This window comes from Arthrobacter sp. BG3 (genome assembly GCF_056680185.1).
On the sequence record NZ_CM155270.1, the window covers coordinates 3,426,234 to 3,656,919 of the forward strand.

Here is a 230,686-nt window from a genome sequence, read left to right on the forward strand (position 1 = left end):
GCCGCCCGCGCGTCAGTTGACGTCCACCCGCCGGCCTTGACAGCGCACGCTTCCGACACGACGGAAGCCGGCGCCGCTGCGGCTGGGCCGCCGGAGCCGGCCGTCCCCGGCCCCGGGCTCCCGGACAGTCCTGCGGCACTGTGGCACGCCGTCCGGTTCCGCACCCGGATCTGGGTGAAACGCGCCCGGATCGTGGGTGTCCGGGTGGCGAGGCTGGTCAGCATCGGAGCCTCCCGCCTGCTCCCGGGCATCCGTTACCTGCTCCGCTTAGTGCACCGCAAATGGCGCCGGTCGCTGCAGTTCCGGACCGTGCTGACGACCCTGATGCTTGCCATCTCGTCCTTCGCCGTCGTCGGCGCATACCTGTCCAACCAGATTGCCAACAACCTGTTCCAGGAACGGCTCGTCCAGGCCGAATCCGAGACGCGGTACAACGTCAAGCAGGTCCAGGACACATTCGACGGCGCCCAGGTGACCGACCAGTCCAGCGTCATTACCCTCGTCTACGACACCCTGAACGCCGTCGAGGGACGCGGCTCCGTGATCCAGCGGCGCTACGTTTTCGAAGCAATGCCGGAACAGACCAAACCCCGCAACCGCTGGGTGGAATCGCGGGCATCGGACCAGCTCACCATCAGCGTCATTCCCCCTGAGTTGCGCAAGGCCGTGCAGGAATCCGGCAAGGAGCAGTTCTGGGCTTCCACGGAGTTCCCCGTGGGCACCGAGGACCGGCCCGGGATCGCCGTCGGCAACAAGGTCACCTTCAACGGCACGGTCTACGAGCTGTACCTGATCTACGACCTCAACACGGCGCAAAAGACCCTCGATGAGATCCAGAACGTGCTGCTGGCCGGCGGCGCAGTGCTGGCGCTCCTGATTGGTGCCGTGGCCTGGTACGTGACCCGGAATGTCGTGAGCCCGGTCAGCCACGCCGCGCTCGTCTCCGAGAAGCTCGCCGCGGGGCAGCTGCAGGAACGCATGGTGGTCAAGGGGGAGGACGAGGTGGCCCGGCTCGGGGCTTCCTTCAACCACATGGCCGCCAGCCTCCAAGAGCAGATCACCCAGCTCGCCACACTGTCCCAGATGCAACAGCGCTTCGTTTCCGACGTCTCCCACGAATTGCGCACCCCGCTCACCACCGTGCGGATGGCCGCGGAAGTCCTTTACGACGCTCGCGAAGACTTCGACCCCATCAACAAGCGCTCCGCGGAGTTGCTCTACCACCAGGTGGAGCGGTTCCAGTCCCTGCTCGCGGACCTGCTGGAGATCTCCCGCTTCGACGCGGGCGTGGCCACGCTCGACGCCGAACCGGGCGACATCGTGCAGCTCGTGTCGCACGTGATGGAGGGCGTGGCCCCGGTGGCCGCCGAGTACGGCTCCCAGGTCACCCTCAACGCGCCCGCGGGCAGCATCATCGTGGACATGGACGACCGCCGCATTGACCGGATCCTGCGCAACCTCGTCCTGAACGCCCTCGAACACGGCGAGGGCCGCCCGGTGAATATTTCCGTGGCCGCCAACGACCATGCCGTGGCCGTCGCCGTCCGGGACCACGGCATCGGCATGGCCCCGGCGGAAGCCGCACGCGTGTTCGACCGGTTCTGGCGCGCCGATCCGGCCCGGGCACGCACGACGGGAGGCAGCGGCCTCGGACTGTCCATCGCTGCCGAGGACACGAAACTCCACAACGGCTGGCTCCAGGCATGGGGAAGCAAAGGCAGCGGAGCGAACTTCCGCCTCACCCTCCCGCTGCGCCAGGGCGAGACCATCACCAAATCTCCCCTCCAGCTGGAACCGGTCGACGTCGGACTGCACGGCGCGGCCGGTCAGCGGACCATGCTGCTGCTGGACCCCGCACCGGCGCCCCGCGCCGGCGGCGGGAACCAGGCTGGAAGCGGGCCCGACGACGGGCCGCGCGTCCCCGGTCCGGCCGATGCCGGAGCCACCTCCGCCGGAACAGCTGGAACCGGAACAGCGGGAACCGGAACGAAGGAGCAGCCATGAACAGTGCCTCAAAGATGGCCAGCCGCGCGGGGGCCGCGCTGCTGGCGGTGCTGCTGGTCCTGCTGACGTCGTGCGCCCAGATCCCGCGCTCGGGCCCGGTGGGAAAGAGCACGGACGAGAGCGCGGGGAACCCCAAGAATGCCCCTGTGTTCTTCCCGTCCGCGCCGCGGGAGGGCGCCGGGCCGGAGGCCGTGATCGAGGACTTCTATCTCGCCGGCAGCGGCTATGAGGACGATTACGCGGTGGCACGCCAATACCTGACACAGGCCTCATCCGTAACCTGGAAGCCGGACCAGCGGGTGCTGGTCTTCCGCGCCGCACGAGTGGTGCCGACCGGCGTCGAAAACGTCTTCAACTACGAACTGGACGTGTCCTACTCCGTCGATGTGGACGGGGTCGCGACCCGGCTGCCGGAGGGAACCAAGGAGAACATTCCCGCCACGCTGACCCAGGTGGATGGTCAGTGGCGCATTGCGGAACTCCCGGACGGCACGGCGATCCCGGAAGAGACATTCAAGGTCATCTACGGCGCCTATCCCATTTACTTCTATGACCCGACGTTTACCTACGCGGTGCCCGACGTCCGCTGGTTTATCAAGAAGAAGACCGTCAAGGCCATGACCAGCGCCCTCCTCGGCGGTCCGGCCCCCTATCTCAAGGGCGCCGTCGTCAGTGCCTTTCCCTCCGGCATCAAGCTGGCCCGCGAATCGGTCCCGGTCGTCTCCGGCGCCGCGCAGGTGGATCTCACGGCGAAGGACCTCGTGGAGGCCTCCAACGAGGACCGGCTGCGGATGCAGACCCAGCTGGCCCTCACCTTCCGCAGCCAGCCCGACGTCATCAACGTGGAGCTCCGGGCCAACCAGGACCTGGTGCGGGTGGACGACAACGGCTCGGTCCTCCCGCCGATCCGGGACAAGAGTGTTCCGGCGCGCCAGATCGCCGTGAGCAACAACGAGCTGGTCCGGTATGAGAACAACAGGGTCTCGCCCCTTCCCGACATCCAGCCCGTCTCCGCCCTGGCGCCCCGCACCCCGGCGGAATCGCCCGTCTCGCAGGCCGCGGCCTTCCTCAACGCCGCCCGCGGCACGTTGTACTCCGTCGTGCCCGGCCAGCCCGCCCGGGCGCTGACCACCCGCTCCACCCTGACCCGCCCGTCCTTCGACCGGTACGACTGGGTCTGGTCGGCCGGGCCAGGGGCCAACGGCGCCACGGAAATGATCGCCTACCGGCCTGTCGGCGTGGCCGAAGGCGCCAGCGTCCCCGCAGTGACCCTGGCCCCGGCCTGGCTTGCCGGCCGGCCCGTCAAGGAGTTCCGGATATCACGCGAGGGTACCCGTGCACTCATTCTCACGGAGCAGAACGGCAAGACCAAGGTCCAGGTGGCGGGCATCATCCGGGCAGCGGACGGCACTCCCAAGGACCTCACCGTGCCGATGACGCTGCTGGCGTCGAACGATCCCGACCAGGGCGTGTGGGTGGACGACACTACCGTCGCGGTGATGAAGGGCTCATCGAGCGAATCCGTGACTCCCGAACTGCTGTCCCTGACTTCGTCCGCGCCGCAGCAGCTCGCGCCGTGGCCGGGACTGACCGCGCTCAGCGCGGGCAACGGCGCCGAGGAAATCTACGCCCAGTCCGCGGAAGGGATCTTCCAACGACTCGGGAGCGGCTGGTCCCCGCAGCTCAAGGGACCGATCGATCCTTCCTTCCCGGGCTAGCGTCCAGAGGGGGCTTCGCGTCCGCGGTGGGGATGGAGGTCAGATCGTGAGGATGACAGGTCCGCGGACGGGGATCGGACGAGCGGCCCGATCGCCTGGCGTCCCAGGTTTCCTGCGAACCTTGTCCACATAGCGCCCCAAGGGCCTACCGCGGCCTTCCGCGCGGGCGGAGCCTTGGCTTGTGAGGAGCTCCAGAGAACTCCCTGACCCCGACCTGGCCCCTCCGGCGCCGGCTGCGGCGAGGCACCGCGGTGGGTACCGCCGGCCGCTGGCGCGGCTGGCCGACATGGCCGCCGCCGCAACCGCCGAAGTGGTGGCACTCGCCGCGCCGGTGGACTGCGTCTGCTGCGGGGCTGAGGACCTGGCGCTCTGTGTTGGCTGCGAACGGCAGGTCCGGCTGCTGATGAACAAACCGTTCAGGGCCGAAGCGCAGGCCCCGGCCCTGATGGACGTGAACGGCTCCGCGCTCCTTCCCGTCGTGGCAGCCGGCGCCTACCGCGCGGAGCTGGCACAGGCAGTGCTGTCCTTCAAGAGGCACGGCCAGGCTCAGCTTGCGCAGGTGCTGTCGAAGGGCCTGGCCGGTGCCATCAGGGCTGCTGTCGGAGAGTCCCAAGGGCTGCTGCTCGTACCGGTTCCCAGCAGCAGCAGCGCCTATCGGAAGCGCGGCTTCAGTCCGGTCCATGTGCTGCTCGGCAGGCTCGCACGCCCCCGGGCGCCGGGACCCAGCCGGAGCCCCGGCTTCTCCACCGCCCATGCCCTCCGGAGGGCGGCCCCGCAGACCGGGATCAGGACGTTCCGGCGAGCCGCGGCCGGATACGGTCTCCCCGCGCGCCCCGGAGGTGCCGGCGGACAGAAGGGGCTGGGGCGCGGTGACCGCGCGCGGCGGGTGCAGGGATCCATGCGGGTCCGCCGCGGGATGTTTGCTCCGGAGGTAAACGGCCAGCCGTGCCTCATCATCGATGATGTCCTCACCACAGGGGCCACGCTCGCCGAGGCGGCCCGGGCGCTGGCCGCGGCCGGTGCGTTGGTGAGGGGCGCCGTCGTCCTCGCCGCGACACGCCCGCCGCTCAGGGTCGACGGCGGCTCCACCGCCCGCGCGCTGGCAGGGCAGGGGCACGTAAATGAAAAAAATAAACCAAAAAAGGATGAATAAGAGGGGGCTATGAACTAACGTCGGACATGGGTACCAAGAACAGATGTACCTGTCGATAGCGGCTCGGAAAGGGGCTCGACTGTCAGTCAGATCAGCCCCGGGAAGTGCCGCCGTCGTGTCACCGAAGTCATTTGGAGGGCACCATGGAGTTCATGATCAGCGGACGCAATTTGACGGTCTCGGACCGGTTCCGCGAGTACGCCGACGAGAAGATCTCGAAGATCGCGTCACTGGGGGACAAAGTCCAGAGGGTGGACGCGAAGGTTTCCAAAGAAACCAAGGCCCGGCAGGCCGACGAAATGCTCACGGTTGAGCTGACCGTCCTGGGCCGGGGCCCCGTGATTCGTGCCGAAGCCAGCGCCGCAGACAAGTTCGCCGCGTTCGATCTCGCCTACAACAAGCTTCTGGAGCGCCTGCGCCGGGCCAAGGACCGCAAGAAGGTCCACCACGGCCGGCACGCCCCCAAGTCCGTCACCGAGGCGACGGCAACCCTGGAACCCGCGAGCACCAGCGAGCCCATTTACGAAGAGGCGAACCACTGGCTCGAGCCCAAGGAAGCTCCCGCCGAGAAGTCGCCGTATGAGATCGAGAACGATATCCCGGCCGGAGACTCACCGGTGCTCATCCGCCGGAAGGTCTTCCCCGCCGCATCCCTCACGCTCGACGACGCCGTCGACAACATGGAGCTGGTGGGTCACGACTTCTACCTCTTCGTGGACAAGGAGACTAAGGCGCCCTCTGTCGTTTACCGCCGCGACGGGTGGACGTACGGCGTGATCTCCCTCGACCAGAGGTGCGAGCCGGGCGAGGCCCCGCTGGATGAGAAGATCATCGCCTACCGTTCCGAGGATGAGCCAGCCAGCGCATAAGCTGGTTCTGACCATCCACCGAAGGGACTGACGTGCAGGAATTGCTGAGCCTCAAGCAGGCCCGGCGGATTGCACTGGCAGCCCAGGGATTGGACAAAGTGCGGCCCGCCGGACCCGTGACAGCACGTGCGGTGGGCCGTACCTTTGCCCGGCTGCAGCTGGTCCAGATCGACTCCGTCAATGTCTTGTCCCGGAGCCACTTCCTGCCGTTCTTCTCCCGATTGGGGAACTACGACCGTGCCATCCTCCAGCGGATGGCAGGCACCCACCCCCGCCGGATGATGGAGTACTGGGCCCACGAGGCCAGCTTCATCCGTCCCGTCCACTTCCCGGACCTTCTCCTGTGGCAGAGCAGGAAATGGGTGGGGGCGCACTCCATGGACCCCGAGTTGCGCAGCGGGGTCTCCGCCCGGGTTCTTGAGGCGCTCGCCGCAGGCCGCCCGATGACCGCCGCCGAACTCACCGCCCGTCTCGGGCACGTGGAGGAGCGGCTGCAGGACAACTGGGGCTGGAACTGGAACGCTGTGAAGCGGGTGCTCGAACACCTTTTCGAAGCGGGCCTCATCTCGGCCGCGTCCCGCACGGACTCCTTTGAACGGCGTTACACCCTGACGGCCAGGGTGCTGCCCGAACGGCTGCCGGCAGGTCCCGACGCCGAAGCCGCCGCCGCCGCCGACACGGACGCGGACCCGGCGGCCGGCGCGGACCCCGCAGCTGCGCTGGCGCGGCTGATCGATGCCGCTGCCCAAGCCCACGGGATTGGCACCCTGCGGTGCTTTGCCGATTATTTCCGGACGCCCATGCGGGCATCCGCCATAGCCCTGGACCACCTGGTCGACACGGGCAGGCTGCTGCCGGTCACAGTGTCCGGCTGGAACAAGACCGTCTACCGGCACGTCGAGGCAAGACTCCCGCGTGCGGCCACCGGCCGCGCACTGCTGAGTCCCTTCGACTCGCTGGTCTTTGAACGGCAGCGCCTGGAGGACCTGTTCGGGTTCCGCTACCGCGTCGAGATCTACACCCCGGAGCCGAAACGCCGCTTTGGCTACTACGTGCTGCCTTTCCTGCTGCGCGACGGGATCGTGGGCAGGGTGGACCTCAAGGCGGACCGGACCAACGGCCTGCTGCTGGCGCGGGCTGCCCACGCGGAGCCCGGCGCGCCAGCCGACACCGCCGTCGAACTCGCCGCGGAACTGCAGCTCATGGCAGAGTGGCTGGAACTGGACCGGGTGGTTGTCTCGCCGAAAGGCGACCTCGCGCCGGCGCTGGCGGACGCAGTCTCCGGGGCCGGACGGCGTGTATCCGCTCAGAGGGAACAGGCGTAACCGGCCCTGCGTCTCTCCCGTAGACTGAATACGCCAGAATTCGGCAGCTTGAGACTGGGAGCAACTTCACGTGGCATCACTTATCGAAAAACTTCTCCGCACAGGTGACAAGAAGACCCTGAGGCAACTGCGGAACTATGCCGATTCCATTAATGCCCTGGAGAGCTCCCTCAAGACCTTCACCGACGCCGAGCTGCGCGAGGAGACCGACCGTCTGCGCGCACGCCATGTTGACGGTGAGAAGCTCGACGACCTCCTGCCCGAGGCGTTCGCCGCCGTCCGCGAAGCCTCCTCCCGTACGCTCGGGATGCGCCACTTCGACGTCCAGCTCATGGGCGGCGCCGCCCTGCACCTGGGCAACATCGCCGAAATGAAGACCGGTGAAGGCAAGACCCTTGTGGCTACCGCACCCGCCTACCTCAACGCCCTTGCGGGCAACGGCGTGCACGTCATTACGGTCAACGACTACCTGGCCGAATACCAGTCGGACCTCATGGGCCGTGTGTACCGGTTCCTTGGCCTGACCAGCGGCTGCATCCTCTCCAACCAGGACCCCGCGCTGCGCCGCGAGCAGTACGCCGCGGATATCACCTACGGCACCAACAACGAATTCGGCTTCGACTACCTGCGCGACAACATGGCCTGGGACAAGTCCGAGCTCGTCCAGCGCGGCCACCACTACGCCATCGTCGACGAAGTGGACTCCATCCTCATCGATGAGGCACGGACGCCGCTCATTATCTCAGGACCCGCGCAGGGGGACACCAACCGCTGGTACAGCGAGTTCGCCAAGGTCGTCACCAGGCTCAAGCCCGAAGAGGACTACGAAGTCGACGAGAAGAAGCGCACCGTCGGTGTGCTTGAGGCAGGCATCGAAAAGGTCGAGGACTACCTTGGCATCCACAATCTCTACGAGTCCGCCAATACCCCATTGATCGGTTTCCTCAACAACGCCATCAAGGCCAAGGAACTCTTCAAGCGTGACAAGGACTATGTCATCCTCGACGGCGAGGTGCTGATCGTCGACGAGCACACCGGCCGAATCCTCGCGGGCCGGCGCTACAACGAGGGAATGCACCAGGCGATCGAGGCCAAGGAAGGCGTCGAGATCAAGGCCGAGAACCAGACGCTCGCCACGGTCACGCTGCAGAACTACTTCCGCATGTACGGCAAGCTCGCCGGCATGACCGGCACCGCGGAGACCGAAGCCGCCGAGTTCATGAGCACCTACAAGCTCGGTGTCGTCGCCATCCCCACCAACCGCGACATGACGAGGATCGACCAGCCCGACCTCGTCTACAAGAACGAGGCCGTCAAGTTCGCCGCCGTCGTCAAGGACATCGCCGAACGGCATGCCAAGGGCCAGCCCGTCCTGGTCGGCACCACCAGCGTCGAGAAGAGCGAATACCTCTCCGGGCTGCTGGCCAAGGAAGGCGTCCGGCATGAGGTCCTGAACGCCAAGAACCACGCCCGCGAGGCCGCGATCGTGGCCCAGGCCGGGCGCAAGGGTGCCGTGACCGTTGCGACCAACATGGCCGGCCGCGGCACCGACATCATGCTCGGCGGCAACGCCGAGTTCACCGCGGTCGCCGAACTCGCCAAGCGCGGGCTGGATCCGGAAGAAAACTCCGAAGAATACGAAGCGGCGTGGCCCGCAGCCTTCGAAGCGGCCAAGCAATCGGTCAAGGACGAGCACGAGGAGGTCCTCGACCTCGGGGGCCTGTACGTGCTGGGCACCGAGCGGCACGAGTCACGCCGGATTGACAACCAGTTGCGGGGCCGCTCGGGCCGCCAGGGTGACCCTGGCGAGTCCCGGTTCTACCTGTCGCTGACCGATGACCTGATGCGCCTGTTCAACTCCGGCGCAGCCGAGCGGCTGATGAACAGCTCGGTGCCGGACGATGTCGCCCTCGAATCAAAGCTCGTCTCACGCGCCATCGCCTCGGCCCAGGGCCAGGTTGAGGGCCGCAACGCCGAACAGCGGAAGAACGTCCTCAAGTACGACGACGTCCTGAACCGCCAGCGCGAAGCCATCTACGGCGACCGCCGCCGGATCCTCGAAGGCGACGACCTCCACGAAAAAGTCCAGTTCTTCCTCGAAGACACGATCAACGCGTTCATCGACGCAGCCACCGCCGAGGGCACCGGCGACGACTGGGACTTCAACCTCCTCTGGTCCAACCTCAAGACCCTGTACCCGGTGAGTGTCACCCCGCGCGACCTCATCGACGAAGCCGGCGGAAAGTCGCGGATCACCGTGGACTTCCTCAGGGAGGAGATCCTCTCCGACGCACGCCTGGTGTACCAGGCACGCGAGGAGGCCATCGGGCATGAGAGCATGCGCGAGCTCGAGCGCCGTGTGGTGCTGTCGGTGATCGGCCGCAAGTGGCAGGAACACCTCTATGAGATGGACTACCTGAAGGAAGGCATCGGCCTGCGCGCGATGGCCCAGCGCGATCCCCTGGTGGAATACCAGCGCGAGGGCTTCATCATGTTCCAGGCCATGATGGAGGCCATCCGGGAGGAAAGCGTCGGCTTCCTGTTCAACCTCGAAGTCGAGGTCACCCCGGCCGAGGACGTGGTCGTGGCGGACGCCGCGGGCCAGCACACCGAACATCACGAACCGCAGATCCGGGCCGCCGGGCTGGAGGCTCCCGAAAAGCCGGCCCAGCTGCAGTACACGGCCCCCGGCGAGGACGGTTCAGCCGAGACCCACGTCGAGTCCAAGGCCGCGGGCCGCTCCGGGAACCCGGCGAATTCTGCCGGCCAGGACAGCCCGCGCCGGGCCAGCAAGAAGAAACGGCGCTAGCGGAGCGGTCACTGACCGCCGGCTGCCGCCAGGCCTGAAGGCGCCGTCTTGAAAGAGTCGCCGTCATGAAAGAGGACCGGAACATGTTCCGGTCCTCTTTCATTACTTCTGTCTCCTCCTTCCGTTGTTCCTCTCAGCGGGCCCCAGCGGCTTGCAGCCGACACCACGCGGCAGCTGTCAACCGATTTCCAGCGCGGTGACCCGCCACACGAGCCTGCTGCGTTCCAGCCGCAGGGCGACCGCGCGGACCCGCTGCTCCTCGACCACGACGGCGCTGGCCTCATAGACGTCCGCCGACACCCGGCATGCCCGGACCGAGCGGACGGAGGAGTTGCGGTGCAGCCGCCCTGCCGTCGGCGACGCCCCGCAAGGCACCCTCCGGGTCAGGGCAGCCCGGTGCTGGAGTGCCGCAAGGCAGCGCTCGTCAAGCCGCCGGGCAAGCTGCTGCGCCGGCCGGGTGCCGGCCAGGACCTCGATGGCCGCCTGAACCGTGCCGCGGGAAATCGCGCAGATCTCGCGTTCTTCGTCGGCCAACCACCGCAGCGGCACCGGTGGAACAGCAGGAGCTGCCGGAGGTCCTGGGGGTGCCGTGCTTTGCGGGACCAGACGCAGCTGCGCAGGTGTGGGGGCGGGGGCTTCCGCGGCGGCGCGACGGCTGGTCATGGCGCTCATAGTGCTTCCTTCGCTGTTGGGATGGCGGTTCGGAACTTCCTGTGGATAGTGTCGTCCCGGATGCGTTCCGGGGGAGCTGTCGGTGTCGTGCCGCGGAGTGCGTCTTAGGGTCCGGGTCTGCAATGTCAGGGTCCGGGCGGAAGCCTGAGCACCTGGCCGGGTCGCAACAGGTGGGGGTTGCCGCCGATGGTGTCCCTGTTGGCCTGGTAGACGCGGGGCCAGTCCAGAGCGATGTCGACATCGGAGGCGTAAGGTCCCAGCCGGGCTGCGGACAGGCTCCACAGGGAGTCGCCGGGGCGCACTGTCACCTCAGCTCCCTGGCCCGCGGGATGCTGGTGCCGCAAGGGGCGTCCCGCCAGCGGTCCGGGTTCGACGACCGGGCTGAGCGGCCGCCACTGCGGATTCGCGATGGCCGGGGCAGCGGGTGGGGCGGTGGCCGGCGCGCCGGGCGCAGGCCCCGGTCCGGAGGACGGCGGGGGAGCTCCGGTCCTGCCCGGGACCTGCGCCGGAGTCCATCCGGCGGATGCTGCCGGCGAGCCGAACGCCATCCCGGGCAGGTCCGGCAGGGTTGAAGCGGTGGCGAGCGGAGCGGTGATCAGCTGAAGTCCGACCGCGGACAGGGCGAGGCGGCGCATGAAGGCGGGAGTGAACTTTCCGGTGGCCGAGGCGGCGCGGAGCTTCCCGCAGCGTTCGAGGAGCGCCGCCACGACGGCAATAGCAAAGGACATGGCCCACCAGACGATCACGATCAGCCCGGCTGTATTCGCGGCCATGCCGATCTGGTCCTCGAACCCCACGGACTGGTGCCGTGCCGAGGAGGACTGCCAGCGTCTGACGATGTTTCCTCCTGTCCCGGCGAGAAACACGCCCAGCAGCAGGACGGCGGCGGCCATGGCCGCATCGGCGGGAACCACACCGCGGTCACCGCGTTCCGGTACAGATGCCTCAGCCATGGTCCGCCTCGCTGCTCCCTTGCCGCCTGAATGAAAGGTACCGTGTCGTCATTTAAAGGTATTTGATGTTGTTTGATACCGTTTACTGCTCTTAGGCCTAGTTTGATCCCATCGGCGCTCTTTTGTCTAGGACCGTTTTTTGCGGTTTGCGGATTGACCGCCGGGAAAGGCGCGCCTACGCTGGCGCCATGCGCTGGGATGCCCTCTTTTCCGATCTGGAGACCCAAATGGCTGCCAGTGAGCGGTTGGATCTCGACGCTGAAATCACTGAGCGGACGCGCACGGAGTCGGCGGCGGTGGAGCTCGCGGATCGGCTTCGCGGCTCACTGGGGCTGCTGCTGGTGGTGCAGCTTGCCTCGGGATCAACCTTCGAGGGGACCTTGAGCCACGCGGGAAGCCAAGCGCTCGTGCTGGATGAGCCCATGCATCAGGTGCTGGTTCCCTACGCCTCCGCGGTCCGCTATCTCGGGCTCTCACGGCTCGCCGTGACGGAGCCGTCCAAGGTCCGGCAGGGGCTTGGCCTCGCCAGCGCCCTGCGGGGGCTGGCCCGGGACCGGGTCAGCCTGGCAGTGCTGATTTCCGGCGGCTCGGCGGGAGAGTCGGTGCTCCACGGGGTCATTGACCGGGTGGGGCGCGACTACCTTGACCTGGCGGTCACCGGGGACGGCGAGGAGCGGCGAGCGGCGAATGTCCGGCAGGTGGCGACCATTCCCTTCGCCGCGCTGGCCGGGATCAGGTCGGCCAGGACCCCGGGCGGCTAGGTGCCGGACTTCCGGCGGGAGAACGGCGGCAGCTCCACCCGGCATGCCGGGTTCAGCGGGTCTTGGATTTTGCCTCTTCGATCATCCGGCTTGCTTCCGCGTACCGTTCCTCGATGTACTGCTCGAGCATCTTCTCCTCGACCCGCCACTGGCCCCGTCCGCCGACCTGAATGGCCTTGAGCTCACCGCTCCGCACGAGCGCATAGGCAGCCGGGGCGTTGATCTGGAGCTGCTCTGCTACATCGGCAAGGGTCAGGAATCGGGGCATGAGTCCATTTTGCCACCGATGACCCCCTCTGAGGCAGATATCCACAGTTTGCACTTCTTTGTCCCCGAGTCTTCCGGTCCGGGCGGGAAGGCGTAACAATGATGGTGCCCGGCCAGTACCGGGGGGCGACTACAGGGGGAGCGGGCGCATGGGTGTGACCACGGTGGGCGGCGGAGCGAGGCTGAAGAAACCATCCTGGAAAGACCCCAGGCTCCTCGTGGGCATCCTGCTCGTTCTGGCCTCGGTAGCAGGCGTCGTCTCCTTGGTCGGGGCCGCGGACCAGACCGCCGAGGCCTACACCGCACGGGAGACGATCGCGGTGGGCGAAAAACTGTCCGTGGACAAACTCAACCGCGTCAAGGTCCGTCTCGGCGATGTCGAACAGCACTATCTCACGCCTGCGGCCGGCGTGGCCGACGGACTCGTTGCCGTCCAGAGAATCGGCAAGGACCAGCTGGTGCCGCGCGCGAGCCTCGGGCAGCTGGACGGCCTGGACCGGAAGCCCGTGGGGGTCACCATCGAAGAGGCCCTGCCGGCCCAGGCGGTTGCCGGCTCCAGGGTGGATGTCTGGGTGGCACTGCCCGATGACCGGAACGGTTTCAGCCAGCCGACGCTGCTCTTGCCGGGTGCGGAAATCGCCCAGATCACCCAGGGCAGCACTTCGCTGGGGTCCGCCCGGTCCACTGTCGTGATGGTGTTGGTGACGGACCAGCAGATGCCGAACCTGCTGGGGGCGCAGGCCAACAAGGCGAAGATCTCCGTGGTCTGGAACCCGGGAGGGGCGGGCCAATGAGCATCCCGGTCGTCACCGTCGGGGATTCGCGCGAAGACCTCGTCGGCAGACTCGAGCGCCTCCACGGGCCGGTTTCCGTCGTCCGGAGGTGCAGCGAACTGGCAGAACTGCTGGCCGCCTGCCAGGGGGGCCTGGCGCGTGCCGCCGTTGTGGCGGAGGGCAGCGGGGAGTTGACCGCGTCGCTGGTTGACCGGCTGTCCGCCGTCGGCGTCGCCGTCCTGGCATTGACCGACAGTCCGGAGGAAATGTTGCGGCTGCAGGGGATCGGCGTGGCTGCCGAACTTACCGGGGTCGACGCCGCCGCACTTGCCAGCCGCATTACGGCGTCCGTCGCGCAGCTGACAGGAGCTGACCCCTGGCTCCGCCAGGGAGCCAGCCCCGGCTTCGCCGATGCGGGCCCCGCGCCCGGTCCGTCCGGCGCAGCCACCGCGGAGGGGATGGAAGGCTCCGGCACGGGGCGGATTATTGCGGTCTGGGGGCCTGCCGGTTCCCCGGGCCGGACCATGCTGGCGGCCAACATGGCGGCGGAACTCGCTGCGGAGGGAAAATCGGTGCTGTTGGTGGATGCCGACAGCTATGGTGCCAGCGTCGCGGCCATGCTGGGCCTGCTGGACGAATCGGCCGGGCTCGCGCAGGCCTGCCGTCTGGCGGACCAGGGTCTCCTGGACGCGGCGGCGCTGCTCCGGATTGCGGTTCCGGTGGCCACGAGAGCGGGAACCTTCCGCGTGCTGACCGGCATCACCCGGGCGGACCGCTGGACTGAACTCCGCGCCGCAGCACTTTCCCTCGTGCTGGCCCGCGCCCGCCACGTCATGGAAGTCACCGTCATTGACACAGGTTTCTGCCTTGAAAGCGACGAGGAGCTGAGCTTCGACACGATGGCCCCGCGGCGGAACGCCGCGACGCTGCGGAGCCTTGAACTGGCGGACACGGTGTTCGCCGTCGGAGCGGCCGACTCGATTGGCGTCCCGAGGCTGGTCCGCGGCCTGGCCGAACTGGAAACGGCTGTCCCGAACTCGTTTCCGCAGGTGGTGCTGAACAAGGTCCGGCCGTCGGCTGTGGGACGCTCCCCGGAGCGCCAGCTGCGCGATGCGTGGGAGCGGTACGGTCCTACCGTCCCGCTGGGGACCTTCCTCCCGGCGGATCCGGCCGCGGCTGATGCGGCCCTGCTCTCGGGGTCCCTCCTGCTGGAGGCCGCACCCGATTCCGCACTCCGGAGGGGCATTGCCGCGCTGGTTTGTGCACCCGTCCAGCGAAACGGTGGATCCTCTGTATTTTCTTCCACAGCGAAGCGGTTGCTAAAGGGCTAGGCTCGCTTTGAGGGCCGCAACGAAGCGGCCATGAACCTTTTTTTTGGAGGCGTTTGTCGATGTCGTCTGGGTCCAGTGTGGAGGATCAACCCGTTTCGATCGGTGCCGAAGAAGGCTACCTGAGGGACTACTACGAGCACCTCGCCGAAGAAGACGCGCGGGCGTACCCCCAGGAGTTGCTCGCTGCGCGGGCGGAAACCCACCGCCGGACGGCGGCGAACCGTCTCCCGGGCATCGCCAGCATCACCATCGCCGACGAGGCCGACCGCAGCGTCGTCTACATCGTCACCGACGACATGCCCTTCCTCGTTGACTCGGTCAATGCGGAACTCGTCCGGCAGAAAGCCCCCATCCACCTGGTGATGCATCCGCTGTTCGTGGTGACCCGCAACCGTGAGAGCGGCGAACTCGTCAGGGTCTCCCGGGTCCCTTCGCACCTTGGCATCTCCAGCGGAGACACCGCCGCGATGCCCAACCTCTCGCACCTGATTGCCCAGGGCGACAACGCCTCCCACATGGAGTCCTGGATCGCCGTCGAGATTGACCTTGTCGACGACGCGAAGCGTGCGGCGCTGCTGGAGGGCATCGGAAGGGTGCTCGCCGATGTGCGTGCCGCCGTCGAAGACTGGCCGAAGATGCGGAACCGGGCCCTGCAGATTGCCCAGGACCTGGACACGCTGGCCAACCCCGCGCAGATTGCCGAACTCCGCCAGGCCCAGGAGCTGCTCCGCTGGCTGGATGACGGGAACTTCACCTTCCTCGGCTACCGCGAATACGAGCTCAAGAACGAATCCGGCGAGGACGTCCTGGAACCCCGGGAAGAGAGCGGCCTCGGGCTGCTGCGCGGGGGCGCCGACACCCCGCACCAGATCCAGCACCTCACCGAGACGGGCCGGAAAAAAGCACGCGAAAAGCGCGCGCTTGTCATCACCAAGGCGAACTCCCGTTCCACCGTCCACCGCTCCGCGTACCTGGACTACATCGGCGTCAAGAGCTTCGACGCAGCCGGCAACGTCAACGGCGAACGACGTTTCATCGGGCTCTTCGCCACCACGGCCTACGCCGGCTCCGTGCGGGACATCCCGGTGGTCCGCGAGAAAGTCGCCGCAGTACTGAGCGAGGCCGGCTTCCCGCCGGATTCGCACTCCGGCAAGGACCTCCTGGGCATCTTGGAAACCTACCCCCGCGACGAGCTCTTCCAGATCGAAATCCCCGATCTGGCCGCTATCGCCACCGGCATCCAGCGGCTGCAGGAACGGCGCCGGACCCGGCTGTTCCTCCGTCCGGACATCTACGGGCGCTTTATGTCCGCCCTCGTCTACCTTCCGCGCGACCGGTACACCACGAACGTGCGCCTGCGCATCGAACAGGAACTCCGCGAGACCTTCGACGCCGTGTCCATCGATTACGAGGCGCGGATGACCGAATCCGCGCTGGCCCGGCTCTTCTTCCGGATCAGGCTTCCGAAGAACGCCGACGTCAGCAACGTCAACACCGATGATCTCGAGAAGCGGCTGGTCCGCGCCGCCCGCTCGTGGAGCGAAGGCATCACCGAGGTCCTGCGCGCCCGCGCCGGCGGCATCGAGGACGACGGAGCCATGGAACTTGCCGCCGTCTGGGCCGAGGCCTTCCCGGCGAGCTACCGCGTCGATTATGAGGTGGAGGATGCCCTGGAGGACATCGCCCGCTTCGAGAAGTACGGTGCCGCGCCCGCGGAGGAAACCGCCGCGGAACATCCCGGCGTCCACGTCTACCTCCCCGACGGCGCCGGCGCGACGCTCGAAGAGGACGCCCGGGTCAAGCTCTACATGCTCGAACCCAAAAGCCTGAGCCAGATCCTGCCCTACTTCCACAACCTGGGCCTTGAGGTCCTGGACGAACGCCCGTTCGAGATCGAAACTGCGGACCACCGCGACTTCTTCCTCTATGACCTGGGCCTGAAGTACCCGGCCGGGGTGGACCCGCTCAAGACCGGGCAGCTGCTCGCCGACTCCTTCGGCGCCGCGGTGTCCGGTGCGGTGGAGTCGGACAGCTTCGACCGGCTGGTGCTGCGCGAGGGAATGCACTGGCGCCAGGTCGTCGTGCTGCGCGCCTACGCCAAGTACATGCGCCAGATGGGCAATACCAACTCCTACGGATTCCTGGCCGACACCCTGCTGGCCAACCCCGATGTCAACCGCGGACTCAGCGCCCTGTTCGAGGCCCGCTTCGATCCCTCCCTCGGCGAGGAGGCACGCCGGATCAGGCAGGACGAGATCCTCACCACACTGGACGCAGCGATCGACAAGGTCGCGACCCTCGACGCCGACCGTGTGCTGCGCACCTTCAAGAACCTGATCCAGGCGACGCTGCGGACCAACTACTTCCAGAACAAACCGCACCTCAGTTTCAAGATGAACCCGGCCGCCATCGAGGGACTGCCGTTCCCCAGGCCCATGTTCGAGATCTGGGTCTACTCGCCCCGCGTCGAGGGTGTGCACCTGCGCTTCGGCAAGGTCGCCCGCGGCGGGCTGCGCTGGTCGGACCGGCGCGAGGATTTCCGCACCGAAATCCTCGGCCTGGTCAAGGCCCAGACGGTCAAGAACGCCGTGATCGTGCCTACCGGCGCCAAGGGCGGTTTCTACGCCAAGCAACTCCCGGACCCGGCAGCAGACCGCACCGCGTGGATGGCGGAGGGCGTTGAGAGCTACAAGACGTTCATCCGCGGACTGCTGGATGTCACCGACAACCTCGTCACGACGCAGGAGGGGGAGCAGCTGGTGCCGCCGGCCGACGTCGTCCGGCACGACGACGCCGATTCCTACCTCGTCGTCGCGGCCGACAAGGGCACGGCGTCCTTCTCCGACATCGCCAACGGTCTCGCCGCGGAATACGGTTTCTGGCTCGGCGATGCCTTCGCCTCCGGCGGCTCGGTCGGTTACGACCACAAGGCCATGGGCATCACCGCACGCGGCGCGTGGGAGTCCGTCAAGCGCCACTTCAGCGAGCTGGACCTGGACACGCAGTCCGAGCCGTTCACCGTGGTCGGCGTCGGCGACATGTCCGGCGACGTGTTCGGCAACGGCATGCTGCTGTCCAAGCACATCCGGCTGCTCGCGGCGTTTGACCACCGGCATATTTTCCTCGATCCCACCCCGGACGAGGCCGTGTCCTTCGCCGAGCGCCAGCGGCTCTTCGAGCTGCCCCGGTCCTCCTGGGATGACTACAACAAGACACTGATCAGCGAGGGCGGCGGTGTCTTCGCCCGCCAGGCGAAGTCCATCCCGGTCTCGGACCAGGTCAGGTCCGCGCTGGGCCTGCCCGACGGGACCACCCGGCTCAGCCCGCCCGAACTGCTGCGCGCGATCCTGCTCGCCCCGGCGGACCTGCTGTACAACGGCGGCATCGGCACCTACGTCAAGGCCAGCACGGAAACCAACGCCCAGGTCGGTGACAAGGCCAATGACTCCATCCGCGTTGACGGCCGCGAACTGCGGGTGAAGGTGGTCGGTGAAGGCGGAAACCTCGGCATGACGCAGCGCGGCCGGATTGAGGCGGCACTGCAGGGCGTCATCCTGAACACCGACGCGATCGACAACTCCGCCGGCGTGGACTGCTCCGACCATGAGGTCAACATCAAGATCTTCGTGGACCGGATGGTTGCCGCGGGGAAGCTGGATCCGGCGGAGCGTTCGGAGTTCCTGGCATCGATGACCGACGAAGTCGGCCGGCTCGTGCTGGAGGACAACATCGACCAGAACATCCTGCTGCTCAATGACCGGATGAAGGTCTCCGAATGGAGCCCCAGCTACGAACGCCTGATGGACTGGCTGGAGAAGTCCGCGGACCTCAAGCGCGATCTGGAAGCGCTGCCGACCACTGAAACGCTGCGCGAGCGGCTGGAACAGGGCCAGGGTCTGACCTCGCCGGAGCTGTCCGTCCTGGCGGCCTACGCCAAGATCGAACTCGCCTCGGCACTGAGGGACAGCGACCTGTCCGAGGACCCGTGGTTCCGGCAAACCCTGCGGGCCTACTTCCCGCAGCAGTTGCGGGACAGGTTCGACGCCGAACTCGACACCCACCCGCTGCGGCGCGAAATCATCGCCACGGTGGTGGCGAACGACATGATCAACATGGGCGGCATCACCTTCGCGTTCCGGGCCATGGAAGAGACCTCGGCCACCGAGGCTGCCGTCGCCAAGGCCTTTGTGGCGCTCCGTGAAGTCTACGAACTGCAGATCATGGTCGGGAAACTCAACGAGCTGCCCGCCTCTTTCCCCACGGAGCACTGGAGCACCGTCCACCTGGACATCCGCCGGCTCCTGGACCGCGCCGTGCGGTGGGTCCTGAGCCAGGGCAATGCCTCCCGCCCCATCGCCGAAATCGTGGGCGAGTTCAAACCGCTGATGGATCCCATGCGGGCCCGCCTGCTGGACTACCTGCGCGGCGACGACCGCGCCCGGGTGTCCGACTGGCTGGAAAAGGCGCGCGGTTGGGAACTGCCGGAGGATCTGGCCCACCGCTGGGCGGAACTGTTCGAGAGCTTTGTGTTGCTCGACATCGCCAAGATCGTCCACGTCAGCCCGGAACCCGTGGAGAACATCGCTCATGTGTACTACACGGTGTTCAACCGCTTCCACGCCGACTCCCTGCTGGAGCGCATCACGAAGCTGCCCAGGAGGGACCGCTGGCAGGCGCTGGCCCGGGCGGCCCTCCGTGACGATCTCTACTCGACCGTTTCGGACATGACGACGGCGGTGCTCGGGGCAACGCCGGCACAAATGCCGGCGGAGGAGCGGCTTGCCGCCTGGGAGAGCCAGAACGTCGAGCAGCTGGACCGCGCGAAGAGCATGTTTGACGAGGTGAACGCCCTCGAGGCCGATGACATGGCCTCGCTGTCGGTAGCATTGAGGCTCTTGAGGTCAATCGTTCGACGCTAGCAGCTCACGCTGCCCGCGTCGCAAATGGAGGTGCTGTGGCAATCTTTACGGACCCTATCAGGGAGCATGCTGATTTCGGGCCGGGGGATGCCGAGTGGCTGCACCTGCTCGTCGGGGACTGGCAGATGGTCGCGGACCTGGCGTTCGCGGACCTGGCGCTGTGGTTTCCGCACCCGGACTTCGGCTACGTGGCCCTGGCCCACGTCCGCCCCTCCACCACGCATACGGTGTTCCATGCCGACTTCGTGGGGGAGGGGATCCGGTCCGATCTGAAGCCGCTGGTGGACAAAGCGTGGGAGAGCCGCACGATCGAGCGCTCCAACGAGACCAACTGGAGCAGCGACATGGCCCTTCGGGTGGAGGCCGTGCCGATGGTCCGCAACGGCCGGACGCTGGCCATCGTCACCTCCCACATGGACCTTTCCAGCTCGCGGATGCCCTCGCGGCTGGAGCTGACCTACCGGCAATGCGCGTACGATCTGCTGCGGATGGGGACGCTGGGACTCTGGCCGGACTTTGCCTCGCCCACCGGTTCGCGCCGCGGCGCGCCCCGCGTCGGTGACGGCCTGATCAGGCTCGATGCCGAGGGCATCGTCCAGTACGCGAGCCCCAACGGGGTCTCGGCGTTCCGCCGGCTCGGCGACGGCGAGTCACTGGAGGGCCGGAGCCTGGCCGAGGTGACCGCAGGCCTGCTGAAGGACCGCCGCATGGTGGACGAGACCCTGCCGCTGGTGGTCACGGGACGCATGCCGTGGCGCAGTGAAATCGAGTCCCGCGGGGTCAGCCTGTCGCTGCGGGCGATCCCCCTGCGCGACGAACAGCACCGCTTTGGCGCCCTGGTGCTTTGCCGGGACGTCTCGGAGCTGCGGCGGCGGGAGATGGAACTTGTCACGAAGGACGCCACGATCCGCGAGATCCACCACAGGGTGAAGAACAACCTGCAGACCGTCGCTGCCCTGCTGCGGATGCAGTCACGGCGGATGGTCAGCGACGAGGCGAAACAGGGGCTCGAGCAGGCGATGCGGCGGGTGGCCACGATTGCCCTCGTGCACGAGACGCTGTCCCAGGGCCTGACCCAAAGCGTCGACTTCGATGAGCTCATCGGCCGCCAGTTCCGGCTCTCGGCCGAAGTGGCTTCCCCGTCACAGCAAGTGAAGACGGCACGCTCCGGACTCTTCGGCGAGCTGCCGAGTGACTTTGCCACCCCGCTGGCCCTGGTCATCAACGAGCTGGTGGCAAACGCTGTCGAGCATGGCCTGGAGGGCCGGACCGGAACCGTCTGGCTGATCGCGGACCGCTCCGAAAGCGAGGACGGTGACGAGTTGCTCACCGTGACGGTGGCGGATGACGGTGTCGGCATCCCCGCCACTCCGTATGTGGAAGGGCTCGGCCTGCAGATCGTGCGCACCCTGGTGACCAGCGAACTGGGCGGCAGCATCCAGTGGAGTGCGCGGGAGGGCGGCGGAACCGCCGTCCAGATTGTCCTGAGCCTGGCCACCCGGTAGCAGGGACGGCGGCTTAACGCGCACTGGCCGCAGACCTTTGGTCTGCGGCCAGTGCTGTCCTGCCGCGGTAAACGGACCGCCGGCGGGCCGGCTTCAGGAATCCTGGAGCTAGGAGGCGCGGCGGGCGCGGGCTGCGCGGCGTTTCAGGGCGCGGCGCTCGTCTTCGCTCATGCCGCCCCAGACGCCGGCATCCTGGCCGGACTCCAGCGCCCACTGCAGGCAGGTGTCGACAACGGGGCATCGACGGCAAACACTTTTTGCTTCCTCGATCTGCAGGAGGGCAGGACCGGTGTTTCCTACGGGGAAGAAAAGCTCCGGGTCCTTGTCAAGGCACGCTGCGCGGTTACGCCAATCCATGCTGATCAGTTACTCCATTTCCTGGGCACTCATTGAAATGCCTTTGTGAAATTATTCACTAGAGGCTTCATAAGAAAGGGGCCCTCTGGGGCCCCCTCGGTCATCTGGATTAAGCGTGTCATGTTAACGCTGCGTAAACAAGGGGTAATTGGCTGCAAAATGCCTTGGGATCGTGAGCGATGCATCACATTGGCTGGCGGCGCCCTCACATCTAGACGACTATGTCCGGTACTGTGCCAGTGTGTCAAGAGACTCTGAGAACCCCTCCGAAGCTGCCGGCAACCGCGACGGCGACCCCGCCGGAGCCCCTGCGGGAGCGAGCGGCGGGACTGCCTTGCGGCCCGCGGGGATCCTGGTGATTTCGACCGTCGTGGCACTGGAGGCGGCGGCGCTGCTCGTGGCGGCAGTCTGGTACGGGAGCCAACTGCTCTCCGGCGCCCCGGTGCTCTCCTTCTGGGGCGCAGTGTTCACTCTGGGACTCCTGCTGGCCTTCTCCGCGTGGCTTTTCGCCGTGGCCGTTTACCTGTTCCGCGGATACCGCTGGCCTCGTGCCGGCGCGCTGGTGGCGCAGCTCTTCACGCTCACGATCGGCTTTCCAACCATGACGGGCGGGTACCCCTGGGTGGGCCTGGCCATGCTGCTGCCGGCGGTGGTGGCCATCGTTGTGCTCTTCGACAAGCGTGTGATCGCGTTCGCGTCCCGCGCCGGCGGCGCACCGCCTGCCCTGTAGCCGGGGTCTGACCGTCAGGCCACTGTCAAGATCCGCGTCCGGGTCCAGGTTCCGGTCTGGTGCGGCGGCTGTCTTCGGCGGGATCTACCGCGAGCTGCACCGCCCGTGCGCGGCCGTCTGAAATCACCACCGCGCGGCCCGGGGGAGGGCTCTGTTCGGGTTCGAACCTGACACCGAAGAGTTCTCCGTCCATGAGCCCCCGCGGGCCGATCAGCACGCCCCGCCCCTGGCTGGCGGCGTTCTGTATCAACGGGACGCGTTGCCGGATGCCCGCGCCGAAACCGGCAGTCAGGACCACCCGCCAGCCGAGAGTGTTCAGCAGGAGCAGCTGGCCGTTGGTTTCGGGCGACTGCAGATCGAGGTCGTCCACCAGGAGTAGCGCGGCAGGGTCCAGCCCACCCGAGAGTGCGGCCTCGTGGGTCCGGGTCCAGTACCGTTCCTGATCCGCTGCCTCGGGGACCCGGAGACAGCTGGCGGCCGGATTGAGACCAGGCAGTGCCGAGAGCAGCGAGGTCTTCCCGGAGGCGGGCCCGCCCAGGACGGCAAGGACGGCGCCGGCAGGCAGCGGGACGCCCGCGGGGAGGAGCTCGTCGCCGCCGACTCCGAGGCGCAGGTGGCGGGGCGCGGGACAAGGCGTCGATGCTGACCCTGCCCCAGACCCTGACCCTGACCCTGCCCCAGACCCAGACCCTGACCCTGACCCTGACCCTGACCCTGACCCTGCCCCAGACCCTGACCCTGACCCTGACCGGGCCCCGGCCGACAGGGCCTCGCCCCCGCCCGTGGCGCCAGGTCCGGCCCGGGCGAGGACGTCGGCGACTGTCACCCGACCTGGAAGGGGCTCAACGCGGAACGGCCGGGTCCGCACGGCGCCAGCGGCTCCGCCCCGGGTGGCGGGGGAGCACCGCTCAAAGAGCTGTGCCACGTGACCTGACGGAGAGGATGCGGCGGACAGCGGCCCGAAAACCACTGCCCGGCCGGCAGCCGCTTCGATGGCGGGCAGCCGGGGCCAGGCAAGCCGCCCCTCCTCCGTCGAGCCGGCGGGCAGGAAGATCCGGTTGGGAACGGCAGCAAAGAACCGGGAGGTCACGAGCTCCCGTTCACCCGCTACCAGGACAGTGACCCCCGCCCTTGCGCCGTCGCGCACAATGTCCTGGACCAGATCTTCGGCCCACGCCAATGGACCGGTCCGAAACGCCGATACCCACGATCCCCAGCCGCACAGTGCGAGGACGAGAGCCGGTGCGTCGGCCGTCCGGGCGGTGCCCAGCCTCCGTGTCATTTCCTCGCAGACACGCTCCAGCAGCCGCGCGGCCCGGCGGAGTTCGTGCAGTCCCACAACAGCCCCGACCCGCGGGGAGTCGACCGCCGCGCTGAATGACCCGCCCGCATCCAGTACGTAGATGTGTGCTTCATCATCACAGCTGAGGAGCTGAGCCACGATGAGTCCCAGGGCGGCGTCGGCGCCGCCGCTGTTCCCCGGGACCAGCCCTAAATGGCCGTGGCGGGCCGGACGCCAGCCGAACTCGGCCACGCGCTGTTCTTCGGGTACGTCCACCAGCCCCAGCCTGATCCGCCCGCGGCTCCCGTCAGGGGGGAACAGCAGCAGTTTGGGCAGCGGTCCCGCGACGGGACGGCGCGGCGGATCCCCGCCGGTGGATTCCCAGGCCGCGGCAACTGCCGCGGCCAGTTCGCTGGCCGCGAGGGAAGGCTGCGCTGTGCCGGCCGCCAGTGAGGGCTGCGCGGTGCTGGCCGCCAGGCCGGAGGACCCGACTGCTGACGGGCGGCAAAGGTATTCCATCGCCAGCATCACGGCGGGACCGCGGACCAACCCGACGCCCGGGGCGGCGACCGTCGCCGTCTGAAACTCCTCCGGCGCTTCGTTTCCGCGGACCAGGTAGGCGCGGCCCGGACTCGTGATCGGAATCGCCGCCGCCAGCCGGGAGTTGATGATGTCGAGGGATTCCAGCTCGGACTGGACCCGCAAGGCGATGCAGCTGGTCACATTCGCACGGATGTCCGCGGTAACGGAGCCCTGGGGACGCTGGGTTGCCATGATGAGGTGTATCCCGAGGGAACGTCCGATCGCAGCAATCCGCATGAGCTCGGCCAGGGCCTCCGGCGCCTCGTCAACGAGCATCCTGAATTCGTCAATGATGAGGACCAGGTGGGGCAACGGCGGCCCGCAGGGATCAAGGGACTCGTAGGCCGTGAGATCGGCGGCCCGGTACGAGGCGAGCAGCTCTTCCCGGCGGCGCACCTCCGCCGCCAGCGAGACCAGTGTGCGAGACACCTCGTTGACGTCCAGATCGGTCAGGAGCCCCACACAGTGGACCAGCCCGGCCAGCGGCCGCAGCCCGGAGCCGCCCTTGAAATCGATGAACAGCAGATTGACGCGGTCCGGTGAATGGGCGGCCGCCAACGCCGCGGCCAGGGTCCGGAGGAATTCTGACTTGCCGGACCCGGTGGTGCCCGCCACCAGGAAGTGGGGGCCGTCAGCCTGGAGATCCAGCTGCAGGGGGCCGTACTTTCCGGTGCCCACCGGGACGGCAAGACCAGCAGCGCCAGCGGACCCGGCCCACCGCGAGGCTATGTCCGCCGGCGCGAGCGGAAGAAGATCGCCCAGGGAGCGGGCTTCCGGCCTGCCCGCACCGGAAGCTGACGCAGGCGCCCAGGCCCCCAGCCGGCGGCAGTTGCGGTCGAAGACGCTCGACGGAACAAGATCGGGGATGAATTCCAACGAAGAGCGGGCAGATGACAGCCGGGCGGTGCGCTCCCTGAGGACGAGGGCCATCCCGTCAGCCGGGGCCGGATCGCCGGCGCAGTCGAGGACCTGCCAGCCCCGGCTGACGGCCACTGAGCGCAACGCGGCGGTTCCCCGGCCGGAGATGATCAGGAGCACGCCGCGCCCGCAGTCGGGACCGAAGCCAGCTGCCAGGGCCTCCATGGTCGTGGCCTCATGCATGGAAAGCGTTGCCGCTGCCAGGAAACGCGCGGCCAGCAGCTGCGGGGTGGGACCGTGGATAACCAGCCTGGTCCGCCGGGCCGCCGGGTAACAGGCAAGCTGCATCACGACGGACCTGGCCAGCCCGGCCACAGCGTCTGCGGGACCGCGAAAGGTGGCCACGGTCGTCCCGGGATCAAGGGTCACCGGAACCATTCCAAGCGGCGGTGGCCGGAAGCCGGGATCCGGCGGTTCCAGCCGGATATTCGCGTCCTGGGGTGCCCGTCCGAGCCGTAGCCAGACGGGTACGGCCTCGGCAGGAACATCGGCCGGCCCGGGGACAGCCAATGAACCCCGCAGGGACAGCTCACCCGCGGAGGGCGCGGCCCGTCGTCGTCGTTCCTTGTCCTCAAAAGCTGCAGCGGCGACGGCGGCCCGCAGTTCGCGGCGCTGCCGTCTGCCCGTCACGGCGGGCACCAGGACCGACACGGCCGACACGGCTGTGAAGGCCAGGAAGACCCACAGTCCCGTCAGGATGGCCAGGCCGACTCCGATGCCGAGCGGCAGGGCCGCGGCAAGCACCAGGGCCGCCCTGTTGCCGTGCACCATGGGATTGCTGACCGATAACGGCGCCGAGACGTCGGAGCCTGCAGTGGCCGGGATCCCGGCGTCCAGGCTGCCGCGGAAAACAAGGGACATCGACGAGCTGCCGCACTCAATCAGGGAGTCTGTCGAGACGGCCGCCGCGTGCACCTTCCGTCCATCGACGCTGACCCCGTTGGCACTCCCGAGATCGAGGAGGGTGACGGCGGAATCCGTGACCTCCAGCTCGGCATGCTCGCGGGACAATTCGGCATCCGGAATCAGGACCTCGGTGCCGGCGCGGCCGATCCGGAACCGCCCGCGCCGCAACGGAAATATCAAGCCGGCACCTGGCCCGCCGTGCACGGCAAGGACGAGCGGTGTCCGGTCCAGGGCGGCGGCCGGTGCGGCGCCGTCCACCACGACGGCGCCCTGCACGAGAGGGTCCTGGCCGACCCTCAAGGCAGCGAGCGGGACCCGCCCCACTGTCAGTTCCCCCGTCCCGAAACGCCGGGAGATTGCCGCCTGGAGTTCCGCGCCGGGGCAACCCTCCGGCACTTCGACGGCCAATTCCAAGGGCCCGGACGCCAGCGCGGACCCCGGGGCCGCAGCCAGGGTGCAGTGCAGCATCATCGGAGAAGAATCCTTTCCCGCATCGGCGTTTGGAACCCACGCTAGGCGCGGCGGAGACAACCGGCGTCGGGGATTCCGGCTATGTGGACGACGGCTTGCGTGGCCGATTCCGTTTGACGCTCGGGTAGGCTAGAGCAGCAGACAATGCGCAACATTGCGCTGCCCGCATTCGAATCAGGAGAGTTTGTGACCGCTGACCTCGTCATCGTAGGGTCGGGCTTTTTCGGCCTGACAATCGCAGAACAGGCCGCCACAGAGCTGGGCTTGAAGGTCGTCGTCATCGACCGCCGCCATCACATCGGCGGCAACGCGTACAGCGAAAAGGAAGAGCAGACCGGCATCGAGGTGCACCGCTACGGGGCGCACCTCTTCCACACGTCCAACGAGCGCGTCTGGGAATACGTGAACCGGTTCACGACATTCACCAACTACGTGCACAAGGTGTACGGAGTCCACAAAGGCGAGGTGTACTCCCTGCCAATCAACCTGGCCACGATCAACCAGTTCTTCCGCGCGAACCTGACCCCGGGACAGGCGAAGGATCTGATCAAGGAACAGGCCGGGGAGCTCGCCGGCACCGATCCGCAGAACCTCAACGACAAGGGCATCCAGCTCATTGGCCGGCCGCTGTACGAGGCGTTCATCAAGCACTACACCGGCAAGCAGTGGCAAACGGATCCCAAGGACCTCCCCGCAGGGATCATTTCCCGCCTCCCGGTGCGCTACAACTACGACAACCGGTACTTCAACGACACCTTCGAGGGCCTGCCGACGAACGGCTACACCGCCTGGATCGAGAAGATGGCGGACCACCCGAACATCGAGATCCGGCTCAACACCGACTTCTTCGACGAGTCGCAGGAATACAGCAAGGACAAGGTCGTCGGCACCGTCCCCGTGGTCTACACCGGGCCCGTCGACCGCTACTTCGACTTCGCCGAGGGCGACCTCTCCTGGCGCACCATCGACTTCGAGGAGGAAGTGCTCGACGTCGGTGATTTCCAGGGCACGTCGGTGGTCAACTACAACGACGCCGACGTCGCCTACACGCGGATCATCGAACCGCGCCACTTCCATCCGGAGCGGGACTACCAGACGGACAAAACCGTCATCATGCGGGAATTCTCGCGGGCAGCCGAAAAGGGCGACGAGCCCTACTACCCGATCAACACCGCCGCGGACCGTGAGCGGCTGCTCAAGTACCGTGACCTGGCGGCGGCCGAGAAGGACGTCCTCTTCGGCGGACGCCTTGGCACCTACAAGTACTTGGACATGCACATGGCCATCGGCTCTGCCCTGACCATGTTCGAGAACAAAATTCGCCCGCACTTCGAAAGCGGCGCAACCCTGGAAAGCGGAGGAGTGGACGCATGAGTGCCGCTGAAGGAACCACAGCTTGGGACACGATCCAGCGCGTCATCCTGCCCTCGGCGGACCAGCCGGACACGGTGTCGCTGTACGCGGACGCTGGGACGGCCAGCGGCATCCGGTTGCGCGAGAACGACGAGCTCGCCCGGACGCCCAAGCTTCCCGAAGACAAGCTGCAGATGTTCAGCTCCGGCAGCCAGCAGGCGCACTTCGAAGATCTCCTCACCCGGCATTCAATGCGCGTCCGGTCCGGTGAGCAGATTTCTTTCGGCACCTATTTCAACGCGTTTGCCGCGAGCTACTGGCGGCGCTGGACTTCGGTCCGGGACATCCGGCTGGTCGTCCGGACAAGCGGCACCGGCACGGTCACCGTGTACAAGTCGAATGCCCGCGGCTCCGTCCAGCGCGTCGACGGCGTCCACGTCGACGGCGACGCCACCTCGGTGTTCGAGCTGTCACTGAAGCCGTTTGGCGACGGCGGGTGGTACTGGTTTGATCTCGCCGCCAGTGCGGACGGACTGGTGCTCGAGAGTGCCCAGTGGGAGAGCGCGGCCACCGGCGGCCCCAAGGGGCAGGTCACCCTCGAAATCACGACCATGAACAAGCCTGACTTCTGCCTGAACAACGCCCGCATCCTGGCGGAAAACCCGGACGTCCTTGAAAACGTCAAGGAAATCCTGATCGTGGACCAGGGTACGCAGAAAGTCGAGGACCAGGAGGGTTTCGCGGCTGTGCGTGACGCCCTGGGCGGCAAGCTCCGGGTCATCAACCAGGCCAACCTTGGGGGATCCGGCGGCTTTGCCCGCGGCATGTACGAGGCCGTCGAGAACGGCAGCGACTACGCCCTGCTCCTGGACGACGACATTGTTGTGGAACCCGAAAGCATCGTGCGCCTGGTCACGTTCGCCGACCATTGCCGCAAGCCGACGATCGTCGGCGGCCACATGTTCGACCTCTACAACCGCAGCGTCCTGCACACCTTCGGCGAGGTTGTGGACCCCTACCGGATCGTGCCCGCCCTGCCGCACGCAGATATGGAGACCCGGCACGATTTCAGTGTCGCCAACCTGCGCCAGACGCCGTGGCTGCACCGCCGCGTGGACGTGGACTACAACGGCTGGTGGATGTGCCTGATCCCCACAAAGGTGATCCGGGAAATCGGGCTGTCACTGCCGCTGTTCATCAAGTGGGACGACGCTGAATATGGACTGCGCGCACGGGAAGCCGGCTTCGCCACGGTCTCTATGCCCGGCGCTGCCGTCTGGCACGTGTCGTGGATCGACAAGGACGACCTCGTCGGCTGGCAGGCCTACTTCCACGCGCGGAACCGGCTGATCACTACGCTGATCCACAGCCCGTACCCCAAGGGCGGCCGGGTGCTGCGCGAATCTTTCCAGTCCGACGTCAAGCATCTGGTGTCGATGCAGTACTTCACCGAGCACGGACATATCGACGCGCTGCGCGACCTCCTGAAGGGCCCCGACGACCTCCACAAGGTGCTCGGCACCAAGCTGCCGGAAATCAACGCCCTCAAGGCCGACTACCCGGACGCCCAGCTGAAGGAGGACGTCGATGATTTCCCGGCGCCCAAGATCGGCCGCGGACCGATGGGCGGGACCGTGGTGGGGCTGCCCAGCAAGAAGCAGCTCATCCCGTGGGGCATCAAGACGGTGGCGCGCCAGCTGATCAAAGCGCCCGGCCCGGAAAGTGCCGAGCGGCCCCAGGGCTATCTGGCACACCGGGACAACCGCTGGTACCGGGTGGCCCACTACGACAGTGTTGTGGTGTCCAACGCCGAAGGCACGGGTGCATCCTGGTACCAGCGCGACCCGAAGAAGCTCAAATCGATGCTGACGGAAACGGCCATGCTGCATGCGAAGCTGTTCCGGGACTGGGACAAACTCGCCCAGCAGTACCGGTCCGCCGTCGCGGAGATCAGCTCCTTCGATGCCTGGAAAAAGACGTTCGAGGCGAACTCCAAGGACGGCGACTAAATGGCAGGTCAGACCGACCAGCTGGTTAGGCCCGGAAGCGGGCACGGGCTCCTGGATGTTTACGGTGACCGGTTCCTCCTGAAGCTGCTGGTGCGCAAGGAAATCAAGGTCCGCTACCGCGGCTCGGTGCTGGGCCTGATGTGGTCTTACGTGAAGCCGCTGGTGCAGTTCCTCATCTACTTCGTGGCGCTGGGCATCTTCCTGAACCTCCAACGGGGGACGCCAAACTATGCGATCTACCTGTTCTCCGGCATTGTGCTGGTGAACTTCTTCACGGAGTCGCTGTCCAACGCCACCCGCTCGATCGTGGACAACAGGGACCTGATCCGGAAGATTTACCTGCCCCGCGAGCTCTTCCCGGTGGCCACGGTCTGGGTTTCCGCGGCACACTTCCTGCCCCAGCTGCTGGTGCTTGTCGGCGCCTGCCTGGTGGTGGGATGGACGCCGTCGGTCCTTCAGCTGGCCGCGGTGATCCTGATCTTCGTGATGGTCGCGGTCCTGGGCACGGGCCTCGGGCTGCTGTTCGGCGCCGTCAATGTCTATTTCCGGGACTCCGAAAACATCGTGGACATGATCGTCATGGTGGTCACCTGGGCCTCCCCGGTGCTCTACCTCTGGTCGATGGTCCAAAAAGTGATGGGCGAATGGTTCTGGATCTACCAGCTGAACCCGATGACGGTCGCCGTCGAGGTCTTCCACTGGGCCTTCTGGGAACCGACGCTCAAAGGCGGCCAGCTGGTCAACGACGCCACGCCCCCGGGAATGCTGACGCTCTGGCTGCCCGTTGCCCTGCTGGTCACCCTCGCTGTGCTGTTCCTCGGGCAGTTGACGTTCCGCCGGCTCGCCGTCCACTTCGCACAGGAGCTCTGACATGACCTCGCACGGCCATGTAGCGATCAGCTGCATCGACCTCCGGAAGCAGTTCGTCCTGCGCCACACCCGTTCCCTCAAGGAAGCCCTGGTCTGGCTGGTCAAGGGCCGCAAAGGGGACCTCTCGAAGAAGTTCCTGGCCCTCAAGGATGTCTCCCTGGAGGTCAAGCAGGGTGAGACAGTGGCGCTCATGGGGCTCAACGGTTCCGGGAAATCGACCCTCCTGAAGCTCATCTCCGGGGTCCTGCAGCCCGACGGCGGCACGGTGCGCACGCGCGGCCGCGTCGCCGGGCTCATTGAAGTCGGCGCAGGCTTCCACCACGACCTCAGCGGCCGGGACAACGTCTACCTCAACGGCGCCATCCTTGGCATGACCGAGAAACAGATCGACGAGAAGTTCGACTCGATCGTGGAATTCTCCGAAATCGGCGAGTTCATCGACACCGAGGTCAAGTTCTATTCCTCCGGCATGTACCTGCGGCTGGCGTTTTCCATCGCCGTGCACACGGACCCGGAGGTCTTCCTGATCGACGAAATCCTCGCGGTGGGGGACGAGCCCTTCCAGCGCAAGTGCATCGCGAAGATCAAAGAACTCTCGGAAATGGGGAAGACCTTGTTTGTCGTGAGCCATGACCTGGACCTGGTCGCCACCGTCTGTGAGCGGGGAGTCTTGCTCGAACACGGGGAAGTCGTCATGGACGGGGAGGTGCACGCTGTCGTGGCGGAGCTGCGGCGGCGGTCGGCGCACGCGGAATCCGAGGACAGTTTGTGAATCTCTTGCGTAAGCGCAGCGATCTCGCGTGGCTGAGTGCAACGGTGGTCGCCGCTTTCCTCGGCTCGTTGATTCCGCTGGTCACCAACAACAGGTTCTACTACTACGACGATACCCAGGCCGGGGCGTTCGGCATCTGGTTCGAAATTGGCACCAAACTCAGCGCAGGGGAGTGGCCGCTCTTCAGCGACAGTGCCTGGGGGGCCGGCAACTACGCCGCCGAAGGGCAATGGGGGATTTGGAATCCGCTCATTCTCCTGATCGGCTGGGTGGCGAGCCGCTCGGCCAACATTGTCGTCTTTTCGACGGTCCTGAAGATCACCTTCCTCTGCGTCCTGGCGGCTGGCACGTTTCTGCTGGCCCGGAGCTACAAGGCCAGGCCGGAATGGGCGTCCATCGCCGGAGTCGCGGTAACCCTGACCGGATTCACCGTGTATATCGACGCAGCATCCTGGGTCACCGGACTCATGGTGTTCAGCCTCCTGCCCCTCACCTGGTACGGACTGCGACGGATGGCGTTTGCGGAAGGCAACCCGTTTATCGCGCTGGCCCCGGCCTATGTGCTGATAACCATCGGGTACGTCCACGGGACACTCATGCTGGTCATCGTCTTTGCCGGCCTGCTGCTGGAGGCATGGCTGCACGCCGGCCGCAGGGCTGTCCTGCGCTTGCTCCTCGCCGGCCTGGTGTGCGGGCTCATCGCGACGGCGGTGTACCTCCCCGGCGTCCTCACCGCCCCCGTGACGGCACGCTCCGGCGGAATCGCCAACAGCGGCTTTCTGACGCCGGACCTGACCGGACTGTTTACCGCCTGGGTGCCGGGCAGCCTGCCGCAGGTCACCGGGTGGTGGGGCGGGTTCGCGACCGTGCCCCTGCTCTACGTGGCGTGGTTTCTCCCGGTCCTTGCGGTCGTGGACTACGCCAAGGTGAAGGCAGCCAGCAGGGAGCTGACAGCGCTCTGGGTGGTGGGGCTGCTGTCCCTGGCCCTGACGTTGGCGCCGAGTGATCTGGGGCCGCTGCGCTTCCCCATCAGGATCATGCCGTACGTCTCCCTGGCTGTCCTGCTGGTGCTGGCGGTGATGGTCTCCCGTTTCAGGGTCCCCGTCCTGAGCCGCGGCCGCGTGATCATGACGGCGGCGATTGTGCTGTCCGGACTGTACCTCGCCTGGAGCCAGTTCCCGTCCTTCCGAATGGCGGCGCTCTTCGGGGTGCTGGCGGTCGGGGGAATCGCGGGCCTGCTCTTCTTTCTGTATTCCCCCCGCCTGCGGCCCGGGTTCAAGGGGCCGGTGGTTTTGGCCTGCGGTGTGGTGCTCGTCAGCATGGTCATTGCCGCGGGGCAGCACGTGGCCTTCAAGTCCTCGCCGCTGCCCGACTACCGGATGCCGGATACCCCGGGCAGTTACTCCCGCCAGCTCCCCGAAGCAAAGGGCGGCACGTTCATTGTGGGCGATCCCACCAGGCTGGGACCGGAGATCTGGAACGAGACGCTGGCATCGAACGCCTGGTATTTGAATTCCGCCGAAGTCCAGAACCTGTATTCGCCCATCATGTTCGCCAAGTATGCCGAGGATCTGTGTATCTCAAGCCACGGCTGGACCTGTCCGGCGGCTGCCGGGAAGCTCTTCGAGACGGACGCTACGACCGGCAAGGTCCTGGCCGACCTGCTGTCCATCGACACGGTCCAGATCCTTCGCGATCCGGACCCCGGGGCCGGCGCGGCCTTTAACGGCGCCGCTCCGAACGGCTGGCACGAGGCAGGCAGGTCCGCGGACTCGGTCGTGTGGGTCCGGGACCAACCCCTGCTGAATACCGGCCAGCTTGTCTGGGCGTCAGAGGGAACAGCCCTTTCACTGGTCTCGGAAAGCAGCCAGGAGGTTGTGATCCGCGTGGACCGGATGGGCGACGCGCCGGGAAAGGCAGTGCTCAGCCGGCTGGCGTGGCCGGGATACAGCACCAAGGGGGCGGTTCTCGCGGCGCCGCTCCGCGGCTACCTACTCGAACTGGACATCCCCGCCGGCTCGGCGGGAAGAACCGTCACGGTGCACTTTGAGCCGCCCGGATGGCCCGTGGTCGTCGGCTCCATCATCCTGGCGGTAGGGGTCACGGCGGTGTGGAGTATCGCGGAACTGGTCCTGCACCGCAGGCGGAGGCGCCGCACGCGGACGGGGTCCGCAGAAGTGGCTGTTCCCGCAGCAGAGCCAGTTCCCGCAAAAGGAGCACCCAGCTAGCCAGCGGCCTCCGCACGGCGGCAGGGCTGCTGCGCCCAGGGCACGTCGGGTAACGGCTTTCGGCTAAAAGCACTTCGGGGACGTATCACAAGGTGATACGTCCCCGAAGTGCTTTTACCTGACGCCCTGGCCGCCCGGTGCGGCCCGGACGGACTCCTTAGACCGTGCTCTGCACGGCGTGCTGATGACCCATCCGCCGGTTCAGCCGGACGTAGGCGAGGCGCCGGGCATACGACATGGCGATGGCCTTGGCATTTCCGACCACCACATCGAGCCGGCTCAGCAGCGACGGATCGTCTTTTCGGAGCTGGTTGTGGAAGGCAATGGCCTGGTCGGACTGCTGGCGGGCCAGCCGCACGCTCCACTGGCTTGCACTGATCCGGAAGGACGCCAGCGTCTCCCGCAGCGCCACGAAGTCGCCGTGGCGGCAGATGCGCACCAGGGTCGCTTCGTCGATGAGATAGGGGTGCGAGTTGTCCCACCAGCCTTCCTTGGCCAGCAGCTCGCGTTTGAACAGCGAGCAGGCAGGCTCGCCAAAGATGTTGGATCCGGCGAGGACGGTGGCACGAATCGCCTGACGTCCGCTGACCCGGCCGTCCACGCCCTGCAGCCCGCGGCCTTTCAGGAACAGCCCGCCATTGGCGTCGACGAGATCGCGGCGGGACGAAACCATCACGGCCCCCGGGTTGTCTTCGAGCGCTTTGACCTGGAGCTCGAGCGCGTTGGGGGTGATCAGGTCGTCGCCGCAGACCAGCTTGAGGTATTCCCCGGTAGCCGCCTGGCTGACGCGGTTCCAGTTGGCCTGCGCACCGCCGCCGGTCGGCGTGGGCGTCAGGACCCGGACCTTGGGATTGTCCGCGAAACGGGCAATCACTTCATCCGTGCCGTCGATCGACGAATGGTCGGCAATGACCACCTCGTAATCATCGAAGGTCTGATTCAGCACAGACTGGAGGGTCTCTTCGATGTACTGGACATTGTTGTACGCCGGAATGACGATCGAGACTTTGGGGCTCATGTTGTGCTTTCCTCGGTGGCTTTTTTGGGGGACACGGATTCAGGGCTCCGGCGGAATGAGAAATGCTTGTGGCCGAAGTAGTTGATGATGACCGTCACGCAGGTGATGGCGATTTGGGACGGAATCTGGGGATACCCGAGGACCTCGTGGGCCACCAGCAGCAGCGCCATGTTCGTGAAGAACATCGTCAGGTTGACCAGGGTGAACCGGCCCAGGTCCAGCCAGAAGTGGCCTTTGACCCGGAAGACAAGCTTCCGGTAGACGAAGAACACCGCGACAAGGGACACGACGAAGGCGATACTCAGCACCACGGGCGAGGGCAGCCCGGGGTTCAGCCACGCAATCGCTATGAAGAGGCCCGTGCTGAATGCTGTGTTGGCGCCGCCGACCAGCACAAAGGCCACACGTTGGTCCTTGACGATCCGCAGCAGGGGACCGGGAGGACCATTGTGGATACCCTTGACAGCATCCTCGGGAACAGCCTCCTTGGGCGATTCGGGCTGCTTCATGGGACGCACCTATTCCTTGGACTCTTGGGGCCGAAAAACCGGCAAAGACACACCCTAGACTACCGAAGAGCGGCAACGCCGTCACAACGGGCAGCTCCGGCAGGGCGTCGGGGAGCAGTTTCGGGCAGGGTCAGAGTTGACCCGAGAGGGCCAGGCGCTGGACCTCCTGGACCGTGTTGTTGATCCCGACCGCCAGCGGCGTCACTGGATGCGCGTCAAGCTCCGGCCAGACGACGGATTTCAGCCGAAGGTCATGCGCCTGGGCCTTCGCGAACGGGGAGGCGCCCAGAATGATCAGCGGGCGGCGCTTGAAGATCGCACGGCAGGCCCCGATGAGGTTGCCGATGGTGTCGGCCCGCTGCGAGGCCAGGATCTTGACGACTGTCTCGCCCGGGTGGACGTCGGGGAGCACCAGGCGGTCCACCCCGTCCGCGACCAGCCGGCTCGCGTCGTCGACGAAAAGATAGTCCCGCAGTGTGTCAAGTGACACATAGACCGATACCGGCGCGCCCGTCAGGTGCGCCTTGGCGAACACCGAGATAAGTCCCTGCGGCTTCCGCAGATTCTGGCCCGGGCCGTACAGGTTGCTGACCCTGCCAACAAGGGTCCGGACCCCGGTGCGCCGCGCGAAGTCGGCGACCGTTGCTTCGGCCCGGAGTTTAGCGAAGCCGTAGGGTGCCAGGGGCTGCACCGGGCTGTGCTCGGTGAAGGGAGGCGTGCTGGACCCGGCATACACCCCGCCGGCGGAGGACGCCAGGAACATCGCCCCGTTCTGCCCGCCGGCGTCGCAGAGTATTTCCTCGAACACTTCAAGGGCCTGGGCGAACAGGGAGAGCTCCGCTTCGAGGGCCTCGGGCGAGGTTCCGGTCACACCGGCTCCTGCGCACCAGGAAATCGTCCACGGCCCTGAAGCAGCAGCTTCACGGAGACGTTCGGCACCCGCCCGGAAAGCTTCGAGCGCAGACTCCGGATCGGACCAGGGGATTGTGCTGGTCAGCACAGGGACACCGCGGGATTGGAGTTCTCTGACGACGGCCTTGCCGAGGAGTCCACCGGCGCCGACCACCCAAGTGGGCCTAGCCTGCATCAGCCACCGGGCCGGAGGGCAACGTGGCCGGCGCCTTGTGCACGGTCTTGCCGAGCGGGCCCAAAGCCGGATCGCTCACAATGAGATATGCGGGCTTGCCCATGGCCATGTTGACGTTCACGCCCACGTATTCCGCGATGACCCCCAGGGCAAAAAGGATGGCCCCGGTGCTGACAAGCAGCACCACCATGGTCGACGTCCAGCCCTGCTGTCCGGCTCCGTGGCCGGTCAGGTACGCGATTACGAAGTAGATGGCGAGTCCGATGCCCGCGAGCGCGAAGACCGCTCCGACCAGGCTGACCATGCGAAGCCCCCGTGTGCCGCTGGAGATCACCATGCGCCAGAAATGGGAGAGCAACGAGCGCAGGCGGTAACCCGAGCGGCGGTCGCCCTCCTCGCGCAGCATCACCGGGCAGGTCGCCGTCTTGTCGGCAATCCAGCCCATGGCGACGTCGAGGTAGACGCCGTGGCCGGCATAGGCGGCCACGGAGCGTGCAACTTCGCCGGTCACCAGGCGGAAGCTCTGGTAGCTCGTGGCATCGTCGCTGGAGAGCAGGAAGCGAACCGTGCGCTTGGCGCTCTTGGACGCCATGTTCCGGAGGAAGCCATGCGGGGCAGGGTTGCTGGGCATCGCGTACGTGACGGAAGCGTTCTCGGCCATGGCGGTGTCGAGCAGATCCGCGATGGCCGCGGGATCATGCTGGCCGTCCTCATCCATGGTGACGACCCAGTCGCCGCCGGCGGAGGCCATTCCGGCCAGGGTGGCAGCGTGCTGCCCGAAGTTCCGGCTCAGCCAGACGCCACGGACGATGTCAATGGAGCTTGTGAGGGACCGGATAACGGCGGCGGAATTGTCGGGCCCGTGATCGAAGACCAGCAGGACTTCCGAGATCACGTAATCGTGGCCGCCCTTGGTGGTTGACACTTCCCGATACGGGAGAAGTTCATTGACCACTCCGACCAGAGTCTTCTCGCCCTGGTATACGGGGATGACCACGGATATGCGGTGGGGCGTCGAGTTGGTCTCTGGTTGAGCGAGTGTCATATCAGGAGATTCTACCGGCTCCTGCCATCACCGTTGTCGCAGGGGCTCTCCGGTGGGGCCGGTCCGCGCCGTGCCGGGGCCGTTGTTTGGGCCGCGGGAAAGTCCACTCGGGTAATATGAATCTGTCCCTCGCGCGCCGTCCTGCGGTGGACGCATGCCCAAACTGAACGGATCGTGAATTGCAGCCTTCCCTATCGTCATCGCCGCGCAACAGGAAATGGCTTTTGCTGACCGCCGGATCAGTGTTGGTGCTGAGCCTCATTCCGCTTATATTCTACGGCCGCTTCTATTTCCAGGACGACACCGAAAACGGCGCCTACGGGGTCTGGTACCACCTTGGTGAAAGCCTTTTCCAGGGGAAGGTTCCGGTCCTCAACCCGGCAGTCTGGTCGAGCGGGAATTACATTGCTGAGGGACAGTGGGGCACCTGGAACCCTTTGGTCATGCTTTTCGGCGTCCTGGCGTACCTCAGCCCGAACACCGTGGTCCTGACCACTGTCCTGAAGGTCATCATGCTGGTTGTGGCCGGGATGGGGACCTTCGTCCTGGCCCGGAGCTATTCGCTGTCCCCGGAATGGGCCTTCATCGCCGGCATTGCCGTGCCGCTGAACGGTTTCACGATGTACTTCGATGCACCCTCGTGGGTGACAGGGGCACTCGTGTGGGCCATCTTCCCCTTTCTCTGGGCCGAACTGCGGCAACTGATGGCCGGGAAGAGGAACCCGTTCTGGGCTTTCATCACCGGGTACCTCATCGTCACCGTCGGCTATGTGGCCGGCACTGTGGCGATCGGATTCGTTTTGCTGGCCGTTGGGATTGAGGCGCTGATCCGCAAGGCGTGGCGCCCGGCCATCCGCATCGCGGTGACCGGCGTTTCGATGGGCCTCGTGGCGGTCGTTGTGTTCCTGCCCGGCGTGCTGACCGCGGCGGTGACGACGCGTGGAACCACCGGCATTTCAAACGACGATTACATGAGCATCGATTTCAACAGCCTGCTGATGGCACCGATCGCCACCGCGTATCCCCAGCTTCTCTCCTGGTGGTGGCCCGGGACGGGCGCCACCAGCCCCGCAGCGTACATCGCGTGGTTCCTGCCGGCGATCGCTTTCGTGAGCTGGAGCCGTTTCAAGAAGCTGACCCCCGAACTGCGCGACCTCTTCTTCTTCCTGGCCGCCGCCGTCGCCTTCGTCCTGCTGCCGACGACGATCGGGCCCCTTCGGTATCCCGCGCGGTTCATGCCGTATGTGGCAACCGGGGCGGTGCTCCTGGTGATCGTGGCCCTCGCACGCGCACGGCGGCCGCACATCGGGCGCCCTTCGCTGTTTTTCGCACTCGGCCTCGTCGTGCTCGGATCGTACCTTGGCTGGGCACAGGTGCCTTCGCGATATTTCACGATTTTTGTTGCAGCCGTCCTCGTCGCGGCAGCGCTCACGGCCCTGTGGTGGCTCCTGAACCATCCCGAAGCGCAATCGCACCGCTGGAACAAATTCGGCCTGAGCGCCCTGTCACTGATCGCCATCGGGGTGATGCTGGCCACAACCGCCACCACCCTGCTGCAGCACCGGACGTCCGCCAAGAGCGGCCTCTCCATCGCCAACCAGCCGGCAGATGTCTCCACCTACAAGGGAGTGCTCAAGGGGGTCCAGAACGACGTCCTGGTTGTCGGCGACGCCCTGGACTACCCGCAGGAGAAGGTCACGTGGGAGCAGACCCTCATGGCCAACGCCTGGTACCTGAGCGACGCCAGCGTGATGAACCGCTACCAGCTGGTGGGTTTCTCGAAGTTCAACGAACTCCTGTGCCTGCGCTATTTGGGCGGCACCTGCCCGGAGTTGGCGGAGCGGCTCTTCCACCGCCGTGCCGAAACGGGGCTGATGCTCGTTGACGAGATGCACATCGACAATGTGCAGATCCTTAAGGAATCGTTCAACCGGCCGCAGGTCGCCATGGCGTCCAACAACTACGTCTCGCGGAAAGAAGGACTGGAGATCCCCCCGGTTCCTGCCGGCTGGCACGTTGCCGCAGAGACCGATGGAACCGTGCTGTGGAGCCGGGACGTACCTCTTGGCCCGGCCGGCGGCGTGAGCTGGAGCCAGCCCGGCACCCGCCTGACCGAGGTCTCCAGGGACGACACGAAAATCGTGCTGAGGGTCGATGAAGTGCCTGCAGGTGGCGGCCGTGCTGCCCTCAGCCGGCTGCCCTGGCCGGGCTACTCCGTGGATGGGGCAGAATTGATGAAGCGTCCCGTGGGCGGGTACCTCCTCGGCCTGGAGATCCCGTCAGATGCCCAGGGCAAGCTCATCACCGTCAGCTTCGAGCCGCCCGGCTGGCGGATCGGCATTCCCGTCTGGGCCGTCGCCGTTGCAGGAATGCTGGGCTGGAGCCTGGTGGCCATGCGGCGTTCACGCCGGGATCCGTCAGGGAAGCCGGAAACAGTACATGAGGGGACGAAGTAGCAACATGACAGATGTCGGGAGCAAAGTGCGTTTTCCAGCCGCGACCAGGGTCTTGGTGATCATGCCGGCGTGGAACGAACGGGACTGCATTGCCAACACCGTCCGGGAGGTCATCGACCTCGGACGGAACTACGACGTTCTCGTCGTCGACGACGGTTCCGAAGACGGCACCCCGGAACTTGCCGAGGCCGCGGGTGCGCATGTCCTGCGGCTGCCTTTCAACCTCGGTGTGGGCGGCGCGATGCGGGCGGGGTTCAAGTACGCGCACCGGATGGGCTACGACGCCGTCGTGCAGGTGGACGCGGACGGGCAGCACGACCCCAAGGACATCCCGTCGGTGATTGCCGGCCTGGAGCATTCAGACATTTCGATCGGGGCCCGGTTCGCGGACAAGGGGCAGTACACGGTCAGCGGCCCCAGGAAATGGGCAATGCGCTTGCTCGCTGCCGTGATTTCCCGGATCGCCGGCACAGAGTTGACGGATGTGACCTCAGGGTTCCGCGCCGGCAACGTCCGCGCGATTTCCCAGTACCTCAAGCACTACCCCGCCGAGTACCTGGGCGACACAATAGACTCGCTCGTTGTGGCGATCCGCTCAGGGTGCGTCGTTTCCCAGACCGGAGTCGAAATGCGGCCCCGTCAGGGCGGCCAGCCCAGCCACAACCCGGCGAAGTCGGCGATCTACCTGGTCAGGTCACTGCTGGCACTGCTGTTCGCCATGACCCGGGGCAAAGCCCACACACCTCACGAGAGCGACATCTGACCGTGGAAAGCATTGCAGCCCTCATCTTCTCCTTGCTTGTCCTGGGCAGCGTCGTGTTCCTGCTGCGCGGCAAGGGCCTGCGGGAAAAGTACGCCTTTTTGTGGCTGCTGGTCGGCATCGCATGCCTTGTGCTTACGGCGATCCCCGGCATGCTGCGGGGGGTCACGGCCCTGCTCGGCGTGCAGGTGCCGTCCAACCTGCTCTTTGCCATGGGCATCATCTTCCTGACCGGCGTCGCCCTGCACCTCTCGTGGGAGGTGTCCGTGCTTGAAGAGGAAGCGCGCACCCTGTCCGAGGAAGCCGCCATTGGGCGCGTCCGGCTTGAAGAGCTCGAACGTAAGGTGGAGGCCCTGTCGTTGGCCGCCGGCGATGCGGGCCGGAATGCGCCGGCCGCTCCGTCGGCGACAGAATGGCAGCCGCAGCGGCCCACTGATTGATCGCCAGGATTAATCTGACTATCAGCCTCCCAGCGGCACGTCCGGATGGACGTGCGCGCGATGGTGCGGAGCGCATGGAGGAACTTAGTTGAAAATGCGATTTCCCACGCCTGTTGCCGATGCGGGCCGCAGCTTCCACCGCTGGGTTTGTGTCAATGACCGTCTGGCGCGCCTGATCACGGTGCTGGTCTTCCTGGCCCTCGTGCTGTTCGGCATCACGACTTCCAATGTTGGCATTTCAGAACTTCGGCAGGATCCCGCCAACCCGCTGGGCTGGCAGTTCGGCAAGTCCCGGCCGATCCGCTCCGATGAGATCCACGCCTTCTCGGCCATTGTCATCTCCATCCTGGCAACCCACGGCGCGCCGAGCCTCAGCCCGCTCGCCGCGCGGGCCGACCTGGTGCACCGGTTCCCGACCGACGGTTTCTTCGAGCAATTCGTCTTTTTCGACTCGACCATGCTCCGTGCCGCGGCGGTCATTCCCGAGCAGATGCTCTTCGCCGCGCACTGGTGGCTCCCGTCGCTGATCCTGCTGCTGGCCATGCCGACCTGGTTCCACCAGCTCGGCCGCACCCGCCGGTTCGGTTGGTTCGCCGCGATCCTGATCGTGCTGTCGCCGTCGAGCGCGTGGTGGTCCCTGATGCCCGTCGCGCTGATCGCCTACACCCTCGGCGGCTGCGTGCTCATGATCGCCGCCTTCCGGCGCTTCGGGAAGGGGCAGCGGCTGGCCCCGGCCGGCATGGCGGTCCTCGGGGGCATCCTGATCGCGGGCCTGCCCAGTTTCTATGCGCCGTGGTCCCTGCTGCTCGGCCTTCCGGTCCTGATCGGCTCGACGTTGTGGATCCTGCTCCGCGGCGGCGGCTGGGCACCCCGGCTGAAATCGGTCCTCATCACCGGCGGCACTGCCGTGGTCTTTGGGGCTGGAACGTTGTTTGAGAACCGGGAAGGACTCCAGGCCCTGTTCAGCACGGTCTATCCGGGTTCGCGGCGGGTGGAGTCGGATGCCCAGCCCCTGGGCCGTATTCTCGGGGCTCCGGCCCTGGGGCCGCTGCAGTACAGCGAACCGGTCGGCATCAATGCGAGCGAATTGTCATCCTCGTTCACCGTGTTCTTTGTGTGGATCCTCATCATCCTGCTGGCCGCACAATGGCGGCTTACCTTCCGGGACAACATCGTCGAATGGACGTTCGGAACGTGGTCCGCGATGTGGATCGTCTGGATCAGCCTGGACCTTGGCCCCATGAGCCAGAAATTCCCGCTGCTGAACCTTGTCACGCCGCCGCGGGCAGCCCAGGTGGTGGGCGTGCTCGCGGTGATCCTCGTTGGCCTCCTGCTCAGCCGGTGGTCCCCGCCGGTGACGTGGCGCGTGCCGCTCCTGGCCGGCGCGGCCTGCGGCCTTGCCTCAGGGTACGCGGGGTCCTTGCTGAAGGCATCGGATCTGCCGGCGCTGTCGACCATGCTCATTCTTCTGGTGTCGGCTGCGGTGGGCGTGGCGGTCGCTGCCGTGACGAAATACCCCCAGCGGCTGTGGCCCCTGGTGCTCTGCGTCGTCCTGGCAGCCCTGCCCGTGGCACGGGCCAACCCGGTGCTGGCCGGCCTGGGCGATCTGCGGGCCTCGGACACCGCCAAGGCCGTGGCGGCCCAGGCGCCTGCGGCAAGGGCCGAGGGGAAGCTCTGGGCAGCTGACAGCCCGTCGCTGAACACCCTGCTGCTGGCCAACGGGATGCCGTCGCTCTCAGGACTCCAGCGGTCCGGCCCGGACGTGGCGGCGTGGCAGAAGCTGGATCCCACCTCGGAATTTGCCAGCAAGTGGAACCGCGGGGGCGGCTACATCTTCTTCGCCTGGGCTCCCGGCCAGCCGACGACCTACGAGACGAACGACTTCGACGCCGTCGGGGTCGGCATCGATCCCTGCACGCTCAAAGGCGCCTGGCAGAACCTCGACAAGATCATCTCCTCGAGGCCGCTCGAAGCAGCGTGCCTGACCCTGGATTCGGAACTCCAGTGGCAGGGAAAGCCTGCCTACGTCTACGCCGTCCGCTGAGGTAGGGCGGATCCACCGTCCGAAGTGTCAGGAAACGGTGCGGCCAGCGACGATTCAGGCAGTGAGGTCCGTCCGGCACTCCGCGCGGACGGCACGGCGCAGCAGCCACAGCGTCAGGACCAGCATCACGGCGAAGCCGGCAAGGCACAGCAGCGTGCCGCCCGGGGGCTGCCAAGACGGGTCGGTGATCATCTCGGACCAGCGGCGGTCGGCCGCCCAGCCGGTCACGTAGCGCCGGAGAGTATGCGCGAAGGTCCAGAAGTGGTAGACAGCCAGGACGACCGCCATGGCACTGAGGATCGCCGCGGCCTGCGGTGAGAACCCGCGGGCATCCATCCGGTCCAGCGCAATGCCGCAGACCATCAGCAGCGGGACGAAGACCGCGAGAATGTACCGGCCCTGCCAGACGATCCCGATCGTCCCGACAGCCTGGGCCTGGAGCAGCGGCGGAAGCAGCAGCAAGGCAGCGAGCAGGAAGATCGTGGCGGTCCGCCCGCGGCCCCTGGCCAGCACGACGGCGGCCATCACGAGTGCCGCACTGAGCCCCAGCCAGAGCACAAATGTGCCCATCGGCGCGGGTACTTCCAGCCAGCCAAACTGTCCGACGTATCCCGTGGCGTAAACAAGAGTCCGGCCCAGCATTATCTCGGCACCGGTAAGCGGGGAGGAGCCCGCCGCTTCGAACGGAGCGCTGGAAAGGCTGTCATGCCGGGTGAGCCAGTAGAGCGCGAAGGCGCAGGACAACCCGATCGCCGCGGACCCGGCCCACACCCAGACGTTGCGGCTCAACGCCCTGATCTGCGGCCACGTGCCCAGAACGCCTGCGGTGATGGCCATCAGCGTCAGCCAGAGCAGGGACAGGCCTTTGGTGTTCGCCAGGACGCAGGCCGCCGCTGTGATGACGGGCACCAAGCGCCGGTACGCGCCCGGGTCGGCGGAGCGCTCCAGCAGCAGCACCAGGTTGGCCAGCAGGGCGGCCGAGGTGGCGTACTCCAGGGAATTCGGGTTCACGGCCCCGTTCAGGAACAGCACCATCGGTGTCATCGCCGCGGCGGTTGCGGCCATGGCCCATTTCCGGCGCCGCAGCGCGGAGAGCGCCGAGAAGGCAGAGGCGAGGAACAGGCAGCTGAGCAGGGCGCTGACGAGGCGCATCCCGTATACGGCGGCGGCGCCGTTGTTCAGGAGGGACGGCAGCCCGACAACAGCGTAGTAGAGCGGGTTGTAGTTGCCGGCAGAGGTGCGGGCGTCCACAAGGGCGCTCTTGTCGCCGCTGAACGGCGGGACGCAGGATGGCGTTGTTTCAATCTTCTGAGCGAAGCAGCCGAAGGTGTCGTAATAGCCGATGCCGGCCGGCACCGTAACAAGCTGGAAAGCGCCGCCGCCCGGCATTTCTCGGCCGGTGAGCTCGCCGCGGACCACGGCAGCTGCCTTGATGACGTGGGCGGGTTCGTCCGGCGCCCCCATCAGCGGGGTGGCAACGGTCCAGGCGCTGGAAAGGCCCATGAGGACCAGGAGTGCCCACCAGAACGTCCGACGTCGGCTGCTGGCACCGGTCGCACGGTCAGCCCGACATACGTCGGCTGCGCTGTCAGGGTCCGAACCTCGCCGAGCTGGCGACGGGATCAACGACCGTTTTCCAGCAGCCCGAGGAGATAGCTTCCGTAGCCGCTCTTCATCAGCGGTTCGGCACGTTTGCGGAGCTCGTCGTCGCTGAGGAAGCCCAGGCGCCAGGAGATCTCTTCAGGGGCGCCGATCTTCAGTCCCTGGCGGTTCTCCGTCGTCCGGACGAAGTTGGACGCGTCATTGAGATCGTTGAACGTTCCGGTGTCGAGCCAGGCAGTGCCGCGGGGGAGGATCTCGACCTGGAGCTTCTCGCGTTCGAGATAGGTCCGGTTGACATCGGTGATCTCGAGCTCGCCGCGAGGTGACGGCTTGAGGTTCCGGGCGATCTCGACGACGTCGTTGTCGTAGAAGTAGAGGCCCGGCACGGCGTAGTGGCTCTTGGGCTTCGCCGGCTTCTCCTCAAGCGAGATGGCCTTGCCGCTGGCATCGAACTCCACCACACCGTACGACTTCGGGTCTGACACCCAGTAGCCGAAGACGGCGCCGCCCTGGATGTTCTCGAAACGGCGCAGCTGGGTGCCCATTCCCGGTCCGTAGAAAATGTTGTCACCAAGAACGAGGGCAACGGGCTCGTCGCCAATGTGCTCGGCTCCGAGCACGAAGGCCTGCGCGAGACCGTCGGGGGAGGGCTGCTGCTTGTACGTGAGGCTGATACCGAACTGCGAGCCGTCGCCCAGGAGGCGCTCGAACTGCTCGGCGTCGTGCGGGGTGGTGATGATCAGGATGTCCCGGATGCCGGCCAGGATCAGGGTGGAGAGCGGGTAGTAGATCATCGGCTTGTCGAAGACCGGCATCAGCTGTTTGCTGACGCCGAGTGTAATCGGATGGAGCCTTGAGCCGGTCCCGCCGGCCAAAATGATTCCGCGCATACTGCCCATCTTTCCTGCTAACTCGTGCATCGGCCAAATCCGGTAACCTTTGAAACTATGCAGCGACTACTAGTAACCGGCGGCGCCGGCTTCATCGGCTCCAATTTTGTCCACTACGTCATGTCCACCACGGACAACTTCGTGACGGTCCTCGACAAGATCACGTACGCAGGCAACCTGGAGTCGCTCAAGGATCTTCCGGCCGACCGTTTCGCGTTCGTCAAGGGCGACATCTGCGACCAGCAGCTGGTGGATGAGCTCGTGGCGGCCCACGACGTGGTGGTGCATTACGCCGCGGAGTCACACAATGACAACTCGCTGCAGGACCCGCGTCCGTTCCTGGACACCAACATCATCGGCACGTACACCCTGATCGAGGCGGCCCGGAAGCACAACAAGCGCTTCCACCACATCTCGACCGACGAGGTGTACGGCGACCTGGAACTGGATGATCCGGAGCGGTTCACCGAGAACACCCCGTACAACCCCTCGAGCCCGTATTCCTCCACCAAGGCCGGTTCGGACCTGTTGGTGCGGGCCTGGGTCCGGTCCTTCGGGCTCCAGGCGACCATCAGCAACTGCTCGAACAACTACGGCCCGTACCAGCACGTGGAAAAGTTCATTCCGCGCCAGATCACCAACGTGATCGACGGGATCCGCCCCAAGCTGTACGGCAAGGGCGAGAACGTCCGGGACTGGATCCACGCCAATGACCACTCCTCGGCCGTGCTGGCGATCATCGACAAGGGCCTGATCGGGGAAACGTACCTGATCGGCGCTGACGGGGAGAAGAACAACAAGGAGGTCGTGGAACTGATCCTGGCGCACATGGGCCAGCCGCGGGACGCGTACGACCACGTGATCGACCGGCCCGGCCATGACATGCGCTACGCGATCGACTCCACCAAGCTCCGCACCGAACTGGGCTGGAGCCCGCAGTTCTCGAACTTCGACGCCGGCATTGAGGACACCATTGCCTGGTACCGGGCCAATGAGGACTGGTGGCGGCCGCAGAAGGCCGCCACGGAAGCCAAGTACAAGGAGCAGGGCCAGTAGGGATGGAGTTTCAGAAAAAGCTCTCCGTCACGGAGACCCCCATCCCGGGGGTCCTCCTTCTCGACCTTCCGGTCCACGGCGACAACCGCGGCTGGTTCAAAGAGAACTGGCAGCGCGAACGGATGCTGGCCGCCGGTCTGCCCGATTTCGGGCCGGTCCAGAACAACATCTCCTTCAACGACAAGGCCGGCACCACCCGGGGCATCCATGCCGAGCCCTGGGACAAGTTCGTCTCGGTGGCCAGCGGACGGATCTTCGGTGCCTGGGTGGACCTGCGGGAAGGCCCGAGCTTCGGCACGGTCTTCACCGCCGAGCTGGATGCGGGCAAGGCGATCTACATTCCGCGCGGCGTCGCGAACTCCTACCAGACCCTGGAAGATGACACCTCCTACGTCTACCTGGTCAACGACCACTGGTCCGCGGATGCGGAATACACCTTCCTGAACCTCGCGGATGAGACCGTCGCCATTCCCTGGCCCATTCCCCTGGACCAGGCCGAGCTCTCCGAGAAGGACAAGGCCCACCCCCGGCTGGCGGACGTCGTCCCGATGCCGCCGCGGCGCACCCTGGTGCTGGGGGCCGGCGGTCAACTGGGCAAGGCACTGCGGGCCGCCTACGCCGGCGATACGAGCGTGGAGTTCGCTGACCGGAGTGAATTCGATGTGGCCGATCCGGCGTCTTTTTCCGGCCGGAACTGGCGGCGGTACTCCGCCATCATCAACGCGGCGGCCTACACCGCGGTGGACGAGGCGGAAACGGAGGAAGGCCGCCGCACGGCGTGGGCCCTCAACGTCACGGCCGTCGCCGAGCTGTCCAAGGTTTCGGCCCGCTACGGGCTGGTGCTGGTGCACGTCTCCAGCGATTACGTTTTTGACGGCTCCCTGAAGAGCCACAGCGAGGATGAGGGGCCGGCACCGCTGGGGGTCTACGGCCAGACGAAGGCCGCAGGGGACGCCGCCGTCAGTGTGGTCCCCAGCCACTACATCGTCCGCACCAGCTGGGTCATTGGCGAAGGCAGCAACTTTGTCCGCACCATGGCCGCGCTGGCGGCCAAGGGGGTCAGCCCGACGGTGGTCGATGACCAGGTGGGCAGGCTGACGTTTGCCGAGGACCTTGCCGCCGGCATCAGGCACCTCCTGAAGGTCAGAGCCCCTTATGGCACCTATAACCTGACCAACGACGGCGAGCCCCAGTCCTGGGCGGATGTCGCCGCGGAGGTCTTTGAGCTGGTGGGGGCGGCACGCGGTGATGTCACGGGCGTCTCCACCGAGGACTACTTCCGGGGAAAGACAGCGGCGCCCCGGCCGCTCAACAGCGTCCTGGAGCTGGACAAGATCAAGGCGACGGGATTTGCCCCGGCCGACGCCTCGCAGCGGCTGTCGGACTACCTGCGCAACCCTGCGTAGCGCTGCGCCGATTGGAATGCGGAAGGCCCGGACTGGATCCCAGTCCGGGCCTTCCCGTTAAGGCGTTGTTCCTAATTGGACTCCGGCCGCTTCCGTTCCGGGTCCGCCGGGGGCTTCATCGCGGCTGAAGCGTCCGGCACCGTCGTGTCCGGCACCGCCGCCCGGGCGCCGTCGGGCCCTGCGGGCAGGTGTTTGTGTTCATGGGCGCCGTGGTGGGCCGCCTTCCTGCCAAATACCCAGTGCTGGTAAAGGAAGTAGTTCCAGACGGTCATGGCGGCGGTGGAGATGACCTTGCCGCCCATGTAGCCGAGGGGCGTTGGTGTCACCAACTGCACAATGAGGACCGTGGCGAGGGTGTTGGCCACCACCAGCAATCCGTAGCGGATCATGCTGACATGCGTGCGGTGCGTGGATTCGAAAGAGAACTTGCGCTGCAACAGGAAGTTGAACACGAGGCTGGTGAGGAAGGCGGTGGCGCTGGCAATCCCGACGTCCCAGTGGAAGACCTCGCGCAGGAGGACGAGGAGGCCAAAGTCGACGGCGAAGGAGAGCCCGCCCACGATCAGGTAGCGGATGGCACTATGGCCGAAGAACTTCCCCAGCAGCCCCTGGGGCTCGTCCGTCGTTGCCGGGTCCGAGGGTGTCGTCCGGCTCATGGCTTGCCCGTCCTGACCGGGGCGAGGCGTTCGTTCCCGGGTGCGGGGGAGGCAGGGTCAGGCTCGTCGGGCAGGCCGGAACCAGCGGCCGGCAGGGACGGCCCCGCCAGGGCCGCGGCCGGGGCGGCCGCCGCCGCGAATACCGCGTTGCCCCGGACATGGCGCAGCAGGAGGAATGCGCCGAGAACGGTGCCGGCCACAAATACCGCAACGACCGTCAGGGTCCCCAGCGGGGGCTGCCACTGCGGTTTGCCGATCATGTCGCCCCACCGGATGTCCATGGCCAGGCCGGTCACGTAGCGCCGCAGGACCCAGACGAAGGTCAGGACCTGGCACAGCGCGAGCAGGACAACGAGGGTGTTGAGTGCAGGCACCGCGGGCGCGGGCCAAGGCCGGGGATTCGCGTTGTCCAGCGCGACCCCCGCGAGCATGAGGCAGGGAACGAAGATCGCCAGGATGTAGCGCCCCTGCCAGACCATTCCCTGGTCGGTGATGATGACCGCCTGCAGCAGGATGGGGAGCAGGAGCAGGGCCGCGGAGAGGAAGATGGTGGCGATGCGGTAGCGGCCCCTGCCGTAGATGATTCCCGCGAGTGCGGTGGCGAAGAAGACCGCGGTCCACAGCGCCATGACACCGGTGGGGGCGTCCAGTTCGAGCCAGCCGAACTGGCCGATGTAGCCGTGCATAAAGAGGAATGTCTTGTCGAGCATAATTTCAGCCCCGGCATCAAAGCCCAGCCCGGCGCCGTCGAAGGGCTTGCTTGCGAGGCTGTTGTGGCTGGCGACCCACCAGAGCGCGTAGGCGCATGACAGGCCGATGACCGCGGCTCCGGCCCACACCGCCGGCCGGCGCAGCAGGGCTTTGAGTTCGGCTGCGGTGCCGAGGATGAGGACAGCGACGACGACGACAAGCAGCCAGAGCAGCGAGAGGGCCTTGGTATTGGCGAGCAGCGCGGCCGCGACCGTCGTGGCGACCACCGGCACCACGAGGGCGCGGCCCTGCAGGGACCCCTTCAGGAGGAGCAGCAGATTCGCCGCGATGGCTGCCGTTGTTCCGTATTCCAGGCTGTTCGGGTTGACGGAGCCGCTCAGGAAGAGAGTCATCGGGGTGACGGCGGCGGCCAGGGCCATGATGGCCCATTTGTTGCGCGGCAGGCGGGACAAGGCGGAAAACGCCAGTGCCAGGAAGATGCTCGTCAGGAGGGCGCTCACGAGCCGCATGCCATAGACGGCTTTGAAACCGCTGGTCAGCAGCGAAGGCCAGCCGACAGCGGCGTAGTAGACGGGGTTGTACAGGCCCGCGGTGGTCAGCCCCGAGACTATTTCGGTGGGGTCCCCGGGGATGGCCGGCGAGCATTTCGGCGTGGCTGCGACATTTCGCACAAAGCACGTGATCTGGTTCGTGTGCTCAATATAACGGGGAACCTGGACGGCCAGGAGCGGACCGCCCTCGCCCGTCTGGGCGCCGACCAGTTCACCGCGGACCACGGCGGCAGCCTTGACGATGTGGGCGGGTTCGTCGGGGATCGATGAGATCGGCGACGCCAGCGCCCAGCCGGAGCTCAGCACGAAGAGGACGAGCAGCGGCCACCAGAACCATCTGGCACCGGGGTTGCGGTCCGGTGGACTCAAGATGGCGTGCGTCAAGGTGTGGGCTCCTCAGGGAATTGGCGGGCAACATCCGTGCTGCTGACGGACCCGCCTCAGGTCATGGCTCTATGTAGTCTAAGTCAGTCCGGGGCACCGGATGCTCAGAGAACCATGGCCAGGGTGCGGGGAAGGTAACCCTCGCTGGGCTTCATTCCTGTTCCTGAGTACGCCCAGAGGGAGCCGTCCGGCCGGCGGGCGACCAGATCCGGGGTCTTGTCGCCGTTGAGGTCCCAGCCGTTGAGGATCCGGTCGTAGACGTTCCAGCCGGTTCCGATCCGGATGGTGGCGCCGGGTGTGCCGCTGCCGTCGCCGGGGTAGAGCCACAGCGTGCCGTCGGGCCTGCGGGCAAGAAGGTCATTCTTCCCGTCGGCGTTGAAGTCGCCGGCGCCAATGAGCTGGTCGAAGGCATCCCAGCCGTAATCCCCGACCTTGACTGCACCCTGGTAGCCGCTGTTGCTCGCATCGACTTTCCCGGTTCCCTTGTAGAGCCACAACGAGCCGTTGGGCTTCCGGGCAAGAAGGTCGTTCTTGCCGTCGCCGTTGAAATCCCCGACGCCGGTGATCGAGTCGAAGACCTCCCAGCCGGCCAGGCCGATCTTGGTCGCGCCGGCGTACCCGTTGCTGCCCGTGTCCACGCGCCCGGTCCCCGGATACAGCCACAGCGTGCCGTCCGGTTTCCGGGCCACGAGGTCGTTCTTGCCGTCGCCGTTGAAGTCTCCGACGCCGGCGAGCGCATCGAAGGCGTCCCAGCCGTAATCGCCGATCCGCTTCGGGGTGCCGTAGGCCCCTGTCCCATTGCCGGGGTAGAACCACAGGGTTCCGTCGGGCTTGCGGGCCAGCAGGTCGCCTTTTCCGTCCCCGTTGAAGTCCTGGACGGCTACGAGCCTGTCGAAGGCATCCCACCCGTAGTCCCCGATTTTCCGGGCGGTCTGGTAGCCCTGGTCCTTCATGGCGGTTCCGGCGTAGAAATATACGGCCCCGGTGGGGTCGCTGGCCACGAAGTCGGCCATCCGGTCGCCGTTGGCGTCCCCGGTGCCCACGATGTCGTTGTAGATCCCCCAGCCTGAACCTATCTGGCGTCCGTTGACCAGGACGGCGCGGCCGGTGTTGGAGTAGAGCCACAGGGTGCCGTCAGGCCGCCGGCCCGCGAGATCGTTGGTGCCGTCGCCGTCGAAGTCCTGGATGGCGATGAGCTGGTCATAGATCTGCCAGCCGTAGTCGATTTTGCGTGCCGTGCCGGTCTGGCCGGTGCCGGTACCCGAATAGAGATACAGGCTTCCGTCCGGGGTGCGGGCTGCAAGGTCGGGCTTTCCGTCGCCGTCGAAGTCTTTGACGCCGAGGAGACTGTCAAAGGCGTCCCAGCCGAAGTCCCCGATCTTGACGGCGGGACGGTAGCCTTCGTCGGTTGCTGACACCGTACCGGTGCCGGCGTAGAACCAGAGTGAGCCGTCCAGTTTCCTGGCGACAAGATCGTTCTTTCCGTCGGAGTTGTAGTCACCCACCCCGAGGACCCGGTCATAGATTCCCCAGCCGGAACCGATCCGCCGCCCAGCCAGATACTGTCCGGCGCCGTTGCCGGGGTAGAACCAGAGCTCGCCGTCGCCCCTGCGCTGGATCTGGTCGGCCTGGCCGTCGCCGTCGAAATCGCCGGGCGCAACGAGCCTGGGTGTCGGATCAGTCGGGACCGGCGGTGCAGGCGGGGCCGGCGGGGCCGGCGGTGCCGCCGGGGTAGTGCCCGTGGCGAAGCGCTGCAGGCTGGTGTAGTCGCCGTTCCAGATGTTGGAGTCACCGGTGCCGCCGGCGAAGGGTCCGGACTCGCTGTACTGCCAGAAGCTGAAGTTGGCCCAGCTGGAGGGCAGGGCGCCCGGGCTGTCGGTGGCCGAGCCCGGCCAGCGCGCGATCCACAGCGGCCAGTCGCCGAAACCGGTGGGCCCGCCGGTGCAGTAGTTCCACCACGAGGTGGTGGTGTACATGACAGGCAGCCGCCCGGTCAGCGCCTGCATGGTGCTGCCAAAGGCGTTGGCCCAGGACGTCAGCTGGGCGGGTGTCATGTCATAGCAGGTGTTGCCCTGGTAGTAGCCATTAATGGTCTGGCCGGCGTAGGGGTTGCCTTCAAAATCGAGCACGGGAGGCAGGGTGTAGCCGTCGGCGCTCCAGCCGCCGCCGTTTTGGACGAAGATCCGGGCCTGGTCGGCGCCGGAGGAGGCCGCGGGGTTGGCGAAATGGTAGGCGCCGCGAATCATGCCCACGGCCCTGGACCCCAGGTACTGGTCGCTGAACGTGCTGCTGGTGAAGTAGTTTCCTTCGGTGGCCTTGATGTAGGCGAAGCGGGCGCCCATGTTCCACTCGGTCTGCCAGTTGATGCCGGCTTGGTACTGGCTGACGTCGAGCCCCTGTACGCCGTAGCTCGGCGTCCACGTGCCTTGCGTGGTCAGGGCCTCGGTGGTCGCAGTCGTGGCTCCGGCAGGTGATGCCGCGGCGCGCGTCCCCTGCCCCATCTCGGCGCCGCCGGCTTTGGTGGCCTCCGCCATGGCAATCCGGTAAGCCTCTGACGTTTTGTCCACCGTTGGCTGGGCGGTGCTTGCCGCCGGTGTGGGTGCCGGCGTCGCCGTGGCCAGGGCGGGAGCCGGCGAGGCCGTCGCTGTCGTTGCGGCCGGGGTTGCGGTGGGTGTCGGCTCGACGGCGACCGCGGGGGCCGCCATGGCCGGTCCGGCGATGAGGGAGGCAACCAGCAGCGCGACTCCGACATGGCTGCCGAGGTGACTTGTGGGGGGAAGTAGGGTCCGCTTCATTTTCCGCTCCGGGACAACACGCTCAAGGCAGTGTCATAGTGATCTCGCGCCCGGCAAAATAAGGACGATGCTGTCCGGGATCTGAGAATGTCTGACTTGTCGCGCTCACCCTAACACCGCAGCATTAGCGGAACCAGAGTTTCTGGTGTTACTCGTGTGAATATTGTGGTGGAACGTGCTGCAGGTTTTCCACATGCGGCCCGGGCGGCCCTTGTCCGGCGGCCTGCCCACGCTTAGCTTTAACCCAATTGCAGAGCCCCGGCAACAGGGCGGCAGTCATATTGGGGGCCATTGTGGAGGCTGTACGCATTGTCGAGGACGAAGTCCGCGAGCTGATTCGCCGCCGCGGCCTTGACCCGCTGAGGCAGGCCGGCGAAGTCCGCCGCCTCGTCGAGGCAGCCGTCATGGATTACGACGAACGGGCCCTGCTGGCACCCCTGCCTCCCATCGGCCCGCTCGAAACTGCCCGCAGGTTTGTCTTCGACGCCGTGGCAGGGTTCGGAGCCCTTCAGCCCCTGCTCGACGATCCGGCCATAGAGGAAATCTGGCTGAACGCCCCGAACGAGATCTATGTGGCGCGGAACGGCGAATCCGAGCTGACCTCGGTCTCGCTCACGGAGCAGCAAGTCAGGGACCTCGTGGAACGGATGCTCAAGAGTTCCGGGCGCCGCCTGGACATGTCGTCTCCGTTCGTGGACGCAGCGTTGCCGGACGGTTCCCGCCTGCACGTGGTGATCCCGGACGTCACCAGGCGGCACTGGGCCATCAATATCCGCAAGTTCGTCGTGAAGGCCAGCAGACTCGAACACCTCGTCGAACTGGGCACGCTCACGCCGCAGGCGGCCCGCTTCCTCGGCGCTGCCGTGGCCAGCGGCCTGAACATCCTGGTCTCCGGCTCCACCCAGGCCGGCAAGACCACCATGCTTAACTGCCTGGCCGCGAGCATCGGAACGCGGGAACGCGTCGTCACCGTCGAGGAGATCTTCGAACTGCAGTTCCCGCTTCGGGACGTTGTGGGGCTGCAGTGCCGGCAGCCGAACCTGGAGGGCGAGGGCGAAATTCCCATGCGGCGGCTGGTGAAGGAGGCGTTGCGCATGCGCCCGGACCGGCTGGTGGTGGGCGAGGTCCGGGAGGCCGAAAGCCTGGACATGCTCATCGCCCTGAATTCGGGGCTTCCCGGGATGTGCACGGTCCATGCGAACTCGGCGCACGACGCTGTCACCAAGATCTGCACCCTCCCGCTGTTGGCGGGCGAAAACATTTCCAGTGCGTTCGTGGTTCCGACCGTCGCGTCCTGCATCGACCTCGTGGTCCACTGTGCCCGGCACTCCAACGGACGCAGGGAAGTGACAGAGATCCTGTCGCTGGGCCGGAGAGTAGAAAACGGCATCATCGAATCCTCCATGGTCTTCGCCTTCGACGACGGACAGCTGCAACCCAAGGCCAACTCAATGCCGGCGGCTGAGAAGTTTGCCAGGGCGGGGTTCGACGTCGCGACCCTGCTGGGGCCACGCTGATGGCAGCGCTGCTGGGCATGCTCGCCGGTGCCGGACTCCTGCTGATCTGGTGGTCTGCCTGGGAACAGCCAAAAGCGGCCCGGCGCGTGCCAAGACCCAGCCGTCTGGAGGACCTGCTGCGGTCGGCAGGAATCGAGAAGGTCAGCGGCGCCGGTCTGCTGGCCAGCTGCCTCGGTGTCGGCACGTTCACGATGCTTGTCTTCTTCGCGGTGACCAGGTCGTGGCCGATCGCCGGCTGCTTTGGCTTGTTTGGCGGCTGGCTGCCCATGGCCATCGTGGAATGGCGCGCCCGGAAGCGCACCGCTGTTCTGCGGCAACTGTGGCCCGACGTCGTCGACCATCTGCGGTCGGCGATCCGTGCCGGACTGTCGCTGCCGGAAGCCCTCATCCAGCTGGGCGATAAGGGTCCGGAGGAACTCCGCCACGCCTTCCGCGATTTTGCCTCCGACTACAGGGCCGGAGGGCAATTCGACCCCTCCCTGACCAGGCTGAAGGACCGGCTGGCGGATCCCGTGGCCGACCGGATCGTCGAAGCACTCCGGTTGACCCGGGAAGTGGGCGGCTCGGATCTTGGTCGGCTGCTCGGCACCCTCGCGGAATTCCTGCGGGAAAGTGCCCGAACCAGGAGCGAACTGGAGGCCCGGCAGTCCTGGACCGTCAACGCGGCGCGGCTGGCAGTCGCGGCCCCCTGGATCGTCCTGATGCTGCTGGCAAGCCGGCCCGAGGCGGTCGCTGCCTACAACACGCCGCCCGGGGCCGCTGTCCTGATTGGGGGCCTGGCGGTGTCCCTGGTCTCGTATGCCATCATGCTGCGCATCGGAGCGCTGCCGGCAGATGAGCGGGTCCTTCGATGACCGGGCTGCTGGCGACCGCGATTGCCTGTGGAGTCGTCCTTGGCTGCGGTATCTGGCTGCTGCTGACCAGGCTGCCGTTCATGCGGCCAACCACCTTCGTCGAACGCATCGGCCCGCAATTGAAGTCCCACAACCTGGAATCCCGGCTCCTGCGGGCCGGGCCGCGGAACTTCACCCCGTTCGGACCGCTGGAACGAATTCTCCGGCCGGTGATCGGCGACGCCGTCTCATGGCTGGGCAAGCTGAACCCCGGTTCCTCGGCCCTGAACCGCCGCCTGGCCAGGGCCGGGAACGTTAAGTCGCCAGGCGATTTCCGGGCAGAACAGCTCCTCTGGGGCGCAGCCGGTTTCATCGCGGCGGCCGGAGCAGTCGTGCTGGCCGGCGTGGCAGGACGGCTCAGCCCCCTCCTCGCCGCCGTGCTGGTGATGGGCAGCGCCGCCGGCGGTTACATGCTGCGCGATTACCTGCTGGGAGCGCAGATCAGGAAGCGCGAAGCACGCATGATGGCGGAGTTCCCCAGCGTCGCCGAACTCATGGCCCTCGCAGTCAGCGCCGGCGAGAGTGCGACGGGCGCACTCGACAGAGTGTGCCGCAGCGCCCGGGGGGAGTTGTCAAAGGACTTCACCCGCGTCCTGGCGGAAACCAGGGCAGGGAAGCCGCTCGTCGAGGCCCTGCAGGAATTCTCGGCACGGACCGAGCTTGGGCCGTTGCTCCGCTTCGTGGACGGGCTTGTCGTGGCGGTTGAACGGGGAACGCCCCTCGCGGAGGTGTTGCGGGCCCAGGCCCAGGACGCCCGCGATACGGCGAAGCGCGAGCTGATGGAGTCGGCGGGAAAGAAGGAAATCGCAATGATGGTGCCCGTCGTTTTCGGCGTACTGCCGCTGACGGTCGTCTTCGCCGTTTTTCCCGGTCTGGCCGCCATCAGCATGGGTTTGTGACCGCGTCCGGCGGGGCAACGCAAGGAAGCAGCAGGAAGACACCCGAACCACCGACAAAAGGGGAGAAAGTGAAACAGATCCTGAACCGCATGGCGCTGTTGCTCTGCACCATCGGCCTGACGCCCGGGCGCGCCGGGGCGCACGGGGCCGTGGGGCGGCACCCTGACCGGCCCGGTGACCATCGCGAGCGGGGCGATGTGCCCGGCTGGGTCATGATCACGCTGATGTCCGCAGTCCTCGTCGCCGCGCTCCTCGCCCTCGCCGGGCCGGCCCTGGAAGGACTCTTCAACCAGGCCATGGACAAGGTCGGGCAGTAAACAGGTGCGGCTGCCCGGCACCGGCGGGGGCAAAACTGACGAACGGGGTTCGGCGGTGGTGGACTTCGTCCTCGTGGGCGGGCTGCTGACGCTGTTCTTCCTCGCCATCGTCCAGCTCACCCTCGTTCTGCACGTCCGGAACACACTGATCGACGCCGCGGCCTCCGGCGCCAGATACGGCACCCTCGCGGACCGCAGCGCCGTCGACGCCAAGGACCGGGCCGCGCAGCTGATCTCGGTCGCGCTCAACCCGGAATTCGCCCAGGACGTGACCACAAGCGAAGCCACGTACCGGGGCATCCGGACCCTGGAAGTCACGGTCCGCGCACCGCTGCCCGTGATCGGGCTGATCGGCCCCCGCGCAGTCCTGGAGGTGAAAGGGCATGCGGCCATCCAGCCCTGACGCACCGGAACGGCGGGACGGGGGAGCCGCCCCGTGGGCAAACACCGCCAGCCCGGACGACGCCGAGCGGGGAAGCGCCGTGGTCGAATTCACGTTCCTGTCGCTGCTTTTGATGGTGCCGCTGGTCTACTTCATCATCACGATGGGCCAGCTCCAGGGCGGCTCATTTGCGGTTGTTGGCGCCGCGGACCAGGCCGCGAAGGTCTTCGTCGCCCAGACGGACGCGGCCGGCGGCCGGGCCGCCGCCGAGCAAGCGGTTCTGCTGGCGCTCGCCGACCACGGGCACTCCGCCGCCAATGCACGGGTCGAGACCAGCTGCGCCCCCGCGGACTGCATGGCTGCCGGTTCGGCCGTGACGGTCACCGTCCATCTCACCGTGCGCTTGCCGTTCGTCCCGTTCAGCGAGGCGCTGAACCTGAACGCCGGGCAGCTCAGCGCCTCCGCCACGCAACTGGTGGGCCGCTTCCGATGAAAGTTCCCGCGACGCTCCGCCGTCGGCGCCGCCGCCGGCAGCAACCGCAGCCAGCGCATCAACATCACCGGGACCAACACGGCGGGGACCAACACAGCGGGGACCAACGCCGCGATGCCGGGCAGATGACGGTGCTGATCATCGGCTTCATGCTGCTTGCCCTGCTTCTCGCGACCGTCGTCACCGCCGCCTCCGGCGTCTACATCGAGCACAAGAAGCTCCTGTCGCTGGCCGACGGCGCCTCGGTGGCCGCCGCGGACAGCTTCACCCTGGGGCAGCTCGAAACCGTTGGCGGCACCCCCACCGCCATCCTGACCGGCGCCCGCGTGCGGAGCACCGCCGTCGACTTCCTGGACCGCAGCAGCGCCTTCACTCGGTTCAGCGGCCTCGCCGTCGGGCCGGGAACGGGCAGCCCGGACGGATCCACCGCCGTCGTGGTGCTCAGCGCCGCGGTCCACCCTCCGGTCGTCAACTTCCTCGTCCCGGACGGCATCAGGATCGAAGCGAGTTCGACGGCGCGCTCCCGGCTCACGCGGTAGCCCCCTGCCCGGTCGCCCGGCCTGGCAGGCAACCCAGTCCGGGCGGCCCGCAGGGATAGCGTAGGCTTAAAAAACCATGGCAAACATTGATTTTCCCGCAGAAATCCGCGCCCTGCGCGCCACCTACGCCTCCATCGAGAACGTTTCGAATGTCGAGGCGCTGAAGGAAGACATCGCCGAACTCAGCGAACGGGCCGGCGAACCCAACCTGTGGGACGACCCCGCAGCCGCCCAGGTCATCACCTCGCGGCTCTCGCACCGCCAGTCCGAACTCGCGCGCCTGAACTCGCTTACATCGCGGATTGACGACCTCGAGGTCCTCGTGGAGCTGGGCCAGGACGAGGACGACGCGGACTCCATGGGGGAGGCAGCCACCGAACTGGAATCCATCCGCAAGGCGCTGAAGGAACTCGAAGTCGTGACGCTGCTGTCCGGCGAGTTCGACGAGCGCGAAGCCGTCGTCACGATCCGTGCCGGAGCCGGCGGCGTGGATGCCGCGGACTTCGCCGAGATGCTGCTCCGGATGTACCTGCGCTGGGCCGAACGCCACGGCTACCCGACCACCATCATGGACACCTCCTACGCCGAAGAGGCCGGGCTGAAGTCCGCCACGTTCGAGGTCAAGGCCCCCTACGCCTACGGCACCCTCAGCGTCGAGGCCGGCACCCACCGTCTGGTCCGGATCAGCCCCTTCGACAACCAGGGCCGCCGCCAGACCTCGTTCGCCGCCGTCGAAGTCATCCCGCTGATCGAGCAGACGGACTCCATCGACATCCCGGACAACGAGATCCGCGTCGACGTCTTCCGTTCCTCCGGCCCGGGCGGGCAGTCGGTCAACACCACGGACTCCGCCGTGCGCCTGACCCACATCCCCACCGGCACCGTGGTCTCGATGCAGAACGAGAAGTCCCAGCTGCAGAACCGCGCCGCAGCCCTGCGTGTGCTGCAGTCCCGGCTCCTGCTGCTTAAGAAGGAGCAGGAGGACGCGGAGAAGAAAGCGTTCGCCGGCGACGTCAAGGCCTCCTGGGGCGACCAGATGCGCTCGTACGTCCTGAACCCGTACCAGATGGTCAAGGACCTCCGCACCGAGCACGAGGTCGGCAACACCTCCGCCGTGTTCGACGGCGAGATCGACGACTTCATCGACGCCGGCATCCGCTGGCGGACCGACAACCGCAACGCAGACAAGTAGCCGTACCCTCTGCCTCTTGCGTCACACCCGCCCCTCCGGGCTAATCCTGCGACACGCCCCCGCGCTCGGGCCGATCCGCCGGAGCCCGTGCGTATAGTCGAGAAGCCGGAGCTCTACTTCCCCCACTAGAAAGCCCGCGCACCGGCGGCAGAACTGGGCCCTACCCGTCCACGTCCTGCAGGGTATTTAGGGCCATGATCCGTTTCGAAAATGTCACCAAGGTCTATGACCAGACAGCGCGACCGGCGCTGGATAAGATCAACCTTGAGATCGACCGGGGCGAATTCGCCTTCCTGGTCGGGGCCTCAGGCTCCGGCAAATCGACCTTCCTGCGCCTGGTCCTCAAAGAGGACCGGGCCTCCTCGGGCGCCGTCTACGTTGCCGGGCAGAACGTCGCGAACATCTCCAGCTGGCGTGTGCCGAGGCTCCGCCGCGGTATCGGCGTCGTGTTCCAGGACTTCCGCCTGCTGCCGCAGAAAACCGTGTTCGCCAACGTCGCCTTCGCCATGCAGGTCATCGGCAAGAGCCGCAGCGTCATCCGCGACACCGTCCCGGAGGTCCTGAAAACCGTCGGGCTCGAAGGCAAGGAAAACCGTCTTCCGCACGAACTTTCCGGCGGTGAGCAGCAGCGCGTGGCGATCGCCCGCGCCGTCGTCAACCGTCCCGGCATCCTGCTGGCCGATGAGCCCACCGGCAACCTGGACCCCACCACCTCCATGGGCATCATGGGGGTGCTGGACAAGATCAACCAGAACGGCACCACCGTCGTTATGGCCACCCACGACGACGACATCGTCAACGAGATGCGCAAACGCGTCGTCGAACTCCGCAACGGGGTCGTCATCCGGGACGAGGCCAGGGCCCTGTACACTTCCATGATTCCGGTCGTGGGACAGTCCCGCCGCCTGCGGGACGCCAGCGGGCGGGACGCCGAACCCGCCCCCGACCCGGCCGGAACCACCCGCACCGAAGTACGCGACGCAGGGGAGAACCAGCTGTGAGGCTCCAATTCGTCCTCGCCGAAATCGGCAGCGGACTGCGCCGCAACCTCTCCATGGTGGTCTCGGTCATCCTGGTCACGTTCGTGTCCCTGACCTTTGTCGGCGCCGCGGGCATGCTGCAGCTGCAGATCAACCAGATGAAGGGCTACTGGTACGACAAAGTCCAGGTCGCCATCTTCCTCTGCAGTGACGGTTCGACGGCGACCGGCTGCGCCACCGGCCCGGCCACCCCGGAACAGCAGGACAACGTGGCCAAGCTCCTGGCCTCGCCTGCGGTGGCCCAGTACGTCAACGACTTCCAGTTCGAGTCCAAGGACGACGCGTACAAGCACTTCAAGGAGCAGTTCTCCAATTCCCCGATCGTGGACTCCGTGACACCGGACCAGCTCCCGGCCTCCTTCCGGATCAACATGAAGGACCCGGAGAAGTACCAGATCATCAGCGAGACCTTCTCCTCCCAGGCCGGCGTCGAAACCGTCATCGACCAGCGCCAGCTGCTGGAACGGCTGTTCTCCGTCATGAACGCCGCGTCCCTCGTGGCCGTGAGCGTCGCCGGGGTGATGATCGTCTGCGCCATCCTGCTGATCGCCACCACCATCCGGCTGTCGGCGTTCAGCAGGCGAAGGGAAACCGGAATCATGCGCCTCGTCGGGGCGTCGAAGATCGTGATCCAGCTGCCGTTCATCCTCGAGGGCGTGATCGCCGCAGTGATTGGCGCGGTGCTGGCCTCGGGAACGCTGTGGGCCGTGGCGCACTTCTTCCTTGGCGGGTACCTCTCCAAGCAGTATCCGGACACCGCCTTCATCTCTGCAGGTCAGACCCTGGTCCTGGCTCCGGCCCTGATTGGTCTCGGCGTTCTGCTGGCAGGCGTATCATCACTCCTGACCCTCCGTCGATACTTGAGGGTCTAGGGTGCACAACGAAAAGGGATGGCCCATGACACCGATGCATCGACTGGCCCCGCGTACGGCTTCTACCGGGCTGCCCGGTGCCGGCCGCCGCAGCCGCATGGTCGGCGCCGCACTGGCGCTCGTCCTGGCGGGGAGCATGTGCGCCTCAAGCCCGGTTGCCTTCGCCGACACCCTCGAGGACCAGCAGGCCGCGCTCCGCGAGGAAGCGGCCCGGGTCCAGCATTCCCTGGAGTTCGTGGACTCCCGGATCGCGCAGGCCGCCTCGGACCTCGTGATCTACCAGGGCCAGCTCCCCGGTGCGCAGCAGGCCCTGCTCGAAGCCCAGGGGCGCGTGGCCAGCGCCGTCAAGGAGTCCGAGGCTCTCGCCGCCCGGGTGGACCTGGCGCAGCAGAACAAAGCCAAAATTAGCCAGCAGCTCGAGACGGACAAGCAGAAGATTGCCGACACCAAGAAGCTGATCGGGCAGATCGCCACCCAGGCCTACAAATCCGGCGGGGTCCCTTCCAACCTTTCGCTGTTTTTCGGCTCGAACAACAGCGGCAGCCTCACGGACACCATCGACCTGGCCGACCAGGCGATGCGCAGCCAGAACTCCGCGATGGACAAGCTCACCCAGCAGAACGCCACCAACGTCAACTCGCAGGCCCGGCTCGAAGCCGTAGAGGTCGAAATCAAGGACCTCAAGGCCAAAGCCGATGCCGCGCTGGCCCGCGAACAAGCCGCCCGGGACGAGGCCGAGGCCAAAAAGTCCGAGGTGGACAAGCTCATCGCCGACACCACCCGGCTCGACGCCGAACTCCAGGCCGCCAAACCCGGAATCCAGACCCAGCTCGCCCAGGTCAAGTCCCAGCAGGACGCCGTGGCGGCGGATATCGCCGAGCGCGACCGCAAGCTCCGCGAGGCCTGGGAAGCCGAACAGCGCCGGATCGCCGACGCCGCCGCAGCAGCCGCCCGTGCCCAGGGCCAGGCTAAGCCGCCGTACGTCCCCGCCCCGGCCGGACCGCCGTCAGCCTTCGGACTGCGTCAGCCCTTCAACGGTGTCCCGATCAGCTCGGGCTTCGGCTGGCGCTCGACGCCGCCGGGCACCATCGACTTCTACGGCCAGGGCGGCTACATGCACACCGGCATCGACTTTGCCGCAGCCTGCGGCACGCCGGTGTACGCCGCGGCGGCCGGCACCGTGTTCTCGGCCGGCTGGGCCAACGACGGCGGCGGAAACAACGTGAAGATCTCCCACGGCGTCGTCCAGGGCAACTCGCTGACCACCATCTACTACCACAACACCAGCGTGGCGGTCTCCCCGGGCCAGCAGGTCAGCCAGGGACAGCTCATCGCCTACTCGGGAACCACCGGCAACTCCACCGGCTGCCACTCGCACTTCGAGACCTGGCTCAACGGCCGGGCCGTGGATCCGATGACACTGCTCTGATCCGCCTGGAGCGGAAGCCTCACGGCTCACCCGCGGCCCTGCCGTAAACTGGAGAGGACACCGCACCGTACAGGTTGCGGCCCCACCCATCGATCCAAGGAGTTCTACCGTGCCGAAAGAAAGTGGCCGTAAGGTAGTGGCCACCAACCGCAAGGCCCGGCACGACTACACCATCCTCGACACCTATGAGGCCGGGATCGCGCTGATGGGAACGGAAGTGAAGTCCCTCCGCGAGGGCCATGCCTCCATGGTCGACGGCTTCTGCACCTTCTACAACGACGAGCTGTGGATGGAGGGCATCCACATCCCCGAGTACCACCAGGGGAGCTGGACCAACCATGCCGCACGCCGGCGCCGGAAACTGCTGCTGCACCGCGACGAGCTCACCAAGATTTCGCACAAGATCCGCGAATCGGGCTTCACCATCGTCCCCCTCCAGCTGTACTTCCTGGACGGCCGGGCCAAGGTCGAGATCGGCGTCGCCCGCGGCAAGAAGGAATACGACAAGCGCCAGAGCCTGCGAGAGCAGCAGGACAAGCGCGAAGCCCTCCGCGTCATGCGCGAGCGGAACCGGCGCTAGGGAGACTGGCCACAACCCGCGGGAATGATTCTGCCGGGACGTGCGTTATGCTAGGTAGTCCGGGAAGGAACGGCGCGGAATCGGTTCAGCAGCAACGAAGCGGTTCAACAAGTTTCCTCACCGGTTTGATAAAAAAATACGGGGATGATCGGTTTCGACGATGTTAGTCGCGACAGGTGAAGCGGGCCGAGGATGCAGAATTATCTCGTAAACGCTGTCTGCAAACCAATAAGTGCCGAATCAAAACGCACTGACTTCGCTCTCGCTGCCTAAGCAGTAAGACAGTCCGTCAGCCCGAGGTTGCTATTGCCCCGGATCCTGGCGTCATTTAGATAGCCACTGCTGTTTACCCCCGTCATCGGGGTGAACGGGACTCTTAGATGACTGGGCCCGGATCAGCCAGCTGTTTGTAGCATGGCTGGGGCCGAGAAAATCCAACGCAAACTGCGCCCGGAGAAGCCCTGACAACACGACATCGGACGGGGGTTCAATTCCCCCCATCTCCACCATCGGAGCGCCGGCAACGGTGCTCCACCCCGTAAAGATCCACACAAAAGGCCGGAAGCTTCAGCTTCCGGCCTTTTGCTTTGCCTGGGCGGCTCGGCGGGCGAGCAGTGCTCAGCGCTTCTTGATGTGGGCAACCGGGTCGGCATGCGTTTCCGCGACGTTCTTGGTCTTCTTCTCGGCCCGTTTTTCCTTGATGGTTTTCACCGGCTTCTTGGCCATGCTCCGGTGCGGCGTCTTGTCAGGCATGTGGGCGCTCCCTAACGGCAGGGGGCCCGGATGGCCCCCGTGCTATTAAGTTACGCCTCCGGCACCGCGACGTCCACGATGCCGACAAAACGGCTGCCCACGCCCTCATACTCACTGCGGACCAGCCCGGTACCGAGGCCGGGAATCTCATACGGAGCGTGGTGCGCGCAGCACACATAGGTGAAGTCCGGCCACCACTTCTTTGGCCGGGCCGCCTCGGAATATCCGCAGACCGCGCATGTCAGCTGGACCCAAATGGGGCGCTTGCCGGTCCGGTTGGCTTTCGACTGGACGAGCCACGCCGGCGGGTTGTCAAGGAGTTCGCCCAGCTCGGCGTCGCTCAGCCGGGACGGGATGTTGTGACGGTGAGCCATCTCCAGGGGAATGTCGAGAATCTGGGCTGCTTCGCGTCGGGTAACCATCCTTTAACGATACGGGATCGGAGGGTACCCGGTTCGCCCCTCCCCAGTCAGTGCAGCGCGAGGATGCAGCCGGGATGGTCGCCCTCGCTGTGGACCCAGAGGGCCGACGCGACCTCCTCGGCAAGGTCGACTTCCTGCCGGCTCCCGCCGGAGCCGATGCGCACCACCAGGGCGCCGCCAAAAGGTTTCCGGCCCAAAACCTCGACGTCCGCGTCCAGCCCGATCGCCTCTGCGGAAAGGTAGCGCAGCAGCTCGGGGTTTTCGTCGCTGATCCGGGTGATCCGGCCGGTGTGCCCGTCGTCGAGCTCGCTCATCCGGCGGGCGGAGGGCACCAGCACGGAGCCGTCGGCGGAGGGGATCGGATCGCCGTGCGGGTCCCGCACCGGGTTCCCGAGCTTGGCGGCCATCCGCTCGATGAACGTGTCCGAGACGGCGTGTTCCAGGAGTTCAGCTTCGTCGTGGACCTCATCCCAGCGGTAGCCCAGCTCGCGGACGAGGAAAGTTTCAATCAGGCGGTGCCGCCGGACCATCGACAGGGCCAGCCGGACGCCGTCGGCCGTGAGGGTGATGGCGCTGTAGGGCTGGTGGTCCACGAGGCCCTGGTCCTTGAGCTTGCGGACCATTTCGGAGACCGAGGAGTTGGCCACGCCGAGGCGCTGGGCCAGCTGGGTGGAGGTGATGGGCTTGTCCTGCCACTCCGTAAAGGAGTAGATGACCTTGACGTAGTCCTCGATCGAGGAGGAGGGCAGACTGGTCTTCACAGCCCCCAGCCTACCGTCCGGCGGCGCCGGAGAACGTCAGCCACAGCAGGACCAGGTTCAGCGCCACGACCAGGATCACGCTGATGATTGCGGCAATACGGAGGGCCAGCCCGTCGGCGAAGCGGCCCATGAGCGCCTTGTTGCTGGTCAGCACCACCAGCGGGACCAGGACGAAGGGGATGCCGAAGCTCAGGACGACCTGGCTGAGGATAAGGCCCCAGGTGGGGTCGAAGCCGACGCTCAACAGCACAACGGCCGGGATCAGGGTGACGACGCGGCGCGTCATCAGCGGGATCCGGATCTTGAGGAGCCCCTGCATGATGGATCCGCCGGCATAGCAGCCCACGGACGTCGAGGCCAGACCGGAGGCCAGCAGTCCCACGGCGAAGATGACGCCGACCACCGGGCCGAGGTTGTTCGTGATCGCGGCATGGGCGCCCTCGATGGTATCCGTGCCCTCCTCGCCGCCCAGGGTCGAGGCGGCCAGCAGCAGCATTCCGATATTGACGATGCCGGCGATGGCGAGGGCCGCGACGACGTCCCAGCGGGTCGCCCTGACGAGGCGGGCCATGGCCGGCGCGGGAACGTGCAGGTGCGGGTTCGGGCGGTGCCGGTCCCGTGACAGGGCCGAGTGGACGTAGATGGCGTGCGGCATCACGGTGGCGCCCAGCATGCTTGCGGCCAGCAGTACGGTGTCCGGGCCCTGGAACCCGGGTATCAGTCCGGCCGCGACGCCGGCGGGATCGGGCGGGCTGATGAACAGGCCGGCCAGGAATCCGATCGTGATGATGGCCAGCAGGAACATGATGATGAACTCGAAGGGCCGCTGGCGGTTCCTGGCCTGCACCGCCAGCAGGAGCATGGAGACGCCGCCGACGATCAGTGCGCCGAGGGGGAGGGGCAGCCCGAAGAGAAGGTAGAGCGCGATCGCGCCGCCGACCACCTCGGCCAGGTCGGTGGCGGCGGCCACGATCTCGGCCTGGACCCAGAACGCCCGGCGCCAGAACGGCTTGAGCCGTTCGCCGAGGATCTCCGGCAGGCTTTTTCCGGTGACGATCCCGAGTTTGGCGGACTGGTACTGGACCAGCACGGCCATGATGTTGGCGGCCACCAGCACCCAGACCAGGAGGTAGCCGTACTGCGCGCCGGCCGTGAGGTTTGCCGCGACGTTGCCGGGGTCGACGTAGGCGATCGCGGCGACGAACGCCGGACCCAGCAGGCCGATCATGGCGCGGCGGCCACCGGGTATCCGCCGGACGGCCGCGTCCGGCGCCGGCGGTTCGTGGCCTGTTACGTCCAGCACGGTGGGCTCCCCTGGGGTTGGCGCGTCGACGACGACGCTGCCGGTGGCGGCTGGTCCACGCCGGCACCGGAGTTTTCAATAGCCTACAAATAATTATTAGGCATACCGAAACCATAAGCCAACGGGCCGTTCCGGGCAACGTCGAGGGTAGGGCCGGCCGGCCTGCAGGGCGGACCTGCCGGGGTCAGGCCCGGACGGCCCGCCAGCTCTGCGTCAGGTAGGGGAGCGGGAGGATGTCGTCGGGGCCGTGACCCAGATGCTCGTGCAGGTACCAGTCGAGGTTGCCCAGCACCTTGGCGCGGGTCGCCTCACCGGCCGCCAGGTAATAGCTGCGGGACTTGGTGAGCTCCAGGATGTCCCCGGCGCGCACCGGGTCCTCCCAGCGGCTGAGGTGGCTCTCCAGTCCCGTGAATTCCGGACCCAGCGGCGGTTTGAAGTGCGGCTTGTGCACATCGCCGGCATGCATGATGCGCGAGAGCCGGTGCACCCAGGGGACGGACGTGTCCAGCTGGTTCCAGACCAGCCCCAGGACGCCGTGGGGGCGCAGGATCCTGGCGATCTCCGTGCTGGCCGGGAGGGGATCGCACCAATGCCAGGCCTGGGCGACGGTGACGAGGTCGAACGCCGCGGCGGGCAGCCCGGTGTGCTCTGCGGTGCCCTCGACGGCGGTGACGCCGGGGAGCGTCCTGCGCAGCTGGTCCAGCATGTCGGCGGAGGGGTCCACCGCTACTGTGTGCAGGCCGCGGGCGACCAGCAGCGCCGTGAACTTCCCGGTTCCGGCGCCGACGTCCGCGGCGTCCCTGGCTCCGGCGGGAATCAGCCAGTCGGCCGAATCCCCGGGGTAGCCCGGGCGGACGCGTTCGTAGTGTTCCCCGCCATCGCGGAAGCTTTGCCCCAGCTCCTGGCGCCGCTCGTGATGCAGTTTGGGGCCACTGTGCAGTTTTGGTCCGCCGCGTGCCACGTGCGATCTCCTTCGGCAGGTCCGGGTGGGTACCTTTCGAATTTACCGCACGCGGGACGGGGCGCCGCTGTCCGGGTCCTCCGCCGCGGGGCTACCCCAGCGTGCAGGGGGCCGCGCCGGCAGTGCCCGGTGTGTTGGGAGCCCAGTGCGGGTAGCTGCGGGTGTCGTTGGACGGCACCCAGCGTCCGGCGTCCACCACGTAGTCCCAGCCGAGGCCGGACCGGAGCAGTTCCCGGACCCCGGCGAGCAGCCGCTCGGCGTCCTCCAGCCGGGAACCCAGGCCGAAGCTGGCCCGCAGTGATCCCGAGGGCAGCCCGAGCCGCCGGAGCAGGGGATGCGCGCAGAAACGGCCGTCGCGCAGCCCGATGCCGTGTTCAGCGGACAGGTAGGCCGCCACCAGGCCTGCGTCGTAGCCCTCCAGCGAGAAGTTCACGACGCCGATGGTGCCGGTGCCCGGCCCCGCGTCCGGACCGGTTCCTGCCGGCGCATCGAACGAGGCGCTGTCCGAGAAGATCTGGTGGACGGTGACGCCCTCGATGCGGGCGAGTCCCTCGACGAGGAAGGACCGGATGGCGTTTTCGTGCGCGTGCCACTCTTGCACGTCCAGCCCGGCGATCACCTGCGTGGCGCGGGCCAGGGTGGCGGCGCCCAGGACATTCGGGGAACCGCCCTCGTGCCGTGCCGGGCCGGTGGTCCAGCTGACCGCATCGATCCGCGCATCCTGTACCGCTCCGCCGCCGGCCAGGTGCGGCGTGCCGGCGTCGAGCCAGTCGGAACGGCCGATCAGCACGCCGGCGCCGAACGGGGCATAGAGCTTGTGCCCGGAAAAGGCGAGATAGTCGACGTCGTCCGCGGCGATGTCGATCCGCCGGTGCGGGGCCAGCTGTGCGGCGTCGACGACGATCCTGGCGCCGTATTCGTGGGCGAGGGCGGCCAGCGCCCGGATCGGCAGGATCTCCCCGGTGACGTTGGAGGCGCCCGTGACGGCGAGCAGGCTGACGCCGCCATAGGCGAGCTCCCCGCGGAGGAGTTCCAGCGTGGCCGCGAGGGTGGGGGCGGCGATGACACTGCGGTGCGGCACGCCCTGCCACGGCAGGAGGTTGGCGTGGTGTTCGATGTCGAGATAGAGCACCTCGCCGGTGTGCACGCCGTCGACGACGGGCAGGCAACCGGCCAGCAGGTTCAGGGAATCGGTGGTGTTCCGGGTGAAGATCACCGAATCGTCCGCCCGGCCGCCCACGAAGCCGCGGACAATGCTGCGGGCGTTCTCGTAGACCGAGGTGCTGATCTGGGAGGCATAACCGGCGCCGCGGTGGACACTGGCGTAGAACGGCAGGATCTCGTTGAGGTAAGCCGAGACCACGGACAGGGCGGGGGCGGAGGCGCCGTAATCCAGGTTGGCGTAGCGGACGCTGCCGCCCTGGATCAGCGGTGCCTGGATCTCGGCGCCGGACACGGCGGCCAGGGGCCGGCGGGCGACGGCGAACCTCGCCTCCGGAACGGCGCGGCTGGCGCCGGCCTGGCGTCCGGAAGTGGCAGGAAAAGTGGCAGCAGGAAAAGTGGCAGTTGTCATGGGACCTCGCTCGAAAAGGACCCCACGCACCGGGGATCCGCGCTTGCCGGGTCCGTTCCGGACCGGCCAGGTCGTCACCCGGGGCACCCCACCGCGAATGGAGGGTTGCCGGCCAGCAAACCGGGGTTTAGCGCTGGCACTCGTGACCTGCTTCGAGCCTAGGACATCTGCGCGGGAGCGGAAAAGGGAAGGGCCTTTTATGAAGCGCTTTGTTACGGCACGCGCCGCGGGGTGCGCCCGCGGCGCCCGGGAATGCCTACAGCAGGTCGTCCAGCCCCGGATTGAGCCGCTTCAGGACCTCCGAGTGCAGGATGGAGTTGGTGGCCAGGGCGTTGCCGCCGAAGGGTCCGTCTTCTCCTTCGAGGGAGGTGAAGCGTCCGCCGGCCTCGGTCACGATCGGGACCAGCGCGGCCATGTCGTAGAGATTCAGTTCCGGCTCGCAGGCGATGTCGACGGCGCCTTCGGCCACGAGGCAGTAGGACCAGAAATCGCCGTAGGCGCGGGTGCGCCAGACCTCCTCGGTCAGGCCCAGGAACTCGTCGAGGTTGCCGCGCTGCTTCCAGCCGCCCAGGCTGGAGTAGGACAGCGATGCGTCCGAGAGCTTGGAAACGTTGGAGACCCTCAGCCGGGTGGCGGCCGCCAGCGACCGGCCCATGTAGGCCCCGGCGCCCTTCGCGGCCCACCAGCGCTTCCCGAGTGCCGGGGCGCTCACTACACCGACGACCGGCTCGCCTTCGTCGACGAGGGCGATCAGGGTGGCCCAGACGGGGACGCCGCGGACGAAGTTCTTGGTCCCGTCGATCGGGTCAATGATCCAGCGGCGGGAGCCGTGGCCGGAACTGCCAAACTCCTCGCCGAGTACGGCGTCGCGCGGGCGGGAGCGGGAGAGCTGGCCGCGGATGGCTTCCTCGGCCGACTTGTCCGCGTCCGTCACCGGCGTCAGGTCCGGCTTCGTCTCGATCCGAAGATCGAGCGCCTTGAAGCGGCTCATGGTCTGGGAATCTACGGAATCTGCCAGTACATGGGCGAGGCGCAGGTCATCGTTGTAGCTTGAAGCTGGTTGACTCATGGTTCCAAACTACCGCCAAAGCGGGCGGCGGGGCGGGAGGCGGGATGCTGCGCCGCCGGAGGCCGCCCGAAGCACGGCAATCGCCGGTCCGGGCGGCAGGGTCAGGAGACGGTGCCCAGTTCCTTGACGTCCTGCGCTTCCATCCGCGGGTCCGTCCCCAGCAGGCGGCGGAGAGAGGCGAGCCGGGCCGGGCCGGATTCCCCCGCATGGCCGGCGGCGACCCAGGCGTCCACGCCGCAGTTGACGGCGCTGGAATCGTGCTTGCAGCCCCGCTCGCAGTCGTCGGTCCCGGGCTCGAGGTCCGGGAAGGACCGCAGGATCCGGTCGGGGTCCACATGGGCCAGTCCGAAGGAGCGGATGCCGGGGGTGTCGATGATCCAGCTGCCCGGCGGCGCATCGTTGACCTTGAGGGCCAGCGCGGAGGAGGAGGTGTGGCGGCCGCGCCCGGTCACTGCGTTGACTCCGCCGGTGGCGCGCTCGGCGCCGGTGAGCGCGTTGACCATGGTGGATTTGCCGACGCCGGAGTGGCCCAGCATGACGGTGACCTTCCCGTCGAGGTGGGCGCGCAGCTGGGAGACGGCGTCCTTGTCCAGCCGGGCCGACAGCCCGTCGTCCGAGCGGGCATCGATGCCCGAGGCGGCCGAATCCGCTGTCTTGGAGATGATCACCGGGAAGTCAAGGTGCTGGTAGTTGGACAGCAGCTCCGCAGGGTCCTTGACGTCGGCCTTGGTGACAAGCAGCAGCGGCTCGATTCCGGCGTCGTACGCGGCCACGAGGGCGCGGTCGATGAACCCGGTCCGGGGCTCCGGATTGGCGGCCGCCACCACGATCACCAGCGTGTCGGCATTGGCGACGACGGCGCGCTCGATCGGGTCCGTGTCATCGGCGCTGCGCCGCAGCAGGGTCCTGCGGTCCTGGATCTTGACCAGCCGGGCCAGGGTGTCTGGTTCGCCGCTGACGTCCCCGACGAGGGAGACGAAGTCGCCGGCCACGACCGGGTTCCGGCGCAGTTCCCGGGCCCGGGCGGCGATGATTTTGCGTTCCTCGGGCGTGCCTTCGGCGACGACGGCGGTGTAGCGTCCGCGGTCAACGGTGATGATCCGTCCGGTGACGGCGTCGTCGTAGGCGGGCCGGTCCTTGGTACGGGGACGGGTGCCCTTCTTATTGGGGCGGATCCGGACGTCGGATTCGTCCCAGGAGTCAGTGCTGCGTGCCACCTGAGGCGTCCTTGTCTGCGGGGGTCGGGCCTGTGGGGGCTGCACTTCCGGCGGTGCCCTGCGCGAGCATGGCCTCCCAGAGCCGCGGGAAGTCCGGCATGGTCTTGGCCGTGGTCTCAATGTCCTCGACCTCGATGCCGGGCACTGCCAGGCCCAGGATGGCGCCTGCCGTGGCCATCCGGTGGTCGGCGTAGCTGTGGACGACTCCGCCGTGTAGTGGCACGGGACGGATGATGAGACCGTCGGGCGTCTCCTCCGCGTCACCGCCCAGGCGGTTGATTTCGGCGACGAGGGCGGCAAGCCGGTCTGTTTCGTGCCCGCGGAGGTGGGCGATGCCGCCCAGCCGCGACGGGCCGGTGGCAAGGGCGCAGAGTGCGGCGACGGTGGGGGCAAGTTCGCTGGTCCCGTCGAAGTCCGCGCCCTTGATCTCCGGGCCGCCGGTCACGGTCAGGGTTCCGTCCGCGAGCGTGACTGTCGCCCCCATGGTGGTGAGGATGCTGCGCCACAGATCACCCACCTGGGTGGTCGGGGCCGGCCAGTTGGGGATGCGGACCGTGCCGCGGGTGGCCAGGGCCGCCGCGAGGAACGGCCCCGCATTGGAGAGGTCCTGTTCCATCCTGAGGTCAAAGGCGCGGATGGCCCCGGGGGAGACAACCCAGTGGTTCGGCACCGAGTCATCGACGGCCACGCCCACGCCGCGGAGCACGGCGACGGTCATGTTGATGTGGTCCAGGCTCGGCACGGGCTGGCCGACGTGCTCCAGATGGAGACCTTCGGTGAAGCGTGCTCCGGCCAGGAGCAGGGCGGAGACGAACTGGGAGGAAGCGCTGGCATCGATGACGAGGTGGCCGCCCCGCACCTCGCCCGTGCCTTCGACCGCGAACGGCAGCGAGGACACCGGGCCGCCGTCGGGTGCGCTGACGGAGACGCCCAGCCCGGTCAGCGCCTCGATGATGGGACCCATCGGGCGTTTGCGCGCATGCGGGTCACCGTCGAAGAGCGTCACTCCGTGGCGCAGTGCCGCGACGGGCGGGACGAACCGCATGACTGTCCCGGCCAGCCCGCAATCGACCGCGGACCGTGCCTCGGCGGCGCGCGGGTCGAGGGGCGTGACCGCCAGGTCGGGACCAAAGGCGCCCTCGCCCGGGACTTCCGTGATGGTGGCCCCGAGCTGCTGCAGCGCCTCGATCATCAGGGCCGAGTCCCGGGAATGCAGCGGAGCCCGCAGCCGCGACGGCCCGTCGGCGAGGGCGGCGAGCACGAGGTACCGGTTGGTCAGGGACTTCGATCCCGGAACGGTGACCGTGGCGTCGACGGGCTGTCCGGCGAAGGGCGCCTGCCAGGGCTGAGAGCTGCGGGCCGGAACAGAGGGGCGTGCTGCGGCGGGGGTGGTGCCTGTCATTGCTGCCTTAGGCTCCCACGGTGTGGTCCACGGCTTTGCGTACGGCCTTGTCGGCCTTCTTCAGCTGCTTGCCGGTGGTCTTCCTGACGTCGGCAGCGAGGTGGCCGGCGTTCTTCTTGGCGTCCGCGGCGAGGTGCTCGGCGCGCCAGGCCAGGCTGGGCCGGCCGTTGGTGTCGACCGAGGCCAGCAGGACTCCGCCGGTCAGGGAAACGTTCTTCAACAGCTGCTTGCGCCGGGCGTCGCGGCCCGCCTTGGACGTGATGTCCGCGCTGCGCCATTCCACGTAGCCGTTCAGGCCCGAGATGACGGCGAGCACAGTGGCTGCCAGCCGCGAGAATTTGCCCAGCGCGAGGCACACGCCGGCCCCGACCTGGGTGCCGCCGATAACGCGGGCCAGCACCTTCTCGTTGGTCTGGAACGGCAGGGATTCGGCCGCGCGCCGCAGCAGGGGTGACAGCTGCGTCGCAGTGTCATCCGCGTTCTTGAGCTTGTCCATGCCTGCAAGGACGAAACTGGAGGCGAGCATGGGCCGGGCGAGAAAGCGGACAAACGACATGAATTTCCTCCTGGATGGACGAACCGCGCAATCAGAGCGGGAGAACCGGTTCTAGTCTTGCACTTTTGCGGAATATTTGCCTGCCGGGCCGGGTTGTGAATGACAGGTCCCGGCCGTTCATTTGCGGCCGGATTCTGGCTCGGCTCAGCCCGGACGGTGGACTGGAACACAGCGGCACGGCTGGACTACTTCGGCGTGGCGCAGGAAGGCGGAGATTTGATTCTGGTGAGGGACATTCCCGTAAAGGACATTCACGTGTTGGACACGGGGCAACTCCCGGCATGGACCGCGGCCCTGCAGCGGGGAATGGTGCCGGCAATGACGGACGCCCGCCGGAAGGTGACAGTAGACTTGAAGGCAATGAGCACCATGGACCCGGCCGTTGCGGCCATGCACGAGGCAGCCGGAAACGGCGCCACGCCCGCCAAGTCATCTGCTGCCGGCCCTGCCGGCGCACTCTCCCGTCCTGCCCTGGAACCTGGTGCGGTCGGGGCGGCCGGCACCGACGCGGCGCAGGATGCCGCCGCCCAGGAGACGATCGTGGACGGGCAGGCGCTGGATGTTGCGACCGAATCCACGGAGGAACGCCGGGCACGGTTCGAACGCGATGCCATGCAGTACGTGGACCAGCTGTACTCCGCAGCCATGCGGATGGCCCGGAATCCCGCTGATGCCGAGGATCTGGTCCAGGAGGCCTACACGAAGGCGTTCTCCGCCTTCCACCAGTACAAGCCGGGCACCAACCTAAAAGCCTGGCTGTACCGCATCCTGACCAACACTTACATCAACCTCTACCGCAAGCGGCAACGCGAGCCGCTCCAGTCGAACTCGGACACCATCGAGGACTGGCAGCTCGCCCGGGCGGAGTCGCACACCTCGTCCGGACTTCGTTCGGCGGAGGCCGAGGCGCTGGACCACCTGCCGGATTCGGACGTGAAGCGGGCCCTGCAGGCCATTCCGGAGGAATTCCGGTTGGCGGTGTACTTCGCCGACGTCGAGGGATTCGCGTACAAGGAAATTTCAGACATCATGAACACCCCGATCGGGACCGTCATGTCCCGCCTGCACCGGGGCCGGAAGATGCTGCGGGACATGCTCGCCGACTATGCCGCCGAGCGCGGATTCAGGGCCGCAGAAACCACCACAGCGGCCGGAAGCAAAAAACAGGAGAACAGGAAATGAGCGACTGCCAGGGACTGGGCGACTGCGACGACGCCCGGATGCAACGGATCTACGAGTATCTCGATGGTGCCCTCACCCACGATGACATCGCCGAGATCAAGGACCACCTGGACGGGTGCCCGGAATGCTTCGAGCAGTACGACCTCGAATGTGTGATCCGCGTCATGGTGAAGCGTTCCTGCACCGAGGCCGCCCCGGCGAACCTCAAGAATGCGATCCTGGACCGGATCCACTCCAGCAACCCGGTTGAGGCCTGACCCGCCCGAGGCGCCCCAGCTTCATGGTCCAAAACGAATGACCCCGGAAACCGTGAGGTTTCCGGGGTCATTCGTCATTCCAAGCTTTGCTTAGGCGTTGGGGCGCTTGCCGTGGTTCGCGCCGCCACGCTTACGGTCACGACGTTTACGTGCACGTTTGCTCATAGCTGGCCTCCTTAATTTTTGGTACTCAAAAGAGCTGCCCTCAAGTCTCCCACATCGGGGCACCCGCCGCGAACCGGCGGGGCGGGAAGCCCCCAGAGGGACAACCACGGACAACCAGGAACAACCACGGACAATGAGAGCGGACAACCGCGGCGGGGCGAGTCACTCCAGGGAATTCCGGATGGAGATCCGGGCCTGGTCCAGTACCGTTTTGACTGTTTCCAGTGTCACCGGGGTGATCGGATGCCGGCCGCCGTGGCGCCGCAGTTCCACGCGGATGTCGTCGCGGAAGGCCTGCACGAGCATCTCTGCCTCCCGGAGCCGGCCATCGCTCTCCTGCGAGTATCGCTGGCCCGCCAGGGAGGCGACCGTCGATCCGGCGGCCCGGGCGGACGACCGGGCAGCCTCGGCCGTTGCGGCGAGGTCCGCGCGCAGTCCGCGCATGTTGACTTTGATGTCCTGCCGCAGGTTGTCAGCGAGCCGCCGCACTGATGCGGAGATGTCGTTTTCGACGCCGGCAAGTTCGTCCCGCCGGCTGTTCAGCTCCACGAGTCCTGCCGGGGTGATGCTGTAATAGGTTCGCCTGCCTTCGGTGTGGGTGGCGACGAGCCCTTCCTCCTCGAGCTTGCCGAGCCGCGGATAGATGGTTCCGGCACTGGGGGAGTAGGTGCCGCCGAAGCGTTCGCTGAGTGCCTTGATGAGTTCGTAGCCGTGCTTCGGACCCGTCTCCAGCAGTGCGAGCAGATAGAGCCGGAGCGCCCCGTGGGCAAAGACCGGAGGCATCAGAGACCCTGGTGGGGGTCCGCGCCCGGCCGGCCGTGGAAGATCGAGGTCTTCCCCGAGACGGAGTTGGTCCGGACCAACATAAGCTGGGTGTCGGGTCCGGCAATGGTCTGCACGGTGCCGCCGGGCTGGTTGTACCGCTGGTCGTCAATGACGACGGCGCCGCTGGCGGACTTGGCGATGATGTCCACGCCGACGTCGTGCGGGAGGCGGATGGTGACATCACCCGAGACGGAATTCGCGCCAAAGTCCTGGGTGAAACTGTGCAGGTCGAAGCTGAGATCCCCGCTGACGGTGTTGGCGCGGATGTTGCTGAAGTCGCCGGAGGCGGTGACCTCGCCCGAGACGCTCTTGGCCGTCAGCACGCCGTGGTGGTTGCGGGCGATCACTTCGCCGCTGACGGTGTTCACGGACAAATTCCCGGACGTCCCGTCGGCCAGGACCGAGCCGGAGACCGTGTTCAGCCGGGTCTGCCCGCTGATCCCGGAAACCATGCCGTCGCCGCTGACGGTGCCGGCCTCGATCTCGACGCCTGGCGGCAGGGCGATGCTGATGACCACGGAATTGCTGCTGCTGTTATTGACGGTACCCATGAGGTTCTTGAACCAGCCCTGCGGCCCGTGCAGCTGGTGGCGGACCTCCAGGCGTCCGTTCACCAGGCTGATCGCGAGCGGGTCCCCGTGGACTTCGGAGACTTCGATCCGCGCCACGGGCTCATCGTGCGCGACGATGTCGAAGCGCCCCCGGACGATGCCGAGCTTGAGCGAGGTGACGCCGTCGACGTCGATGGTCTGCGGACCGGTGACGGTCCAGTTGTTCTCTGCCATGGTTCCTCCGGGAGGCGCTGCTTCATGCGAACGGTTGCGATATATCGCGACTATGAAGTCACGATATATCGCCAGTTTGGCACAGTCAAGATATATCGCGAATTGCCCGGGGGAGCCAGCCTTGCGGTTTACTCGGGGGCGTCGATCCTCAGCCACTGGAACCAGCCGCGGTGCAGGACGAGCCACGCCATCAGTCCGTAGCCCGCCTGGCCGGGGGTGCCCCCGTTGGCCGCGAGGTCCTGGCGCCACTGCTCATGGTTCAGCAGCGGCGAGAACGTGTCGACGTAAAGGTGCTTGCGCCGGGTGGTCACGTCGGCGAAGGCCGTATTGAGCTCACCGATCCTGCGGTTCTGGGCCGGATCCAGGGTGGGCGGCGGCCCCACGACGAAGACCTCGATCCTGTTCTGCGAGGCCGAATCGAGGATGTTGGCGAGGTTGAGCCGGCTGCGGGCCGTGGAGAGCCCAAACTCGACATCGCGGCTGGAGAGCCCGATCACCAGCCGGTTCTCGTGCTGGTTGTTGAAGCGGCGGCCGGTTTCCTCAAGCCAGCGGGCAGCCAGGCCTTCCGTGCCCTCCTGCGGGCAGGGAAGGGGATAGCACTCCAGGGACAGTCCGTCCTGCGGCGTGCGCGCCAGCACCCGCCCCAGCCAGCCCAGCGCGCGGGGATCACCCAGGCCGGCCAGCAGTTCATCGCCAACGGCTGCGATCCGCAGCTTTCGATCTTCCACGACTACCTCTTCAATCCAGAGCGTCCAACAAACGGTTAAATAAAGCTGCCCGGCCGGAGTTGCGGGTTTCAATCTCCGGCCGGGCAGCACTGACCTTACTTACGGGCGAATGCCTGCTTGAGCAACCCGTCCTGTTCCGCCGAGTGGCGCTTCATCGATCCTGCCGCGGTGGAAGCCGAGGCGGGGCGGGAAACGAGGCGGACCCGGCGGTCCAGTGCGTCCGGAAGATTCAGGCCGATAAACGGCCACGGGCCCTGGTTGGCGGGCTCGTCCTGTGCCCAGACAACGTCGGCGTTCGGGTACTTGGCAAGCTCAGCGGCAATCTCGGCGGCGGGCAGCGGGTAAAGCTGCTCGACCCGGACGATCGCCGTGGTCTTGTCACCGGTCTTCTGCCGGGTTGACAGCAGATCGTAGTACAAGCGGCCGGAGACCAGCAGGACACGCTCGACGGCGTCGCCCTGCAGCTGCTCGTGTTCGGGGATGACGGTCCGGAAGGTGCCGGTCGTGAAGTCCTCCACGGAAGACGCTGCGGCCTTGAGGCGGAGCAGCTGCTTCGGCGTAAAGACGATGAGCGGCTTGCGCGGCCGGCTGTACGCCTGGCGGCGCAGCAGGTGGAAGTGCGACGCCGAGGTCGTGGGGTTGGCCACGATCATGTTTTCTTCGGCGCACATCTGCAGGAAGCGCTCGATGCGGGCGGACGAGTGGTCCGGTCCCTGGCCCTCGTAGCCGTGCGGCAGCATCAGCACCAGCGAGGAACGCTGGCCCCACTTCTGCTCGGCCGAGGAGATAAACTCGTCGATGATGGTCTGCGCGCCGTTGACGAAGTCACCGAACTGCGCCTCCCAGAGCACCAGGGCATCCGGGCGCTCCACCGAGTAGCCGTACTCGAAGCCCATGGCGGCATATTCGGACAGCAGTGAGTCGTAGATCCACAGCTTGGCCTGGTCATCGGAGAGGTGCGCCAGCGGCAGCCACTCGTCGCCGTTGGCGCGGTCGTGGAAGACGGCGTGGCGCTGCACGAAGGTGCCGCGGCGCGAGTCCTGGCCGGCGAGCCGGACGGGTACGCCTTCCATGATGAGCGAACCGAACGCGGCGAGCTCGCCGAAGCCCCAGTCGATGCCGCCTTCACGGGACATCAGTTCACGCTTCTCCAGCAGCTGCTTGAGCTTGGCGTGGACCGTGAAGCCCTCGGGGACGTCGGTGTGGGCCTTGCCGATGCGCGCCAGCATTTCGGCCGAGATCGCCGTCGACGCCGGAGCGCTGACACCGGAGTCGGTCTGCTGGGCTTTCGGACGCTCCAGGTCCGACACCGCGGCGAGATCCGCCGTGATGATCGGAATCGGGGAGGTCTGCGCGGCATGGGTTTCGGCGAAGACCCGCTCCAGCCGTTCCTGGTAATCGCGGAGCAGCTGCTCGGCCTCTTCCTCGGTGATGTCACCGCGGCCGATCAGGGATTCGGTGTACAGCTTACGGACCGAACGCTTCGCTTCGATCAGGTTGTACATCAGCGGCTGCGTCATCGAGGGGTCGTCGCCCTCGTTGTGGCCGCGGCGGCGGTAGCAGACCATGTCGATGACAACGTCCTTGTGGAACCGCTGGCGGAACTCATAGGCGAGCTGCCCGATGCGGACCACGGCCTCCGGGTCGTCGCCGTTCACGTGGAACACCGGCGCCTGGATCATCTTGGCGACGTCCGTGGAGTAGGTGGAGGAACGTGACGAGGACGGGGCGGTGGTGAAGCCGACCTGGTTGTTGACCACGATGTGGATGGTGCCGCCGGTGCGGTAGCCCCGCAGCTGGGAAAGGTTGAGCGTTTCCGCCACCACGCCCTGGCCTGCGAAGGCGGCGTCGCCGTGCACCATGATCGGCAGGACGGGGAAGGCCTCGCCCTGGTCCAGGCGGTCCTGCTTGGCGCGGACGATGCCTTCGAGGACGGAGTCCACGGCCTCGAGGTGGGACGGGTTGGCGGCGAGGTAGACCTTGGTCTCCTTGCCGTTGTCCGATGTGAAGGTGCCCTCGGTGCCGAGGTGGTACTTCACGTCGCCGGAGCCCTGCACTGAGCGCGGGTCCTGGGTTCCCTCGAATTCACGGAAGACCTGGGCGTAGGTCTTGCCGGCGATGTTGGTGAGCACGTTCAGCCGGCCGCGGTGGGCCATGCCGATCGCCACCTCGTCGAGTTCGTCGTCGGCCGCATCGGAGATGATGGCGTCCAGCAGCGGGATCAGGGACTCGCCGCCCTCAAGCGAGAAGCGCTTCTGGCCGACGAACTTCGTCTGCAGGAAGGTCTCGAAGGCCTCGGCCGCGTTGAGCTTGGAAACGATGCGCAGCTGCTCGTCCCGGCTCGGCTTGGAGTAAGGGTGCTCGATCTGGTCCTGGAACCACTTGCGCTCCGCCGGGTCCTGGATGTGCATGTATTCGATGCCCGTGGTGCGGCAGTAGGCGTCGCGGAGCACGCCGAGGATGTCGCGGAATGCGAGCATCGGCTTGCCGCCGAAGCCGCCGGTGGGCCATTCGCGGTCCAGGTCCCACAGCGTGAGGCCGTAGGTCAGGACGTCGAGGTCCGGGTGCTTGCGCTGGACGTATTCCAGCGGGTCGGTGTCCGCCATGAGGTGGCCGCGGACGCGGTAGGCGTGGATGAGCTGCTGGATCCGGGCGACCTTGTTGATTTCGTCGGCCGGGTCCACCTGCAGGTCCGGGCTCCAGCGCACGGGCTCGTACGGGATGCGCAGGGACTCGAAGATCTCGTCGTAGAAGTTCTGCGCGCCGAGCAGGAGCTGGTGCACGAGCTTCAGGAACTCGCCGCTGCCGGCACCCTGGATGACGCGGTGGTCATAGGTGGAGGTCAGTGTGAGGACCTTGCTGATGGCGTTCTGCGCGATGATCTTGGCGCTGGCACCCTGGAATTCCGCGGGGTAGTCCAGCGCGCCGACGCCGATGATGGCGGCCTGGCCCTTGGACAGGCGCGGCACGGAGTGCACGGTCCCGATGCCGCCGGGGTTGGTCAACGACACCGTGGTGCCGGAGTGGTCGTCAGCGGTCAGCTTGCCGGCGCGGGCACGCTTGATCAGGTCCTCGTACGTGTGCCAGAACTCGGAGAAGTTGAGGGTCTCCGCCTTCTTGATGTTGGGCACCATCAGCAGGCGGCTGCCGTCGGGCTTTGGCATGTCGATGGCGATGCCGAAGTTCACGTGCGCGGGCTGGACAGCGACGGGCTTGCCGTCGATGACGTCGTAGTAGACGTTCATCGAGGGGAACTGGGACAGGGCGCGGATGACGGCGTAGCCGATCAAGTGGGTGAAGGACACCTTGCCGCCCCGGGCGCGGGCCAGGTTGGAGTTGATGACCACACGGTTGTCGATCAGCAGCTTGGCGGGGATGGCCCGGACGCTCGTGGCGGTCGGGACCTCCAGGCTGGTGATCATGTTCGTGGCGATGGCCTTGGCCGGGCCGCGGAGGACGGAGACGACGTCTTCCTCGGGGGCCGTGGGCGCCTTGATGTTCTTGGGCAGCTGGGCCGGAATCGGCGCGGTGCCGGGGCCGGCTTCCGAGGTCTTGGAGCCGTCGCGGGCGACGGTGGCGGGGGCCTTCTTCACGGCGGCTGGCGCGGCGGGGGCTGCGGTCGGTGCAGGGGCAGCGGCAGTGGCTGCTGCCGGGGCGGGCGCGGCCGGCTGCGCTGCCGACGCGGCAGCCGGGGCTACAACGGGAAGTTCGCGGGTGGGGTGCGCAACTGTCGCTGCGCCTGAGGCTCCGTTGGTGGAGGAACTGTCTCCGGCGTCGAAGGATTCGAACAAGGGCCACCACTTGGCATCCACGGTGTTCTTGTCCTGCTGATAACGCTCGTACAGTTCGTCAACGAGCCACTCGTTTCCGCCAAATTCCTCTGGTAGACGGTGGCTAGGCTGCTCTGGCACTTGAATTACGCCTCTTCCATGAGTTTGATTCCCACTGGCTTCACGGTGCATCAGCACGACGATTGAACCAGTCTCCGCGTCCAGTGAACCCAGACCTCTGCCAGTCTAGTGACGATTCTTGCCAAACCGCCAATAAGGGTGACTCAAATCATCGAGTCGGCTGAAAGCGTCGTCACGGCACCCCAGCGGGCCCCCGGAGGCCTCCTGCCAGGCAGCAGAACGGCAATGGAAGGGCAGCAGAACGCCGGCTCGTGTGCCGGGCCGGGCGGGTGCCGCGGTCCGTGGAAGCCTCGCTAGACTCGCTGTGAGAACCCGTTAAGCACCGGAATGCCTACCTAAGGAGCAGCCGTGCGTTTCCTGACCGAGCCCACCACCGACCTCACCTACTCGGACCTCTTTCTCGTACCGTCCCGTTCCGACGTCACCTCCCGCCTGGATGTGGACCTGGCCGCGGACGACGGAACAGGCTCCGCGATTCCCCTGGTGGCGGCCAACATGACGGCGGTGACCGGCAAACGGATGGCCGAGACCATGGCCCGGCGCGGGGGACTGGCGGTCTTGCCGCAGGATGTCCCCCTCGACGTGATCCGGGACGTGACGGCCTGGATCAAGACCCGCCACCCCGTCCTGGAGACCCCGGTCACCCTCTCGCCGGCCGACACCGTCATCGACGCCCTGCACCTGATGGGCAAGCGTCCGCACGGGGCCATCATGGTCGTGGATGACTCGGGTGCCGTGACCGGCATCGTCCGGGCCGCGGACTGCGAGGGCCAGGACCGTTTCGCCTCTCTCGCCACGGTGATGCGCCACCAGCCGCTGGTGCTTGACGCTTCCCTGCTGGACGGCAGCGCCGACGGCGGGCCGGGGACCGGGGCCGCCGGCGGATCAAGCGCCGGCCTGCGCCGCGCCTTTGATGCGATGGACGCTGCCGGGACCGACATTGCGCCGGTGCAGCGCGACGGCGTCCTGGCCGGCGTGCTCACCCGGAAGGGGGCCCTGCGCTCGACGCTGTACCGGCCCTCGCTGGACCCATCCGGCAGGCTCAAGGTGGCAGCCGCCGTCGGGATCAACGGCGACGTCGCCGGGCGGGCCGCGGAACTCCTCGCGGCCGGGGTCAACGTGCTGGTCCTCGATACCGCGCACGGCCACCAGCAGAAGATGTTTGACGCCCTGGCCGCGGTGAAGGGCCTCAACCCCGGCGTGCCCGTGGTGGCAGGCAACGTGGTCACCGCCGAGGCGACCCGCGAACTCATCCAGGCCGGGGCGGACATTGTCAAGGTCGGGGTGGGCCCCGGGGCGATGTGCACCACGCGCATGATGACGGCCGTGGGCCGGCCGCAGTTCTCGGCCGTGCTGGAGTGCTCGGCCGCCGCGCGGGCTGCCGGCGGGCGGGTCTGGGCCGACGGCGGCGTCCGCTACCCGCGCGACGTGGCCCTTGCCCTGGCCGCTGGCGCCAGCCAGGTCATGATCGGCTCCTGGTTCGCCGGCACGCACGAGAGCCCCGGGGACCTGCAGCAGGACGCCGGCGGCCGGATGTTCAAGGAAAGCTTCGGCATGGCGTCCGCCCGGGCCGTACAGAACCGCAACCAGCGCGAGGGCGCCTTCGAGAAGGACCGAAAGGCCCTCTTCGAGGAAGGCATCTCCACCTCCCGGATGTTCATCGATCCGGCCCGGCCCGGCGTCGAGGACCTGCTGGACATGATCACCGCCGGGCTCCGCAGTTCCATGAGCTATGCCGGGGCGGCCGACCTTGCGGCGTTCCGGGAACGCGCCGTGGCCGGGATCCAGTCAGCTGCCGGCTACGAGGAAGGCCGTCCGGTCCGGCAGAGCTGGTGAGCTGCGCCACGGGCGGACGCGGCCGGCGTCGGGCGTCACCTGGCGCCGGACCGCGGCGGCTGCTCCTGTAGACTGAACTCCTTATGGACAGTAAATCTAGGTGCCGGCCTGGGGGCTGTCAGCGGGGAACGGAAACCGTTACCGCGCAGTCCACCCGAAGAGCCGGCAAACCCCGTTCACGTGCCCATCATTCTCCGGCTGGCCAGCAGTCCGGAGCCTTTCAGGAAACAGGGCCGGCCGCGGCCGACCATCCTCCGCCGGGCGGACTGTTCCACCCCTCAGCCGCACGGTTCCCTGGGATCCGGGTTCCTCGCCGCGCCGCTGTGCCGGAAGCAGACCGCTGATGGAGTGGCTACTTCTCGGAGCAGGACTGCTGCTCATCCTCGGAACGGGCTTCTTCGTTGCCGTTGAATTCTCCCTCGTTGCCCTTGACCAGGCCACGGTCCAGCGGGCCGTGGACGACGGCGACACCGCCGCCGCGCCCCTGCTAAGATGCCTCAAGTCCCTGTCCACCCAGCTTTCCAGCTGCCAGCTGGGCATCACCATCACGACCCTGCTCACCGGCTACGTGATGGAGCCGTCGGTCGGCAAACTGCTTGAGGGCCCGCTGGGCGCCCTGGGTATGCCGGAAGCCGCCGTGGCCTCTGTGTCGCTGATCCTCGCGATGGCCTTCGCCACACTCCTGTCCATGCTGATCGGCGAGCTGGTGCCCAAGAACATGGCCATTGCGCTCTCGTTCCAGATCGGCAAGGCCCTGGCTGGCCCGCAGCTGGTTTTCACGGCCATCTTCAAGCCGGCCATCGTGGTGCTCAACGGCTTCTCCAACAAGGTGCTCAATATCTTCGGGCTGGAGGCCAAGGAAGAGATCTCCGGCGCACGGACTCCGGCCGAACTGGCCTCCCTCGTGCGCCGCTCGGCGGCGATGGGAACCCTGGACGCCGGCACCGCCAACTTCATCGCCCGGACACTGAAGTTCTCGGGCCGTACGGCGGCGGACGTCATGACGCCCCGCATCCGGGTCGAGACCATCGACGGCCACCAGCCGGTGTCCGACATTGTGGAGGCGGCACGCCGCACCGGCTACTCGCGGTTCCCGGTCATCGGCGAATCCTCGGACGACATCCGCGGCGTGGTGCACATCAAGAAGGCCATCGCCGTTCCCTCGGACCGGCGCGCCAAGCTGGAGGCCGGTGCGATCATGACCGATGTGCTCCGGGTTCCGGAAACCATCCACCTGGACGCCTTGCTGGCGGAATTGCGCGAAGGCAATCTGCAGCTGGCCGTGGTCCTGGACGAGTACGGCGGAACCGCCGGCGTCGCAACCCTGGAGGACCTGGTGGAGGAAATTGTCGGAGAAGTGGCCGACGAACACGACAAGGTCCGGCCGGGGCTGCTGCAGAGCGCCTCGGGGGACTGGTATTTCCCCGGCCTGCTGCGCCCCGATGAACTCTCCGAACAGATCCCGGGACTCACCGTTCCCGACGAGTCTGCCTACGAAACGGTCGGAGGCTACGTAATGAGCCAGTTGGGCCGGATTGCTTCCGTGGGAGACACTGTCGACGTCGGCGGCGGGACCCTGAGCGTGACCCGCATGGACGGGCGCAGGATCGACCGGATCTGCTTCCGGCCAGTCCGGGTCCCCGGCGAAAGCCACTCCGCCGGCGAGGAAGGCGCCGAATGAGCGACTGGGCAGGAATTCTCTGGCTGGTGGTGCTGCTGATCGGAAACGCCTTCTTCGTGGCCGCCGAGTTTGCCGTCATGTCCGCGCGCCGGAGCCAGATCGAGCCCCTTGCCGAGGCGGGCTCCACGCGTGCGCAAACCACCCTGCGCGCGATGGAAAACGTCTCGCTGATGCTGGCCTGCGCCCAGCTGGGCATCACCGTCTGCTCGCTGCTGATCCTGCAGGTCGCGGAACCGGCCATCCATCATTTGATGGTGGTGCCGCTGGAAGCGGTCGGCGTTCCGGTGGAAATAGCCAACATCGCGGCGTTCGCCGTCGCGCTGCTGATGGTCACGTTCCTGCATGTCACCATTGGCGAGATGGTTCCGAAGAACATCTCGGTGTCCGTGGCGGACAAGGCAGCCCTGCTGCTGGCGCCGCCGCTGATGTTCATCGCCCGCGCGGTGAAGCCGGTGATTGTTGCCCTCAACTGGTCCGCGAACCACATCCTGAAACTGATGCGGATCGAGCCCAAGGATGAGGTCACCTCCTCCTTTACCCTGGAGGAAGTGCAGTCGATCGTGCAGGAATCGACCCGCCACGGGCTCGTGGACGACGACGCCGGCCTGATCACCGGTGCCCTCGAATTCTCGGAACATACCGCCTCCCGGGTCATGGTCCCGCTGGACAAGCTCGTGATGCTGAAGTCGAACACCACACCGGTGGAGTTCGAAAAGGCCGTAAGCCGCACCGGGTTCTCCCGTTTCCCGATGCTGGACGAGGACGGGATGCTCTCCGGCTACCTCCACATCAAGGACGTGCTGTCCATCCCGGACGCGGCCTACCACCAGCCGATCGCCGAAAGCCACATCCGGTCCCTGGCGAACCTGTCCATGGACGACGAGGTCGAGAAAGCCATGTCGGTGATGCAGCGCACCGGCTCGCACCTGGCCCGCGTTATCGGCCCGGACGGAAAAACCCAGGGTGTGCTGTTCCTTGAGGATGTTATCGAGGAACTGGTCGGGGAGATCAGGGACGCCACCCAGGCCACCGGCTACCGGAGGCTCGGCCAGGACCAGCAGTAGCGTAAGGTGTATCCCTAAATAGGAATCATTCCTATTTAGGGATACACTCGGAGCTGTTGCTATTGCTCTTGATTCTCAATAACAGATCCGAGGTCTCCCGTGCGTCGTCCTGCTGCCCGTTCCATCGTCGCCGCCCTTGCCGGCTTGAGCGTGCTCCTGACGGCCTGCGCACCGACCTCGGGGAACCCGCAGGGGAGCAGCGGCGACGGAACCGTGGACGTTGTGGCCTCCACCAGCGTTTACGGGGACATCGTGGCTGCCATCGGCGGAGACAAGGTGAAGGTCAACTCCATCATCACGCGCACCAGCCAGGACCCGCACTCCTACGAGGCGACCACGCAGGACAAGCTGGCGGTTTCCAAGGCCGAGCTGGTGGTGGAGAACGGCGGCGGCTATGACGACTTCATCCACAAACTCGCGGACGACACGGGGCTGGACCGTAGCTTGGTCCTGAACGCCGTGGAGCTCTCCGGGCTGGCTCCGGAAGGAACTGCCGGTCCGTCCGCGACCGCCGATGCCGGCGGGCACGCCCACGGCCCTGCCGGTTTCAACGAACACGTCTGGTACAGCCTGCCCGCCATGGGGCGCCTGGCTGACGCCGTCGCGGCCAAGCTCGGTGAACTCGAGCCGTCGTCGGCCGGGACCTTCCGCAGCAACGCCGCGGCGTTCAAGGATTCGCTCGGCGGCCTCGAAGCGAAGCTGGCGGGTATCAAGGCGTCCGCCGGCGGGGCGTCCGTCGCCGTGACGGAACCCGTGCCGCTTTATCTGCTCGATGCCGCCGGCCTGAAAAACCAGACCCCGGACGGGTACACCGCCGCGATCGAAGAAGACACCGACGTGCCGCCCGCCGTCCTCAAGGCCACCACCGACCTGATGGCGTCGGGCAGCATCAGGCTTTTGGCCTACAACCCGCAAACCGAGGGCCCGCAAACGATCGCCGTCAAGAACGCGGCGGCAGCTGCCGGGGTTCCGGTGGTGAACTTCAGCGAGACCCTGCCGGACGGCAAGTCCTACCTCCAATGGATGGCGGACAATGTCGACAACATCGGCAAGGCCCTGGCCTGAGACTGCGCCATCCCACCGACAACATCACCGATGTCGGCCCGGCGGACGAACGCCGGGCCTAAGATAATCGGGACAGCGTGACCAGCCCGCATGGCCAGCCAGCCCGGGCCGAGAGCCAGGCAGAGGGCGCGGGCCGAGGGCCCGCGCAGAATTAGAGGAAATCCAAAGTGACCCCCGTAGTGAGCCTCCGTGGAGCCTCCCTCGCGTTCGGTAAACGGACTCTGTGGGAGGGCCTGGACCTGGACATCAACCCGGGTGAATTCTTCGCTGTCCTTGGCCCCAACGGCAGTGGCAAAACGACGTTCCTCAAGGTCCTGCTCGGACTGCAGGAACTGAGCTCCGGCTCGGCCACGCTCGCGGGGCGGCCCGTGGAGCGCGGCAGCCGGGGGATCGGCTATGTTCCGCAGCAGAAGTCGTTCGACCCTGACACCCCGCTGCGCGCCCGCGACCTCGTGGGGCTGGGTGTCGACGGCCACCGCTGGGGAATCCGGCTCGGCGCGGCGAAAGTGAACCGCAGAATCGATGAACTGCTCGACCAGGTGGGAGCCGCCGACTACGCGAAGGTCCCCGTCGGCCAGCTCTCCGGCGGCGAGCAGCAGCGGTTGCGGGTCGCGCAGGCGCTTGCCACCGACCCCAAGGTGCTGCTTTGCGACGAACCCCTGCTGTCCCTTGACCTGCAGCACCAGCAGGCGGTCAGCGCGCTGATCAACAAGCAGTGCCACGACCGGGACAGTGCCGTGGTGTTCGTCACGCACGAGATCAACCCGATCATGGACTACGTGGACCGGGTGCTGTACCTGGCCGGCGGACGCTTCCGGGTGGGCCCGCCGGAGGAAGTCATGACCACCGAGGTTCTGTCCGATCTCTACGACAGCCACGTCGAAGTGCTCCACGCGAACGGGCGGCTGATCGTCGTCGGACTGCCCGACGCCGCCACCCATCACCACGAGGACGCCCACGCCGTGGCGGGGGAGGTGGGCTAGATGGACCTGGACAGCCTTTTCAATTCAATCTTCAACTTCGAGAACTACGGCGAACTTCTCGCCCTCGTCCAGAATTCCCTCTGGGCCGGCGCGGTCCTCGGCCTGCTGGGCGGGCTGATGGGAACGTTCGTGATGAAGCGGGACCTGGCCTTTGCCGTGCACGGCATCTCCGAACTCTCGTTCGCAGGCGCTGCCTTTGCCCTGCTGGTCGGGGCAGACATTGTCCTGGGCTCGCTGGTGGGATCCGTCGTGGCGGCGCTGCTGCTGGGCCTGCTCGGCGTCCGCGCCCGGGACAAGAACTCGATCATCGGCGTCATCATGCCCTTCGGGCTGGGCCTGGGTATCTTGTTCCTCTCCCTGTATGAGGGGCGCGCCGCCAACAAATTCGGCCTGCTCACCGGCCAGATCGTCTCCGTCGGGACCGTCCAGCTCCAGGTGCTCGCGGTCGCCGCCGTCGTGGTGATGATTGCCCTGGTGGCGATCTGGCGTCCGCTGACCTTCGCCAGCGTCGACCCCGACGTCGCGTCGGCCCGCGGCGTGCCTGTTCGGGCACTGGCCATCGGGTTCATGCTGCTGCTCGGCGTCAGCGTGGCACTCTCCATCCAGATTGTGGGCGCCCTTCTGGTGCTTGCGCTGCTGATCACCCCCGCGGCGGCGGCCATGCGGGTGACGTCCTCACCCCGGCTGGTGGTGATTCTCAGTGTGGTGTTCGCCATGACGGCCACCGTCGGCGGCATCCTGCTGGCCCTCGGCGGCCGGATCCCGATCAGCCCGTATGTGACCACGCTGTCGTTCCTGATCTACGTCGTGTGCCGGATGATCGGCGGGGTCCGGGCCAGGCGCGGCATGAACGGCAGGATTCTGCGCGGTGCCGCGGTACCGGCGGCCTGAGCCGCTGGCGGCGCACTGCAGTAAACATGCATCACTGCAAGTATGCATTTGCGCAATCATTGCAGTCGTGCAATTATTCAAGGCATGACTACTGTTGCTCCGCTGCCCCTGCGTGAGCGCAAGAAGGCTGAGACGTGGGGGGCGCTTCATGAATCGGCCGCTTCGCTTGCCCTTCTGCACGGCGTCGACGAGACCACGGTCGAGGCTATCGCCGCCAGTGCCGGCGTCTCGCCGCGGACGTTCTTCAACTATTTCCATGTGAAGGAAGACGCCATTCTGGGGCTGCGCGAACCGGTCCTGGAACCGGCACAGCTGGCCCGCATCTCCGTCACGGCGGACGATCTGGTGGGGCAGGTCTCGCGTCTCCTGATGACCGTTGCCTGGACGGCGATCGGGGGTGCCGACCGTGCACGGCGCCGCCAGCTGATTGCCCGGTATCCCCATCTTGGCCGCCGCCATATGGACTACATGGTCAAGGCCGAGAGCCTCGTATGCCAGGGGATTTCAGGCCTGCTGGCCCAGGATCCGTCCTGGGCGGCCGGTGCAGAAGGCTTCGGCCCGGAGGAAGCCGCCCGCATGCTGGTCATGATCGCCGGCGTCCCTATCCGGTTCCACCTCACCTCAGCTGATTTCGACCCCGCCGAGGGGATCTCCGGAGAGACCCTCGGCCCGTCGTTGGCTTTGCTCCACCACCTACTAAGGAAAATTTCATGACCAAGCAAGCTGTCCCCGCCGCGGGACCGGCCGAAGGAAAGCAGCACATGGTGCTGCTCTTCGTGGGCCTCATGCTCTCGATGCTTCTGGCCGCACTGAACCAGACCGTGCTCAGCACGGCACTGCCCACGATCGTCGGCGAACTCCACGGAGTCAGCGACATGCTCTGGGTCATCACCGCCTTCATTCTTGCCTCCACCATCACCATGCCCATTTACGGCAAACTGGGCGACCTGATGGGACGCAAGGCCCTGCTGATGGGCGCCATTATCCTGTTTATGATCGGTTCCGTCATCGGCGCCCTGGCAAATGACATGGGTGTGCTGATCATAGCCCGCGTGGTCCAGGGCCTTGGCGGCGGCGGGCTGATGATCCTGTCGCAGGCCGTCATCGCCGACGTCGTCCCGCCCCGCGAACGCGGCAAGTACATGGGCATGATGGGTGGCGTCTTCGCCATTGCCTCCGTGGCCGGCCCGCTGCTGGGCGGCTGGTTCACCGAAGGACCCGGCTGGCGCTGGGTGTTCTGGATCAACATCCCGCTGGGCCTGCTGGCGCTGGCCGGAGCCGTGTTCTTCCTGAAGCTGCCCAAGCACCATGGAAAACCGCGCCTGGACCTCGGCGGTATGGTGCTGCTCGCCATCGCGACGACCTGCCTCGTGCTGTTCGCGACCTGGGGCGGCGGCAAGTACGAATGGAGCGACCCGATCATCCTGGGCCTGATCGCCGGCACTGTCCTCAGCGGGGTGGCATTTGTCCTGGTGGAACGCCGGACGGCCGAACCGATCATTCCGCTGCACCTTTTCAAGGACCGCAACTTCAATCTTGCAACGATCGCCGGCCTGCTGATCGGCGTGGCCATGTTCGGCGCCATCGGCTACCTGCCGACCTACCTCCAGATGGCTTTCAGCGTCAACGCCACCGAATCCGGCCTGCTGATGATCCCCATGATGGGCGCCCTGCTGGTTGCCTCGGTGGTCTCCGGACAGCTGGTCAGCCGGACCGGCAGCTACAAGTGGATGCCGATCGCGGGCGGCGTGCTGGTCGCCGTGGCCCTCGTGCTGCTTTCCACGCTCAAGCCCGAAGCACCGCTCTGGGAAATCTGCGCCTATCTGGCCGTGATGGGCCTCGGGCTTGGCCTGAGCATGCAGATCATGGTGCTCATCGTGCAGAACTCGTTCCCGCTGCGCGAAGTCGGCACCGCAACGGCGTCGAACAACTTCTTCCGGCAGATCGGCGCCACCCTCGGTTCCGCAGTGGTCGGCAGCCTCTTCGCGAGCCGGCTGGCCGAACTGCTCACCGAGCGCCTCCCGGCCGCGGCCACAGGCGGCGGCGCGCCCGGAGGGTCGAACTCACTGACCCCCGCGCTGGTCAGCCACCTGCCCGCGCCGATCAAGGAGGCCATCATCTCCTCCTACAACGACGCGCTGACCCCCATCTTCATCTGGATGGTTCCGCTCGCCCTGGCGGCCGCCGTGCTGATGTGCTTCATCAAGCCCAAGCCGCTGGCCACCGCAATCGAGCACGATGTTCTGTCCGAGTCCATCTCGGAGGGCAACATCCTGATCACGGCCGACGACGCCGAGGACGAGGCTCTTGCTCCGGCCTCCGGGTCGCGGAAGTAACCAGCGAAAACCAAAGACACCGCGTGCGGGTTGCAGCGACTGCAACCTGTACGCGGTGTCTTTTTGTTGGCTCATGGCCGGTAGCTAGTCCGTCTTCCGGGCCGTGCAATCCGGGCAGAGCCCGAAGATCTCGACGGTGTGCTCCACCGCGGTGAAGCCGTGCTCGGTCGCGGTCCTGGCCGCCCACGCTTCGACCGCGGGCGCCTCGACCTCGACGGCCTTGCCGCAGCTGCGGCACAGCAGATGATGGTGGTGGCCGGTGACAGCACAGCGCCGGTAGACGGCCTCGCCGTCGGCATTTCTCAGGACGTCCACCTGGCCCTCATCCGCGAGGGACTGCAGGATCCGGTAGGAGGTGGCGAGGGACACCGACGTGCCGCGGTCCTGCAGAATGCGGTGCAGCTCCTGCGTGCTGACGAAGTCCGTCAGTTCGTCCAGGACCGCGCTGACCGCGAGGCGCTGCTTCGTGACACGCTGCTCTTTGGCCGCGGCAGGGGCAGGCACCGTCGTCCGGCTGCCGTCGGCTGTGGCGCCCTGGGACATCGTGGAACTCGCTTCGCTGGGGTCTCGGTAGAGGGTGGCAAGGTACCCAGATTACCAGCCGGGTACGTGGACACCGCCGGGGAGGAACCCTAGGCTGGCCAGATGTTGCTGACGAAGTTCACCCATGCCTGTGTCCGGCTCGAGAAGGACGGGAGGGTGCTGGTGTTCGACCCGGGCAACTTCTCCGAGACGGACCAGGCCCTCGCCGGCGCCGACGCCGTGCTGATCACCCACGAACATGCCGACCACATCGACGTCGATGCCGTCACTGCCGCCCTGGAGGCCGCCACTGCCCTGCAGCTCTTCGCGCCGGCGGGAGTCGCGGCGCAGCTGCGCGAAAAGGCGCCCGGCGCAGGTCCCCGGATCCATACCGTGGCCGCCGGCGAGGACTTCGAGGCCGCCGGGTTCTCCATCCGGAGTTTCGGGGGGCAGCACGCCCTGATCCATCCACAGATTCCGGTCGTAGCCAATATCGGCTACTTCGTGGATTCCAACGTTTACCACCCCGGAGATTCCTTCACCGTGCCCGACGGCGTGGATGTCCGGACGCTGCTCGTGCCGATCCACGCACCCTGGAGCAAGGTGGGGGAGGTCATCGACTTTGTTATCGGTGTTCGCGCCCCGAAGGCCTTCCCGATCCATGACGCACTGCTCAACGAGAGCGGGCGCCGGCTGGTGGAAGGTCACGTGACGCGGTTCGGCGCCAAGTACGGCACGGAATACCGGCACCTCTCGAGCGGGGAAAGCGTCGAGGTCTAGGAGCCCGGACGCCTCGTGACGCCTAGGCCGGCCAGGTCCCGCTGGTGAAGAACTTCCGGAGGGTCTCTTCGTGCGGTGCGGGATCCAGGCCCTGGGTCTGCAGCCAGTCCGGGTTGTAGTAGTTGCCGGCGTAACGGTCCGCGCCGTCGCATATCAGCGACACCACGCTGCCGCGCCGCCCCTCGGCCATCATTTCCGCGATGAGCTGCCAGACACCCCACAGGTTGGTGCCGGTGGACGGGCCGGCCTGCAGTCCGGCGTAATCGTGCAGATGGCGCATCGCAGCAACCGACGCGTTGTCCGGTACCGGGATCATGTGGTCGATTACGGCCGGGACAAAGCTGGGTTCGAGCCTCGCCCGGCCGATCCCCTCGATCCGCGACGGCAGGCCCACGCTGGCCGCAGCGTCGACGGCGGCAGCCCCGCGGCTTTCCAGCCAGCCGGGGTAGAACGCGGAGTTCTCCGGATCCACGACGGCGAGTCGGGTGTTGTGACGGTGGTACCGGAGGTAGCGCCCGATGGTGGCACTGGTGCCTCCGGTGCCGGCGCCCACCACAATCCAGCTGGGAATCGGGTGATCTTCCCGGGCCAACTGGCCGAAGATGGATTCGGCGATGTTGTTGTTGCCGCGCCAGTCCGTGGCGCGTTCGGCGTAGGTGAACTGGTCCATGTAGTGGCCGTTGGTGCGCCTTGCGAGTTCCGCAGCTGCCTCATAGACCTCCGACGCGTGGTCCACGAGCAGGCACGAGCCGCCGAACTTCTCGATCAGCGCGATCTTCTCCCGGCTGGTGGTCCGGGCCATCACCGCAATGAACGGCAGACTGAGCAGTTGGGCGAAGTAGGCTTCCGACACGGCTGTGCTGCCGCTGGAGGCTTCAACTATGGTGGTGCCCTCTCCGATCCAGCCGTTGACCAGCCCAAAGAGGAAAAGTGACCTGGCCAGGCGGTGCTTAAGGCTCCCGGTCCGGTGTGTTGACTCGTCCTTGAGATAGAGCCGGACGCCCCAGTGCTCCGGAATCGGGACGGAATACAGGTGGGTGTCTGCGGACCTGTTGTTCTCTGCGTTGATTCTGCGGATGGCCTCGTCGGCCCAGGCCCGGTCCTGCTGTCGTGCTCTGATCACCGCACCAGCCTACCCGCGGCGGCAGAATCCCGTGGATAGAGTTGGCGGATGCAGACGCTCATGGATGTAGCCACCTTGAAGGACCGGCTGGCCGCCGCCGGCAAAACCGACCGGCGGACGGTGTTGCTGGATGTGCGCTGGGCGCTCGGCGACCCGAACGGCCGGGAACATTACCTCGCGGAACACCTTCCCGGGGCGGTTTTCGTGGACCTCGCCACTGAACTGGCCGGACCCGCGGACCCGGGCAGGGGCCGGCACCCGCTGCCGCCGTTGGAGCAGTTCCAGGCCTCCGCCCGGGCCTGGGGCATCCGCAGCGGCGACGTCGTGGTGGCTTACGACGACAGCGGCAATCTGGCCGCTGCCCGGCTCTGGTGGATGCTGCGGAACGCCGGGCTTCCCGAGGTGTACCTGCTCGACGGCGGTCTGGCTGCCTGGCATCGTGCGGGCCTCGGCCTTGAAACCGGTGAACGGCAGGCGGAGCCCGGGGACGTCGTCCTGACGGGCGGTGCCATGCCGGTGATCGACGCCGGGCAGGCGGCCATGTGGGCCCGGCAGGGTCTGCTGCTGGACGCCCGGGCGGGGGAGCGGTACCGCGGAGAATTCGAGCCGGTGGACCCCCGCGCAGGCCATATCCCGGGAGCTGTCAGCGCCCCCACTACCGGCAACCTCGGCCCGGATGGCAGGTTCCTGCCGGTCGAGAAGCTGCGCGAACACTTAACCGGAATCGGGGTGCGCCCCGACCGCCCGACCGCTGTTTACTGCGGCTCCGGCGTCACGGCGGCCCACGAAATAGCGGCCCTCGAAATCGCCGGATTCCCGGCGGCGCTCTATCCCGGGTCGTTCTCGGAATGGTCCAACAACGCCTCGAACGATGTTGTGACCGGGGCTGCTCCCTATGCGGACGGCACCGCCGCGAGCTAATTGAATCTCGCTGGACTCGCTCGACTCGCTGATCTCGCTGAACCGCGGCGAACCAGGCGGGGCCCAGCTGGGCTAGGCGGCTGACTGGGCTGACTGTCCTAGCTGGGTTGACGCAGGTGGCTGGCTGGGTGGCTTGCGCGCAAAGAGGCGACGTCTCAGTTCTTTCTTGCGGCAACGCAGTTCCTTCCTGTGCTGCCGGCTGGCAGGATCCGCCTCGCCGGGAGGCCCAAATTCACGTGGCATGCTGACGGATCCCTGCGGTGTTCCCGGCAGTGGTGGTGCGGTGGATTGGTAGGTGTGTCCGGTGGGGGTGGTGACGTTGAGGGTGTGTCTGGGTCCGGGGCTGGGGCGGGAGGTCCAGCCGGGGGTTTCTTTGGTGTGGTTGCAGGCTTCGCAGAGTCCGGCGCCGTTGGTGTGGTTGGTGGTGCCGTCGTGGTGCCAGGGGATGATGTGGTCGAAGTGGCGGATGGGGGCGTCGCAGTAGGGTGTGCGGCAGGTGGTGTCGCGGGCGGTGAGGTAGCGGCGGAGTCCGGGCGGGAAGAGCCGGGCTCGTGAGTCCATGGCGGTGAGGTCGCCGGTGCCGGGGGCGGTGTAGAGCCGGCGGAGCCAGACGTTCAGGGCTGCGTCTTCGCCGTCCGCGGCGCGGTCCCCGGCGCTGGTGCGGACGGTGTCGCCAACTTCCCTGCCGGTACCGGCTCCAGCGCTCATGCCCGTGCCCGTTCCTTCGGTTTTGAGTAGGTTGCGGGCCCAGCCGGCGGGGACGATGCCGTAGCCGGGGAGGCGGGCGGGTTCGCTGTGGCCCTGGAAGAGGGTGCGGTCGGTCATGACGAGTTGGATTTCGATGCCGCTGATCCCGCCGGGGGTGCCGGTGGTGCGTTCGATGAGGGCGTCGGCCATGAGTTGCCCGCGGGTGCGGGGGTCTCCTCCGGCGCGGAGGGTGGCCGCGTGCCGGGTCAGGGCGGCGTGGGCGGCGACGCCGGCGGCGACGGGGAGCAGTGCGGTGAGGTAGCACATGGTGTCCGGGGCCGGGCGGAGGCTGACGTGCCGTTCGGTGGCGGCGTGGCTGGCGCGGGCGGTGACGGTGCGGGGGTCCCGGCGGTAGGCGGCGGTCCGGGCTGCGGCGATGATGTGCCGGTCCCCGGTCCCGTTGAAGGTTCCGGTGTCGGCGGCGAGTTCGTCATCGACGGAGGCCCGGTCCGTCGCGGACAGGCAGGCGGTTTCCTTCACCAGCAAGGTGGCGCGCCATTCGTTGAGCTGCCCGCTCTCCAACGCCGCGAGGGTGTGGGGCATTTCGGTGAGGAGGGCTTGGGCCAGGCCCAGGAGCCGTCCGCCGCGGGCCGGGGATTCCCGCCGGGCCAGGGCGATCTGCGCGCCGACCCCGGATCCCAGCTCCGCCACCGGCAGACCAAGGTTCCGCTGTTCGCGGCGCTGGAGGAGGTCGAAGGCGACGGCGATTCTCGCCTGCAGTGCGGCCGTGGCGGATTTCAGGTCCTCGAGTTCCCGGAGCTGGCCGATCAGTCCGGCACTCTCACAGGCCGGGCGGACGGCAGCGAGGGAGCGGGCCACCTCGGTGACCGCCCCACCAACCGCCGCTTCCGGAACCACGTCGGGCCCCTGCTTGCCGTCCATGGAATAAGGCTATCGGGCACCTGCGACAGTTAAACCCTGGTCGATCCGCCGCAGACATCTGCACGAAATATCTTTCCAGTTTCCCCGCAGTGGCCCCCCGTGAAGCACCGCCGGGACGCAAGCCAAAGCCCGGCACGGCTGCCGGCAAGAGCAACGCGGGGTCACTTAGCGTCCATAATCCGCCGCCGGATGGGCCGCAAGTGACCCCGCGTTGCTGTGGCGCAGCAGACCGGAACGCCTCACCATGACCCCCGTCGCGCTGGTCCTTGCCGTCTTGTATCTCGTCCTCTCGCTCAGCTGACGGTCAGGAGATTCCGCCAGGGACCGTGGCGGCCGGCGCGGCCCAGGCCGCCCGCCCCCGAATTGGCATAGCGGCCGTACCCGGGGGTAGCGTCGGACCATGACCCCCGGACGCCCCGTACCGCCACCCCTCGCCAAGCCGCTTCCCGATCTGACCTCGGACACCCCGACGCCGGGCCCGCGCCTCGCCGCCGCCTTCGGTGCCACATCGAGCGACAGCGGCCTGGTTCCCCTGACAGTGGCACGCCGCGCCCCGAAGGAAGACGACGTCGAGATCGCCATCGAATTCTGCGGGCTCTGCCACTCCGACGTCCACGCCACCCGCGGCGAATGGGGAAACCAGGACTACCCGCTCGTCCCCGGCCATGAAATCGTGGGCCGGGTCAGTCGCGTCGGTTCCGCCGTCGACGATTTCACCATCGGCGAGCTGGTCGGCGTCGGCTGCCTGGTCGATTCCTGCCGCGAATGCGACAGCTGCCTCGATGACCTGGAGCAGTACTGCGAGAACGGCATGACCGGGACCTACGGCTCGAAAGACCGCCGCAACGGCGACGCCACCACGCAGGGCGGCTACGCCAGCTCCATCGTCGTGGACCGCCGCTACGTCCTGCACGTCCCGGAAAGCCTCGACCCCGCCGCGGCCGCGCCGCTGCTGTGCGCCGGCGTCACCACGTACTCCCCGCTGCGCCACTTCGACGTCGAGGAGGGGGACGTCGTCGGCGTCGTCGGCCTGGGCGGCCTGGGCCACATGGCCGTGAAGCTCGCCAAGGCCATGGGCGCCGAAGTGAAGGTCTTCACCACCTCGGAGTCCAAGATCGCCGCAGCCCGCGAACTCGGCGCCGATGACGTCATCCTGTCCCGCGACCAGGCTGCGATGGACGCCGCGGACCGCAGCATCGACGTCATCATCGACACCGTCGCCGCACCCCACGACCTCAACCCGTACTTCCGCACCCTGCGCGTTGACGGGGCCCTCTTCCAGCTCGGCCTCCCCTCGGAGGACATGCCGCCGGTGAACCCCGGAGCGCTGATCCGGCGGCGGATCGCGTATGCCGGGTCGCTGATCGGCGGCATCGCCGAGACGCAGGAGATGCTGGACTTCTGCGCCGAGCACGGCGTCACCTCCGAGGTTGAGGTGGTCCGCGCCGACCAGCTCAACGAGGCCTACGACCGCATGGTGGCAGGAAAAGTGAAGTACCGTTTTGTCCTGGACACCAGTACCCTCGGAACACCCTCGGAAAGGGCAGACGCATGAGCACTCTCTTCACCAGGATCATCAACGGCGAGATCCCCGGCCGCTTCGTCTGGCGGGAGGACGACGTCGTGGCGTTCCTGACAGTGGGCCCGCTCGCCGACGGCCACACCCTCGTGGTGCCGACCGAGGAAGTGGACCGCTGGACCGATGCATCCCCTGAGCTGCTGGCCCGCGTGATGCACGTCGCCCAGAAGATCGGCGCCGTCCAGGTCGAGGTGTTCGACGCGGCACGCGCCGGCCTCATTGTGGCCGGCTACGAGATCAACCACCTGCATGTCCACGTGTGGCCGTCCAACACCATGGCGGACTTCGACTTCGGGTCGGTGGACCAGAACCCCGATCCCGCGCGGCTGGACGCCAACGCCGGGAAGCTCCGCGAAGGTCTCCGGAAAGCCGGACACGCCGCGCACGTTCCGGACGCCTGAGACGGCTCGGCCCCAAACCTTCGCTGACCCCGCTGGCGCGGGTCTGATTGTCCCGGCCGGGCGTCAGACCGGCGCCAGCGCTTTGTTAAGCACCGCGCGGATGCGCTTCTCGGAGACCGAATAGGCGGTGCCGAGTTCGACGGCGAAGAGGCTCACCCGGAGCTCCTCGATCATCCAGCGGACCTGGGTTAACTCGGCTCCGGCCCGCCGGCCCGGGAGCAGCGCCGAGACGGCATCGTCGTAGTCGTCCTCCAGGGCCTGGACCGCAGCCATGTTCTGGGCATCCCGCTGGACGTTGGTGGGGAGTTTCTCCAGGCGTTTCTCGATCGCCGCGAGGTAGCGCGGCAGCTGACTGAGCTGGCTGTAGCCCGTGCGTGCCACAAAACCGGGGAACACCAGTTGCTCCAGCTGGCTCCTGATGTCATTCAGGGCGCTGATCAGGGCCATGCTCGTGGTGCCCTTGAGCGCCTTCTCGATCCGCCGCGTGCTCGCCAGGATGCGCTCCACGACGGCGGTGACGGTGAAGACGGTGTCGATCAGCTCGGCGCGGACCTTCTCGTACAGTGCGTTGAAGGACGCCTCGTCCCACGGCAGCTCGACGGGGGTGAGCTTGTCGATGGCGGCCAGCGCGCAGTCGGCAATCAGCGCCGTGACGGAGCTGTGCGGGTTCTGGCTGAACGTCAGCTTCTCGGTATTGTTCAGGTGCTCCAGGACGTAGCGGTCCGGGGGCGGCACCTTCAGCGCGAGCAGGCGGATGACGCCGCCGCGCATGGCCTGTTCCTGTTCGGAGCTGCTCTGGAAGAGCTTCAGCGCGACGGAACTGCCTTCATCCACCAGCGCAGGGTAGCCGGTGACAGTATGCCCCTTCACCGTGCCCTGGACCCGGCGCTGGACCGTCCCGAAGGACCACGACGTCAGCCCGGCCTGCTCGGCGAAACCCGTCGAAGCGCCGGAGGAGGCGGACGCCGCGGTCCCGGGAGCCGCCAGGGCGGCCCGGGCTACCGACTTGCCGGTGGACCTGCCGCCCGCCACCGCGCCGGACCTGCCGTTGGCCTGGGGTGCGGTCGTCGCGGGCGTGGCGCTCAGTGACTCGGCGATCGCGCGCCGGGTGGCCGGTGCCAGCCGTTCCTGCAGCACCCCGAGGTCCTTGCCCTCGTCCAGAACCTTCCCCTGGGAATCCACGACGCGGAAGCTGACCCGCAGGTGCGGCGGAACGGCGTCCCAGTTCCAGGAATGCGGCGGGATGACCTGGCCCCGGATCCGGCGCAGGACCAGTTCCAGTGAGGATTCCAGTTCGTCCGTGGCCGGATCGAAGTCCGCCTCGAGAGCCGCGACGGCCTGCCGGGCAACGTCCGGGGCCGGCACGAAGTTCTTGCGCACCTGCTTGGGCAGCGATTTGATCAGGGCCGTGACCAGCTCCACCCGCTGGCCCGGAATGAGCCAGCGGAACGCCGCGTCGTCGAGCTGGTTCAGGAACAGCACGGGCACCTCGGCGGTGACACCGTCGGACGGGTTGGGTGGCGACCCGGGGGCCACGGGGTGGAACTCGTAGCTCAGCGGCAGCTCAAAGCCTTTGTGCAGCAGCGTCTTTGGGTAGGCCGAGTCGTCCAGGGCATCGGCGTCTTCGCTGATCAGCAGCGCCTGGTCGAAGTCGAGGAGCGCGGGGTCCTGCTGGCGAGCCTCTTTCCACCACTTGTCGAAGTGCCGCTCCGACACGACCTCCTTGCCGAGCCTGGCGTCATAGAACTCGAAGAGCGTCTCGTCGTCCACCAGGATGTCGCGGCGCCGCATCCGCGCCTCAAGCTCCTCGACCTCAAGGAGCAGCGCCCGGTTGCGGTGGAAGAATTTGTGGTGGGTCTGCCAGTCGCCCTCGACCAGGGCGTGACGGATGAACAGCTCCCGGCACAGTTCCGGGTCCACCTTGCCGTAGTTGATCCGGCGGCTCGGAATGATGGGCACGCCGTACAGCGTGACTTTCTCATGGGCCATCACCGCGCCCATCTTCTTGGACCAGTGCGGTTCGCTGTAGCTGCGCTTGACCAGGTCCGGCGCCACCTGCTCGACCCAGAGCGGATCGAATTTCGCGGCCACCCGGGCCCACAGCCGGCTTGTCTCCACGAGTTCCGCGGCCATAACGAAGGTGGGGGACTTCTTGAACAGGGCCGAGCCCGGGAAGATCGCGAAGCGGCTGCCGCGGGCGCCGGCGTACTCGCGCTTGCGCTCATCGAGGATGCCCACATGGCTCAGCAGGCCCGAGAGCAGGCTGATGTGGATACCCTCGTGGTTGCCTACCGGGTCGGCAAGGCGCTTGTTGTCCAGGCTGATGCCGAGCGGCCGGGCCAGCTGGCGCAGCTGCGCGAAGAGGTCCTGCCACTCGCGCACGCGCAGGTAGTTGATGAACTCGGCACGGCAGAGCCGGCGGAAGGCGGTGGAGGAGAGCTCCTGCTGCTTCTCCTGGAGGTAGTTCCAGAGGTTCAGGAAGCCGGTGAAATCCGAGTTCTCGTCCCGGAAGCGGGCGTGTTTCTCCGCGGCGAGCTGCTGCTTGTCGGTCGGGCGCTCGCGCGGGTCCTGGATGGTGAGCGCCGCGGCGAGGATCATGACCTCACGGACGCAGCCGCGCTTGCCGGATTCGACGATCATCCGGCCGAGCCGCGGGTCCACGGGCAGCTGGGCGAGCTGCTGGCCGACGGCGGTCAGGCCGCCGCCGTCTCTTCCGGCTGCACCGCCGGCAGGCCGGCGCCCGGTGCGGACGTCGCCGTCGCCCGTCTGCTCCGGCGGACGCGCGGCACTCAAGGCACCCAGCTCGCGGAGGAGGGTGACGCCGTCGTTGATGGCACGGGAGTCCGGCGGCTCCACAAACGGGAAGTTCTCCACGTCCTTCGGGCCCCGGGCCACTCCCATCGCGGTCATCTGCAGGATGACCGCGGCGAGGTTGGTGCGCAGGATTTCGGGATCGGTGAACGGCGGCCGGGACTCAAAATCCTCCGCCGAGTACAGCCGGATCGCGATGCCGTCGGAGACGCGGCCGCAGCGGCCCGAGCGCTGGTTCGCGGAGGCCTGGGAGACGCGCTCGATCGGCAGGCGCTGGACCTTGGTCCGGTGCGAGTAGCGGGAGATGCGCGCGGTGCCGGTGTCAATGACGTACTTGATGCCGGGAACCGTCAGGGAGGTCTCCGCGACGTTGGTGGCGAGCACGATCCGGCGCTTGCTGCCCGGGTGGAAGACCTTGTGCTGTTCCTGCAGGCTCAGCCGGGCGAAGAGCGGGAGCACCTCGGTGCCGGCCAGCTTGCGGTTGGACTGGATCCTGCCGTTGAGGGCCTCCGCGGCGTCGCGGATTTCCCGTTCGCCGGAGAAGAAGATCAGGATGTCCCCGGGCGCCTCCTGCGCGAGTTCGTCGACGGCGTCGCAGACGGCGTCCAGGGGATCGCGGTCCTCCTCAAGCTCGTCATCGGAGGCCGCGACGGCGTCGTCGGTGCTGTCCCCGGCGGCCCCGCCGGCCGGCTGGGACAGCGGCCGGTAACGGATCTCGACCGGATAGGTGCGTCCGGAGACCTCGATGATCGGCGACGGCTCTTCCTCGCTGCCGAAGTGCCTGGCGAAGCGCTGCGGATCGATGGTGGCGGAGGTGATGATGATCTTCAGGTCCGGCCGCTGCGGCAGGATCCGTTTGAGGTAGCCGAGGATGAAGTCGATGTTGAGGCTGCGCTCATGCGCCTCGTCGATGATGATCGCGTTGTACCGGCGCAACAGCTTGTCCCGCCGGATTTCGGCCAGCAGGATGCCGTCGGTCATGAGTTTGACCTTGGTGTTGCGGCCCACCTCCCCGGTGAAGCGGACCTGGAAGCCGACTTCCTGGCCGATCTCGACGCCGAGTTCCTCCGCGATGCGTTCTGCGACCGTGCGGGCGGCCAGCCGGCGCGGCTGCGTGTGCCCGATCAGCCCGTTCTCGCCGAGGCCGAGCTCCAGGCACATCTTAGGAATCTGGGTCGTCTTACCGGAACCGGTCTCGCCGGCGATGATGGTCACCTGGTTGGCCGCGATGGCGGCCATCAGGTCCTCGCGGCGCTCGGAGACCGGCAGCTCGGCGGGGTAGGAGATATGCAGTGTCATGGCTGCACTCAGTCTACTGGGAACTGCCCCGGGGCTGTTTCTCCGAACATAAGGGTGCCCGGTCCCTGTTGGGGCCGGGCGCCGGGTGGCAGGGGGATGGGTGGCGGTGAAGTGTCGACTGTCCTGGCGGGGATCAGAAGATCCGCAAGGTGTAGCTGGTGCTGGGGAGGTCCCGGGCCATCCAGTATTCTTCCGAGCGGACCGGCGGGTTGTGGCCGAGCCCGTCCTTGCGGAGGGCTGCAACGGTGGCTGCGAGGCCGACGAGGATGAGGACGATGAGGGCGATTCCGATGAGTTCCATACCTCCATGGTTCTCCGGCGGCGGACCCAAAAGAAGTGGCAGAAATGCCCAAAAAGCTATAATTCCTGCCACAGTTCTGCCAGAATGGAGGCATGATCAAATCAGTGGCAATGATCGTGGTGCCCAACTTCTCCATCTTCGAGTTCGGCACCGCGTTTGAGGTCTTTGGCGTGGACAGGTCAGACCGGGGGACCGGGGTGCCGGCCTTCGATTTCCGGGTCTGCACCCCGGCGCCGGGAGATGTACCGATGAAATCCGGGCTGTCCATGCACGTGGGGCTCGGACTCGACGCCGCGGCGGACGCGGACCTGGTCATCATGACTCCGTACGGCCGGGACGAGGACGTCCCCGAATCCGTCCTCGAGGCGCTGCGGGCCGCGCACTCCCGCGGGGCGTGGGTCATGTCCATCTGTTCCGGCGCCTTCGCCCTGGCCCGGGCCGGGCTGCTCGACGGCCGCCGCTGCACGACGCACTGGCACTACTCCCAGGAGCTCGCCAGCCGGTATCCCGCTGCCCTGGTGGACGAAAACGTCCTGTACGTCGAGGACGGCCGGATCATCACGAGCGCCGGGACGGCCGCGGGCATCGATGCCTGCCTGCACCTGGTCCGGGTGGAATTCGGCGCCGCCGTGGCAGCAGCGATCGCCCGTGACATGGTGGTTCCGCCGCACCGCGACGGCGGCCAGGCCCAGTTCATCGACCGGCCGATTCCGCCCTGCGGGTCCGAACCCATGGAGGAACTGCTGCAGTGGATGGTGCGGCACCTGGGGGAGGACCATCCGGTCAACGAGCTCGCCGCGCGCGTCCACATGTCGCCCCGGACGTTCGCCAGGCGCTTCCGCTCCGAGACGGGTGCCACCCCGGCGGCCTGGCTCAACTCCCAGCGCGTGCTGCGGGCCCAGGAACTGCTCGAGACCACGGACCTCAACATCGACGAAATCGCCCGCGAGTCCGGTTTTGGCCACTCTGTGGTGTTGCGGCACCATTTCGCCAAGGTGCTGGACACCAGCCCGCAGTCCTACCGCCGCACCTTCCGCGGACACCTGGCCGCCGCAGTTTAGGGCGGCGGCTCGGCTGCCTCCTTGGCCTTCTCGACCAGATCCCGCCACGGTCCGGTGACGGCCTGCTCGGGCAGGGTGGCGCGGTGCTGTCCGGCGCGGATGTTGTAGAGGAACCGGTCCGGCTGCCCGCCGGCGGCGCCCCGGCCGGTCGGGGGGACGGCGTCCCACGGGCACGCCTCAATCAGGGGCTGCCAGAAGTCCGTATCCTCCGGCGGCGTGGGCTGCACGGTCCACGTCCGCTTCATGCCGGCAACGCCGCCGCTGCGCTGGACAGTGATCTTCATGAGACTGCGATCTTCATGGGTCTCGGATCTTCATGAGCTTGGCCTAGCGCCGCGCTCCCGGGAACTTTACCTTCACAGTTTCCCACGCGGACCGCACGGCGTCATGCTCTTTGGAATCCGCCCCGAAGAGCTCCCCGGCGGCCGCGGCCGTGGCCTTCGCGAACGCACCGAAGGTGGCGGTCGGGGACAGCGTGCCCCCCGTCAGTGTCTCGTACCAGATCCGCCCCGGCGCGTCCCACGCGTTGCCGCCGAGAGCCGTGGCGACCAGGCAGAACGCCCGGTTGGGGATGCCGGAGTTCAGGTGCACCCCGCCGCTGTCGGCGCTCGTATGCACATAGCCGTCCATGGAGTGCGGCTGCGGGTCCTTGCCGAGCACGTCGTCGTCGTACGCCGTCCCCGGAGCCTTCATGGAACGCAGAGCGGTCCCCTGGACCTGGTCCGTGAAGAGACCCTCGCCGATCAGCCAGCTAGCCTGCGCCGCCGTCTGCTGCCGGACAAACTGCTCAACGAGCGCGCCGAATACATCGGACATCGATTCGTTCAGCGCGCCGGCCTGGTTGCGGTAGACCAGCGCTGCCGAATACTGCGTGACGCCGTGGGCGAGCTCGTGGCCGATCACGCTCAGTGATTTCGTGAACCGCTGGAAGACCTGGCCGTCGCCGTCGCCGAAGACCATCTGCTGGCCGTCCCAGAAGGCGTTGTCGTACAGGCGGCCGTAATGCACCGTGGCATCGAGGTGCAGGCCGTTGCCGTCGACCGAGTTCCGGCCGAACGCCTCGGCGTAGAGGCGGTGGGTGTGCCCCAGCCCGTCGTAGGCCTCATCGGCGGCGGGGTCTCCCGTGGGTGGTTCCCCTTCCTTGCGGACCACACTGCCGGGGAGCTGCTCGGTGAATTTGGCGTCGAACACCGTGCGCTCCGGCGGGGAGGGCTTGAGCTCCCGCATGCCGGGATGGCTGCCTCGGCCGGGCTGGGCCCGGGAGGCATGGAAGCCCGGAACGTGCCGCAGGGCTTGCTTCGCCGCGCGGGCCGCCTCGGAGAGCTCCGGTTCGCGCTGGGCTGCCAGGCGACGGAGCAGGTACGGAGGGATGATGGAACAGTGCATGTGAGACCCCTTTGCTTCTGCCGATGTGGACAGCCTACGAGGGGGCGCCGACAATTGGCAGGGGCGGAACGCAGGGAGCGCGGCGGCTGCTGCCCATTGGATACGGTAGGCCAATGGCGCACACCAAGAAGCGAAAAGAATCCGGCTCGACCCTGCTGACGGTCATCATCGCCTTTGTGGCGAATATCCTCGTCGCTGCCGCGAAGTCGGTGGCCGCGGTCCTCACCGGATCGGCCTCGATGACGGCAGAGGCAGCGCACTCCTGGGCGGACACCGGAAATCAGGTGTTCCTGTTCTTCGCGGAACGGCGATCGGTCAAGCCGCGGGACAAGAGCCACCCCATGGGCTACGGCCGGGAAGCTTACGTCTGGTCGATGTTTGCGGCATTCGGGCTCTTCACCGCCGGCGCCGTGGTGTCCATCATGCACGGCATCCAGCAGATCATCGCACCGGAGCCTGCGGCGGACTTCGGGGTGGCCTATCTGGTCCTGGCCGTGGCCTTCGTCTTCGAGGGGATCTCCTTCACCCAGGCCTTCCGCCAGACCAGGAAGGCGGCGCACGAGCTCGAACGCCACACCTTGGAGCAGGTCCTGATCAGCTCAGATCCCACCCTGCGCGCGGTCTTTGCGGAGGACGCCGCGGCACTGGTCGGCCTGGTGGTGGCCTTTGCAGGCGTGTTCCTGCACCAGGTCACGGGTTCGCCGCTGCCGGATGCGGTGGGGTCGATCGTCGTCGGCGTGCTGCTGGCTGCCGTCGCCGTCGTCCTGATCGACCGCAACCGGCGGTTCCTGGTGGGCCAGGGCGTGACCCCGGACATCGAACGCTCCATGGCTCTTCGGGTGCTGGAGCACCCGGACATCGCCCGGCTCACCTACCTGCACTTGGAGTTTGTCGGCCCCCGCAAGCTGTACCTCGTCGCGGCGGTGGACCTGCAGGGGGACCACCCGGAGCACGAAGTGGCTGTGACCCTGCGACGGATAGAGCGCGAGCTGGAAGACCGCGAAACAGTGGAGGAGGCCGTGCTGACCCTGGCCACCCCGGACGAGGCCGACTTGAGCATTGATCCCACGGAAAGCCGCGCCGGCATCTAGACAGCAAAAAACCCCGCCGTTTCACTGAAACGGCGGGGTTTAGTTGTGCCCTCGATTGGAATCGAACCAACGACCTTCTGCTCCGGAGGCAGACGCTCTATCCCCTGAGCTACGAGGGCAGTCAGGGTTCCTGCCGTTACCGGCGGGACGTCCTAGAGCTTAGCAGGAAGGTGGGCCCCAAGGGAAAATCGGCGCGCATCCCGGGCCCTCCTGTCATGCCGGACGCCAAATTCCGCCACACTGCGGGCCACCGGTAGGCTGGAACTGTGACCCCTGAAGAACTCTCCCTCGCCATTTCCGCCTGCCTGCAGGACGCCGTCGCCGCCGGTGAAATAGGGCTTTCCGCATCCGACGTCCCGGATGAGGTGCGCGTGGAGCGTCCGAAGAACCGCGAGCACGGCGACTGGGCCACCAACATCGCCCTTCAGCTGGGCAAAAAAGCGGGCACCAACCCGCGGGAGTTCGCCTCGGTCCTGAGCGCCCGGCTGAAGTCCATCGACGGGGTCTCCGCCGTCGACATCGCCGGACCGGGGTTCCTGAACATCACCGTTGACGCGGCAGCCGCCGGCGCCCTGGCCAAGGCCATCGTCGAAGCGGGGCCGGACTACGGCACCAACACCGCGCTCGCAGGGCACACGGTCAACATGGAGTTCGTCTCCGCCAACCCCACCGGCCCGCTGCACATCGGCCACACCCGCTGGGCCGCCCTGGGCGACGCGATCGCCCGCGTCCTGCGGGCCTCCGGCGCGGACGTCACGGCCGAGTACTACATCAATGACGCAGGGTCGCAGATGAACGTCTTCGCCAACTCCGTGCTTTCCCGGCTGCACGGCCGCGGAGTGCCCGAGGGCGGGTACCCGGGCGAATACATCGCCGATCTTGGCCACGAGGTGCTGACCCAGCACCCGGACGTCCGGGGACTCACCGACGTCGCCGCGCTGCCGGTGATCCGCGGCGCGGCTTACAAGGCCCAGCTGCACGACATCAAACGCACCCTGGCCGAGTTTGGCGTCGAATTCGATGTCTACTTCTCCGAACAGGAACTCCACGACGCCGGCGCGATCGAGGACGCCGTCGCGCGGCTTCGGGAACAGGGCCACGTCTACGACGACGGCGGCGCGGTCTGGCTGCGCACCACGGACTTCGGCGACGACAAGGACCGCGTGATGATCCGCGCGAACGGCGAACCGACGTACTTCGCCGCCGATGCCGCCTACTACCTGTCCAAAAAGGACCGCGGCTACACCGAGAAGATCTACCTGCTCGGCGCCGACCACCACGGCTACATCAACCGGCTCAAGGCCATAGCGGCCGCCGCCGGGGACGATCCCGAGGTCAACATCGAGGTCCTGATCGGCCAGCTGGTGTCCGTGAACGGCGCCAAGCTCTCCAAGCGCGCGGGCAACATCATCGAGCTCAAGGACCTCATCTCCTGGCTCGGCAAGGATGCTGTCCGCTATTCGCTGGCGCGTTTCCCGGCCGATTCGCCGCTGACCCTGGACCCGGAGCTGCTGAAGAAGCACAGCAACGAGAACCCGGTGTTTTACGTCCAGTACGCGCATGCCCGGTCCCGCGGCGCGGCCCGCAACGCCGTCGCCGCCGGCGTGCAGCGCAGTGTGGACGGCAAAGACTGCTTCGAAGCATCCCTGCTGGAGCACGCCACCGAGAACGAGCTGCTCTCGCACCTTGGCAGTTACCCCTCGGTCGTGGCCCGGGCTGCCGAACTGCGCGAACCGCACCGCGTGGCCCGCCACCTGGAGGTCATCGCCGGCGCCTACCACCGCTGGTACGACGCCTGCCGGGTGGCCCCGCTGGGTGACGAGCCGATTACCGATCTCAACCGCACCCGGCTGTGGCTCAACGACGCCACCAGCCAGGTGCTGGCCAACGGACTGGAACTGCTGGGCGTCTCGGCGCCGGAACGGATGTAACCGCCATGACCACCAACCCGTCCACCGCAGCCTCCCCGCTCGCGCCGGAATGGCTGCAGGTCCCCGCCGACCTCAACGCCCTGCACGAGCCGCTGTGGGCCGCCGGGGTCGCCCGGAACGACGCCGGCGAGCTCGCCATTGACGGCATCCCCGTCAGCGAACTCCAGCGCCAGTTCGGCACGCCCCTGTTCGTCATGAGCGAGACCGACTTCCGGGTCCGGGCCCGCGCCTTTTCCGACGCCTTCAACGACGCCTTCGCCGACATCTGCGGGGGAGTGGACGTGTACTACGCCGGCAAGTCCTTCCTGTGCACCTCTGTGGTCCGCTGGGTGGAAGAGGAGGGGCTGCGGCTGGACACGGCCTCCGGCGGCGAACTCGCCGTCGCCGCCCGCGCCGGGATCCCCGGCGCCGACGTGGCGCTCCACGGCAACAACAAGTCCGACGGCGAAATCCACCGCGCCCTCGACATGCAGCTGGGCCGGATCGTGGTGGACAGCCTTGCCGAACTGGACCGCGTCGCCAGGATCGCCGGCGCCCGCGGCGAAACCGCCAGGGTCATGCTGCGGCTGACCCCCGGCGTGCACGCCCACACCCACGAATTCATCGCCACGGCCCACGAGGACCAGAAGTTCGGCCTCTCCATGGCCGGGGACTCCACCGAGCAGGCCGGACTGTCAGCGGCCGAGGAGGCCGTGGCCGCCGCGTCGGGCTACGCCAGCATCGACCTGCTCGGCCTGCACTGCCACATCGGCTCGCAGATCTTCGAGCCGGACGGCTTTGCCCTCGCAGCGGAAAAGCTGCTGGACTTCCTCGCCGCGATGCAGTCCAAGTACTCGATCGTGCTCCCTGAACTCGACCTCGGCGGCGGCTACGGCATCGCCTACACGCCCGTGGACACCCCGCGCCCCGCAGCCGAAATCGCCCAGGCGATGGCCGCCGTCGTCCGCTCCAAATGCGCCGAGCTGGGCATCTCCGCCCCGCGGATTTCGATCGAACCGGGCCGCGCAATCGTCGGAAGCACCACATTCACGCTCTATGAAGTGGGCACCCTCAAGACCGTCCGGGTCGACGCCCCGGGAGCCGGCGGAGGAGTTTCCGGTCAAACCGGCGGACCCGGCGAGGCCGGAACACCCGGCAAACCCGGCGAAAACGTTACGTACCCGCGCCGGTATGTGTCGGTGGACGGCGGGATGAGCGACAACCCGCGCCCGGTGCTGTACGACGCGGATTACTCGGCCATTCTGGCCTCCCGGACCTCGGACGAAGCCGGGCAGCTGTCCCGAGTGGTGGGCAAACATTGCGAGAGCGGCGACATAGTTGTTAGAGATGTATATCTGCCCAAGGACGTGGCAGCCGGTGATCTCCTCGCTGTACCGGGTACCGGCGCCTACTGCTGGGCCCTGTCAAGCAACTACAACTATCTGGCCCGGCCGGGCGTTGTCGCTGTGCGCGACGGATCTGCCCGGCTGATTGTCCGCGGGGAAACCGAAGAAGATCTGCTTAACCGCGACATGGGAGTCTGAATGACTGAATTGCGAACCCTGAAAGTAGCCCTGCTGGGCTGTGGCAACGTCGGGGCCCAGGTTGCGCGCATTCTCATCGACGACGCCGACATGCTGGCCTCGCGCGCCGGAGCCCGCCTGGAACTGGCCGGCATCGCCGTGCGCAACCTCGACGCCCCCCGGGAGGTCGAGCTGCCCCGCGGGCTGTTCACCACCGACGCCGAGACCCTGATCAAGGACGCCGACCTGGTGATCGAGCTGATGGGCGGGATCGAACCCGCCCGGACCCTGATCCTGACGGCCATGCAGAACGGCGCCTGCGTCGTCACCGGGAACAAGGCACTCGTTGCCAAAGACGGCCCGACCCTGCATGAGGAAGCGGACAAGGCCGGTGTGCAGTTGTCCTACGAGGCCGCCGTCGCCGGTGCGATCCCCATTCTGCGGCCCATCCGGGACAGCCTCTCCGGCGACCGGATCACCCGGGTCCTCGGCATCGTCAACGGAACCACCAACTTCATCCTGGACCAGATGGACTCCACCGGGGCGCAGTTCGCCGACGCGCTGGCGGAGGCCCAGCGCCTCGGTTATGCGGAAGCCGACCCCACCGCCGACATCGAGGGCTACGACGCCGCCTCGAAGGCCGCAATCCTCGCCTCGCTGTCCTTCCACACCCGGTTCTCCCTGGATGACGTGTACTGCGAAGGCATCAGCAACGTCACGGCCGCGGACATCGCCGCGGCGAAGGACGCCGGCTTTGTCATCAAGCTGCTGGCAATCGCCGAGAAGCTGACCGCCGCAGGCACGGAAACAGGCACAAGAACAGGCACGGAAACAGGCGCCAACGGGGATACCGGCGTCTCCGTCCGCGTGCACCCCACCCTGCTGCCGCGCGAACACCCGCTCGCTGCCGTGCGCGGCGCGTTCAACGCAGTTTTCATCGAGGCCGAAAACGCCGGCGAGCTGATGTTCTACGGCCAGGGCGCCGGCGGCAAGCCGACGGCATCGGCCGTGATGGGCGACCTCGTCTCCGCGGCCCGCAGCATCGTCCTCGGCGGCCCCGGCCGTGCCGAGACCACCACCGGACAGGTCACGGCACTGCCCGTCACCGCCGCCGTGACCAGCTACTACATCGGCCTCGACGTCGCCGACCAGCCCGGCGTGCTGGCAAGGATTGCCCAGCTCTTCGCGGAGCACGGCGTCTCTATTGAAATCATGCGGCAGACGATCCACCGCGACGCGGATTCCAAGATTGAATCGGCGGAGCTTCGGATCGTGACCCACCGCGCAAGCGAGGCTGCACTGGCAGCCACCGTCGAGGCCGTCAAGGGCCTGGACGTCATCAATTCCGTTACATCCGTACTGCGGGTAGAAGGAGTCTAAGTGGCTCACCAATGGCGCGGCGTCATCCGCGAATATGCTGAACGTCTGCCTGTCACCGAGGCAACGAAGGTCATCACCCTCGGGGAGGGCGGCACTCCTCTCGTGTACGCGCAGCAGCTGTCCGCGCTCACCGGCAGCGATGTCTACCTCAAGGTCGAGGGCATGAACCCGACCGGCTCCTTTAAGGACCGCGGCATGACCATGGCCATGACCGCGGCGGTTGCCGCCGGCGCGAAGGCCGTGGTGTGTGCCTCCACCGGCAACACCTCCGCCTCCGCCGCCGCATACGCCACTGCGGCGGGGCTGAAGTGCGTGGTGCTGGTGCCCGAAGGCAAGATCTCGATGGGCAAGCTGAGCCAGGCGATCGCGCACGGCGCAACCCTGCTGCAGGTCGACGGCAACTTCGACAACTGCCTCGACATCGCCCGCAAACTGGGGGAGTCCTACCCGGTGTTCCTGGTCAACTCGGTCAACCCGGCCCGGATCGAGGGCCAGAAGACCGGCGCCTTCGAAGTGGTCGACTGGCTCGGAGACGCTCCCGACTTCCACGTGCTCCCGGTGGGCAACGCCGGCAACATCACCGCGTACTGGAAGGGCTACAAGGAATACTGCGCACCGTTCGAGTCCGCCACGGCCGGCACACTGGCCGCAGTCTCCACCAGGACCCCGGTGATGTGGGGCTTCCAGGCCGCCGGAGCGGCACCGTTCGTCGCCGGCCACCCGATCACGGAACCCGACACGATCGCCACCGCCATCCGGATCGGCAACCCGGCGTCCTGGGATTCCGCCATCGCCGCGCGCGACGAGTCCGGCGGCGTGATTGAGGCCGTGACCGACGAGGAAATCCTGTCGGCCCACCGCTGGCTGTCCGCCCGCGAGGGCGTCTTCGTCGAACCCGGCTCCGCCGCGGGTGTCGCCGGCCTGATCAAGAAGCACGCGGCCGGCGAAGTGCCGGCCGGCAAGACCATCGTCATCACGGTCACCGGCCACGGCCTCAAGGATCCGCAGTGGGCGCTCCGCACCGAGGACGGCAGCGAAGTGCAGCCCGTCAAGGTCTCGAACGACGTGGTCACTGTGGCCACAGCCCTGGGACTGGAAGAAAAGTAACCGTGGAAACCACCCTCACCATCCCGGCCGAGTCCGCCGCCGACACGCCGGCAGTTCCGGCCGGGCAGCTCGTCACGGTCCGGGTACCGGCAACGAGCGCGAACCTCGGCCCCGGGTATGACAGCCTCGGCCTGGCGCTGACGCTGTTCGACACCCTGACGGTGGAAACCCTGGACAGCGGAGAACTGGAATTCGAGCTCAGCGGGGAAGGGGCCGAATCCCTGCCCCGCGACGCCACGCATCTGGTGGTCAGGGCCGTCACGGAGGCCTTGCACCGCCTTGGTTTCCGGCACGAGGGCCTGAGGATCACAGCAGACAACGTCAATCCCCATGGCCGCGGCCTGGGCTCCTCGGCCTGTGCCGTCGTAGCCGCGGTGACCGCCGCCAACGCCCTGGTTCCGGAGGCTTCCCGCCGGGACAAGGACTGGGTCCTGCAGCTCACCAGTGAAATGGAAGGCCACCCGGACAACGTCGCACCGGCGATTTTCGGCGGACTGGCGCTGTCGTGGCAGGACAGTGACCAGTACAGCAGCACCTGCGCGGCCGTTGCCCCTGCGGTCGTCCCCGTGGTTGCCGTGCCGGACTTTGAGCTGTCCACCGAGGCCGCCCGTGCACTGCTGCCCGCCTCGGTGGGCCACCACGCCGCGGCGATGAACTCGGGACGGGCGGCCCTGCTGATCCACGCCCTGACGCAGAAGCCGGAATTCCTGCTCGCCGGCACCGAGGACTACCTGCACCAGAGCTACCGCGCCGCGGCCATGCGGCCCAGCGCGGACCTCATCGCCGCGCTGCGGCGGGCAGGCTTCGCCGCTGTCGTCTCCGGGGCCGGCCCCACCGTGCTGGTCCTTGCCAATGGAGCGGCCCAGGCCGAGGCCGCCGTGGAGTTCATCGGCGCTTTCACCTCCGGCAACACGCCGGACGTGGGCTGGCGTGTGATGAAGCTGGCCGTGGACGTTGAAGGTGCTAAAGTGGAAGTGCACCGGCGGTAATCACGCAGGCGGTAATTCAGTTACTGTTCAAAGACCGCGATGTTGGCCAAGTTGCCTTTCTCATCTTTTACTGCGCAATATTTTCCGGTGCCACCTGCTTTTGGTCTGACGCAGGAATCCGCAGAATTATCTCTGCACCCCTGAAAAGTCAGCCCGCCGTTCCTTTTCTTCCGGAACGCGCCAGGTGTAGCTCTATCCGGCCGTGCTGGCCAACATCCATCCGGCAAGGCCGAAATCCCGGCTGCAGATCTGAACTGCAGCCCAGATCAAATCATCGCGTCCAGCTCCTAGTCTGGACGCCGTCGAGGGGGAAGGATCCTTCGTGACCGAAACCACTGAGCTGTCTTCAGCTGTGGAAATATCATCTTCTGCTGCCGGATCGTCAACGGCCGCACCCGCCAAGAGCAGCGGCCTTGCAGGCCTCAAGCTCGCCCAGCTGCAGGCTCTTGCGAGCCAGCTGGGGATTTCCGGCGGTTCCCGGATGCGGAAGGGCGATCTTGTGTCTGCCATTTCCGCACACCGCGCCGGCACTCCGGTGAGCAAGGCTCCGACCCGCGCCGCTGAGAAGGCGACCGACAACGGCACCGTGGCCCAGTCTGCGGCCCCGGCCGCGCTGCCCGCCGCCGAGTCCGAAGCCCCGGCCCAGGAAAACCCCCGTGCCCGTGGACGCGGACGCAGCCGCCGCGCCGGCAGCGACGGCGTCATCACGACCGCCGAGACCCAGGCCGCGCCCGCAGTGGAGGCGCCGGCCGCTTCCGCGGAGGCCGGCACTGCCGAGTCCGGCTCTGCCACCTCCGCGACGGAAGGCAGCGAACGCACCCGCCAGCCGCGCACCCGCAACCGCCGCCGCGGCGAAGCTGCCGAGCAGTCCGGCGGACAGGGCTCAGGGCAGAACGCAGCCCAGGCTGCACCCGCCGTCGAGGCGCCGGCCGAGCAGGCTTCCGGCGAGCAGCGTCAGGCCGAGCGCACGGAACAGCGTTCCGAACAGCGCTCCGACCAGCGCCAGGCGGAACCGGGCAGCGAAGACGGCCAGCGCCGTGAGAGCATCCGGACCCGCGGAGGCCGCGACGAATCCGCCGGCACCCGCGACACCCGCGACAACACTGGCACCCGCGACAATGACGACAGTGACGGCGGCAGCCGCCGGAACCGCCGTAACCGGCGCGACCGCAATGACCGCAACGACCGTCCCGAGCGCTCCGGCGGGCAGGACAGCCGCGACAATACTTCGCGCAACGACCGCTTCCGCGACCGCAACGACCGTCGTCGGGGACGCGTGCAGGGACCGGACGTCGACGACGTCGAGGTCACCGAGGACGACGTCCTGCTGCCTGTCGCCGGCATCCTGGACGTGCTGGAGAACTACGCGTTCATCCGCACCTCCGGCTACCTGCCGGGCCCGAATGACGTCTACGTGTCCCTCGCCCAGGTCAAGAAGTACAACCTGCGGAAGGGCGACGCCGTCGTCGGTGCCATCCGTGCACCCCGTGAAGGCGAGGCCCCGCAGGGCGGCCAGCAGCAGACCGCCCGGCAGAAGTTCAACGCCCTCGTCCGGGTCACCTCGGTCAACGGCAAGACCCCCGAGGAACTCAAGGACCGCGTCGAATTCGCGAAGCTGGTCCCGCTGTACCCCTCGGAGCGCCTGCGCCTCGAAACGGACCCCAAGAAGATTGGCCCCCGGGTCATCGACCTGGTTGCCCCGATCGGCAAGGGCCAGCGCGGCCTGATCGTTTCGCCGCCGAAGGCCGGCAAGACGCTCATCCTGCAGTCCATCGCCAACGCCATCACCACCAACAATCCTGAGGTGCACCTCATGATGGTGCTTGTTGACGAACGCCCCGAAGAAGTCACGGACATGCAGCGCACCGTCAAGGGTGAGGTCATCGCCTCCACCTTCGACCGTCCCGCCGACGACCACACGACCGTGGCCGAACTTTCCATCGAGCGTGCCAAGCGCCTCGTGGAAATGGGCATGGACGTCGTGGTGCTCCTCGACTCGATGACCCGCCTGGGCCGTGCCTACAACCTGGCGGCACCTGCTTCCGGCCGTATCCTCTCCGGTGGTGTCGACTCCGCAGCGCTGTACCCGCCGAAGCGCTTCTTCGGTGCAGCCCGCAACATCGAAAACGGTGGCTCACTGACCATCCTGGCAACCGCGCTCGTCGAGACCGGTTCCAAGATGGACGAGGTCATCTTCGAAGAGTTCAAGGGAACCGGCAACATGGAACTGCGCCTGTCCCGCCAGCTCGCGGACAAGCGCATCTTCCCGGCCGTGGACGTCAACGCGTCCGGTACCCGCCGTGAGGAAAACCTGCTGTCCCCCGAGGAAGTCAAGATCATGTGGAAGCTGCGCCGGGTCCTGTCCGGACTTGAAACGCAGCAGAGCCTTGAGCTGTTGACCAACAAGATCCGGGAGACGCAGAGCAACGTCGAGTTCCTCATGCAGGTGCAGAAGACGACGCTTGGTGCGAAGTCCGACAACGACAAATAGCTGACGTCAACCGCTCGGAGATTGGCGGCCCTTCCCGGGCCGCCAATTACCCGAGCGGTTGTTGCGTTAACCAGTGACTCCGCTCCAACAGCAACGCGGGGTCACTTAGAGCCCATCGGGGCCCTTGGAATGGGCCGTAAGTGACCCCGCGTTGCAGTAACTAGACTTGGTAAGAGTCGAAAGAGGTTTGAAAATGTTTGAGTCCGTACAGGGCCTGTTGGATGAGCACGATGCCATCCAGGCACAGCTTGGGGATCCTGCTGTTTACGCTGACCAGAAGCTCGCCCGGAAGCTGGGGCGGCGCTCGGCACAGCTGAACGGCATCGTCGAGGCGTACCACGCCTGGCACGGCATCCAGGATGACCTTGCGGCTGCCAGGGAAATGGCGGGGGAGGACCCGGAGTTCGCGGCGGAAGTGCCCGAGCTGGAGGCCAAGCTGGAAACCGCCGCGGCCAAGCTGCGCCGGCTCCTGATCCCGCGCGACCCCGACGACGCCCGCAACGTGATCCTCGAAGTCAAGGGCGGCGAGGGTGGCGACGAGGCCGCCCTGTTCGCGGCCGACCTGCTGCGGATGTACACCCGGTACGCGGAATCCCGCGGCTGGAAGACGGAGATGATTTCCGCCAACGAATCGGACCTGGGCGGCTACAAGGATGTCCAGGTGGCCATCAAGGGCAACTCGAACGATCCGGCCGAGGGCGTCTACGCGCGGCTCAAGTTCGAAGGCGGCGTGCACCGTGTGCAGCGCGTTCCCGTGACGGAATCCCAGGGCCGGATCCACACCTCCGCCGCCGGCGTTCTGGTGCTTCCGGAAGTGGATGAGCCCGAAGAACTCGAGATCAACCAGAACGATCTCAAGATCGACGTCTACCGTTCCTCCGGCCCCGGCGGCCAGTCCGTGAACACCACCGACTCCGCAGTCCGGATCACCCACCTTCCCACCGGCATCGTGGTGGCCATGCAGAACGAGAAATCGCAGCTGCAGAACCGCGAAGCCGGCATGCGCGTCCTCCGCGCCCGCATCCTGGCCCACCAGCAGGAGCAGATTGACGCCGAGAACTCGGCCCAGCGCAAGTCGCAGATCCGTACCATGGACCGCTCGGAGCGCATCCGGACCTACAACTACCCGGAAAACCGGATCGCGGACCACCGCACCGGCTACAAGGCCTACAACCTGGACCAGGTCATGAACGGCGACCTGGAGCCGGTCATTCAGTCGGCCATCGAGATGGACGAGCAGGCCCGCCTCGACGCCATCGGCGACTAGTCCGGCGCGCGCAGTGATGACAGAAGGAACCGGGCTGAGCCTCGCGGACGCGGTCCGCGGGGCCACCGCCGTCCTGGCCGCCGCGGGGGTCCCGAGCCCGCGGGTGGACGCCGAACTCCTCGCCGAGCACCTGCTCGGCGTCGGTCTCGGCCGGCTCCGCGCCCTGATGCTCGGTGACACGCCCGCCCCGGACGGTTACCAGGAGCTCGTCGCCGAGCGGGCCCAGCGGATACCGCTGCAGCACATCACCGGCGTCGCGCACTTCCGCTACCTGGAACTCGCGGTCGGGCCGGGGGTCTTCATTCCCCGCCCGGAAACTGAATCCGTGGTCCAGCTCGTGATTGACCGGCTGCAGGCCCTGGCGCACCCCAAGGTCGTGGACCTGGGCACCGGCTCCGGGGCGATCGCCGGCTCGATTGCGCACGAGGTCCCCGGGGCGGAAGTCCACGCGGTGGAATACAGCGAGTTCGCGCACGCCTGGGCGGCGAAAAACCTGGCTCCCCTCGGCGTCCACCTCATCCGCGGAGACCTGCGCGATGCCCTGCCGGAGCACAACGGAACCTTTGACGCCGTCGTGTCCAACCCGCCCTACATTCCGGCCGATGCGGTCCCCAACGAACCCGAAGTGGCGCTGCACGATCCGCCCGAGGCGCTGTACGGCGGGGGAGCGGACGGCATGGAGCTTCCGACGGCGGCAGCGGCCTCCGCCGCCAGGCTGCTGGTGCCCGGCGGCTACTTCGTGATGGAACACGCCGAAGTCCAGGCCGGCTGGATCGCCGCAATGCTGGAGCGATCCGGGCTGTGGACCGCGGTGACCACCCATCGTGACCTCAACGGCAAGGACCGGGCCACCAGTGCCGTCCTCGCCGACCCGACTGCCCCGCGGTGACCAGGGCAACGCATCAGTGATGAAAGAATAGGCCAGTGACGACTAGCTACGATTGCACGGCAGCCGAGGAACGCGCTGCAGGACTAGAACATGCCCAGCGGGCCATCCGGGAACACAAGTGCGTCGTCTTCCCGACGGACACCGTGTACGGGATCGCCGCCGACGCGTTCTCCCCCCTCGCGGTGACCCTGCTGCTGGCCTCGAAGGGCCGCAGTCGCAAGATGCCGCCGCCCGTCCTCATCCCGAGGCTCAACGCCCTCGACGGCCTTGCCACGGACGTTCCGGCCGAGGCCCGGCGCCTCGCCGAGGCGTTCTGGCCGGGCGGGCTCACGCTCATCCTGCACGCCCAGCCCTCCCTCGACTGGGACCTCGGCGAGACCAGGGGCACCGTCGCCCTGCGGATACCGGCCGACGACGTCGCCCAGGACCTGCTGACGCTGACCGGGCCGCTGGCCGTCTCCTCGGCGAACCGCACGGGCCAGGCCGCGGCGCAGACCGCCGCCGACGCCGAAGCCCAGCTCGCAGAGTCCGTGGAGGTCTACCTCGAAGGCGGTTCGCGTCCGGCCGAAGGTGCCGAGGCGCTGCCGTCCACCATCGTGGACGCCACCGCCCTGCCGCTGCGGGTGGTCCGCCAGGGTGCCATCAGCCTGGAGCGGCTCCGCTCGGTGGTCCCGGAGGTGCTGGCCGTCGGCGAGGAGCCGGCAGCTGCCGAGCAGCTGCCGGTGGCCGAAGAGCCTGCTGCGCCTGAATCCGCGGCGGAGTTACCGGTGGCCGAAGAGCCTGCTGCGCCTGAATCCGCGGCGGAGTTACCGGTGGCCGAAGAGCCTGCTGCGCCTGAATCCGCGGCGGAGTTACCGGTGGCCGAAGAGCCTGCTGCGCCTGAATCCGCGGCGGAGTTACCGGTGGCCGAAGAGCCTGCTGCGCCTGAATCCGCGGCGGAGTTCCCGGTGGCCGAAGAGCCTGCTGCGCCTGCGGAACGTCCCAGCCCGGGGGCCGGAACCGCATGACCCTCCAGCGACAGCGCGTCCCCGTCCTCGACGTGGACGCGACACCCCTGACGGTCCCCGAACTGACGGCGGTACTCAGCCGCTTCGTCGCGGAGGGCACGACCCGCACCGTGGTGGGCCACAACCTCCACAGCGTCACGCTGTGCCACTCCGATCCGGGCTTCCGCGAGTTCTACCAGCACAGTGACGTCGTGCTGATCGACGGCGCCCCGGTGCTGATCCTCTGGGCCCGCGGCGGCGAGGCCCAGCAGGGCGAGGTCCCGGTCATGGACTACCGGCTGGGGTCCACGGACTGGATCCCCGCCCTGGCCAATGTCGACGGTCTGAAGCGGATCGCCGTGATCGGAGCCGGCCCCGTGGCCAACGCGCAGGCCGTGGACAGGCTGTCTACGCTGGTCCCGCACGCCCGGGTCGCCGGAATGCCGGGGGAGGGCTGGAACGAGGAACTCGAAGAGTCCGCCGTCCAGTGGCTGTCAGAGTTCCGTCCGCAGCTGGTTCTGCTCGGGCTCGGCATGCCGCTGCAGGAGCAAGTGCTCACGCGCCGGCTGGCGACGCTGCCTCCCGCCGTTTACTGTGCCGTTGGCGGGGCGATCGAGCAGATCGCGGGGATCCAGAAACTGGCGCCCCGCTGGCTCGGGCGCCTTGGCCTGGAATGGGCCTGGCGGCTGGTCCTCCACCCCCGGCGCGTCGCCTACCGGGTCTTTGGTGAGCCGTGGCTGCTCACCGGGCTGCTGATCCGGCGCCGGCTACAGCCCAGGCGCTAGAACTTCTGGTCCTTCAGGGGACCGAAACCCTTGCCGCGCAGCCCGGCGGAAAAAGCCCCGAACCAGTCCGCGAGGCCCCGGAGGTCCCCCCTGCGGAGGAAGTAGCCGAGATAGCCGCCCACATCGGCGACGAGCGACTTGATCCGGAAGTGGCGGCGGATCAGGTAGCCGCGGTTCCGGTAGTAGAAGTAGCGCTTGAACGCCGATTCCGGAACGATCACATGCCAGCGGGCGCCGTAGACATGCTTGGTCTCGGCGAAGGCGTGCGGGTGCGTGATCGCCGTCGTCGTGACGGTGCCGAACCTGATGCCGGCCTTGCGGAGCCTGATGGTGAAGTCCACCTCGTCACCGCGGATGAACAGGCGCATGTCCGGCAACCCGACCTTGAAGAAGACGTCCGAACGGATCAGCGCGCCATTGAAGAAATGGCCGTCGTTCGGCAGGAAACCGATCTTCTCCACCTCGGCCCGGTCGTGTGTGACCTTGCCGTCCAGGCGGAAGAAGAAGGACAACCGGTCGGGGTGGCCGGGGGCGACGACGAGGGGGACGACCGCTTCCAGCCCGCGGGCCTCCGCCTCCCGGATGAGGGTGGCCAGGCACTCCGGGTCGGCGGGTTCGGCGTCGTCGTCCATCATCCAGATCCAGTCGGCGCCGGTGGCTACTGCCTTGAGGATCGCCAGGGAGAAACCGCCGGCACCGCCAAGGTTGGCTTCGGACCGGACATAATCCACATTCTGGTGCGCTTCCGCGACGTCCCTGGCGGGGACCGTGCCGGAATCCACAAGGCAGATGGAGCGAACCGCTGCTGTCTGGTTGTTGATGGCGTTCAGCAGAACTGCCAGCTCCCGGGGACGGTCAAACGTCACGGCGGCAACTGCAACCGACAGGGTCATCGAGTGTTCCTTTCAGCACGGCCGCCGGTGGTTTTCCCGCCGGCAACGGGCCGTGTGACGCGAAGACAGGTGGCCGATGGCATTAGTATCTTGACTAGAGTCCACTGTAATACAGCCCTGTCAGGCACTACGCACTGCCTGCCCTGCGCACGGCGACGGAGAAGTTTCATTTACTGCAAGACAGACCCACAGCAACTGAGTTCACCCCAATCCCGGAGTCACGAGGCATCGCCGTGGTTCCGGGCTGCGCAACCGGGGGGGCCTTGTGCTGACGGCTCCAAGCGGGTGTCTTCGCCGTGACTATGTACCTGCTCATGATGCTCTCAGCGGCAGTCGTGAGCTACACGGCGACCTGGGGTGCCCGCTTTGTCGGAAACCGGATGGAGCTGTTCTCGCCGATCCGCAGCCGTGACATGCACTCAACCCCCCTGTCGAGGCTGGGAGGCCTCGGGATCTTCGCCGGATTCCTCGTCGCCCTGCTCATAGCGAGCCAGTCGTTCTTCGTCAAGGACATCTTCCGTAACAACGATGCACCCTGGGGGATCCTGGCGGGTTCAGCCGTGATCGTCCTCGTCGGGGTGGCGGATGACCTGCTGGATCTGCGCTGGTGGGTCAAGCTGATCGGGCAAAGCGCCGCCGCCCTGGTGGTGGCGGTCTGGGGGGTCCGGATGACCATCATTCCGTTCATCCCGGAGCCCATCGTTATCGAGACCGAAACCGTGAGCATCGTGCTGACGGCCGGCCTGATCGTGACCACCATGAATGCCTTTAACTTCATCGACGGGCTCGACGGGCTCGCGGCGGGCGTCGCCATCATCGGCGGGACGGCCTTCTTCCTGACGGCATACTGGGTACACCGGACAGCCGTGCTGCTGGACCGCTCGGACCTTGCAACGCTGCTGACCGCCGTGCTCGTCGGCGCCTGCATCGGCTTCCTGCCGCATAACTGGTTCCCTGCGAAGATCTTCATGGGTGACTCGGGGGCCATGCTGATCGGCCTGATCATGGCCTCGGCCGGCATCGTGTCCACCGGGCAGATCAGCTCCGGGCTGTACGACCGGGCCAACGGTATCCCCACCATCATCCCGATCCTGCTGCCCTTCGCAGTGCTGTTCCTGCCGCTGCTCGATCTCAGCCTGGCCGTCGTGCGGCGCACCGCGCTCGGGCGTTCGCCGTGGTCGGCGGACCGCGGCCACCTCCACCACAAACTCCTTGACATCGGGTACTCGCACCGCGGTGCTGTCATCCTGATGTACCTCTGGACCTGCGTGCTGGCATTCAGCGGCCTGGCGTTTGCCGTCTACCCGTGGCAGTTCGTCGTGGTCGGCGGGCTGGCGGCGATGATCATCATGGCCGGAGTCACGGCCTGGCCCTACCTGCGCCACAAGGCCCCGGGACGGGGTCCCCATTCGTCGGCCGAAGAGGGATGACGCGGGCTTTTCCGAATAATTTCTATCTATTGTAGAATTCAGGTGCGGTCCTTCGCCGCGCCACTCTGACCAGCAAACACCCCTCGACGATTGGGATCTGATGACCTCCAACGCCGAACCCGGACGAACGTCCGGCGCCGGAGAAGTTGGTGTCTCGGGACCCACAAAATCGTTGTGGCTGCGACTGCTGGCCATCAGCTCGGCTGTTGGCGGCGGTGCCCTGCTGGTCACCAGCCTGGCCGCGCTCCTGCTCGACGGCATGGCGGCCGCGCTTTCGTCCCTCTTCGGCGGGGCGCTGGTAATCGCCTTCTTCGCGATCAGCCTCCTGGTCGGCCACTTCGGCGGCCGCAACCACTCTTCCGGAGCCATCGGCCTCTTTGCGGCGACATATTTCATCAAGGTCGTCGGTTTTGCCGTGGTGCTGTTCGCCATCGGCAGTCCCGACTGGCTGAACGGGAACTGGTTCCTGGCTGGCGCCGTCGTGACTGTGGTGCTGTGGCAGGCGGCCGAGATTGTCGGTTTCAGCAAGGCACGGCTCCAGCTCTACAACGACCCCGAGACCCCGGAAGGCGGCACCGATGTCTAGCCGCAAGGACCGACGCCGGAAGAACCCCGGCACCCCCCAAACGACCGCCGGCGCCCCCGGTGTTTCCGACAACGGACGCGACGGCGGATACAACGCCGGGATCGCCGTCTTCAGCTACATTGTTGGCGGAATCGTGGTCTGGAGTTTGATAGGGTGGGGTCTGGATAATCTGTGGGGAACCCGCTGGATTGTGCTCGCAGGCGCCCTGCTTGGAGCCGCGGGAGGGTTCTATCTTTCTCATATGCACGGCCTCACCAGTCTCCGAAATTCGACTGGTGAAGACACTGCTGCACGTGGCCCGTCCAAGGACGAGGATCAGTAATGCCAAATAATTTCACAGGGGGAGAGCCTGACGGCAACGTCGACTTTCTCCTACCAACGCCCAATGATGGACACTGCAGAGAGGAAACGCGTTGATCGCGCTTGCGCTCCCGGCCCAAGATTCAGGAACTTTTACGCCTCCTGGAATTGAAGAAATCCACCTGCCGGCAATCCTGCCGTGGGGGGCGGCCGACGGATTCTCCAAGCAGATGCTGCTTGTAATCCTTTCGGTCGTTATTATCGCCGCATTCTTTCTGATGGCTGCCCGCAAGGGCCAGCTCGTCCCCGGCAGGTTGCAGTTTGCAGGTGAAGCCGCCTACGGCTTCGTCCGCAACGGCATCGGCAAGGACATTATCGGCGGCAAAGACTTCATGAAGTACGTCCCGCTGCTGTTCAGCCTGTTCTTCTTCATCCTGGTGAACAACATCTACGGCGCCATTCCGGTGATCCAGCTCCCCACCTTCTCGCATGTCGGCGGCGCCTACGTGATGGCCGTGATCGTGTATGTCACGTGGATCGCCATCGGCGTCAAGAAGAACGGCCTGCGCTACTTCAAGCTGGCCACCGTGCCGTCCGGAGTCCCGGGCTACATTCTTCCGATCGTGATTCCGATCGAGATCATCTCCAATTTCCTGGTCCGCCCGGTCACGCACAGTCTGCGTTTGTTCGCGACCATGCTGGCCGGCCACCTCATCGTCATGATTGCCGGTTCCGGAATCGAATTCCTGATCATGCAGGAGAACGTCCTGCTGAAGGGCGCCTCGGTCCTGGTCCTTGGCGGCGCGGTCGCCATGTACATGCTGGAAGCGCTGATCATGGTTCTGCAGGCGTACGTGTTCACCCTGCTGACCGCGATCTACATCGAAGGCGCCCTGCACGCGGACAGCCACTAAGGCACCCACAAACTTCCCCTCCGGGGGATGAAGCAACCCAAACAACCTGCCACATAGATGGCATCTTGAAAGGAAGAAAAATGGAAGGCTCCATCAACGGCTCCCTCAACCTCATCGGATATGGCCTCTCGGCCATCGGCGGTGGTATCGGTGTGGGTCTCGTGTTCGCTGCTTACATCAACGGCGTCGCACGCCAGCCGGAAGCCCAGCGCGTTCTCCAGCCGATCGCATTCCTCGGCCTTGCACTGACTGAAGCCCTCGCCATCCTCGGCCTGGTCTTCGCGTTCGTTCTCAAGTAAACCTTCAGAACCCGAGCGAACATCCAGAACCAAGTAGATAAGGACGGGTGAAATATGAAGCAGCTGATCATCTCAGCCGCCACAGAGGGCACTAACCCTCTGGTTCCCAACATCTGGGAAATGTTTGTCGTCCTCGTAGGCTTTGCAGTCCTCATGTACATCGTGGTCAAGTATGTTGTCCCGATGTTCGAGAAGACCTTCGCAGAGCGTGCCGAGGCCATCGAGGGCGGCATTGCCAAGGCTGAAAAGGCCCAGGCAGAGGCTTCCGCCGCACTCGAGGAGTACAAGCAGCAGCTCACCGATGCCCGTGCCGAGGCCAACCGCATCCGCGAGGAAGCACGTGCCGAAGGCGCCCAGATCCTTGCGGACCTGAAGGAAAAGGCAGCTGCAGAGTCTGCCCGCATCACGGCCCAGGCTCACGCGGCGATCCAGTCCGAGCGCCAGGCTGCCGTTGTGTCGCTCCGCGCGGAGGTCGGCACGCTGGCCACTACGCTGGCAGGCCGCATCGTCGGCGAGTCGCTTGACGATGATGCGCGTGCAGCGCGTGTGGTTGACCGCTTCCTGGCAGATCTGGAGAACCAGAACGCAGGTGCAGCTAAGTAATGGCAGGTGTATCGAGCGAATCGCTGACCGCGGCCCTGATGGCGCTGGAAGCCAAGCTTCCTTTTGCCTCGCTGCAGTTGGCAAAGGAACTCTTCGGAATCCTGGGAACGGTGGACAGCTCGGCTGGCTTGCGCCGCGCCCTGACCGATCCGTCCCGCAGCGGTGACGAAAAGTCGGCGCTTATCAAGCAGCTCTTCGGCGGGAAAGTCTCCGCTGATGCTGTGGAAATCACGAGCGGACTGGCCGGCTCACGCTGGGCATCGGCTCGCGATATCGGCGATGCCCTCGAGACTCTTGCCGCTTCGGTGGTAATCGCCGTTGCTGAAAACAAGTCTGCCGTCTCTGCCTCAGGGATCAGCGGTCTGGAAGTGCTGGAGAACGACCTGTTCTCCTTCAACCAGGTCGTCGAATCCAACCACGAGGTACAGCGTGCCGTGTCTGAACCGCAGGCGAGCCCGGCTGCCAAGGTTGTCCTCGCTGAAAAGCTTGTACCCAGTGCAAGCGAGGAGGCGAAGGTCCTCATCGGACAGGCGGTATCGCAGCCACGTGGCCTCAAGGTGACCAAACTCGTCCGTCGTTTCGCCGAGCTTGCTGCCAAGCGCCAGCAGCGCTGGATTGCAACGGTCAGCGTCACCCGTGCGTTGACGGAGACCCAGATCAGCCGTCTGCAGGCAGGGCTCAATGCCCTCTACGGGCGCGAGCTCAAGATCAACATGAACGTTGACCCGGCACTGATCGGTGGCATCCGGATCCAGGTTGGTGACGAAGTGGTAGACGCTTCGGTCCTCGCCCGCCTGGGCCAGCTTCATCGTCAGCTTGCCGGCTAGCCGGACAAGCACAACTTAACGAAACGAAACCCCGGTCATCGTGAGCAACGATGATCACGAAAACAGGAGAGCAGGGACTGCAGATGGCCGAATTGACCATCAACGCCGACGACGTCCGTATTGCGTTGAACGAGTTCGCGGCGTCCTACGAACCCGGAAACGCAGAGCGCGTAGAGGTCGGCCGTGTAACAACCGCAGGTGACGGCATCGCCCGTGTTGAGGGCCTTCCCTCGGTCATGGCGAACGAGCTGCTTCGCTTCGAAGACGGCACGCTGGGCCTGGCCCAGAACCTCGACGTCCGCGAAATCGGCGTCATCATCCTCGGTGACTTCACCGGAATCGAAGAGGGCCAGGAAGTACACCGCACCGGACAGGTTCTGTCCGTTCCGGTCGGCGATGCCTTCCTTGGCCGCGTCGTTGACCCGCTGGGCGAGCCCATCGATGACCTCGGCGAGATCAAGGCCGAGACCACCCGTGCACTGGAACTCCAGGCGCCCGGTGTGACCCAGCGCAAGTCGGTCCACGAACCGATGCAGACCGGGCTCAAGGCTATCGACGCCATGATCCCGATCGGCCGCGGCCAGCGCCAGCTGATCATCGGTGACCGTCAGACCGGCAAGTCGGCCATCGCCATCGACACGATCATCAACCAGAAGGCCAACTGGGCTTCCGGGGATGTCAACAAGCAGGTGCGCTGCATCTATGTAGCCATCGGCCAGAAGGCATCGACGATCGCGGCTGTCCGTCAGACGCTTGAGGACAACGGCGCACTGGAGTACACGACCATCGTGGCTTCCCCCGCGTCCGACCCCGCAGGCTTCAAGTACCTGGCACCGTACGCCGGTTCGGCGATCGGCCAGCACTGGATGTACGGCGGCAAGCACGTCCTCATCGTGTTCGATGACCTCTCCAAGCAGGCCGAGGCCTACCGTGCAGTATCGCTGCTGCTCCGCCGCCCGCCGGGACGCGAAGCCTACCCGGGCGACGTCTTCTACTTGCACTCCCGTCTGCTGGAGCGTTGTGCCAAGCTCTCTGACGAGCTCGGTGCTGGTTCGATGACCGGCCTGCCGCTCATCGAGACCAAGGCAAACGACGTTTCCGCCTACATCCCGACCAACGTGATCTCCATTACCGATGGCCAGATCTTCCTGCAGTCGGACCTCTTCAACGCCAACCAGCGTCCGGCCGTCGACGTGGGTGTGTCCGTCTCCCGCGTGGGTGGCGCCGCCCAGGTCAAGTCCATGAAGAAGGTCTCCGGTACCTTGAAGCTGGAACTGGCCCAGTACCGCGACATGCAGGCGTTCGCCATGTTCGCGTCGGACCTCGACGCCGCATCGCGCCAGCAGCTGACCCGCGGCGCACGACTGATGGAACTGCTCAAGCAGGGCCAGTACTCGCCGTTCCCGGTTGAGAACCAGGTCGTTTCCATCTGGGCCGGCACCAACGGTTACCTCGATGACGTTCCGGTTGAGGACATCAACCGCTTCGAGACCGAGTTCCTGGAGCACCTCAAGCACAAGTCCTCCATCCTCACGACGCTGGCCCAGACCAACGTCATGAGCGATGACACTGCAGAAGCACTGAAGACCGCGATCGTGGACTTCAAGAAGGGCTTCTTCGGCGAGGGAGACAACCTCCTGGTGGGTGCGGGGCACGAAGAACACGCCCCCATCGACGAGGCACAGGTCGACCAGGAAAAAATCGTCAAGCAGAAGCGCTAGTTTCGCTGGCAGGGACTGCCGGGACCCACAAGGTTCCGGCAGTCCCGGCCACCGGGATCTTAGGAAAGGATAAGTATGGGAGCCCAGATCCGGGTCTACCGCCAGAAGATCAGCTCGACGACGTCGATGCGCAAGATCTTCAAGGCGATGGAACTGATCGCTACCTCGCGCATCGGCAAGGCCCGAGCACGCGTAGCAGCTTCACTGCCTTACGCAAACGCCATCACGCGTGCCGTTTCTGCTGTCGCAAGCCAGAGCGAAATCGACCACCCGCTGACCACCGAGCCGGAGCAGATCCGCCGGGCCGCCGTCCTGGTAATCACCTCGGACCGTGGCCTCGCAGGTTCGTACTCCGCGAGTGTGCTCAAGCAGGCGGAAGGCCTCAACGAGCTCCTCGTCGAGGAGGGCAAGGAAGTCAAGTTTTACCTGGTCGGCCGCAAGGCGCAGGCATACTTCGACTTCCGGAACCGTCCCTACGGGCGGGTCTGGACCGGCGGCACGGATGCGCCGGAGTTTGCCACCGCACAGGAAATCGGCGAGGCATTGCTGGCTGACTTTGCGACGGACTACGCAGAGGGCGGCGTCGACGAGATCCATGTCGTCTACACACGCTTTAAGTCCATGGTGACGCAGGAGCCGACGGTTGTCCGTCTTCTCCCGCTCGAGGTTGTCGAAGAGCAGGCGGCGTCCGAAACGGACCTCCTGCCGCTCTACGAATTCGAGCCGGAAACGGAGCAGGTTCTTGATGCTCTGCTGCCGCGCTACATCGAATCACGTATCTTCGCCGCGATGCTGCAGGCAGCGGCTTCGGAGCTTGCTGCACGCCAGCGGGCAATGAAGTCCGCCGGTGACAATGCCACGGACCTCATCAAGAAGTTCACGCGTCTGCGCAACACTGCCCGCCAAGCTGAAATTACGCAGGAGCTTTCCGAAATCGTGGCCGGTGCCGACGCGTTGAACGCGTCCTAGCCTCCCCGAGCTTGGAACCTGCTGTACCTGCACCAAAGTAAACTTAACCCCAACGCCATCTACTGAGTGAAGTGAGAGAGATGACTGCCACTGCTACCGAACACGTAGCCGCGACGACCGGTGCTACCGGCCGTATTGCACGTGTTATTGGCCCGGTTGTCGACGTCGAATTCCCGGCTGACGCAATCCCCTCGATTTACCACGCACTCACCACCGAGATTACTCTCAACGGTGAGACCAAGACCATCACGTTCGAGGTCGCCCTGCACCTGGGCGACAACGTTATTCGCGCCATCTCCCTGCAGGCAACCGACGGGCTTGTCCGCGGCACCGCTGTGGTGGACACGGGAGCCCCCATCTCCGTGCCCGTCGGCGACGTCGTCAAGGGACACATCTTCAACGTCCTCGGACAGCCGCTTGATGTGACTGAGGCCGAACTCGACATCACCGAGCGCTGGCCCATCCACCGCAAGGCCCCGGCCTTCGCGACGCTTGAGGGTTCCACCGAGATGATGGAAACCGGCATCAAGGTCATCGACCTTCTCACCCCGTACATCAAGGGCGGCAAGATCGGCCTGTTCGGCGGTGCCGGTGTCGGCAAGACCGTGCTGATCCAGGAAATGATCACCCGTGTTGCGCGCAACTTCGGCGGCACCTCGGTGTTCGCCGGTGTCGGCGAGCGTACCCGTGAAGGCAACGACCTCTGGGTTGAAATGGAAGAGGCGGGCGTCCTCAAGGACACCGCCCTTGTATTCGGCCAGATGGATGAGCCGCCGGGAACGCGTCTGCGCGTGGCACTGTCCGCCCTGACCATGGCGGAGTACTTCCGCGATGTGCAGAACCAGGACGTGCTGCTCTTCATCGACAACATCTTCCGCTTCACCCAGGCAGGCTCCGAGGTCTCCACCCTCCTCGGCCGCATGCCGTCGGCCGTGGGCTACCAGCCCAACCTGGCTGACGAGATGGGTCTCCTCCAGGAGCGCATCACGTCCACCAAGGGCCACTCGATCACCTCGATGCAGGCCATCTACGTCCCCGCGGATGACTACACCGACCCGGCCCCGGCCACGACCTTCGCACACCTCGACGCGACCACGGAACTTTCCCGTGAAATCGCTTCCCGTGGTCTGTACCCGGCCGTTGACCCGCTGACGTCGACGTCACGCATCCTGGATCCGCAGTACATCGGCCACGACCACTACAACACGGCCGTCCGCGTCAAGCAGATCCTGCAGAAGAACAAGGAACTCCAGGACATCATCGCCATCCTCGGCGTTGACGAGCTCTCTGAAGAGGACAAGATCGTCGTGTCGCGTGCACGCCGCATCCAGCAGTTCCTCTCGCAGAACACCTACACCGCCAAGCAGTTCACCGGCGTCGAAGGCTCCACCGTGACCATCAAGGACACCGTGGAAGGCTTCACGGCGATCTGCGACGGCGACCTCGACCACATCGCAGAGCAGGCGTTCTTCAACGTCGGCGGCCTGGATGACGTTGAGCGCCAGTGGGCCAAGATCCAGGAACAGACCAAGTAATATGGCTGAGCTTGAGGTTGAGATTGTCGCAGCGGACCACTTCGTGTGGTCCGGAGCGGCCACAATGGTCAAGGCCCGCACCAGCGATGGTGAAATCGGAATCCTGCCCGGCCACTCGCCCCTGCTGGCGATTCTGGCCGAAGGTGAGCTGGCAATCCAGCCGGTCTCCGGTGACCGCATTGCCGTAGTTGTCGACGGCGGTTTCTTCTCCGTCGACAACAACCGGGTCGTCATTGTCGCTGACAACGCCCAAATGGGCGACGCAGCTACTGCGGGGATCCGCTAGCACGACCTTGATGAACGATACAGTTTTTCCGTTCATCGTCCTGGTAACGATCTTTGCGTTGCTGGTATTGGCACTGTGCCTTTCCGGGGTGCGCCGCTTCAATCTGCGGCGCGCCCTGGGCACGGTGGACGCCTCCATTTGCACGGCTGGAAACAGCTGGCAGATGGGGGTTTGTCGTTATCAGGACAACGACCTGGAATGGTTCCGCCTCGCCTCCCTGAGCATGAGGCCGAAGCACACCTTCCGCCGGAGCTCGCTCGAGCTGGTCGGCCGGCGCAAGCCCACTGAATCCGAGATCGTCAAGGTCCAGCCCGAGGCCGTGATCGTCGAACTCCGGTACGAAGGGCGGGACGTCCTGCTCGCAATGCGGTTTGACGCCTACACCGGGCTGTCATCCTGGCTTGAGGCCGGGCCGGTTATTGGCGTCGGCACCTGGCGCTAGCCCCGGTGGACTTCATCGAAGACCTGCGGCTTGTCGACGGCCCGGTCCTGTGGATTGCCTGGGTCGCCGGAGCGGCGGGAATGGCCTACCTTCTCTGGCGGGGCGGACAACGCCTCACCCTCCAGCCCGCGGGTCCCCGCTGGCTCCAGTCGCTGCTTGGCGCCGCCGCCGCCATCTTCTGCGCCGCCGCACTGCTGGCCGCAACCCACTGGCTGCTGGTCTATGTCCTCTCCGTCTTCCCGGGGGAGCTGCCGCCCGAGGTTCTTGCCTGGTCCCTTCCCGCGGTCACGGCACTGCTGCTCTGGATCACGGTCCTGTGGGTCAGCTGGCGCAGCTCTGGCAGGAGCCCCGCACGCGGGGCCAGCCGGCGCCCCGCCCGGAGGACTGCGGCGGCGACGGGTGCCCTGCTTGGCGTCCTGCTGCTCTCCGCCGTCCAGATCAATGGCTACTTTGGCCTCAACCACACGCTGAGCGACCTGATGGGCACTGCCGTGGCGCGGATCCAGCCGCTGGAAGACGCGCTGAAACGGACCCCCGGGGCCTCCGCCGGCATCGGCCTGCCGGAGTGGAAGCCGCCGGCCGACCTGCCCGCCGGCGGCGTGCTGCGGCGCGCCGTGATCCCCGGCACCAGCTCGGGGTTCCAAAGCCGGGAGGCGTACATTTATCTTCCGCCGGCCTACCAGGCCACGCCCCGGCCTGCCCTCCCTGTATTGGTCCTCTTTTCCGGCCAGCCGGGTGGGCCGGCGGACTGGCTCACCGGCGGGGCGCTGCGGGCCCGCATGGACCAGCATGCGGCAGCGCACCACGGCGTGGCCCCGGTGGTGGTGGTTGTCGACCCGAACGGTTCCGCCTCGGGCAACACGCTGTGCATGGACAGCAGGATCGCCCGGGCGGACACCTTCCTCGCTGTGGACGTGCCCGCCTGGATCAACCGGACGCTGGCCGTGGATCCGGACCCCTCGAAGTGGGCGGCCGGGGGTTTCTCCTTCGGCGCGACCTGCGCGATGCAGATGGTGACCCGGCATCCCGACGTCTACAGCTCCGCGCTGGCCTTCTCAAGCGAGAAGGAACCGGCCCTCGCCAAGGAGCGGGAGAAGACCATCGCTGCCGCCTTCGGCGGCGACGCCGAAGCCTTCGACCGCCAGACACCGCTGCGGCTCATGCAGGAACGCCGCTACGAAGGGCACGGCATCTATTTTGGCGCCGGCGAGCGGGACCCTGAGTTCATTGGCTATATGAAGCTCTTGTCGGAGGCTGCCAGCGCTGCCGGATTCTCCGTGGAGGCCCGCCGGATCCCCGGTGCCGGGCACTCCTGGGAGACTGGGTCCAAGGGGCTGCCCGGTGGGCTCGACTTCCTGGCATCCCGCTGGGGGATTACCCAGTGAGCCCGGCAGCAACGGCACGGCAGCCCGGGACGGGACTTGCCTCCCTCCGCGGCCTGGGGCGTGAGGGCCTGCGGCAGTCACTGGGCCATCTGCGCGCCATCCCCTTCACCCTGGCTGTCCTCGCGGCCTTCCTGATCACCGGTGCGGCCACCGGAAGTTTCCTCGCCGGGCCCCCGGACTCCCTGCTGGATGTGGCGTCCGTCGGTGCCCCGGACCTGAAGTCCGGGCGGTGGTGGTCGCTGTTCACCTCGATGTTCTTTGCCACGAATCTGCTGGCTTACGCCGCGGCGGCGCTGACGATCCTGGTCCTGCTGGGATTCGCCGAACGGAAGCTGGGCACGCGGCGCACAGCCGTGTTCTACTTCGCCGCCCAGTTCGCCTCCGTCACGTTGTTCCTGCTGCTGACGCAGCTTGCCCGCTACGTCGACGACGGCTGGCTGAGCCGGATGGTGGACGCACGGCTGATGGGCCCGTACGCCGCGGTCCTCGCCGTCTCGCTGGCGTCCAGCGGGCTGCTCCCCACGCTGTGGCAGCGGCGGCTGCGGACCGCCGTCGTCTCCATTTCGCTGATGCTCGTGCTGTACGTGGGGCACCCGGAGACCGTCGTCGGGTTCGCCGGGGCGCTGGCCGGGCTGTCGGCCGGGTGGTGGATCCAGGGCGACAAGGGCACCCTGCACCGCCACCGCTCCACCGGGCGCGAGACGCGCAACCTGCTGGCGCTCACCGTGGCGATCTTCGCCGTCGGACCCATCCTGACGGCTACGGTCCGGACCCCCACCGGTCCGCTGGCCCTGCTGCGGGATGTTGTCCTGAACCCGCTGCCCACGCTGAACCAGCTGGAACAAATCTGCGGCGGCAGCATCGACGTCACCTGCCTCGAGGCGGGCCGCGCCGGTTTTGCCGGCCCGCTGGGTCTCGCGCTGGCGGTCGTACCTGTGGTGCTGCTGCTGATCTGTGCGGACGGGATGCGGCACGGCCGACGCCTCGCCCTGCGGATCGCGATCACGCTCCAGCTCGCCGTAACGGCCATGGCGGCCGTCTACCTGTCCCTGATCGCCAGGATTCCGCAGTACCCCAATAGGCCCCGCACCGGGGTGATGGGATCAGGATTCGTCCACGTGCTTCCTCTGGTGGTGGTTCCGCTCGTGCTGGTGGTGCTGCTCGCAGCCAACCGCCGGCAGTTCCGGGTCGAGACGAGTCCCCGGGCCCGCCGGGCCCTTGCCGCCGTAGTGGGCGGCACCTGGCTGGTGCTGGCCTCGTGCTATACCGGCGTCTGGTTCGCCGCCGGCGGCATGGACCGCGACGGCGGGCTGCTGGGCCTGGCCGCCGAACTCTCCCGCCAGTACCTGCCGCTGCCCATTCCCGGCATCTACAGCCGCATCTTCCAGGGCCGCAACGCGGTCGAGGCCTTCCTTTTCGCCACCTCCGGGATTATCTTCTGGTCAGTCGCCCTGGCCGCCGTCTGGCTGGTCCTGCAGCGCCGGCTGCACAGTACCGACGCCGGAGCGCAGGACCGCGGCGTGGCCCGCCGCCTGATCCGCAAGGGCGGCGACTCGCTGTCCTGGATGGCGCTGTGGGAGCCGAACAAGTACTGGTTCGCACCGGACAGCCGCGGGGGAGTGGCCTACCAGCAGCACGGCAATGTCGCGCTGACGCTGGCCGGGCCCTTCGGCCCGGCAGCGTTCCGCGAGGAGACCGCAGCGGGCTTCATCCAGTACTGCGCCGAAAACGCCCTCATTCCGAGCTTCTACTCCTGCACCGACGAGCTGTGGCCCATGCTGGAGGGCCGCGGTTACCGGCGGCTCGCCGTGGCCCAGGAAACCAGGCTGGCTGTGCGCTCACTGGAGTTCAAGGGCAAGGACTGGCAGAACGTCCGCACCGCCCTGAACCGGGCCGAGAAGAGCGGGGTGCATGCGGTGTGGGGGGGCTACGCCGATTTCTCGCCTGCGCTGCGCGCCCAGCTGATCGAGGTCTCGGAGGAGTGGGCGGCCCAAAAGTCGGTTCCGGAAATGGGCTTCACCCTCGGCGGCATCGACGAACTTGAGGACGATGAGGTGCTCTGCTGCCTTGCGGTGGACGCCGAGGGGCAGGTGCAGGGCATCACCAGTTGGCTGCCGGTGTACGCGGACGGCCGCCTCGTGAGCTGGACCCTGGACGTTATGCGCAGGCGCGGGGATTCCTTCCCGGGGGTGATGGAATTCCTGATCGCCTCTGCCGTGAAGGAGCTGCGGAACTCGGTGGAGGTCATCTCGCTGTCCGGATCACCGCTGGCTAAAGACACCGCGCAAGCCGCAGGCGCCGGGGACGAAGCCGGCTCCGAGGCGCTGGCCAGGATCCTTGACGTCGTCGGCAAAGCGCTCGAGCCCGTGTACGGGTTCCGCTCGCTTGCCACCTTCAAGTCCCGCTTCAAGCCTGATTACCGGACCCTGTATCTCTATTACCAGGACCCGCTGCAGCTGCCTGCCATGGCCAGGGCGCTGAGCCAGGCCTATCTCCCGGGCCTGTCGGTGCGGCAAAGTGCGCGGCTGCTGAGGACGCTGGTGCGCTGATCCGGTTTCGCGGGGGCACGAGGGCAAAAAGATGGTCCCCGGCACGGATGCCGGGGACCATCTTTGCGCGGAGACTGCCGCAGGCAGTTCCGCTGCGGGGTGCTAGACCAGCGTCACGCCGGTAGCCTGGGGGCCCTTGGCGCCCTGGCCGATTTCGAACTGAACGCGTGCGTTCTCGTCGAGGGTCTTGAAGCCACCGGTCTGGATCTCCGAGTAGTGAACGAAGACATCGCCATCGGAGTCATCCGGGGTGATAAAGCCGAAGCCCTTTTCAGCATTGAACCACTTGACAGTTCCCTGTGCCATGTATTTCTCCTCATTTTAGATCTGGGTTAAGTCCGGCACACTTCGTGCCGGACTTGGTCACTCCGCGAGAAGAACCTTGGCTGTGGGTCCGGAATTACCGGGCTTCGGCGGCAGGAGCTTCACGCTCGCAACATGTCTTGCGAGCATGAAAAACACCTACACAAAGACTGGTCTAAGAATTTCATGCCAGTTGGCTCAGGTCAACGGGCGCGGCGCAGAATTCCATAAATTTTGTACAAAGAATCGATGAATGATTTCACAGCGGATTACCGGCCCAGCATTCCATGCGGGATTTTGTGCCCTGACGCAACAAGGGACTGTGGCCAAACCCTGATCCTGGTAAATGGTCTTGCCGGCGCGGGGAAGACCACGCTCAGCATGAAACTTGGCAATGCATTGTCCGTGCCGGTCATCTCAAGGATGAACTGAAGGGCGTTATTGCTGACATCGCTGTCGGAACTGTCGCTGGCGGGCGGCTCGGTCAGATCGCGGCGGAGACAATGTGGCAGCTGGCGGCCTCAGTCCGCCAGGCATGGGATCCATTCCATCGGGGGCAGCTGCGGCGGCCTGGGCCGACCGGGCGGCAAACGCAGTTCCCCTGGCGCTCGGTCCAGCGCTCTCCGTGGACGCATCGCAGCCCGTTGACATCAACAGGCTGCGGGAACGGCTGGCCCGAAGCCGGCCCGGGGACTCTTATGCCCGGGGACTCTTAGAAGAGCCGCGATTCGACGTCGTCGACGCCGCGCATGGCGTCATAGTCGAGGGTGACGCAGTCGATGCCGCGGTCGTTCGCCAGCACCTTGGCCTGGGGCTTGATCTGCTGGGCGGCGAAAATCCCGCGGACCGGGGCCAGCAGGGGGTCGCGGTTGAGCAGTTCGAGGTAGCGCGTGAGCTGCTCGACGCCGTCGATGTCCCCGCGCCGCTTCAGCTCGATGGCCACGGTGCCGCCCTTGGCGTCCCTGGCCAGGATGTCGACCGGGCCGATGGCGGTGAAGTACTCGCGGCGGATCAGGGAGAACCCGGTGCCGAGAAGCTCGATCTGGTCAGCCAGCAGCCGTTGCAGGTCCGCCTCGACACCATCCTTGATCAGTCCGGGGTCCTGGCCGAGCTCATGCGAGGTGTCATGGATCTGTTCATGGATGTTGATGATCAGCCGGTCGTCGGTTTTGGCGGACTGGACGGTCCACTGTTCGACCACGCCGATTTCAACATCGACCTCGTCCGGGGTGGAGACCCGCAGGGACGCCGGGGGGCTCATCCAGTTCAGCGGCTTGTAGGAGCCGCCGTCAGAATGGACCAAAACGGAACCGTCGGCCTTGACCAGCAGGAGCCGGGTGGCCAGCGGGAGATGGGCTTTGAGCCGTCCGACATAATCAACGGAGCAACGGGCTATGACTAAACGCACCCGGTCAACACTACCGTCTGCGGGGAGAAGAGGCACCCGGACTGGGGCAGAATGGAACCATGCCCCGTTCCAACCGCCCCCGCCGCGCCGTCCCCGGACGGCCCGGACCCGGCAAAGTGCAAAAGCACGGAGCCAAGGGCGGCCCGGCGCCGGAACTGGACCTGGAGCGCGCGCGCTCCGGCTTTGCCCGCAGGGAGAGCGCACCGGACGGAGAATGGTCGGTCCGGCCGATCACCGCAAGCCGGGCCGAAAAGACCTACATCTGTCCGGGCTGTTCGACGGCGGTGCAGCCCGGTGTGGCCCACCTCGTGGTGTGGTCCGAGGACCACCTCTTCGGGGCGGCCGCCGGGCTTGCGGAGCGGCGGCACTGGCATACCAACTGCTGGACCTCACGCAGCTACCGGTACCGCTGACTGGCCCGCCGGCGGGTTTCGCTAAGCTGGACGCATGAGTTTTGACCCGGCGTCCTACGTCTTCAGCCAGCCTTCCGCACCGACCGCGATCCGCGCTTCAACCGTTCTCCCGGCCCGCCGGGAGAACGTCGTGCTCCGCACGAGCGACGGCCACCGGCTCGTGGGCGAGTTGGCGCTGCCGGAATCCGGCGAGGTGACGGCCACCTTGATCACCCTCCATCCGCTGCCGACCCACGGCGGTTTCATGGACTCGCACGTCTACCGCAAAGCCTCCTACCGGCTGCCCGCCCTGGCCGGCATCGCCGTGCTCCGGTTCAACACGCGCGGCACGGGATCGCCCCGGGGAACCAGCGAGGGGGCGTTCGAAGAGGGGATCGGTGAACGCCTCGACGTCGAAGCGGCCGTGCAGTTCGCCGTCGACCGCGGCCTGCCGAACCGCTGGCTCGTGGGCTGGTCCTTCGGCACCGAACTCGCGCTGATGTACGGGGCGTCGGAGCCGGTGGCCTCCGAGGTGGAGGGCGCCATCCTGCTCTCGCCCCCGCTGCACCGCGCCACGGACGTGCACCTCAAGGAATGGGCCGCCTCCGGCAAACCGCTCAAGGTCCTGGTCCCCGAGCTGGACGACTACCTCCAGCCGGCCGAGGCGACGGAACGCTTTGCGCTGGTGCCGCAGGCCCGCGTAGTGGGCGTGGAGGGTGCCAGGCACCTGTGGGTGGGGGAGAAGTACGCCGGCCGGGTGCTCAACGAGATTGTCGGCGAGGTGTTGCCTGGCGGATCCGGCGGACCTGCAGGCGCCGAACTGCCGCAGGAGTGGAACGGCCCGGTGGCCACGGCGCACGCCTGAGCGCCGACTGCCTTTCCGCTACGGACAAGGACAGCCGCTGCGTGGCTCCACGCGGCGGCTGTCCTTTTTGTAGCGGAATTTGTAGCGGATTTGTAGCGGAAAACGTTCTAGTGCTTGTCCTGGCGGACGATGAAGATCTCCTTGATCAGGAGCATGATCGCGGCCGCGGTGGGGATCGCGATCAGTGCGCCCAGGACGCCCAGCAGGCTGCCGCCGGCGATCACCGAGATGACGGCGACGGCGCCCGGCACCGCGACGGCTTTCTGCATGATGCGCGGGGAGATGAAATAGGCCTCGAACTGCAGGTAGGCGAAGTAGCAGATGGCGTAGACCACAGCAGTCTGCCAGCCTGCCGTCAGGGCGATCAGTGTGACGATGACGCCGGCGATCAGGCCGCCGACGAGGGGGATGAAGGCGAGCAGGGCCACGACAAACGCCAGCAGCACGGCGAAGGGAACGCCGACGATCGACATCACGATGAATGCGAAGGTTGCGTTTACGAGCGCGACGACGGCCTGGCCGATCACGTAATTGCCCACCGACCCGGTGATTTCCTCGGACAGCGCCGCGACCCGGGCACGGCGGGACCGCGGGGCGAGCCGGTAGCCCCATTTCTTCATGGCAGGCAGGGCCGCGAGGAAATAGAGGCTCAGCACGAGCACGATCAGGGCGCCGAACAGGCCGTTCGCCAAGGTGGTGCCGAAGCCGACGACGCCGCCGAAGATGCCGCCCATGGCCTCCGGGTTGTTGACGAACTTCTCCAGCTCCTGGGTGATGCGTTCACGCACCCCGTACTGGTTGTCGATGCTGCGGAAGAAGTCGGAGTTGATGAAGTCCGTGACCCAGCGCGGGGCCTCCTCGACGATCTGGGTGACCTGCTGGACAATCGTGGGGATCAGCGTGGCAAAGAAGGCGGCGATGCCCAGTCCCAGGGTGCCAACAGCGGCCACAATGCCTGCCGCTCGGGGGAGCTTTTTCCCCTCCAGCCAGCGCACCACGGGGTCCAGCCCCAGGGCGATAAAGAGTGCCGCCACGATCCAGAGCAGCAGCTGCGTGGTGTTGGAACCGATCCAGTAGACGAGCAGGGCCACGCCGACGCCGACCGTCCCCATGAACCCGACGTATAGGGGGTGCTGGGCGGACATGCGCGGGCCGGGGTGGCCGAAGCGGGCGCTGGTCTCGCTTTCCGGCGTGATTTCGTCGACTTCCTGCTCCGGGGGCATCTCGAAGCGGAGCCGCGGCTGGGCCCCGGGAAGGGGCTGGCGCAAGCGGTGGGCCATCGAGTTCAGCACCCCGGCCAGGGCCGTCCGGCGGGGGGAAAACTGCTCCTGCGGACCCCCTGCCGCGCTGCCGGATTCCTGGCTTTCTTCCGGTCCTGAGGGGGACGAATCCGTGTGTGCAGTCACTGCGTTGAAAGCCCTTTGTCCTCTGAATATTCCCGGCGGCGCCGCTGTCGCGGCCCGGGTGTGATGATCACCGCAAACACTATCAGCAGCCTTGTTATGGCACGGCGAAGCAGCGGCCGGCGGAGGCTCGGGAGGGGTTGACAAACAGCCCGATCTGACTCCGTGGTAACAAAATGGTTACTATTGAAGCTAAGTGTCCGCTGATGATAGGTAATATTTTGCGTTTCAAGACTGCAGTTGCACTAGTGCTGCTGGGCCTCCTGACACTGCTGGCCGGGATCGGCCAGAAGACATTCTGGGCTCCGGCCGAGTCCGTGACCGCCACCGTACCAGCCGGCGCCACCGACGCGCCGCTGACCGTCTTCGACGAGAAGCTGCGCACCCTGCACGCGGGCACGGTGACAATCAATGTCAAGGGCGAGGGCAGCTTTATGCTGGCCGCCGGCCGCCCGGACGACGTCGACGCCTGGGTCGGCACGACCGCCCACAACACTGTCTCCGGCGTCTCCGAGGACGGCAAAGCGCTGCAGTTGACGCATGCCGACGGCGAACCGACCGCCCCCTCGCCAGCCGGCTCCGACCTGTGGGTCACCACGGAGAACGCCAGCGGCGAACTGAAGTACAACTGGACCCCGCCGGCCGACGGCGACTGGGCCCTGCTGCTCGCCACGGACGGCACCAAGCCGGCCCCCAGCTCCATCACCATGACCTTCCCGAATGACACCTCCACCCCATGGGCCATTCCGTTTATGGTTCTCGGCGGCCTGCTGATCCTGGCCGGCGCCGCCCTGCTGGTGCTCAAGCCCAAGTCCGGCCCCAGTGCCGGGACCGGCAACGGGAGTCCCGCCGGGGCGACGCCAACGGTCCCCGCCGTGGACCCGGCCGCCGGTGGGCCCAAGTCCCCTGAAGCGACCGGCGGCACCCCCAAGGGCGCGCCCAAGAAGGACTCCGGAAAGCTAACGGCCAAAGCCGCAACCGCCGCCCGTCGCCTGCGGCGCCCCGGCGTGGTCGTGGCCATGCTGACAGCCACCGCTGTCGCCGGGACCGGTGTGGCGGCCCAGGCCAGCCAGACGCCCGCACCGTCGCCGAGCACCTCCGCTGCCGCCACGGGGCAGGCTCCGGCCTCACCGGTGCTGGTCGATGCCCAGTTCCGCCGCATCCTTGAGCAAGTTGCCAGTGCCGTCGACGCCGGCGATGCCGCCAAGGACGCCAGCAAGCTTGAACCGCGCGTGGCCGGCCCCGAACTCGAGGTCCGCACGCAGAACTACAAGATCCGGTCCCAGGTCGGCTCCTATGAGGCCCGCATGCCGGTCCGCGCCACCAAGCTCCTCACCACCGTGGTGACCGACAAGCGCAGCTGGCCGCGCACGGTCATGGCGGTCACCCAGGGCGAAGGCAATGTTGTTCCGCAGCTGCTCACCCTGACCCAGGCCTCCCCGCGGGAGAACTACAAGCTGGTCCTCACTACGCCGCTGCAGCCGGGAACGACCTTCCCGGGGATCGCACGCGGCGGTACCGAGACCCTGGCGCCCTCGGATAAATCGGGTCTGCTTAACAGCGGTGAGGAAGCTCTGGGGGCGCTGGGCGACCGGCTGAACTCTGCTGACTCCGCATACAAGGACAAGGTCGCCGAGGGTGAATCCTCGCCGTACATCGCTGACACGCTGGCCTACCAGGCCGACGTGGTGAACTCGGGCGTCAACGGCACCTTCTCCTTCACCCACAAGATCGTCCCGGAGAGCGTCACGGTCTTCCGGACCGCCGACGGCGGGGCACTGGCCCTGGGCCGCCTGGACTTCGCGTTCGACGGCACCCCCAAGGCCGCCGGTGACAAGCTGACGATCGGTGACGACGCCGCGGCCCTGGCCGGCGGCAAGGAGACCAGCACCGGCATGGTGTTGAAGTTCGCCGAGTCCGTGGCCGTCTACATCCCGCCCGCCGGATCCCAGGACCCGATGAAACTCGTGGCCGCCACCCGCGGCCTCGTGGGCGCCAACTTCAAGTAGGCGCCAGCACTGACGGAAGGGACCCGGCCGCAAGGCCGGGTCTTTTCTGTTGCCGGGGCCCGCCGGTGGCACCTGCCCGGGCCGATGTGGCTAGAGTGGAACCATGACTTCGCCAGCTTCCCGCCCCGTCCCGCCAGCTGCCGCCAACCCGCTCAACCTGCGGGGCGCCGTCGACCTGTCCTCGCTCAAACAGCGTCCCGCGGCGCCACCGGCCGGCGCCGGCCCGGCCGGCACCCCCGGCGCCCCCGCCGCCGGCAACGGCGGTGCGGAGCATCCCGGCCGTCCGCTTCGGGTGGACATCACCGAGGCCAATTTCCAGGAACTGGTTGAGCTGTCGGCGCAGGTGCCCGTTGTCGTTGCCCTGTGGGCGGCGTACTCGCCGGGCTCCGCCGAACTGGTTGACGTCCTCGAGCGCATCGTGGACAGCTACGAGGGCCAGCTGGTCCTCGGTGCCGCCGACGTCGAGGTGTTCCCGCAACTGGCCCAGGCCTTCCAGGTGCAGGCCGTACCCACCGCAGTGGCCCTCGTGAAAGGCCAGCCGGTGCCCCTCTTCCAGGGCGGCGCCGAGGAACCGCAGGTCCGCAGCCTGCTGGATGAACTGCTCAAGGTCGCCGCGGCCAACGGCGTGAGCGGACGGATCGGCGCGGGCGGGCCCGGCGCCGCCGAGGCCGAGGCCCCGCCGCTGCCGCCCCTGCACCAGAAGGCGTTTGACGCGATCGAAGCCGGTGACTACGCCGCCGCCGCGGACGCGTACCGGCAGGCCCTCCTGGAGATGCCCGCCGATGCCGACGCCAAGGCCGGACTCGCACAGGTGGAGCTGATGGGCCGGCTCCAGCCGCTGTCCGCCGCGGACACCGAAGCGCTGCGCCAGAAAGCCGCCACCGAGCCGGACAGCCTGGCGGCGCAGCTTGCCGTGGCCGACCTCGATGTTGCCGGCGGGCACGTCGAGGACGGACTCGGCCGGATCGTCGCGTTCATCGGCAGGAACTTCGGGCCGGAGCGGGAAACCGCCCGGGTCAGGCTGCTGGAACTGTTCGACGTCGTGGGCACAGGAGACGAACGCGTCGCGAAAGCGCGCCAGAACCTGGCCAGGGTGCTCTTCTGATGGGATCGGCGCTCTTCACGCCGCTTGAACTGCGCTCCCTGCACCTGCAACACCGCGGCTGGGTCTCCCCGATGTGCCAGTACAGCTGTGAACCGGAAACCGGTGAGGGGGTTCCCAACGACTGGCATCTGGTGCACCTGGGCTCCTTCGCCACCGGCGGCGCAGCCCTGATCCTCACCGAGGCGGCCGCCGTGAACGCCGCAGGACGGATCAGCCCCCGGGATGCAGGACTCTACAACGACGAGCAGGCGGCGGCGTGGGAACGGATCACATCCTTCGTGCACCGGCACGGCACCGCAGAGACCAAGATTGGCACCCAGCTCGCGCACGCCGGCCGGAAGGCGTCCTCCTACTGGCCGTTCTCCGGCAAAACGGGCACAGTGGCAGCAGCCGACGGCGGCTGGCCCACCCTGGGTCCCGGCCCCTCAGCCTTCGACGGGTACGAGGCACCCTCGGCGATGACGGAGCAGGGGATCGAGGGGGTGATCGCCGATTTCGCCGCCGCCGCCGCCCGGGCCGTCGGCGCCGGTTTCGACACGATCGAAATCCATGGCGCGCACGGCTACCTCCTGCACCAGTTCCAGAGTCCGCTCGTCAACGACCGCACCGACCGCTGGGGCGGCGACGAGGCCGGCCGGAACCGGCTGACCCTCGCCGTGGTCGACGCCGTGCGGAACGTCATCCCCGACTCCATGCCGCTGCTGCTGCGGATCTCTGCCTCTGACTGGGCCGAGGGGGGCATCGATCTGGCGGCTTCGGTGCGGATGGCCAAGGCGGCATCGGAACACGGCGTGGACCTGGTGGACGTCTCCAGCGGCGGAGCTGTGGCCCACCAGCAGATCCCGGTCGGGCCCGGCTACCAGACCGGATTTGCCGCGCGGATCCGGCGCGAAACCGGCGTCAGGACCGGTACCGTGGGTCTGCTGACCTCCGCCGGCCAGGCCGAGCATGCCGTCGCCACCGGCCAGGCCGACGGCGTCTTCATCGCCCGTGCCGCGCTGCGCGACCCGCACTGGTGGCTGCGGGCCGCGTTCGAGCTGGGCCATGAGCTGGCCTGGCCGCCGCAGTACGAACGCGCCATTCCCCGCCACTCCTTCTAGCGGGGTCCAGGGTGGTGCCCGTCTGCGGGGCTTCCTTCTGTGGGGGATCCTTTCCGGACGCCGGGACGGTTAGTCTAGCGACATGACTTTTCAGCAGCCGCGTCCGCCTGCCCCTGAAAACCGGCCGGGTCCGGCGGTTCCCGCGCTGTCGCTGCGCGGGCTGGCCAAGCGCTTTGGCGGGAAAATCGCCGTCGACGGCCTCAGCCTCGACGTTCCGGCCGGTTCCTTCTACGGGATTGTCGGCCCGAACGGGGCCGGCAAGACCACGACGCTGTCGATGGCCACGGGGCTGTTGCGGCCCGAGTTCGGTTCGGCGTTCGTGCACGGCGTGGACGTCTGGAAGCACCCGCTGGAAGCGAAGAAGCTGATGGGGATCCTCCCGGACGGCGTCCGGCTCTTTGACCGGCTGACCGGCGAGCAGCTGGTCAGCTACGCCGGCCTGCTGCGCGGCATGGACAAGGACGTCGTGGCCGCGCGGGTCAACGAGCTGCTTGCGGCCCTGGACCTGGGCCCCGACGCAGGAACGCTGGTGGTGGACTATTCGGCCGGCATGACGAAGAAGATAGCCCTTGCCTCGGCGCTGATCCACGCGCCCCGGCTGCTGGTGCTGGACGAGCCCTTCGAATCCGTGGATCCGGTCTCCGCCGCCAACATCCGCGACATCCTGGACCGCTACGTGGCTTCCGGGGGCACCGTCATTGTCTCCAGCCACGTCATGGACCTGGTCCAGCGGATGTGCGACCACGTCGCCGTCGTCGCCGCCGGCCGGCTGCTCGCTGCCGGGACGGTGGACGAGGTACGCGCCGGTGAGTCCCTCGAAGACCGCTTCGTCCAGCTGGTCGGCGGCCGCAACCACACGGAAGGGCTGGAATGGTTGCGCACCTTCTAAGGCTCAAGCTGACACTGCTGCGCAACAGCCTCCGGCGCAGCCCCTGGCAGCTGGTGGGCCTTGGCCTCGGCACCCTGTATGCGCTGGGACTCGTCGGACTGGGCATCACCGGGTTGCTCGTCCTCCGCGGGGCGGACGCCGGACTGGCCCAGACGGTGGTCGTGCTGGGCGGCGCCGCGGCCCTGCTGGGATGGGCCGTTGTCCCGGTCGCGGCCTCGGCCGCCGATATGACCCTTGACCCGGCACGGTTCACCACCTTCGCGGTGCCGATGCCCCAGTTGCTGACCGGTCTGGCCCTGGGCGGTCTGATCGGAATCCCGGGCACCGCGACCGCGCTGGTGGCACTTGGCACCGTCGGGACCTGGTCCCGGAGCCTTCCGGCCGCGGTCGGGGCCCTGGTGGGCGCGGTCCTCGGTGTGCTGAGCTGCATCGTCCTGGCCAAAGTGGTCACCACCGCCACCGCAGGGCTGGCCAGTTCCCGCCGCTTCAAGGACGCGAGCGCGGTTGTCTTCCTGATTCCCCTCGTCCTGATGGGGCCGATCATGGCGGGTGTCGCCGGGGGGATTGCGGGGTCCGGGGAGTTCCTGCCCGGGCTTGCCCGGACGCTGTCGTGGACCCCCGCCGGGGCCGCCTGGTCCCTCGGCGGCGAACTCGCCGCGGGCAGCTACGGCGCCGCGGCCCTCAAGTTCCTGATCGCGCTGGCCACACTCGCCGGACTCGCGCTGTGCTGGAAGCTCCTGCTGCAGCGGGCGCTCGTGACGCCGCCCTACGCCGGGACCTCCGGCAAAAGAACCCGCGGACTGGGCTTCTTCCGGCTGTTCCCTGGAACACCGACAGGCGCGGTCGCGGCCCGGTCCCTGAGCTACTGGCTCCGGGACCCCCGGTACGCCGGCGCCCTCGTGGTCATCCCGCTGCTGCCGGTGCTGGCCCTGTTCCAGGCCACCCAGACGGGATCCTACGGGATGCTCCTCTTCATCGGCCCGCTGACGGCGTTCCTGCTTGCCTGGTCCATCTCGACAGATGTCTCCTACGACAGCACCGCCTTTGCGCTGCACTTGTCCACGGGCGTGCGGGGGATCCACGACCGGCTCGGCCGTGCCGTGGCGTGCCTGGTCTTCGCCCTGCCGGCCGTGCTGGTCCTCAGCGTCCTGCCGTTTCTGTTCGGCGCGGACTGGCGGCTGTTGCCCGGCCTGCTCGGGCTGTCCCTCGGTATCCTGTTCAGCGGGATGGGCCTGTCCTCGGTGGTATCGGCACGCTACACGGTCACGGTGCCGCTCCCCGGCGACAGCCCGTTCAAGAAACCGCCGGGCAACGCGGCGCAGACCATGGCGGTGCAGTTCGGCGGGATGGGGGTGCTGTTCCTGCTCCTGCTTCCCGAGGTGGCGCTCGTCGCGGCACAATTCATTACCGGCAGCGCCGTGCCCGGCTGGATCAACCTGGTCCTGGGCCCGGTCCTGGGTCTCATGCTGTTTGCCGCCGGGGTCCGGCTGGGCGGAAAATGGCTCGACGCGCGGGGTCCGGAACTGCTGGCCCAGCTGGCCGTCAACCGCTGATCCGCGCGCCGCGGCCGGTACTGCGATAGCCTGCCACTACGGCATAACCGTAACGGGGCAAGGCAAGCGCAAAGGCAGGCCATGGAAGTCGTCATTCTCTCCGGCACCAAGCTGATCGCCGCCCTCGCGGCTGATGCGATCGAGTCGCTGCTCCGGCGCAAGCCGGACGCCGTCCTGGGCCTGGCCACCGGTTCCTCACCGTTGCCGGTCTACAACGAACTGGCGCTGCGGCACGAACGGGACGGCCTGGATTTCAGCCAGGTGCGTGCCTTCGCCCTCGACGAGTACGTGGGTTTGCCGGCCGGCCACCCGGAGTCCTACCGGGAAGTGATCAGGCGCGAATTCACCGAACGGGTCAACATCGACCCGGCGAACGTCCACGGGCCTGACGGCCTGGCCGCTGACATTCCGGCAGCCTGCCGGGCCTTCGAGGATGCCATCCGCGGTGCCGGGGGAGTGGACCTGCAACTGCTGGGGGTTGGCACCGACGGGCACATCGGGTTCAACGAGCCCGGTTCATCCCTTGCCTCACGGACCCGGGTCAAGACCCTGATCGAGCAGACACGCCGGGACAATGCCCGCTTCTTCGGCAGCCTGTCGCACGTCCCGCACCACGTCCTTACCCAGGGGCTCGGCACCATCCTGGAGGCCCGGCATGTGATTCTCATCGCGTCCGGGGCGCAGAAGGCCCAGGCGGTCCGCGACCTCGTGGAAGGGCCCGTCGCCGCCATCTGCGCCGCGTCCGTCCTGCAGCTGCATCCGCACGCCACGATCCTGGCTGACGAGGCCGCGGCGTCCTCGCTGCGGCTCGCCGACTACTACCGCCACAGCTATGAGAACAAGCCGTCGTGGCAGGGGCTGTAGCGGCCCGTTCCGGCGGTCCTCTCCCGGCATCGTCGCCATTGCGTCCGATCCAGCGGCTAAGATGGGTCTCATGAACAGCATGACCGATCCCCTCGAAAACGACCCGATGCGCGAGCTCTCCGGAGCCGGGACGTCGACGGCCACAATCGAGCGCGAGGAGCTGCGCCAGGAAGTGGAACCCGGTGACCGGGAACGCTTCTCGCACTACGTGCGCAAGGAAAAGATCATGGAATCCGCGCTGTCCGGCGAACCCGTCATCGCCCTGTGCGGCAAGGTCTGGACGCCGGGCCGCGATCCGAAGAAATTTCCCGTCTGCCCCGAATGCAAAGAGGTCTATGAGGGCCTGCGCCCGGGCAAAGACGGCGGCAGCGGTTCCGGCGACAAGTAGCTAGTCCCCGCGGGCCGCGACGCCCAGGGCCCCTGCGCCCGGCCCCTCTGCGTCCCGCCCCTCCGTTCCGCCCTGCGCCGGAGGGCATGTTCTCCCGGTGAATGATGCCGGCCCATGCCGGCCGGTGGTTGCTTACGGTTCATCCGAAAAAGATTGGTGTTTTTGTGCTTATTTGGGTTTCTCCGGCAGCGGCAGCAGTACGCGGAATGGAGGGCACCTAAATGACAGAGACACTCTTTGGCGGCCCCGTCCTCCCGCCCGCTTATCCCGAGCGGGCCGCCTGGGGCACCGCTCCGAAGCTCCGTGCCTGGCAGCAGGAGGCCCTCGACAGCTACTTCAGCACCCACCCGAGGGACTTCCTGGCCGTCGCCACGCCCGGCGCCGGCAAGACCACCTTCGCGCTGCGGGTGGCGTCCATGCTGATCGAGGCCAACGTCGTCAACCGCGTCACCATTGTGGCGCCCACCGACCACCTGAAGCGTCAGTGGGCCGACGCCGCCGCCAAGGTGGGGATCGCCATCGATCCGAACTTCAAGAACGCCGACGGCCAGCACGGCCGGGGTTTCATCGGCGTCGCGGTCACCTACGCCCAGGTGGCAAGCAAGCCGATGCTGCACCGGGCCAAGACCGAGGCGGCCCGCACCCTCGTCATCCTCGATGAGATCCACCACGGCGGCGAGGCGCTGTCATGGGGCGACGGGCTCCGCGAAGCCTTCGAGCCCGCGGCACGCCGGCTCTCGCTGACAGGCACGCCGTTCCGTTCCGACACCTCGCCGATCCCGTTCGTGGAATACGCCGAGGACCGGGAAGGCATCCGGCGTTCCAAGGCCGACTACACCTACGGCTACGGCAAGGCGCTGCGGGACCATGTGGTCCGCCCGGTGATGTTCATGGCCTACTCCGGGCAGATGCGCTGGCGCACGAGCGCCGGCGAGGAAATGGCGGCCTCGCTCGGCGAGTCGGCGGTCACCAAGGACGTCACCTCGCACGCCTGGCGGACCGCGCTGAACCCCACCGGGGCATGGATCCCGGCGGTCCTTGCCGGGGCGGACAAACGCCTCAGCGAGGTGCGCCGGACAGTTCCCGACGCCGGCGGGCTGGTCATTGCCACCGACCACGAGGACGCGCGCGCCTACGCCGGCCAGCTGAAGAGGATCACCGGCGAGTCGCCCACCGTGATCCTCTCCGATGACGCCAAGGCCTCCAGCAAGATCGAGGAGTTCACCGCCAGCGAGAAGCGCTGGATGGTGGCCGTGCGGATGGTCTCCGAGGGCGTGGACGTCCCGCGGCTCTCCGTTGGTGTGTACGCAACCTCCACCGCCACCCCGCTGTTCTTCGCCCAGGCCGTCGGCCGCTTCGTGCGCGCCCGGAAACGCGGCGAGACGGCGTCGGTCTTCCTGCCCTCCGTGCCCCAGCTGATGGCGCTGGCCAACTCCATGGAGGCTGAGCGCGACCATGCCCTGGACCGCCCCGAGAAGGAGGACGGCGACGGCCTCTTCAACCCGGAAGACTCGCTGATGGACGAGGCGAATCGGGAGGAGAAGGCCTCCGATTCGCTGACGAAGGGCAAGTTCGAGGCCCTGGATTCGCAGGCCTCCTTTGACCGCGTGCTGTTCGACGGCGGCGAGTTCGGCACCGGCGGCGAGGTCGGCTCGGAGGACGAGCTCGACTTCCTCGGAATTCCCGGCCTGCTCGACGCCGAACAGGTCGGCACGCTGCTGCGCCAGCGCCAGCATGAGCAGCTCAACCGCAAGAACGCGCGCGCCCCGCAGGGTGCGGCTGCGGCCGCTGCTGCCGTACCGGCCGTGCCGGACCACCGGATGCTGATGGACCTGCGCACCGAACTGGCCAAGAATGTCGCGGCCTGGTCCGCACGGACGGGCACGCCGCACGGCGTCATCCACACCAAGCTCAGGACGGTCTGCGGCGGTCCGGCCGTGGCCCAGGCCAACGAGGAGCAGCTGCAGACCCGGCTGCGGAAGCTCCAGGACTGGTTCATCGGGCGGAAGTAGCCGCCGCCGGGTTGAGATCCAACGGCACAAATACAGGCCTGAGTGCCAACGGCACAAAAGGGACCGGGGTCACCCGGTCCCTTTTTGTAAGTCTTGCAGGTTTGCAGCTTGCGCAGCCGCGGGCCGCTGTTACTGGCCGCCGCCGCAGGCTTGGGTGAGGGCCTGGCCCGCGGAGGTGTACTTGCCCTGCATCTCCTGCAGCTTGCCGGTGTCCGGCGTTTCCTTCGCCGACTCGTCCAGGAATTCGATGATGGACTGCAGCGGGCTCTTCAGTTCCGCGGACGCGGTGGCCTCAACCGGCCTGAGCCGGTTGGCGAGGCGGATCATCCCGGCCTTGTCCGCGTTCGAGGTTGGTCCCGCGCCGACGGTCTGGACCCGGGCGCATGTTTCCGCGGTGGTGTCCTGCGGTGCGGCGCAGCCGGCGGCGCCGAGCAGGGCCCCGGCAGCGATCAGGACGGTCAGGGTCTTTTTCATGATGTACTCCGGGGCTCTAGCGGGTCAGACGATAATGGCAAGGATTTCGAGTCTACTGCGGGGGCAGGGCTTTCCGGTCAGCGGTCCGGCCGGATGACGCCGCACCCGCGCGTGCCGACCCGGCGCAGCGGGGAACAAACACACGGGAAAGAGGCCTCGGGGAAGCCTCAGCCCAGGAAGCTGCCGGGGAAGGCGCAGCCGCTCAGGCGATGTCGACCCCGCCGAGTTCCATCTCGGCGATGGCGTCGTCAAGATCCTCGGCGACCCCCACAGTCAGATCGCGCAGCACGGTCACGGAGTACCCGGCCTGCACCCCGTCCAGGGCGGTCGCCTTGACGCAGTGGTCGGTGGCGATCCCGACGACCACCACGTCCTCGACGTCGTGGCTCTGCAGCCAGTCGTCGAGCCCGATCGCATCCTCGCCCGCGGCGAAGTCGTTGCCGGCGGGGGTGCCGGCGTCGAAGCCGCCGCCGGATACCGGCATGGCGCCGGGCTTCCGGTCCCCGGTGGGCACGGCGTCGTCCGGCGCGAGAAGTCCTTCAAAGCCCGAGTACGCCGCGGTGAACTGGCCCTTGCGGAAGTAGGCCTGGATGTATTCCGTGTCGAGGTCCGGGTGGAGTTCGGCGCCCCGGGTTCCGGCCACGCAATGCTTCGGCCAGCTGTCGATGAAGTCCGGTTCCTCCGAGAAGTGCGCGCCCGGATCGACATGCCAGTCCTGGGTCGCGACGATGTGGTCAAACTGTCCGTGGTGGGCGTCGACGTATTCGCTGATGGCGCCGGCGAGCTCTGCCCCGCCTGCGACGGCCAGGGAGCCTCCTTCGCAGAAATCATTCTGGACGTCGACGATGATCAGGGCGCGGGACATCAGTTCTCCTCGTAGATGGTGGGGATGGCTGCTTCGCCGCGCTGCAGCCGGTTGACGACAGCGGGAAGCTCCTCCATGGTGTCCGCGTGGCGCTTGCGGGCACGCAGCACACCCTCGGCGCCGGTCCAGCCGGGCACCAGTTCGCCGTTCTTGACGAACTGGTGCAGCAGCGGCCGGTCGTTGCCGTCGTCCTCGGGGCGGTGCCCGATTCCGACGATCTCCTGGGTGGCCGTGCCGCGCTCGTTGAGCTTGCGCAGCGCGTACTTGCGTCCACCCTTGCTGGTCTTGTTTTTGGCGGCCTTGGCGACGGCAACGAAATCGCCGTCGTCGTCCGTTCGGCTGACCAGCTTGTAGACCATGCTGGCCGTCGGCGCGCCGGAGCCGGTCACGAGGGAAGTTCCGACGCCGTAGGAGTCCACCGGTGCGGACTGCAGGGCGGCGATGGCGAACTCGTCCAGGTCGGAGGTGACGATGATGCGGGTCCGCTCGTTGCCCAGTTCGTCGAGGAGCCGGCGGACCCACTGCGCCTGGGCCACGAGGTCGCCGGAGTCCAGACGCACCGCACCGAGTTTGTCGCCGCCCAGTTCGACGGCGGTGCGCACGGCCGCCTCGACGTCGTAGGTGTCCACCAGCAGCGCGGTTCCGGCGCCCATCGAGGCGATCTGCGCCTCGAACGCCTCGCGTTCGGTGTCGTGCAGGAGGGTGAAGGAATGCGCGGCCGTGCCCACTGTCTTCAGCCCGTAGCGCAGCCCCGCCTCAAGGTTTGAGGTGCTGTCGAAGCCGGCGATGATCGCTGCCCGGGCGGCCGAGACGGCGGACTCCTCCTGGGTGCGGCGCGATCCCATCTCCACACAGGGCCGGCTGCCGGCCGCGGTGATCATGCGCGAGGCCGCGGAGGCGATGGCGCTGTCATGGTTGAGGATCGAGAGGATGTACGTCTCGAGGATGCAGGCCTCGGCGAAGGTGGATTCGACGATGAGGATGGGGGAGTTGGGGAAGTACGCCTCGCCCTCCGCGTAGCCCCAGATGTCGCCGGAGAAGGAGAACCCGGCCAGATAGTCCAGGGTTTCCTCGTTGACCACCTTGGTCCGGCGCAGGAAGTCGATTTCAGTGTCGCCGAAGCGGAAGTCCGCGATGCCCTCCAGCAGCCGGCCGGTGCCGCCCACAATGCCGTAGCGGCGCCCGTCCGGCAGGCGCCGGGCGAAGGCCTCGAACACTGACTTGCGGTGGGCGGCGCCGGAATGCAGCGCGGCCTGCAGCATGGTCAGCTCGTAATGGTCGGTGTACAGGGACGTGCGGGGACGCTCCCAGCCAGCTGAGGTACTCACAAATTCACTCTAGTGCGCATCCCCATAGAATGGACAGATGACCCTCAGCGTTGCGCTCGGCCCTGACACCCAGGAGAGCACCCAGACCGGAACAGTGACGTCGGCTGATGTCCTGACCGCCCCGGATATCCCTTGGAACCTCGTGATCTGGAATGATCCGGTGAACCTCATGAGCTATGTGAGCTACGTGTTCCGCAGCTACTTCGGTTATTCGGAGGCCAAAGCGAACAAGCTCATGCTGGAGGTCCACAAAAAGGGACGCTCCATCGTGGCGCACGGCAGCAAGGAGCAAGTGGAGCAGCACGCGGTCGCGATGCACGGCTACGGTCTCTGGGCCACGGTGGAAAAGGCCACCGGCGGCGACAGCTCAGGTGCAGGCAAAGGCAAGGGAAAACGTGGCTAAGGCATTCAAGTCCGGAATCAAGGGCATCACCGGCTATCTGGAACCGGCCGAGCGGGAACTGCTCCGCAGCCTCTTTGACGACGTCGTGTCCATGCTGGAGCCGGAGGAACGCGCCAACCAGGATCCGCTCGCCGCGCTCGTGGGACTCGACACCGAGGCGCGCGAACCCTCGGACCGTGCACTGCGCCGGCTGCTCCCGAACGTCTCGAAGAACGACGACGCCGCCTCGCTGGAGTTCCGCCGGTATACCGAGCGGTCGCTGCGCGAGAGCAAGATCGGCGCCTTGAAAGCCGCGTCCCTCGGGCTGGACAAGGATGAGCTGGTGCTGAGCCCCGCCGACGCGCGGCACTGGTCCATGGCGCTCAACGACGTCCGGCTGGTGCTGGCCGAACGCCTGGACATCCGCGACGACGAGGATGCCGGCCACGTGCACCTGATGCAGGACTGGTCCCAGGCCGAGGACGTGGAAAGCTACCTCGCGCTGGTCTACAACTTCACCACCTGGCTGCAGGAATCCCTGGTCCAGGCGATGCTGCAGTCGCTGGACGCGCGCGGCTGAACGGCGGCACCAGGCGCCGGGCGGCGGCCGGGGCTGCCGCCGCGTGTGACAAATTAGACATGAGTCGGACGACACAATGTGATGGCCGCGCCCGTGGCTAAGCCCTATCCTCGAATAATCATGACTTCAGCATCGAGCAAGGATCCGGCAGCGGCAGCTGTTGCGGACGCTCCAGCGAGCAACAGCGCCAGCAGCCAGACCGCCAGCCGGATGGGGTCGCGTCCCATCGGTGTGTTTGATTCCGGCGTCGGCGGACTCACCGTGGCCCGGTCCATCATCGACCAGCTGCCCAACGAGTCCATCCTCTACGTCGGGGACACCGCCAACGGCCCCTACGGCCCGCTCCCGATCGCCGAGGTCCGGGCCAACGCCCTGGGCGTGATGGATGAGCTGGTGGATTCCGGCGTGAAGCTGCTGACCATCGCGTGCAACTCCGCGTCCGCCGCCGTGCTGCGCGACGCCCGCGAGCGCTACACCGCCCGCTACGGGATCCCCGTCATCGAGGTGATCCAGCCGGCCGTGCGCCGCGCCGTCGCAGCCACCCGCAGCGGCCGCGTCGGCGTCATCGGCACCTCCGCCACCATCGGCTCCCGTGCCTACGAGGACACGTTCGCCGCCGCCCCGGACCTGCACATCACCTCCGTGGCCTGCCCCGCCTTCGTGTCCTACGTCGAAGCCGGCATCACCACCGGGCCGGAACTCCTCGCCGTCGCCCGCGATTACCTGGCCCCGCTCAAAGCCGCCGGCGTGGACACCGTGGTGCTGGGCTGCACGCACTATCCGCTGCTCACCGGCGTCATCTCTTTCGTGCTGGGGGAGGACGTCAGTCTGGTCTCCAGCGCCGAGGAGACGGCCAAGGACGTCTACCGGGCGCTGGCCTCCCGCGGGCTGGAACGCACCGACGCCAGTGCCCCGACGCACAATTTCATCGCCACCGGCGACGCCGCACAGTTCGAGCATCTCGCCCGCCGCTTCCTCGGCCCCGAGGTCCTCAGCGTCCGGCACGTCGACCACGTCGCGGCCCAGTACCCCACGGGCAGCCTGGCCAGGATCACACCGGAAATGATCGCCGCCGCGCAGGCCGGCGCGGGCCGCCCCCGGATCTCCAACTTCGTTGGAGGACCCGCCCTGTGAAGCTGACCATCGTGGGCTGCACCGGATCCTTTCCGGGTCCAGGCTCACCGGCGTCGTGTTATCTGCTGACCGCCAACGACGGCGAACGGAACTGGAAGATCGTCCTGGACCTCGGCAGCGGGGCACTCGGCGCCATCCAGCGCTACACGGACCTGGAGGACATTGACGCGATCTTCCTCACCCACCTGCACCCGGACCACTGCATGGACCTGTGCGGGCTCCACGTCGCGGTGCGCTGGAAGCCGGGCGGCTGGGGGCGCGGCAGGATCCCGGTCTGGGGGCCGGCCGCCACTGCGGACCGGATGGCCACGGCCTACGGCCTGGAGCTGGACCCCGGGATGCACGAGGAATTCGACTTCAGCAACTGGTCCGAGCGCAAGCCGGTGGCCATGGGCCCGTTCACGGTCACCCCGTACGCCGTCAACCACCCGGTGGAGGAGGCCTACGCGCTCCGCGTGGAGGTGACGGAACCGGACAAGGACGGAAACCAGGTCACCCGGGTGCTCAGTTACTCGGGCGACACCGACTCCTGCAGCGGACTCGAGGACGCGGCCCGCGACGCCGATCTGTTCCTCTGTGAGGCCGCCTTCGAGGAAGGCCGCGACGACGGCATCAAGGACGTGCACCTGACCGGCAAACGCGCCGGTGACGCTGCCGTGGCCGCCGGGGCCCGGCGGCTGCTGCTGACCCACATCCCGGTCTGGACCTCCCCGACCACCGTCATGGCGGAAGCCAAGGGGGTCTTCGGCCAGCACGTGGCCGTCGCCGTCGCGGGCGTGCACTACACGATCTGAGCGGAACCCCCCGGTCCCGGTCCCGGTGCGGCCGGCCGGGCCGGGCGTGCCCGGCTGGTCCGGTGCGGGTCGATAAGCTAGGGGCATGACTTCCGAAGCCCTTACTGCCCCCGTTATCCGCGCCGATGGCCGCACCCCCGACCAGCTCCGCCCGATCAGCATCACCCGAGGCTGGTCCAAGCAGGCCGAGGGATCGGCCCTGATCGAGTTCGGCAACACCCGGGTGCTGTGCACGGCCTCCCTGACCGAGGGCGTGCCGCGCTGGCTCCGGGGCGAAGGCCGCGGCTGGGTCACGGCCGAGTACGCCATGCTGCCGCGCGCCACCAACACCCGCTCCGACCGCGAATCCGTCAAGGGCAAGATCGGCGGCCGCACCCACGAGATCTCCCGGCTCATCGGCCGTTCGCTGCGTTCCATCATCGACACCAAGGCCCTCGGCGAGATCACCATCGTGCTGGACTGCGATGTCCTGCAGGCCGACGGGGGCACCCGCACTGCCGCCATCACGGGCGCCTACGTGGCGCTGGCCGAGGCCATCCGCTTTGCCCGCGAGAACAAGATGATCGCCCGCAACGCCCAGCCCCTGATCGACACCATCGCCGCCGTCTCCGTCGGCATCATCGACGGCATCCCGATGCTGGACCTGCCGTACGTCGAGGACGTCCGCGCCGAGACCGACATGAACGTCGTCGTCACTGGGTCCGGGAAGTTCGTCGAGGTCCAGGGCACCGCCGAAGGCGCCCCCTTCGACCGTGACGAGCTCAACAAACTGCTGGACCTGGCCCTGATGGGCACGGAACAGCTCGCCGCCATCCAGCGCGACACCCTGGCTGAAGCCCCGTGACAGCGGGCGCACCGCAGCCGGGCGCGTCACAGCCGGGCGCGTCGCAGCCGGGCGCATCACAGCCGGGCGCACCACAGCAGAACACGGCACGGCACGGCACCGCGCCCGTGCTGGTTCTCGCCACGCACAACCAGGGCAAGCTCCGGGAACTCCGTGAGCTGCTGCGCGGGCAGGTGCCTGGCCTCGACGTCGACAGCCAGGTGGTGGACGCGGGCGCCGTCGGCGCCCCCGACGTCGCCGAAACCGGTGTGACCTTCGCCGAGAACTCGCTGCTCAAGGCGCGCGCGGTGGCGGAGGCGACCGGGCTCGTGGCGATCGCCGACGACTCCGGGCTCGCCGTCGATGTGCTGGGCGGGGCGCCCGGGATCTTCTCGGCACGCTGGGCCGGCCGCCACGGGGATGACGCCGCCAACCTGCGGCTGCTGCTTGACCAGCTGGCCGACGTTCCCGACGAGTACCGCGGCGCCGCGTTTGTCTGCGCCGCGGCGCTGGCCGTTCCCGGTTCCGGCCCGGGGGAGGGCCGGGAAGTTGTGGAGTACGGGCAGCTGGAAGGAACACTGCTGCGCGAACCGCGGGGGGCCGGCGGCTTCGGCTACGACCCGGTGCTGCAGCCCAGCGGGCTGGACCGCAGCTGCGCCGAGCTCAGTCCCGAGGAGAAGAACGCCATCAGCCACCGCGGGCACGCGTTCCGGGCGCTGCTTCCGGCCATCGTGGAGGCCCTGTCCGGGAGGTAGCTCTCGCCGTCCGGGGCGCCTTTGACCACGGTTCCGGCCCTTTTGGTGCGTATCCTCGGGGTGTCCGTGTCGAAGTGCCCCCGGACCGCATCCGGCGGGGGCGGAACCTTTGTCCCGTAACCCTTAAATGTCCCGTAAAGAAGGATGGCGCCCCACACCGTGGGGCGCCACCCTTTGCGCTATCTCTCCGGACCGCTTGTCCGGACCGCTTGTCCGGAGCGACTGCCCGGAACGGGCGCTACGGCGTCTTGCGTTCCTCTTCGGGCTCGTGCTCCTCGATGAACTCCTCGACGAGCCCCGTGCCGTACTTTTCCGCCTGGCGCTTGGCGATGACGCCGCGGATGACCTCAATGCCGATCGGGATCACCGACACCAGGACGATCGCGATGAAGATGATGTCCAGGTTATCTTTGACCCACGGGAAGGTGTTGCCGAGGAAGTAGCCCAGCAGGGTCACCCCGCCGCCCCACAGCACGGCGCCGATGACGTTGAACACGAAGAACTTGCGCTTGCTCATCTGGGCGACGCCCACGATCACAGGGACAAAGGTCCGGATGACCGGCACAAAACGGGCCAGGATCAGCGCCTTGCCGCCGTGCTTCTCGAAGAACGCGTGGGCGCTTTCGACGTTTTCGCGCTTGAAGAGCTTGGAATTGGGCTTGTTGAAGATGGCCGGGCCGGCCTTGGACCCGATCAGGTAGCCGACCTGGTTCCCGATGATCGCCGCGACGATGATCAGCATCACCAGCAGCCAGATGTTCACCTTGATGGTTCCGGTGGCCACCAGGAGCCCGGCCGTGAACAGCATCGAGTCGCCCGGCAGGAAGAAGCCGATCAGCAGGCCGGTCTCGGCGAAGATGATGCCGCAGACCAGCAGCACCACCCAGGGCGCGAAGGCGGGGTTGGCCAGGAAGACCTGGGGGTTCAGCCAGTCGGGCAGGAACGAGGCCAGCTGTGGCTGTACCGGGCCAGCGCCGCCGATCGTGGACACGGCGAAGTCACTCAGAGCTAAAAGGTTCACCTGTCAAGGGTACTTGACGGCCGCCGTCGGGCGCTCCCGGCGGGTGGTGCAATCCGTGGCGCGGGCGCGGCCTGTGCAGGCGGGTCCGGAATCCGGCGCTAAAGTTGGAGCGTGGGTTTGGACTTTACGGCGATCGACTTTGAGACCGCGAACGGCTTCCGCGGTTCACCGTGCGCTGTTGGGCTGAGCAAGGTGCGCGGCGGCGTTGTGGTCGAGGAAGCCTCGTGGCTCATGCGGCCGCCGGAAAACCACGACCGATTCGACCACCACAACGTCCGGATCCACGGAATCCGGCCCGAGGAGGTGGCCGGGCTGCCCCGCTTCGGTGAACTCTTCCCGGAGATCGGCGCCTTCATCGGCGGCGACGTGCTGGCCGCCCACAATGCCGCCTTCGACCTCGGGGTGATCCGCTCCGGACTTGAGGTCTCCGGCCTGCCCGGCCCTGCCTACGACTACGTCTGCACGGTGATGCTCGCCCGCCGCTGCTACTCGCTCGTGTCCAATTCCCTGCCCTACGCGGCCGAGGAAGCCGGTGTCCCGCTGGTCAACCACCACGACGCCGCCGAGGACGCGCGGGCCTGCGCTGGGATCCTGATAGACATCGCCGCGCGCAACGGCGCCGGCAGCATCGCGGAACTGTACCTGTCCCTGGGCCTGGCGGTGTCCCGCCAGCAGGCCTTCGACCCGTTGCGCGATCCGCTCTCCAAGGCCAGCCAGTCGGCCGTGGACGCACTCACCGGGGGAGGGGCCGCCGTGGCGCCGGTCCGCGCCTACCAGCCCGGCTGGCCGGAGGAAGGGGCCAACCCGCTGCCGAACGCCTTGGCCGAGCCCGGCCATCCGCTGTACGGCCAGACCGTTGTGTTTACCGGCGAGCTCGTGATGCCCCGGCCCGAGGCGAAGATCCGTTCCGCCGAGTTCGGCGCCCGGCCGGAGAGCCGGGTTACGGCCCGCACGACCGTTCTGGTGGTGGGCGACGGGTTCGTGGCCGCAGACCTGCGCTCCGGCCGGCTCACCGGCAAGGCCCGGCGCGTGCTGGAGCTGCACGACCGGGGGCAGCGGATCGAGGTCCTTTCAGAGGGCGAATTCCTGCAGATGGTGGGCGGCCACATCGCCTCCGCCGCGATTGCCTGAACCCGGCCGGTCCAGGGTTCCGCGGTCATACGGCGCAACAAACATTTCTCCCGGGGCGGCCCTGCTCCTAGCCTTGAATGATGAGCAAACTGAGCACGGCCCCCTCCCCGGCTCCGGCACCCGCAACTGCCCCGCAGGAAGCACGAGGCTGGCGCGCGGTCTTCGCGTTCCCGAACCCTGTCAACGAGTATGCGGCGCGCGTCACGGCAGCCCTGGTGGTGCTGCTGTCCGTGGCGACGCTGCTGACCGGCTTCGGCTGGGCCCTGGCAGTCATTGCCGCGGGGTTCTGGCTGCGCGTGCTGTTCGGCCCGCGGATCTCGCCGCTGGCCCAGCTGTCCGTCAAGGTGCTGACGCCGAGGCTGGGGAAGACCCGGCTGGTTCCGGGGCCGCCGAAGCGCTTCGCGCAGGGCATCGGAGCTGCACTGTCGACGACGGCCGCCGTGCTGCTGGCCGCGGGGCTGGCGCCGGCCGCCTGGATCCTGCTTGCCGTCCTGATTGTGGCTGCTTCCCTTGAGGCGTTCGCCGGCTTCTGCCTTGGCTGCGCCGTCTTCGGTTTCCTGCAGGGCCGCGGCCTGATCCCCGAGGACGTCTGCGAGGCCTGCAACAACATCTCACTCCGCCGGGCCTGAGCCGGCCCCCCAAGGGACCGGCTTAGCCGCCGCATGCCGCGGCAGGCGCAGGTGCTTCAGGGGCAGGGTCAGGCGCCGGTAACGGACGCCAACCGCGACGCCATGCCCCGGATGACCTCCGGGGCCTCGAGCGCGGCGAGCCACTGCGCCGGGAGGCAGTCTTCACCGTAGAACGTGCCCAGGATGTTGCCGGCAATGGACGCCGTGGAATCGCTGTCCCCGCTGTGGTTCACCGCGAGCGCGATCGCCGCGCGGAAGTGGGCCTCGGGATGAGCGGCGGCCGCCGCCGGATCCGGCGCCGTGGCGAGCACCGCATAGAGTGCGACGGCGAGTGCCTCCTCGGCCACCCAGCCTTCGCCGAGTTCCCGGACCAGTTCCTCGGGGTCCAGCAGTTCTGCCGCGCCGCCGAGGCGCAACGCCGCCTCAAGCCGTGCGAGGAGGTCCGGGTCGGGAACTTCGCCCTTGCGCAGGTGGCCTGCGTCCAGTTCCCCGAGCGCGAACTGTGCTGCTTCGCGCAGGCCGCGTCCGGCGGTCAGGGCATGGATGACGAGGCTGAACACCCCGGCGCTCTGCCGGGCCGCGGGGTGCCCGTGGGTCAGCGAGGCTGCGTCCGCGCTGATCTTATAGACGGCGCCGGCCTCGATGTAGGGGATCAGGCCGAACGGCGCCGAGCGCATCACCGTGCCGCAGCCCTTGGAGTCCGGGTTGACCGGGCGGTAGAAGGTTCCCATCTCACCGGTGGCCAGCCCGCTCAGGCAGGAGTTCCCCGGCGCGCGGCGGTGCCTGAGGACCTCATGGGAATCGATCCAGCGGGGCGGCTGGAACGGCGCCGCCTCCGGAACCGGCACGCCCTGGGTGCCCAGCCAGCGCAGGTAGGCGAGCCACAGGCACGCGTTGGTGTCCGCGCCCACGCCCGAGTTGGCCCACTCCAGCGCCTCCAGCAGCCCGTCCACGGTGTACAGCGTGAGCTGCGTGTCGTCGGAGAAGTGGCTGCCGCCGTCGAGCGCGGAAAAATCCTGCAGCCCTTCCGGGCCGAACTTCCCGCGGATGGCGGCGATGTCGTCGAATTCGACCGCGTATCCCAGCGAATCACCGAGGGCACCGCCCAGCAGGCATCCGTGGATCCGGGATTCGTGCGAGGGCGCTGGTGCCGGGGTGATGGCGGGCTCGTTGCTCATTAGTTAGAATTTTACCCCGGCCCCATGTCGGCGCCGGTGCACAAGTCAAGACCGGGACAGCAGGCGACCTATGCGCGAACCAGCATGGCGGAAGACCGGATCCACCCCCGACTACCGGTTCTCGCTCGCCAACGAAACGACGTTCCTGGCCTGGATCCGGACCTCGCTTGCCCTGATCGTGGGGGCCCTTGGCATCGACCAGCTGTTCCCGGACATCGCTCCCGCCCCGCTGCGGATCTCCATGTGCGTCGCGCTGGCGGTCATCGGAGCCGTCCTGGCCGGCCTGGCCTACCGCCGCTGGGGACAGATGGAGGCGGCCATGCGCAACAACCGCGAGCTGCCGTTTTCCGGGGTGATGCTGGTGATGACCATCGGGGTGACGGCCGCGGCGTTTATTCTGGCCGTGCTGCTCCTGGTCGCGCGGTGAGCGCCGCCCCCGTTCGGGACCCCGGGCTGCAGCCGGAACGGACATCGCTGTCCTGGGGCCGGACCCTGCTGGCTCTTTTCGCGGCCGACCTGCTGATTTGGCGCAGCTGGGCGGTCGCAGGATCGCAGTCCGCACCCGTGGGCGGCTCCGCCGGGTGGGCAGGAGCCGGGACCGCCGACTACCTGGGAGTCTGTGCACTGGCGGCGATGGTCGCGACCGGGGTGCTGTGCCTCTGCGTCCTGGCCCGGGTGCACCAGCTCCGCGATTCCTCCTACGCAGCCCCGGCCGCCCTTATGCGCTGGGCCGCCGCCGGGGTCATCGTGCTGGGGACCAGCGCCGTCGCCGCGGTCGCGCTGGGACGCTGAGCCCGGGTCCAGCCAACGTCCAGACTCCGCTGGCAGACTGCACGCTGACCCCCAAGCAAAGGAATACCGAACATGAACACGCGTGTGTCAGCCCCCGAGCCGGCCGTCCTTGAGCCGGCCTCCGCCCCCGACGATCCGGCGGGTCCCGGCCTGCTGGGCCGGTTGTCCGCCGAGGCACTCGGGACGTTCTTCGTGGTGATCGCCGGCCTGGGCGTCCCGCTGTTTACCATTCCGCAGTCGAGCCCGCTCCCTGCTTCCCTCGCCGCGGGGCTGGCGCTCACGGCGGCCATGCTGGCGTTCGGGTACCTCTCCGGCGGCCACTTCAACCCCGCAGTAACGGCTGGAAACGCCATTGCGGGCCGCATCCGGCTTGCTGATGCGGCCGCCTACGTGGGCGCGCAGCTGGTGGGCGCACTGCTCGGCGCGGTGACGCTCTTCGGCCTCCTGCGCACCGTGCCCAACATCACCGACACCAGGACCGCCTTCGACACGGTGGCCGCGGGTTTCGGCGAGCATTCCGTTATCCAGGCCCCGATGGCCGGTGTGCTGCTCATTGAGGTGCTTGGCGCCGCCCTGCTGGTCGCCGTCTACCTGGGCACCACGTCCGCCCGGAACCCGTCCCGGCTGGCGGCGCCCTTCGCCGTCGGCCTCACCACGGCGGTGCTGCTGCAGTTCGGCCAGGCGCCCGGCAACACACCCGTCAATCCGGCGCGCGCCACGGCCTCGGCTCTCTTCAGCAGCCCCGACGTGCTCGGGCAGCTGTGGCTCTTCTGGGTTGCCCCGCTCGTGGGCGCAGCCCTCGCGGGACTGGTCTACCGCGGTTTCGCGCGGACGACGCCGGCCGCCGTGCCCGTACCGGACACGGCGCCGGAGACCGGGTCCGACGACGGACCGGACGGCGGACCGGACGGCGGACCGGACGGCGGGGACGCACGCGTCTCGGCTCCGGCGGACACCGGCAGCGACGAAGCCCGCGACTTCTTCGACGCTGAGCCCGGAGCAAGCGCAGGGCGCGGAACACGCCCCGGGCGCGGTGAATAGTCCACACCCGGACCCCTCCCCGGATCCCGCACCTCCCAACGCGGGGTCACTTCCGGCCCATCCCGCGCCCCGGCACGGGCCGGAAGTGACCCCGCGTTGCTGTTCCGGAGCGGTGGCGCAATCCTGTCGGTGCCAGCCGATACCGTAGGAGCATGCGGTTATTGCACACCTCGGACTGGCATTTGGGCCGGTCGTTCCACGGCGTCGGGATGCTTGACGCCCAGCGCGCGTTCATCGACCAGCTCGTCACCTTCGTCCGGGACGAGGCGGTCGACGTCGTGTTGATTGCCGGCGACGTCTACGACCGCGCCCTGCCGGGGGTCGACGTCGTCCGGCTCCTCGACGACGCCCTCGTGGGCCTGACCGGGGCCGGCGCCAAGGTGGTGCTGACCAGCGGCAACCACGACTCGGCGATCCGGCTCGGCTTCGCTTCCCGGCTGCTGGAGCGCGGGGGAGTGCACCTGCGCACCCGGCTCGCCGAGCTGGACCAGCCCGTACTGTTCCCGCTCGACGGCGGGACGGACGCCGACGGCGGGACAGGACCCCTGCTGGCCATATACGGCATTCCCTGGCTGGAGCCGCGGCTCGTGGCCGACCAGCTCGGCGTCGACACGGCCAGCCATTTCGAGGTGACCCGGGCGGCCACCGCACGGATCCGGGCCGATCTTGCAGCCCGCTCCGGGACCCGGACGGTCCATTCGGTGGTGCTGGCCCACACCTTCGCCAGCGGCGGGATCAGCTCCGACAGCGAGCGGGACCTCAGCATCGGCGGCGTCGGCGCTGTGCCGCTGGACCTCTTCGACGGCTTCGGCTACACGGCGCTCGGCCACCTGCACGGCCGGCAGGAACTCTCGCCGTCCGTACGCTATTCCGGTTCGCCGCTCGCCTACTCCTTCTCCGAGGCCCAGCACAGGAAGGGCAGCTGGCTCCTGGACGTGGACGCGGGCGGCATCGGCGAAGTCCGCGAGGTGCTGTGGGAGGCGCCCCGGGCGCTGGCCGTGTTGCGCGGCAAACTCGAGGATCTGCTCTCCGCCGCGAACTACGCGTGGGCGGAAGCCGCCTACTGCCAGATCACCCTGACCGACGCGCAGCGCCCGGCCCAGGCCATGGAGCGGCTGCGCTCACGGTTCCCGGACACCCTCGTCCTCGGTTTCGATCCGGAAGGTGCCGGCACCACCGCCAAGACCAGCTACAGCAGCAAACTCGCCGGGGCGGTTGATGATTTGTCGATCTGCTGCGGGTTCCTGGAGCACGTCCGTGGCCGGGAAGCGGACGACCGCGAGGCAGCCGCCCTGGCCGAAGCCCTGGAATCCGTGCTCCTGGAAGGAATGTCCCTGTGAGGATCCACCGTCTTGAGATCTCCGCCTTCGGACCCTTCGCGGCCACCGAACACATCGATTTCGACCGCCTGAGCGCACACGGGCTGTTCCTGCTGAACGGTCCCACCGGCGCCGGCAAGACCAGCGTCCTGGACGCCATCTGCTTCGCGCTCTACGGATCCGTCCCCGGGGCACGGCAGGACGGAAAACGGCTCCGCAGCGACCACGCCGGGGCCGCCGCGGAGCCCCGGGTCACCTGCGAGTTCTCCGCCCGGGGCCGGCACTTCGAAGTTTCCCGCTCTCCCGCCTGGGACAAGCCCAGTGCCCGGGGCAAGAAGGGCTTCACCGTCCAGCAGGCCAATACCGTCCTGCGCGAACGTGTCGACGGCGAATGGACCGAGAAATCCGGCCGCAACGACGAGGCCGGCGCCGAGATCGCCGACGTCCTGGGCATGAACCGGGACCAGTTCACCCGCGTGGTGATGCTGCCGCAGGGCGACTTCGCTGCGTTCCTGCGGTCCAAGGCCACCGACCGCCTCGAACTGTTGCAGAGCCTCTTCGGCACCCAGCGTTTCGAGGCCGTGGAACAGGAACTCGGCCGGAAGGCGCAGGACGCCCGGGCCGAGGTCGCCAGCCTCAACGGCCGGCTTGAGCTCCTGCTCGCCCGGGCCGAGGCCGAAACAGCCGCTTTGGAGCTGGACACGGCGGAGGCGCCGGACCGGACCGACCCGGACTCCTTCCTGACCTGGCTGGCGGGCAGTGCCGCCACGGCCGCGGAGCGTTCCCGTGCGGCCGCGCTGCAGGCCGAGGGGCTGCGCGCCGACCGCCTGTCGGCGAAGGACGCCGCGACAGCGCGTGCTGCTCGCCAGGCCAGGCTGGCCTCGGCCGAACGCCGGCGCTTCGAGGCGGAGGCGGCCGCTCCCGAAGCTGCCGCCAAGAGCCGGCAGCTGGGCCTGCACCGCCGGGCCGAAGTCCTTGGCGGGCAACTGCAGGCGGTGGACAGCGCCGGGACGGCGGAGGAACTGGCCGCAGCCGCCATGGCCGCCGCCGCGGAAGACCTGCGCGCCGCGGCCCGCACCGACCCGGAACTCGCCACGCTCCGGACCGGGACGGCAGACGCTTCCACCTTCGATGGCTGCACATTCGACGGCTCTGCTTTTGACGGCTCTGCTTTCGACGGCGGCGCAGTGCGGTCCGCGCTCGGGGGTCTGCGCTCCCTGCACGCGGTGCTGGAGGCGCGGCTGCCCGACGAAGCCAGGCTCGCCGGACTCCGGAGCCGGACTTCGCAGCTGTGCGAGGCCCTGGCGCAGCTGGAAGACGGACAGGCTTCCGGGGCAGCTGCCCTGCTTGCCCTGCGCAATGAATCAGTTGCCCTCCTCGCCGGGCTGCGCCCGCTGGAGGAACTCGCCGCCGAGGTGCAGCTGCGGACGAAGGAAGCAGACGCCGCGGAGGAACTTCTTGTCCTGGTCCGGCGCTACGCCGCGGCCGGGACGGCCTGCGGAGCCGTCGCCGAACGCCATGGCCCGGTCCGCGGGGAGTACCAGGACCGGCGGCAGCGCTGGCTCGATCTGCGCGAGGAACGGCTGGCCAATGCCGCGGCCGAACTCGCTTCCCAGCTGCAGGCCGGCGCCCCGTGCCCGGTCTGCGGCAGCCCCGAGCACCCCGTCCCCGCGCCGGCCGCCGCGTCCGCGCTGACGGTAGCCGAGGCCGAACAAGCCGCGCAGCACGCCTGCGAGATGGCGGAGACGGCCCTCGCGGCACTCGAACGCGAACTCTCCGAGGCCCAGCAGGACCTCGCCGTCCTCGCGGCCCAGGGCGGAAACACCGCACCCGAGGACGCCAGCCGGGATGCCGCCCTGGCCAGGGAACGCGCCGCCGAAGCCCGCCAGGCAGCGGCAGAGCTCACCATCAGCCGGTCCCGGCACACCGAACTGCAAGAGCAGATCGCGGCCGCCGAGCTGGCCCGGTCGGCCGGGGCGTCCAGCATCGCCCAGACCGAATCCACCCTCACGGAGGTCCGGGAGCAGGCCGAGACCCTCGAACTGGCCCTCGACAAACTCCGGGGCGGCCACCCGGCCCTGGCCGGCCGGATCACGGCCCTGGACGGCACAATCGCCGTGCTGGAACGCGCGGATGCGGCGCGGACCCGGCTGGAACAGGCCGCCACCCGGTCCGGTGAGGCCCGGCAGCAACTTGAGCTGGCGCTTCCGGGCACCGGCTTCGAGTCCGCGGACGCCGCCCGGGCCGTGCTGCTCCCGGCCGCGGACGCGGCGGCGCTGGAGGCCGCCGTCCGGGCCGGACAGGACGAAGCGGCCCGGATCGGGGAGCTCTTTGCCGGCGAGGAACTCGTGGTGGCGGCGCACGAGCTGGAAACGGAGGGCCCCCTCGGCGAGGAATCCGTGGAACAGCTCCGCGCCGACGCGGCCGCGGCCGAAGGCGCGGCCCGGGACGCGGAACTCGCGGCCGGCCTCGCGGAGAAGTCGGTGCGTACCCTCGGCACGATCGCCGCCAGCTATGCCCAACTCGCCGCCACCGGCCGGGAACCACGCGAACGGGCGCAGCTGCTGACCGCGGTCGCCGACGCGGCCCGCGGCGCCGGAGACAACAACTACCGCATGAGCCTGAACAGCTACGTTCTGGCCGCGAGGCTCGAGCAGGTGGCCCTGGCGGCCTCGGAACGGCTGGTCGGCATGAGCGACGGCCGCTACACCCTGCAGCACACGGACGCCAAGGCAGCGCGCGGCGCGAAATCCGGCCTCGGCCTGGAAGTAGTGGACCAGTGGACCGGCCAGAGGCGCGACACCGCCACGCTGTCCGGCGGGGAGTCCTTCATGGCTTCGCTCGCCCTGGCCCTCGGGCTCGCGGACGTGGTGCAGCAGGAATCCGGCGGTGTCGACATCGAGACGCTGTTCGTGGACGAGGGCTTCGGCAGCCTCGACGAACAGGCCCTGGAACAGGTGATGGACGCCCTCGAGGGACTCAGGGACGGCGGCCGGGTGGTCGGGCTGGTGAGCCATGTGGCGGAAATGAAACAGCGCATCGGCACCCAGCTGCAGGTGGTCAAGGGACGCAACGGTTCCACCCTGCACATTTCCGACGACGCCGAGAGCTGACCGCGGCCGCATCCGACGGCTGACCCGCGGTTGCGCTATCAGTCCTGGTTGCCTGGGCGGCCTCATGAGGACGTTAAGTGATGGCGCATCGGGTGCCGGACAGATGACAGCGCACCGGGCCGGGCAGCTTGCCCGCTACTGCGCCGCCGAGGCGCCGAACCTGGGGGTGTGGACGGCGCCGAGGGTGATGTGGACGGCCTGCTGGTCGGTGTAGAAGTCGATCGAGCGGTAGCCGCCCTCGTGGCCGAGTCCGGAGGCCTTGACCCCGCCGAACGGGGTGCGCAGGTCCCGGACGTTGTGGCTGTTGAGCCAGACCATGCCGGCTTCCAGGTTCTGCGAGAAGTTGTGCGCCCGGGTCAGGTCGTTGGTCCAGACGTAGCCCGCCAGCCCGTACTTCGTGTTGTTCGCCAAAGCCAGCGCCTCGGCGTCGTCCGCGAACGGCGTGATCGCCACGACCGGGCCGAAGATCTCCTCCTGGAAGATCCGCGCGTCCGCGGCGACGTCGGCGAACACCGTCGGGGCAATGTAATTGCCGGTCGGAAGCCCCTCGGGGCGTCCGCCGCCGGCCAGCAGCCGGCCCTCGGACTTGCCGATCTCCACGTAGGAGGCCACCTTGGCGTAGTGCTCGGGGTGGACCAGGGCGCCGACCTCGGTCTTCGGGTCGTGCGGATCACCGACCACGATGCTCCTGGCCCGGGCGGCGTACTTCTCGCAGAACTCCTCGTAGATGTCCTGGTGGACGAGGATGCGGGAGCCCGCTGTGCAGCGTTCGCCGTTGAGCGAGAAGACCCCGAACAGGGTGGAGTCGATTGCGGCGTCGAGGTCGGCGTCGGCGAAGATGATCGCCGGGCTCTTGCCGCCGAGCTCCATGGACAGGCCCTTGAGGTTCTCCGCGGCGTTGCGGAAGATCGTCTTGCCGGTGGTGGTCTCCCCGGTGAAGGAGATCAGCGGGACGTCGGGGTGTTTGACGAGGGCGTCGCCGGCTTCCTCGCCGAGGCCGTTGACGAGGTTGAAGACTCCGTCGGGCAGCCCGGCGTCCTTGAAGATCCGGGCCCAGAGGGAGGCGGAGAGCGGCGTGAACTCGGCGGGCTTGAGCACCACGCAGTTGCCGGTGGCCAGTGCCGGGGCGAGCTTCCAGGACTCGAGCATGAACGGGGTGTTCCAGGGGGTGATGAGCCCGGCGACGCCGATGGGCTTGCGGTTGACGTAGTTGATCTGGGCGCCGGGGACCTTCATGGCGTCGTCGAACTGGGCCACGATCAGGTCCGCGAAGAAGCGGAAGTTCTCCGCCGCGCGCAGGGCCTGGCCCCTGGCCTGGGTGATCGGCAGTCCGGTGTCGAAGGTCTCCAGTTGCGCCAGGCGGGTCTCCTGGGCCTCGACGGCGTCGGCGATCTTGTTCAGGATGCGGGCCCGTTCCCGCGGCTTCATCCGCGGCCACGGGCCGTTGGTGAACGCTTCCCGGGCGGCGGCGACGGCGAGGTCGATGTCCTCCTTTTGGCCGGCGGCTGCGGTGGCGTACGTTTCGTTGGACACCGGGTCGAGCACGTCGAAGGTCCTGCCGCTGACGGAATCAACGAACTCGCCGTTGATGTAGTGGCGGATGCGGGTGGGGAGGTCGTCCGGGACGTAGTGCTCAGCCATGGGAATCATCCTTTGCATCTGCGGGGAGCGTGTCCGGCCGGGCAATGCTGCGACGCTGCGCCATCACATCTCCTCATTGAGCGTGAAATCGTATACGATACAAACTGCCCGAGACGCGGGCGCTTGTCAAGCATTCACCGGTGAAGCCGGGGGGAGCCGGGAGAGCCGGGCTGCCCGGCGGGGGCGGCGCCCCGGGTCCTCAGACCAGCTGGCTTTCGATGCGCCGGGCGCTGGCGGCCAGGGCCGCGGCGACCTCCGCGGGATCCTGGGCGGCGCGGATGTAGACGACGGCGAGAGCCGCCGGCCGCCCGCCCGGAACCCGGATCGGGACCGCGAGCGAGGAGACGCCGGAGATGACCTCGTCATGGCTGGCGGCGTAGCCCCGGCGTCGTGCCTCGGCCGCTTCGGCCCGGTAGGGGATGCCGGGTGCCTTGGCGGCCCAGTCCTGTTCCGAGAAGGCCGACTGGATCGCGATGCCGGGGGCGCCGGCGCTGATCGGGTGCCGCGAGCCGGGATGCTGGACCACGGCGGCGCCGGTGTGCCGTGGATCCACGGTGACGAGCGTGACGCATTCCTCGTGGTCCCAGACGGCAACAAAGGCGCTCATCATCAGCGCGTTGGCGAGCTGGGTGAGCTCCGGGAGGGCCGCCGCCTGCAGGTTCCGCGAAACTCCCCGCGCCAGGACGGCAAGGCCGGGACCGGGCAGGACCCGGCCGCCGTCGTCCCGCACCAGCAGCGAGTGGTCTTCCAGAGTGCGGAGAATGCGGTAGGCCACCGAGCGGTGCACCCCCATCGCATCGGCCAGTTCTGCGATGGTCAGCGGGTGCTGGGCGTCGGCAAGGATTTCGAGCGCGCGGATGCCGCGCGACAACGTCTGGGACGGGGAGGCCTGGGCGCTGCCGGCGGTCGGGGTCATTGGTCCATCCTAGGTGCGGGCGGTCGTGGATCCGGGATGCACCGGGCGGCTCTTGTGCTCTGCCTCACAGTGCGCTAGCGTTCTATATGGGAACTATGTGTTCGATTATAGAACAGACCCTGACGGTCCGCATCCCGCACAAACAGCCAACACCAGACGCAAGGGATCGACGATGATTGCCAAGCCCGGCACCGAGCCTGTTCCGGTGGTTCCGGGCCGCACGTCCTTGCCCCGGGCCCAGTACTTCCGCGGGAGCCTGGGCCGGTTCGCCACCGGCGTCGCGATTGTGACCTTTGACGGCGCCACGAAGCGCCACGGCATCACCGTCAATTCCTTCACCTCCGTATCCATCGACCCGCCGCTGGTGCTGGTCAGCATCGCCCGCACCGCGAAGGCGCACGACGAGCTCGCCGGCCGGCCGTTCACGGTCAACATCCTTGGCGCGGAGCAGCAGCAGCTCGCGATGCACTTTGCCGGCCGCCCCGGACCCGAGCCGCTCTGGGTCGAGGGCGGAACGGCTCCGCGGCTCTCCCATGTGCTTGCCTACTTTGAGTGCAAGCCCTGGGCGGCGTACGACGGCGGCGACCACACGCTCTACATCGGCGAGGTAGTGGACTTCAACTACCGCAACGGCGATGCGCTGGCCTTCGCGAACGGCACCTTCACCACCATCCCGGAAAGCCTGCTGGGCATGGAAGAGCTGCTCTGAGCTCACCCTGACGGCTCAGCCCCACATCAACTCGCCTCATCCGACCCGGCACACCGACGACTGGAGAAACAGCAATGGGAATCCGCACCGGACAGCAGTACCTGGACCGACTCAACGCCATGTCACCCCACGTGGTGATCGACGGGGAGGTTGTCAGCGAGAAGATCGCCGAGCACCCCGCCTTCCGGAACGTGGCACGCTCCTATGCCAAGCTCTTCGACATGCAGCATGACCCCATGTACCAGGACGCACTGACGTACGCCTCGCCCACCACGGGAGACCTGGTGAACGCCTCCTTCCTGGTGCCGAAGACGGTCGCGGACCTTGAGCGCCGCCGCCGTGCCATTTCCACCTGGGCCGAGTCCTCCAACGGTTTCCTGGGCCGCTCCGGGGACTACATGAACTCCTCGCTCACCGCCCTCAGCACGGCCGGGAAGTGGTTTTCCCAGGCTGACCCCAAGTTCGGCGAAAACATCCGCAACTACTACGAGCGGGCCCGTGAAAACGATGTCCTGGCCACGCACACCCTGATCCCGCCGCAGGCCAACCGCTCCGTTTCCGGCTCCGAACAGCTCGGCGGACAGCTGTCGGCCCGGATTGTCGAGGAGCGCGGGGACGGCATCGTCATCAGTGGCGCCCGGATGCTGGCCACCATCGCCCCGATCGCGGACGAGCTCCTGGTCTTCCCCTCCACCGTGCTCCGCGGAACGCCGGAGGATGCCCCGTACTCCTACGCCTTCGCCGTCCCCAACGACACGCCGGGCCTGCGCTACCTGTGCCGCACCTCGCTCTACAACGGCGGCAGCACCCACGACGAGCCGCTCGCGTCGCGCTACGAGGAAATGGACGCCGTCGCGATCTTCGACAATGTCTTTGTCCCCAGCGAGCGCATCTTCATGCTCGGCAACCCGCAGCTCTGCAACGGCTTCTACTCCGAAACCGGCGCCGGCGCCCTCATGACGCACCAGGTGGTCACCAGGACCATCGCCAAAAGCGAGTTCTTCCTGGGCCTGGCCTCCGAACTCGCCGACTCGATCGGGATCGACGGTTTCCAGCACATCCAGGAGGACATCGCCGAACTGATCGTCGACGTCGAAATCGGCAAGGCGCTGGTCCGGGCCTCCGAGGTGGATGCGGCGCCCAACGGGGCCGGCGTGATGCTGCCGAAGTGGTCCACGCTGAACGCCGCCCGCAACTGGTACCCCAAGGTCGCCCAGCGTTTCCCGCAGATCATCCGGAAGTTCTGCGCCTCCGGGCTGATGGCACTTCCCGGCGAGGCCGACGTCAACAGCGACGCCCGGGCCGACATCGAGATGTACCTGCAGGGAAAGTCACTCACCGGCCCCGAGCGCGTCCGGCTGTTCAAGCTGGCCTTCGACGCATCGGTCTCCGGGTTCTCCGGCCGGCAGTCGTTGTACGAGTACTTTTTCTTCGGCGATCCGGTGAGGATGGCCGCGGCCATGGTCAACGGCTACGACCGCGAGCCCGTCCTCGCCCGGGTCCGGGAGTTCCTGCACCGCGCCGACTGAGTGGCGAGGGGGGGCTGCGGCGTCATTTTTTGGCCGCGCTGCAGCTTATTTCCAAAAATGTGTGTCCTGTCACACATTTCATAGTATGATCTGAATACTAACTGACCGTTCGATCAGTAATTCACGAGGCAATCAGTTATCCGCACCGCACCCACCCCGGGCAGGACCCCTGCCCCCAGCAACGGAGTTTCAATGACCGCAACTTCAAGTGTCGATTCTGAGGCGGGCCCCAGCAGCAAGCACGAGGAACGCAAGGTCCTCGCGGGCACCCTGGTCGGGACCACCATTGAGTGGTACGACTTCTTCATCTTCGCGCAGCTGACAGCGACGCTGCTGTCACCGCTGTTCCTGGCACCGCTGAACGCCTCCAACCCGGGTCTGGCGCAGATCCTGTCCTTTGCCCTCATCGGCATCAGCTTCCTGTTCCGCCCGCTCGGCGCCGTCGTCGCCGGCCACCTGGGTGACCGCCTCGGCCGCAAGGCCATGCTGGTCTTCACCCTCATCATGATGGGTGCCGCCACGGCGCTGATCGGCATGCTGCCGACCTACGCCCAGATCGGCGTCTGGGCCCCGGTCCTGCTGATCCTGCTCCGCGTCATCCAGGGCTTCTCCGCCGGCGGTGAATGGGGCGGCGCCGCCCTGATGGCCGTCGAGCACGCTCCCATGAGCAAGCGCGGCCTGTTCGGCGCGTACCCGCAGATCGGTGTTCCGGTCGGCATGATCCTCGCCACCGGCCTGCTGTACTTCCTCAACACGTCCATGTCCAAGGAGGACTTCGCGTCCTGGGGCTGGCGTGTGCCGTTCCTGCTCTCGATCGTGCTGATCATCGTCGGCTACCTGATCCGCCGCGCCGTTGCCGAAAGCCCCGTCTTCAAGGAACTGTCCGAGCGCAAGGAGGAGAGCAAAGCACCCCTGGGCGAGCTCATCCGGAAGCACAAGAAGGCCGTCCTCTACTCGACGATGATCTTCATCGGCAACAACGCCGCCGGCTACCTGCTGATCGCGTTCTTCATCTCCTACGCCACCAAGTCCCTGAAGATGCCCGTCGCGCAGATCCTGCTGGCCACCACGCTGGCATCCTTCGGCTGGCTGATCTTCACCCTGGTCGGCGGCTGGCTCTCGGACAAGATCGGCCGCGTCAAGACCTTCCTGATCGGCTACGGCATTGTCTTCGCCTGGATGATCCCGATGTTCGCGCTGATCGACACCAAGAACATCGTGCTCTACGGCGTCGCGCTGTTCGTCCTGACCATCGGCTTGGGCCTGTCCTACGGCCCGATGTCCGCGATGTACGCCGAGATGTTCCCGGCGAACGTGCGCTACTCGGGCATCTCGATCGGCTACGCCTTCGGCGCCATCCTGGGCGGTGCGTTTGCGGCCATGATCGCGGAGGCCCTGCTGCAGGGCACGGGGTGGACCGGTTCCATCGGCATCTACATCATGATCCTTTGCGTCATCTCCGCCGTCGGTGTCCTCCTCGCCGGGGAAACCCGGGGCCGACCGCTCGGCGTCGTGCACCACACGCCCGCTGACGCGGCAAAGCACTGACAACCAGCCAGACAGCAGGGGCGCGGGCCGCAAGGTCCGTGCCCCTCGTCTTTTAAACCAACGCGGGGTCACTTAGCGCCCATCCTGAGCCTCCGGATGGGCGCTAAGTGACCCCGCGTTGGTGTTCAGGCGGGCCGGGCACCGAGCAGCCGGACGACGTCGTCGTCCCGCACCTGCCGGAAGTCGCGGTAGTAGCTGCCGACGGCGCGGAAGCCGCCGGGGATGAACAGGCTGAAGACGGCGTCGGCGGCCTGCTCCAGCGTCGTCTGTGCCTCCAGCGACGCTACCGGAACCGCGACGACGACGGTTGCCGCACCGGCCGCCCGCACCGCCCCGACGGCGGCCCGCATCGTCGCCCCGGTGGCCAGCCCGTCATCGACAACGATCACCGTTCGGCCCTTCAGCGGCAGCCGCGGCCCCGGATAGATCCCGGCGCGGTGCTCCAGTTCGGCTCTTGCGGTGCTTTCGACCTCGTCCAGCGCGGACTGGCGTACACCGACCTCCAGGAGCCGGTCCGCGAGGGTCCGGTTCAGCATCCGCACCACCCCTCCGCCGGCCGAGGCCAAGGCGCCGAACGCTGTTTCTGCGAGGCCGGGAATCCCCAACTTGTGGACCGGAAGCACGTCCCAGGGCAGCTGCAGCGCTGTGGCGGCCGCGGCGGCCACGGGGACCCCGCCGCGCGCAAGGCCCAGCACCATGGTGTCCGGCCGGCCGCGGAACTGGCGGAGGGCGGAGGCGAGGAGCCTGCCGGCCTCCTCACGGTCGGTGTAACGCATGGCCATGGCGATCCTCCTCCGGTTCCCGCCCACTCTGCTGCGGCCAGCCTACGTCCGGCGGGGGAGCGGCGCGAGGGAAGTGCCCGGATTCCGTAGGCGGGCAGTTCTATCCATCCAGCGGACGGGAATACGCCGGGACAGCAGGGAAGACCCCGGGCTGTCCCGGCGCATGTCCCTGCCCACACCAACGCGGGGTCACCTACGGCCCATCCGGACGACGCGGACGGGCCGTAGGTGACCCCGCGTTGCAGTTGGGCAGGGGACCGGCCGGAGGTCAGACGGCGAGGAAGCTGATGGCCCCCTGCTTGAAGGCGCGGCTGGTGATCGCGTTGGTGTGGTTCCGGCCCGGCAGGACCAGCTGTTCGACCATGGCTCCGGCCTTCGCGCCCAGGGCCGCCAGTTCCGGCATGGACGCGGCGCGCTCATCCTTCTCACCGGCGACCAGCAGCATCGGCATGTGCGGCACCGCCTCGGCGGGATCGAACGGCTCGTTCTTGATGGCCTCCACCAGGGACAGCAGCGAGAAGATGTTGTTGCTGGGCAGCATCTGGGCCATCTTCAGCAGCCCGGCGGTGGACGCGTCGGCGATCGGGGTGCCGTCGGCCAGGTAGCGCTGCGCGGCAACCAGGTCGAAATCAGCCAGCGGGTCGGCGACGTTCGGGCCGCCCAGGACCAGCCGGTGCACCAGCTCGTGCTGGGTGGCGCCGAACTCCCAGGCGAGGCGGGAACCGAGCGAATAGCCGATCAGGTCCAGCCCGCTGGACGGGTCGCCGTCGCGCAGGGGGCGGACCCCGGCGTCGAACGCGATCTGCAGCAGGTCAGCGCGGATCCTGCTGGGCGTGTAGGAGTCCATGTCCTCAGGCGCCCCGCTGCGGCCGTGGCCGGGCAGGTCCACCGTGATGACGCGGCGGCCGGCCTCCAGCAGCGCGGTCAGCCAGCCGGTGTCCTCCCAGTTGAGTTTGGAGGAGGAGGAAAAGCCGTGCAGCAGCAGCACCGGGCGCAGTCCGGCGTCGGACGCGGGTTCATGCACACCGACAAACAGCTGGGGGTCGGTGCCCTCGACGGTGTGGGAATGCCGTTCGCCGGTGTGTCTGCCGCTCATGGTCTCAGTCCTCATCAAGTACGGCGCTCAGGCGGACCCGGCGCTTCGGTGCCTCTTCCTTCGGGACCGTGCCCACGATGCCGGCGGTGTTGTCCGGGACCTCAAACACAATCAGGGGCTCGCCGACATTGATTTTGTCACCGGGCCCGCCGTGGATACGCACCACTTTACCTGCCTGCGGGCTGGGCAATTCCACGGCTGATTTTGTGGTTTCAACCTCGACGAGGGGCTGGTTCCGCTCGACCTGGTCACCCGGGCCCACGAGCCATTCCAGCACGGTTGCCTCGATCAGGCCCTCGCCGAGGTCGGGAAGCGGGAAGGAAATTTCAGCCACGTTTGTACTCCAATACTCGCTGGATCCCGAAGAGGATCCGGTCAATATTCGGGATGTATTCGTCCTCCAGGTCCCCCGAAGGGTACGGGACGTCGAAGCCGGTGACCCGTTCCACCGGGGCCCTGAGCGTGTCGAAGCAGCCCTGGGTGATCAGCTGGGCCACTTCGGCGCCCAGCCCGGATGTGAGCGGCGCTTCATGGACGACGACGGCGCGCCGGGTCTTGCGCACGGAGGCGGCCAGCGCCCCGGCGTCGATGGGTTTTAGCCAGCGCAGGTCCAGGACCTCGATGTCGATCCCGTCCTCGGCGGCGAGTTCGGCCACCTGGAGGCAGCGGGCCACCATGGCGCCCCACGCGACGAGTGTCAGGTGACGGCCCTCGCGCATGACCTTCGCGCCGGCGGGTGAGCCCCCGGCCGTGTCATGGCTGGCAACATCCACCTCGCCCTTCTGCCAGTAGCGTGACTTCGGTTCCATGAAGATCACCGGGTCCGGCCGTGTCGCCGCGTACTTGAGCAGGTGGTAGGCCTCGTGCGGGTTCGAGGGCGAAACCACCTTCAGGCCCGGGACGTGGGCGAAGAGCGCCTCGAGGCTTTCGCCGTGGTGTTCGGGGGCGCGGATCCCGCCGAAGCTGGGAACCCGCAGCGTGATGGGCATCGGCAAGGTGCCGCGGCTGCGGTAGTTCATCCGGGCGATCTGGCAAACGATCTGGTTGATGGCCGGGTAGGCGAAGCCGTCGAACTGCACCTCGGGAATGGGGTGGAACCCGGCCATCGCCAGGCCCACGGACATGCCGAGGATCCCGGATTCCGCGAGCGGGGTGTCAAAGACGCGCTGTTCGCCGTGCTTGGCCTGCAGACCGTCGGTGATCCGGAAGACCCCGCCGAGCCGGCCGCAGTCCTCGCCGAAAATCAGGGTCTTCGGGTTCTCCGCAAGGACCTCGTCGAGCGCCCGGTTCAGGGCCTGCTGCATGGACATCACGGTGCTGGGAGCGGGCGTACCTGCGCTCGTGCTTGCAGCGGCGCCGCTTTTGAGAATCGAGTTAGACATGTTCGGACTCCTCGCGCCAGTTGGCGGCCTGGGCCTGCAGCGCAGGGGTGGTTTCCTGGAAGACCAGGTCAAACATTTCGGTGCCGGGGCGGGAGCCGAGGGCCTGGATGCCGGTGCGGATCTGTTCCTCCTCTGCCTTGGCCGCGGCGAGGGCCCCGGCGAAGAAGGCCTCGTCGGCGACGCCGTCGGCGAGCAGCCGCTGCCGGAAGCGCTGCAGCGGGTCAAGGCCGGCGCCGTCGCGCTCCTCATCGAGGGAGCGGTAGCGTCCGGGATCATCGGAGGTCGAGTGCGGGCCGCGGCGGTAGGTCATGGCTTCGATGAGCACGGGGCCCCGGCCGGAGCGGGCGTGCGCAAAGGCGCGCCGGGTGGCCTCGACGACGGCGGCGACGTCGTCGCCGTCGATCTGCAGCGCCGGCATGCCGTAGCCGGCGGCGCGGGCGGCGACGGAGCCGCCGGCCACCTGGCGTTCGGTGGGGACCGAGATGGCCCAGCCGTTGTTCTGGACGAAGAACACCACGGGCGCCTTCATCACGGCGGCGAAGTTCAGGGCCTCGTGGACGTCGCCCTGGGAGGAGGCGCCGTCGCCGAAGTACGTCATCGCGACGCCGTCTTTGCCGTCCAGGGTCTGGCCGTGGGCCCAGCCGACGGCGTGCAGCACGGAGCCGGCCACGACGGCCTGGATCGGGGCGAGCCGGGACTCCAGCGGGTCGTAGAGGCCGCCGTGCCAGGTGGCCTTGTGGGTGGACATGTACTCCACCATGTCGATGCCCATGGTGCGGGCCACACCCATCTCGCGGTAGGTCGGGAAGACGAAGTCCCGGGTGGTGTCCACGGCGTAGCCGCTGCCCACCTGGGCCGCCTCCTGGCCGATTTCCGGGGCATAGCCCGGGATGATGCCCTGGCGCTGCCAGGCGATGGCCGAGGTATCGAGGTGGCGGACCGCCACCATCAGCGAATAGAGCTCGCGGAGCTGGGCAGGTGTCAGCGGTTCGACGGCGCCGCCGGAAGCCGCGGGAAGTGTATCCATGGCTGTGACCCTAGTCACCCGCCGGGCGGTGTGCAATCAGCCGTTAAATGACTGACCAGACTGCACAAAAGTGCCAGACTCCCACGCAATCGGCATCACAATTTGTGCAGTCCGGTCGGCGTGTGGGGACTCGACCGGCAAACCCCCGGGGGCTGCCCGGCTACCGTGTGGGGACTCGACCGGCAAACCCCCGGGGGCTGCCCGGCTACCGTCCGGCGTCGGCGGGCCCGTCCTGCCCGGCCGGCTCCGTGGCGCGGTTGCGGGTCAGCCGGGCGCCGATCCAGCAGGCCGCGGCAATGCCGGCAACCAGGACGATGGTGCTGACGAGCTGCCTGCTGCTGTCCGGGCTGCTGAAGCCGACGGCGAAGATCAGGGCCAGGAGGACCAGGCCGAAGATCGTCAGTCCCGGGAAGCCCTTCATCCGCAGCGGGAGGACGGTGCCGTCGCGGTCGGCGCGGCGGCGCAGGATCAGCTGGGACACGAGCGCGGAGCCCCAGACCATGAGGCAGGTCGAGCCGACCAGCTGGAACAGCGCCGGAAGGATCTGCTCCGGAAAGAGCAGCTCGAGCACGGCGGCCAGGAACCCGAAGGCCACGGAGACGCCGACGGCGAGCACCGGCACCCGGGCCTTGTTCACCTTCGACAGGAAGCGGGGGGCCTCGCCGCGTTCGGACAGTGAGTAGACCATCCGGGATGCGCCGTAGAGGTTCGCGTTCAGGGCCGAGAGGAGTGCGACGACGGCCACCAGGGTGATGGCGGCGCCGGCGCCGGGGATGCGGGCCACGTCCAGGACGCCGGCGAAGGGCGAAGCCAGGGCGTCGGAGGTGTACGGCAGGACGGCGGCAATGACGAACACCGAGCCGATGTAGAAGACCAGGATCCGCCACACGACGGTGCGGATGGCCATCGCTACGCTGTGCTGGGGGTTCTCGGTTTCGGCGGCGGCCACACTCACAATCTCGGTGCCGCCGAAAGCGAAGATCACCACGAAGAGCGCCGTGGCGATGCCGCCCAGCCCGGCCGGGGCGAAGTCGGCAGTGAAGTTGGACAGGCCCGGGGACTCGACGTCCGGCAGCCAGCCCAGCAGCAGGGCGGTCCCGATGCCCAGGAACAGCAGGATGGCGGCCACCTTGAGGATGGCAAACCAGAACTCAAACTCGCCGAAGTTCTTCACCCCGGCGAGGTTGATCGCGGTGAACAGCGCCATGAAGATCAGGGACAGGGCCCAGACCGGGATCACCGGCCACACCGTGAAGAGCAGGGCGGCCGCGCCGAGGGCCTCGGCGGCGATGACCACCACCAGCTGCAGCCACCAGAGCCAGCCCACGGTGGCGCCCGCGGTGCGGCCCATTGCCTTGGCGGCATAGACGGAGAACGCGCCGCTGTTGGGGTTGGCTGCGGCCATTTCGCCGAGGGCCCACATCACGAGGATGATCAGGGTCCCCGCCACCAGGTAGGAGATCAGGACGGCGGGTCCGGCGGCCTTGACGCCGGCCCCCGAGCCCAGGAACAGGCCGGCGCCGATGGCACTGCCCAGTCCCATCATGGTGAGTTGGCGTGGCTTCATGCTGTGGCCGAGTTTCAGGCCGGGGCGCTCTGCGGTGGACTTCATTGTCATGCTGGCGAACCTTCGTGTGGTTTGGATCATTGGTCCTTGTGGGACGTATTGAATTTACCGCCACCGGCCGGGGTTGACGTGCGCCGGCCGTGAGAACATGGTGACAGTTTGTTGGCAGAAATCCCATATTCCCGGCGATTTGTGATGCGCACCCGGCTACAGGAGGAACCTTTGATGGATGTTGACCCTCTGGACGCGAAGATTGTCCGATTCTTCACCGACTCGCCCCGCGCCTCCGTGCTGGAGGCCTCCCGTGTGCTCAAGGTTGCCCGCGCCACCGTGCAGTCACGGCTGGACCGGATGCAGGACAGCGGGGTTATCGGCTCGTGGGTGCCGCAGCCGGATCCGGCGCACTTCGGGTTTCCCGTCGTCGCCTTCTGCTCCCTGACGATCAATCAGGACCTCGGGCACGACGCGGTCGTCGAGGCCCTCGCGGCGATCCCGGAACTGATCGAGATCCACACCGTTTCTGGCAGTTCGGACCTGATGGCCCGCATTGCGGCCCGCTCCAACCCGGACCTGCAGCGTGTGCTCGATGCCATGATCGCGACCCGGACGGTGCTCCGTTCCTCCTCGGTGATTGTGCTCAACACGCATTTCCAGGGCCGCACGCTCCCGCTGCTGGAAGCCGCCGCCGCGGGGGAGTGAGCCGGGTTGGCCCGGACGCCACCGAATGTGAGCTGAAACATTTTGCGCCCGGCCGGTCGCGTCGTAGAATTAGTTCTAGTCATCTTGACTATAACTAATCCGGCGGTCGGGCCGGAACGTCCGGGCCGTCCCAGGGGACCGGTCCGGAGCCTGGGAATGCGGGGTGAACCACGGTTTACACAACAGCAGCCAACGTCGCGGAACGCCAGCTCGCGCCGCCGTCGCTGGCCATCTCCACGGTGATCTTCGCCCTGCGCCCCAGCGAGCGCTCCGGACGCCCCACCCTCTGGATCCCGCTGGTGCGCCGGATCCGCGAGCCCTTCAAGGGTTTGTGGGCACTGCCCGGCGGCCCGCTGACCCATTCCGAGTCGCTGCCGGACGCCGCCTCGCGCAACCTGCAGGAGACCACCGGCCTGGCGCCCAGCTACCTCGAACAGCTCTACGCGTTCGGCGGGCTGCACCGTTCGCCCACCCAGCGCGTGGTCTCCATCGTGTACTGGGCGCTGGTGCAGCCCACCGAGGCCGCGCTCGCGGCCGAATCCGAAAACGTGCGGTGGTTCCGCGCGGACCGACTCGGCGAGCTGGCCTTCGACCACAACGCCATCATCGAGTACGCGCTCTGGCGGCTCCGCAACAAGATGGCCTACGGATCCATCGCCTACCACCTGCTGGGCGAATACTTCACCCTCGCGCAGGTCCGGGAGGTCTACGAGGCCGTCCTGGACCGCGAACTGGACCCGGCCAACTTCCGCCGGCAGGTCAAAGCCACGCCGGAGATCGAAGAAACCGACCAGTACCTGCAGGGCGGCAAACACCGCCCGCCCCGCCTCTACCGCTTTACCGGCCGCCCAGGCCTTGACCCAGACAACAGGAGCACACCATGAGCAGCGTCAACACGGCGATCCAGCTGATCACGCGCGACCAGGCCGCCAGCAGCGCCAAAGGCACTGCAGCAGCCGCCTCCACCTGCAGCCCGGCGCTCGCCCGCGGCCCCTGGGATTACGACCTCGCCGAGGCCCTCGCCGGTGTGCCCGCCTACGGCCCCGGTGCCTCCGTCGCGGACCTCGCCCCGGCGTCGACCCCCCGGCAGCGCCAGCTCCCGGAGGAGTACAAACGTGCCGGCGACGCCGAACTTGATGCCCGGATCCGGGCCGCCAAGGCGGCGCTCGGGGACCGGGCCGTCATCCTGGGCCACTTCTACCAGCGCGACGAGGTGGTGGAATACGCCGACTTCGTGGGCGACTCCTTCCAGCTGGCCAACGCCGCCCTCACCCGGCCCGACGCCGAGGCCATCATCTTCTGCGGTGTGCACTTCATGGCCGAAACCGCGGACATCCTGTCCCGGCCCGACCAGGCCGTGATCCTGCCCAACCTGGCCGCCGGCTGTTCCATGGCGGACATGGCGGACATCGACTCCGTGACCGAGTGCTGGGAGCAGCTGGAGGAACTCTTCGGCACCGAGCCCGACGCCGACGGCCGGGTCCCGGTCATCCCGGTCACTTACATGAACTCCTCCGCCGCCCTCAAGGGCTTTTGCGGCGAACACGGCGGCATCGTCTGCACCTCCTCCAACGCCGCCACGGTGCTGGAATGGGCCTTCGAGCGCGGCCAGCGCGTGCTGTTCTTCCCGGACCAGCACCTGGGCCGCAACACCGCCAAGGCCATGGGCGTGCCGCTGGAGCAGATGCCGATGTGGAACCCGCGCAAGGACCTCGGCGGCAACGATGAGCAGACCCTGCAGGACTCCCGCGTGATCCTGTGGCACGGCTTCTGCTCGGTCCACAAGCGCTTCAACGTCGGCCAGATCGAAAAGGCCCGCGCCGAATTCCCGGGCGTGCAGGTGATCGTGCACCCGGAATGCCCCATGGAGGTGGTGGACGCCGCCGATTCCGCCGGATCCACCGACTTCATCCGCAAGGCCATCGCCGCAGCGACCGAACCCGCCGTCTTCGCCATCGGCACCGAGATCAACCTCGTCAACCGGCTGGCCGCGGAGAACCCGCAGCACACGATCTTCTGCCTGGACCCGGTGATCTGCCCCTGCTCCACGATGTACCGCATCCACCCCGGCTATCTCGCCTGGGTCCTGGAAGCGCTTGTGAGGGGCGAAGTGGTCAACCGCATCACGGTGGAGGACGACGTCGCGGCCCCCGCGAAGGTTGCGCTCGAGCGGATGCTGGCGGCGCGGCCGTGACCAGGCGGCTGGTGGTGGTCGGCAGCGGCATTGCGGGACTCTACGCCGCGCTGCTGGCGTCGGACGCGCTGTCCGACGGCGGGCCGGCCTGTGAGGTGGTGCTCCTGAGCAAGGGAACCCTGGAGCAGAGCAACACCTTCTACGCCCAGGGCGGCGTCTCGGCCGTGCTCACGCCGGGGGAGGCGGCGCCCGGCGATTCCGTCGCGGCGCACATCGCCGACACCCTCGCCGCCGGCGCGGGGCTCAACGACCCCGGGGCCGTGCGGGTTCTGTGCGCGGAAGCGGCAGGGGACATCGCGGGCCTGCAGCGGTTCGGTGTGCACTTCGACGCCGGACCCGGCGGACGCCCGGCGCTTGGCCTGGAAGCCGCGCACTCCGCCGCGCGCATCCTGCACGCCGGCGGAGACGCGACGGGTGCCCGTATTGCCCGCGCGCTCGTCGCCGCCGTCCTGGACCGCGCGCTCCAGGGCCGGCTGCGGGTCGAGACCAACACCTTCGTGACCGAACTGCTCACCCGCGGCCAGGAACCGGGGTGGACGGCGGACGCCGCCCGGGTCACCGGTGTCGCCTATCTTTCCAGCGGGCAGCCCCGGCAGCTGGACGCCGACGCGGTGCTCCTGGCCACCGGAGGTGCCGGCCGGCTCTTCGCCCGGACCAGCAACCCCGCCGTCGCCACTGCCGACGGACTGGCCCTGGCCTGGCGGGCCGGGGCCGCCGTCCGCGATCTGGAGTTCTTCCAGTTCCACCCCACCACGCTGGCTGCGGACGAGGTTCCCGGGGGTCCGCCGGCCCTGCTCATCTCCGAAGCCGTCCGCGGGGAAGGCGCCGTCCTGCTCGACGCCGCCGGCTACCGCTTTATGCCGGACTACCATCCCGCCGCCGAGCTGGCCCCGCGCGACGTCGTCTCCCGCAGCATTGCCCTGCACCTCGCCGCGACCGGCGCGCCGCCGGACAGCCCCGTCTTCCTGGACGCCCGGGGGATCGAGGCATCCCGCGGCCCCGGCTTCCTGGCCCGGCGGTTCCCCACCATCACCGCGGCCACCCGCGCCGCCGGCTACGACTGGACCGCTCAAACGCTTCCGGTGTCCCCGGCGGCCCACTACTGGATGGGCGGCGTGTCCACCGATCTCTGGGGGCGCACCAGCGTGCCGGGGCTGTACGCGGCCGGCGAAGCCGCGTGCACGGGAGCGCAGGGCGCCAACCGGCTGGCGAGCAATTCCCTCCTGGAAGGACTTGTCTTCGGACGCCGGGCGGTGGAGGCATTCCTGGGCGTTGCGGGCACCGGACCGGCGCCGGCCCTGGCACCAGCCGGCGCCCGGGAAGAACTCCCCGCCGCGGAGACGGGGCCGGGAACTGTTCCGTTCAGCCGGGACGCGCTGCGGCGCCTCATGACCGGCGCAGCCGGGGTGACGCGCACCGGAGCGGGCCTCGACGACGCCGCCGTCCGGCTTGCGGAATGGGCCACGGCCGGCGGGGACCGTGCCGGCCTGGACCAGTCCGCCCACGAAGACCTGAACCTGCTGCTCGCCGCCCGGCTGCTCGTGGCGGCAGCGCGCAACCGCACCGGCTCCGTGGGAGCCCACTACCGGGCCGATGCGGACACCCCGGCACGTCCGGCCGTGCTCGTAGCGCCCGCCCGTCCGGCCACGCAGGCCGGCCCGTACGGGCACCGGCAAGCCGCCGCCTCCCGTCCGAAACAAAGGATTTCGTCATGACAGCACCCGTCGCCGCCCGCCCTGCCGCCCTCCCGGTGGCGGCCCTCGCCGGAACCCTGCCCGCAGCGGCGGTGGACGCCGTACTCCGGACCGCCCTGGACGAGGACGCGCCCTACGGCGACATCACCTCGCAGACCCTCATCCCTGCCGACGCGCGGGCGACGGCGGTCCTGGCCGCCCGCGTGCCCGGCGTGCTCAGCGGCGGGGAGGTCTTCGCGGCAGCGATGAAGCTCACGGACCCCGGCGCCGACGTCGAACTGCTCGTGCCCGACGGCACGCCCTTTGCCGCCGGAACGGCGCTCGCCAGGGTCCGCGGGAACGCCCGCGCCGTGCTGCTCGCCGAACGCGTGGCCCTGAACCTGGTCCAGCGGATGAGCGCCATCGCCACCAGGACGGCGGAGTTCGTCGCCCTCGTGGACGGTACCGGGGCACGCATCACCGACACCCGGAAGACGACACCGGGGCTGCGGGTGCTGGAGCGGTACGCCGTCCGCTGCGGCGGCGGGGCAAACCACCGCTTTGGCCTTTCCGACGCCGTGCTGGCCAAGGACAACCACCTCGCGGTCCTGACCGGGGGAGACCCGTCGAAGCTCACCGCAGTGCTCCGGGAGGCCAGATCGCGCCTCGGGCACACCACACACTTCGAGGTGGAGGTGGACAGCATGGACCAGATCGAACCGGTGCTGGCTGCCGGGGTCGACACCATCATGCTGGACAACTTCACCCTGGCGGAACTTGCCGCCGGTGTGGTCCAGGTGAACGGCCGGGCCCGGGTGGAGGCCAGCGGCAACGTCAACCTGGCCACCGTGGCCGGCATCGCCGCCACCGGGGTGGATGTCATCTCGATCGGCGGACTCACCCACAGTGTTGCCGCCCTGGACCTGGGCCTCGACATGGAACTGGGCCTGAACAGCGAATCGAACAGCGAATCGAACAGCGAAACGGACAGCGGACAGATGCCGGGCCGGGCGAGAGCGTGATCTTCCTCGACGCCGCCGCCACCACACCGGTGCGCCGCGAGGTGCTCGAGGCCATGTGGCCCTACCTCAGCGGGGACTTCGGCAACCCCTCAAGCCACCACTCGCTCGGCGACTCGGCCGCGACGGCGCTCGCCGGGGCACGGGCAGCGGTGGCCAGAGCGCTGGGCTGCAGGCCGGGCGAGGTGGTCTTCACCTCCGGGGGCACGGAAGCGGACAACCTCGCCGTCAAGGGCATTGCGCTGGCCCGCCGGGCCGCGGACCCCCGGCTGGACCGGGTGGTGATCAGCGCCGTCGAACATCCCGCCGTGGAGGAATCCGCCCGCTACCTGGAGCGCGTGCACGGCTTCGCCGTCGATGTGGTGCCGGTCGATTCCTACGGGCGCGTCACCGTGGCGGCCCTGGCCGCCGTGCTCCGGCCGGAGACCGCCCTGGTCAGCATCATGTACGCCAACAACGAGGTGGGTACGGTACAGCCGATCGCCGGGCTGGCCGCGCTTGCCCGCGCCCGGGGGATCCCGTTCCACACCGACGCGGTCCAGGCCGCCGGCTGGCTGCCGCTCGACACCGCAACTCTGGGCGTGGACGCACTGAGTATCTCCGGACACAAACTGGGCGCGCCGAAAGGAAACGGGGCGTTGTTCCTGCGCAGCCGGACCCGGCTGGAACCCGTGATCCACGGCGGCGGACAGGAACGCGGGCGCCGCTCGGGGACCGAGAACGTGGCCGGCGCCGTTGCCCTCGCGACGGCTCTCACGCTCGCGCTGACTTCCCAGCGGGACCGGGCCTCCCACGTTGCCTCCCTGCGTGATGGTTTCATCCGTTCGGTGCAGGCAGCGGTTCCGGGCGCCGTCCTCACGGGCCATCCGAGCGAGCGGCTTCCCTCCGTCGCATCGTTCTGCTTCCCGGGAACCAGCGGCGAATCCGTGCTGCTGGAACTCGAACGGCTGGGCGTCATCTGCTCCAGCGGTTCGGCCTGCGCGGCCGGTTCGGACGAGCCGTCCCCGGTGCTGCGGGCAATGGGCATCGAGGCCGAGTTAGCGCAGACCGCGGTCCGGTTCAGCTTCGACTCCACGATCACGGCCGAAGAACTGCACGAGGCGGCGGCCGCGGTCAGCACCGCCGTCGGCAGCGTCCAAGCCCTCGGTTCCCCCTGACCCCGGTTGCCCTGTCACTTTTGGTGGCCATTCCGGCGGCAAAGGGACGTTATCTGACAGGGCAAACAGGTCAAGTACGGCAAGCCGGGACGGATTAGCGGTGCCGGGCCCGGCGGAAGATCCAGTGCCGCAGCAGGGTGAAACGAACCGCGGTGGCAACAAAGCCGGAGAGTGTGGTGGTCCACAACTCAGCGGCGACCGTGGCGTCGGGGTTGATCCAGTGCAGGATGCCGAGGCTGCCGCCGGTGATCAGCAGCGCCACGAGGATCACGATCAGGCCGTTGAGATGGTCGCGCTTCATCCGGTGGCGTTCGGTGATCTTGAAGGTGAGCCTCCGGTTCAGCGCCGTGTTCATCAACGAGGTGAGGATCAGGGCGGTCGCGTTGGCCGGCTGCGGACCGAGGTACGGACGGAGGAAGGCATAGAGCGCCAGCGACGTCACGGTGCAGACAATTCCGACGGCGGTGAATCTCAGCAGTTGCCGGACCAGCGGGTAGCGCAGCAGGCCCCGGTGCCGGCGGCGGACGGGAACACGGACGGCAGGGCTGGCCGGGGCAGGGGAGTGCTCTTCGAGCTGGGCGTCCATCCGGTCAGTACAGCTCGCCGACCGGGATCTCCACGGCCAGGCGGTTGGACGGGCCGGGGAGGGGGCATGCCCACGCCTCGTTGTAGGCACACGACGGGTTGTAGGCGAAGTTGAAATCGACGACGAACTCGGCCTCCGGGCCGGAACCCTGCACCCCGTGGAAAGCACCCTTGATGGTGTCCAGCAGGTAGCGGCCCGCGCCGTAGCTGCCGCCGGGCTGCCCGGCCGTGGCGTCACGGAACGGCACGAAGATGCCGCCGCCGTAGCCCTTGAGCTTCCACACGGCGAGCTGGCCCAGTTCCGGCAGATCGAAAGTGCCCAGCCGGACAAAATGGACCACCCCGTCCGTCCCGGTTTCCACGTTCATTTCCCGTCCGGCGCCCTCCTTGGTGAGCGGAATGTGGAAGCGGTAGATCGGATCGTAGTCCGCCGTCTTGAGGCCGCCGAAGCTGGACTTCGCGGCCTCCGTCAGCGGCGACGCGGAATGCGTGCCGAACATCCGGTCCCGCTCCTGGCGCCAGTAGGAATGGGCCTCGGCCGGATCCTCTGCCGCGATCTTGCGCACAGTGGCGTAGAGCGCGAACGTCCGGAGCCGCCAGTCCGCGATGTCGACGGCGGAGATGTCCGCCACACTGTGCTGGTCCCCGGAAGCCGTGGGGTCAAAATCCTGATCCGCCATGTCCCCAGCGTATCCCGCTTTCCCCGTGGCGGATCGCTCCCTCGGCGCCCGGGCCCGGCGCTGTGCCGGACCCGGACTTCCGCGCCCGCCGGCCTCATCCGCCCGGGCTTCCACGAAACGCTGGTCCGGGAACTCCGGGCGCCCCGAAGTCCCGCTACGCTGGCACCATGACTGGGACGGGTACCTTCCGGCGGGCTTCGGCCCGCGGCATCCGGATCGCCGCTGCCCTGGCGCTTACAGCGGCTGCACTCTCCGGCTGCAGCACCGACAACAAGGCCAACCCCGCCTGGACGGCGGGGGGCAGCCAGGGTGCAAGCGGAGGCGTGCCTTCCGCGGAACCATCCGCCGGAAGCTCGACGCCGGGCGTGTCGCCGGACACGACGCCGGACAGGACACCGGGCGCGTCGCCGGGGTCCACGGCCTCCGGTCCGTCGGAACCCGGTTCGACGGCACCGGCCTGGAAGGTTTTCACGGATCCGGCGAAGAGAGTCAGCTTCGAGCTCCCGCAGGAGTGGATTGCCCAGTCGGTAACCCCGGAGCAGGGAACCCTGCCCGGAGCGCTCAGGATCGAGGTCAAGGACGCCAAGGGCGGCTACCTCGCCACCCTGCGGACCGGCCTCCAGCCCCAGCCGGCTCCTGCCTGCGCGGATGAGGCCGCGAAACCGTACGTCGTCGTCAGCAGTGTGCCGGTGGAACTGCCGCACCGCGCCGGCGACGGCACCATCGACCCGCATGTGGTGTTCCGGGTGATCCAGGGCTACAAGTACTTCGGCTCCTACGGCATCACCAACGTCGTCGGCGGCGCGGAAGGAAAGTCCTGCGTGCTGCAGAACCTGGTCCGCGGCCCCGAGGGCACGGGGGATTACTCTTTCGCCGACCTAACGGAGCTTAAGACGTACGCCGCGGACCAGAAGGTTGGACCGGCCAAGGCTTTTGACACCCTCTACCAGGCGGCCAAATACGTCAACGAAGGCTCGGAATTCGCCAACGTCCAGCGGATGCTAATGTCTCTGGAGATCAAAAACTAGTCCCGCACGGCCCGGACACACCCGGGCCGGAAGCGGTGACTTCACGCGCCCTACCCTCACACCCCGGAGATTCATGGAACGCTCTGTTGCCGCCCGCATGGCCTTCAAAACCGTGGCCGACACCAAGGTCGCCCTGGCGGTGTCCGTGGCACGGAACGCCGGTTACAGCGGCCTTGCGGAGTCCTTGTCCGTGACCTCCGGCGGTGAAGACGTCCCCCTCACCGAGCTTTCGGACCACCATGGGGGGCGCTTCCACTACATGGAATTCGCTGAACCCACCGAAGTGCTCGTGGAGTACACGGCCACCGTCACCGGCGTGGCGCTGCCCGAGGAACCACGGCTGATGGAACTCATCCGCTACGTCCGGCCGAGCCGGTACGCCGAGTCCGACCGGCTCCTGCCGACTGCCTACGCGGAATTCGGCGGCCTGCAGGGCAGCGAACTGGTGCATGCGGTGCGCAACTGGGTGTTCAGCGAGCTGCGCTATATCAGCGGATCCTCACGGGGGACCGACGGCGCCGTCGAGACCCTCCTGCACCGCCGCGGAGTCTGCCGCGACTTCGCCCACCTGGCGATCTCGCTGCTGCGCGCCAGGAATGTTCCGGCGAGGCTGGCCGCGGTCTACGCCCCGGGACTGAGCCCCATGGACTTCCACGCCGTGGCCGAGGCCCACCTCGACGGCGCCTGGTACGTCATCGACCCCACGGGCCTGGCGCCGCGGGAAAGCATGCTCCGGATCACCGCCGGCCGGGATTCCTCGGACACGGCATTTTTGTCGACGGTAGGCGGCAGCCTGTCCCTCACGCAACTCCAGGTCACCGCCGTCGTCGACGGCCAACTGCCGGACGAGGATCCGGCGAAGCTCGTGGCCCTCCAGTAGGGCTGCTCCTCAGCGCGCCGTCACCGAGGCCCGCAGCTTCTCCGTCAGACGCAGCAGCTCCTGCTGCTCGGCCGCCGTCAGCGCCGGGCCTACCAGAGCGGCGATGTCGCGGACGTGCTCCCGGCCGATCTGCTTCTGCAGCTCCAGCCCGGCTTCGGTGAGCCTGACCAGAACGCCGCGGCCGTCGTCCGGCGCCGGCATCCGCTCCACGAGCCCCCGCTTCTCGAGACGCTCCACGAGCCGGCTGAGGCTGGACTGGCTCAGCAGCACGTGGTCGTTCAGCTCGTTCTGGCGGAGCCATCCGGACGGACAGCGCGAGAGCGTGAACAGCACGTCGTACTCGTTCAGGGCAAGGGTTTTGAAGGCGGGGCCGGCCTGCAGCCTGCGCATGACCGCCACCTGGGCGCGGAACAGGGATTCCCAGGTTTCCGCGGCCAGACGCACCGGCGACTCGCTGGTCTTGGTGGACATCACACGCTCTTGGGGCTGGCGGTTTCGCCGGAGGACTGCCCGGCCAGGGCCAGGGTTGCGGCGACGCGTCCGGCGTGGGTGGGCGGCTCGGGGACATGGGCCGGGGTCTTCTCGGCGTATTCCTTGCGCAGGACCGGCAGGACCTCTTCGCCGAACAGGTCCAGCTGCTCCAGCACGGTCTTCAGCGGCAGGCCGGCGTGGTCGATCAGGAACAGCTGCCGCTGGTAATCGCCGAAGTACTCGCGGAAGGACAGCGTCTTTTCGATGACTTCCTGCGGGCTGCCGACGGTCAGCGGGGTCTGTGACGTGAAATCCTCGAGCGACGGGCCGTGGCCGTAGACCGGAGCATTGTCGAAGTAGGGGCGGAACTCCTTGACGGCGTCCTGCGAGTTCTTCCGCATGAAGAACTGTCCGCCGAGGCCCACAATGGCCTGGTCAGCCTTGCCGTGGCCGTAGTGCTCGTAGCGCTCGCGGTAGAGGCCGATCAGCTGCTGGTAGTGCTCCTTGGGCCAGAAGATGTTGTTGGCGAAGAAACCGTCGCCGTAGTACGCGGCGACCTCGGCGATCTGCGGCGTCCGGATCGAACCGTGCCACACAAAGGGGGCCACGCCGTCGAGCGGGCGCGGGGTGGAGGTGAAGTTCTGCAGCGGTGTGCGGTGCTTGCCGGACCAGTTGACGGTGTCCTCGTCCCAGAGGCGGCGCAGCAGGCTGTAGTTCTCGATCGCGAGTTCGATTCCGTCCTGGATGTTCTTGCCGAACCAGGGGTAGACCGGCGCGGTGTTGCCGCGGCCCAGGACCAGGTCCACGCGGCCGTCGGCCAGGTGCTGGAGCATGGCGAAGTCCTCGGCGATCTTCACCGGATCGTTGGTGGTGATCAGCGTGGTGGCCGTGGAAAGGATGATGCGCTCTGTCTGGGCGGCGATGTAGGCCAGGGCCGTGGTGGGGGAGGAGGAGAAGAAGGGCCGGTTGTGGTGCTCGCCAATGGCGTAAACATCCATGCCGATTTCTTCGACCTTTTTGGCGATCGCCACGGACGCCTTGATACGTTCGTGCTCCGTCGGGGTCCGGCCCGTGGTGGGGTCGGTGGTGATGTCGCTGACGCTGAATACGCCGATCTGCATGATGTGCCTTTCCGTGGCCGGAGTGTTCCGGGAGCTGCTTCTACTATAACCGATTTACATGCATTTGCATCTATCTAGCGGTATAACGTGCGCCGTCCCCGAATATTCCCCCGCCGGTGCCGGGCCGGTGCGCGTCCGGAGGGGGCAGTGGTCCGGCCTGCGCCCGGGCCAAATGTTCCACCAAAAATGGCCGCAGCAAGCACAGGCCCTTTCTCTGGAGCGGCCTGGACGTTATCTTCGTAGCCTGGAGGATGCCCACATGATGAAAAAGCCCGGAGGCACAGCGGCCGCCGCAATCCTGCTTGCGATCAGCCTCGTTTTGTCGGGATGCACGGCGTCGCGGCTGGCGCCGGCGGGCGGGGTGGATGCGCGGGCGGTGCTGGCTGATTTCAAGGGCCGGGGCATGATGGACCATCTTCAGGCGCTGCAGCGCATCGCTGATGAGAACGGGGGCAACCGCGCCTCCGGGACCAGCGGGTACGAGGAGTCCGCCCGCTACGTGGAGGAGCAGCTGCGCGCTGCCGGGTACAACCCCGTCCGGCAAACCTTCACCTTCCGCGGCGAGGGCAGGAACCGCAAACAGGTGGAAAGCTTCAACATCCTCGCCGATACCGGGGGCAGCGCCGAGAACACCGTGGTGGTGGGCGGCCACCTGGACTCCGTGCGCAAGGGGCCGGGCATCAACGACAACGGCAGCGGGGTCGCGGCCATCCTTGAGATCGCCCGGTGGATGAAGGAGAGCGGGATCACCCCGGTGAACCGGATCCGGTTTGCGTTCTGGGGCGGCGAGGAGGACGGCCTCTACGGCTCCCAGCACTACGTCGATGAGCTGAGCAAGACCGAGAAGGCCCAGACAGCGGCGAACCTGAACGTGGACATGATGGCCTCCCCGAACGGGGTCCGGTCCATTCACGACGGCGACGGGTCCGATTTCGGCCACGCCGGGCCGGCCGGTTCGAAGCAGATCGAGGACGTGTTCTTCCGCTTCTTCCAGGACAACTCGCTGCCGGCGGAGACCACACCCTTTGACGGCGGCTCCGATTACGACGCGTTCCTGCAGGCCGGCATTCCAACCGGCGGCCTGTTCAGCGGCGACGTGGAAAAGAAGACCCAGGCCCAGGTGCAGTCCTACGGCGGCGCCGCCGGCAAGAAACTCGATTCCTGCTACCACCAGGCCTGCGACACCATCAGCAATACCGACTCGAACCTGCTCAAGGAGATGTCCGGAGCCCTGGCCTACGCCACCGCAAGCTACGCACTGGCCCCGCGGGGCTGAGCAGCCGGGCCGCGATAACAGGGCCAAACGTCCCGTGCTTGGGCCCGGAATTATGCCCGTACGGCGGGATTGTATTGCGGTTCGCGGACTACCTGATGGACCCCGCCGCCGGGGTGAGTACAGCTAAGTAGACCGGCCCGGATACGAGTCAAGATTTAGAGTACGGCCTACGGATCCCGAAACTACCGCTGTTCCATAGCTTGGAGTCATCACCCGGTCATACTTCCTGATTGCGACATTGCGCCGCAGCAATTCGCTTGCCGTGACCGATTTCCGGATGTCTGAGCCGCACCATGGCTGGGGAATAGAACGAAGGAAAGCAACTGATGGATATTTTTGAAAATCTGGAGTCAGAAGTCCGCACCTACTGCCGCACCTGGGACACCGTCTTTGACCGGGCGTCCGGCAGCACACTCTACAGTGAGGACGGCAGGGACTATCTTGACTTCTTCTCCGGCGCCGGGGCTCTGAATTACGGACACAACAACCCCGAGCTCCTCCGACCGCTCGTCGAATATCTTCTCTCCGGAGCAATTGTTCACTCCCTCGACATGAAAACAGTTGCCAAACGCCGCTTCCTGGAAACATTCAACGAGCTGATCCTCAAACCCAGGAACTATGACTACAAAGTCATGTTTCCCGGCCCCACTGGAACAAACTCGGTGGAAGCGGCCTTGAAACTGGCGCGAAAAGTCACCGGCAGGCCACACATCATCAGCTTTACCAACGCATTCCATGGAATGACGCTTGGATCTTTGTCAGTGACGGGCAATTCAATGAAGCGGGAGGGCGCGGGGGTTCCGCTGACAAACACCTCCAGCATGCCCTACGACGGATTTCTTGACGGCCAGACGCCTGACTTTCTCTGGATGCGTCATGCGCTGGAGGACAGCGGCTCCGGTGTCGAATTACCCGCCGCAGTGATCGTGGAAACGGTTCAGGGCGAGGGCGGCCTGAGAGCCGCCCGCGCTTCCTGGCTGCGTGGTCTTGCCGAATTGTGCCACCAGCACGGCATCCTGGTCATCGTCGACGATGTGCAGGCGGGATGCGGCCGCACGGGAACTTTTTTCAGTTTTGAAGACGCCGGCATAACACCCGATATCGTGTGCCTCTCCAAGTCCATTTCAGGTTTCGGTCTGCCCTTGTCCCTGACCCTCTTCAAACCGGAGTTGGACATCTGGAAGCCGGGGGAGCACAACGGGACGTTCCGGGGACACAACCCCGCGTTCGTGACGGGAACCGCTGCCCTCGAGCATTTTTGGCAGGACCGGAGATTTGAAACGAAAGTCGCCGGGCTTTCTTCCCAGTTGCACGAGGGGCTCGCCCAGATCGCGGCGGGCACCGATGGTGCCCGCGTGCGGGGCCGGGGCCTGCTTGCAGGCATTTACTACCCTGACCACCAAGTGGCGGGGAAGATTGCGGCGGAGTCGTTCGCCCGCGGCCTGCTGGTGGAAACCTCCGGGCCGGAGGGAGAAGTCATCAAGACGATGCCGGCGCTGACAATTGACCCCCGGGACCTCCTGAGGGGACTCGACATTCTTGCCGAAGCTGCAGAGTTTGCGACCGGGGGGAAGGTGGCAGTGAAGTCTATTGCCTAGGAAGCGAGGCCGGGGGGACATAAACGGCTACCAGCGACCGATCAGATTTAGGAACGGCAAATGAGCACCCAACATTCAGCAACGGCAATTCAGCATGGATTCAGCGCAGCAGGCGCCGCATGTCTGCGGGCAGCCCCTGCCAGGTGCAGGACGTCATCGGTGGTCCCGGCGAGGCATCGTCCATCGCCGGCCGGACTGTTGGGCCTCGGCTCGTGCTAAATGAAGGAGCCCGGGAGACCCCCCGGGGGAGCATCATCGTGCAAAAGTTCGGGGGCTCATCCCTTGCGGACCCCTCGGGCATCCTCCGTGCGGCCCAGCGCATAGCCATGACGCGGGAGAACGGCTACCAGGTTGTCGCGGTTGTATCCGCCATGGGCGACACGACCGATGAACTGTGCGACATGGCCGCTGAAGTTTCCCGCAGACCGCGTCCCAGCGACCTCGATGCGCTGCTGAGCACGGGCGAACTTGTGTCCTCGGCCCTGCTGGCCATCGCACTGGCAGATCTTGGCCACGCGCCCGTTACCTTCACGGGCAGCATGGCGGGCCTCATCACCGACAACGTTCACGGCAAGGCCCAGATCACCGACGTCAGACCCGACCGCATCCGTACCTCCCTGGCCCGCGGGGAAGTCCCGATTGTTGCGGGGTTCCAGGGACGGACGAGGAAAGGGAAGAGGGTGACCACCCTCGGCCGGGGTGGCTCGGACCTCACGGCAGTGGCGCTGGCCGCGGCCCTGGGTGCCGGCATCTGCGAGATCTATACGGATGTGGACGGTGTCTACACCGCGGATCCGCGGATTGTCCCGAGAGCCCGCAAGATAGGGGTGCTCTCGAGCGAAGTCATGCTTGAGTTCGCGGCCTCCGGATGCAAGGTGCTCCACCTGAGGTGTGTGGAATACGCCCGCCGGTTCGGTATTCCGATCCATGTGAGGTCCTCGTTCGTTCCGGAACTGGGAACCCTGATCCTGCCTGGCCTCGACCGCCACCCGTTCCGCAAGCCCGTCAGGGAGCAGCCCGTCGTGACGGGAGTGGGTGGGGTGAACTCGGCTGTGAAAGTCATCGTTCTGGGCGTCCCCGAACAGCCGGACAGCATGGCACGCCTGTTCCAGGTGCTTTCGCGGTCAGGGGTGAACGTCCAGACAATCGTCCAAAGCGCGAATGGAACAGGTTCCAGGCGTTCCGACGTTGCCCTGATAATCCCGGCACCGGAGGCGTCACCCGCCCTCGCCGTGCTGGGTGCTGCCCAGTCGACCATAGGATTCGAGGGCCTGCAGCACCGCGGCGACGTCGGCAGGGTTTCCGTCACCGGGGTGGGGATGCGGTCCTCGCCGGACGTCGTCTGCACCTTCCTGTGGACCCTGTCAGAGGCCGGTATCGACGTCGATTTGGTCGAGATTTCGGAGACCTATGTCGCGGCCATCACCCGCGCGGAGCGGCTCGAGGAAGCCGAACGCGTCGTCCGGCTGGCATTCGGCATGGTCCCGGCACTCGAGCCGACCGCTGGATCAGGCCCCCCGGCGGCCCGCGGCCGGGACCTGGACGGCGACGCCCGCTGGGGCCATGATCCTGGCCATCGCCTGCGTGGGTTGGCGGCGAGCCACGCCTCGCGGAGCGGCTAGCAGCACATCAAATCCTGAACAACACCGCAGTCCGGTCTGAGCCTTCGGGAGATGAGCGATCTGTCCGCGGCACGTCACTTCTTCAGAAGGAGGCAAACATGAGTAAAACGGTGAAAGTCCGCACTGGCGTCACCGCCCCTGCCGAGTTGCGGGGCAAGGTGCTCTCCGACGGCGGACCGTTGGAGGGCAAGGTCCTGACGTCCGCTGCTTCGGACCAGGCCGCCCGCTGGCAGCTGGGCGAACGGCTGGATCAGCTGTTTGAGGATCTCTGTGACCGGGTGGAGGCCCAGATTGCGGTGGACGCCGACGACGTCGTCCTGAGCTATCTGGAGCTGGATGGGCGGGCGAACCAGCTTGCGCGGCACCTTTTGGCCTGTGGGGCCCGGCCGGGGGACCGCATCGCGTTGCTGTTCGACCAGCCGTGGCGCGCCTATGTGGCGATGCTCGCCGTGCTGAAGATCCGTGCGGCCTATGTGCCCCTGGATGCTGGGTTCCCCCCGGACCGGCTGAAGTACATCGTGGAAGATGCGGACGTGGCGCTGGTGCTGTCACTGTCACATCTGAAGGACCTTCTGCCGGAGGTGGCCGCCGCGACGGTCTGTCTTGACCTCGTCCAGGCGCAGGTCGACGCCGAAGACCCCGCCCGCATGAACGGCTCGCTGACGGGCGGCAAAGACGATGAACTGGCCTACATTATCTACACTTCAGGTTCGACCGGCCGGCCGAAGGGTGTGGCCGTTGAGCACGCCAGTATCTGCAATTTCGTCCGTGTTGCGTCAGCCATCTACGGCATAGAGCCCTCGGACCGCGTCTACCAGGGAATGACGATCGCCTTTGATTTTTCGGTGGAGGAAATCTGGGTCTCCTGGATGGCAGGGGCCACCCTGGTGCCCAAGCCGGTCGGACCCAGCCTGCTCGGTGCCGAGCTCGCCGAGTATCTGCAGGACAGGCGCATCTCGGCCCTTTGCTGTGTTCCGACGCTGCTGGCGACCCTTGACGAAGACCTTCCCGGTCTCCGGTTCCTGCTGGTCTCCGGCGAGGCGTGCCCCAGGGACCTCGTCACCCGCTGGCACCGCCCCGGCCGGCGCTTCCTGAACGTCTACGGTCCCACCGAAGCAACCGTCACGGCCACGTGGGCGCTCCTTGACCCCGATAGGCCGGTGTCGCTGGGAGTGCCCCTGCCCACCTACTCGGCTGTCATCCTGGACCCGCACGAATCCCGGGCCTTGCCGGCCGGGGAATCGGGCGAAATCGGTCTGGCAGGGGTCGGGCTGGCGCGGGGCTACGTGAACCGTCCGGATCTCACGGAACAGGCCTTCATTCCGGACTTCCTCGGAATCGGGAACAATCCTTCCGGCCGGATTTACCGGACCGGGGATCTGGGCCGGATCAACGCCGACGGGGAAATCGAATATTTCGGGCGGATCGATACCCAGGTCAAGATACGCGGCTACCGGATCGAACTGACCGAAATCGAGTCCCTGCTCCTGCAGCTTCCCGGAATCGCGCAGGGTGTCGTTGAGACCTTCGCGACGGAGAACGGGTCAGTGGAACTGGCCGCGTACTACACGCCCCGCCAGGACGTGGCCGGCGTTGACGCCCGTGAGATCCGGGAGATGCTCCGCACCCGGCTTCCCGGCTATATGGTTCCAGGGTATTTTGAACAGCTGGAGTCGATGCCCATGATGGCCAGCGGCAAGGTGGACCGGAAACGTCTGCCCCGGCCGACGCATCGGCTCAGCCTGGCTGGCGACGGGTCCTACACTGCCCCGGCCACGGAGTCCGAGAAGGCCCTGGCGGCCCAGCTCGGTGCCGTGCTGGGCCTGGAGAAAGTGTCGACGGACGCGCATTTCTTCAACGACCTGGGCGCCGATTCCTTGCTGATGGCACACTTCTGCGCCCGCGTCAGGAAAGAAACCGGGCTGCCGCCCGCGGCTATGCAGGACATCTACCAGCACCCGACGGTGCGGCAGCTCGCCGAATGCCTCCAGGCAAGGAGCATCGAAGCGGAACTGATCCCGGGCGTGCCGGGGGTTGAGACTGCACCGCCGGCGGCCCCGCCCCGCGCCAGCTCCTTCGAGTATTTCTCCTGCGGTGCCATCCAGCTGCTCGTATTCCTGGGCTACACGACGTATGCCGCCTGGCTGCTGGTGTTCGGCTTCGAATGGGTGTCCGGGGGAACCACACTACTCGAGATGTGGTTACGGTCCATCGGCTTCGGGATCGCCACCTTCCTGCTCCTGTCCCTCACGCCGGTTTTCGTGAAATGGGCTCTCGTGGGGAGGTGGAAGCCCGGTCTGATTCGCATCTGGAGCCTGGCCTACGTCCGGTTCTGGGCAGTCAAGACCCTGACTCGGGCCAATCCCCTCGTTCTGTTTGCAGGATCGCCCCTCTACGTGCTGTACCTGCGTCTCCTCGGGGCAAAAATCGGCAAGGGGGTCGTGATCTTCTCCCGGACGGTGCCCGTATGCACGGACCTGCTCACCATCGGCGATAACACCGTCATCCACAAGAACTCCTATTTCCTCTGCTACCGGGCACGCCCGGGTGTCCTTGAAATGGGGCCGGTGACTCTGGGAAAGAACGTCCTGGTGTCGGAGACGACGACTTTTGACATCGGTACGTCGATGGGGGACGACACCCAGTTGGGCCACTCCTCGGCACTGCAGACCGGGCAGGCGGTACCCGACGGACAAAGCTGGCACGGGTCCCCCGCCGTGCGAACCAGTACCCAGTACCGGCGGGTACCCGACGCGAACTGCAGCACCCGCCGCCGGGTGATCTTCAGCCTGCTCCAGTTGTTCAACCGCCTTGTCCTCGTCGTCCCGGTCGGTGTCCTCGGCCTTGCCGCCCTGCTGCCGTCCTACCTGGACACCGGGCACCTGCAGCCGGGTGCCCCTGAGTTCTTTGTCGACACCGCGGCCGTGACGATGCTCATCTTCATCGCGGGGCTGGTCGGCGGGCTGATCTTTGTCGTCACAGTTCCGCGTCTGCTGAACGTCTTCCTCACCACTGACAAGGTCTACCCGCTCTACGGGCTGCATTATTCCTTGCAGCGGATGATGTCCGGGATCTCCAACGTCCCGCTGTATAAGAGTCTCTTCGGCGACAGCTCCTACATCGTGCACTACCTGCAGGCACTGGGCTACGACCTTAACAAAGTGGTGCAGACCGGATCAAACTTCGGTCCGGCCGTGGGCCACGAGTCACCCTTCCTCTGCAGCGTCGGAACGGGAACCATGGCCTCGGACGGTCTGAACATGATGAACGCCGACTTCACCAACACCTCATTCCGCCTCTCACGTGTCAGCGTCGCCAGCCGCAACTTCCTCGGGAACAACATCAACTTCCCGATCGGAGCCCGCGTGGGGGAGAACTGCCTGCTCGCTACCAAGGTGATGGTGCCGATCGACGGCCCGGTTCGGTCCGACGTGGGCCTGCTGGGATCACCGCCGTTTGAAATCCCCAGGTCTGTGCAGCGTGACGCTCAGTTCGATGAACTGAGACTTGAGGAGGCGAAGAACCGACTCCTCCCGGCAAAGAACCGTTACAACGTCGGAAGCATGGCTTTCTACCTGGCCAAAAACTGGGTCCTGCTGTACGTCGGGACACTCTGTGGTGCTGTAGCGGTTCCGGCGTACGGTGTCTTAGGTGTGCTGGCGGTATCGGGCGTCATGCTCGGCTTTAGGTTATTCAGCACGTTCTTCTCCATCCTGGTGGAGCGCTCCGTCATGGGGTTCCGCCGGCTGAAGCCCGAATATTGTTCCATCTACGACCATTACTTCTGGCAGCACGAACGGCTCTGGAAACTGTTGACCAGTGCGCCCTTCGGAGGAACACCGTTTAAGTCCATGTTCTGGAGAATGTTGGGTGTCAAAGTCGGCAAGCGGCTCTACGACCCCGGCGCCGGCATAATAGAGAAAACACTCGTGACCATCGGTGATGACTGCGCACTCAACGAGGGATCGCTCATCCAGGGCCATTCCATGGAAGACGGAACGTTCAAGTCAGGCCCGATCGTCCTGGGCAATCGCTGCAACCTGGGCGTCACAGCGTTCGTCCACTACGGCGTGACGATGGGCGACGGCTCAACTCTGGAGGCCGACGCCTTCCTGATGAAAGGCGAGGACGTCCCGGAAAACGCGACGTACGTTGGCAACCCGGCCCGCGAGGTCATCGCCCCGCAGGGCGGCCAGCGCCCGGTACCCTTGCCCAGCGGGCCGCGCCACCGGGCGTTGACGGCGGGGGCCGGCAGGCCGCTGATGCCGGCGCGGGCGGCCCACAGCCCCCATGCCCCGCGCCGCCACAAGGCGGTCCGGATCTGACGGGACGGCCCGGGCCGGCAGGCCGCTAATGCGAGCCCGAGGGGACCCGTGCGTCGTCGGGAACATCGTCGGGGAAATCATCGGGGACGGCCCCGGGGGCGGCCCGGCGGCCGCGGCTGCGGGAACTGGCGGTTCCCTCCCCGTCAGCCGTACCGCTGCTCCCGGCAACGGGCCCGGCCTTGGCCAGGGCCTTCCGCTCGCGCCGGCCCTCCACCAGGCGGTACAGCACCGGGACCAGGACCAGGGTCAGGGCGGTGGAGGAGATCAGGCCGCCGATCACCACGATGGCGAGCGGCTGGGAGATGAAGCCGCCGCCGCCGGTCAGGCCCAGGGCCATCGGTGTCAGCGCGAACACGGTGGCCAGCGCCGTCATCAGGATCGGCCGGAGCCGCTGGCGGGCGCCATGCGTGATCGCGTCCGCCACGCTCATCCCGGGCTCGCCGTTCCGCGGCTGGCGGTATTGGTTGATGAGGTCGATCAGCACGATCGCGTTGGTCACCACGATGCCCACCAGCATCAGCATGCCGATCAGTGAGGGCAGTCCCAGCGGGACCCCGGTGATGAGCAGCAGCCCGATGGCGCCGGTGGCCGCGAACGGCACGGAGACGAGTAGGATCAGCGGCTGGATGAGCGACTTGAATGTGGCCACCATGATCACGTAGACGATGGCGATGGCGGCCAGCAGGGCGAGGCCGAGCTGGGCGAAGGATTCGGCCTGCTGGGTCGTGGCGCCGCCGATTTCTGCGGTGACACCGGCGGGCAGCTGGACAGTCTTGAGCCGGGCCTGCACTTCGGTGCTCACCGCGCCGAGGTTGGCGCCCGACGGCGTGACGGACACGCGTGCGGTCCGCTGGCCGTTGCTCGCGGTAATCGAGACCGGAACGTCGACCTGCTCCACGGAGGCGATGCTGACCAGCGGCACGGGACCTGCCGGCGTCGGCAGCGGGGTCTGCCGGACGGCGTCGATGCTGGTGAAGCGGGTCCCTTCGCCGATGCGGACCGGGTAGTCGTTGGTGTCGATGCGCACGGTTCCGGCCGGGATGGGGCTGACGGTGGAGGCAAGCACCCCTGCCACCTGTTGCTCGCTCAGGCCGGCGGCGACGGCTTTGGCCCGGTCGACCTTGACCTGCACCACCGGTTGGCTGGCGGCCAGGTTGGTGGCGACCTCGGAAGCCCCGGGGACACCGTCCATCGCCTGGACCATGGTATCGCTCGCGGCGCGCAGATCGGCGCTCGTTGCCGCCTTGAGCGTAATGTCCACGGTCGATGACGTGCCGAAGCCGCCCTGCTGGGAGCCCACGGTGATCTTGCCCGAGTCAGGGATCCTGGCGAGTTCGCTGCGGACGGTGTCCTTGAGTTTGGACTGGTTGGCCTTCTCCTCCGTCACCACGGTGAAGCTGGAGTTCGAGGCGCCGGCTGACAGCAGCGCTGAGAAGCCGGTCTGGGCGTTGCCGGTGGTGGCCTGGACGTCCTTGACGCCGTCGATGCCCCGCAGCACCTCCTCAACCTTGATCGCGGAGGCGCTGGCCTCGGCGAGGCTGGTCCCGGCGGGGAGCGCCTGCTTGACGGTCATGCTGTTTTCGCCGGAGTTGCCCAGCAGATCGGTGGCCAGCAGCGGGGTCATGGCGGCGGTGCCGCCGAGGACCAGCAGGGCCGCGATCAGGGTCACAACCGGATGCTTCTGGGTCTTGGTCAGGATCGGCAGGTAGCCGCGCTGCAGGACAGTGCGTTGCTCCGCCTCATGGGCTGTGGCGGCGATTTCCCGGGCAGAGGCTTCCCTGGCTGAGGCTTCCCGGGCTGCGCCCGGCCTGTCGGCGGGGTTGCGCAGGAACCAGTAGGCCAGCACCGGAACGATGGTCAGGGAAACGAGCAGCGAGGACAGCAGGGCGATGGTGACGGTCAACGCGAAAGGCCGGAACAGTTCTCCGGCCAGTCCGGCCACAAAGGCGATCGGCAGGAACACGGCCACGGTGGTGAGGGTGGAGGCCGTGATGGCGCCGGCGACTTCGCGGATGGAGGTCTGGATCGCCGTGATCTTCGCCTCGCCGTAGCTCAGATGGCGTTTGATGTTCTCGATCACCACGATCGAGTCGTCCACGACGCGGCCGATCGCGATGGTGAGTGCGCCGAGCGTCAGGATGTTCAGCGAGTAGCCGGTGGCCGAAAGCCCGATGAACGTGATCAGCAGTGACAGCGGGATGGAAACCGCCGTGACCAGGGTGGCGCGCACGGACATCAGGAACACCAGGATCACCCCAACGGCGAAGCCGAGGCCGAGCAGGCCCTCCGTGGTGAGGTCCTTGATGGACTTCTCGATGAACGGCGCCTGGTCAAAGATCGGTGTGAACCGGGCGTTGGAGCCAAGCTCGGCCTCGAGCTGCGGGAGGGAATCCTTGACCGCGTGGGAGATGGCGACCGTGTCGCCTTCGGGCTTTTTGGTGACGGAAAGGGCGAGGGTTTCCTGGCCGTTGGTCCGGGTGATCGAGGTGCGGGCATCCTCGGCGATGCTGACGTCCGCGACGCTGCCGATTGTTGCGGCGTTCTTGGCGCCGCCGAGCGGGAGCGCTTTGATCGCGTCGAGCGAGTCGACCGGGCTGCCGATCTGGAGCGAAAGGGTCTTGCCCTGTTCCTCGATGGTGCCGGCCGGAACGAGGGTCCCGTTGTTCTTGAGCGCCTCGCTGATGGACTGGATGCTCACACCGGCGGCTGCCATGGCCGCGGGGCGGGGGAGGATCTTGATGTGCTCCGTGGCGCCGCCGGTCACGTCGGCGCCGCGGACGCCGTCGATCTTTTGTAGCCGAGGCACGGTGAGCCGGGACAGGTCGGCGTTCAGCTCGCTCAGGGGCTTGTCGGACGAGACCGCGAGGAACACGATCGGGAAATCGCTGATGCTCCCGGCGATCGCCTGGGGCTGGACGTCGTCGGGCAGCGACCGTTTGGCGTTGGAAATGGCCCGGTCGATCTGGTTCCGGGCACGGTCCAGGTTCGAACCGTAGGTGAACGCCATGCTGATCTGGGAGACACCGTTGCGCGAAGTGGACGTCGTCGACTCCAGGCCCTCCACGCCCCTGAGCGCCGTCTCCAGCGGGCTGCTGACCTGTTTGTCCACCACTTCCGGGGAGGCGCCCGGCATCGACGTGATCACCGTGATCTGCGGGAACTCGATGGACGGGATGAGCTCCTGCTTGAGCGAGGACATCGTGATCACGCCGAAGACCGCCGCAAAGACGGTCACCAGCGCAATCAGGGCCCGGTTGGCCAGTGACAGCTTTGCGAGCCGGAACATCTCATTGTCTCCTGATGGGTCGACGGACGTACTTCAAGGGATCAAACCGACCGCAACCCGGAGTGGGCCTCAGTTGCGCGTGCTGACCGGTTCCAGCTGCAGTGCCTTGGCCGTGGCCGCCTCGAGCTGGGCGGCGAGGTCCGGGTTCTCGTTGAGCTTGACGCCATACCCGGGCATCATCTCCTTGAACCGGGGCTGCCAGCCCTTGAACTGCTTCGGGAAGGACTTCTGAAGCAGCTCGATCATGATCGGCACCGCGGTGGACGCGCCCGGGGACGCACCCAGCAGGGCGCCGATGGAACCGTCGCGGCCGGCGATGACTTCAGTGCCGAACTGCAGCACGCCGCCCTTCTTCGGGTCCTTCTTGATGATCTGTACACGCTGGCCGGCGGTGATGAGTTCCCAGTCGCCGTCTTTTGCGGTGGGGTAGTACTCGCGCAGGGCCTCAACCTTGGCGCCGTGCCGCTTGGCGACTTCCTTGATCAGGTAAGCGGTGAGGTCCATGTTGTCCTTGCCCACGGCCAGCATCGGGATGATGTTGGAGGGCCGGATCGACAGCGGCAGGTCCAGGTACGAGCCGTGCTTCAGGAAGTTCGTGGAGAATCCGGCGTACGGGCCGAACAGCAGTGAGCGCTTGCCGTTGACGAAGCGGGTATCCAGGTGCGGTACCGACATGGGCGGGGCACCGACGGACGCCTGGCCATAGACCTTGGCGCTGTGCTGGGCCGCAAGCGTCTCGTCGGTGCAGCGGAAGAACTGGCCGGAGACCGGGAAGCCACCGTAGCCTTTGCCTTCCGGAATGCCGGAGGCCTGCAGCAGATGCAGTGCTCCGCCGCCGGCGCCCACGAAGACGAACTTCGCGTGGATCGAGCCGTGTTCGCCGGAACCGGGGTGCTTGATCGCGAGGTCCCAGCCGCCGTCGGAAGCGCGCTTGATGCCGGAGACATTGTGGCCGTAGTTGACCTCGACGCCGTTGTTCCCGAGGTAGGTGGTCAGCTCACGGGTGAGGGCGCCGAAGTCGACGTCGGTCCCTTCCGCGGCGCGGGTGGCGGCAATGCGCTGCTTCGGGTCGCGGCCCTTGACGATCAGGGGGGCCCATTTGGCGATCTGGGCGTGGTCCTCGGAATACTCCATCGAGCGGAACAGCGGGTTCGGCTTGAGCGCCTCGTAGCGGGTGCGCAGGAACTTGGCGTTCTCCTCGCCGATCACGAAGCTCATGTGCGGAACCGTATTGATGAAGCCCTTGGGGGAGCCGATCATTCCATTGGTGACGAGGTGCGACCAGAACTGGCGGGACAGCTGGAACTGCTCGTTGATGAGGAGGGCCTTGGCGGGATCCACCGAACCGTCTTTGGCCGCGGGGGAGTAATTAAGCTCACACAGTGCGGCATGGCCGGTACCGGCATTGTTCCAGGGGCCGGAGCTTTCCAGTCCCGGCTCATCCAGCTTCTCGAACAGGGAAATAGTCCAGTTCGGCTCGAGCTGCTTCAGGAAAGCACCGAGCGTGGCGCTCATGATGCCGCCGCCAATCAGGACGACGTCGGCATGTTGGGTCTTGGAAATGAAAGTCACGATCAGTCTCCGATAGCAGCGGGTCTGGCTGTCACAGAATATCCCCGCAGCACCCTCATACTGAAATTGGGTCGGTCCGTCAAGGCTTTAGCTCCACCTTCGTGAAAACTTCATTCAGGACCGGTGACGCCGGGTACTTCAGCACGCGGTCCGAGAGGGCCAGCGCCGAGATCGGGAACGCAATCGGCACGGCGGGGACCGTGGCGGCGATCTGTGCGTTGATGGTCTGGTACTGCTCGGTCCGCTCCTTGCCCTCAGGCAGGCCGCGCGCCCGGGCGATCTTGGAGAAGACCTGCGGGTCCTGGTAGCCGAACTCGCCGGTATTCTCGCCAAAGAGCGGGCCCACGAAGTTGTCCGGGTCGGAGTAGGAACCGTTCCAGCCCAGCAAATGCAGGGCGTGGTCGCCGGGGGACGTGACTTTCTGGAGGTAGCCCTCGGACCATTCGACCGGCACCGGCTTGATGTTCAGTCCGACGGCGGTGAGCTGCTTGCTGATTTCCGCGTAGACCTTTTCCGGCGTCGGCAGATACGGCCGGGTGACGTTCAGCGGGTAGTAGAACTTCAGTTCCTCGCCCTTGTAGCCGGCCTCGGCCAGCAGTTCCTTGGCCTTTTCCGGATTGTGGCCCAGGGACGGTGCGTTGTTGTTGAAGCCGCTGAGCTTCGGCGGCACGAACTGGGTCGCCTGGGCGGTGTTGTCAATAAAGAACCTGCGGATCAGCGTGTCCTTGTCCAGCGCCATTTCGATGGCCTGGCGGACCTTGAGGTTCTGCAGGATGGGCACTTCCTGGTTCATGCCTAAATACATGACGGAGAAAGGATCCCGTTGGATGATCTGCTTTCCACGCTTCACGAGCTGGTCGAAGTTGCCCACGGTCACGGCGTCATAGGCATCGATCTTGCCCTCAAGCAGGGCCTGCATCCGGGTCTGGGTCTGATCGTAGGTGACGAAATGGATCGTCCCGATCTGGCCTTTATCCCCCCAGTAGTCCTTGTTGCTGGTGAGCGTGACGCTGCCCGCCTCCCAGGAACTGAAGGTGTAGGGACCGGTCCCGACCGGGTGGAGACCGTAGGCGGAGACCGGCTGGCCGTCGCGGCTTTGGTTCAGTTCGTCGGCGTTCTGGGACTTGAGCGCCTGGGGTGAGGAGATGGCGAAGGCGGGCAGGGTGAGGGCCTGCAGGAACCCGGTGAAGGGCTGGGTGAGCTCGATCCTGACGTTGTCCGGCGCCAGGGCGGTGCAGCCCTTGTAGATCGAAAGGGACGCCTGATCGGCGTGCGCCTTGAAGACGCCCTTGAACGTGGTCCCCGGAGCTTGCTTCCGCAGCGCTTCGGGGAAGTTGAACCAGCGGTCGAAGTTGCTGCAGACTGCGGCGGCGTCGAAGGCTGTCCCGTCCTGGAAGGCCACTTTCCCGCGGAGTTTGAACGTGTAGGCGCGGCCTTCGTCGCTTGTGTTCCACTCTGTCGCCAGCAGCGGGGTGGGCTGTCCGGTGGTCTGGTCCACACCGACGAGCCCTTCCAGGACCTGGCGGGTGATCCGGTACGACTCAATATCGGAGACAACCGCCGGATCCAGCCCGAGCGGCTGTGAGCCGGTGCCGAACGTGAAAACTGCGCTGGGTTCGGCGTCGGTGGAGCTGGCCGAGGCGGACGCGGACCCGGGCCCTGGTCCGGGGGCGCCGGTGCACGCGGCGAGCGGCAGCATCAGGAGCACGGCACCGAAGCCGGCTGCAATGCGGCGCACTGCACGGGCGCGAGCCGTGCTGGGGCGCACGGTACCGCTGGTCACTGTACTTCTGGGCACTCGGGAATCACCTCGGGGGACTCTGGGTGGACCGCCGGCTGCGGAACAGGCCCATTCTAGTTGACCGGCCGGGAGGATCGCTGTGAACCGGGCAGGCTCACCCGGAGGCTGTGCCGGGGGTGCCCGGCGCACACAAATGAAGGCCCGCACCATCGGTGCGGGCCTTCATTTCTCCCAGTTGGTCCAGTGAGTCAGGCTGGGACCGCAGCAGGAGCGTTCAGTGCTGCCTACTTGGGCATCAGTACCGAATCGACCATGTAGACGGTGGCGTTGGCAGTCATGACGCCGCCGCAGACAACGTTGGCGTCGTCAGCCTTGAGCGCGTCCTTGGTGCCGGTGACCGTGATGGTGCCGCCCTGGACCGTCTTGTGCGTGCCGACGATTTTGTCCGGGCTGATCTTGCCGGGGACCACGTGGTAGGTCAGGATCTTGCTGAGCAGGGCATCGTCCGTCTTCAGCGTTTCGATCGTGGCGGCGTCGATCTTCTTGAATGCGTCATCCGTCGGTGCGAAGACAGTGAATTCGCTGCCGTTCAGCGTGTCCACCAGATCGACCTTCGGGTTGAGCTTGCCGGAAACCGCCGCAGTCAGGGTGGTGAGGATCGGGTTGTTGGACGCCGCAACCGCTACCGGGTCCAGGGCCATTCCGGAGACGGAGCCGGCGCCGCTGGGGACCTGGGCGGCGTAGGCGGCGCAGCCGGAACCAACGAGGTTGGCGGCCGGATCCATCGCTGCTGCCGAGCTGGCGGACGGCGACGGTGCCATGGACGATGCCATCGGTGTGGACGCCGGAGCCGAGGAGCTCGGTGCCGCCGCGGTGGTGGATCCGCCGCAGGCAGTGAGGCTGAGCATGGCTGCAGCAGCGATACCTGCAACGGAAAGTGTCGTGCGCTTGATGTTCTGCATTTCGGTTTCTCCTTTGTTGTGCCGATTATTGCCAGCGGCGGACTATTCCCGCTCTGGCCCTTTTCCGACTTGTCGGGCACCGACCCTTGGTTGGTGTCTCAATGGGTATTCGCGGAGTCGGGGGAAACGGATGGGTACTGGATGGGAATTCTTTTTTCGCGGCCGGTTCTGGCCGCCCCGCCCCGGTTCCAGGCGGTTCCGGGCGCTTTGGGCGGCCCCGGCGGCCCGGGGTTGCGGGGGCCCGTGCAGTCAATCCGGAGGCAAAACAGGGAAGGCTCAGCCCTTTTTTCAAGGCAGCGGCCTTGGGGACATCGCAGAGCACTGGCCGTTAGGAATCGGCGGTTAAGAAGGAACGGGCGGTTAAGAAAAGAAAGCCCCGGTCCGAAGACCGGGGCTTTCCCTAATGTGCGCAAGGGGGGATTTGAACCCCCACGCCCGAAGGCACAGGAACCTAAATCCTGCGTGTCTGCCAATTTCACCACTCGCGCGCGGCGCCGTAGCTCGGCAGGTCCTGGGACCGTCGAGGGCGGATGCCAGGCTCCATTGTACATTTCGCAACGCACCTGGCGGCGCCGTCCGGTTGGCTGCCCGCCCGGGCGCCCGGGCGCCGTCCTCCGGTCGCCGGCGGGCGCCGCCGGGCGCCGTCCGGTGTCTAGCCGTCGATCCTGAGGTCCCGGCGGAGCTTAGCGACATGCCCGGTGGCCCGGACGTTGTACTGCGCCATGAGGACCTTCCCCTCGGGGTCGACGACTACCGTGGACCGGATCAGCCCTTCGTAGGTCTTGCCATAGTTTTTCTTCTCCCCCCAGGCCGCGTACGCCCCGGCGACAGCATGGTCCGGGTCCGACAGCAACGGAAAGGTCAGGGCCTCTGCGGCGGCGAATCTGGCGAGCTTTTCCACCGGGTCGGGGGAAATGCCGACGACCTCGTAGCCGGCCTGCTGCAGAGACGCCAGGGAATCGCGGAAATCGCAGGCTTCCTTCGTGCAGCCGGGGGTGGAGGCCGCCGGGTAGAAGTAGACCACCGTGCTGCGGCCATGGAAATCCCCGAGGGAGACCTCCACGCCATCGGAATTCTTCAGCGTAAAAGCTGGCGCCGGATCACCGGGGGTAAGTCGTTCAGGCAAGGTGTGCTCCTTCTCAAGGCGGTCTGAGGCTGGTGTAATTCCAGCCTAATGAGGGTTGGTGCGGGCGCCGAATCCTATGCTGGCTATACTCGTTGGTATGCCTGATATGGATCGCTGGCCCACTGGGCGCCTATTGTCCACGGCAGCACGCCTTGTTGAACACTCCTGGAACGAGAAGCTGGGGGCCATTGGCCTGACCCATGCCGGGGTCATCGCCATGGAAGTGCTCTCCGTCAACGGACCAATGACGCAGGCCCAACTGGCCCAACTGGTGCGTGTCCAGGCGCAGACCATGGGCAAAACTCTCAGCCGGCTGGAAGCACACGGCCACATCTCCCGGCAGCGTAGTGCCTCCGACCGGCGCAGCCACGTTGTGTCGCTGACGGACCGCGGCCGGGAGGCCGTGGCTGAAGCCGCGGACATGGAGCGATCGGTGCTCGCCGCCGCTTCAATCGACCCGGATGTGCTCCGGCAGGAACTCCAGGCGGTCGTCAGGGAACTGGCCACCCAAATGTCCGCTCCGGACGCAAAGGCGATCGTCACCCCGGCGGAACCGGGCTTGCCCGTCGACGCCAACTAGGGGACTGTCCTCCCCGGGGCCGGCCACCGCCGTCGACGGCCCCCGCCGCTGCGCCGGAGGACGATCCCACGGCCTTCGAATCCCGCCTGCAGGGACCGGGCCCTGCAGGGTGCCCTTGAGGCACTTCCCTGATCCTTGCCGGCAGTGCAAGGATGGGCCTGTCCCCGCCCGGCTGACGCGGCGGAGGAGCGGACCCCGAGGAGAGGATTGACCCATGGGCAGTTCCAGTAACGGAGCCTTCAGGATCGTCGTCGGCGTGGACGGTTCGGAGTCGGCGCAGGCGGCCATGGACTGGGCTGTTGACGAGGCCCGGCTGCGGAACGGCCGCGTCGTCGCCCTCTCCGCCTGGCACTATCCGTACGTCAGCGACGCACTCGGGCAGGTGTGGGAGTATCAGGGCTTCGAGGATGACGCACGGACGGTCCTGGACCAGGAACTTGAGCGGGTTGGAAACCGCGGCGTGGAAGTCACGGGCAGCCTTGTTGAAGGGAACGCGGCGTCGGCCCTGGTGGACGCCTCACAGCAGGCCGATCTCATCATTGTCGGCTCGCATGGACGCGGCGGCTTCACCGGCATGCTGCTCGGATCGGTCTCCATGCAGACGGTCCACCACGCCCGCTGCCCGGTGCTCATTGTCCGCGGCGGGGCCCCCGCCGCCACAGTTCGGGAGACCTGAGCGGCGTGAGTGCTGGACCGCGGAGCATTCCGGGCGCGGGCCAAGGCCTTGTGGGGCGCCGGCAGCGGGGCTAGTCTGGCGGCGGCTGGCGCGCACGACGGCGTGCGGCCCAGGACCCACCAGGAGGCTTCCGTGCAGATTGACCCGAACACCACCGCCGTTGTGCTCATCGAATACCAGAATGACTTCGCGACCGAGGGCGGGGGGCTGCACGACGCCGTCCGGCCCGTCATGGAAAAGACCGGCATGCTGGCCAACACGGCCCTGATTGTGGAGGCAGCGCGGGCCGCCGGGGCCACGATCATGCATGCACCGATCACCTTCGCCGAGGGCTACAACGAACTCGGCCCGCACCCGTACGGCATCCTCAAGGGTGTTGTCGATGGCAAGGTGTTCGTCAAGGGGACCTGGGGCGCTCAGATCATCGACGAGCTGGCTCCGGCGGAGGGGGACATCCTCATTGAGGGTAAACGGGGTCTGGATACCTTTGCCAGCACCAACCTGGACTTCATCCTGCGCAGCAAGGGGATCAAGACGATTGCGCTCGGTGGCTTCCTGACCAATTGCTGCGTGGAATCGACCATGCGCTCGGGCTACGAGAACGGCTACCAGGTGATCACCCTCAGCGACTGCGTGGCGGCCACCTCCATTGAAGAGCATGAGAACGCCATCACCTACGACTACCCGATGTTTTCCACACCCATGAAGTCGGAGGACTTTGTCAGCGCCCTTGGCTAGCGCCTGGAGACCGGCCGGCCGGCGGCGGGCGAACGGACCGCTGCCGGCCTGCAGCAATTGAGGTCGGCGTGGCCGGCCCGTCGAGGCGCCGTCGCCTTTCCTGCCCGTGTCCCTCACCGGCCCGGGCGCGTGCCGCGGATAGGCTCAAAGGATGGACGCAAACCTGCCGGTGGAGCTGGAGGGGCAGACCTCGATCAACGAGCTGCTCGAGGAGCCCGTCGGCGTGTCCCCGGTGCAGCTGTCGCTGCCCATCCACTTCCAGCTGGCAGCGGCGATTCGGCGGGAACCCTGAGCTGACGGGCGGATGAGGGTCCTTTTGACTCTGGGGACCGGCGCCACGCAGCGCCACACTGATGCCATGAGTGACGTACTGACGCTGATTCCCCCCGTCGAACGCAACGTGGGAGCCAACCGGGCGCTGCATCCTGACTCTCCCTGGATCCGCCTGCTGCGTGGCGGGGCCGGACTTGCCATCCTCGCCGCCCTCGCCCAGGAGCTCTACGATGCGACGCAGCCGGGCAACTCCGTCGACATCCCGCAGCTCATTTCCCAGTTCACGTTCCAGTCGAACCTCGTCCTCGGGCTCGTGCTGCTTGTGTCAGCCGCGCGGCCGCGTGCACGGTTGCCCCACTGGTGGGACCACCTGTTCGGGGCCCTCGCGTTCTACCTCGTGATGACGGGCATTATCTACGTGGTGCTTGTGGCCCCGCCCGGGGAGCCGTGGTGGACGCTGGATATGTACTGGCCGTGGATGATCACCCACCGCATCGCGCCGCTGGTCGCGGGGCTCGACTGGCTCCTCGTCACTCGCACCGTCCGGGGCCCGTGGCAACGGCCCCTCATCTGGCTGTGTTACCCGGTCGCCTTCCTGGTCTTCTCGTGGATCCGCAGTGCCCTCGACGGCTGGTATCCCTACGACTTCCTCGACCCGGGGCTCGACGGCGGCTGGCCGGCAGTGATCGCCACGAGCGCCCAGGTGCTCGGCGCGTTCCTCGTGGTCGGGGCGCTCGTGCACGTCGCCGGCAATGCCCGGGTGGGCCTCGCCCGCGGACCCCGAAGGGAGTCCCGTGCATAGCCGCCAGTCCTGGCCGGCGCGGCCCGGCGTCATGGTCGTGGCAGTGCTCGCCCTGGTCCTCGCCGCGTGCTCCCAGCCCGGGGGCCCAGGCGGGCCGCTGTCCTCGCCCGCCCCCTCAGCCAGGACGGGCAACCCTGCGTGCGATCTCATCACCCCGGAGATTGCGGCGAAGGCCGTCCCCGGGCTTGTGCCGGTGGGCCAGATCAGCCCGGCCAGGCCGCTGGGAAGCAAGGCCTACCTGTGCAGCTATTCAAGCAAATCCGATACGGGCATGACGGCCCTGTCTGTGGCGCTCACGTCTCCCGCATCGGCGGCCGACATTTCCAACGCGAAGACGACGTCCGACTGCTCACCTGTCACGGGCATCGGCGACTTCGCGTGCCTGCAATGGACGGGCTACTTCCGCGGTGAGGCCGGCGGCGCGTCCGCGAATGTCGTCCTGACGGCCGTCCGGGGCAACGAGATCCTCGAGATGCCCTACGTGGCTTCACCGCCCATGGCCGGTTCCGGCGTCCCGGACGGCGACGCGATGGCCCGCACGCTCTCGCAGGCGGCCGTGGACGCCGGCTGGGGCAACGGCACCGTACTCAGCGTCCCTGCCGCCCCGCCCGTGGGGCCCCCGGCCACGACGAACAATCCGGTCTGCGCGCTGATCAGTCCCGATGAGGTCAAACAGGCATTCGGGGCGAAGACCCAGCCGCAGATCCTCCCGGGCGAGGTCAACTGCCGCTACACCTTCGGCGACCTGGGCACGCCGGGCCCGGACTCCCTTGTCTTCTCGATCGAAGTCCTCAAGGGTTCTGCCCCAGCGCTGGCCCATGGCATGTCCGGCGAGCCGCTTGACGGCGTCGGCGACAGGGCACTCTTCAACATGGGTACCGAACCTGCGGGCCCGAAGTCCCTCCGTCCGGCCGGCGGCGTTCCGGTCACGATCCTGTCCGTCACGGTGGTCCGGGGCCAGAACCTCGCGACATTCACCGCGCAGGTCCTGATCTCCCCGGCGGGCCCCACAACAGAGCAAACGAAGAACCAACTCATCACCCTCGTCGGCGGCGTCGAGTTCTGACGCCGCCCGGGCGTGGTCCGAGGCAAGCCCGGTCGGCCACCTCATGCGGTACCTGTTCCCGGGCCAGGGTGGCGGGGCTGGCCCGAGCAGCTTGGAGCAGATCAACGCCGGGTTGCTGCAAGGCGAAACCGTGTACGCCGCCTACGACTGCGTCGGCATCACCAACATGCGCGTCATCCTGCAGGACAAGAGCTTCGTGGGCAAGCGTCGCGCCAAAGGGCGGCCGGACAACGGCCGCCCTTTGTTGTTCCCGGATCCTGACCCGCGGGCGCCATTTACTGCCATTGATGGATAAACGCCGTTACGATGATTATCGACGCCTATTGGGGGCGGCATCACTTGGGGGAACCATGGCGCTTCGGTCGGGCCGTCTCACCGGCGAACCTGCCAGCTTCGTTGCGGCAGGCGTCCTGTTCGCGGTCGTTTCGCCCCCAGCGCCATCCCACACCTTTGCCGCAGCCGTCCGCCACCGCCTTGAGATCCATCGGGTACAGCACCGCGAAGCCGGCCGCCACCAGATGTATGCCGCCGCGCCGCAGAACCATGACCCGACGTTCAGCCAAGACCCGCAGTAAACCGATTCAGCCAAAACCGACGTCCGCTGATCCGATTCGGATCGGCGGCAGTGAAGGAGCACGCCATGTCAGGTCTTCATCAGCCTCCGCCGCCCTCCGGCCAGCAGAAGTGGCCAAGTGAGCAATCCCGGCCGAACCCGGCGTGGGCGTCCAACCCGTACGGCGCCCCGGCCTACCCGGCCCCGGCCGCCGGACCGGTGCCGCTCTGGGCACCCCTTTACGGTGCGTCCCTGCCGGACGCTGTTTCGAGGTTCTTCAAGAATTACGCCACCTTCACCGGCCGCGCCAGCCGCAGCGAGTACTGGTGGTGGACGCTCGTGGCCTTCATCGTCTCGGTCGTTCTGAACGTCATCATGCTCATCGGCGGCGCAGCCGGCGCAAAGATTGGCGCCAACGGCACCAGCGTTCCCGGGCCCGGCTACATCATTGGGGTGATCCTGGCAGCCATCTGGTTCCTCGCGGTTCTCGTCCCGTCCCTGGCCGTGACCGTCCGGCGGCTCCACGACGCCAACTACAGCGGCTGGATGCTGTTCCTGGGCCTCGTCCCGTTCGTCGGCGGCATCATCCTGCTCGTCTTCACCGTCATGGAACCCAAACCCGGGGGCCAGCGCTTCGACGCCCCCGGCCCGCAAACCGGTGCCTGGCAGCCGTAAGCGGACCTGCAAAAGTCACCAACACGAAAGCCCTGCCGTTCCTATGGGCGGGGCTTTCATGCCGCCGGGAGAACTCCGCCCAGGACTCGTAAAACGGTGGCTGGACAGCGGGAGTAGGTGACCTCGACGGTTCTGGCTGCATGCCGAACAGGCGGGGGAAAGTCCGAGCATGCCGCCGCGTCGAAATTAATAGCCCGTAATTATCCACCCGGACCCAATTCGGGCAAAAGAAAAACCCCGCCTTCACGGCCTGCGGCCAGTGAAGACGGGGTTTCTTTCCTTGGTGCACCCCCCGGGACTCGAACCCGGAACCCATTGATTAAGAGTCAATTGCTCTGCCAGTTGAGCTAGAGGTGCATCTGTTGTTTTCGTTCCCCGCGGTCTTTTTGTTCCCGCGTTGTTCTCCGCAACGACATGAAACTCTACACGAGTTTGGGCAGAGTGTGAAATCGGGCCCGGCGGCTGCCAAGCGGTCTACTCCGGGAGCTTCAAAATCAGCACAAAATCAGGGTTTTTGTTGTTGCTGAGCACCCAAAGCCGGCCGTCCGGAGCCAGCGAAACATCCCTGATCCGTCCGTACGTCCGTGTGAAATAGCCCACAGGATCGCCAGCGAACTCGCCATTCAGCGACACCGCCCACAGCCGCTGGCCCCGAAGGGCGCCCAGGTAGGCCGTATTGCCGACTATTTCGAGCCCGCTGGGAGAGGAATCCGCCGTCGAGGGCCACACCACCTTCGCGTCCAGGAAGCCGGCGCGGTGCGGGGCGCCCGTCACGTCCGGCCAGCCGTAGTTGCCGCCCGGCACAATCAGGTTGAGCTCGTCGTCGACGTCGGGCCCGAATTCGCTTGCCCACAGCCGTCCGGCGCTGTCCCAGGCGAGTCCCTGGACGTTGCGGTGGCCAAGGCTGTAGACGGGATTGCCGGCGAACGGATTACCCGGTGCAGGACGCCCCTGGGCCGTGATGCGCAGGATCTTACCGCCCAGGGCCCCAGGGTCCTGGGGCTGGCCGCGGCGCTGCGAATCACCGGTGCCGACATACAGGTAGCCGTCCGGGCCGAACCGGATCCGGCCGCCGTTGTGCGTGGAGGCCTTGGGGATTCCGGTGAAGATGACTTCCGGGACCCCGGGCCGCAGGGCCCCGGCGTCCTCCACGAGAGGCAGCCGCGCGATCCGGTTGTCGCTGGCGGCGGTGTAGTAGGCGTAGAGGTACCGGTCTGCCGCGAAGTCCGGGGACACGGCCAGCCCCAGCAGCCCGCCTTCACCGCCGGGCACGACGTCGGGAACCTTCCCCAGGGTGCCGGCCCGGCCGGCGCCGGGCTCGATGGTCCGGAGCAAGGCGCTGTCGCGTTCGGAAATGACCGCGGTGCCGTCGGGCAGGAAGACCGTTGACCAGGGCACCTGCAGATCGGCGTCGATCGTCGCGGCAACCGTCGGCTGGCCCACGCCCGGGCTGCCCCCGGAGTGGCTGCTGGCGGCCGGGGGAGTGGTGCCCGACGCGGCGGGACCCGTAGCTGCGGAGGTGCCGACGGAGGTGCCGCCGCCGTCGCCGGGAGTGCAGCCGACCAGCAGGACCGCGACGGCGGCCGCCATCCCCAGCCGGCGCCGCCCGTCCGCGGGCCGGCATGCCGACGTCACCGGGCGGTCATCAACTGTCTCCCGCCGCCCCTGCCATGAACTCAACATGAGCGCTCCGGATTCTGCCCGCGAGGTCTCAGCAGCCCTGCCGCGAGCTACTGCCTGGTCCGGCGCGGCGGCCGGAAGCCCGCGGCCTCGGCATGGGCTGGGGACAGGAACCAGACTTCGGCGCGTGTTTCCTCGAACGCGGGGCTGGTCTCGTCGTGATAGACCATCGAGGAGGCGTTGCCCTTGACGGTGAAGCCGTCTGGCCCGCTGCCGTCAGGGGCCGGTGCTGCCGACCCCTCGCCGTACGGCTGCTCGACGGCGAGGTGGCCGGCGGGTTCGGCCGTATGGCTGGCAGCCGTTTCGGATGCGGCCGCGGAGGTGGCCGTCTGCCGGGTGTCTGCCTCGGCCAGGGGGGACCCGGGCATCGGCCGGGTTGCCGCCGCGGCAGTCCTGCCCTGCCCGTTCTCCGCGTCCAGAACAGCCTCCGCCGCCGCCGATTCGGCGCCGGGGAGGGTGGGGGCGTGGGGCTCTGTGTATTCCGGGTGGTGCACCGGGGCGCTTGCCGCGGCCGCCGCTCCGGCCGCGGGCGCTTCCATACCGTGCTCGCCGTGGGCGGCGCCGTGGCCCGGCTCCTGGTGGAGGGCGGCGTGCGGTTCAGCCGGCGGCGTCTCGGACCATTGGGTTTCCCATTCCGGGTTCTCCGCGGCTGGGGACGCTGCAGCGGCCGGCGAGGTCGCGGCGCCTGACCTCTCCGCGGCCGGGCCCGCCGCAGCGGCAGGCAAGGTCGCGGCGCCAGTCGCGGCGGGACCGCCGCCGGAAACGGCGCCGCGGTGGCTGGCATCGTGACCGGCGTCGTGCAGATGGGCAGGGGTGGCATCGTGGGTGCCGGCGGTCCCGGTGCCAGCGGCGCCTGAGCCGGACTTGCTGCGTGCGCTGTTGCGGTTCAGCAGCCACCAGACGATGGCGACAATCGCTACGATGACGACGAGCCAGATGATCCAATCCATAGCAGAGCCTTTCTGTCCATGAGGCAAGGTTGCCGTCGTTTGACCGTACGTCTGCCCGCAGGGGGCTGTCCAGCCTCCCGGCCGCCGCCCTGTAGCCTCACTTCATGGATTTCAAGAGACTGCGGATTCTCCGTGAACTGGCCGACCGCGGCACGGTCGGCGCCACCGCTGAGGCAATGAAGGTGACCCCCTCCGCCGTCTCGCAGCAGCTCAAGACCCTCCAGGAGGAGCTGGGCGTTGTCCTGGTCAAGAAATCGGGCCGGGGTGTGCGTCTCACCGAGGCCGGACTCGCCATGGCGGGTGCGGCCGCCGAGGTGTCCACCGCCATGGCCCGTGCGGAAGCCACCATCGACACGTACCGGCGCGGCTGGCAGACCCATGTCAGGGCGGCGTTCTTCCCGAGCGCCGCCGAGATGTTCCTTCCCGGCCTCCTGCACCGCGTCAAAGCCATCGACGGACTCCACTTCGAGGCGCACTTCGAGGATCCCAACGTGGCCGGATTCGCCGGGCTCACTGCCGACTACGACATCGTTTTGGCGCACAGCGTTGACGGGCCCGACGTCTTTGCCCGGCTGGGGTTGACGGTGGTGCCGCTCCTGGATGAACCCCTCGACGTCGCAGTCCCCGAGGGCCATGCGCTCGCAGGCAAGGCGACGCTGCGGGCCGAAGACGTGATCGGTTTCCCGTGGATGGGAGTGCCCGAAGGCTTCCCGTTCGACACGGTGCTCCGCCAGATCGAGGTGCAGGCCGATTCCCCCGCGGTCCGCGCCCAGACATTCCCCGACCTCCGGGTCCTCGAGGCCCTGGTCAGTGCCGGACACGGGCTCAGCCTGCTGCCGCGCTACACGGCGCTGAAAAACCAGGGACGCGGGTTCGTCCTGCGCCCGCTGGCCGGGGTCAAGGCCAGCCGCAGCATTGTTGCACTGGCACGGCCCGATGTCGCGGCGCGGACCACCATCCAGCAGGTGCTCACGCTGCTCAAGGCCGAGGCGCAGTCCGTCGCCGAAGCCCCGGAACTGCGTGACACAGCTCACCTTAATTGAAGCGCCGCCACAGGGGGGTCCAACACGTGAGACGGCAGTCCACCATCTGGTCGCAATATTCCCGGTTTTCCGCTTAATGCGCCCGTCCGGGTCGTTGCGCCCCGCGGGGGAGCCCTAGACTTTGACCCATGAGTGAGGACACCCAAACAGCGACAGAGACCAAACCGGACATCAAGCCCCGCAGCCGGGTCGTCACCGACGGAATCCACGCCGCGCCCGCGCGCGGGATGTTCCGGGCGGTCGGCATGGGCGACGACGACTTCGCCAAACCCCAAATTGGCGTGGCCAGCTCGTGGAATGAAATCACCCCCTGCAACCTCTCCCTGAACCGCCTGGCCCAGGGCGCCAAGGAAGGCGTCCACGCCGGCGGCGGCTTCCCGATGCAGTTCGGCACCATCTCCGTCTCGGACGGCATCTCCATGGGGCACGAGGGCATGCACTTCTCGCTGGTTTCCCGCGAAGTCATCGCCGACTCTGTTGAAACCGTCATGCAGGCCGAGCGGATCGACGGCTCCGTGCTCCTGGCCGGCTGCGACAAATCCCTCCCGGGCATGCTCATGGCAGCGGCCCGCCTGGACCTCGCCGCCGTCTTCCTCTACGCCGGCTCCATCATGCCCGGCTGGGTCAAGCTTGAGGACGGCTCCGAAAAGGAAGTCACCCTCATCGACGCCTTCGAAGCCGTCGGCGCCTGCGCGGCCGGCAAGATGAGCCTCGAAGACCTGACCCGCATCGAAAAAGCCATCTGCCCGGGCGAAGGCGCCTGCGGCGGCATGTACACGGCCAACACCATGGCCTGCATCGGCGAGGCGCTGGGCATGTCCCTCCCCGGGTCGGCTGCCCCGCCCTCGGCCGACCGCCGCCGCGACGTCTTTGCGCACAAGTCCGGCGAAGCCGTGGTCAACCTGCTCCGCCTGGGCATCACCGCCCGCGACATCATGACCAAGAAGGCCTTCGAAAACGCCATTGCCGTCACCATGGCCTTCGGCGGTTCCACCAACGCCGTCCTCCACCTGCTGGCCATCGCCCGCGAGGCCGAAGTGGACCTCACACTCGAGGACTTCAACCGCATCGGCGACAAGATCCCGCACCTGGGCGACCTCAAGCCGTTCGGTCGCTACGTGATGACCGACGTCGACAAGATCGGCGGCGTCCCCGTCATCATGCGTGCACTGCTCGACGCCGGCCTGATCCACGGCGACTGCCTCACCGTCACGGGCAAGACCGTCGCGGAAAACCTCGCGGCGATCAACCCGCCGGACCTGGACGGCAAGATCCTCCGGGCCATGGACAACCCCATCCACAAGACCGGCGGCATCACCATCCTGCACGGCACGATGGCTCCCGAGGGTGCCGTCGTGAAGAGCGCCGGCTTTGACGCCGACGTCTTTGAGGGCACCGCCCGCGTCTTCGAACGCGAGCAGGGCGCCCTGGATGCGCTCGACAAGGGCCAGATCAAGGCGGGCGACGTCGTCGTCATCCGCTACGAGGGCCCCAAGGGCGGACCGGGCATGCGCGAAATGCTCGCCATCACCGGCGCCATCAAGGGTGCCGGGCTGGGCAAGGACGTGCTGCTGCTGACCGACGGCCGCTTCTCCGGCGGAACCACGGGCCTGTGCATCGGCCACGTTGCCCCGGAAGCAGTGGACGGCGGCCCCATCGCCTTCGTCAAGGACGGTGACCGGATCCGCGTGGACATCGCCGCCCGCAGCTTCGACCTCCTCGTCGACGATGCCGAGCTCGAAGCCCGCAAGGTCGGCTGGGAGCCGCTTCCGGCCAAGTTCACGAAGGGTGTGCTCGCCAAGTACGCCAAGCTCGTCCACAGCGCCTCCACCGGCGCCTACTGCGGGTAATGACGGGAAACCCGGTTTAGGGGAGCCTCCGGGGCCCCAGGCGAACGGCGTCCGCGCCGTGCGCTTGGGGCAGGAGAGCCCCGCCTGCCGCCGAGGGCTGCCTGGCCGCCGGGGGTGGGCGGAGATCAACCAGTGGACAATGAAGTCCAAATAGTGAGACAGAGTGTGGGCTCGTTGACACGTGTCTCACTAAGAGGGAAAACTGAACGCATGATCGCATTCGTTACCGCCGGCGTCGTCGTCCTTACCAGGCGCGTGGCTCCATAGCCCGACTGGTAACGAACCGTCACGCGCAAACCCCTCGAAGAGCCGTCAGGCTGAGGGGTTTTTTTATTTCCGCATCACCGGCAGAACCAGCATCATGCAGTACCAGCAGTACCCCGATCACCGAAGATCCAACCGAAGATCCACTAAGGAAGAGTCCGATGAGCAAAGGATCGCCGATCAGCCCCTCGCTGATGGCCACTAAGTCCGCTGGAGCCCACAAGGCTTCGGAACGCGTCGAGCGTCCGGCTGACGCCGGCGTCGACACTGCTGCTGTCTCTCCTGTCCTTGGACCGAACAACGTCGTACCCCCGACGGTGATGACCGGTTCACAAGCAATTGTCCGCTCGCTCGAAGAACTCGGCGTCGACGATATTTTTGGTTTGCCCGGTGGCGCGATCCTGCCCACCTACGACCCCTTGATGGCTTCCCGAATGAACCACATTCTGGTCCGTCACGAACAGGGAGCCGGCCACGCCGCGCAAGGCTACGCCATGGTCACCGGACGGGTGGGCGTCTGCATCGCCACCTCGGGTCCGGGTGCCACCAACCTCGTCACCGCCATCATGGATGCCCACATGGACTCCGTGCCGATGGTGGCCATCACCGGCCAGGTCGCCAGTGGAGTCATCGGCACCGATGCCTTCCAGGAAGCGGATATTGTCGGCATTACCATGCCGATCACGAAGCACTCCTTCCTGGTGACCGACCCCAACGACATCCCGCACGTCATGGCCGAGGCCTTCCACCTGGCCTCGACCGGCCGTCCGGGCCCCGTCCTGGTCGATGTCGCCAAGGACGCCCAGCAGGGTCAGATGACCTTCTCCTGGCCGCCGAAGATCGACCTGCCCGGCTACCACCCGGTGCTCCGCGGCCACAACAAGCAGGTCCGCGAGGCCGCCCGGCTCATCGCGGCAGCCAGCAAGCCCGTGCTCTATGTGGGCGGCGGCGTCGTCAAGGCGCACGCCTCGGCGGAACTGCTGGAGCTCGCTGAACTATCCGGCGCCCCCGTGGTCACCACCCTGATGGCCCGCGGCGTCTTCCCGGACTCGCACCCGCAGCATGTCGGGATGCCGGGCATGCACGGCACGGTCTCCGCCGTGACCGCGCTGCAGCAGTCAGACCTGCTGATCACGCTCGGGGCGCGCTTCGACGACCGGGTGACCGGCGTCCTGAAGACCTTCGCCCCGAACGCCAAGGTCATCCACGCGGACATCGATCCGGCCGAGATCTCCAAGAACCGCACCGCCGACGTCCCGATTGTGGGCTCGGTCAAGGAGATCATCCCGGAACTGAGCGAGGCCCTGCGCGCCGTGTTCGCCGTCTCCGGCACCCCGGACTACACCAACTGGTGGGCCTTCCTGAACAACCTCAAGGAGACCTACCCGCTGGGCTGGACCGAACCCGACGACGGCCTCAGCGCCCCGCAGCGCGTGATCGAACGCATCGGTGCCCTCACCGGCCCGGAAGGCGTCTACGTCGCCGGCGTTGGACAGCACCAGATGTGGGCCTCACAGTTCATCAAGTACGAACGCCCGCACGCCTGGCTGAACTCCGGCGGGGCCGGCACCATGGGCTACGCCGTGCCGGCCGCCATGGGCGCCAAGGTGGGCAACCCGGACCGCGTGGTGTGGGCCATCGACGGCGACGGCTGCTTCCAGATGACCAACCAGGAACTGGCCACCTGCGCGATCAACAAGATCCCGATCAAGGTTGCCATCATCAACAACTCCTCGCTGGGCATGGTGCGGCAGTGGCAGACCCTGTTCTACGAGGGCCGCTACTCCAACACCGACCTCAACACCGGCCACGACACCGTCCGGATCCCGGACTTCGTCAAGCTCGCGGATGCCTACGGCTGCGCTTCGTTCCGCTGCGACCGCGACGAGGACATCGACGCCACCATCCAGAAGGCCCTGGAAATCAATGACCGCCCCGTGGTCATTGACTTCGTCGTGAGCCCCAACTCCATGGTGTGGCCGATGGTCCCCTCCGGAGTCAGCAACGACCAGATCCAGGTTGCCCGCAACATGACCCCGGAATGGGAAGAGGAGGACTGAACATGACCCGCCACACACTGTCCGTTCTGGTCGAAGACAAGCCTGGTGTGCTGACCCGCGTCGCCAGCCTCTTCGCCCGCCGGGCCTTCAACATCAACTCCCTGGCCGTCGGGCCGACGGAAGTTCCGGGCATGTCCCGGATGACCGTCGTCGTCGACGCCGACGGTGAGCTGATCGAACAGATCACCAAGCAGCTGAACAAGCTGGTGAACGTGATCAAAATCGTTGAGCTCACCGCCGAATCTTCCGTACAGCGTGACCACATCCTGGTCAAGGTACGTGCGGATGCCGGAACACGGCTGCAGGTCACCCAGGCTGCAGACCTGTTCCGCGCATCAGTGGTCGACGTCTCCACAGAGTCGGTTGTCATTGAGGCGACGGGCCACCCCGAGAAGCTCACGGCACTGCTCTCAGTGCTCGAGCCTTTCGGTATCCGCGAAATCGTGCAGTCCGGCACCCTGGCCGTTGGGCGGGGATCCCGCTCCATGAGTGACAGGGCCCTGCGCAGCGCCTAAGACACAGCGCGGAACACAGCCGGGGGCACGCCCCCGGCAGCGGACGTGACCTGCCGCAGCACCACACCAGGTTTAGCGAAGTTTCACCGACAAGCACCACCCAAGAATCCATTCAAAGGAGACACCCCCAGTGACTGAAATGTTCTACGACGACGACGCCGACCTGTCGATCATCCAGGGCCGCACCGTCGCCGTCATCGGTTACGGCTCCCAGGGCCACGCCCACGCCCTTAGCCTGCGCGATTCCGGCGTCGACGTCCGCGTTGGCCTCAAGGAAGACTCCAAGTCCCGCGCCAAGGCCGAGGCGGAAGGCCTGCGCGTCCTGAACGTCAAGGACGCCGTCGCCGAAGCCGACCTCATCATGGTCCTCACCCCGGACCAGGTCCAGCGCCACGTCTACGCCGAGGACATCGCCCCGAACCTGCAGCCGGGCGACGCCCTGTTCTTCGGCCACGGCTTCAACATCCGCTACGGCTACATCAAGCCCCCGGCAGATGTCGACGTCGCCCTCGTTGCCCCCAAGGGCCCGGGCCACATCGTCCGCCGCGAATTCGAGGCCGGCCGCGGCGTGCCGGACCTGATCGCCGTCGAGCAGAACCCGTCCGGCAAGGCCAAGGAACTGGCCCTGTCCTACGCCAAGGCCATCGGCGGCACCCGCGCCGGCGTCATCGAGACCACCTTCACCGAAGAGACCGAGACGGACCTCTTCGGCGAGCAGGCTGTCCTGTGCGGCGGCGCCTCCCAGCTGATCCAGTACGGCTTCGAGGTTCTCACCGAAGCCGGCTACAAGCCCGAGGTTGCCTACTTCGAGGTGCTGCACGAGCTCAAGCTCATCGTGGACCTTATGGTTGAGGGCGGCATCGCCAAGCAGCGCTGGTCCGTCTCGGACACGGCGGAATACGGCGACTACGTCTCCGGCCCGCGCGTGATCACCCCGGACGTGAAGGAAAACATGAAGGCTGTCCTCAAGGACATCCAGGACGGCACCTTCGCCAAGCGCTTCATCGACGACCAGGACGCCGGAGCCCCCGAGTTCAAGGCACTGCGCAAGAAGGGCGAGGACCACCCGATCGAGGCCACCGGCCGCGAACTGCGCAAGCTGTTCTCCTGGATCAAGAACGAAGACGACTACACCGAAGGCTCAGTGGCCCGCTAAGCACTGACCGGCAGGGGAGCCGGACGCCAACTGGGGTCCGGCTTCCCTGCTTTTATGCAGCACCTGTTTTTATCCAGCACCAAAATCCCCGCCTGTTATACAAGAGAGCTAAAGAGGTCACCGGTGACAAGCACCAAACCTGTAGTACTCCTCGCTGAGGAACTTTCGCCCGCCACGATCGAGGCCCTTGGCCCGGATTTCGAAATCCGGCAGACCGACGGCGCCGACCGTTCCCAGCTGCTCTCTGCGATCGCCGACGTCGACGCGATCCTGGTCCGCTCCGCCACCCAGCTCGACGCCGAGGCCATTGCCGCCGCGAAGAACCTGAAGGTGATCGCCCGCGCAGGCGTCGGCCTCGACAACGTCGACATCAAGGCCGCCACCCAGGCCGGTGTCATGGTGGTGAACGCGCCCACCTCGAACATCGTCTCCGCCGCGGAGCTCACGGTCGGGCACATCCTCAGCCTTGCCCGCCACATCCCGCAGGCCAGCGCCGCGCTCAAGGACGGCGAGTGGAAGCGCTCCAAGTACACCGGCATCGAACTCTTCGAGAAAAAGATCGGCATCATCGGCCTGGGCCGGATCGGCGCCCTCGTCGCCGCCCGCCTCAAGGGCTTTGACACCAAGATCCTCGCCTACGACCCCTACATCACCTCGGCCCGCGCCGCGCAGCTGGGCGTCCAGCTGGTGACCCTCGACGAGCTTCTGGCGCAGTCGGACTTCATCAGCATCCACATGCCCAAGACGCCGGAGACCGTCGGCATGCTCGGCGCCGACGCGTTCAAGAAGATGAAGAGCACCGCGTACGTCGTCAACGTCGCCCGCGGCGGCCTCGTCGACGAGGAAGCCCTCTACGCTGCCCTGGAGTCCGGCGAAATCGCCGGTGCCGGCGTCGACGTCTTCGTCAAGGAACCCAGCACCGACCTGCCGTTCTTCAAGCTAGACAACGTGGTGGTCACCCCGCACCTGGGCGCGTCCACGGACGAAGCGCAGGAGAAGGCCGGCGTCTCGGTCGCCAAGTCCGTCCGCCTGGCCCTGGCCGGGGAGCTCGTTCCCGACGCGGTCAACGTGGCCGGCGGCGTGATTGCCCCGGACGTCCGCCCGGGCATCCCGCTGATGGAGAAGCTGGGCCGCATCTTCACCGCCATGACCCACGCCTCGCTCACCCAGTTTGATGTCGAGGTCGCCGGCGAAATCGCCTCCCTCGACGTCAAGGTGCTCGAACTCGCGGCACTCAAGGGCATCTTCGCCGACATCGTCACTGAACAGGTTTCCTACGTCAACGCCCCCGTGATCGCCGAGCAGCGCGGCATTAACGTCCGCCTGATCACGACGCCGGAGACCGAGTCCTACCGCAACGTGCTGACCCTGCGCGGCGCCCTCAGCGACGGCACGCAGATCTCCGTGGCCGGAACCCTGACGGGCCCCAAGCAGGTCCAGAAGCTGGTGGGGATCAACGGCTTCGAGGTGGAGATCCCGATCAGCGAACACCTCGTGGTGGTGGCCTACTCGGACCGCCCCGGCGTGATCGGTACCATCGGCCACATCCTTGGCATGAACAACATCAACATCGCCGGCATGCAGGTTGCGCGGCAGGACGAGGGCGGCCAGGTGCTCGCCCTGCTGACCATCGACAGCTCGGTCCCGCAGCAGGTTCTGGACGCCATCAAGGCCGGAATCGGCGCTGACATGGTGCGCGAGGTCGACCTCGAGGACTGATGTCTTCACCGTGGACACCGGCGGCGGTTCCGGCCCCCGCCGGTGTCCACGAACGCATGGCCGGTCTGCGTACAATGGCTACGTCCGATTTTCGGATTCGGCCGGCAGCCCGGCCTTTACTTTTGCACGCCCGGCAGGGGACGCCTTCACTTCCGCATGGAATGAACTTCGGTGTGCGCACGCAATCCAGCTTTCAGGAGCCCAATGAACGCCGTCCAGAGGTTCATCAGAAGCCGAGTGCTTTTGCTGACCGCGTCCATTTTGATCGTGGCCATGTGCCTCTCGGTCCTCGTGCAGGGTCAGTCGCAGGCCGCTTTGAACCGGACGGTTGACCAGAACTCCCGGGGGCTCTACGACATTCTGGTCCAGGCCAAGCCCGACAACAACGGCGGCCTCATGCAGCCGGAAATCGCCACCGGCCAGGGCGGCATCAGCTTCGAACAACTGGACGCCCTCCGAAAGCTCTCCGGCACCTCCGTGGCGGCGCCGATCAGCCTCGTCTCCCGCGTCACGCAGAACCTTGAGTCCCCGCGCCTGGATGCCACCGACTACCTCGGCTTCAACGCCGGACTCGCCGGAACTGCCGGGGACCCCAGCGCCACCGATCCGAGCAAATGGCCCGCCGCGGAGTCGGTCCTGTCCGACACACCGAAAAAGTACCGGCTCACCGCCAGCGCCGTCAGCTCCGACGGCCAGTCCGAGCACACCCTGTTCAAGACCATGGCCGAGGGTTCCCTCGGCAAGGCGAAGCTCATCGAGGAACAGGTCGCCGGCGGCAAGAACGTCCGCATCGCGGGCCCGGCCGGGGAGACCGGCATCAAGTTCCCGGCTCCGGCCGGCGGCTCTGAGCACAACCTCTTCAACCTCTCGGTCTCCCTGCCGCTCGCGCCGCAGGTGACCGAATCCGTCGTCGCCGTCGACCCCGTCTCCGAACGTGCCCTGCTCGGGCCCGCCGGCGACTTCCTCGCCCCGCTGGAAAAGGCACCGCCCGCCGATGCCCGCAACGCCGGGGCAATCGGTCGGCACCTGGAGAGCCTCTTCACCACCGGCATCGGCATGGACGAACTCAAGGAAGGCCCCGATTTCCTCGGCATCAAGCTGAAGTACTGGGCGCCGATGATGAGCCAGTACCAGCAGGCCAAGAACAGCGGCCTGCTCACCGCGGACTCCCAGGCGATCCCGCTGATCGTGCGCTCCGGCACCTCCCTTGACCTCAAGTACTCGGTCAAGGTCGAGGAAATCGACGCCTCCGGCAACGTCACCAAGGACGTCGGGACCGTGACCCGCTCGCTGGACAAGGACTACCTCCCGTTCGTCTCCAAGTCCCCGTTCGCCCTGGCCTGGCCCGGGTCCAAGGACCTCTCCCAGTTGCTCGGTGACACCGCAACCTTCAGCCAGGGCCTCTACAACCCCGCCACCTGGAGCACCGACTTCGCCGCCGCCCCGAAGTACAAGGACGGTCAAACCGCAGGCAACGGCGCCGTGGACAAGAGCGCCATCCCCGGCGACTGGGTCACCGTGAACCGCCTCCCCGAGAAAGCGGCCAACGGCGCCCCCGTGGACCAGACCCAGCGCAAGCCCGTCGACGAGCGCTCCTACCGGGAAAACCTCGAGACCGGCAAAAAGCTCGCCACACCGCTCGCCATGGTCTACGGAACGTTCGACGCCGAGACGGTCAAGAAGGCCGCCGGCGACGTCAACCGCCTGCCCCTGGGCGGCTACGATCCCACCCCCTTCACGCTGACCAAGGACGCCTCCGGCAAGGACGCCGGGAACACCGAGCTCAAGCCCTCCCTGAGCGCCACGGGCCTGGCCAGCCAGTCCGCCGGCGCCATCACGGACTTCTACGGCCTCGCCGCCGCCCGGGGCTACACGGACAACGCCTCTGTGATCGATGCGGTGCGCGTCCGGGCCAAGGTGCCCGGCAGCTGGAAGGAAGCGCAGCCCGACGTGGAGAAGCTCGCCAACGAGATCCGCGACATGGGGCTGCAGGCAACGATCGTTGCCGGCTCCGCCCGTGAGGACGCCAGCATCTTCGTCCCCGGCTACTCCAAGGACGACGCCGGCAAGGAGTCCCCACTCGGCACCGTCCAGCAGTCGTGGGTCCGCCAGGACGCCGCGGACGCCGTCTCCGGGTCCCTCACCGCCACCAACCTGACCCTGCTCTTCCTCACGCTCTGCGGAGCCGCCCTGCTCACCGGCGCCTCTACCGTCAGCTACGTCCGCAAACGCCGCAGCGAGGCCGGAACCCTGCGCGCCATGGGCTGGACCCAGCGCCGGATCCGGTCCTGGGTGCTTGCCGAATTTGGCGTCGGCGCGGCCCTGCTGGCCCTCGCCGGAATCATCCTCAGCCTGGTCAGCTGGAACCCCGCCACGGCGATCGTCTCGGCCTCCGTGCTGGTGCTCTATGCGGGCGCGGCGTTCTTCGCCGCCCAGCAGCTGCGCCACCGCGACGTCGTGGACCAGGAACCGCAGCACGATGAACGGCTCATCGCCGTGGATTCGCCGCTGACCTTCGCCAACCGGCAGCTGAGCACCAACAAGTTCAACACCATTTCCCTGGCTGTCGCCGTCGGCGTCTTCGCCGCCGCGGTCGGCGGGATGGTCGCGCTGCTGATCGACATCCCCCGGGCCGCCGGGGCGAGCGCGCTCAGCGGCCTGGCCGCCACGTCCATCGCGCTGCCGAGCATCATCCTCGGAGTGTCCGGTGTCGCCGTCGGGCTGCTGCTGACCATGGTCACCGGCCGCTTCGAACTGCAGGCCAAGCGCCAGTACCTCGGCACGCTGCAGGCGATGGGCTGGAACCCGGACATGCTCGGCCAGGTCCGCTTCTTCGAAAATGCCATGGTGGGGACGGTCGCGCTGCCGCTCGGCGTCCTCGGCGCCCTGGGCGTTGGTCTGCTCCTTGCCCCCTATGCCGCGCTCTGGGCCGCCGTCGCCGGGCTCGTGGCTGTACTTTGCTGGATTCCAATTGCAACGAAAGTGGTCCGATGAACAACGACCTCAACCTCGACCGTGAGGCACACGAGAAGATGACGGCGAGCACCCGCCGCGGCGGCCACAAGACGCGGGCCAACACGATCGTGAAGGCCACCGACCACGCCACGCCGCTGGAGCTCAGCAACATCACGATCCACTACGGCGGCGGCAAGGGCGGCGCCGAGGCGGTCAACGTGGTGGACGATTTCAACATGACGCTGCACGCCGGCGAGATGCACTGCGTCGCCGGCCGCAGCGGCTCGGGCAAGACCAGCATCCTGACCGTCGGCGCCGGCCTGACCCTGCCGACGTCGGGCCGGGTGTTCTGGGAGGGCGACTCGCTCGAGACCATGGGCGACGACGAGATCGCCGACCGCCGCCGCGCCCTGATTGGCTACGTCGACCAGGGCGGCGCCCTGATCGACGGGATGAGTGCCCTCGAGAACGTGCTGCTGCCCGCCGTGCCCGACGGCGAGGTGGACAAACGCCGCGACATGGCCAAGGACCTCCTGGACCTCGTCGGCCTGGGCCGGCGCATGCGCCACCGGCCCGCACAGCTCTCCGGCGGTGAACGCCAGCGCGTCGCGATCGCCCGGGCCCTGATCCTCGGCACCCGGGTGCTGGTGGTCGATGAGCCGACTGCCAGCCTGGACCGGGCCTCGGCCAACCGCATCATCAGCATCCTCAAGGACACGACGTCGGACGGCATCGCCGTGCTGGTCGCTTCACATGACCACGAACTTGTCCGCCAGAGCGATACCCTCACCGAACTGATCTAGGTTAAAACTGTGACATCTTCCGAGAAGACCCCGTTCTACATCACCACGGCCATCAGCTACCCCAACGGTGTGCCGCACATCGGCCACGCCTACGAGGTCATCGCCACCGATGCGATGGCGCGCTTCAAGCGCCTGGACGGCTTCGACGTGTTCTTCATGACCGGCACGGACGAACACGGCCTCAAGATGCAGCAGACGGCGGAGAAGGAAGGCATCCCGGTCAAGCAGCTCGCCGACCGCAACTCGGCCGCGTTCCGCCAGATGAGCGATGACCTCGGGATCTCCCTGAGCCGTTTCATCCGCACCACCGACCCGGACCACTACGAGGCCGCCAAAGCGCTCTGGCAGCGGATGGAAGCCAACGGCGACATCTACCTCTCCAAGTACGCCGGCTGGTATTCGGTCCGCGACGAGCGGTACTTCGTCGAGGACGAGACCGAGGTGAAGGCCGATGGCCTGCGCTATGCGTCCGAAACCGGCACCGAAGTGACCTGGACCGAGGAGGAGAGCTACTTCTTCAAGCTCTCCGCCTACCAGGACAGGCTGCTGGCCCTCTACGCGGACCACCCCTCCTTCGGCGCGCCGCACAACCGCTTCAACGAGGTGGTCAGCTTCGTCAAGGGCGGCCTCGAGGACCTCTCGATCAGCCGCACCTCCTTCGACTGGGGCGTCCCCGTGCCGGGCAACCCGGACCACGTGATGTACGTCTGGGTGGATGCGCTGACCAACTACCTGACCGGCGTCGGCTTCCCCGACACCGAATCCGAGCTGTTCCGGAAGTACTGGCCGGCGGACGTCCATGTGATCGGCAAGGACATCTCCCGCTTCCACGCCGTCTACTGGCCGGCGTTCCTGATGTCGGCCGGGCTGGAACTGCCCAAGCGCGTCATGATCCACGGCTTCCTGCACAACCAGGGCGTCAAGATGTCCAAGTCGCTCGGCAACGTGGTGGCCCCGGCGGACTGGGTTGCCCAGTACGGCCTGGACCAGGTGCGTTTCTTCCTGCTCCGCGAGGTGCCCTTCGGTGCCGACGGCTCCTACAGCCACGACGCCATCGTGGGCCGGATGAACGCTGACCTGGCCAACAACTTCGGCAACCTGGCCCAGCGGTCGCTGTCCATGGTCGCGAAGAACTGCGACGGCGCCGTTCCCGTCCCGGGCGGTTTCAGCGCAGCGGACACCGCACTGCTGGGCCAGGCCGACGGGCTGCTGGACATCTCCCGCGCAGCGTTTGAAAAGCAGGAGTTCAGCCGTGCCCTGGAAGCAATCTGGGCCGTCCTGGGCGACACCAACGCCTACTTCGCCGAGCAGGCGCCCTGGGTGCTGCGCAAGACCGACGTCGAGCGCATGAACACCGTCCTGTACGTCACCCTCGAGGTGCTGCGGATCGTCGCCATCCTGGCCCAGCCGGTCATGCCGGCAGCCGCGGCGTCCATCCTGGCCACCCTGGGCCAGCCGGAGGGCGAGGCGCGGGAATTCAGTGCCCTGGGCACCCCGATCGAAGCCGGCACGCCGCTGCCCGCCCCGGCCCCGGTCTTCCCGAAGTACGAGGAGCCCGCCGGGGCCTGACTGCCCGCCGCGCCGCCGGCCCTGGCACCCCAGAGCCTACAGCCGGCCGCAAATGCTCCCTCACCTCGGACTAAAGGTTGGGGAGCATTTGCGTTGTACTCGCAAGAGGATAAGGCTTGTTTCCGCGTAATTTTGCCCGTTTTGGGAACCGGCCGTTCGGCCCGTTTCGATAGCACGCTACCGGCAAGTAGTCAGCGGGTCCAATACTGAGTACGGCACACAGAAAACAGGGTATAAGCCCATCGATTAGACGAGTACCGACTACTCACGACCTTCGGCTTCGATTTCCATAGCCTGAAACAGTAAGCGAACTGACGACACTGCTGGGGAGTAACTGTCACCATTCAATTCGCTGTTTGAGGTCTCGAATAGTTGTTTTCCTGGGTCTCGAAGACGGTTACTCCGCGCGCAGTCAAGGCTGTTTAAATCCTGACTGGACGGAGCGACGCAAGATGAGACGAACAATTGCCACACTGGGGGTTGTGGGGCTGGGAGTCATGGCGGCCACGGTGTCTGCTAACGCGGCGCCCCCGGTGGAGAAGAAGATCACGATCTGCCATGCCACGAGTTCGGCGGCTAACGCGTTCGTCGCGGAGACGATCAACCTGAGTGCGCTGAAGGCCCATGCAGACGACACTCTGGATATCGTGCCGGTCAACGACGGGACGATTTTCCCGGACGGCCAGAACTTGAGCACCGACAACCTGGCGTTCCTAGCCAGCGGATGCGTGGCCGCCGCGGTCCCTCCGGTGGTTCCGCCGGCCGACCCGCTGGTGGACCCGCCGGCCGACCCTCCGGTGGACCCGCCGGTGGACCCGCCGGCCGACCCGGGAACAGACTCGACGCCGGAGTCGGCTGCGACGCCGTTGACTCCCGCCGTGGTTGTGCCGAAGTCGGCCGCCGCGGCGCCTGAGACCGTTGTCCCCGCTGCAAAAACCGTCGCGCCTGCCACCAAGAAGGTGAACGTTGGCTACAACGTCCAGACCGCGGTTGGCCGCACCTCGGACACCGGCATTCCCACGTGGCTGCTGGCGCTGACCGGAGTGTTCACAGCAGGAGCGGCAGCGGTGCTCTGGAGCGGCGGGAGGCGCGCCAGGAACGCTGAAAAGTAGGCAAAACAGCGAAGGCAGAGCAATACAGGGCGGGTGCCGCGATTGGCAGCACCCGCCCTGCACGTTCCGGTCCGCCTCCAGGGTTCCGGCAGCTAACAGGAGCAATCATGAGAAGGCACCGTCGGAACCATCTTCTCCAGGTACCCGGAATCCGTGGCCTGGTGCTCGGCCCGAGGGACGTCCTCCTCCTGTTGGTTTGCGTCCTGGGACTTGCCACCGCGTGGCTGTTCTACGCGGCCTCCGGTCCGGGAAACCTGCAGACGGCCCACGGACAGGAAGTGGCGGTAGCGAAGTCCCTGGCGGCAACCTCCGGGCCGCGGCCGACGGGGAGTCCCTCCGCCGTCCCGACCGGAAGCAGTTCCGGGCTGCTTCCCTTTGGCGCGCCGGCCGACAGCTTCACAGCGCGGAAACCCGCGGAACAGAAACCCGCGGAACAGAAACCCGCGGCCGCCGTCCCGCAACGCATCACCTACCCCGCGGCAGGAATGGACGTGGTGATCCATCCGCTCGCCCCCCCGGGCGGCGATGCTGAAGGCCGGACCATCGTTCCTCCCGAGACGATGGACGGCTACTGGCTCACTCCATTTGGCATGCCCGGGGCAGGCTCCGCGAACACCACCTACGTCATCGGCCATAGCTGGGAGGGCTTGGACGCGCCGTTCAACCACTTGAGCTCCGCTGCCGACCCGGGCGACCTACTTACTGTGGCGACGGAGACGGGTGAACTCCAGTACACCGTGGACTCGGTCACTACCTATACGAAGTCCACCCTGAAGGACAGCCCCGTCTGGGACGCCGTCCCGAACCGCCTGGTGCTGGTCAGTTGCTACACGGAGGATCCCTGGGGAAAGAACGTCGTGGTGGTCGCCTCTCCGGCCCGCGGCCCGTGAAACCGGCTCAGGCCGCCCGCCCCGGCGCCCAAGTGAGACTACGCGCCCATGTTCGGCAGCGGAATGGGCGCGAAGTGTCACCTCGGCGCAGGAAGCTGG

197 protein-coding genes, 3 tRNA genes, 1 other RNA gene and 1 riboswitch are annotated in these 230,686 nt (G+C 67.2%); of the genes, 133 read left to right on the forward strand and 68 right to left on the reverse strand.

Annotated elements, in window-relative coordinates:
• Positions 1 to 138 precede the first annotated feature (138 nt).
• The 6 genes from mtrB (at position 139) to secA (ending at position 9,878) form a co-directional block, all read left to right on the forward strand.
• The gene (gene mtrB / locus AC1MFL_RS15410; RefSeq protein ID WP_479815505.1) at positions 139 to 2,004 is read left to right on the forward strand and encodes an MtrAB system histidine kinase MtrB; all 1,866 of its coding nucleotides are present in this window, start codon (positions 139 to 141) and stop codon (positions 2,002 to 2,004) included.
• On the forward strand, positions 2,001 to 3,722 hold the full coding sequence (locus AC1MFL_RS15415) for an LpqB family beta-propeller domain-containing protein (protein WP_479810843.1): 1,722 nt from the start codon (positions 2,001 to 2,003) through the stop codon (positions 3,720 to 3,722). Before mtrB ends, AC1MFL_RS15415 begins: the two co-directional genes overlap by 4 nt.
• A gap of 181 nt (positions 3,723 to 3,903) precedes the next feature.
• Positions 3,904 to 4,875: a ComF family protein gene (locus tag AC1MFL_RS15420; RefSeq protein ID WP_479810845.1), complete on the forward strand. Its 972-nt coding sequence runs from the start codon at positions 3,904 to 3,906 to the stop codon at positions 4,873 to 4,875.
• 143 nt (positions 4,876 to 5,018) lie between these two features.
• Positions 5,019 to 5,744 (forward strand): ribosome hibernation-promoting factor, HPF/YfiA family, encoded by a 726-nt coding sequence (gene hpf, locus AC1MFL_RS15425; protein WP_226761455.1) that lies wholly within the window; start codon positions 5,019 to 5,021, stop codon positions 5,742 to 5,744.
• 32 nt (positions 5,745 to 5,776) lie between these two features.
• A complete protein-coding gene (locus AC1MFL_RS15430) occupies positions 5,777 to 7,069 on the forward strand; it encodes a winged helix-turn-helix domain-containing protein (protein WP_479810847.1) in 1,293 nt (430 codons plus the stop codon).
• Between the two features lie 70 nt (positions 7,070 to 7,139).
• Positions 7,140 to 9,878, forward strand: coding sequence for a preprotein translocase subunit SecA (gene secA / locus AC1MFL_RS15435; RefSeq protein WP_479810849.1), 2,739 nt, complete (start codon positions 7,140 to 7,142; stop codon positions 9,876 to 9,878).
• 177 nt (positions 9,879 to 10,055) lie between these two features.
• On the opposite strand, the gene AC1MFL_RS15440 is transcribed toward secA, so the two are convergent.
• Both AC1MFL_RS15440 and AC1MFL_RS15445 read right to left on the reverse strand, forming a co-directional pair.
• Positions 10,056 to 10,550 (reverse strand): Rv3235 family protein, encoded by a 495-nt coding sequence (locus AC1MFL_RS15440; RefSeq protein ID WP_479810851.1) that lies wholly within the window; start codon positions 10,548 to 10,550, stop codon positions 10,056 to 10,058.
• 125 nt (positions 10,551 to 10,675) lie between these two features.
• The gene (locus AC1MFL_RS15445) at positions 10,676 to 11,503 is read right to left on the reverse strand and encodes a LysM peptidoglycan-binding domain-containing protein (protein ID WP_479810853.1); all 828 of its coding nucleotides are present in this window, start codon (positions 11,501 to 11,503) and stop codon (positions 10,676 to 10,678) included.
• 188 nt (positions 11,504 to 11,691) lie between these two features.
• On the opposite strand from AC1MFL_RS15445, the gene AC1MFL_RS15450 reads away from it, so the two are divergent.
• On the forward strand, positions 11,692 to 12,264 hold the full coding sequence (locus tag AC1MFL_RS15450) for a hypothetical protein (RefSeq protein ID WP_479810855.1): 573 nt from the start codon (positions 11,692 to 11,694) through the stop codon (positions 12,262 to 12,264).
• 52 nt (positions 12,265 to 12,316) lie between these two features.
• Here AC1MFL_RS15450 and AC1MFL_RS15455 read toward each other — a convergent pair whose 3' ends face one another.
• The gene (locus AC1MFL_RS15455) at positions 12,317 to 12,532 is read right to left on the reverse strand and encodes a helix-turn-helix domain-containing protein (protein ID WP_056425852.1); all 216 of its coding nucleotides are present in this window, start codon (positions 12,530 to 12,532) and stop codon (positions 12,317 to 12,319) included.
• Positions 12,533 to 12,680: 148 nt separating this feature from the next.
• Between AC1MFL_RS15455 and AC1MFL_RS15460 the strand changes: the two genes are divergently transcribed.
• Genes AC1MFL_RS15460 through AC1MFL_RS15475 form a run of 4 tightly spaced genes read left to right on the forward strand, consistent with a single transcriptional unit; the run spans position 12,681 to position 21,059 of the window.
• On the forward strand, positions 12,681 to 13,325 hold the full coding sequence (locus AC1MFL_RS15460) for a CpaB family protein (RefSeq protein WP_479810857.1): 645 nt from the start codon (positions 12,681 to 12,683) through the stop codon (positions 13,323 to 13,325).
• Positions 13,322 to 14,635, forward strand: coding sequence for a CpaE/TadZ family protein (locus AC1MFL_RS15465; RefSeq protein WP_479810859.1), 1,314 nt, complete (start codon positions 13,322 to 13,324; stop codon positions 14,633 to 14,635). The genes AC1MFL_RS15460 and AC1MFL_RS15465 overlap by 4 nt, the downstream gene beginning before the upstream one ends.
• Positions 14,636 to 14,694: 59 nt before the next feature.
• Entirely contained in the window at positions 14,695 to 19,554 is a 4,860-nt protein-coding gene (locus AC1MFL_RS15470) for an NAD-glutamate dehydrogenase (protein ID WP_479810861.1), read from the forward strand.
• Positions 19,555 to 19,589: 35 nt separating this feature from the next.
• A complete protein-coding gene (locus AC1MFL_RS15475) occupies positions 19,590 to 21,059 on the forward strand; it encodes a sensor histidine kinase (RefSeq protein ID WP_479810863.1) in 1,470 nt (489 codons plus the stop codon).
• A 108-nt stretch (positions 21,060 to 21,167) separates the two neighbouring features.
• On the opposite strand, the gene AC1MFL_RS15480 is transcribed toward AC1MFL_RS15475, so the two are convergent.
• A complete protein-coding gene (locus tag AC1MFL_RS15480; RefSeq protein ID WP_003804966.1) occupies positions 21,168 to 21,416 on the reverse strand; it encodes a WhiB family transcriptional regulator in 249 nt (82 codons plus the stop codon).
• A 241-nt stretch (positions 21,417 to 21,657) separates the two neighbouring features.
• On the opposite strand from AC1MFL_RS15480, the gene AC1MFL_RS15485 reads away from it, so the two are divergent.
• Positions 21,658 to 22,146, forward strand: coding sequence for a hypothetical protein (locus tag AC1MFL_RS15485; RefSeq protein WP_479810865.1), 489 nt, complete (start codon positions 21,658 to 21,660; stop codon positions 22,144 to 22,146).
• Positions 22,147 to 22,171: 25 nt separating this feature from the next.
• Here AC1MFL_RS15485 and AC1MFL_RS15490 read toward each other — a convergent pair whose 3' ends face one another.
• Positions 22,172 to 26,305, reverse strand: coding sequence for an FtsK/SpoIIIE domain-containing protein (locus tag AC1MFL_RS15490; RefSeq protein ID WP_479810867.1), 4,134 nt, complete (start codon positions 26,303 to 26,305; stop codon positions 22,172 to 22,174).
• Positions 26,306 to 26,491: 186 nt separating this feature from the next.
• Between AC1MFL_RS15490 and glf the strand changes: the two genes are divergently transcribed.
• Genes glf through AC1MFL_RS15515 form a run of 5 tightly spaced genes read left to right on the forward strand, consistent with a single transcriptional unit; the run spans position 26,492 to position 33,537 of the window.
• The gene (gene glf / locus AC1MFL_RS15495) at positions 26,492 to 27,679 is read left to right on the forward strand and encodes a UDP-galactopyranose mutase (RefSeq protein WP_479815507.1); all 1,188 of its coding nucleotides are present in this window, start codon (positions 26,492 to 26,494) and stop codon (positions 27,677 to 27,679) included.
• On the forward strand, positions 27,676 to 29,667 hold the full coding sequence (locus AC1MFL_RS15500; RefSeq protein WP_479810869.1) for a glycosyltransferase: 1,992 nt from the start codon (positions 27,676 to 27,678) through the stop codon (positions 29,665 to 29,667). The genes glf and AC1MFL_RS15500 overlap by 4 nt, the downstream gene beginning before the upstream one ends.
• Positions 29,668 to 30,537, forward strand: coding sequence for an ABC transporter permease (locus AC1MFL_RS15505; protein WP_479810871.1), 870 nt, complete (start codon positions 29,668 to 29,670; stop codon positions 30,535 to 30,537).
• A gap of 1 nt (position 30,538) precedes the next feature.
• Positions 30,539 to 31,309 (forward strand): ABC transporter ATP-binding protein, encoded by a 771-nt coding sequence (locus tag AC1MFL_RS15510; protein WP_479810873.1) that lies wholly within the window; start codon positions 30,539 to 30,541, stop codon positions 31,307 to 31,309.
• On the forward strand, positions 31,306 to 33,537 hold the full coding sequence (locus AC1MFL_RS15515; RefSeq protein ID WP_479810875.1) for a glycosyltransferase family protein: 2,232 nt from the start codon (positions 31,306 to 31,308) through the stop codon (positions 33,535 to 33,537). The genes AC1MFL_RS15510 and AC1MFL_RS15515 overlap by 4 nt, the downstream gene beginning before the upstream one ends.
• Before the next feature lie 157 nt (positions 33,538 to 33,694).
• On the opposite strand, the gene AC1MFL_RS15520 is transcribed toward AC1MFL_RS15515, so the two are convergent.
• The 4 genes from AC1MFL_RS15520 to AC1MFL_RS15535 all read right to left on the reverse strand — a co-directional run bounded on the left by AC1MFL_RS15520 (position 33,695) and on the right by AC1MFL_RS15535 (position 37,196).
• Positions 33,695 to 34,555, reverse strand: a complete 861-nt coding sequence (locus AC1MFL_RS15520) for a glycosyltransferase family 2 protein (protein ID WP_479810876.1) — start codon at positions 34,553 to 34,555, stop codon at positions 33,695 to 33,697.
• Positions 34,552 to 35,064, reverse strand: a complete 513-nt coding sequence (locus AC1MFL_RS15525) for a GtrA family protein (RefSeq protein WP_479810878.1) — start codon at positions 35,062 to 35,064, stop codon at positions 34,552 to 34,554. The genes AC1MFL_RS15520 and AC1MFL_RS15525 overlap by 4 nt, the downstream gene beginning before the upstream one ends.
• A 130-nt stretch (positions 35,065 to 35,194) precedes the next feature.
• A complete protein-coding gene (locus AC1MFL_RS15530; RefSeq protein ID WP_479810880.1) occupies positions 35,195 to 36,151 on the reverse strand; it encodes an NAD-dependent epimerase/dehydratase family protein in 957 nt (318 codons plus the stop codon).
• Positions 36,141 to 37,196: a glycosyltransferase gene (locus AC1MFL_RS15535; RefSeq protein ID WP_479810882.1), complete on the reverse strand. Its 1,056-nt coding sequence runs from the start codon at positions 37,194 to 37,196 to the stop codon at positions 36,141 to 36,143. The genes AC1MFL_RS15530 and AC1MFL_RS15535 overlap by 11 nt, the downstream gene beginning before the upstream one ends.
• Positions 37,197 to 37,420: 224 nt before the next feature.
• Between AC1MFL_RS15535 and AC1MFL_RS15540 the strand changes: the two genes are divergently transcribed.
• The 4 genes from AC1MFL_RS15540 to AC1MFL_RS15555 all read left to right on the forward strand — a co-directional run bounded on the left by AC1MFL_RS15540 (position 37,421) and on the right by AC1MFL_RS15555 (position 42,896).
• The gene (locus AC1MFL_RS15540; RefSeq protein WP_479810884.1) at positions 37,421 to 39,652 is read left to right on the forward strand and encodes a hypothetical protein; all 2,232 of its coding nucleotides are present in this window, start codon (positions 37,421 to 37,423) and stop codon (positions 39,650 to 39,652) included.
• Positions 39,653 to 39,713: 61 nt separating this feature from the next.
• On the forward strand, positions 39,714 to 40,415 hold the full coding sequence (locus AC1MFL_RS15545; RefSeq protein WP_479815509.1) for a glycosyltransferase family 2 protein: 702 nt from the start codon (positions 39,714 to 39,716) through the stop codon (positions 40,413 to 40,415).
• A gap of 2 nt (positions 40,416 to 40,417) precedes the next feature.
• Positions 40,418 to 40,852, forward strand: coding sequence for a DUF2304 domain-containing protein (locus tag AC1MFL_RS15550; RefSeq protein ID WP_479810886.1), 435 nt, complete (start codon positions 40,418 to 40,420; stop codon positions 40,850 to 40,852).
• 94 nt (positions 40,853 to 40,946) lie between these two features.
• On the forward strand, positions 40,947 to 42,896 hold the full coding sequence (locus tag AC1MFL_RS15555; RefSeq protein ID WP_479810888.1) for a DUF7657 domain-containing protein: 1,950 nt from the start codon (positions 40,947 to 40,949) through the stop codon (positions 42,894 to 42,896).
• A 54-nt stretch (positions 42,897 to 42,950) separates the two neighbouring features.
• On the opposite strand, the gene AC1MFL_RS15560 is transcribed toward AC1MFL_RS15555, so the two are convergent.
• Together AC1MFL_RS15560 and rfbA are read right to left on the reverse strand one after the other, a co-directional pair.
• Positions 42,951 to 44,399 carry a DUF2142 domain-containing protein gene (locus AC1MFL_RS15560; protein WP_479810890.1) on the reverse strand — a complete coding sequence of 483 codons (1,449 nt, stop codon included), beginning with the start codon at positions 44,397 to 44,399 and terminating at the stop codon, positions 42,951 to 42,953.
• Positions 44,400 to 44,518: 119 nt separating this feature from the next.
• The gene (gene rfbA, locus AC1MFL_RS15565; RefSeq protein WP_479810892.1) at positions 44,519 to 45,388 is read right to left on the reverse strand and encodes a glucose-1-phosphate thymidylyltransferase RfbA; all 870 of its coding nucleotides are present in this window, start codon (positions 45,386 to 45,388) and stop codon (positions 44,519 to 44,521) included.
• A gap of 57 nt (positions 45,389 to 45,445) precedes the next feature.
• Between rfbA and rfbB the strand changes: the two genes are divergently transcribed.
• The gene (gene rfbB / locus AC1MFL_RS15570; protein ID WP_479810894.1) at positions 45,446 to 46,444 is read left to right on the forward strand and encodes a dTDP-glucose 4,6-dehydratase; all 999 of its coding nucleotides are present in this window, start codon (positions 45,446 to 45,448) and stop codon (positions 46,442 to 46,444) included.
• A 2-nt stretch (positions 46,445 to 46,446) separates the two neighbouring features.
• Entirely contained in the window at positions 46,447 to 47,850 is a 1,404-nt protein-coding gene (locus AC1MFL_RS15575) for a sugar nucleotide-binding protein (protein WP_479810896.1), read from the forward strand.
• Between the two features lie 71 nt (positions 47,851 to 47,921).
• Here AC1MFL_RS15575 and AC1MFL_RS15580 read toward each other — a convergent pair whose 3' ends face one another.
• From AC1MFL_RS15580 to AC1MFL_RS15590, 3 genes are all read right to left on the reverse strand, one after another.
• Positions 47,922 to 48,506, reverse strand: a complete 585-nt coding sequence (locus AC1MFL_RS15580) for a GtrA family protein (RefSeq protein ID WP_479810898.1) — start codon at positions 48,504 to 48,506, stop codon at positions 47,922 to 47,924.
• A complete protein-coding gene (locus tag AC1MFL_RS15585; RefSeq protein ID WP_479810900.1) occupies positions 48,503 to 50,152 on the reverse strand; it encodes a DUF2142 domain-containing protein in 1,650 nt (549 codons plus the stop codon). The genes AC1MFL_RS15580 and AC1MFL_RS15585 overlap by 4 nt, the downstream gene beginning before the upstream one ends.
• 104 nt (positions 50,153 to 50,256) lie before the next feature.
• Entirely contained in the window at positions 50,257 to 52,947 is a 2,691-nt protein-coding gene (locus AC1MFL_RS15590; protein WP_479810902.1) for a GH25 family lysozyme, read from the reverse strand.
• Positions 52,948 to 53,240: 293 nt separating this feature from the next.
• Here AC1MFL_RS15590 and AC1MFL_RS15595 point away from each other — a divergent pair, with 293 nt between their 5' ends.
• From AC1MFL_RS15595 to ssrA, 13 genes are all read left to right on the forward strand, one after another.
• Complete coding sequence (locus AC1MFL_RS15595; RefSeq protein ID WP_479810904.1) at positions 53,241 to 54,464, forward strand: TadA family conjugal transfer-associated ATPase; 1,224 nt, start codon at positions 53,241 to 53,243, stop codon at positions 54,462 to 54,464.
• The gene (locus AC1MFL_RS15600) at positions 54,464 to 55,318 is read left to right on the forward strand and encodes a type II secretion system F family protein (RefSeq protein WP_479810906.1); all 855 of its coding nucleotides are present in this window, start codon (positions 54,464 to 54,466) and stop codon (positions 55,316 to 55,318) included. The genes AC1MFL_RS15595 and AC1MFL_RS15600 overlap by 1 nt, the downstream gene beginning before the upstream one ends.
• The gene (locus tag AC1MFL_RS15605) at positions 55,315 to 56,256 is read left to right on the forward strand and encodes a type II secretion system F family protein (protein WP_479810908.1); all 942 of its coding nucleotides are present in this window, start codon (positions 55,315 to 55,317) and stop codon (positions 56,254 to 56,256) included. The genes AC1MFL_RS15600 and AC1MFL_RS15605 overlap by 4 nt, the downstream gene beginning before the upstream one ends.
• 68 nt (positions 56,257 to 56,324) lie before the next feature.
• Positions 56,325 to 56,573 carry a hypothetical protein gene (locus AC1MFL_RS15610; RefSeq protein WP_479810910.1) on the forward strand — a complete coding sequence of 83 codons (249 nt, stop codon included), beginning with the start codon at positions 56,325 to 56,327 and terminating at the stop codon, positions 56,571 to 56,573.
• Between the two features lie 4 nt (positions 56,574 to 56,577).
• Positions 56,578 to 56,976, forward strand: coding sequence for a TadE family protein (locus AC1MFL_RS15615; RefSeq protein WP_479810912.1), 399 nt, complete (start codon positions 56,578 to 56,580; stop codon positions 56,974 to 56,976).
• A complete protein-coding gene (locus AC1MFL_RS15620) occupies positions 56,957 to 57,448 on the forward strand; it encodes a hypothetical protein (RefSeq protein WP_479810913.1) in 492 nt (163 codons plus the stop codon). The genes AC1MFL_RS15615 and AC1MFL_RS15620 overlap by 20 nt, the downstream gene beginning before the upstream one ends.
• A 125-nt stretch (positions 57,449 to 57,573) precedes the next feature.
• The gene (locus AC1MFL_RS15625) at positions 57,574 to 57,987 is read left to right on the forward strand and encodes a pilus assembly protein TadG-related protein (protein WP_479810915.1); all 414 of its coding nucleotides are present in this window, start codon (positions 57,574 to 57,576) and stop codon (positions 57,985 to 57,987) included.
• Between the two features lie 76 nt (positions 57,988 to 58,063).
• A complete protein-coding gene (gene prfB / locus AC1MFL_RS15630; protein WP_069952285.1) occupies positions 58,064 to 59,179 on the forward strand; it encodes a peptide chain release factor 2 in 1,116 nt (371 codons plus the stop codon).
• A 194-nt stretch (positions 59,180 to 59,373) separates the two neighbouring features.
• On the forward strand, positions 59,374 to 60,180 hold the full coding sequence (gene ftsE, locus AC1MFL_RS15635; RefSeq protein ID WP_479810917.1) for a cell division ATP-binding protein FtsE: 807 nt from the start codon (positions 59,374 to 59,376) through the stop codon (positions 60,178 to 60,180).
• A complete protein-coding gene (gene ftsX, locus AC1MFL_RS15640; RefSeq protein ID WP_226759108.1) occupies positions 60,177 to 61,091 on the forward strand; it encodes a permease-like cell division protein FtsX in 915 nt (304 codons plus the stop codon). Before ftsE ends, ftsX begins: the two co-directional genes overlap by 4 nt.
• A 34-nt stretch (positions 61,092 to 61,125) precedes the next feature.
• Positions 61,126 to 62,520, forward strand: coding sequence for a peptidoglycan DD-metalloendopeptidase family protein (locus AC1MFL_RS15645; protein WP_479815511.1), 1,395 nt, complete (start codon positions 61,126 to 61,128; stop codon positions 62,518 to 62,520).
• 109 nt (positions 62,521 to 62,629) lie between these two features.
• On the forward strand, positions 62,630 to 63,100 hold the full coding sequence (gene smpB / locus AC1MFL_RS15650; RefSeq protein WP_479810919.1) for an SsrA-binding protein SmpB: 471 nt from the start codon (positions 62,630 to 62,632) through the stop codon (positions 63,098 to 63,100).
• Positions 63,101 to 63,240: 140 nt separating this feature from the next.
• Positions 63,241 to 63,609, forward strand: a transfer-messenger RNA (tmRNA) gene (ssrA, locus tag AC1MFL_RS15655).
• A 109-nt stretch (positions 63,610 to 63,718) separates the two neighbouring features.
• Here the strand turns inward: ssrA and AC1MFL_RS15660 are convergent.
• From AC1MFL_RS15660 to AC1MFL_RS15705, 10 genes are all read right to left on the reverse strand, one after another.
• On the reverse strand, positions 63,719 to 63,853 hold the full coding sequence (locus tag AC1MFL_RS15660) for a hypothetical protein (RefSeq protein WP_479810921.1): 135 nt from the start codon (positions 63,851 to 63,853) through the stop codon (positions 63,719 to 63,721).
• Between the two features lie 50 nt (positions 63,854 to 63,903).
• Positions 63,904 to 64,275 carry a hypothetical protein gene (locus tag AC1MFL_RS15665; RefSeq protein WP_479810923.1) on the reverse strand — a complete coding sequence of 124 codons (372 nt, stop codon included), beginning with the start codon at positions 64,273 to 64,275 and terminating at the stop codon, positions 63,904 to 63,906.
• 47 nt (positions 64,276 to 64,322) lie between these two features.
• On the reverse strand, positions 64,323 to 65,036 hold the full coding sequence (locus AC1MFL_RS15670; protein WP_479810925.1) for a metal-dependent transcriptional regulator: 714 nt from the start codon (positions 65,034 to 65,036) through the stop codon (positions 64,323 to 64,325).
• A gap of 10 nt (positions 65,037 to 65,046) precedes the next feature.
• Complete coding sequence (locus tag AC1MFL_RS15675) at positions 65,047 to 66,264, reverse strand: Nramp family divalent metal transporter (RefSeq protein ID WP_479815512.1); 1,218 nt, start codon at positions 66,262 to 66,264, stop codon at positions 65,047 to 65,049.
• A 259-nt stretch (positions 66,265 to 66,523) separates the two neighbouring features.
• Positions 66,524 to 67,300 (reverse strand): class I SAM-dependent methyltransferase, encoded by a 777-nt coding sequence (locus AC1MFL_RS15680; protein ID WP_479810926.1) that lies wholly within the window; start codon positions 67,298 to 67,300, stop codon positions 66,524 to 66,526.
• Positions 67,301 to 67,391: 91 nt separating this feature from the next.
• Positions 67,392 to 68,873, reverse strand: a complete 1,482-nt coding sequence (locus tag AC1MFL_RS15685; RefSeq protein ID WP_479810928.1) for an aminotransferase class V-fold PLP-dependent enzyme — start codon at positions 68,871 to 68,873, stop codon at positions 67,392 to 67,394.
• Positions 68,874 to 68,907: 34 nt separating this feature from the next.
• Positions 68,908 to 69,021, reverse strand: a riboswitch (SAM riboswitch).
• Positions 69,022 to 69,129: 108 nt separating this feature from the next.
• Positions 69,130 to 69,942 (reverse strand): histidinol-phosphatase, encoded by an 813-nt coding sequence (gene hisN / locus AC1MFL_RS15690; RefSeq protein WP_479810929.1) that lies wholly within the window; start codon positions 69,940 to 69,942, stop codon positions 69,130 to 69,132.
• A 101-nt stretch (positions 69,943 to 70,043) separates the two neighbouring features.
• The gene (gene rsgA, locus AC1MFL_RS15695) at positions 70,044 to 71,159 is read right to left on the reverse strand and encodes a ribosome small subunit-dependent GTPase A (protein ID WP_479810931.1); all 1,116 of its coding nucleotides are present in this window, start codon (positions 71,157 to 71,159) and stop codon (positions 70,044 to 70,046) included.
• Positions 71,143 to 72,561: a 3-phosphoshikimate 1-carboxyvinyltransferase gene (aroA, locus tag AC1MFL_RS15700; protein WP_479810933.1), complete on the reverse strand. Its 1,419-nt coding sequence runs from the start codon at positions 72,559 to 72,561 to the stop codon at positions 71,143 to 71,145. Before aroA ends, rsgA begins: the two co-directional genes overlap by 17 nt.
• 7 nt (positions 72,562 to 72,568) lie before the next feature.
• Positions 72,569 to 73,117 (reverse strand): DoxX family protein, encoded by a 549-nt coding sequence (locus tag AC1MFL_RS15705; RefSeq protein WP_479810935.1) that lies wholly within the window; start codon positions 73,115 to 73,117, stop codon positions 72,569 to 72,571.
• 360 nt (positions 73,118 to 73,477) lie between these two features.
• Between AC1MFL_RS15705 and AC1MFL_RS15710 the strand changes: the two genes are divergently transcribed.
• Both AC1MFL_RS15710 and rsrA read left to right on the forward strand, forming a co-directional pair.
• Positions 73,478 to 74,299: a sigma-70 family RNA polymerase sigma factor gene (locus AC1MFL_RS15710; protein WP_479810937.1), complete on the forward strand. Its 822-nt coding sequence runs from the start codon at positions 73,478 to 73,480 to the stop codon at positions 74,297 to 74,299.
• Positions 74,296 to 74,556 carry a mycothiol system anti-sigma-R factor gene (gene rsrA, locus AC1MFL_RS15715; RefSeq protein ID WP_226759097.1) on the forward strand — a complete coding sequence of 87 codons (261 nt, stop codon included), beginning with the start codon at positions 74,296 to 74,298 and terminating at the stop codon, positions 74,554 to 74,556. The genes AC1MFL_RS15710 and rsrA overlap by 4 nt, the downstream gene beginning before the upstream one ends.
• A 90-nt stretch (positions 74,557 to 74,646) precedes the next feature.
• On the opposite strand, the gene AC1MFL_RS15720 is transcribed toward rsrA, so the two are convergent.
• The 5 genes from AC1MFL_RS15720 to AC1MFL_RS15740 all read right to left on the reverse strand — a co-directional run bounded on the left by AC1MFL_RS15720 (position 74,647) and on the right by AC1MFL_RS15740 (position 80,970).
• The gene (locus AC1MFL_RS15720) at positions 74,647 to 74,721 is read right to left on the reverse strand and encodes a 50S ribosomal protein bL37 (protein ID WP_104061284.1); all 75 of its coding nucleotides are present in this window, start codon (positions 74,719 to 74,721) and stop codon (positions 74,647 to 74,649) included.
• A 162-nt stretch (positions 74,722 to 74,883) separates the two neighbouring features.
• Entirely contained in the window at positions 74,884 to 75,504 is a 621-nt protein-coding gene (locus AC1MFL_RS15725) for a PadR family transcriptional regulator (RefSeq protein WP_479810939.1), read from the reverse strand.
• Positions 75,504 to 76,331, reverse strand: a complete 828-nt coding sequence (locus tag AC1MFL_RS15730; protein ID WP_479810941.1) for a DUF4097 family beta strand repeat-containing protein — start codon at positions 76,329 to 76,331, stop codon at positions 75,504 to 75,506. Before AC1MFL_RS15730 ends, AC1MFL_RS15725 begins: the two co-directional genes overlap by 1 nt.
• A gap of 128 nt (positions 76,332 to 76,459) precedes the next feature.
• Positions 76,460 to 77,059: a GDSL-type esterase/lipase family protein gene (locus AC1MFL_RS15735; RefSeq protein ID WP_479810943.1), complete on the reverse strand. Its 600-nt coding sequence runs from the start codon at positions 77,057 to 77,059 to the stop codon at positions 76,460 to 76,462.
• Positions 77,060 to 77,154: 95 nt separating this feature from the next.
• Positions 77,155 to 80,970, reverse strand: a complete 3,816-nt coding sequence (locus AC1MFL_RS15740; protein ID WP_479810945.1) for a multifunctional oxoglutarate decarboxylase/oxoglutarate dehydrogenase thiamine pyrophosphate-binding subunit/dihydrolipoyllysine-residue succinyltransferase subunit — start codon at positions 80,968 to 80,970, stop codon at positions 77,155 to 77,157.
• 348 nt (positions 80,971 to 81,318) lie between these two features.
• Between AC1MFL_RS15740 and AC1MFL_RS15745 the strand changes: the two genes are divergently transcribed.
• The 8 genes from AC1MFL_RS15745 to AC1MFL_RS15780 all read left to right on the forward strand — a co-directional run bounded on the left by AC1MFL_RS15745 (position 81,319) and on the right by AC1MFL_RS15780 (position 90,826).
• The gene (locus AC1MFL_RS15745) at positions 81,319 to 82,806 is read left to right on the forward strand and encodes a GuaB1 family IMP dehydrogenase-related protein (protein WP_479810947.1); all 1,488 of its coding nucleotides are present in this window, start codon (positions 81,319 to 81,321) and stop codon (positions 82,804 to 82,806) included.
• A 343-nt stretch (positions 82,807 to 83,149) separates the two neighbouring features.
• A complete protein-coding gene (locus AC1MFL_RS15750) occupies positions 83,150 to 84,487 on the forward strand; it encodes a hemolysin family protein (protein ID WP_479810949.1) in 1,338 nt (445 codons plus the stop codon).
• Positions 84,484 to 85,551, forward strand: coding sequence for a hemolysin family protein (locus AC1MFL_RS15755; protein WP_479810951.1), 1,068 nt, complete (start codon positions 84,484 to 84,486; stop codon positions 85,549 to 85,551). The genes AC1MFL_RS15750 and AC1MFL_RS15755 overlap by 4 nt, the downstream gene beginning before the upstream one ends.
• Before the next feature lie 99 nt (positions 85,552 to 85,650).
• Positions 85,651 to 86,616: a metal ABC transporter solute-binding protein, Zn/Mn family gene (locus tag AC1MFL_RS15760; RefSeq protein ID WP_479810953.1), complete on the forward strand. Its 966-nt coding sequence runs from the start codon at positions 85,651 to 85,653 to the stop codon at positions 86,614 to 86,616.
• A 167-nt stretch (positions 86,617 to 86,783) separates the two neighbouring features.
• A complete protein-coding gene (locus tag AC1MFL_RS15765; RefSeq protein WP_479810955.1) occupies positions 86,784 to 87,599 on the forward strand; it encodes a metal ABC transporter ATP-binding protein in 816 nt (271 codons plus the stop codon).
• Positions 87,600 to 88,490 (forward strand): metal ABC transporter permease, encoded by an 891-nt coding sequence (locus tag AC1MFL_RS15770; RefSeq protein ID WP_479810957.1) that lies wholly within the window; start codon positions 87,600 to 87,602, stop codon positions 88,488 to 88,490.
• Positions 88,491 to 88,574: 84 nt separating this feature from the next.
• Entirely contained in the window at positions 88,575 to 89,204 is a 630-nt protein-coding gene (locus tag AC1MFL_RS15775) for a TetR/AcrR family transcriptional regulator (RefSeq protein ID WP_479810959.1), read from the forward strand.
• On the forward strand, positions 89,201 to 90,826 hold the full coding sequence (locus tag AC1MFL_RS15780; protein ID WP_479810961.1) for an MDR family MFS transporter: 1,626 nt from the start codon (positions 89,201 to 89,203) through the stop codon (positions 90,824 to 90,826). The genes AC1MFL_RS15775 and AC1MFL_RS15780 overlap by 4 nt, the downstream gene beginning before the upstream one ends.
• A gap of 84 nt (positions 90,827 to 90,910) precedes the next feature.
• Here AC1MFL_RS15780 and AC1MFL_RS15785 read toward each other — a convergent pair whose 3' ends face one another.
• On the reverse strand, positions 90,911 to 91,369 hold the full coding sequence (locus AC1MFL_RS15785) for a Fur family transcriptional regulator (RefSeq protein WP_479810963.1): 459 nt from the start codon (positions 91,367 to 91,369) through the stop codon (positions 90,911 to 90,913).
• A 102-nt stretch (positions 91,370 to 91,471) separates the two neighbouring features.
• On the opposite strand from AC1MFL_RS15785, the gene AC1MFL_RS15790 reads away from it, so the two are divergent.
• Positions 91,472 to 92,128 (forward strand): MBL fold metallo-hydrolase, encoded by a 657-nt coding sequence (locus AC1MFL_RS15790; RefSeq protein ID WP_479810965.1) that lies wholly within the window; start codon positions 91,472 to 91,474, stop codon positions 92,126 to 92,128.
• A gap of 22 nt (positions 92,129 to 92,150) precedes the next feature.
• Here AC1MFL_RS15790 and AC1MFL_RS15795 read toward each other — a convergent pair whose 3' ends face one another.
• Positions 92,151 to 93,251 (reverse strand): PLP-dependent cysteine synthase family protein, encoded by a 1,101-nt coding sequence (locus AC1MFL_RS15795; protein WP_479810967.1) that lies wholly within the window; start codon positions 93,249 to 93,251, stop codon positions 92,151 to 92,153.
• Between the two features lie 48 nt (positions 93,252 to 93,299).
• Here AC1MFL_RS15795 and AC1MFL_RS15800 point away from each other — a divergent pair, with 48 nt between their 5' ends.
• Entirely contained in the window at positions 93,300 to 94,172 is an 873-nt protein-coding gene (locus AC1MFL_RS15800; RefSeq protein ID WP_479810969.1) for a sulfurtransferase, read from the forward strand.
• 72 nt (positions 94,173 to 94,244) lie between these two features.
• Here the strand turns inward: AC1MFL_RS15800 and AC1MFL_RS15805 are convergent, their stop codons facing one another.
• Positions 94,245 to 95,801, reverse strand: a complete 1,557-nt coding sequence (locus tag AC1MFL_RS15805) for an HNH endonuclease (protein ID WP_479810971.1) — start codon at positions 95,799 to 95,801, stop codon at positions 94,245 to 94,247.
• Between the two features lie 400 nt (positions 95,802 to 96,201).
• On the opposite strand from AC1MFL_RS15805, the gene AC1MFL_RS15810 reads away from it, so the two are divergent.
• Both AC1MFL_RS15810 and AC1MFL_RS15815 read left to right on the forward strand, forming a co-directional pair.
• Positions 96,202 to 97,356: an NAD(P)-dependent alcohol dehydrogenase gene (locus tag AC1MFL_RS15810; protein ID WP_479810973.1), complete on the forward strand. Its 1,155-nt coding sequence runs from the start codon at positions 96,202 to 96,204 to the stop codon at positions 97,354 to 97,356.
• Complete coding sequence (locus tag AC1MFL_RS15815) at positions 97,353 to 97,781, forward strand: HIT family protein (protein WP_479810975.1); 429 nt, start codon at positions 97,353 to 97,355, stop codon at positions 97,779 to 97,781. Before AC1MFL_RS15810 ends, AC1MFL_RS15815 begins: the two co-directional genes overlap by 4 nt.
• A gap of 63 nt (positions 97,782 to 97,844) precedes the next feature.
• Here the strand turns inward: AC1MFL_RS15815 and hrpA are convergent, their stop codons facing one another.
• Both hrpA and AC1MFL_RS15825 read right to left on the reverse strand, forming a co-directional pair.
• Positions 97,845 to 101,891 carry an ATP-dependent RNA helicase HrpA gene (hrpA, locus tag AC1MFL_RS15820; protein WP_479810977.1) on the reverse strand — a complete coding sequence of 1,349 codons (4,047 nt, stop codon included), beginning with the start codon at positions 101,889 to 101,891 and terminating at the stop codon, positions 97,845 to 97,847.
• A gap of 133 nt (positions 101,892 to 102,024) precedes the next feature.
• Positions 102,025 to 102,192, reverse strand: coding sequence for a hypothetical protein (locus tag AC1MFL_RS15825; protein ID WP_479810979.1), 168 nt, complete (start codon positions 102,190 to 102,192; stop codon positions 102,025 to 102,027).
• A 92-nt stretch (positions 102,193 to 102,284) separates the two neighbouring features.
• On the opposite strand from AC1MFL_RS15825, the gene AC1MFL_RS15830 reads away from it, so the two are divergent.
• Positions 102,285 to 103,253: a GlxA family transcriptional regulator gene (locus tag AC1MFL_RS15830; protein ID WP_479810981.1), complete on the forward strand. Its 969-nt coding sequence runs from the start codon at positions 102,285 to 102,287 to the stop codon at positions 103,251 to 103,253.
• On the opposite strand, the gene AC1MFL_RS15835 is transcribed toward AC1MFL_RS15830, so the two are convergent.
• Together AC1MFL_RS15835 and AC1MFL_RS15840 are read right to left on the reverse strand one after the other, a co-directional pair.
• A complete protein-coding gene (locus AC1MFL_RS15835) occupies positions 103,250 to 103,537 on the reverse strand; it encodes a protealysin inhibitor emfourin (RefSeq protein WP_479810983.1) in 288 nt (95 codons plus the stop codon). The two genes, AC1MFL_RS15830 and AC1MFL_RS15835, sit on opposite strands and share 4 nt — an antisense overlap.
• A 43-nt stretch (positions 103,538 to 103,580) precedes the next feature.
• Positions 103,581 to 104,639 (reverse strand): M4 family metallopeptidase, encoded by a 1,059-nt coding sequence (locus AC1MFL_RS15840; RefSeq protein ID WP_479810985.1) that lies wholly within the window; start codon positions 104,637 to 104,639, stop codon positions 103,581 to 103,583.
• Between the two features lie 113 nt (positions 104,640 to 104,752).
• Between AC1MFL_RS15840 and AC1MFL_RS15845 the strand changes: the two genes are divergently transcribed.
• Positions 104,753 to 105,730: a cation diffusion facilitator family transporter gene (locus tag AC1MFL_RS15845; protein ID WP_479810987.1), complete on the forward strand. Its 978-nt coding sequence runs from the start codon at positions 104,753 to 104,755 to the stop codon at positions 105,728 to 105,730.
• 46 nt (positions 105,731 to 105,776) lie between these two features.
• Here the strand turns inward: AC1MFL_RS15845 and AC1MFL_RS15850 are convergent.
• Positions 105,777 to 105,849, reverse strand: a tRNA-Arg gene (locus AC1MFL_RS15850).
• 147 nt (positions 105,850 to 105,996) lie between these two features.
• Here AC1MFL_RS15850 and argS point away from each other — a divergent pair.
• The 10 genes from argS (at position 105,997) to AC1MFL_RS15900 (ending at position 119,057) form a co-directional block, all read left to right on the forward strand.
• Positions 105,997 to 107,661, forward strand: a complete 1,665-nt coding sequence (gene argS / locus AC1MFL_RS15855; RefSeq protein WP_479810989.1) for an arginine--tRNA ligase — start codon at positions 105,997 to 105,999, stop codon at positions 107,659 to 107,661.
• A 5-nt stretch (positions 107,662 to 107,666) separates the two neighbouring features.
• Positions 107,667 to 109,184 carry a diaminopimelate decarboxylase family protein gene (locus AC1MFL_RS15860; protein ID WP_479810991.1) on the forward strand — a complete coding sequence of 506 codons (1,518 nt, stop codon included), beginning with the start codon at positions 107,667 to 107,669 and terminating at the stop codon, positions 109,182 to 109,184.
• Positions 109,185 to 110,543 carry a homoserine dehydrogenase gene (locus AC1MFL_RS15865; RefSeq protein ID WP_479810993.1) on the forward strand — a complete coding sequence of 453 codons (1,359 nt, stop codon included), beginning with the start codon at positions 109,185 to 109,187 and terminating at the stop codon, positions 110,541 to 110,543.
• Positions 110,544 to 111,650, forward strand: coding sequence for a threonine synthase (thrC, locus tag AC1MFL_RS15870; RefSeq protein WP_479810995.1), 1,107 nt, complete (start codon positions 110,544 to 110,546; stop codon positions 111,648 to 111,650).
• 2 nt (positions 111,651 to 111,652) lie between these two features.
• A complete protein-coding gene (gene thrB, locus AC1MFL_RS15875; RefSeq protein ID WP_479810997.1) occupies positions 111,653 to 112,639 on the forward strand; it encodes a homoserine kinase in 987 nt (328 codons plus the stop codon).
• Positions 112,640 to 112,961: 322 nt separating this feature from the next.
• A complete protein-coding gene (gene rho, locus AC1MFL_RS15880; RefSeq protein WP_479810999.1) occupies positions 112,962 to 115,130 on the forward strand; it encodes a transcription termination factor Rho in 2,169 nt (722 codons plus the stop codon).
• A gap of 193 nt (positions 115,131 to 115,323) precedes the next feature.
• The gene (prfA, locus tag AC1MFL_RS15885; RefSeq protein WP_301226704.1) at positions 115,324 to 116,397 is read left to right on the forward strand and encodes a peptide chain release factor 1; all 1,074 of its coding nucleotides are present in this window, start codon (positions 115,324 to 115,326) and stop codon (positions 116,395 to 116,397) included.
• Between the two features lie 16 nt (positions 116,398 to 116,413).
• A complete protein-coding gene (gene prmC, locus AC1MFL_RS15890) occupies positions 116,414 to 117,286 on the forward strand; it encodes a peptide chain release factor N(5)-glutamine methyltransferase (protein WP_479811001.1) in 873 nt (290 codons plus the stop codon).
• 35 nt (positions 117,287 to 117,321) lie between these two features.
• Positions 117,322 to 118,293, forward strand: coding sequence for an L-threonylcarbamoyladenylate synthase (locus AC1MFL_RS15895; protein ID WP_479811003.1), 972 nt, complete (start codon positions 117,322 to 117,324; stop codon positions 118,291 to 118,293).
• Positions 118,290 to 119,057: a WecB/TagA/CpsF family glycosyltransferase gene (locus tag AC1MFL_RS15900; RefSeq protein ID WP_479811005.1), complete on the forward strand. Its 768-nt coding sequence runs from the start codon at positions 118,290 to 118,292 to the stop codon at positions 119,055 to 119,057. The genes AC1MFL_RS15895 and AC1MFL_RS15900 overlap by 4 nt, the downstream gene beginning before the upstream one ends.
• Here the strand turns inward: AC1MFL_RS15900 and AC1MFL_RS15905 are convergent.
• Complete coding sequence (locus AC1MFL_RS15905; RefSeq protein WP_479811007.1) at positions 119,054 to 119,950, reverse strand: glycosyltransferase; 897 nt, start codon at positions 119,948 to 119,950, stop codon at positions 119,054 to 119,056. The genes AC1MFL_RS15900 and AC1MFL_RS15905 overlap by 4 nt on opposite strands.
• A gap of 296 nt (positions 119,951 to 120,246) precedes the next feature.
• Here AC1MFL_RS15905 and AC1MFL_RS15910 point away from each other — a divergent pair, with 296 nt between their 5' ends.
• The 14 genes from AC1MFL_RS15910 to AC1MFL_RS15975 all read left to right on the forward strand — a co-directional run bounded on the left by AC1MFL_RS15910 (position 120,247) and on the right by AC1MFL_RS15975 (position 133,796).
• On the forward strand, positions 120,247 to 121,380 hold the full coding sequence (locus AC1MFL_RS15910; RefSeq protein ID WP_479811009.1) for an MraY family glycosyltransferase: 1,134 nt from the start codon (positions 120,247 to 120,249) through the stop codon (positions 121,378 to 121,380).
• A 100-nt stretch (positions 121,381 to 121,480) separates the two neighbouring features.
• On the forward strand, positions 121,481 to 121,966 hold the full coding sequence (locus AC1MFL_RS15915) for a hypothetical protein (protein WP_479811011.1): 486 nt from the start codon (positions 121,481 to 121,483) through the stop codon (positions 121,964 to 121,966).
• The gene (locus AC1MFL_RS15920; RefSeq protein WP_479811013.1) at positions 121,959 to 122,288 is read left to right on the forward strand and encodes a hypothetical protein; all 330 of its coding nucleotides are present in this window, start codon (positions 121,959 to 121,961) and stop codon (positions 122,286 to 122,288) included. Before AC1MFL_RS15915 ends, AC1MFL_RS15920 begins: the two co-directional genes overlap by 8 nt.
• 91 nt (positions 122,289 to 122,379) lie before the next feature.
• Complete coding sequence (gene atpB, locus AC1MFL_RS15925) at positions 122,380 to 123,180, forward strand: F0F1 ATP synthase subunit A (protein WP_479811015.1); 801 nt, start codon at positions 122,380 to 122,382, stop codon at positions 123,178 to 123,180.
• 80 nt (positions 123,181 to 123,260) lie between these two features.
• The gene (gene atpE, locus AC1MFL_RS15930; RefSeq protein ID WP_003804776.1) at positions 123,261 to 123,479 is read left to right on the forward strand and encodes an ATP synthase F0 subunit C; all 219 of its coding nucleotides are present in this window, start codon (positions 123,261 to 123,263) and stop codon (positions 123,477 to 123,479) included.
• Positions 123,480 to 123,533: 54 nt separating this feature from the next.
• Positions 123,534 to 124,082 carry a F0F1 ATP synthase subunit B gene (locus AC1MFL_RS15935; protein WP_479811017.1) on the forward strand — a complete coding sequence of 183 codons (549 nt, stop codon included), beginning with the start codon at positions 123,534 to 123,536 and terminating at the stop codon, positions 124,080 to 124,082.
• The gene (locus AC1MFL_RS15940; protein ID WP_479811019.1) at positions 124,082 to 124,909 is read left to right on the forward strand and encodes a F0F1 ATP synthase subunit delta; all 828 of its coding nucleotides are present in this window, start codon (positions 124,082 to 124,084) and stop codon (positions 124,907 to 124,909) included. Before AC1MFL_RS15935 ends, AC1MFL_RS15940 begins: the two co-directional genes overlap by 1 nt.
• A gap of 83 nt (positions 124,910 to 124,992) precedes the next feature.
• Positions 124,993 to 126,630, forward strand: a complete 1,638-nt coding sequence (gene atpA / locus AC1MFL_RS15945) for a F0F1 ATP synthase subunit alpha (RefSeq protein WP_479811021.1) — start codon at positions 124,993 to 124,995, stop codon at positions 126,628 to 126,630.
• 75 nt (positions 126,631 to 126,705) lie between these two features.
• A complete protein-coding gene (locus AC1MFL_RS15950; RefSeq protein WP_226761536.1) occupies positions 126,706 to 127,599 on the forward strand; it encodes a F0F1 ATP synthase subunit gamma in 894 nt (297 codons plus the stop codon).
• An 80-nt stretch (positions 127,600 to 127,679) separates the two neighbouring features.
• Complete coding sequence (gene atpD, locus AC1MFL_RS15955; RefSeq protein ID WP_479811023.1) at positions 127,680 to 129,134, forward strand: F0F1 ATP synthase subunit beta; 1,455 nt, start codon at positions 127,680 to 127,682, stop codon at positions 129,132 to 129,134.
• 1 nt (position 129,135) lies between these two features.
• Positions 129,136 to 129,420: a F0F1 ATP synthase subunit epsilon gene (locus tag AC1MFL_RS15960; protein WP_024366377.1), complete on the forward strand. Its 285-nt coding sequence runs from the start codon at positions 129,136 to 129,138 to the stop codon at positions 129,418 to 129,420.
• A gap of 10 nt (positions 129,421 to 129,430) precedes the next feature.
• On the forward strand, positions 129,431 to 129,862 hold the full coding sequence (locus tag AC1MFL_RS15965; protein ID WP_479811025.1) for a DUF2550 domain-containing protein: 432 nt from the start codon (positions 129,431 to 129,433) through the stop codon (positions 129,860 to 129,862).
• 5 nt (positions 129,863 to 129,867) lie between these two features.
• A complete protein-coding gene (locus AC1MFL_RS15970; protein WP_479811027.1) occupies positions 129,868 to 131,247 on the forward strand; it encodes an alpha/beta hydrolase in 1,380 nt (459 codons plus the stop codon).
• Positions 131,244 to 133,796 (forward strand): bifunctional lysylphosphatidylglycerol flippase/synthetase MprF, encoded by a 2,553-nt coding sequence (locus AC1MFL_RS15975; RefSeq protein WP_479811029.1) that lies wholly within the window; start codon positions 131,244 to 131,246, stop codon positions 133,794 to 133,796. The genes AC1MFL_RS15970 and AC1MFL_RS15975 overlap by 4 nt, the downstream gene beginning before the upstream one ends.
• A gap of 102 nt (positions 133,797 to 133,898) precedes the next feature.
• On the opposite strand, the gene AC1MFL_RS15980 is transcribed toward AC1MFL_RS15975, so the two are convergent.
• Both AC1MFL_RS15980 and nucS read right to left on the reverse strand, forming a co-directional pair.
• Positions 133,899 to 134,102, reverse strand: coding sequence for a cold-shock protein (locus tag AC1MFL_RS15980; RefSeq protein WP_024365900.1), 204 nt, complete (start codon positions 134,100 to 134,102; stop codon positions 133,899 to 133,901).
• Positions 134,103 to 134,811: 709 nt separating this feature from the next.
• Entirely contained in the window at positions 134,812 to 135,507 is a 696-nt protein-coding gene (gene nucS, locus AC1MFL_RS15985; protein WP_226761532.1) for an endonuclease NucS, read from the reverse strand.
• Positions 135,508 to 135,566: 59 nt separating this feature from the next.
• Between nucS and AC1MFL_RS15990 the strand changes: the two genes are divergently transcribed.
• A complete protein-coding gene (locus AC1MFL_RS15990) occupies positions 135,567 to 135,920 on the forward strand; it encodes an ATP/GTP-binding protein (RefSeq protein WP_479811032.1) in 354 nt (117 codons plus the stop codon).
• Positions 135,921 to 135,954: 34 nt separating this feature from the next.
• Positions 135,955 to 136,764 carry an alpha/beta hydrolase gene (locus tag AC1MFL_RS15995; protein ID WP_479811034.1) on the forward strand — a complete coding sequence of 270 codons (810 nt, stop codon included), beginning with the start codon at positions 135,955 to 135,957 and terminating at the stop codon, positions 136,762 to 136,764.
• A 107-nt stretch (positions 136,765 to 136,871) separates the two neighbouring features.
• On the opposite strand, the gene AC1MFL_RS16000 is transcribed toward AC1MFL_RS15995, so the two are convergent.
• Positions 136,872 to 138,044, reverse strand: coding sequence for an AI-2E family transporter (locus AC1MFL_RS16000; RefSeq protein WP_479815514.1), 1,173 nt, complete (start codon positions 138,042 to 138,044; stop codon positions 136,872 to 136,874).
• A gap of 329 nt (positions 138,045 to 138,373) precedes the next feature.
• On the opposite strand from AC1MFL_RS16000, the gene AC1MFL_RS16005 reads away from it, so the two are divergent.
• The 8 genes from AC1MFL_RS16005 (at position 138,374) to AC1MFL_RS16040 (ending at position 148,087) form a co-directional block, all read left to right on the forward strand.
• On the forward strand, positions 138,374 to 140,176 hold the full coding sequence (locus AC1MFL_RS16005) for a hypothetical protein (RefSeq protein ID WP_479811035.1): 1,803 nt from the start codon (positions 138,374 to 138,376) through the stop codon (positions 140,174 to 140,176).
• Between the two features lie 103 nt (positions 140,177 to 140,279).
• On the forward strand, positions 140,280 to 141,281 hold the full coding sequence (locus AC1MFL_RS16010; protein WP_479811037.1) for a co-chaperone YbbN: 1,002 nt from the start codon (positions 140,280 to 140,282) through the stop codon (positions 141,279 to 141,281).
• The gene (locus AC1MFL_RS16015; protein WP_479811039.1) at positions 141,281 to 142,381 is read left to right on the forward strand and encodes an NADH:flavin oxidoreductase/NADH oxidase; all 1,101 of its coding nucleotides are present in this window, start codon (positions 141,281 to 141,283) and stop codon (positions 142,379 to 142,381) included. The genes AC1MFL_RS16010 and AC1MFL_RS16015 overlap by 1 nt, the downstream gene beginning before the upstream one ends.
• An 82-nt stretch (positions 142,382 to 142,463) precedes the next feature.
• Positions 142,464 to 143,270 carry an ABC transporter ATP-binding protein gene (locus tag AC1MFL_RS16020; protein WP_479811041.1) on the forward strand — a complete coding sequence of 269 codons (807 nt, stop codon included), beginning with the start codon at positions 142,464 to 142,466 and terminating at the stop codon, positions 143,268 to 143,270.
• Positions 143,252 to 144,823 (forward strand): transporter, encoded by a 1,572-nt coding sequence (locus AC1MFL_RS16025; protein WP_479811043.1) that lies wholly within the window; start codon positions 143,252 to 143,254, stop codon positions 144,821 to 144,823. The genes AC1MFL_RS16020 and AC1MFL_RS16025 overlap by 19 nt, the downstream gene beginning before the upstream one ends.
• Before the next feature lie 81 nt (positions 144,824 to 144,904).
• On the forward strand, positions 144,905 to 145,687 hold the full coding sequence (gene nagB, locus AC1MFL_RS16030) for a glucosamine-6-phosphate deaminase (RefSeq protein WP_479811045.1): 783 nt from the start codon (positions 144,905 to 144,907) through the stop codon (positions 145,685 to 145,687).
• Between the two features lie 79 nt (positions 145,688 to 145,766).
• Complete coding sequence (locus AC1MFL_RS16035) at positions 145,767 to 146,075, forward strand: DUF3039 domain-containing protein (protein ID WP_413463701.1); 309 nt, start codon at positions 145,767 to 145,769, stop codon at positions 146,073 to 146,075.
• A 221-nt stretch (positions 146,076 to 146,296) separates the two neighbouring features.
• Positions 146,297 to 148,087: a DEAD/DEAH box helicase gene (locus AC1MFL_RS16040; protein ID WP_479811047.1), complete on the forward strand. Its 1,791-nt coding sequence runs from the start codon at positions 146,297 to 146,299 to the stop codon at positions 148,085 to 148,087.
• Between the two features lie 129 nt (positions 148,088 to 148,216).
• On the opposite strand, the gene AC1MFL_RS16045 is transcribed toward AC1MFL_RS16040, so the two are convergent.
• The 3 genes from AC1MFL_RS16045 to AC1MFL_RS16055 form a co-directional block, all read right to left on the reverse strand.
• A complete protein-coding gene (locus AC1MFL_RS16045; protein ID WP_479811049.1) occupies positions 148,217 to 148,561 on the reverse strand; it encodes a hypothetical protein in 345 nt (114 codons plus the stop codon).
• A 202-nt stretch (positions 148,562 to 148,763) separates the two neighbouring features.
• Positions 148,764 to 149,426 carry an isochorismatase family protein gene (locus tag AC1MFL_RS16050; RefSeq protein ID WP_479811051.1) on the reverse strand — a complete coding sequence of 221 codons (663 nt, stop codon included), beginning with the start codon at positions 149,424 to 149,426 and terminating at the stop codon, positions 148,764 to 148,766.
• A complete protein-coding gene (locus tag AC1MFL_RS16055) occupies positions 149,426 to 150,754 on the reverse strand; it encodes a nicotinate phosphoribosyltransferase (RefSeq protein ID WP_479811053.1) in 1,329 nt (442 codons plus the stop codon). The genes AC1MFL_RS16050 and AC1MFL_RS16055 overlap by 1 nt, the downstream gene beginning before the upstream one ends.
• A gap of 37 nt (positions 150,755 to 150,791) precedes the next feature.
• Here AC1MFL_RS16055 and clpS point away from each other — a divergent pair, with 37 nt between their 5' ends.
• The 6 genes from clpS to rdgB all read left to right on the forward strand — a co-directional run bounded on the left by clpS (position 150,792) and on the right by rdgB (position 155,222).
• Complete coding sequence (gene clpS, locus AC1MFL_RS16060) at positions 150,792 to 151,157, forward strand: ATP-dependent Clp protease adapter ClpS (RefSeq protein ID WP_479811055.1); 366 nt, start codon at positions 150,792 to 150,794, stop codon at positions 151,155 to 151,157.
• On the forward strand, positions 151,150 to 151,716 hold the full coding sequence (locus AC1MFL_RS16065) for a DUF2017 domain-containing protein (RefSeq protein WP_479811057.1): 567 nt from the start codon (positions 151,150 to 151,152) through the stop codon (positions 151,714 to 151,716). Before clpS ends, AC1MFL_RS16065 begins: the two co-directional genes overlap by 8 nt.
• A gap of 120 nt (positions 151,717 to 151,836) precedes the next feature.
• On the forward strand, positions 151,837 to 152,850 hold the full coding sequence (gene murI / locus AC1MFL_RS16070; RefSeq protein ID WP_479811059.1) for a glutamate racemase: 1,014 nt from the start codon (positions 151,837 to 151,839) through the stop codon (positions 152,848 to 152,850).
• Positions 152,847 to 153,644, forward strand: coding sequence for an MBL fold metallo-hydrolase (locus tag AC1MFL_RS16075; RefSeq protein WP_479811061.1), 798 nt, complete (start codon positions 152,847 to 152,849; stop codon positions 153,642 to 153,644). The genes murI and AC1MFL_RS16075 overlap by 4 nt, the downstream gene beginning before the upstream one ends.
• Before the next feature lie 85 nt (positions 153,645 to 153,729).
• Entirely contained in the window at positions 153,730 to 154,488 is a 759-nt protein-coding gene (gene rph / locus AC1MFL_RS16080) for a ribonuclease PH (protein ID WP_301226636.1), read from the forward strand.
• Between the two features lie 107 nt (positions 154,489 to 154,595).
• Positions 154,596 to 155,222 (forward strand): RdgB/HAM1 family non-canonical purine NTP pyrophosphatase, encoded by a 627-nt coding sequence (gene rdgB / locus AC1MFL_RS16085; protein ID WP_479815516.1) that lies wholly within the window; start codon positions 154,596 to 154,598, stop codon positions 155,220 to 155,222.
• 238 nt (positions 155,223 to 155,460) lie between these two features.
• On the opposite strand, the gene AC1MFL_RS16090 is transcribed toward rdgB, so the two are convergent.
• Positions 155,461 to 156,228 carry a VTT domain-containing protein gene (locus AC1MFL_RS16090; protein WP_479815518.1) on the reverse strand — a complete coding sequence of 256 codons (768 nt, stop codon included), beginning with the start codon at positions 156,226 to 156,228 and terminating at the stop codon, positions 155,461 to 155,463.
• A 126-nt stretch (positions 156,229 to 156,354) separates the two neighbouring features.
• Between AC1MFL_RS16090 and AC1MFL_RS16095 the strand changes: the two genes are divergently transcribed.
• Together AC1MFL_RS16095 and AC1MFL_RS16100 are read left to right on the forward strand one after the other, a co-directional pair.
• Positions 156,355 to 157,374, forward strand: a complete 1,020-nt coding sequence (locus AC1MFL_RS16095; protein WP_479811063.1) for a 3'-5' exonuclease — start codon at positions 156,355 to 156,357, stop codon at positions 157,372 to 157,374.
• Between the two features lie 80 nt (positions 157,375 to 157,454).
• Positions 157,455 to 158,003, forward strand: a complete 549-nt coding sequence (locus tag AC1MFL_RS16100; protein ID WP_479811065.1) for a DUF4395 domain-containing protein — start codon at positions 157,455 to 157,457, stop codon at positions 158,001 to 158,003.
• Between the two features lie 68 nt (positions 158,004 to 158,071).
• On the opposite strand, the gene AC1MFL_RS16105 is transcribed toward AC1MFL_RS16100, so the two are convergent.
• Positions 158,072 to 159,181 carry an ADP-ribosylglycohydrolase family protein gene (locus AC1MFL_RS16105; RefSeq protein ID WP_479811067.1) on the reverse strand — a complete coding sequence of 370 codons (1,110 nt, stop codon included), beginning with the start codon at positions 159,179 to 159,181 and terminating at the stop codon, positions 158,072 to 158,074.
• Positions 159,182 to 159,251: 70 nt separating this feature from the next.
• Here AC1MFL_RS16105 and AC1MFL_RS16110 point away from each other — a divergent pair, with 70 nt between their 5' ends.
• The 5 genes from AC1MFL_RS16110 (at position 159,252) to AC1MFL_RS16130 (ending at position 165,446) form a co-directional block, all read left to right on the forward strand.
• Positions 159,252 to 159,608 (forward strand): YidH family protein, encoded by a 357-nt coding sequence (locus tag AC1MFL_RS16110; protein ID WP_479811069.1) that lies wholly within the window; start codon positions 159,252 to 159,254, stop codon positions 159,606 to 159,608.
• Positions 159,605 to 159,973, forward strand: coding sequence for a DUF202 domain-containing protein (locus tag AC1MFL_RS16115; RefSeq protein WP_479811070.1), 369 nt, complete (start codon positions 159,605 to 159,607; stop codon positions 159,971 to 159,973). Before AC1MFL_RS16110 ends, AC1MFL_RS16115 begins: the two co-directional genes overlap by 4 nt.
• A gap of 72 nt (positions 159,974 to 160,045) precedes the next feature.
• Positions 160,046 to 161,014, forward strand: coding sequence for an MIP/aquaporin family protein (locus AC1MFL_RS16120; RefSeq protein WP_479811071.1), 969 nt, complete (start codon positions 160,046 to 160,048; stop codon positions 161,012 to 161,014).
• Between the two features lie 152 nt (positions 161,015 to 161,166).
• The gene (locus AC1MFL_RS16125) at positions 161,167 to 162,354 is read left to right on the forward strand and encodes an exonuclease SbcCD subunit D (protein WP_479811073.1); all 1,188 of its coding nucleotides are present in this window, start codon (positions 161,167 to 161,169) and stop codon (positions 162,352 to 162,354) included.
• Positions 162,351 to 165,446 carry an AAA family ATPase gene (locus tag AC1MFL_RS16130; RefSeq protein ID WP_479811075.1) on the forward strand — a complete coding sequence of 1,032 codons (3,096 nt, stop codon included), beginning with the start codon at positions 162,351 to 162,353 and terminating at the stop codon, positions 165,444 to 165,446. The genes AC1MFL_RS16125 and AC1MFL_RS16130 overlap by 4 nt, the downstream gene beginning before the upstream one ends.
• A gap of 135 nt (positions 165,447 to 165,581) precedes the next feature.
• Here AC1MFL_RS16130 and hpaE read toward each other — a convergent pair whose 3' ends face one another.
• Positions 165,582 to 167,087: a 5-carboxymethyl-2-hydroxymuconate semialdehyde dehydrogenase gene (gene hpaE / locus AC1MFL_RS16135; protein ID WP_479811077.1), complete on the reverse strand. Its 1,506-nt coding sequence runs from the start codon at positions 167,085 to 167,087 to the stop codon at positions 165,582 to 165,584.
• A gap of 199 nt (positions 167,088 to 167,286) precedes the next feature.
• On the reverse strand, positions 167,287 to 168,003 hold the full coding sequence (locus AC1MFL_RS16140) for an IclR family transcriptional regulator (RefSeq protein WP_479811079.1): 717 nt from the start codon (positions 168,001 to 168,003) through the stop codon (positions 167,287 to 167,289).
• A 172-nt stretch (positions 168,004 to 168,175) separates the two neighbouring features.
• Here AC1MFL_RS16140 and AC1MFL_RS16145 point away from each other — a divergent pair, with 172 nt between their 5' ends.
• From AC1MFL_RS16145 to AC1MFL_RS16155, 3 genes are all read left to right on the forward strand, one after another.
• Positions 168,176 to 168,712 carry a flavin reductase family protein gene (locus tag AC1MFL_RS16145; protein WP_479811081.1) on the forward strand — a complete coding sequence of 179 codons (537 nt, stop codon included), beginning with the start codon at positions 168,176 to 168,178 and terminating at the stop codon, positions 168,710 to 168,712.
• Between the two features lie 74 nt (positions 168,713 to 168,786).
• Positions 168,787 to 170,241: a 4-hydroxyphenylacetate 3-monooxygenase, oxygenase component gene (gene hpaB / locus AC1MFL_RS16150; RefSeq protein ID WP_479811083.1), complete on the forward strand. Its 1,455-nt coding sequence runs from the start codon at positions 168,787 to 168,789 to the stop codon at positions 170,239 to 170,241.
• A gap of 192 nt (positions 170,242 to 170,433) precedes the next feature.
• Positions 170,434 to 171,789, forward strand: a complete 1,356-nt coding sequence (locus AC1MFL_RS16155) for an MFS transporter (protein WP_479811085.1) — start codon at positions 170,434 to 170,436, stop codon at positions 171,787 to 171,789.
• A 125-nt stretch (positions 171,790 to 171,914) separates the two neighbouring features.
• Here AC1MFL_RS16155 and AC1MFL_RS16160 read toward each other — a convergent pair whose 3' ends face one another.
• From AC1MFL_RS16160 to AC1MFL_RS16185, 6 genes are all read right to left on the reverse strand, one after another.
• Positions 171,915 to 172,571, reverse strand: a complete 657-nt coding sequence (locus AC1MFL_RS16160) for a phosphoribosyltransferase (RefSeq protein ID WP_479811087.1) — start codon at positions 172,569 to 172,571, stop codon at positions 171,915 to 171,917.
• Positions 172,572 to 172,839: 268 nt separating this feature from the next.
• Positions 172,840 to 173,667, reverse strand: coding sequence for an alpha/beta fold hydrolase (locus tag AC1MFL_RS16165; RefSeq protein ID WP_479811089.1), 828 nt, complete (start codon positions 173,665 to 173,667; stop codon positions 172,840 to 172,842).
• A gap of 4 nt (positions 173,668 to 173,671) precedes the next feature.
• Positions 173,672 to 174,001 carry a biotin/lipoyl-containing protein gene (locus AC1MFL_RS16170; RefSeq protein WP_301226598.1) on the reverse strand — a complete coding sequence of 110 codons (330 nt, stop codon included), beginning with the start codon at positions 173,999 to 174,001 and terminating at the stop codon, positions 173,672 to 173,674.
• Positions 173,994 to 175,049, reverse strand: a complete 1,056-nt coding sequence (locus AC1MFL_RS16175; protein WP_479811091.1) for an alpha-ketoacid dehydrogenase subunit beta — start codon at positions 175,047 to 175,049, stop codon at positions 173,994 to 173,996. The genes AC1MFL_RS16170 and AC1MFL_RS16175 overlap by 8 nt, the downstream gene beginning before the upstream one ends.
• Entirely contained in the window at positions 175,042 to 176,076 is a 1,035-nt protein-coding gene (locus AC1MFL_RS16180) for a thiamine pyrophosphate-dependent enzyme (protein ID WP_479811093.1), read from the reverse strand. Before AC1MFL_RS16180 ends, AC1MFL_RS16175 begins: the two co-directional genes overlap by 8 nt.
• A gap of 205 nt (positions 176,077 to 176,281) precedes the next feature.
• The gene (locus AC1MFL_RS16185; protein WP_479811095.1) at positions 176,282 to 177,694 is read right to left on the reverse strand and encodes an amino acid permease; all 1,413 of its coding nucleotides are present in this window, start codon (positions 177,692 to 177,694) and stop codon (positions 176,282 to 176,284) included.
• A gap of 174 nt (positions 177,695 to 177,868) precedes the next feature.
• Between AC1MFL_RS16185 and AC1MFL_RS16190 the strand changes: the two genes are divergently transcribed.
• From AC1MFL_RS16190 to AC1MFL_RS16215, 6 genes are all read left to right on the forward strand, one after another.
• Entirely contained in the window at positions 177,869 to 178,342 is a 474-nt protein-coding gene (locus AC1MFL_RS16190) for an Lrp/AsnC family transcriptional regulator (protein ID WP_479811097.1), read from the forward strand.
• A gap of 230 nt (positions 178,343 to 178,572) precedes the next feature.
• On the forward strand, positions 178,573 to 179,226 hold the full coding sequence (locus AC1MFL_RS16195; protein WP_301226733.1) for an NUDIX hydrolase: 654 nt from the start codon (positions 178,573 to 178,575) through the stop codon (positions 179,224 to 179,226).
• A complete protein-coding gene (gene nadA / locus AC1MFL_RS16200; RefSeq protein WP_479811099.1) occupies positions 179,223 to 180,536 on the forward strand; it encodes a quinolinate synthase NadA in 1,314 nt (437 codons plus the stop codon). Before AC1MFL_RS16195 ends, nadA begins: the two co-directional genes overlap by 4 nt.
• Entirely contained in the window at positions 180,533 to 182,251 is a 1,719-nt protein-coding gene (nadB, locus tag AC1MFL_RS16205; protein ID WP_479811101.1) for an L-aspartate oxidase, read from the forward strand. Before nadA ends, nadB begins: the two co-directional genes overlap by 4 nt.
• Positions 182,248 to 183,231 carry a carboxylating nicotinate-nucleotide diphosphorylase gene (nadC, locus tag AC1MFL_RS16210; protein WP_479811103.1) on the forward strand — a complete coding sequence of 328 codons (984 nt, stop codon included), beginning with the start codon at positions 182,248 to 182,250 and terminating at the stop codon, positions 183,229 to 183,231. Before nadB ends, nadC begins: the two co-directional genes overlap by 4 nt.
• Positions 183,228 to 184,385, forward strand: a complete 1,158-nt coding sequence (locus tag AC1MFL_RS16215; RefSeq protein ID WP_479811105.1) for a cysteine desulfurase family protein — start codon at positions 183,228 to 183,230, stop codon at positions 184,383 to 184,385. Before nadC ends, AC1MFL_RS16215 begins: the two co-directional genes overlap by 4 nt.
• Before the next feature lie 94 nt (positions 184,386 to 184,479).
• Here AC1MFL_RS16215 and AC1MFL_RS16220 read toward each other — a convergent pair whose 3' ends face one another.
• A complete protein-coding gene (locus tag AC1MFL_RS16220; protein ID WP_479811107.1) occupies positions 184,480 to 184,971 on the reverse strand; it encodes a GtrA family protein in 492 nt (163 codons plus the stop codon).
• A 4-nt stretch (positions 184,972 to 184,975) separates the two neighbouring features.
• Positions 184,976 to 185,650: a DUF1684 domain-containing protein gene (locus tag AC1MFL_RS16225; protein ID WP_479811109.1), complete on the reverse strand. Its 675-nt coding sequence runs from the start codon at positions 185,648 to 185,650 to the stop codon at positions 184,976 to 184,978.
• Between the two features lie 167 nt (positions 185,651 to 185,817).
• On the opposite strand from AC1MFL_RS16225, the gene AC1MFL_RS16230 reads away from it, so the two are divergent.
• A complete protein-coding gene (locus tag AC1MFL_RS16230; RefSeq protein WP_479811111.1) occupies positions 185,818 to 186,678 on the forward strand; it encodes a hypothetical protein in 861 nt (286 codons plus the stop codon).
• Positions 186,679 to 186,751: 73 nt separating this feature from the next.
• Positions 186,752 to 187,558 (forward strand): transglutaminase-like domain-containing protein, encoded by an 807-nt coding sequence (locus AC1MFL_RS16235; RefSeq protein WP_479811113.1) that lies wholly within the window; start codon positions 186,752 to 186,754, stop codon positions 187,556 to 187,558.
• A gap of 9 nt (positions 187,559 to 187,567) precedes the next feature.
• On the opposite strand, the gene AC1MFL_RS16240 is transcribed toward AC1MFL_RS16235, so the two are convergent.
• Together AC1MFL_RS16240 and AC1MFL_RS16245 are read right to left on the reverse strand one after the other, a co-directional pair.
• Entirely contained in the window at positions 187,568 to 188,029 is a 462-nt protein-coding gene (locus tag AC1MFL_RS16240) for a MarR family winged helix-turn-helix transcriptional regulator (RefSeq protein WP_479811115.1), read from the reverse strand.
• A complete protein-coding gene (locus AC1MFL_RS16245) occupies positions 188,029 to 189,150 on the reverse strand; it encodes an LLM class flavin-dependent oxidoreductase (protein WP_479811116.1) in 1,122 nt (373 codons plus the stop codon). The genes AC1MFL_RS16240 and AC1MFL_RS16245 overlap by 1 nt, the downstream gene beginning before the upstream one ends.
• Before the next feature lie 259 nt (positions 189,151 to 189,409).
• Between AC1MFL_RS16245 and AC1MFL_RS16250 the strand changes: the two genes are divergently transcribed.
• From AC1MFL_RS16250 to AC1MFL_RS16265, 4 genes are all read left to right on the forward strand, one after another.
• Positions 189,410 to 190,426 (forward strand): M20/M25/M40 family metallo-hydrolase, encoded by a 1,017-nt coding sequence (locus AC1MFL_RS16250; RefSeq protein WP_479811118.1) that lies wholly within the window; start codon positions 189,410 to 189,412, stop codon positions 190,424 to 190,426.
• A 326-nt stretch (positions 190,427 to 190,752) separates the two neighbouring features.
• Positions 190,753 to 192,024, forward strand: coding sequence for a diaminobutyrate--2-oxoglutarate transaminase (gene ectB, locus AC1MFL_RS16255; RefSeq protein WP_479811120.1), 1,272 nt, complete (start codon positions 190,753 to 190,755; stop codon positions 192,022 to 192,024).
• Positions 192,025 to 192,281: 257 nt separating this feature from the next.
• Positions 192,282 to 193,646 carry an aspartate kinase gene (locus tag AC1MFL_RS16260; RefSeq protein ID WP_479811122.1) on the forward strand — a complete coding sequence of 455 codons (1,365 nt, stop codon included), beginning with the start codon at positions 192,282 to 192,284 and terminating at the stop codon, positions 193,644 to 193,646.
• Positions 193,647 to 193,744: 98 nt separating this feature from the next.
• On the forward strand, positions 193,745 to 197,971 hold the full coding sequence (locus AC1MFL_RS16265; RefSeq protein WP_479811124.1) for a Pls/PosA family non-ribosomal peptide synthetase: 4,227 nt from the start codon (positions 193,745 to 193,747) through the stop codon (positions 197,969 to 197,971).
• Positions 197,972 to 197,996: 25 nt separating this feature from the next.
• Here the strand turns inward: AC1MFL_RS16265 and AC1MFL_RS16270 are convergent, their stop codons facing one another.
• The 6 genes from AC1MFL_RS16270 to bcp all read right to left on the reverse strand — a co-directional run bounded on the left by AC1MFL_RS16270 (position 197,997) and on the right by bcp (position 206,658).
• Entirely contained in the window at positions 197,997 to 201,257 is a 3,261-nt protein-coding gene (locus AC1MFL_RS16270; RefSeq protein WP_479811126.1) for an efflux RND transporter permease subunit, read from the reverse strand.
• Positions 201,258 to 201,326: 69 nt separating this feature from the next.
• Positions 201,327 to 202,829 carry a malate:quinone oxidoreductase gene (locus AC1MFL_RS16275; RefSeq protein WP_479811128.1) on the reverse strand — a complete coding sequence of 501 codons (1,503 nt, stop codon included), beginning with the start codon at positions 202,827 to 202,829 and terminating at the stop codon, positions 201,327 to 201,329.
• A 79-nt stretch (positions 202,830 to 202,908) separates the two neighbouring features.
• On the reverse strand, positions 202,909 to 204,528 hold the full coding sequence (locus AC1MFL_RS16280) for an ABC transporter substrate-binding protein (protein WP_479815521.1): 1,620 nt from the start codon (positions 204,526 to 204,528) through the stop codon (positions 202,909 to 202,911).
• A gap of 326 nt (positions 204,529 to 204,854) precedes the next feature.
• Positions 204,855 to 205,532 (reverse strand): fasciclin domain-containing protein, encoded by a 678-nt coding sequence (locus tag AC1MFL_RS16285; protein ID WP_479811130.1) that lies wholly within the window; start codon positions 205,530 to 205,532, stop codon positions 204,855 to 204,857.
• Positions 205,533 to 205,938: 406 nt separating this feature from the next.
• Positions 205,939 to 206,020, reverse strand: a tRNA-Leu gene (locus AC1MFL_RS16290).
• 164 nt (positions 206,021 to 206,184) lie between these two features.
• The gene (gene bcp, locus AC1MFL_RS16295; RefSeq protein WP_479811132.1) at positions 206,185 to 206,658 is read right to left on the reverse strand and encodes a thioredoxin-dependent thiol peroxidase; all 474 of its coding nucleotides are present in this window, start codon (positions 206,656 to 206,658) and stop codon (positions 206,185 to 206,187) included.
• A 106-nt stretch (positions 206,659 to 206,764) separates the two neighbouring features.
• On the opposite strand from bcp, the gene AC1MFL_RS16300 reads away from it, so the two are divergent.
• The 7 genes from AC1MFL_RS16300 to AC1MFL_RS16330 all read left to right on the forward strand — a co-directional run bounded on the left by AC1MFL_RS16300 (position 206,765) and on the right by AC1MFL_RS16330 (position 211,088).
• Positions 206,765 to 207,238 carry a MarR family winged helix-turn-helix transcriptional regulator gene (locus AC1MFL_RS16300; protein ID WP_479815523.1) on the forward strand — a complete coding sequence of 158 codons (474 nt, stop codon included), beginning with the start codon at positions 206,765 to 206,767 and terminating at the stop codon, positions 207,236 to 207,238.
• 214 nt (positions 207,239 to 207,452) lie between these two features.
• On the forward strand, positions 207,453 to 207,914 hold the full coding sequence (locus AC1MFL_RS16305) for a universal stress protein (protein WP_479811134.1): 462 nt from the start codon (positions 207,453 to 207,455) through the stop codon (positions 207,912 to 207,914).
• Positions 207,915 to 208,046: 132 nt separating this feature from the next.
• Positions 208,047 to 208,652 (forward strand): cysteine hydrolase family protein, encoded by a 606-nt coding sequence (locus tag AC1MFL_RS16310; RefSeq protein ID WP_479811136.1) that lies wholly within the window; start codon positions 208,047 to 208,049, stop codon positions 208,650 to 208,652.
• Positions 208,653 to 208,803: 151 nt separating this feature from the next.
• Complete coding sequence (locus AC1MFL_RS16315; protein WP_479811138.1) at positions 208,804 to 208,944, forward strand: hypothetical protein; 141 nt, start codon at positions 208,804 to 208,806, stop codon at positions 208,942 to 208,944.
• A 66-nt stretch (positions 208,945 to 209,010) separates the two neighbouring features.
• A complete protein-coding gene (locus AC1MFL_RS16320; protein ID WP_479811140.1) occupies positions 209,011 to 209,727 on the forward strand; it encodes a Pr6Pr family membrane protein in 717 nt (238 codons plus the stop codon).
• The gene (locus tag AC1MFL_RS16325; RefSeq protein WP_479811142.1) at positions 209,720 to 210,793 is read left to right on the forward strand and encodes a hypothetical protein; all 1,074 of its coding nucleotides are present in this window, start codon (positions 209,720 to 209,722) and stop codon (positions 210,791 to 210,793) included. Before AC1MFL_RS16320 ends, AC1MFL_RS16325 begins: the two co-directional genes overlap by 8 nt.
• Before the next feature lie 91 nt (positions 210,794 to 210,884).
• The gene (locus AC1MFL_RS16330) at positions 210,885 to 211,088 is read left to right on the forward strand and encodes a hypothetical protein (protein ID WP_479811144.1); all 204 of its coding nucleotides are present in this window, start codon (positions 210,885 to 210,887) and stop codon (positions 211,086 to 211,088) included.
• A 40-nt stretch (positions 211,089 to 211,128) separates the two neighbouring features.
• On the opposite strand, the gene AC1MFL_RS16335 is transcribed toward AC1MFL_RS16330, so the two are convergent.
• On the reverse strand, positions 211,129 to 211,356 hold the full coding sequence (locus AC1MFL_RS16335; protein ID WP_479811146.1) for a hypothetical protein: 228 nt from the start codon (positions 211,354 to 211,356) through the stop codon (positions 211,129 to 211,131).
• 77 nt (positions 211,357 to 211,433) lie between these two features.
• On the opposite strand from AC1MFL_RS16335, the gene AC1MFL_RS16340 reads away from it, so the two are divergent.
• Entirely contained in the window at positions 211,434 to 212,021 is a 588-nt protein-coding gene (locus AC1MFL_RS16340) for a DUF805 domain-containing protein (RefSeq protein WP_479811148.1), read from the forward strand.
• Between the two features lie 281 nt (positions 212,022 to 212,302).
• Here AC1MFL_RS16340 and AC1MFL_RS16345 read toward each other — a convergent pair.
• The 3 genes from AC1MFL_RS16345 to AC1MFL_RS16355 form a co-directional block, all read right to left on the reverse strand.
• A tRNA-Lys gene (locus AC1MFL_RS16345) sits at positions 212,303 to 212,378 on the reverse strand.
• 117 nt (positions 212,379 to 212,495) lie between these two features.
• Entirely contained in the window at positions 212,496 to 213,611 is a 1,116-nt protein-coding gene (locus AC1MFL_RS16350; RefSeq protein ID WP_479815525.1) for a PQQ-dependent sugar dehydrogenase, read from the reverse strand.
• 140 nt (positions 213,612 to 213,751) lie between these two features.
• The gene (locus AC1MFL_RS16355; RefSeq protein ID WP_479811150.1) at positions 213,752 to 214,651 is read right to left on the reverse strand and encodes a sunset domain-containing protein; all 900 of its coding nucleotides are present in this window, start codon (positions 214,649 to 214,651) and stop codon (positions 213,752 to 213,754) included.
• Between the two features lie 104 nt (positions 214,652 to 214,755).
• On the opposite strand from AC1MFL_RS16355, the gene AC1MFL_RS16360 reads away from it, so the two are divergent.
• From AC1MFL_RS16360 to AC1MFL_RS16410, 11 genes are all read left to right on the forward strand, one after another.
• The gene (locus AC1MFL_RS16360; protein WP_479811152.1) at positions 214,756 to 215,694 is read left to right on the forward strand and encodes a LysR family transcriptional regulator; all 939 of its coding nucleotides are present in this window, start codon (positions 214,756 to 214,758) and stop codon (positions 215,692 to 215,694) included.
• 128 nt (positions 215,695 to 215,822) lie between these two features.
• Positions 215,823 to 217,544 carry a dihydroxy-acid dehydratase gene (ilvD, locus tag AC1MFL_RS16365; RefSeq protein WP_479811154.1) on the forward strand — a complete coding sequence of 574 codons (1,722 nt, stop codon included), beginning with the start codon at positions 215,823 to 215,825 and terminating at the stop codon, positions 217,542 to 217,544.
• A gap of 425 nt (positions 217,545 to 217,969) precedes the next feature.
• A complete protein-coding gene (locus AC1MFL_RS16370) occupies positions 217,970 to 219,868 on the forward strand; it encodes an acetolactate synthase large subunit (protein ID WP_479811156.1) in 1,899 nt (632 codons plus the stop codon).
• 2 nt (positions 219,869 to 219,870) lie between these two features.
• Complete coding sequence (ilvN, locus tag AC1MFL_RS16375) at positions 219,871 to 220,383, forward strand: acetolactate synthase small subunit (RefSeq protein WP_282380452.1); 513 nt, start codon at positions 219,871 to 219,873, stop codon at positions 220,381 to 220,383.
• Positions 220,384 to 220,513: 130 nt separating this feature from the next.
• Positions 220,514 to 221,539, forward strand: a complete 1,026-nt coding sequence (gene ilvC / locus AC1MFL_RS16380) for a ketol-acid reductoisomerase (protein WP_479811158.1) — start codon at positions 220,514 to 220,516, stop codon at positions 221,537 to 221,539.
• Between the two features lie 123 nt (positions 221,540 to 221,662).
• Positions 221,663 to 223,258, forward strand: coding sequence for a phosphoglycerate dehydrogenase (gene serA, locus AC1MFL_RS16385; RefSeq protein WP_479811160.1), 1,596 nt, complete (start codon positions 221,663 to 221,665; stop codon positions 223,256 to 223,258).
• Between the two features lie 204 nt (positions 223,259 to 223,462).
• A complete protein-coding gene (locus AC1MFL_RS16390) occupies positions 223,463 to 226,252 on the forward strand; it encodes an ABC transporter permease (protein ID WP_479811162.1) in 2,790 nt (929 codons plus the stop codon).
• Positions 226,249 to 227,016 carry an ABC transporter ATP-binding protein gene (locus AC1MFL_RS16395; protein ID WP_479811164.1) on the forward strand — a complete coding sequence of 256 codons (768 nt, stop codon included), beginning with the start codon at positions 226,249 to 226,251 and terminating at the stop codon, positions 227,014 to 227,016. The genes AC1MFL_RS16390 and AC1MFL_RS16395 overlap by 4 nt, the downstream gene beginning before the upstream one ends.
• Before the next feature lie 9 nt (positions 227,017 to 227,025).
• Entirely contained in the window at positions 227,026 to 228,585 is a 1,560-nt protein-coding gene (metG, locus tag AC1MFL_RS16400) for a methionine--tRNA ligase (protein WP_479811166.1), read from the forward strand.
• A gap of 452 nt (positions 228,586 to 229,037) precedes the next feature.
• Positions 229,038 to 229,697 carry a hypothetical protein gene (locus AC1MFL_RS16405; RefSeq protein ID WP_479811168.1) on the forward strand — a complete coding sequence of 220 codons (660 nt, stop codon included), beginning with the start codon at positions 229,038 to 229,040 and terminating at the stop codon, positions 229,695 to 229,697.
• Between the two features lie 107 nt (positions 229,698 to 229,804).
• Positions 229,805 to 230,587: a class F sortase gene (locus AC1MFL_RS16410; RefSeq protein ID WP_479811169.1), complete on the forward strand. Its 783-nt coding sequence runs from the start codon at positions 229,805 to 229,807 to the stop codon at positions 230,585 to 230,587.
• The last annotated feature ends 99 nt before the right edge of the window (positions 230,588 to 230,686 follow it).

Bases quoted from the DNA above. Each gene is read 5' to 3' on its own strand.
- AC1MFL_RS16015 (WP_479811039.1), top strand. From the start codon at position 141,281: ATGGGATCGGCGCTCTTCACGCCGCTTGAACTGCGCTCCCTGCACCTG.
- hpaE (WP_479811077.1), bottom strand. From the start codon at position 167,087: ATGGCTGAGCACTACGTCCCGGACGACCTCCCCACCCGCATCCGCCAC.
- AC1MFL_RS16040 (WP_479811047.1), top strand. From the start codon at position 146,297: ATGACAGAGACACTCTTTGGCGGCCCCGTCCTCCCGCCCGCTTATCCC.
- AC1MFL_RS15865 (WP_479810993.1), top strand. From the start codon at position 109,185: ATGACTGAATTGCGAACCCTGAAAGTAGCCCTGCTGGGCTGTGGCAAC.
- nadC (WP_479811103.1), top strand. From the start codon at position 182,248: ATGACAGCACCCGTCGCCGCCCGCCCTGCCGCCCTCCCGGTGGCGGCC.
- AC1MFL_RS16010 (WP_479811037.1), top strand. From the start codon at position 140,280: ATGACTTCGCCAGCTTCCCGCCCCGTCCCGCCAGCTGCCGCCAACCCG.
- AC1MFL_RS15965 (WP_479811025.1), top strand. From the start codon at position 129,431: ATGAACGATACAGTTTTTCCGTTCATCGTCCTGGTAACGATCTTTGCG.
- AC1MFL_RS15530 (WP_479810880.1), bottom strand. From the start codon at position 36,151: ATGCAGGCTAGGCCCACTTGGGTGGTCGGCGCCGGTGGACTCCTCGGC.
- AC1MFL_RS16360 (WP_479811152.1), top strand. From the start codon at position 214,756: ATGGATTTCAAGAGACTGCGGATTCTCCGTGAACTGGCCGACCGCGGC.
- AC1MFL_RS15440 (WP_479810851.1), bottom strand. From the start codon at position 10,550: ATGAGCGCCATGACCAGCCGTCGCGCCGCCGCGGAAGCCCCCGCCCCC.
- AC1MFL_RS16320 (WP_479811140.1), top strand. From the start codon at position 209,011: ATGAGTGACGTACTGACGCTGATTCCCCCCGTCGAACGCAACGTGGGA.
- AC1MFL_RS16300 (WP_479815523.1), top strand. From the start codon at position 206,765: ATGGATCGCTGGCCCACTGGGCGCCTATTGTCCACGGCAGCACGCCTT.
- AC1MFL_RS15995 (WP_479811034.1), top strand. From the start codon at position 135,955: ATGAGTTTTGACCCGGCGTCCTACGTCTTCAGCCAGCCTTCCGCACCG.
- AC1MFL_RS16140 (WP_479811079.1), bottom strand. From the start codon at position 168,003: ATGACCCCGACCGCCGGCAGCGCCCAGGCCTCCCCGTCCCAGACGTTG.
- AC1MFL_RS15940 (WP_479811019.1), top strand. From the start codon at position 124,082: ATGGCAGGTGTATCGAGCGAATCGCTGACCGCGGCCCTGATGGCGCTG.
- ftsE (WP_479810917.1), top strand. From the start codon at position 59,374: ATGATCCGTTTCGAAAATGTCACCAAGGTCTATGACCAGACAGCGCGA.
- AC1MFL_RS16230 (WP_479811111.1), top strand. From the start codon at position 185,818: ATGACTGGGACGGGTACCTTCCGGCGGGCTTCGGCCCGCGGCATCCGG.
- AC1MFL_RS16185 (WP_479811095.1), bottom strand. From the start codon at position 177,694: ATGACAATGAAGTCCACCGCAGAGCGCCCCGGCCTGAAACTCGGCCAC.
- rph (WP_301226636.1), top strand. From the start codon at position 153,730: ATGACTTCCGAAGCCCTTACTGCCCCCGTTATCCGCGCCGATGGCCGC.
- AC1MFL_RS16235 (WP_479811113.1), top strand. From the start codon at position 186,752: ATGGAACGCTCTGTTGCCGCCCGCATGGCCTTCAAAACCGTGGCCGAC.
- AC1MFL_RS16100 (WP_479811065.1), top strand. From the start codon at position 157,455: ATGAGCAAACTGAGCACGGCCCCCTCCCCGGCTCCGGCACCCGCAACT.
- AC1MFL_RS15470 (WP_479810861.1), top strand. From the start codon at position 14,695: ATGTCGTCTGGGTCCAGTGTGGAGGATCAACCCGTTTCGATCGGTGCC.
- AC1MFL_RS15510 (WP_479810873.1), top strand. From the start codon at position 30,539: ATGACCTCGCACGGCCATGTAGCGATCAGCTGCATCGACCTCCGGAAG.
- AC1MFL_RS16410 (WP_479811169.1), top strand. From the start codon at position 229,805: ATGAGAAGGCACCGTCGGAACCATCTTCTCCAGGTACCCGGAATCCGT.
- AC1MFL_RS15905 (WP_479811007.1), bottom strand. From the start codon at position 119,950: ATGACCCTGTCGGTTGCAGTTGCCGCCGTGACGTTTGACCGTCCCCGG.
- AC1MFL_RS16145 (WP_479811081.1), top strand. From the start codon at position 168,176: ATGATTGCCAAGCCCGGCACCGAGCCTGTTCCGGTGGTTCCGGGCCGC.
- AC1MFL_RS15460 (WP_479810857.1), top strand. From the start codon at position 12,681: ATGGGTGTGACCACGGTGGGCGGCGGAGCGAGGCTGAAGAAACCATCC.
- AC1MFL_RS15465 (WP_479810859.1), top strand. From the start codon at position 13,322: ATGAGCATCCCGGTCGTCACCGTCGGGGATTCGCGCGAAGACCTCGTC.
- AC1MFL_RS16265 (WP_479811124.1), top strand. From the start codon at position 193,745: ATGAGTAAAACGGTGAAAGTCCGCACTGGCGTCACCGCCCCTGCCGAG.
- AC1MFL_RS15805 (WP_479810971.1), bottom strand. From the start codon at position 95,801: ATGGACGGCAAGCAGGGGCCCGACGTGGTTCCGGAAGCGGCGGTTGGT.
- AC1MFL_RS15835 (WP_479810983.1), bottom strand. From the start codon at position 103,537: ATGAAGATCACTGTCCAGCGCAGCGGCGGCGTTGCCGGCATGAAGCGG.
- AC1MFL_RS15415 (WP_479810843.1), top strand. From the start codon at position 2,001: ATGAACAGTGCCTCAAAGATGGCCAGCCGCGCGGGGGCCGCGCTGCTG.
- murI (WP_479811059.1), top strand. From the start codon at position 151,837: ATGACTTCAGCATCGAGCAAGGATCCGGCAGCGGCAGCTGTTGCGGAC.
- AC1MFL_RS15675 (WP_479815512.1), bottom strand. From the start codon at position 66,264: ATGATCGGCCTGCTGGGTCCGGCGTTCGTCGCCGCGATCGCCTACGTC.
- clpS (WP_479811055.1), top strand. From the start codon at position 150,792: ATGACCCTCAGCGTTGCGCTCGGCCCTGACACCCAGGAGAGCACCCAG.
- AC1MFL_RS15840 (WP_479810985.1), bottom strand. From the start codon at position 104,639: ATGCACTGTTCCATCATCCCTCCGTACCTGCTCCGTCGCCTGGCAGCC.
- AC1MFL_RS16340 (WP_479811148.1), top strand. From the start codon at position 211,434: ATGTCAGGTCTTCATCAGCCTCCGCCGCCCTCCGGCCAGCAGAAGTGG.
- AC1MFL_RS15860 (WP_479810991.1), top strand. From the start codon at position 107,667: ATGACCACCAACCCGTCCACCGCAGCCTCCCCGCTCGCGCCGGAATGG.
- AC1MFL_RS15705 (WP_479810935.1), bottom strand. From the start codon at position 73,117: ATGTCGTTTGTCCGCTTTCTCGCCCGGCCCATGCTCGCCTCCAGTTTC.
- AC1MFL_RS15815 (WP_479810975.1), top strand. From the start codon at position 97,353: ATGAGCACTCTCTTCACCAGGATCATCAACGGCGAGATCCCCGGCCGC.
- AC1MFL_RS15625 (WP_479810915.1), top strand. From the start codon at position 57,574: ATGACGGTGCTGATCATCGGCTTCATGCTGCTTGCCCTGCTTCTCGCG.
- AC1MFL_RS15545 (WP_479815509.1), top strand. From the start codon at position 39,714: ATGCCGGCGTGGAACGAACGGGACTGCATTGCCAACACCGTCCGGGAG.
- AC1MFL_RS16180 (WP_479811093.1), bottom strand. From the start codon at position 176,076: ATGGATACACTTCCCGCGGCTTCCGGCGGCGCCGTCGAACCGCTGACA.
- prfB (WP_069952285.1), top strand. From the start codon at position 58,064: ATGGCAAACATTGATTTTCCCGCAGAAATCCGCGCCCTGCGCGCCACC.
- AC1MFL_RS15980 (WP_024365900.1), bottom strand. From the start codon at position 134,102: ATGGCACAGGGAACTGTCAAGTGGTTCAATGCTGAAAAGGGCTTCGGC.
- aroA (WP_479810933.1), bottom strand. From the start codon at position 72,561: ATGACAGGCACCACCCCCGCCGCAGCACGCCCCTCTGTTCCGGCCCGC.
- AC1MFL_RS16395 (WP_479811164.1), top strand. From the start codon at position 226,249: ATGAACAACGACCTCAACCTCGACCGTGAGGCACACGAGAAGATGACG.
- AC1MFL_RS16270 (WP_479811126.1), bottom strand. From the start codon at position 201,257: ATGTTCCGGCTCGCAAAGCTGTCACTGGCCAACCGGGCCCTGATTGCG.
- rfbA (WP_479810892.1), bottom strand. From the start codon at position 45,388: ATGCGCGGAATCATTTTGGCCGGCGGGACCGGCTCAAGGCTCCATCCG.
- AC1MFL_RS16355 (WP_479811150.1), bottom strand. From the start codon at position 214,651: ATGGATTGGATCATCTGGCTCGTCGTCATCGTAGCGATTGTCGCCATC.
- AC1MFL_RS15785 (WP_479810963.1), bottom strand. From the start codon at position 91,369: ATGTCCCAGGGCGCCACAGCCGACGGCAGCCGGACGACGGTGCCTGCC.
- nadA (WP_479811099.1), top strand. From the start codon at position 179,223: ATGAGCAGCGTCAACACGGCGATCCAGCTGATCACGCGCGACCAGGCC.
- AC1MFL_RS16250 (WP_479811118.1), top strand. From the start codon at position 189,410: ATGATGAAAAAGCCCGGAGGCACAGCGGCCGCCGCAATCCTGCTTGCG.
- AC1MFL_RS15555 (WP_479810888.1), top strand. From the start codon at position 40,947: ATGCGATTTCCCACGCCTGTTGCCGATGCGGGCCGCAGCTTCCACCGC.
- AC1MFL_RS15790 (WP_479810965.1), top strand. From the start codon at position 91,472: ATGTTGCTGACGAAGTTCACCCATGCCTGTGTCCGGCTCGAGAAGGAC.
- AC1MFL_RS15825 (WP_479810979.1), bottom strand. From the start codon at position 102,192: ATGGAACTCATCGGAATCGCCCTCATCGTCCTCATCCTCGTCGGCCTC.
- ectB (WP_479811120.1), top strand. From the start codon at position 190,753: ATGGATATTTTTGAAAATCTGGAGTCAGAAGTCCGCACCTACTGCCGC.
- AC1MFL_RS16405 (WP_479811168.1), top strand. From the start codon at position 229,038: ATGAGACGAACAATTGCCACACTGGGGGTTGTGGGGCTGGGAGTCATG.
- AC1MFL_RS15605 (WP_479810908.1), top strand. From the start codon at position 55,315: ATGACCGGGCTGCTGGCGACCGCGATTGCCTGTGGAGTCGTCCTTGGC.
- AC1MFL_RS16020 (WP_479811041.1), top strand. From the start codon at position 142,464: ATGACTTTTCAGCAGCCGCGTCCGCCTGCCCCTGAAAACCGGCCGGGT.
- AC1MFL_RS16370 (WP_479811156.1), top strand. From the start codon at position 217,970: ATGAGCAAAGGATCGCCGATCAGCCCCTCGCTGATGGCCACTAAGTCC.
- AC1MFL_RS15750 (WP_479810949.1), top strand. From the start codon at position 83,150: ATGGAGTGGCTACTTCTCGGAGCAGGACTGCTGCTCATCCTCGGAACG.
- AC1MFL_RS15845 (WP_479810987.1), top strand. From the start codon at position 104,753: ATGGCGCACACCAAGAAGCGAAAAGAATCCGGCTCGACCCTGCTGACG.
- AC1MFL_RS15520 (WP_479810876.1), bottom strand. From the start codon at position 34,555: ATGAGCCCCAAAGTCTCGATCGTCATTCCGGCGTACAACAATGTCCAG.
- AC1MFL_RS16050 (WP_479811051.1), bottom strand. From the start codon at position 149,426: ATGTCCCGCGCCCTGATCATCGTCGACGTCCAGAATGATTTCTGCGAA.
- AC1MFL_RS15685 (WP_479810928.1), bottom strand. From the start codon at position 68,873: ATGACAACTGCCACTTTTCCTGCTGCCACTTTTCCTGCCACTTCCGGA.
- AC1MFL_RS15780 (WP_479810961.1), top strand. From the start codon at position 89,201: ATGACCAAGCAAGCTGTCCCCGCCGCGGGACCGGCCGAAGGAAAGCAG.
- AC1MFL_RS15450 (WP_479810855.1), top strand. From the start codon at position 11,692: ATGCGCTGGGATGCCCTCTTTTCCGATCTGGAGACCCAAATGGCTGCC.
- AC1MFL_RS16165 (WP_479811089.1), bottom strand. From the start codon at position 173,667: ATGAGCGGCAGACACACCGGCGAACGGCATTCCCACACCGTCGAGGGC.
- AC1MFL_RS15575 (WP_479810896.1), top strand. From the start codon at position 46,447: ATGGAGTTTCAGAAAAAGCTCTCCGTCACGGAGACCCCCATCCCGGGG.
- atpA (WP_479811021.1), top strand. From the start codon at position 124,993: ATGGCCGAATTGACCATCAACGCCGACGACGTCCGTATTGCGTTGAAC.
- AC1MFL_RS15800 (WP_479810969.1), top strand. From the start codon at position 93,300: ATGCAGACGCTCATGGATGTAGCCACCTTGAAGGACCGGCTGGCCGCC.
- AC1MFL_RS15455 (WP_056425852.1), bottom strand. From the start codon at position 12,532: ATGCCCCGATTCCTGACCCTTGCCGATGTAGCAGAGCAGCTCCAGATC.
- hisN (WP_479810929.1), bottom strand. From the start codon at position 69,942: ATGAGTCAACCAGCTTCAAGCTACAACGATGACCTGCGCCTCGCCCAT.
- hrpA (WP_479810977.1), bottom strand. From the start codon at position 101,891: ATGACACTGCATATCTCCTACCCCGCCGAGCTGCCGGTCTCCGAGCGC.
- nagB (WP_479811045.1), top strand. From the start codon at position 144,905: ATGGAAGTCGTCATTCTCTCCGGCACCAAGCTGATCGCCGCCCTCGCG.
- AC1MFL_RS15725 (WP_479810939.1), bottom strand. From the start codon at position 75,504: ATGCCTCCGGTCTTTGCCCACGGGGCGCTCCGGCTCTATCTGCTCGCA.
- AC1MFL_RS15490 (WP_479810867.1), bottom strand. From the start codon at position 26,305: ATGATGCTGCACTGCACCCTGGCTGCGGCCCCGGGGTCCGCGCTGGCG.
- hpf (WP_226761455.1), top strand. From the start codon at position 5,019: ATGGAGTTCATGATCAGCGGACGCAATTTGACGGTCTCGGACCGGTTC.
- AC1MFL_RS16005 (WP_479811035.1), top strand. From the start codon at position 138,374: ATGATAGGTAATATTTTGCGTTTCAAGACTGCAGTTGCACTAGTGCTG.
- AC1MFL_RS15730 (WP_479810941.1), bottom strand. From the start codon at position 76,331: ATGGCAGAGAACAACTGGACCGTCACCGGTCCGCAGACCATCGACGTC.
- AC1MFL_RS15660 (WP_479810921.1), bottom strand. From the start codon at position 63,853: ATGCCTGACAAGACGCCGCACCGGAGCATGGCCAAGAAGCCGGTGAAA.
- AC1MFL_RS15755 (WP_479810951.1), top strand. From the start codon at position 84,484: ATGAGCGACTGGGCAGGAATTCTCTGGCTGGTGGTGCTGCTGATCGGA.
- AC1MFL_RS15810 (WP_479810973.1), top strand. From the start codon at position 96,202: ATGACCCCCGGACGCCCCGTACCGCCACCCCTCGCCAAGCCGCTTCCC.
- AC1MFL_RS15770 (WP_479810957.1), top strand. From the start codon at position 87,600: ATGGACCTGGACAGCCTTTTCAATTCAATCTTCAACTTCGAGAACTAC.
- AC1MFL_RS15535 (WP_479810882.1), bottom strand. From the start codon at position 37,196: ATGACACTCGCTCAACCAGAGACCAACTCGACGCCCCACCGCATATCC.
- AC1MFL_RS15990 (WP_479811032.1), top strand. From the start codon at position 135,567: ATGCCCCGTTCCAACCGCCCCCGCCGCGCCGTCCCCGGACGGCCCGGA.
- AC1MFL_RS15620 (WP_479810913.1), top strand. From the start codon at position 56,957: ATGCGGCCATCCAGCCCTGACGCACCGGAACGGCGGGACGGGGGAGCC.
- AC1MFL_RS15710 (WP_479810937.1), top strand. From the start codon at position 73,478: ATGAGCACCATGGACCCGGCCGTTGCGGCCATGCACGAGGCAGCCGGA.
- AC1MFL_RS16035 (WP_413463701.1), top strand. From the start codon at position 145,767: ATGACCGATCCCCTCGAAAACGACCCGATGCGCGAGCTCTCCGGAGCC.
- AC1MFL_RS15665 (WP_479810923.1), bottom strand. From the start codon at position 64,275: ATGGTTACCCGACGCGAAGCAGCCCAGATTCTCGACATTCCCCTGGAG.
- AC1MFL_RS15525 (WP_479810878.1), bottom strand. From the start codon at position 35,064: ATGAAGCAGCCCGAATCGCCCAAGGAGGCTGTTCCCGAGGATGCTGTC.
- AC1MFL_RS16390 (WP_479811162.1), top strand. From the start codon at position 223,463: ATGAACGCCGTCCAGAGGTTCATCAGAAGCCGAGTGCTTTTGCTGACC.
- AC1MFL_RS15830 (WP_479810981.1), top strand. From the start codon at position 102,285: ATGATCAAATCAGTGGCAATGATCGTGGTGCCCAACTTCTCCATCTTC.
- AC1MFL_RS16285 (WP_479811130.1), bottom strand. From the start codon at position 205,532: ATGCAGAACATCAAGCGCACGACACTTTCCGTTGCAGGTATCGCTGCT.
- atpE (WP_003804776.1), top strand. From the start codon at position 123,261: ATGGAAGGCTCCATCAACGGCTCCCTCAACCTCATCGGATATGGCCTC.
- rsrA (WP_226759097.1), top strand. From the start codon at position 74,296: ATGAGCGACTGCCAGGGACTGGGCGACTGCGACGACGCCCGGATGCAA.
- AC1MFL_RS15775 (WP_479810959.1), top strand. From the start codon at position 88,575: ATGACTACTGTTGCTCCGCTGCCCCTGCGTGAGCGCAAGAAGGCTGAG.
- AC1MFL_RS16105 (WP_479811067.1), bottom strand. From the start codon at position 159,181: ATGAGCAACGAGCCCGCCATCACCCCGGCACCAGCGCCCTCGCACGAA.
- AC1MFL_RS15900 (WP_479811005.1), top strand. From the start codon at position 118,290: ATGACCCTCCAGCGACAGCGCGTCCCCGTCCTCGACGTGGACGCGACA.
- AC1MFL_RS15480 (WP_003804966.1), bottom strand. From the start codon at position 21,416: ATGGATTGGCGTAACCGCGCAGCGTGCCTTGACAAGGACCCGGAGCTT.
- AC1MFL_RS16000 (WP_479815514.1), bottom strand. From the start codon at position 138,044: ATGGCCCACCGCTTGCGCCAGCCCCTTCCCGGGGCCCAGCCGCGGCTC.
- prmC (WP_479811001.1), top strand. From the start codon at position 116,414: ATGACAGAAGGAACCGGGCTGAGCCTCGCGGACGCGGTCCGCGGGGCC.
- AC1MFL_RS16110 (WP_479811069.1), top strand. From the start codon at position 159,252: ATGCGCGAACCAGCATGGCGGAAGACCGGATCCACCCCCGACTACCGG.
- hpaB (WP_479811083.1), top strand. From the start codon at position 168,787: ATGGGAATCCGCACCGGACAGCAGTACCTGGACCGACTCAACGCCATG.
- AC1MFL_RS16280 (WP_479815521.1), bottom strand. From the start codon at position 204,528: ATGCTGCCGCTCGCCGCGTGCACCGGCGCCCCCGGACCAGGGCCCGGG.
- AC1MFL_RS15645 (WP_479815511.1), top strand. From the start codon at position 61,126: ATGCATCGACTGGCCCCGCGTACGGCTTCTACCGGGCTGCCCGGTGCC.
- ilvD (WP_479811154.1), top strand. From the start codon at position 215,823: ATGAGTGAGGACACCCAAACAGCGACAGAGACCAAACCGGACATCAAG.
- AC1MFL_RS15935 (WP_479811017.1), top strand. From the start codon at position 123,534: ATGAAGCAGCTGATCATCTCAGCCGCCACAGAGGGCACTAACCCTCTG.
- AC1MFL_RS16120 (WP_479811071.1), top strand. From the start codon at position 160,046: ATGAACACGCGTGTGTCAGCCCCCGAGCCGGCCGTCCTTGAGCCGGCC.
- AC1MFL_RS15580 (WP_479810898.1), bottom strand. From the start codon at position 48,506: ATGAGCCGGACGACACCCTCGGACCCGGCAACGACGGACGAGCCCCAG.
- AC1MFL_RS16190 (WP_479811097.1), top strand. From the start codon at position 177,869: ATGGATGTTGACCCTCTGGACGCGAAGATTGTCCGATTCTTCACCGAC.
- AC1MFL_RS15505 (WP_479810871.1), top strand. From the start codon at position 29,668: ATGGCAGGTCAGACCGACCAGCTGGTTAGGCCCGGAAGCGGGCACGGG.
- AC1MFL_RS15600 (WP_479810906.1), top strand. From the start codon at position 54,464: ATGGCAGCGCTGCTGGGCATGCTCGCCGGTGCCGGACTCCTGCTGATC.
- AC1MFL_RS16225 (WP_479811109.1), bottom strand. From the start codon at position 185,650: ATGGCGGATCAGGATTTTGACCCCACGGCTTCCGGGGACCAGCACAGT.
- AC1MFL_RS16160 (WP_479811087.1), bottom strand. From the start codon at position 172,571: ATGGCCATGCGTTACACCGACCGTGAGGAGGCCGGCAGGCTCCTCGCC.
- AC1MFL_RS16220 (WP_479811107.1), bottom strand. From the start codon at position 184,971: ATGGACGCCCAGCTCGAAGAGCACTCCCCTGCCCCGGCCAGCCCTGCC.
- prfA (WP_301226704.1), top strand. From the start codon at position 115,324: ATGTTTGAGTCCGTACAGGGCCTGTTGGATGAGCACGATGCCATCCAG.
- AC1MFL_RS16245 (WP_479811116.1), bottom strand. From the start codon at position 189,150: ATGCAGATCGGCGTATTCAGCGTCAGCGACATCACCACCGACCCCACC.
- AC1MFL_RS15960 (WP_024366377.1), top strand. From the start codon at position 129,136: ATGGCTGAGCTTGAGGTTGAGATTGTCGCAGCGGACCACTTCGTGTGG.
- AC1MFL_RS16155 (WP_479811085.1), top strand. From the start codon at position 170,434: ATGACCGCAACTTCAAGTGTCGATTCTGAGGCGGGCCCCAGCAGCAAG.
- AC1MFL_RS15920 (WP_479811013.1), top strand. From the start codon at position 121,959: ATGTCTAGCCGCAAGGACCGACGCCGGAAGAACCCCGGCACCCCCCAA.
- AC1MFL_RS16350 (WP_479815525.1), bottom strand. From the start codon at position 213,611: ATGGCGGCCGCCGTCGCGGTCCTGCTGGTCGGCTGCACTCCCGGCGAC.
- AC1MFL_RS15445 (WP_479810853.1), bottom strand. From the start codon at position 11,503: ATGGCTGAGGCATCTGTACCGGAACGCGGTGACCGCGGTGTGGTTCCC.
- atpD (WP_479811023.1), top strand. From the start codon at position 127,680: ATGACTGCCACTGCTACCGAACACGTAGCCGCGACGACCGGTGCTACC.
- AC1MFL_RS15950 (WP_226761536.1), top strand. From the start codon at position 126,706: ATGGGAGCCCAGATCCGGGTCTACCGCCAGAAGATCAGCTCGACGACG.
- ilvN (WP_282380452.1), top strand. From the start codon at position 219,871: ATGACCCGCCACACACTGTCCGTTCTGGTCGAAGACAAGCCTGGTGTG.
- rfbB (WP_479810894.1), top strand. From the start codon at position 45,446: ATGCAGCGACTACTAGTAACCGGCGGCGCCGGCTTCATCGGCTCCAAT.
- AC1MFL_RS15560 (WP_479810890.1), bottom strand. From the start codon at position 44,399: ATGGGCCTTTCCAGCGCCTGGACCGTTGCCACCCCGCTGATGGGGGCG.
- AC1MFL_RS16175 (WP_479811091.1), bottom strand. From the start codon at position 175,049: ATGTCTAACTCGATTCTCAAAAGCGGCGCCGCTGCAAGCACGAGCGCA.
- AC1MFL_RS16045 (WP_479811049.1), bottom strand. From the start codon at position 148,561: ATGAAAAAGACCCTGACCGTCCTGATCGCTGCCGGGGCCCTGCTCGGC.
- AC1MFL_RS16315 (WP_479811138.1), top strand. From the start codon at position 208,804: ATGGACGCAAACCTGCCGGTGGAGCTGGAGGGGCAGACCTCGATCAAC.
- AC1MFL_RS15500 (WP_479810869.1), top strand. From the start codon at position 27,676: ATGAGTGCCGCTGAAGGAACCACAGCTTGGGACACGATCCAGCGCGTC.
- AC1MFL_RS16305 (WP_479811134.1), top strand. From the start codon at position 207,453: ATGGGCAGTTCCAGTAACGGAGCCTTCAGGATCGTCGTCGGCGTGGAC.
- AC1MFL_RS15915 (WP_479811011.1), top strand. From the start codon at position 121,481: ATGACCTCCAACGCCGAACCCGGACGAACGTCCGGCGCCGGAGAAGTT.
- AC1MFL_RS16025 (WP_479811043.1), top strand. From the start codon at position 143,252: ATGGTTGCGCACCTTCTAAGGCTCAAGCTGACACTGCTGCGCAACAGC.
- AC1MFL_RS16240 (WP_479811115.1), bottom strand. From the start codon at position 188,029: ATGTCCACCAAGACCAGCGAGTCGCCGGTGCGTCTGGCCGCGGAAACC.
- AC1MFL_RS16125 (WP_479811073.1), top strand. From the start codon at position 161,167: ATGCGGTTATTGCACACCTCGGACTGGCATTTGGGCCGGTCGTTCCAC.
- AC1MFL_RS15590 (WP_479810902.1), bottom strand. From the start codon at position 52,947: ATGAAGCGGACCCTACTTCCCCCCACAAGTCACCTCGGCAGCCATGTC.